The following is a 173,197-nucleotide window of genomic DNA, read 5'->3' on the forward strand; positions in this document are numbered from 1 at the left end:
GTGCGCAAGGGCTACATCAAGGAGTCGCATGAGCGGGCGGAGGCGCCGCATCTAACACCTCGAACCCGCCATCACGTCAGCGCTGCCGGGTATCGCGCATACAAGGACCGCCTGGAAGCGCATGGTTTGACCGAACTCAAGAGCACCTTTTCAGGAACCCGCGCATGAGGAAGCTAGTCATGGCGCTGATCGGCCTCGCAATCGGCTGGTTAGTCGCGGAAGCCGTGGGTCTGTTACGGGTGAATCCACCCAATCTCATCATGCTGTATTGGATCGCAAGGGCCCTGAGCCTGATCATCTTTGCCGTCGGTTTTGTGCTCATTCTTATCTCTTTCGCGCGACTCTTCCTGCCCAAGCTAAGGGCGAAGTCCGGACGTCGATCCGGTTGGTTCGCTGGTGTTCACGCCTTCTTTTGCAATCCGTCACCGCTCGGGGCATTGCGTTCGCTGTGCGATCTGGTCCCCGGGCCGGCACTGCGCGCCTTGCTCATCACGTTCGTGGCGGAGCAGGAGCGGCAAGTCGAAGATCTCACTAAGAAAAAGCGGGCGTACGCCGCCAATGGGGCGCGGGTCGTCACTTGGGTATTGTTTGTCTGGTATGTCGCGAAGGGCGCGCTGTTTGCCATCACGGAGGTGTTCTCGCGCCAACGGCCTGGCAGTCCATGAATGATTCCGCTCCACCTTCGATACATTCGATGAGAGGTTGCGTCATTGTCCAGCGTAGACGACTCGATTGATGTTTCGTTCGCTCAAGTTGCTGCGCCTCGGCAGAGCTTGGAGAACAAGATTCGTTTTCGGCCGACCACTCAGGTGAAGTTCCTGCTGTTGAAAGCATTGGCGGGGCAGGGGAGCGGGGCGCCGGATCAGAAGGTGCGGCAGCTGCTGGATATCGCCGATTTCAGCATTCAGTCGAAGCAAGTCCAGATCCTGAGCGATGAGTACTTCGATGACGCCGACTTTTGCCTGCAGATGAGCGGGGCCGGATGCCGGGTTCGAACGCTGGGAAGTGAGCTCGAGCTGACCGTCAAGGCGTTGACTGCCACCAAGGTCTTCGGTGTTTTCAAACGCCAGGAGACGAGCGCCACGCTGACCTTACAGGAGTATCAAGACTTCAAGCAGAGCGGAGCACTGCCTGTTGCATTCCAGGAGCACGGCATCCCCATCAAGGGACCGCTGCAACTGAAGACGACGATCATCAACTCGCGGACGACCTACACGATGGTCAAGGCAGCGGAGCAGTATCTCTTGAGCGTCGATCATTTCATTGCCTATAACAGCGACCGACGCAATCGCTCCCGAGATTTCGTGGAGTTGGAGATCGAGGCTGTCAATGAGGCCGCCCTTCAGGCAATGTCGGGCGTTCGCGAGAAGATTGGAAAGATTCTGAATTCCGAGCGAAATTTTCGCTTCTCTACCGGCAGCAAGTACGACCTCGCGGTCCAGGCGCTCCACCTCAAGCGAAATCCATTGCTGCAGGATCTGTTGTCCGATGGAGTGAAGCTGGCCTACATCGGCATGGCCGTGTCGCTCCTTGGCATCATCCTCACCCTCCCGCTTTCTGCCGGCACACAGTTCGGGCTCTGCATCGTCGTGATCGCCGCGACCCTCCGACTCGTGTTCAAGCCCCACTAGACGAAGGCTATGAAGACCGCCAAACCGCTGATCCATCGAGACCAGATCCACAGAGATACAACTTTCGACCCACTATCGGTGGCGCTGCTCAATAGTGCGCCGTTGCAGCGACTGGGGCGTGTCTATCAGCTGGGCTATGCGCATCTGATCTTTCGCGGCGGCACGCATACCCGGCTCAGTCACGTCATGGGCGCAAGTCATGTCGCCACACAGCTCGTCCTGAGTCTCAAAGAGAACTACGCCTCGAGCAATCTTCAGTTCTGTCCCCAGCAGGCGATTGCGCCGCAGAGCTTTCTGCCGTTCTCGGTTCCGGCAAAACAGAACAAAGAGCGCCGTGAGCAGACGCGCTTGGACAACCGGTGGTCGTTCGTTCTTCATGTTTGCAGATGGGCGGCGCTGCTGCATGACATTGGACACATTCCGATGGGACACACCCTGGAGGACGAGTACGAGCAGATCTACCCGAGGCACGATGATTTTCGCAATCCTCGCCTGCGCAGTCTGTGGGTCGGTACAGAGGCGCAGCCCAGCGAGATACGAGCCATCCTCGAGGATGATGCACTGTATCCGCCGTCGTTTGCCAAGCTGGGGATCAGCTCCGTCGACGTCTTCGATACGGTGCTGCTCATCTGTTGTTATAAGGAAGATCGTCGCCGCTCAATGTCATTCGAGCAGCTACTGAACGAAGAGATTGCCGAGGGAGCTCAGGCTGATCCCGTTTCAACTCCTCATGAGTGCGACGTGTCCTTTTGTCGGCTGCTCTGCGAGACCTACAGGCGCCAATGCGGGCCCAATGGTCGAGGCGCCTTCCGTGTATTCATGGCGGATCTTGTGACGAACACCATCTGCGCGGATTACCTGGATTATATGCAGCGTGATCCGTACAACGTGGGGCTCGACGTGCTGAGCGATCCACGCGTGGCCGGCCGCTTCTATATCGGGAACCATCCGCTGTGGGGCAAACGGATGGCATTGTCACTCGTCGATCGGTCCGGGAAGTCGCGGCTGGACACCGCCTCCGGGGTGTTCGAGCTCGTGCGTCAACGCTTCCGCTTTGCGGAGACGATTTATTACCACAAAACTAAGGTGGCGGCCTCCGCCATGTTCGTGAAGGCACTTGGGTTGCTTGAATCTCCGCCGGAGGCCTCAGGTCTTTTGAATCCGTCGGTGGAACTCGGCGATGTCGAGGCTCTGACCTCCAAGCTTATGGATGCCCCACGCACATTGCCGAAGCTGCGGGAGCAACATCTGCCGTTCAATCTTCTCAGCCCGGACATCGGCGACGATAGCATTCATCTTTTTCTCCAGCAGATGGCCTGGAAGCAGATCGAGGAGGCGTTGCCCAGGAAGACGAGCGAGCCGGATCAGAGCCGAGCTCTGGTCAAAGATGCGCTGGTAGCGATCTCTCTGCTCTCGGGCATCGTCCGGCGCAAGCTTTATAAGCAATGCTTCAGCATGGATGCGACGTTGACCAAGGAAGCACTCTGGATTCCGACGACTGACGAGCATTCTCTAGTCACTCTCATCACGCAGTTGCGGGAGAGGCACGCGCATCGATCCCTCATCGAGGAGGCGATGTGCAGCGCTGCCGGCGTCAACCCTGGGTCGTTCATCATCTATGTCCCTGAACGCAAGAGTCAGGCGAAGGGCGTGGAGACTTTTGCCATCAGTGGAGAGGGCGTGATCACCTTGGGTGATCACCCTCATCTGAGCAAAAAAATGCTCGAGCTGAACGAAGACTACAGAAATTTGTGGAGGATGCTGATCTTCGTCCATCCCGAGGTTTGCAAGGACAACATCGGCACATCGCAGGCAGTGGACGCGCTGATACTGGAACTCAGGAACATGGTGGATGAAGGGGTCGATACTGCGCCGGACTACTTGTCCCGGCCTCGTGTCGAGCAAGCCATCCAGGAGGGCTCGCGGATCGTCTATATCCCCAGAAGTCAGCGTGCAGCGGCCCAACGCCTCACATCGCTACTCAAATGTGCGGATCGCGAAGGCACGCCCATCTGCGCTCCGCTGCAGGAGGTCCGCGAGCTCGCCGCCCGCCGCAGTAAAACCATCGATAGCGATGCGCATGCTTACTGTGCATTCATCGCCACGTGGCTGCCCACCAACGCGGGCAAGCTCGAGTCGTGGGCACAGACGGCAGTCGAAGAGCTCATCGATGGCGAGCTACACAAACAGATGTCTTCCGAGAGAGTGTTCGGCGCGGATGGCGGCGTGGGTGACTCCAATGACGCTCAGATTGCCGGCATCCTGCATCGAATTGCCGCCGACCTGAAGCGTCGCCACAACGGCCAGTTGAGCCACGACACCCAGATTGCGATGCCGACCGTGTGAGTCGACCATGACGGCGCGCAAGCTCGAACAGCAGCGGTTCCGGCAGCTGGGGCTTCAGGCGGCTCAGGAGCTGCAGCGTCTGCACGGCGATCTCTTCGAGACTTATCCGATTCGATCCAGTCGTGTCGCGCGACGTCTCGGCATTCGCGTAGTACGCAGCGATGTCGCCGCCGAGCGGGGGCGAATCTATCTTGGCACGGGGCTCGCGCGCGAGGATTCGCATGCCGTTATCTATTTGAGCTCGGCCCAACGTTTAGAAGATGCGCGATTCGATCTGGCGCATGAGATAGGGCATGCGGTGCTTCACCAGAGCCCGCATGAGGTGCACGGTCGTCTTCCGGTCGATAGCCACGAGGCGTTCGCGAACGCCTTCGCCTCGTCGTTGCTAGTGCCGAGCAACTGCGAATCGGAGATCGTACGCCGCTTGAGCTTGTGCACGACGCCCGACGATATGCTCGCGCTTGCCGGTTCATTTGGGATCTCGGTGCCCAGGTTGTTTTCGGCCATTTCATTGAGGCCGCACTGGATGCAAGGTATCGACTCGGTGTGGCTGCGCATTCGCCTGATGACCCATCCGTATGGGCGTGGCAGAAATGCCAAGAAGCTGCGGATCGATCACCTGCTGTTTGACTACTCACGCACCTTCATGCCGCGATATCAAGGCATCGCCAGCTGCATGAGCCCGAGCGATTGGTTCGACTCGCTTTCGGTCGGGGCGAACTCGAGCGCTCGGGTGGTGACTCTGAGGCATTGGAGCCGGAATGCGGCGGGGGATCGGACACGATTCTCCCGTGCCGAGACAACGATGAGGGCGACAGTGAAGCGGCTGGCGGCGTTCAGAGGAGCATTTACGGAAATGTTCCTGCTGTCTCTAGTACCGGTGTGAAATCTCGAGTTCAGCCGGCTACACTCAAGCTCAGGAGTGCCTGGAGCCTTCGGAGACCTCCATGATTACGCGCCGAGGAATGCTTGCTGGCATGGGCGGAGCCGTCCTGGTGGGCGATCTCGGATCGTTGCCTGGCCATGCACTGGCAGCCGAGACCCCCGAGCTCGAGCTGTTCGCGCTACGGCAGAAAAAGCCCCTGATCAAGCAGACGTTCCGGCCGCCGAACTTCGAGACGCCGTTGGCGGATCTGCGGTCGGAGTTCACAGCCAACGATGCCTTCTTCGTACGCTACCATCTCGCCAACATCCCCGAGGTGGATGTGCGGAGCTGGCGGCTGCGCGCAGGCGGTGAGAGCGCCGGCCGCACGCACGAGTGGCGGCTCGACGATCTCAGGCGCGACTTCGAGAAGGTGAGTGTCGCCGCGATCAATCAATGCTCGGGGAATCGGCGTGGGCTGTTCACTCCCCGGGTTCCCGGCGTGCAGTGGCAGTACGGTGCGATGGGCAATGCCACCTGGACCGGAGTGCGTCTGCGCGATGTGCTGCAGAAGGTCGGTGTGCGCCCGGATGCAGTTGAGGTCGTCTTCGACGGTGCGGACGCCGCGCTGCTGGGAGGCACGCCGGACTTCGTGAAGAGTTTACCGGTCGAGCGCGCGCTCGATGAGAACACGCTCATCGCCTTCGAGATGAATGGCCATCCGCTCCCACACTGGAATGGCGCACCGGCGCGCTTGGTCGTCCCGGGATGGACAGCGACCTACTGGGTGAAGCATCTCACGGAGATCCGCATCGTGCCCAAGGCCTACGAGGGCTTTTGGATGCAGAAGGCCTACCGCGTGCCCACGGGTGTTTTTCCCGGCGCAGTCTTCAAAAGTCAGGAAGGACCGGAGACCACACCGATCACGGAGATGGTGGTCAATTCGCTCATCACGAGTCATGAGTCCGGCGCGCGTTTGACCCGTGGCCAGCGCGCCGAGCTTAGCGGCTGGGCATGGGACAACGGCGCTGGAATCGCAAAGGTCGAGATCTCCCAGGATGGGGGTCGCGTATGGCGAGGCGCGATGCTTGGCCGGGATCTTGGGCGTTACGCGTGGCGGGGATTCACGTTACCGATCGATACCACGCAGGGTGGGCCGATCACCGTCGCGGTCCGCGCGACGAGTCGCAACGGGACTCAGCAGTCGGAGAAGCTTACGCCGAACCCGTCGGGCTATCACCACAACATCATCCAGACACTGCAGCTGGAGGTGACATGAGCAACCGAGCGCTGGCTTTCGCACTCACGCTCTGCGCCGGCGCGGCGATGCCATCGCACGCGGGCGAGGAGAGCATACGGCTGAAGGAGGGGATGGGTCGCGATGTGACAACCGCACGTTGCGCGGTCTGTCATAGCCTCGATTACATCATCATGGTCGCGCCTGTGATGAATCGGGCAGCGTGGGAGAAGAGTGTTCGAAAGATGATCGACGTCTTCGGCGCGCCCATGATTGAACAAGACGCCCGGTCGATCGTCGAGTATCTGGGTAAGCATTACTCCGTCTCAGAGGCGCCCGCGCAATCGATTCAACCACCGGTGCCCGCACGCGCGGCAATGACGATGGGCGTAACGGAGCAGACCGACTGATAGGACTGCCCTGCACAGGGCAAGTCCACCGTTTGCTGACGCGATGTTTGCGTCAGCCGAAGGCGCCAAATTGGCTCCACGCTTTTTCCGCTTTCTGGTGCTTTTCAAGGCCGCCAACCTGCACAATCCTGGCGTATGAGCCGATCGCGACACGCTCGCATCGAGCATTGAGCGGCGCGGTTTCAGCATCGCTCTCGGCAGCTACCGTGGCTCGCGGCATGACACGCCGAATGCGAGGAGACCATTCCATGAAGGCGATCGTGGTGACAGACCAGGCCGCGGGAACGGCCGGGATGAAGTTGGTGGAGCGGCCCGAGCCGCTGCCAGCGATAAACGACGTCGTCATTCGGGTTCATGCGGCGGGATTCGTCGCGACGGAGTTGGCGTGGCCATCGACTTGGACGGACCGCCTCGGGCTTGACCGGACGCCGTCGATTCCCGGGCACGAATTGGCAGGCGTGGTCACCGCCCTTGGCTATGGCACGACCGGGCTGTCGGTGGGACAGCGAGTGTTCGGCCTCACGGACTGGTATCGCGACGGCACCCTTGCCGAGTACGCGGCCGTTGAGGCACGTAACCTCGCGCCGTTGCCAGGTGACGTCGACTTCACGGTCGGTGCGAGTCTGCCAGTCTCGGGTCTGACCGCGTGGCAGGGATTATTCGACCACGGCCGCCTTCAGGCGGGGCAGAGCGTCCTCGTGCATGGCGCGGCCGGCGCAGTCGGCTCGATGGTGACGCAGCTTGCGCGAGAGGTCGGCGCTTACGTCATCGGCACGGGGCGCGCCGCTGACCGACAGACGGTGCTCGACTTCGGCGCACGCGAGTTCGTCGATCTCGAGAACGATGTGCTCGAAGATGTGTGCAGCGTGCATCTGGTGTTCGATGTCATCGGCGGCGACATCGGCAAGCGGTCCGCAGGCCTGATTCGAGCCGGCGGAACGCTGGTGTCCATCGTCGGGCCGCCCGAGGCGCGACCCTCAGAGGGCCGGTCGATCGACTTCGTTGTCGAGTCTGATCGTGCCCAACTCAGTGAGATCGTCCAGCGCGTGCGGGACGGCCGTCTGCGAACGAACATCGGCAAGGTCTCCACGCTCGAGGCCGCCGTCGCCACCTTCAACTCGACCGAGCGACGCAAGGGCAAGACGATCATCCGCCCCCGGCCTTGAGCGTCTGATTGATCTCACCGCCCGGTGGCTGCCGCACATCTGATGCACTCATCAGGCTCCGCGTGCCAAGCACATGCACAGCCATTCTCGGTTGCAACGAAACCCGGTCGCTCCTTGCCCCGTTTGAAACTCCACGTGCAGTTCGGGCGTACTGTTCGCAAGCTAACGTCAGGAGTGTATTGTGACTTCCAAACTCAGGCTGTTGGTGATGTTGGCGTGCGGCTTTTGGATGTCCGTTGCCGCCGCCGAGGATCCCGCAAATAGCAAACTACTGAAGCAATGCGAGTCGGCCAAGGGGCAAGTGAAGCGCGAGTGTGAGGCGGTGGCGAAAAAGATGATCAAGAAACAGCCTGCAGCGGACGAGCGCGAGGACACCACGGATCAGGACATCACGCATTCGAGTCCTGCGATGACAACTCCGACGGAGGCGAAGAAGGAGGAGAGGGTGAAGCAAAAGCCGCCGGGCTAGTCCTGCAATGCGCACTGTGCAAGACGTGCTCATGCGCCATCTCCAAAGTGCCTTTCACGTTTTGGCAAAGTAACGAAACACCGCCCGAAGCCCCAGTTGCGCTGCCGTTCAGCCACACGCATCGCGACTCGGCGCTGCCCTCGTTCTCGCTCGACGCTTGCGGCGATACTGATCGCTGGTGGCAGAGAATCTTATCCCAATTAGAGAATCTGTTGCCTATTTAGACAATCATCAATAACATGCCTCTGCGCGTCGGGCCGGTCCTCGGTTGAGGTCAGTGGACACTCATGTCTATTCGTACCGTGAAGAGGTTTAGAAGGATAGGTGCAACCGGGATCGGGGCAGCCGTCCTGATGATGCACCTCGCGGTGATGCCCGCGTTGGCGGAGGACTCAGCCCTTTCCAATCTCAACCATCTTCTCGAGGCGGAGTTGTCGCGATGGCCCGCGCATACGGGCCTCTACGTCAAGCATCTCGGCACGGGCGAGCAGGCGCGCATCCGCGCGCAGGAGCATTTTGAGAGCGCCAGCACCATCAAAGTGGCCATCATGGTGCGAGCCTTTCAGCTGGCCGATGAGAACAAGCTCGACCTCACTTCGCGTCATGAGCTCACGGCTGGCGACTATCGCGGCGGCTCCGGAATTCTCAAGTACAGTGACCTTGGCCTCAAGCTGACGCTGCACGACATGATCACGCAGATGATCATCACCAGCGACAACACCGCGACGGACATCATGGTCGCGAAGGTGGGCGGTCGCGAGAAGTTGAACGAGTTCCTGCGAGAGGCGGGCTACAAGGCACTGAAGCTCAATCGGACGACCCATGAGTTCTTCCGGCAGAGCTTGGAGGCGATCGATCCGAAGTTTGGGAGGCTCTCGCCTGAGCAGGTGTTCGCCATCGGCTCCGACCGGCCGGCGTTCACGGAGCCCTATCGCGAGCTCATCGCTCAAGTGACAACAGCGGAGGAGCGAGCGCGAGAGAGCAGGGCGAGGCATAACGACGACGAAACGAAGTGGTTCGGCGTCGCAACGCCCGCGGAGATGGGCGCGTTGCTCGAAGGCATCGAGCGCTGCACGCTCGCGACCAGGCAGAGCTGCGAGGACATGAAGCGCATCCTGCGCGCGCAGCAGGTCACTCACAAGATTCCGCACTATCTCTCCGTTCCCGCCGGCAATAAAACAGGCGACACGGGCTCGGTCACAAACGATGTGGGCATCATCTACTCGCTTTCCGGTCCGATCGTGATGGCCTCCTACAACATGGATATAAAGGCTCAGCGCACGGAGCTGGACGATCGCATCGGTGCGCTTGCCCGGCGCGTCGTCGATTACTTCGATGGCGGTCCCAAGCAGGCGCGTTAGCGTGGGGAATTCGATCGAACACGCACAGCAAATGATACAGGCGAGAGCGAACAAAACAGAACGCGAGCGTCGCCGGCTCGACGCTCAGCTGCTTTCGGATCTGTGGGTATTCAGGGCGGTTGCGCGCGCCGGAAGTATGAGCGCGGCTGCCGCGCAGCTCAATGTCACGGCGGGCGCCGTCAGCCAGCGAGTGTTGCGGCTGGAAGCGCGACTGAAGGAAAAGCTATTCGAGCGCGACCGGGGGAGAATCGCGCTCACTTCATCGGGCAGCATCGTGCTCGATGCCATGAACGGTGTCTCGACGACAGTGACCAACGCGCTGTCGCGCCTCGGACGCCGGCAACATGACAGCATCGTCGTGAGTTGCGCGCCATCGCTTGCGATGGAATGGCTGATGCCCCACCTGCAGGAGTTTTATCTCGAGTGTCCCGATGTCGAGCTGAAAGTGCGCTCCGAGATGAGTTTGCCGACGGCAGAATGGATGAAGACCGAAGGGGTCGATGTGGTGATCACCCACAATCGTGCACGCCCGGCCGAGCTCATCGAGCTTGCATCGCTGCAGGAGCTCACGTTCCCGGTGTGCTCGCGCGCGTATCGCGACCAGCTGGGCGCCCAACCGATTCAAGAACGATTCGTCACTGCCCTGCATGATGACGACCCCTGGTGCGAAGGCGAGCCGCCGCGCGCCGAGTGGCAGGAATGGCTTGCGATCGCGGGTGGCAGCTGCGAATTCGCCATCGACACCGACCGACATTTCAATCTTGCTTCGCTTGCGTATCGGGCCGCCATCCATGGACAGGGCATGGCGATGGGGCGATCGGTCATCGTCAACAGCCTGCTCAAGACGGGCAGTCTCGTTCCCGGTGGAAATGTTCCGCCCGTGCCCAGTGCGCATTACCGCGTGCTGTCGCGAACCGAAGAGGCCTGCGACTCACGTTGCGCGCGCTTTGCCGCTTGGCTGGCTGGGGGCCTGGCGCGAACACAGGAAGAAACCCTCACGTTCTTGGCATCGACCCTTAGCAGAATTTCTATCGATCGCAGATAGAAATCGTGCATTGCCCATACCGCGCGCTGCTCGCTATAAAAACTCGGGCGCGCGCACACGGCTCAAAACAGACAACGCACAAGGGGAGAGTCATGGTGGTAGGCAACGGTGTCCATCGTTCAGTACGACTCGAGAGCGGCGCCCTCGCGCTCGCGGTGGCGATCGCCTGCGGATCCGCCCAGGCTCAATCGACCGGGGGCTCCGACGATGCGGCTTCCGAAGGCGTCACCGAGATCGTCGTCACCGGCTCGCGCATCAGCACCGCAGGATTCGACGCACCGACACCCACGACGGTGTTGGGCGAAGTCGAGCTGCGCCAGGCCGGTCGCACCGATATCGCCGCGACGTTGACCGATCTGCCCCAATTTCGCTCAACGGTGTCTGGAGCCACCACCAATACCACCACCGAGTCAGGTCAAACGCCTGCCGACCTGCGCGGCTTGGGCACGTCGCGCACGCTCGTGCTGGTCAACAACCGTCGCTACATCGGCTCGAACGATCTGCAGACCGTGCCGTACTCGCTGGTCAAGCGCATCGATGTCGTCACCGGCGGCGCCTCGGCGGCTTACGGCTCGGATGCCGTCGCGGGTGTCGTCAACATCCTTCTCGATGATGATAAAGAAGGCGTCGAGCTCGGCGTTCAACAAGGCCGCTCCACGCGTGGCGACGCAGACAAGACGTTGGTCGAGGCCTCTTTCGGCAGCAAGCTGTTCGACGGTCGCGGTCATATCCTCATCGGTGCCGACTATCTGAAAGATGACGGCATCATTCCGGGCACCCGCCGGCCGCAAATCGGTGCGACTGCCTTCACGCTCGGGCCCGACAACAAGCTGTACCCAACCGCGAACGTTCGCGAGGCAAGGCGCACCGAGGGAGGATTGATCAACACCGGCGTGCTGGCCGGCCTGCAGTTCGATCCCGATGGCAGCCTGCGTCCGTTTCATGCCGGTGAGACGCCCAGTTCCGGCTTCTTCGTCGGTGGCGAAGGCTATCACGTGGATCAATTCCGCTCGGTCACAGCGCCGATCGAGCGCACCAATGTGTTGACGCGCTTTTCTTTCCAAGCGACCGATTCCATGAAGGTGTGGGCGGAGGTCAACTACAACAACGTGGCCGACGAGCGCGTCTACTTCCCCGACCTCGCCATCACGCAACTGCCCATGTCATATGCCAACCCCTTCCTGACTCTGACGCCGGCGCAGCGCTCCGCGGTGCAGGCGGCGGGCGAGACGACGTTCACAATGGGCCGCGCGGTCACCGACGTGGCGCTTGCGACGTTTGAATACGAGCGTGACGCCCTGCAAGCGACCGTCGGCATCGACGGCGAATTCGCCAATGGCCAATGGCGCTACAACGCTTACTACGGCCGCGGCAAGCAGGAACATGATTCGACCCTGCATGACCTGGTGCTGACGGAACCGTTCCTCGAAGCGATTGACGCGGTCGCGGGGCCGAATGGGGCGCCGGTGTGCCGAGTCGCGCTGACCAATCCGGGCACCGCCTGCCGTCCGTTGAATCTGTTCGGCTCCGGCCGCGCCGATCCGGCAGCCATCGACTCTGTCACCGCAGACTGGCATTCGCTCCAGACGAGCTGGCTTGAGACTGCGGGCATCATCTTGAGCGGGGAGCCCTTCGAGCTGTGGAATCAGCCCGTGTCGTTCGCCACGGGCGTCGAGTATCGTAAGGAGGAGGTCAAGGAGGGCTACGACGAGAACTCGCTCGCCGACCGCTTCGCGACCATCAACGGCGTCAACCTCCCGCGCACCGGTAACGACGTGACGGAAGCCTTCGTCGAAGTCGCCGTGCCGCTGTTGGCCGACATGACCCTGGTCAAGTCGCTCAACTTCAACGGCGCCGCGCGCATCTCCGACTACAGCACCAGCGGTTCGATCTGGTCCTGGAAGCTCGGGGGCACCTGGCAACTGGTGGATGACTTCAAGTTCCGCGCGACGCGTTCGCGTGACATTCGCGCACCTAACCTGACAGAGCTGTTCTCGGCGCCGAGCACGTTCTTTACGAGCGTCCAGGACATCTCACGATCTCCGCCCACGCAACATCAAGTGATCCTCTTCACTGGCGGAAATCCGAACCTGGAGCCTGAGATCGCAGATACCCTGACCGTCGGCGCCGTGTACTCACCGTCGTTCCTGGCCGGCTTCGAAATCTCGCTCGACTACTACGACATCAAGATTGCGGACGTGATCAGCACCCTGACGGCACAGCAGATCATCAACAGCTGCTATCAGCAGGGCGCTCAGGCCGCCTGCGCCCAGCTCACACGCGACGCTTCGGGCACGCTGACGCAGATCGATGCGACCTACATCAACATCGCGCAGTTCAACAACAAGGGCTACGACCTCGAGCTTTCATACAAGATGCCGTTTCTCGCAGGTCAGCTGACCACGCGGGCGCTTGCAAACTATGTGGACACGCTCTCGGTGGACAATGGGATTATCACGGTCGAGGGCGCGGGCTACTTGGGCGCGCAGGCGGCATTCCTCGTGCCGAAGTGGCGCGGCTCGCTGTCGCTCAGTTACGAAAGCGATGTGCTCGGCGCCGACCTGCGTGCTCGCTATCTCGATGGCGGCGGCTACGCGCCACCGAACGTGCTCGCGAATATCGGCAACAATCACATCGCGAGCCGCACCTACGTCGATCTGGGGCTGCGCGCCTATCTGCCGATCATGGACGATGCCCGATTGACCGTTTTCGGCAATGTCCAGAACGTGTTCGACAAGGAGCCGGTGCTGGCGGCCGTGAACTCGCCGTACTTCGATATCATCGGCCGGTACTTCACGCTCGGCTTGCGGGCGAACTTTTGATGTGAGTGGAATGGCAATAGTCGTGCTGCCTGTTGGAGAGCGGTTCGTGGAAGTTCTACTGCGCCCCTTGTTTGTAACGGTTTTGCTCACCGCGTTCTCGTTGAGCGCGTCGGCCTCGGGAACGTCCGAGATCGCTGCGGCCATCGATAAGGCCGCGCAAGCGGCCATAGCGGCCGGAGAGAGTCCGGGCTTGCAGGTGGCGGTGTTCAAGAAGGGCGCGCCCGTGCTCGTCAAGGGCTACGGCGTCGCGAGTCTGGAACTGAACGTGCCCGTCGACAACGACAGCGTGTTCCGCATCGGATCGGTCACGAAACAGTTCACTGCCGCGGCGCTGTTGAAACTGCAGGAAGAGGGCAAGCTTTCGATCCGCGACAAACTGTCCAAATACTATCCTCAGTATCCGCGTGCCGCCGACATCACGCTTGCGCAGATGCTTCACCATACCTCCGGATTGCATAGCTATACGGACGAGCGGATCTGATGGAGCGCGCAGGAACGCTCAACCTCACGACCGATCAATGGGTGCAGCGCTTCGCGAAGATGCCCAAGACGCAGGACTTCGAGCCGGGCACGAGCTGGCATTACAGCAACACGGCCTATTTCGTGCTCGGCGGCGTGATCGAGAAAGTGGCAGGCAAGCCGCTTGCGACCGTATTCGAAGAGCGTTTCTTCGCACCGCTCGGCATGCGTCACACGGCGCTCGATGACGAGAAAGCGATCGTGCCCGGCCGGGCCGCAGGCTATGACGGCGAGGGCCCGGGCAAATTCAAGAACGCCAGCATGCTTTCGATGACGATCCCCGGGGCGGCCGGGTCGATGCGCTCCTCAGCCACCGATCTTGCGAAATGGAATGCCGCTTTGTTCGGCGGATCGGTGCTCGAGCCTGCGTCCTTGCAGGCGATGATCGCACCAGGCCGGCTCAACAACGGTGAGCTGAGTGGTACCGCGATTCCCAAGGGCGATGGCGCCGAGCGGGGCGAGTATGGCTACGGGCTGGGCATCTCCAAGGTTGAAGGCCACACCCGGATCGGACACGGCGGTGGCATTCCAGGCTTCAATTCGTCCTTGCAGGAATTTCCCGATGAGCACATCACGGTCGCCATCATCGCCAACAGCATCGGCAAGGACGTGGGCGTCGCCAAGATCGCGCGACGGATCGAGCGCATCGCGCTCGGGCTACCTGCGCAGTAATCGTCACTCGGGTGAACGCATGTTTACGAGCGTGAGATTGGGTGGTGGGCTGTTGTTTGTTTCACTCGCCCTCGCAAGCACTGGCAACGGTGCCGATGTGCAGGGCGAGCCCAAGCCTGCTGAAGCCGCGCCAGCACCTGCTACATCACAGGATGCAAGCGGCGGTATCGAGCAGGGGATCTTCCGCATCAAGCCGCTGCGGCCCGTCGCGGTGCTGCGCGAAGAGGCCATGGCCGCGCAGCCGCCGACGGAACAAGGAACGTTTCGGGCTGCGGACCTCGTGGATCTCGCGACGCTCGATCCAACCATCCGGTTCGACATTCGGTACGCGACCGCCAACAACTTCCTCAGCACGCCCCTGTACGATGAGCCACGCGCGTTTCTGCAGCGACCTGCCGCCGACGCACTGTCGCGTGCACATCGCGCCTTGATGAAGCAAGGCTACGGCCTGCTGATCCACGACGCCTATCGGCCGTGGTGGGTGACCAAGGTCTTCTGGGAAGCGACGCCGGTGCAATGGCGCAAGTTCGTCGCCGATCCGTCCCAAGGCTCACGGCACAACCGCGGCTGCGCGGTTGATCTCACGCTCTATGATCTGAAGACCGGCGCCGCGGTACAAATGCCAGGCCTGTACGATGAGATGTCCGAACGTTCTTACCCGAGCTACGCCGGAGGAACGCGTGAGCAGCGACGGCTTCGCGACGTGCTGCGCGCGTCGATGGAGCGGGAGGGCTTTAGCGTTTATGAGACGGAATGGTGGCACTTCGACTTCAAGGATTGGCAACAATATCCGATCCTGAATATTCCGTTTGAGGCGCTCGATAACCCCTCCGACGTACCGGCCGCGACCGCGAACAACTCGCTCGCCGGTGTCTGGGCCGGTGAGTTGGCCTCGGGCGAGGCGAAGTTACCTCTGGCGCTCTCGGTGAAGCAGTTGAGCGGCGGCGAATATGTGGCGACGATGAGCAGCGTGAAGCAGGGCGCAAGTTTCACAGCCGACGCACTCTCACTCACGGCGGACGCCATTCGCTTCGAGATCAAGCCGATAGGCGGCGTGTACCAAGGCAAGCTCGACGCCGACGGCGCCGGCATCACGGGCACCTGGCGGCAGTCGGGCGTGCCCGAACAGCCACTCTCATTCAAACGCAGCAGCGCCGCCCCAGCGGCGAAGCCAGCCACGCAGCAGGGACCCGCCAGCAAGCCGTTCAGTGTTCCGATGAACGTGAACGTGCCGATCGCGCCGACGACGTTCAGCGCCGGGGGTAAGGCACATCTCGCTTACGAGCTCCATATCACCAACCTCGGCCAGTGGGAGCTGCAGCTGTTATCGCTCGAAGTGGTCGACGCCGAGGACGCCTCCCGGGTCTTTGCAGCCTTCAGTCAGGCCGATCTCGAACGGATGATGCGTCAGGCGAGTGAGAAGACGATGCTCGGGCCGCAGCAGGCCGGTGTCGTGTTCGTCTGGGTGACGTTCGATCGCTTGCACGATGCGCCGACCAGGTTGAGCAATCGTTTCAAGGTGAGGCTGGGTGATTACCCGGAGACGATCGCAGTCCAGACTCGCCCGCTCGCGGTGGCGCAGAATTCTCTGGTGATTGGCGCGCCGCTGAGCGGGGAGCGTTGGGTCGCCGCCAACGGACCGTCCAACACCTCCGGCCACCGTCGCGCGTTGATTCCAGTGGACGGACACGCCGCCATCGCGCAGCGCTTCGCCATCGATTGGGTGCAGGTGGGCGACGATGGCAAGACCTACCGCGGCGATCCGAAAGACAACAAGAACTACTACGCCTTCAGCCACGATGCATTGGCAGTGGCGGACGGAGTCGTCGCCGCGGTGCTGGATGGAATTCCGGAGAATGTGCCGGGCATCGATTCGCGCGCCCAGCCGATTACGCTCGCGAATGTCGGCGGCAATTACGTCCAGCTCGATGTGGGCGGCGGGTTGTATGCGTTTTACGCGCATCTGCAGCCTGGCTCGCTGCGAGTCAAAGTCGGTGACAAAGTGCGCCGTGGCCAGGCCATCGGCCGGGTCGGCAACACTGGCAATTCCACCGAGCCGCACCTGCACTTTCACATTTCCAATTCACCCGAGCCGCTGGGCGCCGAGGGCTTTCCTTACGCCCTGCGGCGCTTCGAAGTTCAGGGCTCCACGAAAGTCGAGGGCGATGAGATCAAGGCGCAGCTCGCCGTCCCCGGCAAGTCGGAAACGCGTGCGATGGCGATCCCGGCAGACGGTGAGATCGTCAAGTTCGACAAGTAGAGCATCGATGCCGGTCTGCTGATTCAGGAACCTTAAGAAATGAGCGATCCAATGTTGACCCGTTGCCACCCTCGCGCGCGCGCCATGGTGGCGTTAGGTGGCGTTGTGTTGATGTTGGCTGGACCCGTGCGTGCCGATGAGCCGGCGTACGACTATGACCTCGTGATCCGCAACGGCCGAGTGCTCGACGGCCAGGGCAATCCGTGGGTGCGCGCGGACCTCGCTATCAAAGAGGGTCGTTTCGCCAGGATCGGTCATGTGCAGGGACGAGGCCGCCGCGAGATCGACGCGTCCAGCCACTATGTCTCACCGGGTTGGATCGACATGATGGACCAGTCGAGCGAGGTACTGTTGAAGAACGGCCTCGCCGAAAACAAATTACGGCAGGGTGTTACAACGGCGATTGCGGGAGAGGGCGGCACGCCGGTGCCCTCGGCACAGGTGGCCGACTATCTATCCCAGCTCCAGACTCAAGGCATCTCGCTCAACTTTGGCACGTACTACGGCGCGGGTCAGGCGCGCATCGAAGTGATGGGCGACGTCGCCGGCAAGCCCACCGATGCGCAGATGACAGAGATGAAGGCGCATGTGGCCGAAGCGATGCGCGCCGGCGCCATGGGCATCGCCACCGCACTGATCTATCCCCCTTACAGCTTTCAGAGTACCGAGGAGCTGATCGAGCTCGCGCGCGTCGCCGCGCAGTATGGCGGCATCTACGCGAGCCACATGCGTGATGAGAGCGCAAAGCTGCTGGATGCCATTGGCGAGTCGATCGAGATCGGCGAGAAGTCGGGCATTCAAGTGGAGATCTTCCACTTCAAGGGCGCTTACGCACCGGGCTGGGGCAAGCTCGTGCCCGAAGGAGGCCGACTGATCGAGGCTGCGCGAGCGCGGGGCGTCGACATTGCCGCAGACATGTATGTCTACCCGGCCGGTGGCACGGGCCTGGAGATCACCGTGCCCAGTTGGGTGTTCGAGCAGGGGCTCGAGCAAGCGGTGCAACGCCTGAAGGATCCGAAGATCCGCGAGCGTTTGAAAAAGGAAGTGGCCGCGGGCTCGCAGCCTGGTTGGTCGAACCTCGTCGAGGCCGCCGGTGGTTGGCAGGGCGTCGTGCTCGCCAATCCATTCAACGAGCGCTACGAGCGCTACCGCAACCGCAGTCTCGCAGACATCGGCAAGCAATTGGGCAAAGATCCGGCGGACGTTGCTTGGGACATGGTGCTCGAGGCGCTGCCGAATCGTGCCTATGCCCTTTATTTCATGATGAGTGAGCCCGACATCGAGACGGCGCTCAGGTTCCCGTGGATGAGCATTGGCAGCGATGCGGGCGCAGCCGAGAAGCCGGGCGAGATGGATGCCATCGGCTTGCCTCATCCGCGGGCCTATGGGAACGCCGCGCGTGTCATCGCGGAGTACGTGAAGAAGCGCCACGTCCTTACTCTCGAGGATGCTGTGCGCAAGATGACCTCCTGGCCGGCGACACGCATGCGACTGTACGACCGTGGAGCGATTCGAGAAGGCCTGAAAGCCGACGTGACCATCTTCGACTACGAGCGCATCGACGACGTTGCAAGCTTCGAGAATCCCATGGGGTCTCCGACCGGCATCGATTACGTGCTCGTGAATGGTCAGCTGGTCATCGACCAGGGGCGCCATACCGGCGCAATGCCGGGTAGCGTACTGCGCGGCGGTGGTTATCACGGGCAGAAGTAGCACGGCCTCGCTGGGGCGAGAGCGCCGTTGACTGTAGTTTCTCCAATAAGAGAAATTTTTGACTAATAGGACTTTAACGTCCTAACCTAGCCTCAAACAAACATCACGGGGATTGGCCATGGGCGACGATTCAACGCGTTCTCTGGTTCGCGCGGCTCTTGGTTTGACGCTGGTCTTTGGTGGCGAATTTGCTTTAGCGGCGGAGTCGCCTGCGGGCGGCTCCGCCGATCCGGGTGACACGCTCGAAGAGCTGACGGTGACTGGCTCGCGCATCGAGCACAGCGGTTTCCAGGCACCCACGCCGGTTTCGGTCCTCGACGCCTCGCAGGTGGAGCAGCGCGGGGCCACAAATATCGCCAATGTGATCAACGAAATCCCGGCCTTCACCGGTACGATCACGCCGGCATCCACGGGCCTGAACAGTCGCCAGAACGGCATCAACGCAGTGGATCTGCGCGGCCTCGGCACCAATCGCAATCTGGTGTTGTTGAATGGTCGGCGCGGAACGCCGTTTGATGAGTTTGGCAACGTCGATTTGAACGCCGTGCCGTCGCTTGCGATCGGGCGCGTCGAAGTGGTGACCGGTGGCGCCTCGGCGGCCTGGGGCTCCGATGCCATTTCCGGTGTGGTGAACTTGATCTACGACGATGAGCTCGAGGGCTTCAAGTTCAATGGCCAATACGGACAGTCCGAGCATGGCGATGCCGAAGACACTCGCCTTGCGGCGGCGTGGGGAGCCTCGCTCAATAGCGGCAGTGGCCATTTCCTGCTTGCTGCCGACTACAACAAGAACGAAGGCGTGCCCGAAGGGCGCGATCGCGATTGGCAGCGTCGCAGTCCCGCGCTCGTCAGCAATCCAGCCGATACCGGCCCGAACGACGGCATTCCTCAATTTTTGATTCGCGACAATGCCGTGCTGTTCATCGGCTCGCCGAATGGCGTCACGTTGCCCGACGTGACTGGCACTGCAGTCGACAATCTCGAGTTTTTCTCGAATGGCACGGCCCAGACCAGACAACTTGGCCAAGTCATGGACAACTTCATGATCGGCGGCAGCGGCTCGAGACTCGGCGATCGCAGCGCCATCTTCATTCCTACCGAACGTTTCAACATCCTCGCGACGTTTCGGCACGACATTGGCGAGAGCACCGAAGCGTTCGTCGAGACGAGCTTCGCGCAGTCGAAGTCGAGCGGCAAGTTAGTGGACGCGTTTTCGTTCGGCGAGGTCGTGATCATGCCGGACAACCCGTATCTGCCCGCGAGCGTGGCGGCGCTCGGCGAGGCCTTCCCGCTGTTCCGCACGTTCGAGGAAATCCCGCCGATCACCTCGGAATCCAAGAACGACAACGTGCGCTTCGTCGCGGGGCTCCGAGGCGACTTCGGCAACTCATTCAAATGGAATGCATCTGGCCAGTACGGCCGGACCAAGTTCTCCAACGAGCAGCCGCAGAACCTGCTCGTCGGAAATTTGATCCTTGCGGCCGATGCCGTGCGCGATCCGGTCAGCGGCAACATCGTCTGCCGCGCCAATCTGAATGGAGCAAACGGAGCGCCGGGCTGCGTGCCCATCAATCTGTTCGGCAAGGGTTCGCCGAGTGCCGCGGCACTCGACTACGTCACCGACCGGGGCACGTCCGACACCGAGATCAAGCAGAGCGTGTTCATGGCTGACGTGAGCGGCGAGCTGTTCGAGGCGTGGGCGGGACCGCTGCTGGGGACGTTCGGCGTCGAGTATCGCAAGGAACAGCTCGATCGCGTCGTCAATGCGCCCAACGAGAACGACGAGTTCCTCATCGTCAATGCGAAGCCGCTCAACGGTGAGTTCACGGCCAAAGAGGGTTTCGTGGAATTCGCGCTGCCCATGCTCAAGACGGACCGGCAGACGCTGGATCTGAACGCGGCCGCGCGCGTCACGGACTACAGTACCGTGGGCAGCGTGACGACGTGGAAGGCCGGTCTCGTGTACTCGCCGGTGGAATCCTTGCGCTTGCGCGGGTCGATCTCTCGCGATATCCGCGCGCCCAGCATCGGTGAAACTTTTGTCGAAACCGTTCTGCTGTTCGGCAATATCACCAATCCATTCCTGCCGGGCTCGCCGACTGAGTTCGTTGAAACGCCGACGCTGGGTAATGCCGAGTTGACGGAGGAAACCGCGAAGACGACGACGTTCGGCGCTGTGTATTCAGCGGGCGGCTTCCGTGCGTCCGTCGACTGGTATCACATCGACCTGACGGACACGATCGGTGTCCTCGCGCCGCAGAGTGTCGTGAACCGATGCTTTGCCGGCGAGACCTCGCTGTGCGATCTGATCGCGTTCAACCCCGACGGCAGCATCGATTCGATCGCCGGCAAGAACCTGAACCTCGGTGCTTTCGATTTGGAAGGCATCGACGCGGAGTTGCGCTACAGCCAGCCGCTCGGCAATGGCGATCTGAGTGTCGGTGTGATCGCAAGCTATCTCATTCACAAGGAGATCGCGCCCTCCGGCGGCGCGCCGCTCGACACTGCGGGCGAGGTCGGAACGGCATCCGGCTACGGCACGCCAGATTTCAAAGCAACGCTCAGCGTCGGCTACGATATCGGCGACTTGGGCGCGTTCGCACAAGTGCGTTACATCGGTTCGGGTGTTTACGATGCAACGTATGGGCCGGAAGAGCTGTCGGCGGCGGAGAATGACATTGGTGCGATCACCTACGTCGATCTCTCTGCCAACTACAACCTGTCGAGGCTCGGTTACGGCGACGTGCAGGTTTTCGCGGGCGTCGACAACGTGCTCGATAAGGACCCGCCGGTCATCCCGCTCAACTTCATATCCAACTTCGCCACGAATGGCTCGCATTATGACGTCATCGGGCGGAAGTACTACGTGGGGGCGCGGGTAAGATTCTAGGAGAAGGGGCGAGTCATCTCGCCACTTCATTGTGTCGATCGGAGACGACGCTCTTACCGGGTGACACGTTCGGCACGAGCGAGCCTTTGTCGATCACCAGCACGCCGTTCACCACGACGAATCGCATACCGGTACTGCGCTCGCCGGGTTGCGCATAAGTGGCCCGGTCTTGCACCGTCGCCGGATCGAACACGACGATATCCGCGTCCGCGCCTTCCTGGATCCGGCCTTTGCGCCGGGCCGCCGCGGTCGCCTTCTCGAGCCGCTGCGCCGGCATCAAACTCATTTTGCGGATCGCATCCATGAGGCTGATGGTTCGCAGTTCGCGAACGTAGCGCGCGAGAACGTTGCTGTAGGTGCCAGCATTGCGCGGGTGGCCCATGTCACCGTCGCTTGCGATCGATGTGAGCGGGTGGGCGATCACGGCATCGACGACTTCCTGACGGTTGACGAACAACACCACGGGCAAGGAATCTGGCGAGGCGTGCAACTCATCAAAGCGCTCTTTGGTCAGGCGCTCACCGGTGTCTGGCAGCATCAAGGAGTCATAGCCGATGCCGAATTTTTCCTGCCAGCCCGGATTGAAGAGCGCGGAGTTGATGGCGGTCATGCCGGCGACGTACGGATACGCCTCGGCCGTTACATCGAGGCCGCGTGCTTTCGCGCCGGCCACCATGGCAAGGCATTCGGGAACGTCGGCCAGGCACGTCGAGTTGATATGCACGATCTGAAGAGCGGCGCCAGTCACCGCCGCAGCGCCAATGACTTCGCTCACGGATTCGATGCTGGAGCCGGGTTCTTTTCGACCGACACTGCGGATATGCGTGAATACCGGCACGTTGCGGCTCGCGGCCGACTGGAAGATATGAATGATCTCCTGGCGCGTCGCGCCCGGCACGTATTGAATGCCCATGCCGATGCCGAGCGCGCCAGCGTCGATCTCGCTGGCGAGACGAGCCTGCATCTGAGCGACTTGATCGGCGGTCGCGGGGTCGTTCGTTGCAGGTCCGCTCGCCGGGATCAGGTCGGTCCCTGACAGTGGTGCGCCGAGCGCGGCGGCGCGCGCCGCGGCGTGACTTGCAGTCGTCCCATAGTTGATCAGTGAACGGCCCGACTTGCGCGCCAGGAACGCTTTGACGTCCGGCGCCCCGATCTCCATTTCGAGGCCGCTCGTGACGCCGTCGAAGGCTTTGAGCACGCCGGAAGCTTCATCCTGCCCATGCTGATGCAGATCGATGAAACCTGGCGCTACGACCAGTCCTCGCGCATCCAGAGTGCGTGTACCCGTGAGCGGCTCGGCAGAGATGCGCGCGATGCGGCCTTCGTTGATGCCAACGTGCAGGGTGGCATCCAGTCCGGTCTCAGGATCGAGCACCCGTCCACCGCGAATGACCAGGTCGTAAGGGGCGCTCCAAACGAGGGCCGGGGCTAAGGTTGTCGCCATCGCGACGATCAAATGTTTCATGCTATTCCTCTGCGATTCCTGCGAGCGTCTCAAGACTTCCTGCACTCCGGTCCGCCTCACACGATATAGCACTAAGAAGCGAGCCTTGGCAGAATTTCTATCGATCGCAGATAGAAATCGTGCATTGCCTGCATGGCGGCGCGCTCGCTATAAAACCTTGGCTCCCGCGCAGATGGCGCGACGATGTGAACTGTGAAATGAGGACCATGAGTTGCATACGCATCGCCCCGACCACGCGCCGTACTGTCGAATAGTGAGATGACCATGAGCAGCACGATTCCGCTCAAGATGCAGGTTGAGATCGAGCGCCTGCGACTGAAATCGCCGTTCCGCATTGCCGGCTACACGTTCAATGAAGTGCCCGTGGCGGTGGTCACGTTGCACAGTGAGCGCGCCTGCGGTCGAGGCGAGGCCGCGGGCGTGTATTACTTGAATGACCCGCCGGAGCAGATCGTCCGCACGCTCGAGTCGCATCGTTCGACGATCGAGCGTGGCATCGATCGAGAACAGCTGCGGCAGTTGTTGCCATTGGGAGGCGCGCGCAATGCTATGGATTGCGCGCTGTGGGAACTCGAGGCGAGACATTCGGGAAAGCACGTGTGGACGCTGTGTGGGATCGATCAGGCTGTTCCAAGGATCACAACGTTCACGCTGAGCGCGGATGAACCGGCAGCGGTGTTGCGTTCAGCGGAGGCCTTGCCGCATGCACAGGCGCTGAAGCTCAAGCTCGATGGCGATGTACAGATGGATAAAGAGCGCGTGCGTGTCGTGCGAAAGCTGCGCCCCGATGCATGGATCGGTGTGGACGCGAACCAAGGCTACACGCTGAAAAGCTTGAATGCGGCCATGCCGACGTTTGTGGAGGCAGGTGTGAAGCTGATCGAGCAACCTCTGCGGCGCGGCCATGAGGCCGAACTGGAGGGATTCGACAGTCCCATTCCTCTGGCGGCGGATGAGAGTGTGCAGGGGCTGACCGATGTGCCCGGCCTGGTGGGCCGTTTCCAGGTTGTGAACATCAAGCTGGATAAGTGCGGTGGGCTCACTGAAGCGCTCGCGATGGTCAGGGAGGCGCGACGGCTGGGGTTGCAAGTCATGGTGGGCAACATGATGGGAAGCAGCCTCGCCACGGCCCCGGCCTTCGTGGTCGCACAGTTGTGCGACTACGTGGATCTGGATGGTTCCGTATTTCTGGCGGAGGACCGGCGTCCCGGCGTGACGTACCAGGATGGCAAGGTGCATTGCCCGAGCAGCCTCTGGGGCGACGTGAAGTAACAAACCATGAACTCAATGACCGAACTCGCGACGACACTCGATCTGCCCCGGCCCTATCTGTTGTTCCTTGGCGATATTACCGAGCCGGGGTTTGCCAAGACTGCTTATGGCCTGCGGGACTGGGGACGCGAGCAATGTGTTGGCGAGCTGTCCTGTTCGCCCGACGCCGTCACGCTCGGCTTACCCAAGCTCACGCCGGCGCAGGCGCGCGCCCAGGGGGCGCGCTCGATGATCATCGGCGTCGCCAATGTCGGCGGACGCATTCTCGAGAGCTGGATGCCCTCGTTACTCGATGCGTTGGCGGCGGGGCTGGATCTGGTGGCAGGCATGCATACCCGGCTCGTCGACACGCCTGCCTTGGTTGCTGCTGCCGAGCGTCACGGGCGTCGGCTGATCGATGTGCGCACGCCGCCGCGCGGGATTCCGACCGCGACGGGTCGCAAGCGCAGTGGCAAGCGACTCTTGGCAGTCGGAACAGATTGCGCGCTCGGCAAGAAATACACCGCGCTTGCGATCTGGAAAGCACTGAAGAAGCGCGGCGTGAGTGCGGATTTTCGTGCCACGGGGCAGACGGGCATCATGATCGCAGGCAGCGGCATGCCCATGGATGCGATCGTGTCGGACTTCGAGGCGGGCGCGGCGGAAGTATTGTCGCCGGGCGCATCGCCCGATCACTGGGACGTGATCGAAGGGCAGGGCTCGTTGTTTCATCCAGCGTACGCCGCGGTCTCGCTCGGTTTGTTACATGGCAGCCAGCCCGATGTGATCGTGGTTTGTCACGAAGCAGGCCGCACTCATGTGCTGGGCTTGCCGGAGTACGCGCTGCCGAGCCTGGAGGAGACGATCGATCTGAACCTGCGACTCGGTCGACGCACCAATCCCGCGATTCGCTGCGGCGGCATCAGCCTGAACACCTCGAAGTTGTCTGAGAGCGAGGCGCGTCGGTTGATGGCCTCGGAGAGCCGGCGGCTGGGCATGCCGGTCGCCGATCCCATTCGTGGCGGCGAAGAGTTCGAGCGCCTGCTCGACGCTTGCTTGCACGGCTGATGCAAACCTCATCCTGGTTTCAGCGCTACCTGCTGCCGGGCTTCGCCTTCAAGGCGGTGGTCATCGGCGGGGGGTATGCGACGGGCCGCGAACTCGTCGAATTCTTCCTGCCGAGCGGTCCGTACGGCGGGTTGGTATCGATGATCTTTGCCGGTGCGATCTGGAGCGTGATCTGTATCGCGACATTCCTGTTCGCTCGGGCCACGCACAGCGAGGACTATCGAACGTTCTTCCGCAACCTGCTTGGCCGCGGCTGGGTCGTTTTCGAGATCTCTTATTGTTTGTTGATCGTGCTCATTCTTGCCGTCTTCGGTGCGGCTGCGGGGGCGCTCGGCGCGGCGCTCTTCGGTTGGTCGCCGCTTGCCGGCACGCTGTGTCTGATGCTCGGGATCGCGCTCTTCGTGGCCTTCGGCAACGCGTCCGTCGAGCAGCTCTTCAAGTGGGTGTCATTCTTCCTGTATGGGGTCTATGGGCTGTTCCTGGTGCTGGCGTTGAGCAAGTTCGGCGATCGGATCGCGGCGAACTTCGCGCTCGATGTGCCAACGGACGGCTGGGCCTTCGCGGCCGTGACCTACACGGGTTACAACATCGTCGGAGCTGTCGCGATTCTACCGGTGCTGCGACACCTGCGAGACAATCGCGATGCGGTCATTGCCGGTGCGCTGTGCGGGCCGCTTGCCATGATCCCGGCGATTCTTTTCTTCGTTTGTATGGTGGCGTACTACCCCGAGATCTCAGCAGAAGCGCTGCCCTCGGATTACCTGTTGCAGCGATTGGGCTTTCCGCTGTTTCACGGCTTGTTTCAGCTCATGATCTTTGCCGCTTTGCTCGAGAGCGGCACCGGCAACGTGCACGCCGTGAATCAGCGCATCGCGCAAGTCTGGCGCGCCCGATTCAATCGCGACCTGCCGGCGCGGGCCCGGTTCATCTCGGCGGGTGTGCTGCTCATCGTCGCGATGTTGTTCGCCGAACGATTCGGTCTGGTCGCGCTGATCGCGAGCGGCTATCGCACGTTGTCGTATGTGTTGATCGTGGTGTACGTGCTGCCGCTACTGACCTATGGCCTCTGGCGGCTGGCAAGAACACAAACTCACCATGCGTATCTCTCAACAGATTGAAAAGCCTCACTGCGCGGCGATCCTCATCGGGGGCGGGCGAAACAATCAGCGGCGCGGAATGGCGCCGGGCGAGAGGATTTTCGTGGATCGACTGATCGCTCATGGCGATGAGCTCGGAGCTGTCTATGAAGAGATCGATCGGAAGTTGCAGGCCCATCCATCCGCTATCCATTGCCTTCTTGCATCGATCGTACGCGCGGCCGTTCTCTGTTCTGAGTTCGGCGTGTTGCGGGGGAAGACTTCTCGCAGTCCTGATGCACTGTCCGTGAAGGGGCGTGGGGTCAGCGGATCTTTCGCACAGGCGCTACGAGCCGATTTCGGGAAGGCCATGTTTGCCGTGATTGAGCTGAATAGCATGCGCAATGGTGGTGTGCTGCCAGTCGGCTTCATGCTCTCCGATGCCGCGGTCGGCACCCTTGCCAAGTATGTGCTTGAAACGACGCTGCCCGTCGCCTGACGAGTCAGATGGCTCATTGCGTTCGATCTTTCCTCGCGTCATTTCTCCAGCGGGTTGCTGCGCATTTGAATGTGCACGACCAGCGGCTTCGTGCCTTTGCCGCCCTCTTTGTGCCACGGCGTGCGATCGCCGCTCGGCACCCATAGACCGCGGCCTTTCCAGCCGGCCTTGGCGTCGTCGACGCGGCCTTCGAAGCCCTTGGTGTAGAAGCCGAGCGGATACGGAATGCGCAGCGTCACGAACTTGCGGTCAACCAGCGCGTGAACGCCATCGAACAAGTTGCCCGTGGCGATGGGCGTGTTCGCGCCCAGGCCCAGCGTGTTGTGCTGGTCGACCCAGGTGTAATAGCTCGATTCGACGCTCAGGTCGTTATCGCCCGCGAAGCTCGGGCCAGGCAATCGATGGAAGCGCCAACCTTCGGGACAGTGCGCGCCAGTCGCCTTCGCTCCGTTCAGTGGATCTTTGCATTTGCGCCGATCGAACTCGCCGAGATGTCCGCTGCCTAGCGAGACCCACACCACGCCACTGCGATCGATATCCGCGCCGCGTACGCCATAGCCAGGCAACGGCACGGAATACATTTCCGTGAGCTGAGTGCGTGGATCGAAACGCACGATCGCGCCGGGATAGCGGAATGCAACCGATCCCCAAACCGATCCATCCGCCGGATTCGGCATCACGGCGTAGAAGCCGCCGGCAATGCGTGCATCGAGCTTTGGATCGACCGGTTGGTCCGGCTCGGTCCACTGGTCGAGCTTGCCGTTGCCGTTCCTGTCGAGGACGAGCGGCGACCATCCCTGCGATGCCGCGGCATCGCCTGTCTCATCGAACTTCTTGGTATTGAGCCAGCCGACGACTTCGCCGCCGCCGCTAGTCCATAACGTGTGATCCGCATCTTCGGCGAATTGCAGATGATGCGTACTGAAACAGGTGTCGATGAAGGTGTATTGTTTCGTGCTCGGAACATATACCGCCAGATGCCGGGATGCTCGTTCCGTCGGAAACCGTTTCGCCGAGGGATGAGTCGAGCACTTCTTGCAAAAGCTGGGATTCGCGGCTGCGCGAATGCGGGCCGTGTACCACACGCGGCCTTTGTGATCGAGCATCGGGTTGTGCGCGTTCGCCTTGCTATCCCAGATCGCTTCATCGCCCCAGTAGGGCGACCGTGCGGTGACCGGATCTTCCTTCGTGGTCGGCGTGTTTGCATCGCGAACCGGCGCGTGGAATGTGGTCGCCGTATTGCGCACCGGGTCCAGGATCGGAAAGTCGTCGGTGCTGAGCTCCGGTGCGCCATAAAGCAGACCGTTGGCGTTGATGGTTGGATTGCGCCGATCGGTGCCCGACAGATCGTGCAAGTATGCCTTTGCGTTGGACCAGTCGCGCACGGTCGCAACGATGTTTCGTTCCAGCCCGCTCGGTCGCTGGGGTTGTGCCTTGGGCAACTCGCCCGCCGCGATCCGATCGGTCCAGTCCGCAAGGTATTTGATCGGCACGCCGCGGAGCTGACCCATCGCCGTCCTCGTCATTTGTCCGCCTGCTTGTCCGGATTGAATACGACGCACCCAGGCATCGTGCGAGGAATTGAATTTGCCGAGGCTCGGGGGAATCGTGCGTGTCGCGAGATTGCCCATCTGATGGCAGCCGACGCACGCCATGTTTTTCATCCACATCAAATATTCTTCGCGTTTGCCGGGTAGGGCCGCGATCTCGCTTTCTTCCGGCAGCCGCATCATCGAATACCAGTACGCTGCCGGGTAAATAGCCGCCGCCGCGGCCGCGTTCGGCGCAGGGGAGACCTTGAGATCCACTTGTTTGCCGGGCATCGCCTGCGTTTTCTGCGAATCGGCCAGCCCATAGCCGCGCACCCACACGGAATACGTTGCCTTTGGCAAGTCGGGCACGACGTATCGGCCGCGATCGTCGGTGACGACGATACGGGCGAAGCGTGTATCGAATGCATCCGTCTCGGCGATGACCCACACGCCGGCCTCCGGGCCCTTGGCGCCCGTGACGGTTCCGCCAATGTCGTCGGCGTCGAGGGCTGGCGCCTGGGATTCGGCCGATTCCGCGCTGACCGCGAGAATAATGGCGCTGAGTACGATGGGCCACGAACGTTGCATAGCTCGCTCCACGGGCGGGTCGGAGGATTCTAAGCGAAGTCATCAGGGGCGCGTTCGCCCGAAGAACGAGGCGCAATGGCGCGGCCGGCATCTTCATGCTCGTGCGTCAACGATTGAGCAATATCCTCCTGATCACGCTGCGTTATCGTGGCAGAGGCGGGGATTCGAGTGGTTGCCACTACATTGAAGGTGCGAATGCGCGGTCAACAAAAAGCAGAATGCGACGTGCATGCGCCATGGATGGCGACGCTTGGAGTGGCCTTGCTGGCAGTGACTGAGCTAAGCCGGGCAGCGCTACCGGCTGAGCCTTTCTGGCAATCAAGAGACAACCCGCAGCGCGAGACTTCCGTCTCGGTGCAACTGCCGCCGGGCATCAAGGTCGTGCCGACGGAACTGGAAGGCCCCGTCTTCGCGGATGAGCAAGGGATGACGCTTTACATCTGGCCGCAGCAGCAGTTGCGCAACGGAAACCTGGGCGATCGGCGCAACAGCGGCGTTTCCACCTGTGACGACACGATTTACAGGGAGACCTCGGGCCTCATGAGCCCGTACCCGCCGGGTTACCTGCTTCCGGATCTGGACAAACGACGCAGCTGCGAACAGCTGTGGAAACCGAAGCTGGCGCCTGCCGATGCCAAGCCCGTTGGCAACTGGACCCTGATCGAACGTGAGAGCGGCGAGATGCAGTGGGCCTACGACGGCTTGCCCCTCTATACCTCGGATCGCGATCGTGAGCCGGGCGATGTGCTCGCTGGCACGAAATCCATCATCGTGGGTGAACAAGGCGCCGCGCGCTTTCCGATCGGCCCGGCCGCCGACATTCCGCCGGAGCTGGAAGTCATGCCGTTTCGCACCGGCCACCTGCTGATCACGAACAAGGGTTATTCGGTCTACAGCTCCGATGCCGATGCTCCGAACCAATCAAATTGCAACAAGGAGTGCCTGAAAGACTGGGCGCCGGTGGCTGCGCCGCAGATCGCGAAGCCTCACGGTGAATGGAGCATCATCGAGCGCTCGCCTGGCATTCGGCAATGGACGTTCCGTGGCAAGCCGCTTTACACCTATCGGATCGAGAAGCGAACCCGCAGCATGATGGGGAGCGACAATCCCGGTTGGCACAACGTGTTCACCCAGCGCGCCTATTCGCCGCCATCCGAATTCACGATTCAGGACTCGCGCATCGGTCAGGTGCTGGCGGATGCAAGTGGCAAGACAATCTATCTCTATCACTGCAACGACGACGCGCTCGATCAGCAGTCTTGCGACAGCCCGGAGTCACCGCAACAGTATCGGCTTGCGATCTGTGGCAACTTCGATCCGAAGGTATGTCAGGTGACGTTCCCCTATGTGAAAGCCCGGTCTGGTGCGAAGGCCGATAGCGCGCTGTGGTCGGTGATCGAAATCGATCCCAACACCGGCAACCGCGCGCTGCCAGGTCAAAGGGGTGCGATATCGGTGTGGGCGTATCGCGATCGGCCCGTCTACACCTACGGCGAAGATGAGAAGCCCGGCGATGTCAACGGCGACAATTTCGGTGAGTTCAATGGCGCCCGCAACGGCTTCAAGGCGTTCTGGCTGCGCGACGATTATCGCGACAACGCGATGGGCATCTCGCTGAAAGACATTACGGGCCGCTGATATAGAGCATACGCGGGGTGAAGCGAGGCGCCGCGAATCAGTCCACGTTGCATAGCCAGCCCGCAAGAAAACATGTTCCTCGACGAGGCGTAAACGACCGTCGCATCTCTGATGGATGGTGATGGACGCTGCTGCGCTAGAGCCAATGCGACCCAAGTGACTTTTTTGCACAATTGGTCAGACCAATGGGATTTCTCGCTGTGGCGTTTGTAGTATGTCGCACGTTGTCCTCAAGCATGGGCGCACGCAGTGATCGCTTCTACGCCGCGAGAGGCCTGGTCAAACCAAAAGCCGCACAAGTACCGATAGCGTAAGGCCTTGCGGTAAGACCAATAGCCGATGTATGGTCGGACAAATTATGAGTTTTGGTCGGACCAGTTGCGGACGTGCCTGCCTCCCTGAAACCGCAGCGAATTGCGGTACGGGTTTCGATTAACCAGATGTTGGGGGACCGATGTCTAAGCGGAACGAGCTCTCCGGTTATCGCCCTTCAGAGATAGCGGTAACAGGCCTGACTGCCAGCATGGCAAACGCGCAGGCGCCACAGACAAATTTCTAACCAAAAATTGGGCGACTCTGAAATGAAAGTTTTAGAGGTTGCCTTAGGGGGCAAAGCTAAGATGAAACTCTCGATCGACGTCCGCCTGCTCGCTCTCATCATGCTGTTTTCGGTATTCGCGGTAGCCTCCGGCCCTCCCGCCGAGGCCGGAGGAGAACTGAGACTTGTCTGGAATGGCGACGCCGACAAAGGCGTCGCCATGCAAGTCGGAGGTCATGCGAACACAACTCGCGTCAACGCCTCCGGAGCGAAGATCACCTCCAACGCCAGTAGCGATGCCTTCCCCGGCATCTACTTCATTTTTGATGCAAAAGAGAGAGACAGAGGCTTTCTGAAAGTCCATCCCAAAGTATTCAGAAAGTTTGCGAGCTTCACGATCACCACAAAAGCGGGCGATGCCTACACGGATTACCTGGTTGCTCCCGTCTCCGGTCAGCAAAGGTCCAGCGACGGTGGCTTTGTGTTCTTGCTCGATGAGGTAGGGTCCGGCAAACACATCAATATGGCTTTCATCGATGAGGCGCTTCTGCTCCCTCTTGGCAGCGTGCCCTATCCCGAGATCATCCTTGAACTGAACGAGCTCATTACGCAGGCCGAAGGTTTGAGAGCCGGCAACCGGGAATTCCCGCTGCAGATCAGCCATACGGATGACGGTTCCGATGTGAACCGAGCTTTCCCGTGGGTGTATGCCAATGAGCTCATTGCTATCGATGACGCGCTCGAGTACGCGCGCCATGCACCCGTCGCCTGGGCCGCCGAAGCCATGGTTCGCCTCGAGGACGCCATGGCGGATCTCAGCGACAGGATCAAAGCGGACGGTTCAGATCCCTATTTCCGGCTCGATCCGGGCCCGGGCAGGTTGCCTGTCACAGTGACCGCGCCCACCAATGTCTGGAGCGCTAGAACACCGCTCGACGCCCGTGTGCCCGCCGACTTTGCGGGCGGCACATTCCAGGTGATTCCGTATCCTTTCGCGGATCGCGACGGCAAAGCCGATGTGCTGCAGATCAATTACATCCATAACGGAATCAGCACGTTCGGCGGCATCACCATGCAATCTCCCTTGTCCCCGAGCGTGAACGTCCCCGCAGGCGCAACCATCGAGTTCGATGTCTATTATCCGAAGAGCGCGCAGGGCAGATTCATGAGGTGGCGAGTCAGAACTACCAATGCTGACCTCGATAGCTACCTGAGAAATTACGAGTACAACAACCTCAATCCCGACTGGGTTGGCAGCTACAACGGTGAAACCTGGCTGAGGGCTCACCACAGCATCAACGCCTCTACCGGCACTTCCTCGAACTTCATTCTCGAGCTCCATGGCGAGACGGGTCGTCCCGCCGAAACCGGAATGCTTCTGGTCGCCAACGTCAAAATCACCGCGCCCGATCCCAACGGCATTCCGCTTCCCAACGTGGTCAACCTGGAAAACCAAAGTGTCGTGGCGCCTTTGAAGAGTGTTTACAACAAGGAGAATGGCCTGTTCATGGTCGGCGCGATCGGGACCGGATCGGTCACCGGAACCCGGGCGCGTCACTATGAAATCTTTGTCGACGGCAACAATTTGAAGGCTGAGGGCACGCATCCGCGCGGCCCGAACTGGCTGAGAAGCGTTAGTGGCGCGGCCCTGACGGGCGCGACAACTGTCCCTGGCACAGGTGAATACAATTTCCCAACCAATTCTTATTTGGCGATCCGGGATTCTGGGGCTCCGGGACAGTACAAAGCGCACGGCCACGTCTTGGCGTGGTACAACCAGGCGCCCGCATGGATGAGACAGATCATTCCCGCGAACCTTCCTTCCGGTTACAACGGCAGCACCAATTTCTACGGATTGGGCAACGGCGTTACGACCCAGGTTCGCGTCGACAGGGAAATGGTCAGACGAGTGCAGTTCAATCACACGATGTACGTGATGCGGCACTTCCTGACCACAGATACGAAATACGGCTCGAGCGTGTCCCGCGGCGTCATCCCTTTCAACTCATGGGACGTACTCAACGAAGAAATCCACGAAAGCCGCCACAGCGAGCTCATCCCGACGGATCCGAACACCTGGAGAACGAGTCTCAAGCACACCAACTGGCTCGTGGCGATGTCGGATGAGCTGATCGGCGGCGAGATCACGCAGCACTACATTTACTTGCTGTTCAAGCACGCGCACATCGCGGCTCCCAATGCCCGGATGGCGGCGGCTTACAAAGCAAACTACGCATCGCTTCCCGAGTACATGAAGCTCGACGGCCACGACGCGGACGGCAGCATTGACGCCTATATCGTCGCGAATCCTCCAAAGCTGACCTACAACGACTACGACATCTTCACCCGCAGCAAGGCGAGGACTGTCTACAACATGGTGCGCGCGCTGAACACCGCGTGGCTCTCCGATCCGCTGTATGACGGAAGGCCCCTCATCGAAGACGTCGGCATCCAGGGACACGATTCGGTGGGCAAGAGCCTTGCCAGCAACAATCAATATGCCATGGCCCTCTATGCCTCTCTCGTTGACCAAGGGCTTCTCTCCGGTATTGCCTTCTCGGAACTGGATCTCAAGCTGCCCACCGACGCCCCCGGCGGCGGCGCAACCGCTCCCGCGGTGCTCAACGTCAAGCAGTCCGACGCGCTGGGTTATCAGTACGCGCTGATGTACAAGCTGTTCACCAAGTTCGCCCCGTACATCGATCACATCATCAGCTGGGGGGTGTCCGGTTCAGGATGGCAGGGAAGCTATGTACTGTTCGACAGTCAGAGCAATGCCAATGGCGGCTACTACGGCGCCATGAAACCGGACAGATTCATTCTGGGACATTCATACCTGGACCAATATTTCGAAGGCGAATACGAGAAAGTCCAGAACGGCTATGAAATTGATCTTGGCGATCTGGGAAGCTATACACGCTGATCGCAATTGATGGCGGGCTGCCCCATTCGGGCCTTGGATGGCTCGAAGTGGGGCGGCGCCATCAAGATGACAGCCGCACGGGTTTGCGCATCGAATACGCCCTTTCGTGCCGACGTCACCGTGTTCAATGGAAGTGGTGGGCCGTAGTATTTAGAGGTTGCGATTGCTATCGCTTTGGAGGGCGTCAGCATGTTCGAGTACGGGACAAAAGTGGCAACCGCCGTCGTCGCAATGGCTTTGGCCTGTGTTGCATGGGGGCAGGAGCCCTCGTCAACGAATCGTTTCATCGCCCCAGATGACACTCCGCCTGCTCCCCGGACGCCCTCGAAGGTCGCTCCCGATTTGAGGGATATAGACTTTTCCTCGTTCGCTCGGATCGTCGGTCAAGTGAGCGGTCGCACCTTGGTTGTCGGCGCCGGGGTGTGCGCTCTTATCAACGCGACTTGGGATCATGAGCTCACCGGAGAGCAGTTTTATCAAGAGTTTGTGTCGATCGCACACGCTCTTGGGTTCATTGTTGTCGAGCAAGACTCTGTCACGACGATTTCGCTGGGTAAAGATCGCAAAGGCGCCTCGGCTTGTGGGAGCTATTCCAACAGGGCAAGCGCATCTGAGAGCGTTTCGGCAAGACCGCGATAGCTGCGACTCGCAAGCCGCCTATGATCAGAATGCTTCGATCAGGATGACGCGCGGGACAGAAGGGTGCGCGGTGGCGTGGGCTCGGAGGCAAGCCAGGCGAACTCCTTCGCATTCACGATCCACGCAGCCCATGCGACGGCGCAAGCGTCAAACTTTCAGTCCCACCGACTCTCGCTCGATCAGCGCCCCGAGCGCAGCGATACCGCGTTGAATCCTTTCGGGCGGCACGGTGACGAACGAGAGGCGAAGCGTGTTTCGCTGCGGTTCGTTCGCGAAGAACGGCGCGCCCGGTACGAACGCGACGTTCTCGGCAATCGCCTTCTGCAGCAGCTCGACGCTATCCATGCCCGTGGGTAAGTTCACCCAGATGAACATGCCGCCCTCCGGACGGTTCCAGCTCACGCCATTTGGGAAATGCTCCTGCATTGCTTCCAGCATGACCTGGCAGCGTTGCCGATAGAGTTCGCGGATCGTCGGAATGTGCGTGTCGAGGAAGCCATCCTTGACGCACTCGTAAACGATGCGTTGAGTAAACGAAGGCGTGTGCAGGTCCGCCGCCTGCTTTGCTTGCACCAACTTGCGATGCAGAGCTTGAGGCGCGATCAGATAGCCCACACGCAGTCCAGGTGTGAGCACCTTGGAGAACGAGCCCAGGTACACGACGTTCTCCGGCATCATCGACTTCAAGGTGGGCAGGGCGTCGCCACTGTATGAGAGCGCGCCGTAGGGATCGTCCTCGACGACCAGCAGCCCGGCCTCGACAGCGATTTTCGCGAGCTGCTCACGTCGTGCGAGCGGGATGCGGCGCCCGGTGGGATTTTGGAAGTTGGGCAGGCAGTACATGAAGCGCGCGCCGCTTAGATCCTCCCTGGTCAGCATCTCCAGCTGCGGCCCGTGCTCGTCCGAAGGCACGGACACATACGTCGGTTCGCTCAGTGAGAACGCCTGCAGCGCGCCGAGATAAGTCGGCGTCTCGACGAGCACGCGACTGCCCGAATCGATCAGGGTCTTGCCGAGCAGGTCGAGCGCTTGCTGCGAGCCTGTCGTGACCAGCACATCGGCCGGGTCGATGCGCACCGAGCCGGTCGAATGTCGGGCGGCGATCCACTCACGCAATTGCAGGTAGCCTTCGGTCGGGCCGTATTGGAGTGCCGGCGTCGGCGCCGTGGTGAGAATCGTCTGCGTGGCGGCGAGCACGCGCTCGACCGGAAAGGTGTCTGGCGAGGGCAAGCCGCCGGCGAAGGAGATGACCTCGGGCCGCTCGGTGATCTTCAGGATCTCCCGGATGACGGAGCTGGTGAGCTTCTGCGCGCGCTGTGACAGGGTCGGGTTCATGAATGTTCGCTCTCGACGGGCGACTCGCCAACACGCACGGTGCCACGAATCCCGCAAAGATGGCATGCACACTTGCCCCCATTTTTGTAATGTCAGATGGGGTGGGGCGGTAGACCTCGCTGCGTGCTTACCAGGCCGATATCAAGGCCGCTGGCCTCCCCGGACCGCAGACGGCTTCGGCATGGATAATTTGCGAAGTCGCTTGCGCGGCGCCGCCGTTGTGTCCCATCGAAGAACTAGGCGAGGATGATCTTGCGGGCCTCGCCGTCCGGGTCATTCACCATGCGACATTGATCGTCCCAAATCATGGTGCGATTCGATTGCGGATCGCTCGGCGCCCACGTGAGTCCGGAAATGCTTGGATTGCCCGTCGAAGCGAACGCTGCCCACGATGAAGCCATCTTGTTGGCGAGCGCCTGTGCTTCAGGTGTATTGCCGGTGCCTTGTTCGCAGCGCTTGGTGTTGTCGAAGCAGAACGCGAGTTCGGCTGTGTGCCACGCGCCGGGCACCCCATCCAGGATGGGAGTTTGCCAGGTGAAGTAATACGTGTACGCGGGCGCGGCCTTGAGGGCATGCTTCAATCCCGCCATCTTCACCACGTTGTTGCGAATGGCCAGGCCGTTCAATCCCGGTGTACCGCTGCAAATGTATGACAAGGTTCGAATCGTCTTCTGAGGATAGGCTTTCTTGAGTGCTTGGATGATCGCGCCGGCTTTCTCTTCTCCATAAGCCTTGGAGAGATTCGAGCGCCATTCATCCTCGGTAGGCCGTTGCGACATGCGATTGCCTTCTTCGGTGACGGAGCCAATCAGCATCGGCACATTCTTGGACACCTCGGGCGCGGCATCGAAGAACGATCGCATGTTGACGATCTTGTCATCGACGCAGGGCGACCAGCCCACACGCGGTGTACCCGGTGCGCCTGGTCCCATCACTGGCGGTCCAGCCGGATTGATCTTGGCGGCCGCCGCAGTGCCGGCCGCGGCAAGCTTCGACCACTCCATCTTCTGCAACGATCGAATGTCGTTGGGAGCAAGCCCCAGCTCCTTCATCACCAATCGTGCGAGCTCGCGCTGCTGTTCCCGGCTGGGAATATTTCCACCGCCGCCGGATTGAGCGGCGGCACGATGAAACAAACCCGCCGCGGACGGCATGCCCATCAGCGTCGTCACTTTCGAGCCGCCGCCCGATTGGCCGTAGATCATGACGCGATCCGGATCGCCGCCGAAGTTCGCTATGTTCTCGTGGACCCAACGCAGTGCCGCCACGAGGTCAGTCATGCCGACGTTTGCGGAACCTTCATAAGCGGCGCCGCCGATCTCCGCCGCATCGAAGAATCCAAGAACGTTCAAGCGGTGATTGACCGAGACTTGCACGACGTCGTGATGCCTCGCCATTTGCGCGCCTTCGTGCGAGGGCAACTCATACGAGGATCCGAAGCTGAAGCCGCCGCCGTGGAAATAAACCATCACCGCGCGCTTGCCGGTCAAGCTGGGTGTCCAAATGTTGAGCTTGAGCATGTCTTCGCTCTGCCAGCCGTCATCCCAATCCTGGATGAAGGTCTGTTCCGCGCTTGTCCACGTGTGCAGGTTCTGCGGGCAGTTCGCGCCATAGACGAGCGCCGGAAACTCATCCGCCCACGGGGTGGGCGGCTTCGCAGGCAACCATCGGTTCTCACCCGCGGTCGTTTGCCCGTAGGGAACCCCTTTGAAGGTGAATACCCCGCCATCGAGGTAGCCGCGCATCTTGCCGTATTGTGTCTTGGCGATTGCAGATCGCGGCGTTGAGAGATTTCCGGGGCCCGAATGAGCGCCCGTCTTGATGCTGTCGGATGCCGCAGCATAGTTCGCAGTCGCAAGGCCTACGCCGGCAGTGGAGGAAAGAATCAGCGCCTCTCGACGAGTGAGTCCTGTGCGCCTTCTGGAATCGACCATGAAGTCCCCCTGCATTACATGTTTGTCAGCGTCCAACGAGGCTGGTTGCTACAAGCGGCTGTTCAGTCCAACCAGGGGTCGATCGTTCTCATCGAGAAACCTGGCGCAGAAGTCCGTCGCGCCCCCGCCGTTGATGATGGCAGCGCGGATGACGTTGCGTCCTTTGCGCAGCGTGACGCGGCGTGAGACGCCATCATCGATCACGCTCTGACGGTCGTCGTTGAGCGCGATCACCGGTTCACCGTTGAGCCACCAGCGTGAGGCGGCATTGGAGCCGATGGCCAATCTCACGTTCTGCATTTCGCGTGGCGCATCGATGGCGGTCTCGACCCAGAACAGCACGTTGGACGTGGGCTTCGAGAGCGACCACGCGAAGTGATACAGGTTGAGGTTGTAGTTGAGCGTATCGAGTGCATGCCAAGCGTGCTCGGTACCGTTGATCGTGACTTTCGCGCCGTCGCTGGGTTGCGCGGTCTCGGGAAGCGCGGCGAGCTTCAGTGCTTCTTTGACAGCGGGCTCGGTGAGACGGCCCGCCACCGGCACCGGTTCGAGCACGAACCAGCGATGGATGAAGCCGCGCGAGTCCACCGGCTGGGCGTCGCCTTTGGGGCGCGTCAATGTCGAGGGCGCAGGGCGCGCTGCCTCCTGTGCGTGCACGAGGCCTGAAGCCGCCAGGCTCAGCGAAAAAACAAAGAGGGCGATTCTCATCATGGGGCTCCGAGCAGCCAGCGCTGACGATCGCTGGCGGGATCAAACTTCGACAGCGTCGGCGTGCTGCTGCCGACCGCAGACAGCGCCCAGGTGGCGGTCGAATCCGGTACGGACTTGGGACTGATGCGATAGGTGCCGTCGACGAGCTGGTCGATGCGCCACAGCTGCTCCGGCGCGCCGGTGAAAGACGAGGCTTCGAGCTCGCCACCTTGGGTCGCCGTGAGCGATCGTTCCGTGCCCGCGACGGTGATACGGAAATACGGCGCGCCCGGATAACCGCCAACGCCGGCCACAGGCGCGATGATCCATTTCTGCTGGGCTTGCAGCATCGCGGGCGCGAGACGTACGCCGGTGACCGTGGGCCAGTTCGCGGCGACCTGAGCGGGCTCTTGATCGGCAATGGGTGGGCCAATCTGAGGTACGAATGGAGCACCTTCCGGCGGCGGTCCCGATGTTGGCGGGCCGCTGGCGACGATGCTACTGCCCGGTGGACCGCCCCGACGCTGGCGGAATCCGCCGACGGGCGATCCCTGCACAGCAAGCTCGAGCACCGTTCCTGTCCTCGCAGACTCGATGCTGTAGGCGCCCGCAACCAGGTTGTCACCCGCGACGGGCCAGCCATCGCGCCAGAGCAGCGGGCGGATGTCGAGCACGCTCACACCGCCTCGATCGAGGTCCGCCTCGTAGTGCAAAGAAAATTTTTGCACGCCGTCGCCGAGATCCAGCAACCCGAAGTGTCCCGGTCCGATGTGACGTCCGCGAGAGGCGGCGAACAGCTTGCCGCCGCCTTCAATCATGTCCACGCCCATGTTATCGAGATAAGGACCGGTGACTTTGCGCGAACGTCCCATGCGAATGTTGTACGTCGAGTTCGCGCCCTGGCAGCAGGAGCCGTGCGTGACGAGCAGGTAATACCAACCCTCGCGATGAAGCAGGATGGCCGCCTCGGAGTTGATAGCGACGTTCACCGGTTTGCGATTGGGGTCACGACGCAAACCGGTCTTCGGATCGAGCTCGACGAGGCGGATGTAGCCGAAGTACGAGCCGTAAACGAGCCACAGACGTCCGTCCGGATCGAGCAGCACGCCTGGATCGATGGCGTTGCTGTCCTCGACACCGTCCGACCAGACCACGGGCCCGCGGTCCTCGCACTTGTAACCGGGCGCCTCCGGCGAGAGGGTCGGACACACGAGCAGACCGATCGCAGACTTCGGCTGCGTACCCGGTGCGGAGTAGTAGACGAAGAACTGGTCTCCAACTTTGATGACATCCGGCGCCCAGGTGTTATTGCCGCCCTTCGCGAGCACCTCCGGTCCGGCCTTGCCGCCGGGGACTGCGGACATCAGCGAGCCCGCGCGCTTCCAGGTCCAGCCATCTTCCGAGGTGAGGATCGGAAGGCCCGCTCCCGTGCCGTAGGTGTAATAGCGGCCGTCGTGAAAGACGATCGTCGATGGATCATGGACGATGACTTCGCCATCGAGGGCGAGCGCTGGAAGGGCGAAGGACGCCGTCAGCAACCAAAGAATTTTCTGCAGCATGTGTGCTCAGTGATGTGCCACTCGGCGCGTAATGTACCCGCTTTCATTCGCGCAAAGCCAATCGCTAATAAAATCGAATGGTGTATGGTAGAGTCCTCGAAGGCGATCGCTCCACATCGGATTGGGAAAAATCCAAATGAAATGGATGTTTCTTATAGTGTTGGCCGTGACGCTCGGGACGGCCGCACCCTCACGGGCGGATGAGGACACCTCGCGCGTGTTCGAGATCCGCACCTACACCACGGCCCCGGGCAAGCTGCAGGAGTTGCATCGACGATTTCGTGAGCACACCCTGAAGCTCTTCGAGCGACATGGCATGGTCAACATCGCCTACTGGACGCCTCAGGATCCGAAGGCGGCGAGCAACACCCTCATCTATGTCCTGTCCCACAAGAATCGCGAGGCCGCCGCGCAGAGCTGGGCCGCCTTCGGCGCCGATCCTGAATGGAAACAAGTAGGAGCCGCCTCGGAGGCGAACGGCCCCATCGTCATCAAAGTGGAATCGACGTTCGTCCAAGCCACCGACTTCTCGCCGATGAAGTAGCTCGCAGTTCGCGAGCCAAGGGGACCAACACGGGACGTATTGAAATGAAGCGACAGACACGCATGCTCGTTGCACTGCTGAGCACTCTGGCATTCGGCTCTCAGGGAGATGCCATTGCAGCTCCCGATCAGAAAGCATCCGGCGAGCCCTCGCCAAGCGAACAGCACCCGGCGAGCGACATCTACGATCCACTTGGCCTGGTGTCGAGCGGTCGGCACGGCCAACTCGTCACGCTCGCCGCCCCTTCAGCTTTACCGAGGGCCCCGCGGTCGATCGACATGGCAATGTGTACTTCACCGACCAGCCCAATGACCGGATCTATCGGTGGGATGCCGGGACCCGCAAGGTCGAGCTTTTTCTGGAAGGCACCGGTCGCGCCAACGGCATGGCGTTCGACCGGGAGGGCAACCTCATTGCCGCGGCCGACAGGTATGGAGAGCTTTGGAAGATCCGTCCCGATGGCACGCACGAGGTGCTCATCGACCACTATCAAGGCAAGAGGCTGAACGGACCGAACGACGTGTGGATCAATCCCACGAACGGCGGCATCTACCTTACCGATCCGATTTTTCCGAGAGCCTACTGGGACGCCGACGATCCGCGGCAACAGCCGTGGGAGCCAACGCACTCCGAGCAAGCCCCGCAGGGGAAAGGTGGCTACGTTTACTACTTGCCGCCGGGAGCCCACAGGCTGGTGAGAGTCACGACGGAAGCGATGGGGTGGGAGTCCGACTCCTGGCCGAATGGCGTCGTCGGCACGCCGGACGGCAAGAAACTGTACGTGAACAAGTGGTACTACGATAACAAAGGCGGAACCTGGGTCTTCGACATCAAGGCTGACGGCACGCTCGCGAACATGCGCAAGTTCACCGACTGGGGTGGCGATGGCATGTCGATGGATGAACTGGGGAACGTCTATATCAGTAACGGCGAGGGCGTGCTCGCGTTCGATCCCAATGGCACGCTCATTCTGAAAATTCCGACCGGCTCAGGCGCCACCAACAACACGTTTGCCGGGCGGGATGGCAAAACCCTGTTCATCACCGGTCCTGTCGACCAGGTCACCGCCATCAGGATGAAGGTACGAGGTGCGCGCGACGGGTGTCGGCATTGCCCGCCTCGGCACAAGAAATAATCTCCTCGGCAGCCCGCGGACGATGGTTGCCGCGGGTGCTTCACCAGCGATTTATTTGTAGGAGTTTATTGCGAGAGCGGTGGTTGCTGGTTAGAGTTCCTTCGATAGAGGCATCAGGGGTTGAGCAGTGGCGCATGACATGATCCGGTTTGCGAGCATACGAACTGTGCTTCGCGTGTTTGCACTGCTGCTGGGTTTCTTCGCCTTTGTTTCTATTGGAACGCGTGCCTACGCAGCGAGCGAGAAGTACACGTTCGTGCTCGTCCACGGCGCCACGGCCGGCGGCTGGGAGTGGAAGAGCACGGGCAGGTTCCTGAGCGACGACGGTCACACCGTTTACCGCGCCACGCTCACGGGCCTCGGCGAGCGTGAACACCTCAACAGTCCCGACATCGATCTGCAAACCCACATCAACGATGTGGTGAATTTGATTCTGTACGAGGACCTGCGCGACGTAGTGCTCACCGGGCATAGTTACGGCGGCATGGTGGTCACGGGGGTGATGGATCGAATTCCCGAGCGCATTCGTCACGTCGTGTTCCTCGATGCCGCCGTGCCTGAGGATGGCATGTCGCTGTGGGATCTTTTTGGCGGCAGGCAGCAGGACCCCACACGCTTCGCGGACGGCTTCATGCAAGTGCCCTGGGTCAAGCCCGACACGCCGCCGCCGCACAGCGTGAAGCACTCGATCAAGTGCTTCAACCAGCCGGTCTCTTATAAGAATCCTGCCGCGCTGGCGTTGCCAGTGACCTATGTTGCCTTCGTTCCCAGGGACAAGTCCGCCGAGGAGCGAGCGAAGACGGATAAGAGCTGGCAGCGCGCGGCTGCGCGAGGCTGGACGATTCGCACGTTTCCGGGCGGCCACGTCGCTCAGCAGGAAGATCCTCGGGGTGTGGCGACGCTGATCGAGCAGTCGCTGAACGATCGCAACAAGCCCGCAGCTAAAGCGGTCAAATAACAAACAGTTGCAGCGCCCGGTCTTGCCCACCGAGGAAAGACCGGTGACGCACGTCGCTCGCGTGACTTCCCTCGAACACTACTTCATCTTCTTGCCGAAAATCGTTCGACCCTGAGTATCGACTTCGGCGCCGACCACAGCGCCAGTGGCATCCATGATGAACTCGATGGCGTCCTTGGTGGGATACGCGAGTGTGCGGAAGAGATTCGGTCCTTTCGGCTCGAGCGGCAAAGGCGCCTGACTCGGCACGTGCGCGATGAGCTCGCCGTCGTCCACGGAGAGGGTTGCTACGAACTGACCGAAATCGTACTCGCCTCGGTACGTTTCAAGGCTCTCGGGGGACGGCGTGTAGGGCTCGACCGCCGGTCGGCGTAGCCGCCATGCAGATCGAATCGCCGTGTCTCCTTCCACCGTCCAGCGATCGGCGCGTCGCCAGTTCGCGTCAAACACGCCGGATGCGACATCTCGATCGCGCGGATTCACAGTCGCCTCTGGCGGCGGGCGGCGCCCGTCACGAATCGTCCAATCGCTGGCCATGAAGCCGACACCGATGGAAGGCTCGACGAACTCCGGTTTCCAGAAGTGCATGCCGGTCGCAGAAGTGGCTGCGACCACGAACACGTATCGATGGTCGGCGCGTGAGCTCGGATAGATCATCTGCAGCACGGCATCTTTCACTTGCCAGCGCTTGCCATCGACCTCGATCGAGTTGGCCGACACGCTCATTGGCAGGTGTTTGCCAAGCCGTCGCGTCACCGCGTTTGCATCAGCGCCGCCGAGCAGAATGAGCGAATACGCGCGCTCGTCGTCGGCCGTCACTTCCACGTCCTGCTTCAGGCGCAACGGCTGGTACTGCCACGCCAGCCACACGTCCTGCAGGTCCCGTGCTCGTTCTTCGATACTGCGGCGCATGTGAGGATCGCGCGAGGTCGTGCCGAGCACGACCATGAAAGGCGTGCTGAGGATGTCCGGAATCGGGCCCTCAAGGCCGGGTCGCTTCCGAAATTCGTGTGCCTTGTTCGGCGACGTGACGATCCGCGCGACTCCATTGTCGAGTTGCGCTCGCTGCGACTTGCCGTTCCACACCAGCTCGAGCTCCTGAGCTGAGCCGCGCAAACTCGCCGGAAGCGTCAGATCAAAGGCCGCCAGGTTCTCGGAGTCGATCCGCACGAGGCCCGGTTTCACGACTTCGGCCTCCGCACGGATGACTCTCTCTGGCTCCTCCATGGCGCGGGCTTCGAGCCAATGGGCACGCGCCCCACTCAGATCCGTTGAGCGTAGGCGGACGCGTCGGGGCGCGGCGTTACGGCGATGCTCGAGCAACCAGTCGATGAGGTTCAAGCGCTGCTGCAAGTCCTCGTGTCCCCAGCCCGGCATCTCCCAGTAGCGGACGTCGTAGCCCCAACGCTGCAGCATCTGCGTGGCATGGCGAGAGTTCTCGACACTGACAGTGGCATCGCTGTCGCCGTGAATCACGAGCAGCGGCACGTTCAGCAGGTTCTCGGCGTTGGCGAACGAGCTTCGGCGCTCTTGGATGTAAAACTCGCGCGCATTGCCCGGCTGGTTCTCCGATAGCGAGGGGCCCCTGATCGTGCTCACGCGAAAATCCCAGCCGCCAAACACCGGCGCGGCGGCAGCGAACAACTGTGGATGGCGTGAAGCGATCGCCCACGTGCCGTGCCCGCCCATAGACTCGCCCGTCAGATAGACGCGATCGTCGTCGACCGCGAATCGCGCCTTCGCTTCCTGCAAGCATCGCAGCACGTCTCGCTCGCCGATGCCTAGGTATTGCGCGTTCCCGCGCCCGTGCGGCTCGATATAGATGATGTGCTTGCGTTCGGCGAAGTCGCTGTGACGCTGATCGACCGACCACCAACGATGCAGCGGGGGATTTTCGGGGTTGTAGCCGTGCAGCGATAGCACGAGAGGCCAACGCTGGGCATCGCTGTAATCCGGCGGCAGATAGGCGCGACAGAACTGTACCGATCCATCACTTTCGTCGACGTAGCCGAGGCGAACGAAGCCGCCTGGTCGCACACTGCCAGCGCGTTGCGCGCGATCCAACTCGATCTCCTCATATTCGAGCAGTGGCGAATGAATGCGGGCTGCCAATCCGGGCAGCGCCGCGTTTAGCTGACCATTCGTGCGATCTCGCACGATTTGGGCCAGCAATTGCAGATGGGCGCTGTAGACGCCATCTGTAGGGGCTTCTGCGGCATCGATCAGGCGCTGCGCGGCGGCAGCGGCATCCCCTTTGTACCAGGGCAAATGCACGAGGTACGACTTATCCCAGGCGTCTCTCGTCGCTACGCGAAATTCGTACGCACCGGCCGGCCACGTGCTCGTATCGAGCGTCACCGATGCGCCGCGAGCCACCGTGCGACTGGCGAACACGCGCCCGCCCGCACCCAGAGCGGTGACCTCAACAGGAGCCGCCGCTGAATCCACAGTTAGGTTTGTGTGCACTTCGAGCTGATCGGACGAGTCCCGCAGATAGGGAACGATGACTTCGGGACGCTCGATCAGCGCGCCCGGTTCAACGATACGCAACGTGAATGGCCATGCGTTCGGATCGACTTGCTCGAGGCGCAGCAGCAGCGCGTTATCGCCTTGCCTCATCTGCACGGTAACGCGCTCGCTGTCGCGAGCGAAGGCGGCATAGGAACTGGTGCGTTCGTGGACGCGCTTGCCGTTCAGCCACACTGTGATCGGACCTTGTGCGCCGATTGATAGATCGGCGGCGCCTGCATGCGCTCTTGAGACAGTTCCAGCAACGACCGCGTTCCGCCGGTCCCCGTTGCTGGGCGCGCCGAGAATCGGATTCAAGTCAGTGATCGCGCTCCAAGAGGTGTGCGCCCTCCAGCGCACATTCGCCATGTCCGGGTCGAACGCCTGGCCGTCTGCGGGCTTGAGCGTCGTCGGGTCGATACGATTCGCGACATCGGGCGAGAGCGTGCCCGCAATCAGCCATTGCTTGTGAAAGCGCTCCGATCCGCGCGACCAAATATCGCGGCGCGCGGGCTCGATCTCCACCGCATCGAGCGGCGCCGAGTGAGCGCTCCAGAGGGTCGAGACAAACAGCAGAAATGCCGCTGCGAGAAGGTTGTGCATTGGGCGACCATGAACACCGATAACCCCGCACGCGCGCGCGCATCTTCTCATTGGGACCCTTCCTGTGCTGGCCAGTTGATCGAACCGCTACTTGGACGCGGCAAAGCTGCCGGAGGTTGCGCCGGCGGACCCTGTTTTTGAATTGTACGAGTATTGACGAGCATCGGGCTGGGTGCTAATTACGCTGCTCGCCGCGGACAGTGGAGTGACGATGCGCAGGTGCGTGGGAATTCTTTTGCTCGTGCTGTTCGAGTGGACGGGCGGCGCGCAAGCCGACACTTGGACGCCGGATAACGGCAACGGCACGTACACGAACCCGCTGTTCTACGACGAGTTCTCCGACCCCGACATGATCCGCGTCGGCGAGGACTTCTACCTCACCGGCACCACCATGCACTCGATGCCGGGACTGCCCGTCCTGCATTCGAAGGACCTGGTCAATTGGAACTTCGTAAGTTACGCGGCGAGCAGGCTGGATCTCGGGCCGTCGTTCCGGCTGGAAGGCGGCGCCAGCATCTATGGCCAGGGATTTTGGGCGCCATCGTTTCGCTATCACGACGGCACGTTTTATATCTTCAGCAATGTGAACAAGCAGAGCACGCAACTGTTCACCGCCACGAATCCCGCCGGGCCCTGGCGGCAGCAATCGATGCGCCGGAGCCTGCACGACCTGTCGGTGCTGTTCGACGATGACGGCAAGGTCTATGTGGTGTGGGGCTACCGTTCGATTCAGTTTGCGCAACTGACGGCGGATCTCACCGACATCGTGCCCGGCACGCAGCGCGAAATCATCGCCACCGATGCGGGCATGGGCGAGGGGCTGCACTTCACGAAGATCGACGGGAAATATTTCATCACCAGCGCCTGGTACGACGGCCGCATGCGGATGCCTGCGGCACGAGCCGATCGCCCCGAGGGGCCTTACGAAGTGAACCAGGCGATCAGCATCGATGAGGACTTCGGCCTCGCTCAGGGATATCGCCTCGGCGACATGCGCGGCAAAGCGCCCCCTTATGATATCCGGCCCGGAGATCCTCACGCGCTCGGCCGGCTGTCGTTACATCAGGGCGGAGTGATTCAGACATCGAGCGGCGAGTGGTGGGGCTACTCGATGATGGACTACAACTCGGTGGGGCGACTGACGGCCTTATCGCCAGTCACATGGAAGGATGGATGGCCGTACTTCGGCTTGCCGGGCAATCTGGGGCGCACGCCGCGAACCTGGGTAAAGCCGAAGACCGCTGTCGCACAGCCCGTCACGGTCCCCTACGAACGCGATGACGATTTCTCCGGCAGCGCGCTCAAGCCGATCTGGCAATGGAATCACGTGCCGGTCGAGAATGCATGGTCCTTGGGCGAGCGCAAAGGATACCTACGCCTGCATGCCTTGCCCGCGACCAGCCTGTGGGATGCGCGAAACACGTTGACCCAACGCTCGATCGGTCCGCGCTCGGCGCCATCCGTGCTGCTCGATACTGCCTCGATGCGCGATCAGGATGTGGCGGGCCTTGCGCTGTTCAACCGGCCCTATGCGTGGCTGGGCGTGCAGCGCACAGGCGAGAAGCGGCAGTTGATTCAGTTCGACGAGCAGAGCGGACGCAAGGCCATCCTGGATCTGCCCTCGCAGCGTGTCTGGCTGCGCGCCGAATGTGACTTTCTCACCGAGCAGGCGCGGTTTTCTTATTCCCTCGACGGTGAGCGTTTTGTGCCATTCGGCGAGCCGCTCACGATGGTCTTTCAGCTCACGACGTTTCAAGGCGTGCGCTATGCATTGTTCAACTACAACTCAGCAGGTCAGCGCGGCGGCGCGGCCGATTTCGATGAGTTCGAAGTTGCTCAGCCTGCGCCGCGAGGTTTGATGCGGCCAATTCCATATCGCGAGCGAGTTCTGTTGAGCGCGGCGGGACAGAAGTACGGCCTCGGCGCGGGCGAGGGCGGGCTGGTGGTAGGCGAGCCTCGCGCAATCAAAGTCGTGGACATGCAGTTGGGTCGTGTCGCACTCGAGCTCGGTGAACGGTTCGTCACGGTCGAGGCGAGCGGCGCGGCTGGATTGACCAGCGAACGGCCCGGCCTCGCGGAAACGTTTCAATGGATCGAGACGCCCTCCGGCGAGTTGGTGCTGATGTCGCTGCGTACGCATCGCTTTCTGCGCATCGATCCACAATCACGGCGCATCGTCGCGGACAGTCCCGGGCCGCGGCCCGATGGGGCCGATGGAGTGCGTTGGGCTTGGGAGAAGCCGCGGACATGACCACGAAGTTTCTTGGCGCGACCCTCGCGTTGCTTGCTGTCTTTCCAGCGTTCGCAGCCGACGTGCAGGGCGATCCGTTAGCGCCGACCAGCCGATGGAGCGCATACAGCTCAGGTCGCGCACAAACTTCACCCATGGGCTGGAGCAGCTGGAACGCGTTCGCAACGGACATCGATGAGGACAAGATCCTCGGATCTGCGCAAGCGCTGGTGGACAGCGGGTTGGCCCGCAAGGGTTATCGTTACGTCAACATCGATGACGGATGGTGGCTGCAGCGGCGTGCGAGTGACGGTGAGCTCGTCATCCGCGCTGAGCGGTTTCCATCGACTGTGCGCGCGGGCGGGCTGCCATCCTTCCGGCCGTTTACCGACCGACTGCATGCCATGGGGTTGAAGGCCGGCATCTACTCGGACCTGGGGCGCAACACCTGCTCGCAGGCGTACTCGCCGGATGACTCCGACCTGCCGAAAGGCTCGGTCGAAGAGCGAGAGGTCGGTCTGTATGGCCACATCGATCAGGACATCTCACTGTTCTTCTCCGCGTGGGGCTTCGACTTCATCAAGATCGACGGATGCGGTCTGCGCGCCTATGCAGCCGGCAGCGAGAAAGTGATGTCGGGCGCGTATCGCGAATTGAAGCCGTTGCTCGACATGGACTCGGTCGCAAGGTCCGATATTCCCGGCGTTCAGTCGCTGTTTCGACAGATCGACGCGGCCTTGATTCGCAACAACCCCGATGGTGACTTCGTGCTGTCACTGTGTATCTGGGGTGCGGGAAACGTGCGCGCGTGGGGCAAGGACTTCGGCAACATTTCGCGGACCAGCGATGACATCAACCCGACCTGGGGCCGGTTGCTCACCAACTTCGACAGCGCCGCCAAGCGGGCGCTCTACGCTCACCCGGGTTCGTGGAACGACCCGGACATGCTGTTCATCGGCAAGGGTGACTTCGATGCGGATCACCTGACCGAAGCGCGCTCTCATCTATCGATGTGGGCCATGATCAACGCACCGCTGATGATCGGCATGGATCTGCGGAACGCGACGCCCGCGTTGCTGGAGGTGTTTGGCAATGAGGAAGTGATTGCGCTCAATCAGGATCCCGCCGGGCATCAGGCCGTCGTTGCCTTCGATAGCGGCGAGGTTCAGATCTTCGTGAAGACGCTGAGCACCGGCGAGAAGGCCGTCGCGCTCTTCAATCGAAGCGCCGCCCCGATGGCGGTGGATCTGACCGCGGCTCACCTGAAGTTCCGAGATGATTTGGACGTCGGTCTCGTGGATGTGTGGAATGGACGCAAACAAAGCTTCCGAAAGCAGGTGAGGCTGCACCTCGAAGCGCATCAGACGCTCGTGTTCAAGGCGCGAGGCGCTCGTGTTCTAGCCGAGGGTCTGTATCTTTCCGAGCAGCCCGGTAACGTCAACCCCGCCGTCGATGGCGTGAGGTGGCCTGCGCCCGACCCTACGATTCATCGCTCGGCGTTTGGATGGCAAGGAACGCGAGGTAGCGGTGAACGCCCGATCTATGCCGGATGGGGCGGGGCGCAGCCGGACAGCGCCCCTTTCGGTGAAGCGCTTCGGATCGGCGGCAAGAAGTTCGAGACGGGCATCGGCGTCCTCGCAAACTCGCGTCTGGAGGTGCGCAATCAAGGCTATCGCCAGTTCACCGCCATCGTTGGCGTCAACGACTCGGCCCGAGACGAGCGCCATGCCGTGACCTTCACGGTGTATGGCGACGGCAAGGTGCTCGCCACCAGCCGAGCTCTGAAATGGGGTGAGGAGGGGCAGCGGATCAGCGTCGACGTGTCAGGCGTGAAGATCGTCGAATTGGTCGCGCGTGCCCCCATCGACGATCCTGCGAGCCTTCCTGTGACATGGGCGGAAGCCGCACTATTGTCTGGTTCGGCGCCGGCGCAGGTGTCGCAGCACTGATGTGAAAAACGGGCGTTCGCTTGGGTCACAAGCGAACGACGATACGCTTACCCGCATACGTCACTTCTTTGGTGGCGCGCGCAGGTTCGAAGCCGCCAGGACCTGCGACCGTCATCAACGCGATGTTGAGCTTTCGCTCTCGCACCATGTTCGGAAAGCTGCCCTCACGCGCCTCGATCGTCAGCGTGCGTGCGTGGTCGTTCCAGACCAGATCATACGTTGCCCGCTCGCCTTTCTCGTACGCGTAGGTTTCGTTGTCGTCCTCATAGACGGTGAAGCGCGCATCCGCACCCGGATAGATGCGCACCTCGTAGGGGGCTTCGGGCGCCTGCGTCGCATACTGCACTTGCGGTCCCATCGGAACGATCGAACCCGCTCGCACATAGAGCGGCAGGATGTCGAGTGGGGCCTGCCGCGTCACGCGCTCGCCGCCTGAGAATCGCTGGTTGGTCCAGAAGTCATACCAATCGGCCCCTTTGGGTAGATAGGTCGTCATCGACAAGTCCAGCGCAGGTGCAGGGGCGTTCAGGGCCTGTCGTTCGCTCGGTCGTCGCCACGCAAAGCGCAGCACGCGGTTGCCATCGATTTGGTAATACTCGATTGCGACTTTGACGAGCTGGCCTTTGCGGAACGTTTGTGTCGTGCCCTTGTATCGGGCCGCGCCTGCATTCCAGTCTTCCAGCACCGTTTTGCCGTCCAGGATCAGGCGATAGCCGTCGTTGCCTTCGATGCCGATCTCGTACTCGCCGTCCTCAGGCGCGATCAGCGTGCCTTGCCAGCGCGCGGAGAAGTGCGACAGGCTCGTGAGCCCTTGAGGCACTTCGGCGAGCGGTGGGTCCGGCCAGGTGTGGTCTATTTTCGTGTCGATGAAACGGCTTTTGGGGGTGTCGAAGTTCTCGCCTTCGAAATATTGGCCCGCAAGTCCGGGCTGACCGTCCGGCGTGCGCAGGTATTCGCTCGAGATCGTCGCCGCAGGCGGCGGCAAGAGGTGATACATCGCCCGCGTGACGGGATGGACCAGCAACGAGGGGCCGAACATGAAGCTGTCGTCGATCCGGTCGATGGTGCGATCGTCGGGGAAGTCCATCATCAGCGGCCGCATCAGCGTGTAGTTGTTCGAGGTGACCTGCCAGCTCAAACCATAGATGTACGGCAACAGGCGATAGCGCAGGCGCGTGCTTTTGAGCAGCGAGCCATAAACCTGCGGATCCATTGTCTTGAATAGATAAGGCTCGCGCTCGACGTTGGTGCCGTGGATGCGCATGATCGGGTTGAACGCAGAGAATTGCAGCCAGCGCGCGTACAGCTCGCGCCATGCCGGGTTCTGCTCGCCGCCCGGGAAGTCGGCAACGAAGAAACCGCCGGCGTCCTGAGTCCAATATGGATTGCCCGTCACGGTCACATTGACGCCGTCGGCGACCTGCTGTTTCAGCGTCTTCCAGCTGGCAAAGATGTCGCCGCTCCAGGAAGCCGCGGCGGTGCGCTGGGCGCCGGCCCAGGCCGAGCGCGTCAGCGTGAAGACGCGCCTGTCGCTGCTCGCGCGCTGTCCGTCATAAGTGCCTGCAGTCGTGAGCAGCGAGTAGGGATTCAGGTACCGGGTAAAGTCGCCGAGTGCGTTCGAACCGAGCGCCTTCGTATCACGAATGTTGTCCTGCGCATTCCACATGGCGCTTGCGACCTCGATCTCGGTGCCGTCCATCCACAAGGCATCGACGCCCTTGGCGAGCAGCCCCGATTTGATGTGCTTGAAATAAATCTGGCGCCCGAGCGAGCTGTACGCGTCGTACACGCGCGCGTGTTTGGAGATCCAATGCAGCGGCTGGAAGCGCAGCCCATGCCGGTCGAGTTCGCGGGCCAGTGCGGTGTCGTTGCCGATCGAGGGCCAGATCGACACCATCAACTTCAGATTCATGTCGTGGACCTGGCGAATCATGCCGGCGGGATCGGGATAGCGCGCCGGATCCCAGATCATCCCGCTCCAGCTGCCATCCTTGTCCGATCCCCAGTACTGCCAGTCCTGCACGATGTAATCGAGCGGGAATCCTTCCTTACGGAAGGCGCGGGCGACCTCGAGCAATTGATCCTGGGTCTTGTAGCGCTCTTTGCTCATAAACAGGCCGAACGCCTGCTTCGGATACATCGGCGCCTGACCCGTCAGCGCGCGATACGCACCGATCACCGCATCGGGCGTCTCGCCGGCCATGAAGTAATAATCCACGCCGCCCGGGGCGCTCTCGGCCCACAGCGACGCGCCCTCGGCATCGTCTTTGAACCGCATCTGGGAATAGGCGTCCCACATCACGCCATAGCGCCGTGATGACATCATGACCGGGATGATGATGCCGACATTGGTCTGCACGAGCAGCAGCTCCTTGCCGCGCCGGTTGCTCTGGTCCTCGCCGTTGAAACCAAAGCCATAGATCGCCTCATCCGGGCGCAACGTGAAGACGTTGCGAGCCTCGAGCGTCGGCGCGCCTGAGATCGTCACTTTCTTCAGCGTCTGCGGCGCGCCCGGCTTTTCCTCGGTATAGAGCGTGCCCGTGGGATCGAAGAAGCGCAGCGCGCCGTTCGCCTTGCTGATCTCGATGCGCAGCTTCGCGCTATCGATGGTCAACGCGTTGTCCGTCTCGCCAACGGTGAACGCAATGGGCTGCGGCTTGCCGATCACGACCAGGCTGGGCGCGGTCCAGTAGTTCTCGCCGAGGTTTGCGTTCACTCGCACGCTCGCAGGCCCGTAGAAGATCACGTTCTTGCTGATATCGCCCACGCGAACCTGCACACCCTCTCTGAGGCGCACATACGCGAAAGCCGAATCGGCTGGCCTCAACACGGCTTGGAGATGACCTTTGTCATCGAGCCCAGTCGCCGGTGCAGACGCCCCACGCGACGGCGCGTCTGAGCCTGATGTCTGTGCGGCGACGGACGTCTCAAAGCAGAGCACGAGCAATGCCGCCGACACAGTAGCCTTCCAGCCGATCATCTTGAACAAAGCCTCCGGGCGCTGCTGGAGTGTATAAAGCCTGCCGTTGCGTTAGCGGTAACGTTACGATAATTTGTCTAAGTATTGAAAGAGGGTGGATTGCGCTCGTCACTGCCTATGAAAGATCTCGACTGCGCGAGCTCATCTCGCCGCCGCTTCCTCGCCAATGTGGGTCTGATGAGCGGTTGGGCCGCAATGGCGCCGGCGCCCGTGTTCGCGCTGTCGACGCAAGCGGACCGTGGTGCTACCAAGCTGCAGGCATTCGATCTGGCGGATGTGGATCTGGCCGAGGGCCCGTTCCTGCATGCGCAGCGCATGACCGAAGCCTATCTGCTCAAGCTCGAGCCCGATCGGATGCTGCACAACTTCCGCGTGAACGCGGGATTGAAGGCGAAGGCCGCGGTTTACGGCGGCTGGGAGTCCGAGCCCACCTGGGAGGACATCAATTGTCACGGCCATACGCTCGGTCACTATCTCTCTGCGTGCGCGCTCGCGTATCGATCGACAAACAACAAGCGGTTCAAGCAGCGCATCGAGTACATCGCAAGCGAGCTCGCCGCCTGCCAGCAGGCTTCGGGTAACGGACTGGTCTGCGCCTTCCCGAAGGGACCCGCACTGGTCGAGGCGCATTTGCGTGGCGAGAAGATCACCGGTGTTCCGTGGTACACGCTCCACAAGATCTTCGCTGGGCTTCGCGATGCGGCCTCGATGGCCCACAGCGACACCTCGCGCGCCGTACTGCTGCGGCTTGCCGATTGGACGGTTGAATCCACCCGGCCGCTCTCCGATGCGCAGTTCGAGTCGATGCTGAACACCGAGCATGGCGGCATGAACGAGGTCTTCGCGGATCTGTACTCGCTCACCGGCAATGCCGACTATCGGCGGATGGCGGAGCGTTTCTCTCATAAGGCGATCCTGGAGCCGCTCGCCAAGGGCCGGGATCACCTCGATGGCCTGCATGCCAACACGCAGGTGCCGAAGATCGTCGGCTTTCAGCGCGTCTACGAGATAACCGGGGAACCCAAGTACAACGACGCCGCAGAGTTCTTCTGGAGGACTGTCGCGCGCACGCGCTCCTTCGCAACTGGCGGTCATGGCGACAACGAACACTTCTTCCCGATGGCGGATTTCGCAAAACACGTCTTTTCGGCGAAGGCATCCGAAACGTGTTGCCAGCACAACATGCTGAAGCTGACGAGAGCGCTGTTCGTTCACGATCCGCAAGCAGAGTACGCCGATTACTACGAGCGCACGCTCTACAACGGAATCCTGGCATCGCAAGATCCCGACAGCGGGATGGTGAGCTACTTTCAGGGCGCCCGGCCGGGCTACATGAAGCTGTATCACACGCCGGAGCGCTCGTTCTGGTGCTGCACCGGAACTGGCATGGAGAATCACGTGAAGTATCGTGATTCGATTTATTTCCATGCCGACAGCGCGCTCTATGTGAACCTGTTCATTCCATCCACTGTACGATGGAAGCAGCAGAAGGCGGTGCTGACGCAGACAACCACCTTTCCCGAATCTTCCGGGACCACGTTGAAGCTTGAGCTCGAACAGCCGGCTGAATTCACGCTCAAGCTGCGCCATCCTCGCTGGAGCAAGGCAGCGGTCGTGCTCGTCAACGGCAAGGAAGCGGCGCGCTCGAGCCATCCCTGCAGTTATGTCGACGTGTCGCGCACGTGGCGCAGCGGCGATGAGATCGAATTGCAGCTCACCATGGAAATCGCCACCGACTCGGCGCCGGCCGCTCCGGAGATCGTCGCCTTCACCTATGGGCCTCTGGTCCTCGCGGCGGCGCTTGGACGCGACGGACTGGCCTCGGGCTCGGACATCATCGTCAACGAACGTGAGATCGGGAAGTACAACGATTCACCGTTTACGCCACCGCGGCTGCGCGGTGATCCTGGAACGATCGCCCGCAGCATCCGTCGTGGCGACAGCGCCAACGAATTCTTGCTCGTCTCGACGGAGCAGAAGACGGTGCGACTGATGCCCTACCATCGAATTGCGCACGAGCGGTATGTGACGTATTGGCAGATCGAACCGCCGGCGGTTTAGACCCATCCGTCGTAGCTCCCTTGAGTTTCGCGCCGATTGCGCAGTTGCAGGCGGTCGGCCGTTACTGCGCGAGCGCGCCTCGCCCGTATGCGAAACTCGGGAGCCGTTAACACGAGAAGGAACTTCGACGTGCTCTACAGCGCCGGACTTCGTGCAGTTCTCGCAATCGCATTGGGGTGGGGCGCCCAGGCGGTCATGGTCGACGCCGCGCCGGTCTCGGGCGAGGCGATCAAAGCGCACACTGCCTTTCTTTCTGACGATCTGCTCGAGGGTAGAGAAGCGGGTACGAGAGGCTACGACATCGCGGCGGCTTATGTGGCCACGCAGTTTGCGTTGTACGGCCTGAAGCCTGCAGGTGCGAACCCGGACTTCTATCAGAAGGTGCCATTGCGTCGCCGCTCGCTGCAGCCCGATGGCGTGCGATTCGAAATGCGGACGAAAAGCGGTGCGCAGCTCTATCAGAACGGCCGGGATATCGCGGTAGATGCCAGCGCCACTACGCTCGATGAGGTTATCGAAGCGGATGTGGTTTTTGCCGGATGGGGCATCCGAGCGCCGGGTCTTCGGCACGACGATTACGCGGGATTGAACGTCAGGGGCAAAGCCGTCGTGATTCTGGAAGGAGCGCCAGCGAGCTTTCCCGGTGCGCTGCGCGCGCACTATAGCTGGATTCAGCAAAAGGAACGCATGGCAGCGGAAGCCGGCGCAATCGCTCTGTTGACGCTCAAATCGCCAGAGCGTGAACAATTTTCTCCGTGGGAGCGAACACGGCAGGCTCGACCTTTGCCTGCACTCGGCTGGACCGATCCGGCGCAGCGCGAGCATGCGCCGACGATCAAGGCGACCATTACGCTGGGTCCGGAGGTGGCGCGCTCGTTGTTTGCTCAGGGCGGCCGCAACGTCGATGAGATTTATCAGCAGTCGATCTCGTCGCCGCCGCGCGGCTTCAATCTGCCAGCCTCGATCCGGTTGGCTCGAAAATCCGTTCACGAAGACTCATCGACGTCGAACGTCATCGGCGTGCTGCCCGGTACGGATGCCAGCCTCAAGAATGAATATATCGTCGTCGCCTCGCACCTGGACGCCTGGGTCGGTCCCAAAGCTGGGCCGGACACCATTTACAACGGCGCAGTGGATAACGCAGGCGGCATTGCTGCCATGTTGGAAGTTGCGCGAGTGTTGAGTGCTGCCGGCGGCGCGAAGCGTTCGGTACTCTTCTTCGCCACTGCGGCCGAGGAGAAGGGGTTACTCGGCTCGGACTATTTCGTCGCCCATCCTCTGGTTCCACTGCACGATATCGTCGGCGCGATCAGCGTGGATGGTCTCATGGCATTCCACGACTTCGCAGGTATCGTCGCCCTAGGCGCCGAGCATTCCACGCTGGGCGAGATCTCTCTTGTGGCCGCGCGATCCATCGGCGCGGTCCACGAGCCCGATCCGATTCCCGGTCGCGGCAATCTGGCGCTGAGCGATCAGTATCCATTCCTGCGGGTCGGCATTCCGGTGCTGTTCCCCAATCCCGCTCGGGGAAGTCGCCGTGGCGGCGGCGAAGATGTAGCGGCATGGGATGAGTACGAGTCTCGTCACTACCACCAGCCCTCGGATGCCATGAAGCTGCCTTTACGCTGGGACGTGGCTGAGCGATGGGGACAATACATGTACGCGGTCGTCGCGGGCGCGGCGAACGGGTCGCGACGACCTCTGTGGTATGAGGCAGACGAGCTCGCGGCCGTGTTCGCACCGACAGCCGCTCGTGTCAAACGTCCATAGTTGCTCGAAATCGCCAGGCGATCCGGATGGGCAGGAGCAAAGCTTGCGTGCTTCGCTCCTGCGTCTTGCGAAAATGTAACAGTGCTTATACATTTCCGCCATGCCCGCCCACCCGCCTGCCACCTTGGGTACGCTGCTGAGACATCTCATCGAGAAACTCGATGGCGCGGTCGAGCAGAGCTATGTCGAATCGGGGCTCGCGTACCGCCCTCGCTACACCCCCGTCGTGCGCGCCTTGATGGCGTCTGGCCCAGCCTCGATTCGCAGCATCTCGCGTACCGCTGGAATCACACATTCCGCGGCGAGCCAGACTGTCGCGCAGATGGTCGAGAACGGGCTGGTGCGATTGGAGGCGGGCAGCGACGCACGGGAGCGCATCGTTGTGCTGACACCCGCCGCGAAGGCGATGATTCCCAAGCTCGAGCAGCACTGGCACGCAACCAACGATGCGGCGCGAATGCTCGATTCAGAGCTCTCGATGCCGCTATCGGAGCTGTTGAGAGAGGCGATTGCCGCGCTCGATCGCGCCTCGTTCACGCAGCGTATCGATACGGCGTCGGCGAAGCTCAAACGTTCCAAAAGCAGGAAAAAAGCCTGATGTCGAATCAATTCACGGCGATGCTGGCGATCGGCTGTCTAATCTGCGCCTCGGCGTTCGGGGCGTCCCAGGCAGCGCCTGCCGAGCTCTCGGCGGAGCAGCGAGGCGCTGCATTGAATGCCATCGTCACGACGTTCGAGAAGAGTTACGTATTCCCAGAGATGCGGCCGCGCATCGTTGAGCAGCTGCGCGCGGCGGAGCGTAGCGGTCGCTACAGCACGGAGGACCCTTTGGTCTTCGCCGAACGCGTGACGGAGGATCTGAAGAACACAGGCCACGACAAACATCTGTGGCTCAGTTTTGATCCTTCGGGCTATGCCATCGCGAGCAGCGCGGCTGGCGAGAATGGCGGGGAGGAGGCGTTGTGGCAGAGACTTGCTCTACGGGAGCACCACGGACTCACGGAAATGAGTGTTCTCGGCGGCAACGTGCGCTATTTGAGAATCAAGCGATTCGATTGGCTGAACGATCGCACCGGCGCCGTCTACGACGAGGCGATGCGGTTCCTCAAGGACGGGGACGCCGTGATCATCGATATCAGAGGCAACGGCGGCGGCGCGCACGCCGCGGTTCGCTACCTCGTGAGCCATTTCATGGATCCTGACGTGTTGGAGATGAGCTTCCTGGAAGGCTCGGAGCCACCCGTGCAGTCGCGAACGCTGGAGCACCTGCCTGCCGGCAGAATGAAAGGCATGCCGCTGTATGTACTGATCGATCTCAGCGCCGCCTCGGCGGCGGAAGCCTTCGCCTATGACGTGCAGCAGTTCAAGCTCGGCGAGTTGATCGGCTCGAAAACGGTGGGGGCAGCCAACAACAACAGGCTGCTGCCGATCGCGCCTGGTTTCATTCTCAGCATCTCCTATGGGCGGCCGGTTCATCCCATCAGCAAGAGCAACTGGGAGGGCGTTGGCGTGGCGCCCAGCATCGAGGCCAGTCCAACTCAGGCGTTGGAAGTCGCGCACGCCTTGGCGCTCGAGCGGCTCAGCGCGAAGCAGGATGTTAGCGCTGAGAATCGCGCCGACTATGCGTGGGCCAAGATCGCAGCCGACGCGAAGTTGAATCCCGTCACCCTCGATCCTGCTCGTTTGCAGAGACTCGCGGCGCGTTATGGGACCACCAGCGTCGAGTACCGCGACGGGACGCTATGGCTCACTCGACCGGATCGAGAGCCAGCGCGCTTGACGCCAATGACCGCAGATGGTTTGTTTGCAGTTGAGCGCGTCGACGGACTACGCGTGCGGCTCACCGGTAAGACGATGGAGTTGTTGCGCGCGGGGGCCGCGAAGCCGCAAGTGTTGCCCAGAGGATGAGCGGGCCGACACGGGAGGAGCGAAGCATGAAGGCGTGGTCGAGCACGGTATCCGCGTTGCTATGGATCTGTTCGCTGACTGGCGCTGCCAGCGCCGCCGGCGTCTCTGACTGTCCCTCGGATGAGCGCGCGACGTATGTTTGTAATGTGCGGAACGCGGAAGATCTGGTCGCCATTCGCGACAGCGCGTGGGTCATTGCCGGTCGACTGACCGATCCGCCGACCCAGGGTGGCTTGTATCTCATCGACGCGAGCAGCGGCGCCGCAAGTCCCGTCGCACCTGACTTCAAGGGGCCGAAGGCGTCGATATACTCCGAATGCCCTGGCGCCCCGGGCAAAGATGAGTTCGCAGCGCACGGCATTGCCATCCGTTACGGCGCGGGATCGAAGCACGAGCTGTATGCAGTCAATCACAACGGTCGCGAGTCCATCGAGATCTTCGATCTGGATATGAGCGCGAGGCGGCCAGCGCTGATCTGGAAAGGTTGCGTCCTCGTGCCGCCCGCCGTCATGCCAAATTCAGTGGCGCCGGTGCCGAGCGGTGGGTTCGTGGTTACCAGCTTTGGAATCCGAAGCGACGCTCAGACCTATCAAAAGGCGATGGCCGGCGGCATCAGCGGGTTCGTCGCGAAGTGGGCGCCCGGGGCAGGGTGGTCGGAAGTTGCCGGTACGCAATTCAGCGCCAACAACGGCGTCGCCGTCTCTGAGGATGGCAAGCGATTGTTTGTCACGGGCTGGGGCGACCGCAAGCTCCATGTGATCTCGCTCGGAGAGATTCCATACACCCACCAAGCGGTGGAGTTGGGCGCGCTGCATCCCGATAACATTCGCGCAACGCCTGACGGCAGGCTGCTGATTGCAGGCCAAGCAGCGACGCCGGCGGAGATTTTTGCGTGCACGAGCCTGCCGACCTGCGAAGTAGGTTTCAAAGTCCTCGCCGTCGATCCCCGGTCGCTGTCCGTTGAACCGTTGCTCGATGAGTCCGGCAGCCGCGCGTTCGGCGGCGCCTCCGCCGCGATAATGGTCGGCAACGAGATTTGGGTGGGTACGTTCAGCGGCTCACGTATCGCCCGTTACCGACTGCGAGAGTGACCGTGTGTCGGCCGAACGATGTTGCTCGGCCGAGCAGCGCTCGATGGTGGTAATCCATCGTGTGCTTTCCGTCATTTGGTGGAACGACGGGTAACGCTGCAGACTATTGAGTCTGACCGTACTCCCAGTCTTCGACCGAGTGTCCATACGTGGTGCAGGTCCCGGTACCATAGGCTCTCACCGGTTTGCCTGTCGCCTCGGCAGCAAGCACCAAGGCAAGAATGGCTTTGCCGCCCGCCTCATTGGTGTTGAATGCCAGGGCATTCGCATAGTAATCGATGGTGCAGCTCGCCCGTCCCTCAACGGGCCGGTCGAACATGACGAGCGCATGCCCATTCCGATCGACGCGCACGCCAGTCACTACCGCGCTTGGAATGTATCCAGCGCCGAGTGCCAGCGAGGATAAGAGAAGTCCACTGAGTGCACCAATGATTCGCTTCATGGTTGAGCTCTTCCGTCCTGCGAGCTTCGGAGAATTGTCCGATGCAGTTGCCATGCTCGAGGGATGCGCGAAGTTATAGTTCTCGCCATCCCTGAGCTTGTGTTCGTGCTCAAGCAGATTGCATTCGGATCGATCGCCTGTCAATGTCCGATGCGGAGTGGACGCGAGCAGCGTAGAGGTGTCAACAAAAAGGAGTAAGGCATGCGCTCGGTGAGCAGCGAGGTTTCGGGGAAATCCTGATTCAATCTCTCGCAACAGTTTGTCGCGTTGACACCTTTGTGGCGCGGCGGCAATGTATGAGAACGGACAGAATGGAGTCTGCGATGCGCCTGGTCAGCGAGCGTTTCTTTACCGATTCGTTACAGGCGGCAGCAAAGGAAGCTTAGCCCAGAACCTGCCGAATACTCTCAATCGTCATGACTGCTGTAGCCGACCCGTGAGCCACGGGCATGACGGTCTATGCGCATGAGTTCAGGAGAATAGGAATGAAAAGACAGGGATCGTTCATCGCAGTCCTCGCGCTGCGCTACATTCAAGATGAGCTGTCGAAAGGTAATCTCAACTTCGAGTATGGACGTTTATAAGCTCACGCCCGTGAGCTACAGCGCGCCAGTGGCTCGCGATCCCGAGGCGTTCTCGAGCCGGGTGGGGGTTGGGGCGTTTACGGGAGGTCCGATTACCGTCTCAGGGGCCTCTGGTTCGATGAAGGACTTCTATAAACGTATTCGGAATGTGCCATGACGGGGCTGAAGTTTGATCGTGTGTGGAGTTTGAGCGAAACATGATGTTTGCTCCGAGGGAAATGGAATGAGAAAGTTCGTTGCATCAATACTCCTGACGTTTCCGATGCTGGCGTCAGCCGCGGGGTGGCAGCCCATGACGACGGTGACAGACGCATTGTATGAAGGTGAAGACGATGCCTCGCGGTTCTATGTGATGTTCGGCTCGCCCACAAACCCGGACGGCTGCGCTTACGTGGGGTACTCCCGCGTCAATGGAACCACGCCGAAGGGCAAGGGCATGATCTCCATGATAATGCTGGCCATTGCCACCGGACAGCAGGTCCAGGCCAAACTTGAGGGATGCGACGATTGGGGGCGACCCCTCGTGACGGCACTGAGAGTTTCGCAGTGATAGCGGGTTCATCTCCGCACTGCTGATGCCATCAGCGACATTGTTCTAAGGAGAGAGCACATGAAGTACCTGCTCAGCCTGGCTGTCTTGCTGTTCGCAGCGAACGCCCACGCTGTCGACTACATAAATGTGAGGATCACCGGTATCGGTATTGTCGCGGGCGAGGAGCACATCCGTTTCACGATCGATCAGGATCCGAACGTGATCTTCCGCACCAATCAATACTCGGGCGATCAACTCAAGCGGCTGGTGGCGCTCGTGATGGCCGCATACACGGCGCAGTCTCCCGTCTATCTCATCCGCAGCAACGAGAGCACAAGCTCGTCCCAGCGGCATTACACGGATGCTTTGATCGTGAGCGTCGGCACCTATACGTTTGATGGCTAAAGAAGGCACCGCTGCGCGGCGCGTCGAATCGGCGCAGCTCCATGGCTGCAAGGTGATTGACAGCCATTCGTGGAGAAAGCAATGTACTGCCACAACGGCCACGGACGGCGAACATCAAACGATCCCGTCATTGAGCCCTCAAGACAGATTTTTTTGTCAAGGAGTCGAGGGTGCTTATGAAGAAGTGGAAGATCGCATCGCTGTTTCTCATGCTGGCGATGAGCGCTGGCGCGCACGCGAACGGCGCCGTACAAGGAACAGTAAGCATGTTGATCCAGCGCGCATCCGACGGGTTGATCTACGTCATAGTGAATGGCACGAGATCGGGTGCGCCGGGCTGCGCGACGGCTCACTATTGGGTCATCGCGAATGAAAATTCCGAAGCGGGCAAGAGGCAATTTGCGATGCTCATGACCGCGTATGCCTCGGGCGGCACAGTGCTGCTCAACGGCACCGGAACTTGCACTCGCTGGTTGGATGCAGAGGACATCAACGAAGTGCGGCTGATTAGCTGAGCGACAGGGCGATGCCCGCGAACTGACGCCAAATCCGGCGCGGCGTCCTTCATCGCTACGAAGGACGCCGTGGCAAGAAGTCGGATGCGCTCAGCTCCGACCCCCGGCCTTTCTCCCCACCTCAATAGTCTTGAACCCCGCATCCCCCCAATTCATCACGAACACACTGAATCCCTGCTTCATCCGCATCTCGATCTGATCGGGCGTCGTCGGAATCCCGCACGCGACCTTGAACTCCTTGCAGGCGGCGAGCACCGACTGAATCGCGCCTTCCCACGCCTTCTCATCCGTCACGGGCCTGCCATCCGGACCCGGCGATGAAAACACCCGACGCAACGTGCCGGCGCCCGGCCAGAGCACACCGATGCCTTTGACGGCCGCGATCTCGCGAACGTTCTTCAAGCCTTCTTTGCTTTCGACGACGACCCAGTTGATGAGCTCGCCGTTCGGGTTCAGCGGCCACAGATCGGCTTTGGCGCGATACTCCTTCTCGCTCACCCCCCAATACTTCGGACCTGCGCCCACGGAGTCCGCACGCGTGCCGCCTTGGGCGGGATAGCGCATGGCGGCGAGTCCGTGTTTGACTTCCTCGGCGTTCTGCACGTCGACGAACATGATGCCCGAGACGCCCAGATCGAGCTGCTGGCCGATGTGTTTCGCGGCGAGCTTCGGATCGGGCGCGATCTCGTGCATCTTCACGATCATCGGATAGGCGATGTGCGGGGCAGGGGAATTGCTCAAGTGCTTTTCAGCACCGAGCGCCTGCGCAAACTTCGTGAAGACGGGCAGGGACTGCTCGTAGTCGTGCTCCATGCTGCCGTCGAAGACGAAATCGGAGAGCTTGTAGCTCACCGTTTCTTTCGCAAGCTCCGCGGGTGACTTGTTCGGCGTCGGCGCATCGGCCGGTGCGCCATAGGGCTTGCGATTGCTCGGTGCGTACAGGCCCATCACGGGCTTGCCTTGCTCGATCAGCCCGATCATCGGATTGAGTCGTTGTTTCGGCGCATCGGCAAGCGCCTGGCTTGCCGACAAGGCGAGGGCGGCAAGCAAAGCGGCACGCAGGCCAGTGGAGACGGTGTGGGCCATCGACGTGGAAGGCATGATGTTTGAATCCCCCGAACGAACGCGCGCGTTCGTGATGACATTGATGTCGGTATGGACGCGCGCACTTCGATCGCGCGCTCGTTCTTCAAAGTAGCCGCCGTCGCGCTCGACTTCAACTCACTTTGCGTACAGCGAGGCTGTGGCGCAAACGCCCTTTGGCAGCCCGGCCGGGGCGGGGGCGCAAACTAATGTCGCGAACTTGCGCTTCGGCGATTGAATCATGCTGCCACCCAGATTGCCGGCACACATTATCAGTAAATTCCTGCGACGCTTCGCGCGTAGGATGTTCCGCGAAATGAAGCATCGGCGCGAAGCGTAAGGCCCTGCCTCATCTGGTGACTCATCAGCTGCGAGCGTGCGACCGGTTTTCACGGCGCAAGCGACGCAGGAAAAAAATTTTCCTAAAGGGGGAATATGACGATGAACGATCGAAGCGCAGCACGTTCGGGCGCACGCCCGGTGTCGGCAGCCGTCAGACGGGCACTGGGACCGGCGAGCGCGTTGCTCGCGCTGACCAGTTTCGTTGCCTTCAACGCAATGGCGCAGGAAACCGCCGAGCAGGTTGCTCAGGCCGGCCCGTCGCCTGCACCTCAATCTGCAACCGGCGGTAGCGCGACCGACACCGGCGTGAGCGACACGCTCGAAGCCATCACCGTGACCGGCTCGCGCATCGCGCGTGCGGACGGCTATGAAGCGCCGACACCCGTCTCCGTGCTGGGTGCCGAAGAGTTGAACAAGATGGCGACCACGACGATCGCGGACTCCGTGAACCGCCTGCCGGCGTTCGCGGGCAGCCAGACGCCCCGCAATCGTTCCTCGAACATCAGCTCCGGCACGGCCGGCACCAACATCCTGAACCTGCGCGGCTTGGGCGCGAACCGTACCCTGGTGCTCCAGGACGGCAAGCGCATGGTCGGCTCGACGGTCGCCACCGGTACGCTCTCGGGCGCAGTCGACGTCAACATGATTCCGAGCGGTCTCGTGCAGCGAGTGGACGTGGTGACGGGCGGTGCCTCCGCCGTGTACGGCTCGGACGCGCTCGCGGGCGTCGTGAACTTCATCCTGGATAAGGAGTTCACGGGCGTCAAAGGCAACGTCGATTACGGCATGACCTCGGCCGGTGACGGCGAGAACTACAAGCTCTCGCTGACGGCGGGCACCAAGCTCGCCGATGACCGTCTGCACCTGCTCATCAGCGGCGAGTACGCCGACGACAAGGGCATCATCGGCAACGATCGCAGCTGGGCGGATGATTCGTTCCAGATGATGAACAACCCGCTGGCCTCGCAGGCCGGCCAGCCCTCGCTGCTCACGGTTCACAACGCGGGCGTCGCGAACGGCACCTACGGCGGCCTGGCGCTGAGCTGTCAGCGCATCACTCCGTATGTCGACACCGTTACGGGCGTGCCGGGCAATCGGCTCCAGCCGATCACGGGTACGCCCTGCGCGTTGCGTGGCACGCAGTTCGTGACCGGCGGCGACGCGATCCCCTTCCAGTTCGGCGATCTGGTGAACGGCCCGACCATGAGAGGCGGCGATTGGGAAGCCTCCCGTGTCGATCGCGCGACGACCATCGCGCTGCCGTTGCAGCGTAAAACGCTGTTCGGTCGCGCAGCGTACGACGTGAGCGACAACATCACCGCCTTCGTCGACTTGCAGTACGGCCAGACCTGGTCACACAACACGCAGGTCGTGCCGATCCTGAACAACGGCGGCAGCGTCTACGTCTATCGCGACAACGCCTTCCTGTCTCCGCAACTGCGCCAGACGATGATCAACAATAACGTTGACGCCATCGAAATCGGCACGTTCAACGGCGACATGCACTACCTGCAGGGCATCAACGAGCGTGAACTGAAGCGCGGCGTGGTCGGCCTCGAAGGCAACTTCGATCTGGGCGGCAAGGAATGGAACTGGGATGCCTCCTACGTCCATGGCGAGCAGAACATCACTTCCAAGACCCCGACCAACCGCGTCAACGCCCGCTATGGCATGGCGATCAACTCGACGCTCGATGCGAACGGCAACATCGTTTGCGGCACGCGCAGCGCGGACCTGCTCTCTGTGGTGCCGGTGGCCGGTTGCCGTGCCTACAACCCGATGGGTCTGGGCGTGAACTCGCCGCAAGCCCTCGACTACGTCACCGAGATGGGTTGGTCTGACATCACCCTCACGCAGACGGTGCTCGCGGCCAGCATGAGCGGCGAGCCGTTCGAGAACTGGGCGGGCCCCGTGTCGATCGCGTTCGGTGCCGAACATCGCACCGAAGAGTCGGAAGGCGAGGTGAGCGCACTCGACCAGACGAGCGCCTTCTTCGCGGGTAACTACAAGGCGACGATCGGCAAGTTCGATGTGAACGAAGCATTCCTCGAAACCGTGGTGCCGTTGTTGAACGGCGTGCCGGGCGCCGAGACCTTGGACTTCAATGGCGCGGTTCGTTACACGGACTACAGCGTCACGGGCGAGGTCACGACCTGGAAGGCCGGTTTGATCTGGTCGCCGCTGGAAGATGCGCGCTTCCGCTTCACCAAGTCGCGTGACATTCGGGCGCCGGGCTTGGGCGAGTTGTTCAACCAGGGCTCCGGTGGCACGGGCAACAACACCGATCTGGGTCTGCCGGGCAATCCGACCTATTTCATGCAGAGCCAGACCATCGGCAACCTGAACCTGAAGCCGGAAGAGGCCGATACGACGGGTATTGGCGTCGTGTTGACACCGCGCTTCCTGCCGGGCTTCACCATGTCGATCGACTACTACAAGATCGAAGTCGACGGCACGCTCTACGTGCGCAACACACGTGAAATCATCGAAGGTTGTTACTTGCGTAGCGATGCGCAGATGTGCTCGCAGATCGCGCGTGGCTCCAACGGCTTCATCACCGTGGTTACCGCCTTCCCCGAGAACATCGTCGGCGAAGTGGCGAGCGGCATCGACGTGGATGCCACCTATCGCTTCCCGGTCGGCCCTGGCGACCTGACGCTGCGTGCGATGGGTACGTTTGTGGATAAGCTGGAGACCACCTCTGCTAACGGCACGAAGATCGACGGCCGCGGCGTGAACTCGGATGACGCGGGCATCAACCTCGGCGCGAACCTCTCCGGTCCGAAGTACCGCTACCTGCTCTCCGCGGGTTACGACTGGGATCCGGTGTCGATCACGCTGTCGATGCGTGGCATCAGCGCGGGCAAGTACAACAACGCGTTCCTCGAGTGCGAAGTGGGCAGCTGCCCGACGGTCGCGTCGCTGGCGGGTACCGGTTACACCAACACCATCAACGACAACGACATCGCAGGCGCCGAGTACTTCGACCTGGCGCTTAACTACAAGGTCGGTGACACGGGCGAGGCCTACTTTGTGATCGAGAACCTGTTGAACGAGGATCCCGCCAAGGTCGCCGGTGGCCGTGGCGCGGGCTTCTACCAGGGTCAGTCGAACGTGACGTTGTACGACCGCTTCGGAACCATGTTCCACGGCGGCGTGCGCTTCAAGTTCTAAAACGATAGAAACCAGCGGGGCGGGCCCATCGAAGGCCCGCTCCGCTCGGGGGATGACATGAAAAGAGCGAGTATGCTCGCGCTGGCCTGCCTGGGCTGGGCGATGCTGCTGTCTCACGCCGCCTCAAGTGCGGAGCCGTCCGGCGTGGACTCGCCGCATTCGGCGGATATTTCCAAACGCAATCTCACACCGAAAGACTTCCCACGTTGGCAGCAGCTCGAGCGCAACGTGTATGCCTATGAAGGCCTGCATTCGCCGGACAAGCAGGGCGTCATCGTCAACACGGTGAGCCTGATCGTGGTCACGGGCGACGGCGTGGTGGTCATCGACGGTCAGGGCGATGTGCCCCAGACCAGGCTCATGATCGAGAACATCAAGAAGCTCACCGATGAGCCCATCAAATATGTCGTGATCGCCTCCGATCACATCGATCACGTGGGCGGCAACGCCGCCTTCAAAGAGGCGTATCCCAACGTCGTCTTCATTGGCTCGCCGGCTTCGCAGCGGCGGCTTGCGAAGGATCCCAATCCGCCGACCATGCTCGTCTCCGAGCAGCGGTCGCTGCGTCTCGGGGCCGCGCAAATCGAAATTCTGAACCTGGGGCGCGCCCACACCGGCGGCGATCTGGTCGCCTGGATGCCGCAGATCGGCGTGCTGTTCCTGGGTGAAATTTATTTAAGGGACGTATTTCCGGCCATGCGTTCAGCCTATCCGACCGAGTGGCTTGCGACGATCCGCAAGGCGGTGTACTTGAACCCCACTTGGTACATCCCTGGCCACGGTTTCATCGACGAGCCGGCGATCATGAGGCGCGAGTTGGACGAGGCGAGGCAGGCGTTGGTTTATGTCATCGAGGAGGCGAAGCGCCTCAAAGCCGCGGGTTACGCCTGCGAATCGGCGGCGAATTGTCCGGCCGCGGAGCATGCGAACTGGGGCCCGTATGCCGACTGGGCGCTACGCAGCTCCCAGGCGCCGCTCGCCATCGCTCGTGTATACCTCGAGCTCGATGGCAAGCTGCCGGAGACCTGAGTGGTCGGGCCGCATCGTGGAACTAGTTCAGGTTCGGTGTGGTCCAAAGCGACCCGCCGGCCAGCCTTGCGAGTGGCTTCCGAAACTCAGGGTAAACGCCTGACACCGGACGGAAAATTTCCACATTCGCGGCAAAAAAAACAAAGTTCATGTAGCGCCTTAGGCGTACATTCTGAACAGCAGATAGAACAGGTCTAGCTCCGTGGAGCGCTGGATACTGTGCATCGCTGTAGGTTGATCGGTAGGGGGACGTTGAGAGTGAAGTCATGTATCCGTGCGTTCAGCACAGTTGCCCTGACCAGCCTGCTGTTGGCCGGCTGCGCGGGCAAAGATGAGCCCGAGAATCCCGGCACGCCGCCGCGCGTGCGAGTCATCACCACCCAGCAGTATTTGAATACGGTCGCGAACGTGTTCGGCTCGAGCGTGAGCATGGACATGAAGTTCCCGCCACTGCGTCGGACCGACGGTCTGCTCGCAAACGGCGCGGCGCTCGCCGGCGTCACCGCAGGCAAGATCGAAACGTTCCAGCGCGCCGCGAGCAGCATCGCAGCTCAAGTCGTCGCCCCCGAGCGCCGCAACTACCTGATCCCGTGCACGCCCGCCGATGAGAAGAAGGCCGATGCGGAGTGCGCCAAGCAGTTCTTCTCGCAGACCGGCCGGCTCCTGCATCGGCGCAAGCTCTCCGAGGAGGAGCTGGGCAAGTACGTGACCGCCGCGAACACGGCCGCCGACAAGCTCAACGATTTCTACGCAGGCGTGGAGCTCACGCTCGAGGCGATGCTGATCAGCCCCGAGGTGCTCTTCATCGTCGAGACGAGCGATGAGAAGGCCGACAAGCACGGCAGCCGTCGCCTCGATGCCTATTCACTCGCCTCGCGCCTCTCGTTCTTCCTGTGGGACGCAGGTCCCGATGACATGGTGCTCACGGCCGCCGAGAACGGCGATCTGGACAGCGATCGTGGCTTGAAGAAAGTGGTCGATCAGATGCTCGCAAGCCCGCGGCTGGAAGACGGCATGCGCGCGTTCTTCGATGACATGCTCGGCTTCGATGACTTCGATGCGCTCTCGAAGGATCCGACGGTCTATCCGTTCTTCACCGGGGCGACCGCGGCCGACGCCCGGGAGCAGACGATGCGCACGATCGTCGATCACCTGATCCACAAGCAGGAAGACTATCGCGAGCTCTACACGACGCGCGAAACCTTCATGTCGCCGGCGCTCGCGCCGCTGTATCAGATCCCGGCCTCGCGTGGCTGGACGGAATATACGTTCCCCGAAGACAGCCCGCGGCAGGGCCTCTTGACGCAGGTGAGCTTCGTCGCCTTGCGTGCGCACCCGGGCCGCAGCTCGCCGACGCTGCGTGGGCGCGCGCTGCGCGAGCGCCTGCTGTGTCAGGTCGTGCCGCCGCCGCCGCCGAACGTCGACTTCGGCAAGCTCGAAAATCCGGATGCGCACTACAAGACGCAGCGTGAGCGCGTCGCCGTGCACCTGGAAGATCCCGCGTGCGCCGGCTGCCACAAGATCACCGATCCGATGGGCCTGGCGCTCGAGAGCTTCGATGGCGCGGGCCGCTTCCGTACGCAAGAGAACGGCGCGACGATCGATACGAGCGGTGAGCTCGACGGCGTGCACTTCGCCGATGTGGTGGGCTTGGGTAAAGCGCTGCATGACAATCCGGCGCTGCCGAGCTGCCTCGTCGATCGGCTGTACAGCTACGGCTCGGGTGGCGCGGCCAAGCCTTCCGATCGTCCGCTCTTGAAGTTCTACACCGCCGAGTTCGAGAAGGCCGGCTACAAGCTGCCCGAGGTGTTGCGCACGATCACGCTTTCGGACGCCTTCCAGACCGTGACGGAGGCGAAGAAGGTGAATGCGACCGAGTCGCGCGAGCCGACCGAGGAAATCCTCATCGAAGAGCACCTGCCGACGACCACCACGGTCGACACGGCGGCGCCCGCGAATGAAACACAAACCGTGGCGATGACTAGCAGCCACGATAAGAACTGATTGCCGTTGCGGAGAGATCACACATGAGCAAGTTGACCAGACGGACAGTCCTGCGAGGTATGGTTGGCGGCGCCGCGGTGAACGTCGCGTTGCCCTTGTTGAACTGCATGCTCAACACCAACGGCACCGCGCTCGCCGATGGCAAGCCGATGCCGGTGCGCTTTGGCACCTGGGGTTGGGGCCTGGGCATGAACTCGAGCATCTTCGTGCCGAAGAAGTACGGCGAGGATTTCGATCTGCCCGAGGAGATCGCGGCGCTCGCGCCGATCAAGAAGCACATCAACCTGATCACCAACACGCAGGCGTTCCGCGACAACTATCAGAACCTGTGTCATTACACCGGCTGGGTCATCGCCCGCACCGGCGCTGCGCCGAAGGACACCAAGGACATTCCGGGTGAGACCATCGACGTGACGATCGCGAACCAGATCGGCGGTGGCACGCGCTTCAAGTCGCTCACGGCCACGGCCACGGGCGACGTGCGTAACACCTACAGCTACGAGAACAGCAACACGCCGAACGCCCCGGAGTGGTCGCCGCTGCAGTTCTACACCCGCCTGTTCGGGCCTGACTTCCCGGATCCGAACGCGAAGACCTTCACGCCCGATCCGCGCATCATGGTGCGTCGGAGCGTGCTCTCGGGCGTCATGGATCAGACCAAGGGCTTGATGCAGGCCGTGCCGGCCGATGACCGCGCGCGCCTGGATCAGTACTTCACCGGTCTGCGTCACCTGGAGCAGCAGTTCCAGCAGCGCCTCGAGAAGCCCGAGCCGATCGAAGCCTGCGTGCGTCCGGGTGAGATCACGGTGGATCCTGCGATGGGTCAGGAAGCCGAAGCGATCGCGATCCGTCACAAGATGATGACGGAGCTCCTGGTGATGGCGCTGGCGTGCGATCAGACGCGCGTCTTCAACATGGCCTACACCAACGCGAACTCCTCGACCATCAAGCCGGGCTACGAGAAGCCGCACCACACGACCACGCACGAAGAGCCGGTGGATATGAAGCTCGGCTATCAGCCGACTGCTTCGTGGTTCACGCGTCGCGCGATGGAAGGTTGGGCGCACTTCGTGGAGGCGTTCACCAAGGTGAAGGAGGGCAACGGCACGCTGCTCGATAACGTCTTCATCATGGGCACGACCGACCACGGCTACGCTCGCGTGCACAGCCTGGATCACATTCCGATCTTCACGGCCGGCCGTTGCGGTGGCGCCGTGCGCACGGGTCTGCACATCGATGGCAAGGGCACCACGGGCTGTCGCATCGGCTACACCGCGCTGAAGCTGATGGGCGTGGACAAGCCGTCGTGGGGCGTGAACAGCAACAACACCTCGCAGGAGCTCGGTGAGATCCTGGTATCTCGGCTGAGCTGATTTGCTTCGAGTGAGAGGCTCGGCGGCCGACCGATGTCGGCAGGCCGAGCGCCTAGGGGGATGAGTGAGATGAATAGACTTCGATGGTTGTTGTCCGCGGCGCTGCTGGTCGGCGCCGGCGTCAGCCAGACGACGCTGGCGGCGACGGGTCCGTACTGGCAGTCGAAAGACGCCAAGGACACCGAGTCGTATGTGAAGGTGCCGATGCCTGCGGGCATCCAGGTGATCGAGACCGAGCTCGAAGGCCCGGTGTTCGCGACCGCCGAGGGCAAGACCCTCTACACCTGGCCGCTCGGCAATCTTCGTAACGGCAACGCGGGCGATCGTCGTAACAGCGGCGTCTCCACCTGCGATGACACGATCTACAAAGAAACCTCGGGCTACATGAGCCCGTATCCGCCGGGCTTCCTGCTGCCCGAGCTCGAGACTCGCAAGAGCTGCGAGCAGCTGTGGCCGGCGGTGCTCGCGCCCGCCGATGCGAAGCCGGTCGGCAAGTGGACCGTGGTGAAGCGCAAGAACGGCCAGAGTCAGTGGGCGTTCGATGGCTATCCCGTGTACACCTCAAGCCTCGATAAGAAGGCTGGCGATGTGTTCGGCGGCACCAACGCGTTGAGCGGCGGTGCGCAAGGCATCGTGCGTCAACCGATCGGACCGCCGCCCGATGTGCCGCCCGAGCTCGATGTGGTTCCGTTTCGCACCGGCCACATGATCACGACGTACAAAGGCTTCTCGGTGTATGCCTCGGATGCGGACGCACCGGGCAAGTCCAACTGCACGGACAAGTGTCTGTCGGATTGGGATCCGGTAATTGCGCCGCAGACCGCGAAGACCAAGGGTGACTGGAGCGTGGTCGAGCGCTCGCCCGGCATCAAACAATGGGCCTATCGCGGCCAGCCGCTCTATACCTACGTGCATGAGAAGAAGGCGCGTGCGGTGACGGGCAGCGACAATCCGGGCTGGCACAACGTGTACACGCAGCGTGCGCTGCCGCCGCCGGCGGACTTCACGGTGCAGGACTCGCGCATCGGTCAGGTGCTCGCGGATAAGGATGGCAAGACCATCTATATCTATCAATGCAACGACGATGCGCTGGATCAGCAGACCTGCGATCACCCCGATTCCCCGCAGGTGTATCGCATGGCCATCTGCGGCAACTTCGATCCGAATGTTTGTAACGCGACGTTTCCCTATGTGAAGGCCTCTCCGGGCGCGAAAGCCGACAGCAGCCTGTGGACGGTCGTCACGATCGATCCAAAGACCGGCAAGTGGGCGAAGCCGGGCGATGCCGGCGCGATGCAAGTGTGGGCGTACCGCGGTCGACCCGTGTACACCTATGGCGAGGACTTGAAGCCAGGCGATGCCAACGGCGACAACTACGGTGAGTTCAACGGTCAGCGCAATGGCTTCCGGGCGTACTGGGTGCGAGACGATTATCGCAACAACAACGTCGGTCGCACGGCGAACGATCGCTAACCCTCGGCGACCTCAGGAGCTTCAGATGAAGAGCAATGCAGTTCGAATGATGAGCGTCGCAGGCTCGCTGCTCGCCGCCTCGGTGACCGTTGCGCTGTCCACTGCGAGCGCGCAGCCCGTGCCGCTGCAGGAAGGCGGCGGTGCGTTGAAGGATCGCCGCATCGGTTACGTGATGACCCACAAGTATTGGGCCGTGTACGAGACCGAAGGCGCGAAGACCGAATGTCCGCAAGGCTTCAACGACGGCCCGCGCGAGCAGTTCAAGAAGCTGTTCGATGATGGCAAGAAGCGCAGCATCGTCGAGGCGCAGTTGAAGCGCGAAGGCGAGCAGTGGCATCCGACGACCGCGCCGGAGTCGTTCGTGTTCAAAGAAGCCCAGGGCAACACCTCCTATGGCTTGAACCTGGACGGCAAGGTCGGTCCGGAAGATTTCCTGAGTCCCGAAGGCGAGAAGGGTATCGACAATCAGCTCTATCGCGTGATCGGCTGCATCGGCCATTACCGCACGATGGGCACGATCAATCACTTCGAGAATCTCTTCATGCGCAGCTACGACGACACGCGCATCGTCATCGAGCTGACCGAAGTCGATAGCCTGAAGAACGATGACGCGGTCGTTGTCACGACCTATCGCGGCAGCGATGGCCTGTTGCAGGATGCCACGGGCGAGGGCTTCATTCCTGGCGGCACGCAGCGCATCGACATGCGTTGGGGCAAGGAATATGTGAGCAAGCTGAAGGGCAAGATCGTCGATGGCGTGCTCATCACCGAGCCTGCCGATCGCGTGATGCTGCCGTGGGGTGTCACCTTCGGCACGAGCGGCTATCACGTGTTCCGCGGCTTCGAGCTGAAGTTGAAGCTCGATCCGGAAGCCGCCGAAGGCTTGATGGCGGGCTTCGTCGATGTGAAGGCGTTCAATCATCATTTGAATACCTCCTGGTCGACGCATCATCACAGCTACGGCCAGCTCTCCTCGCCCTCGCAGTACAAGGCGATGATGCGCCTGGCGGATGGCTATCCCGATCCGAAAACCGGCAAGAACACGGCCATTTCCTCGGCCGTGAAAGTGAAGTTCACGCAGGTGTACGTGCAGCAGCCGGAGCAGAAGGAACTGGTGTCGAAGCAGTAACAAGTGGGTGCGCAGGAATTTTCGGCCCTGCGCACCCATGCTTGCCACGATCATGCGTGAAGGCAGGTTCGCGGCGCGAATTTGGCGAAGAAATAACCGCGATGCGCTAGCTAGACTGCCCCAATACAAGTAGACAACGAACGTTGTTTAGGGGGCTGTCATGCTGCATTCAACCCGCCTGGATCGTCAGGCGGTGGCGCTCAGACCGGCGCGCAACGCGCCCCTGACGCTGCGAATTCCCGAGCCCGCCGCACGTCCTGGCGAGCCGGTCAACTTCAGTAAGCTTCGTTTATCGGCGCCGGGCGCCGTGCGCCGGCCTGCGCTCGATGCCGAGCCGCGAGCGATGCACGATCTAGCCTACGAGCTGATCCGTGTGCTCGATGAGAACGGCCATGCGGTGGGGCCGTGGGCGCCGGAGATCTCGAGCGCGACACTGATCGCGGGGCTTCGCAACATGATGCTCACGCGCGTGTTCGATGAGCGCATGTACCGCGCGCAGCGTCAGGGCAAATGTTCCTTTTATGTGAGGAGCACCGGCGAGGAAGCGGTGGCGGTGGCGCAGGCCGCAGCGCTCGAGAGCACCGACATGCTCTTCGGCAGCTACCGCTCGCAGGGCTTGCTCATCGCGCGCGGCTATCCGCTCCTGAAGATGATGGGGCAGGTGTATTCCAACGCGCTCGATCCGCTGCTGGGCCGGCAGATGCCGGTGATGTACTCGAGCCGCGAGCACAATTACTTCACCATCTCGGGCAACCTCGGCACGCAGTTCATCCAAGCGGTCGGCTGGGCGATGGGCTCGGCGTTGAGCGGCGATACCCGGATCGCTGCGAGCTGGATCGGCGATGGCACGACGGCGGAAGGCGATTTCCATTACGCGCTGACGTTTGCGTCCGTGTATCGCGCGCCGGTCATTCTCAATGTCGTGAACAATCAGTGGGCGATCTCCTCGTTCCAGGGCATCGCAGGCGGCGATGAAGCGCCATTCGCGGCGCGCGCCGTGGGCTATGGGCTGCCGGCGCTGCGCGTCGACGGCAACGATTTCCTCGCGGTGTATGCGGCGACGAAGTGGGCCGCGCAGCGCGCTCGCTCCAATCATGGCGCGACGCTGATCGAGCTCTTCACGTATCGCGCCGAAGCGCACTCGACGAGCGATGATCCAAGTCGCTATCGCCCGGCCGATGAAGGTGCGAAGTGGCCGCTGGGTGATCCCATTGCGCGCTTGAAACAGCACCTGATCGCCCGTGGCGAGTGGAGCGAGCAGAAGCATGCGTCGCTGCAAGAGGAAGTGACGGCGGAAGTGCGCAATCTGCAGAAGGAAGCGGAGGCCAGGGGTGTGCATGGAAACAACCACACCGCGAGCCCCAAGACGATGTTCGAAGGCGTGTTCAAGGAGCCCGATCCGCGGCTGCTGAAGCAGCGCCAGGAGGCGGGATTCTAGATCATGGCGACGATGAACATGATTCAGGCCCTGAACTCGGCCATGTCCACCATGATGGCTCGCGATCCGAGCGTCGTGGTGTTCGGCGAGGACGTGGGCTACTTCGGCGGCGTGTTTCGCGCCACCGATGGATTGCAAAAGAAATATGGCGCGCACCGTTGTTTCGATACCCCGATCGCCGAAGGCGGCATCGTCGGTGCGGCCATCGGCATGGGGGCTTATGGCATGCGCCCGGTGGTGGAGATCCAGTTCGCGGATTACATCTACCCGGCGTTCGATCAGCTGACATCGGAGGCGGCGCGCATTCGTTATCGCTCCGCGGGCGACTTCAACGTGCCGATCGTCGTGCGCACGCCGTACGGCGGCGGCATCTTCGGTGGACAGACGCACAGTCAAAGTCCCGAGGGGCTGTTCACGCACGTCGTGGGCTTGAAGGTCGTGATTCCTTCGACGCCTTACGATGCAAAAGGCCTGCTGATCAGCTCGATCGAAGATGACGATCCGGTGATTTTCCTGGAGCCCAAGCGGCTCTACACCGGCCCGTTCGACGGTCGTCACGATGTGGCGGTGAAGCCCTGGTCGGTGCATCCGGCCTCGGAGGTGCCCGAGGACTACTACCGCGTGCCGCTGGGTAAGGCATCGATCGTGCGTCCGGGCGAGGATGTCACCATCCTCTCGTACGGAACGATGGTGCACGTGGCGCTCGCCGCCGCGCAGGAAAGTGGCGTCGATGCGGAGGTCATCGACCTGCGCAGCCTGATTCCGCTCGATCTCGAGACCATCATGGCGTCGGTCAACAAGACCGGCCGCTGCATCGTCGTGCACGAGGCGACGAAAACGAGTGGCTTCGGGGCGGAGCTTGCGGCGTTAGTTCAGCGCGAATGTTTCTATCAGTTGGAGTCGCCGGTGGAGCGGGTCACGGGTTGGGATATTCCTTATCCGCACGCGTTCGAGTGGCAGTACTTCCCGGGCCCGACGCGCGTCGCCGCGGCGATGCGCCAGGCGATGGAGGCATAACGCATGGGACAGTACAGCTTCAAACTGCCCGATGTGGGTGAAGGCACGGCCGAGGCGGAGATCGCCGAGTGGCGCGTGAAGGTCGGTGATCGCGTCGAAGAGGACCAGCCGCTGGTCGACATGATGACCGACAAGGCGACGGTTGAATTGACCTCGCCGGTCGCAGGCATCGTGCAGAGCATTGCCGGCAAGGCGGGCGAGAAGGCCGCTGTCGGGTCGGTGCTGGTCGTGCTGGAGACCGCCGGCGGCGCCTCGGCCGATCAACACAAACAAACAGCAGCCGTTGAGCAACCGGTCGCGGTTGCAGCCCAAGCAGCTTCCGAGCAGCGTCGCACCGGAACAGGCCCGCTCACGCTGGCCTCCGGCGCCGCGCATGCGCTAGCGCGCAGCGCGGACTCGGGTTCGGGCGCGAGCTCGGGCGCAGGTGTATCTGCTGGCTCAACTCGCAGCGCGAGCCGCAGCGCTGACTCAGGAGTTAGGGCAGCCGCAGGCGCAAGCCGCAGCGGCGATGCATCGGCGTACGCCGTCTCAGGCTTCAGCCGCGCTCACGACGCCGGCACTCAGCCGCGTCGGGGCGAGCGTCCGGCGGCATCGCCGGCCGTGCGTCGACGTGCGGAGGAACTCGGCATCAAGCTGCAGTTCGTGCGTGGCACCGGCCCCACGGGGCGCATCCTCCACGCCGATCTCGACGCCTACCTCGCAGAAGAAGGCACCAGCGGCCCCTCACGGATCGGACATGCCGAGCCTGCTCAAAGCGGCGGCAATCATTATCTCTACACGAAGCTCGCAGGCGGCGAGGACATCCCCGTCATCGGCCTGCGCCGGCAGATCGCCGAGCGCATGCAGGCGGCGAAACGTCACATTCCTCATTTCACCTATGTGGAAGAAGTCGATGTGACCGAGCTCGAAGAGCTCCGCGCTCACTTGAACGCGACCCGCGCGAAAGATCAGCCGAAGCTGACCTTGCTGCCGTTTCTCATGCGTGCACTCGTCCGGGTGCTGCGTGAGTTCCCGCAGATGAACGCCACCTACGACGATGAAGCCGGCGTGATCCACCGTAGCGCGCCCGTGCACATCGGCATGGCCGTGCAAACCACGCGGGGTCTGCTGGTCGCTGTGATCAAGCACGCCGAATCCCGTGACCTCTGGGACTGCGCCACTGAAGTGGGGCAGCTCGCAACCGTCACTCGCGACGGCAAGGCCTCGCGCGAGCAGCTGACGGGCTCGACCATCACGATCACAAGCCTGGGTCCCTTGGGCGGTGTCTCCGCGACGCCTGTGATCAATCGTCCCGAGGTCGCGATCATCGGACCGAACAAGATCGTCGAGCGCCCGGTGGTGCGCGACGGGCAGATCGTGATTCGCAAGATGATGAATCTGTCCTCCTCGTTCGACCATCGGGTCATCGACGGCGCCGAAGCCGCCGAGTTCATTCAACGCCTGCGCGCGGTGCTCGAGCAGCCCGCCACCATTTTCGTTCGGTGATCCCATGAGCGAACACATCAAGACACGGTTGTTGGTCGTAGGCGGCGGCCCCGGCGGTTACGTCACCGCGCTTCGGGCCGCGCAGCTTGGCGTGCCGGTCACGTTGGTGGAAGCGGATCGATTGGGCGGAACGTGCCTGATCCGCGGCTGCATTCCCTCGAAGGCGATGATTCACGCCGCGGAAAAATTTACCAACGTGCGCGAGGCCGCGAAGCAGGGCGGCACGTTGGGCATCTCCCTGAGCGCGCCGCCGACGCTGAATCTCGCCGAGACGGTGAAGTGGAAAGACGGCGTCGTGAACCGGCTGAAGGAAGGCGTCGCGGGGTTGCTCAAGCGCGCGAAGGTGCAGGTGATCTCCGGCTGGGCGAACTTCGTCGATGCGAAGTCCTGCGTCGTGCAGACCACCGGTGGACAGATCAGCATCACCGCCGAGCACGTGGTGCTCGCGACGGGCTCGGAGCCGGTCGCGTTGCCGGGCCTGCCCTTTGGCGGGCCGATCATTTCCTCGACCGAAGCCTTGTCGTTGCAAAGCCTGCCCAAGAGCCTTGCCGTCATCGGCGCCGGCTACATCGGCCTCGAGCTCGGTTCCGCATTCCGGAAGCTGGGCGTCGATGTCACGGTGATCGAAGCGCAGGACCGCATCCTGCCGCTCTATGACAGCGCGTTGGTGAAACCGGTCGCGCGGTGGCTGGAGAAGAACGGCGTGCCGGTGCACCTGGGCGCGACCGTCATCGGCTTCGAGGCAGGCTCGCTGTTCGCGAAGACCCAGGACGGCCGCTCGCTTGCGTTGAAGGCTGAGCAGGTGCTCGTCACCGTCGGCCGCCGGCCGCGCACCCAGGGCTGGGGCCTGGAGAACATGGGCATCGACATGAGCGGGCGCTTCGTGCACGTCGACGATCAGTGCCGCACCTCGATGCGTAACGTCTGGGCCATCGGCGATCTGGTGGGCGAGCCGATGCTCGAGCACAAGGCCGCCGCCCAGGGCGAGATGGTCGCCGAACTCATCGCCGGCCAGCGCCGTCGTTTCGATCCGGTCGCGATTCCTGCCGTGTGTTTCACGGAACCGGAGATCATCAGCGTGGGTCTTTCTCCCAGCGATGCCGGCGCGGGGGACATCGAAGTGATCACCTCGCAGTTCCCCTTCGCCGCGAACGGACGCGCGCTGTCGATGGAAGCGGGCGAGGCGGGCGGCTTCGTGCGCATCGTGGCACGCAAGCACGACCGTCGGTTGCTCGGCATCCAGGCGGTGGGCGCGCACGTCTCGGAGCTCTCGGGAGAGTTCGCGCTGGCGCTCGAGATGGGCGCGACGCTGGAGGATGTGGCGGGTGTGATTCATGCCCACCCGACGCTGTCGGAGGCGTTTTTCGAGGCATCGCTGGCCGGGCTCGGCCATGCGTTGCACGTCTAATGGCTGCTGAGGAAAAAAGCGCCATGAGCAATGGCAGTCTCGACAAAATCGACTACAAGATCCTGTCGGTCCTGCAACAGGACGCATCGCTCTCGGCGGCGGAGGTCGCCGAAGCGGTGGGCCTGTCCCAGTCACCGTGCTGGCGCCGGATCCAGCGGCTCAAGGATGACGGCTACATCACCAAGATCGTGGCCCTGCTCGACCGTCAGAAGCTCGGCCTGCGCGCCCAGCTGTTCGTGCAGGTCAAGGTCGTGAAGAACGACCGCGCGAGCCTGGCCGAGTTTTCCGAGGCGATCCGCGCCTTTCCCGAGGTGATGGAGTGCCACGTCGTGCTCGGCGTCTTCGACTTCCTGTTGCGTGTGGTGGCCAAGGACATGGACGCCTACGAGACGTTCTATTTCGAGAAGCTCTCGCGCGTGCCGCACATTCTCGAGGTCACTTCCTACGTCGCGGCCTCGGAAATAAAAACCACGACCGCCTGGCCGTTGCACGTCTAGCAACGAACTTTGTCATCGAACGCAACACCGCCGCGCCTTGCGCGGCGGAGGCTTGCGTGCGCCTGTGCTCCTTTACCTGAAACCTTCTTCATAAATTCCCTAGAACGACGTTAGCGTCTTGCAACTGTCGCAAATTACGTGCATCACTACGCCACCAAAGCCGCCGAGGTTGATAAGTAAACGCACCGAACACGCCGATCCGCACAAAATCGTCCTAAGACATGCCTTGTAAACGGTAGATGCCCGACCAGCACATTACGGGCGCACCGATCGCGTATTGAGAGGGGGAATGATGGAAGGTCTGGACAAGATCGATCTGAAAATCTTGCGTGCGCTTCAGGAGGACGCCTCGCACTCGGCCGCCGAGATCGCAGACTCGGTGGGCTTATCGCAATCGCCGTGTTATCGGCGCATCCAACGCCTGAAGGAAGAAGGCTATATCACCCGCATCGTGGCGATGCTCGATCGCCGCAAGTTGAACCTGCTCACGCAGCTGTTCGTGCAGGTGAAGGTCATCCGCAACGATCAGCAGAGCCTGCAGGAATTCACCGAATACATTCGCAGCTTCCCCGAAGTGCTCGAATGTCACGTGATCCTCGGCGCCTACGATTTCCTGCTGCGCGTGGTGGTGCGCGACATGGAGGCTTACGAGAAATTTTATTTCGGCAAGCTCTCCACGGTGCCCAACATCCGCGAGGTGAATTCGTTCGTCGCGGCCTGGGAAGTGAAGTCGACGACTTCGCTGCCGCTGAAGATCTGAAACGACGCATGTCGCCGCCGCCAGCTCGGTGCAATACGCATACATCATGCGCAAGGCGCGAGCTGGGGACGCATTTCCGCGAAGTTCCTGCCTAGCGGCAGGAGTAGGCTTTTGTTAGCAACAACGGCGCCGCTCGAGGGTGCCGTAACAACGGCCCGCAAGGGCTCACCAGAGCGCTACGCTCGAGGGGGATATATGACTACGCATCGTGCCGGAAAGATGTTCGGTAGCACGTGTCTTGCGCTGGGTATCTTCGCCGTGAGCCTCGCGGCGAGCGCCGAAGACGTGAAAGTCACACTCACGGGCGCCGAGGAAGTGCCGGCCGTGACCACCAAGGCCATGGGTGAAGGCACGATCGCGATCGGCAAGGACATGTCCGTCAGCGGCACCGTGAAGACCACGGGCATCGAAGGCGTCGCCGCTCACATTCATCTCGCCGAAGCCGGCAAGAACGGTCCGCCGGTCGTCACGCTCATCAAGGGCGAGGGCGGAGCCTGGAGCACACCGCCGGGCGCGAAGCTCACCGAAGAGCAGTACAAGGCGTTCAAGGCCGGCAACCTGTACGTGAACGTGCACAGCGCCGCTCACAAGGGCGGAGAGATCCGGGGCCAGCTGAAGCCGTAACGTAATGGACGGCGGCGGGGGATCCATCATCAAGCGGTGCGAATCGGCCGGACTCGATAACAAATGACGAAATTGAACATTGCAGGCGGCCGACGCGCACGCGTCGCCGCCACCTGGGTAACACTTGCTCTCACATTCGCAGTCGCAAGCGTCGCGGGACTGTCGATCGCGGACTCGAGCCGCGCCGACAGCCCCGCTGCGAGTAGCGGCGATCAAGCCAACTCGCTGGTCGAGCGCGGGCGATATCTCGCGCGCGCCGGCAACTGCGTCAGCTGTCACACGGCGCATGGCGGCGCCGCCTTCGCCGGCGGTCTCGCCTTCGAGACGCCTTTCGGCAAACTCTATTCGACCAACATCACGCCCGATCCGGAAACCGGCATCGGCAAATGGACCGAGGAGCAGTTCGCTCGCGCGGTGCGTGAAGGCGTGCGGCCCGACGGCGCGCATCTGTATCCGGCCTTCCCATACACCGCCTACACGAAGCTGTCCGATGAGGATGTTGCGGCGCTGTATGCGTACTTGAAGATCGTCAAACCGGTGAACAGCCAGACGCCGGAGAACGAGATGAGCTTCCCGGCCAACCAGCGCTGGGCGCTCGGCATCTGGAAAGCCATGTTCTTCGATGAAGGCCGCTTCCAGCCTGAGGAGGCGCAATCCCCGGAGTGGAATCGCGGCGCGTACCTGGTCGAAGGACTCGGGCATTGCTCCGCCTGTCATTCCCCGCGCAACTTCATGGGCGCGGAGAAGAGCAGCATGGCGTATACGGGCGGCGAATATAACGACAAGGTCGTGACCGGCGAGATCCGGCAGTGGTCGGCGCCCAATCTCACCAGCGCGAAGAACGGTCTGGGGCCGTGGCCCGTCGAAGAAGTGGCCGCGTATCTGAAGACCGGCCGCAACTCCTTCAGCGAGACGCACGGCCCGATGAACGAAGTCATCGTGAACAGCACGCGTCACCTGAGCGATGCCGATACGCTGGCGATGGCGACCTATCTGAAGAGCCTGCCCGCGAACGAGGGCGACATCGGCAAGCCCGCGAGCGCCGACGTGCTCAAGTCCGGCGAGGCCCTATACAACCTTCACTGCGGCACCTGCCATCAGCCCGACGGCCTGGGCGCGTTGAGCGCCGATGCGGGCGCCAAGCTGGTGGGCAATCCGATGGTGCAGGCGAGCAATCCGGCCTCGCTCATCAACGTCATTCTCTACGGGCCGCACCTGGCGAAGCTGTCGGGACCGAAGCGCTGGAAGGACATGCCGGGTAACTTCGGCGAGAAACTCGCCGATGAAGAAGTGGCGCACATTGCCAGCTACATGCGCAACGCATGGGGCAACGTCGGCGGCGCAGTCAGCGAAGAGCAAGTGGCCAAGCAGCGCTAAGCGCGGGACCAGCAGTCAAGAAATATTGGCGGCGCGTGCGTGCGAGCGTGCGCGTTGCCGATTGCGGGGGTTGAATGAAGAAACTGGGTTGGTTGCTGGTCGCCATCGTCGGCGCATTCGCAATCGGCGGATTGGCGGTGCACCGGGGCGAGTCCATCAATGCGATGTGGCTCATCGTCGCGGCCGCCTGCGTCTACGCCATTGGCTATCGTCTCTACAGCGCCTGGGTCGCAACCTCGGTGCTCGTGTTGGATCCGAGTCGCGTCACGCCCGCCGTTCGCTTGAACGACGGACGCGACTACGTCCCGACCAATAAGTGGATCGTCTTCGGTCATCACTTCGCCGCGATCGCAGGCCCCGGCCCGCTGATCGGTCCCACGCTCGCCGCGCAATTCGGTTACCTGCCGGGCACGATCTGGATCCTGGTCGGCGCGGTGCTCGGCGGCTGCGTGCAGGACATGACGGTATTGTTCCTCTCGACGCGTCGTAACGGCCGGAGCCTCGGCCAGATGGCGCGCGATGAGATGGGGCCGATCGGCGGCTACGCCGCGATGATCGGCACGCTCGTCATCATGGTGATCCTGATCGCTGTGCTCGGTCTCGTGGTCGTGAACGCCATGCGCCACAGCCCCTGGGGCACCTCGACCGTGTTCGCGACGATTCCGATCGCGCTCCTGGTCGGCGTCTACATGAAGGACATTCGTCCGGGCCGCGTGCTGGAAGCCTCGCTCATCGGCGTTGCGCTGTTGTTGCTTGCGGTCGGCGGCGGCGGCTGGGTGGATAGCCACCCGACGATTCGTCAGTTCTTCGATCTCGACGCGCTCACGCTCGCCTGGTTCGTGATCGGCTACGGCTTCATCGCCGCCGTGCTGCCGGTGTGGCTGCTGCTCGCGCCCCGCGATTATCTCTCGACGTTCCTGAAGCTCGGCACGGTGATGCTGCTGTTCATCTCGGTGATCGTGATGCGTCCGGAGATTCACATGCCGGCGCTGACGCAGTTCGTCGATGGCTCCGGCCCGATCTTTGGCGGCTCGCTGTTTCCGTTCGTGTTCATCACCGTCGCCTGCGGCGCGATCTCGGGCTTTCATGCGCTGGTCTCGAGCGGCACGACGCCCAAGCTCATCACCAATGAAGGCGATGTGCGCATGATCGGCTACGGCAGCATGATGCTCGAGTCCGCGGTCGCCATCATGGCGATGATCGCGGCGACCATGCTCGATCCGGGCGTGTTCTTTGCGATCAACAGCGGACCGGGCGCGGTGGGCGCAACGCCGGAGGCTGCGGTTGCGACGATCACGAGCTGGGGCTTCCCGGTGACCGTCGATCAGATGGCGTTCCTCGCCAAGGAAATGGGCGAGTCGACGTTGTTTGCTCGCACCGGCGGCGCGCCCTCGCTCGCGGTCGGCATGGCGAGCATCTTCGCCTCGACCTTCGGTCAGAGCATGCTGTCGCTGTGGTACCACTTCGCGATCATGTTCGAGGCCGTGTTCATTCTGACGACGCTCGATGCCGGCACGCGCGTGGGCCGCTTCATGCTGCAGGATGCGCTCGGTCACATCTGGCCGAAGCTGGGTCAGACCTCCTGGTATCCGTCCGTGCTGATCTCGAGCGCACTGATCGTCGCCGGCTGGGGCTACTTCCTGTATATCGGCGTGATCGATCCGAATGGCGGCATCAACATTCTGTGGCCGCTGTTCGGCATCTCCAATCAGCTGCTCGCCGGCATCGCCCTGTGCATCTGCACGGGCATCCTGGTGAAACAAGGTAAACTGCGCTTTGCGTGGGTGACGGGCGTGCCGCTGGCGTGGCTGACGCTCGTGACCACCGTGGCGACCTGGCAAAAGGTCGTTTCCGACGATGTGCGAATCGGCTTCCTGGCCGCTGCCGATCAGATCGCATCGAAACTGGCTGCTGGCACCCTGACCCCGGAACAAGCCGCGGTCGCGCCACAGCTGATCTTCAACCAACGTCTCGATGCCGTGCTTGCGATCGTGCTGACGCTGATTCTCTGGATCGTGATCGCCGATACCGCGCGCGTGTGCATGCGAGTCGTACAAGGCTTGCCGGTGCCCCCGAGCTCGGAGGCGCCGGCCCGAGGAGCGGCATGATCCACACACTTCGCAGATCCATTCCGGCCAACACCTGGTCGACCGAGGAAATCCGTCAGCTGCGGCAGCTCGCGACCGCCGGCGCTTCGCTCGACACCATTTGCGTCACGTTGCGCAGGACGCGCTCTGCGATCCGAAACAAGGCGACGATGCATGGCATCTCGCTGAAGCGTTGCGGGGAGAGTCTCGCCGCGCCGTTACAACCGCACGAACACGGGCTCGCCTCCTGATGAAACGAGCGCTCGCAACGGCGATGGCGACGGCATTGCTGTCCGGTGCGATGGGCTCTGCCGTCTTCGCGGCGGAGCCATCGCTTGAAATCAACGCGTGCGAGCTGCTCACGCCGGCGGACATCACCGCCGCGATCGGACTGCCGGTCGACCAGGGACGCCGTCAGGACGAGGGCATGTCGCGCGACGGGCAGTATTCATCGACCTGCTTCTGGACCATCGAGCCCGGCAAGGCGCCGGATCAAACCGCGCCCGGCCGAGGCCGCCGCTTCGTAATCTTGAACGCGCAGCGCTGGCCGGCGGGGCGCGACATGGCGAAGAAGTTTCTGCAGGCGTTTCATGAGTCCGCCGACCAGGGCGTGATCGCGAATCAGCCCGTGCCTCGCAAGTTCGGCGATGAGGCGCTGTGGTGGGGCGATGGCCTCGCCGTTCGCAAGGGCGATGTGAGCTTCGGCCTGTCCGTATTCATGCCCAAACGCGGTGAGGCGCGCACGAGCGCGTTGGAAGAGAAGCTCGCGCCTCAGATCTTGAAGCGCCTGGATCGCAAGACCGCCGTCTGATCGCGATCACGTCGTCGGATCGGGCGCTGGCCGAGTCAACGCCGGCCGCTGCCCTCGGGTCAACGCGCGCCATAGCCATTCGAGCGGCCCATAGGCGTGGCGCTCGAGCCACGGCTTCGACCACAACAGCAAAGCGGCCCAGATCAGCGGCACGATGAGATAGCACTGCCAGCGCTCGAGCTCGCCGTACAGTCCCAAGCCGTAGCCGTGGAAGAGCAGCACGCAGATTACGCTCATGGCGATGTAGTTCGTGAACGCCATGCGTCCGACGGCGATCAATCGATCGGCAAGCCAGCGCGCCGCGCCCGACTGCATGAACAATACGATGAGCGATGCATGCGAGAGCACCAGCCACGGTCGCAGCAACGACAGGTGCAACGCCTCGGTGATATGCAGCGTGATGGGTGAGAAACGATCCGCATCGTTCCACAGGATCAGCGGAATGTGTAACGGCACGCAAATCGCGAATCCCCATAGCGCGATTCGCTGATAGGTGCGTCTCGGCCACGCGCCTGAGAAGAAGCCGAGACGGAACAGCGCCATGCCGAAAGCGATCAGCGCGAGCGTGTCCGTCATCGCAAGCGGATGCGCTTCGGTGAGAATGTACATCGTGATCGGCGCGCGCGTTTTGAAGGCATCGACATAGTTGCCGCGATAACCATCGAGCTGCGTCTGCGGCGCAGGGAAGGTCATCTTCTCTTTAACCGCCTGCCACTGCGCCACCACCGCGGCGGGCGCATCAGGCTGACTGGCAGCTTCTTCCAAGCCCTTGATCCCGGTGTAGGTCCACGCGGCAAGCATCAGCTTCAGCGCGAGCAGCGCAACCCCGGTTGCGATCAAGGTTCGCACCGACCAGCGCCACGCGATGAACGCGATCATGCCGGCGACGGCGTAGAGCACCAGGATGTCGCCATACCAGATGAACCAAACGTGGATCATGCCGAACACGAGCAGCCAGAACATGCGCGCGTAATGAATGCGCGCCGGGCTGTCGCCTGAGTTCAATGCGCGCTCGGCGATGAGCACGGTGCTCGCACCGAACATCATCGTGAACAGCCCGCGCATCTTGCCGTCGAAGAGAGCGTAGTTGATCGCCCAGGTCGCGAAGTTCACGCCCTCGGCACCGCCGTAATAATAAGGATCGTAATAGGCGTAGCCGGGCATCGCGAGATCGACGATGTTCATCAGCAGAATGCCCAGAACCGCCGCGCCGCGGATGGCATCGAGCGTGTTGATGCGCTCGGCGGTGACGATCGTCATGGCGTCACTCCCGGCCGCGCGCTTGCTGGCGGAGCAGGGCGGCGCGACTGCGAATCGCCGTGCCGAAAAGTCGCGCCGTATCCACCGACGCCCGCTCGGCGTCGGCAACTACCGCCGACCACTGCAAGAACCCATGCGCGAGCGTCGGATAGTTCAGATACATGGCGGGCACGCCGGCTTTTGTCAGCTGCTCCGTCAAGCGGCGCGAGGAGTCGCGCAGCATGTCGAAGCCGGCCGAGACGGCGATGGTCGCGGGCATGCCGGCGAAGCTTGCGCCGTTCAGCTCCTGGGTGGCCTGCTTGAGCAGCTCGCCCGGAAAGACGGTGTCGATCATGAAGGCGCGGAAGGTTGCATCCAGGCCGTAGCCTTCCTCGAATAATCGATAAGACTCATCGGCTTCGGCAAAGTCGCTCGAGGTGTAGTAGAGCAGTTGATAGGCGGGCGTCGGGCGCTTCGCCGCGATCTGGCGCAACGAGATATTCAGTGAGATGTGTCCGCCGGCGCTGTCGCCGCCCACGGCCACGAGCTCCGGCTCGCTGCCCAGGCGCTTCGCATTCGTGCGCGCCCATAGAAACGCGTCTTCTCCATCGTCGTTCGACGCTGGCCATAGATGCTCGGGGGCCAGGCGATAGTCGACGGACATGACAATGGCGCGCGCCTCGTTCGCGACCAGGCGGGCGAATCGATCGGTCGCGTCGATGCCGCTGTATAGCCAGCCGCCGCCATGGAAATACACGAGCAGCGGCAACGGCTCGCCGGGGCCGGTTTTAGGCGTGTAGATACGAATAGGAATGGGTCCGCCACGGCCATCGATCTTGCGATCTTCGACCGCGTGCATGGGCGCGGTGACTTTGGTGAACAGCGCCCATTCGCGCGCCAGGCGCTCGCGAGTGACGATTCGCGCCTGGGGATCGAGAAAGGTCGCGAGCCCGCGTTGAACCTGCTCGGGCGTGCGGCGGCGACGCTCTTCGAAGTAATACTGCAGCTTCGGATCGAGCCGCTGCCCGTCGATGATTTCTCTCGGTCCGGCGAGTGATTTGAGGAACCACGCTTCCGACTGGGACATTAATTCGTAGCGCTTTTGCTCCTCGGGCGTCGGCCGGAACCCATCTTCGGGTTGAGCGGCGCCGGTGAGTGCAACCATGGCCAGGACGACGATGCCGAGTCGCTCGATCATTTTTGTTAGCCCGTGCTTAAGCGTCACGGTGCTTTGTATCGGATCGGCGTCGTCGCGGGAGTTGACTAAAACGGTCGCGTCGGTGCTGGGGTGGCACCACTGCCCCTCATCACGATCATCGCGAGCCGCAACGCAAGGTACAAACAATCACACTCGTGCGACGGATATCCGCTCCATAAGGATCCAACAATGAGTAAGAAATCATGGGTTGCGATGACCGGGCTGTGCGTACTGATGGCGACTTCAGCGGCCCAGGCGCATTTGATTCCAATCTGCGTGGAAGCTTATGAGTCGGGCACCGAGGTCAGCGGGGCTGTCGATGGGGCCACGCGCACACATGTAACTTTCACCCGGGCCAGCCGGCCCGCCGGCGCGGCGCCGGCCGTTGGAATGAAGTCCAACGAGAAGGCTGGGCCTTACTGGAGCGCGAGCTCGGGTCCGCTCGGCAACTGCCAGCAGCTGGATATCTCGTCCTCCCATGCGCGGAGTCGGCCGCTTCCAGAGGGCGTGGCTCCCGACGCTGGCGTGCGGCTCATGCCTGTCACGGCCGTGCTGATGGATACGTCAGTCGACCCGGCCGCGGAATCGAATGAGTTGGATGTCACCGGTCAGGCACATTCGATCTGGGGTTGGGCGCCGGACGGTGGCGGCAACCGGGCGGGGCTGACGGGGGCGAGCACGTTCAGCCAAGGGCTCGGTCAGCAGTCCTCGGCGGCCGGAAATAACAGCCTCATTCCATGGCAAACGTCCCACGGGTCGCTGGGTTTCCAGGCGGGCAGGCCGAACCCGGCGACCGGAAACAGCACTGGAAACAACACTGGAAACAACGCTGGAAACAACAACGGAACCATCGGCCGCACGCCCGCCGGCGGCACGGACGGCCACTCGGTTGGCGGTGGCGTCGGCGATGACGGCCAAGCGACCCAAGTCCCCGAGCCCGAAACGCTGGCGCTGCTGATGGTCGGCCTGCTCGGCGTGGCGCTGACGAGCCGTCGGCGCCGCGAGCTCGCCGCCACGGGCTGATTGCGTGTTCGATGCTGTAAATTTGCTCCGGTGTGCTCCAGGGGCTCCGGCACGCCGGTGGCTTCCACCGTGCGGATGAGTAAGATCGAGCGATCGATGACTCATCGCGTCGAGGAGATCCCATGACTCGCACACGTGCAATGGTTTGGACGGCGGCGTGCTCGATCGCGCTCGTCGGCACCACGCTCGCTCATCATGGCTGGACGGGGTACCGCGAAGAGATACAAAAGCTCTCGGGCACGATCGAAGCCGCGAGCTATGGCAACCCGCACGGCTCCATTCAGCTGAAGGCCGCCGATAAGACCTGGGAAGTGGTGCTCGCGCCGCCCTCGCGCATGACCACTCGCGGCCTCACCGAAGAGATGCTCAAGGCTGGCACGAGCGCGACGGTCGAGGGCTATCAGAGCAAGACCGATGAGAAAGAAATGCGCGCCGAGCGAATCACGGTCGCGGGCAAGACGGTCGAGCTGAGATAATCAGTGACGCGCGCTCAGGCGCGCACCAACACGCCGCCGGCGGCTTGCCATTCGTTTTGCAGGTAAGCCGTGTCGGCGTCGTCGCGAGCTTGCACGCCGATCAATACACCGCCCTGACGAATCTCCGATTCGTACTGTTCGATGCGCCCTTTGGGAATGCCCCAGTTGGTGAGCGCGGTGACCAGGCCACCTGCGATGGCCACGGCACCACCCGCCGCCAATGCAATGGCGATGGGACCTGCCAGCACCAACCCCGGTAGCAACGCGGCCGATCCCACGGCGGCGAGGGCGGGGGCGATCGTTGCCGCCGTGCCGCCCGCCGGTCCGCCGACTTTCGCCGCGGCCGGTTGTTTCTTTTCCGTGCTCTCGGCGGCCTTGTGGGCGAGATCGGTTTCCACCTGATCGACATTGAAATATTTGCGACGGGTTTGCTCGGACAGCACCAGGTTGATGTCGTCTCGGCTGTAACCGCGCGCCAGTGCGGTGTCGTACGCGCGCTCGACACCGGCGGCGTTCTTGAACAGGGCCGTCACGATCGCTGCATTGCCAATCGAAGGTGCCATAACCCGTCCCCCGAAGCTCGTTGTCAGCACCCGAGAAACGCCTTCCGCGACAGATCGTTCCAGCCCGCCCGACACACCTGCCGCGATGACTATTGCCAGCCTTTATTTGTCTGAGTTATAAAGTCGGCACCAGACGGGGGATCAAACAATGAAATCGATAAGAACGGCGCTCGCCGCGGGCGTGCTGCTGATCGTGGGCGGCTGTCTGTTAGATGCACCGGATCCCACGGCCGATCCGAATGCGATGACTCACAACGATTTAGCGGTGCACGATCCTTCGGTGATTCGCGCCGACGACGGTAGTTATTATGTGTTCGGCTCGCACCTTGCCGCCGCGCGCACTACGGACTTGATGAACTGGCAGTACGTCGCGAACGGCGTCGACGCCGCCAATCCGCTGTGGAGCACGATTCCTGCCGATGGCACCGCGTGGACCGGCGTGCCGGGCTCCTGGGCCGCGGATGTGATCAAGCTCAAGAACGGTAAATATCACTTCTACTACAGCTTCTGCGGCATCCCGCCGGATGGCGAATGCACCGGGCCGCGCTCGTATCTCGGTCTCGCCACCTCCGATCGCATCGACGGTCCGTATGTGAACGAAGGCATCTTCCTGCGCTCGGGCATGTCGGCGGCGGAAATCGCCGCGGGCTACGGGCCCGAGGGCATCACGAGCTACGACGCGACAATTCATCCGAACACCATCGATCCGGATGTTTTCTACGACAAACAAGGCCAGCTGTGGATGACCTACGGCTCGTATTCGGGCGGCATTTTCATCTTGAAAATGGATGAGGCGACCGGCAGGCCCTTGCCCGGGCAGGGCTATGGCAAGCGCCTGGCCGGTGGCGATCACAGCGCCATCGAAGGCAGTTACATCCTCTACAGCCCGCAGTCCGGTTACTACTACCTGTTTACTTCGTTTGGCGGCTTTGTTTCCACCGACGGTTATAACATTCGTATCGCGCGATCGCGCAACCCCGACGGTCCGTACCTCGATGCGCAAGGCCGGGACATGGCCGGTGCGCGCGGCAACTGGGACAGCATCGCGCCCTATGGCGTGAAGCTGATGGGCGGCTTCAACTTCGCGGCGACACCCGGCGATCTCGAGACAGCGCGCGGCTATCTCTCGCCGGGTCACAACTCGGCCTATTACGATGCCGCCACGAAGAAACATTTGCTGATCACGCACACGCGCTTTCCGAATCGCGGCGAAGGCCATTCGATTCGCGTGCACGAGATGTTCGTCAACGCGGACGGCTGGCTCGTGGCCTCGCCGCATCGCTACGCGCCGATCAAGGGTCAGAACATCGTCGACGCCAACGATGCGTTGGGCGACTACAAGTTCATCAACCTTGGCAAGGACATCAATCGCCAGGCGAAGCAGTCGGTCTATATCTCCTTGAACGCCGACTACACCATCACCGGCGAGGTGACGGGCCAGTATCGGCGCTACTTTGGCGACCCGAGCCGCATCAGCATCCAGCTCGAGGGCAGCGATCAGGTCTACGAAGGCCGGCTTGCGTGGCAGTGGAATGAAGCCTCCGGCAAGCTCGTGCCGATTTTCACCGCGCTGTCGAGCGAAGGCGTGTCGATCTGGGGCTCGAAGCTCGAGAAGCGCACCACGCGTCAGGCGCTGAAGGATGTCGCCGAGGCCTTGTCGCTGCCGCAGACCATCAAGGCCGGCACGTTGGATCTGCCGACCCGTGGCACGCGGGCGACGTCGATTGTCTGGTCCTCGAGCGATCCGTCCGTGATTCAAGCCGATGGCACAGTCAGTCGACCGAACGTGGGCGAGGGCGATCGCATCGTCACGCTCACCGCGACCATGACATTGAATGGCGTGACGATCGAACGGCAGTTCCAAGTGACCGTGCCCGCGCGTCTGCCATTCAATCGCGTCGCGCAGTTCAGCTTCGAGAATTCGTTGAGCGAGCAGCTCGGTCGATTCACCGCCGCGACCGCGACCGGCAATCGCATCTGGAACCTCGGCGCCGTGAGATTCGCGCCGGGTCAGCAGGGGCAGGCGGTCAGTCTCGATGGCACCTCGGGTGTGTTGTTGCCCGAAGGCGTGATCGACAACTACGAGTACACCGTCTCGTTCTGGGCGAACCCGCGCGTGCTCTCGCAGTTCACGCCGGCGTTCTTCGGCGCGGTCGATGAGCAGACCGACGCGGCGGGCGTGCCGTCCTCCAATCGCTGGATCAGTCTCGTGCCGCACAGCTGGGACGGCAACACGATGCTCTGGAGCGGCAGCGAGGCGTGGTTCGATGGCAGCGCGGGCGAGCGCATCCCGGCGAATGCCTGGACGCACGTTGCGTTCTCGGTGAATCGCGGTGTCGTATCGGTCTATGTGAATGGCGTGCGCAAGTTCGGCGCGGGCACGCTCACCGACTTCTTCAGCACTCGCCGGGGCAAGTTCGCGCTCGGTGTGAACTACTGGGATCTGCCGTTCGATGGCTTGGTCGATGAGCTGAAGATTTACGAGTCAAGCCTGTCGGCGGCGGAGATTCGAGGGCTCGACATCGATCGTCTCTCCGGTGCGCAGCTGCTGCAGTCGGCGGCGCAGATCCTGGATCTCGGCGATGTGAGCGCCGTGCAGTCGGATCTCGAATTGCCGCGCACGGGCCCCTATGCGTCGGTCGTGAGTTGGGCGTCGTCGCATCCGGAAGTGTTGAGCCCGACCGGCCAGGTGACCCGTCCGGATCGCAATTCGCCGGATGTGAACGTGACATTGACGGCGACCATCACGCTCAATGGCGCACAGGTCACGAAAACATTCGAGGTGACGGTTCGCTCGCTGGCGCCGCCTCAGCCCATCGCCGCGTATGACTTCGAGAATGACTTGAACGGATCGCGCGGCGTGTTTGGTCCGGGCGTCGTGACCGGCCCGCGTGTGGACCAAGCCGGTGGAACGGTGTCGTTCGCGCCGGGTGCGGCGGGCAGTGCGCTGGTGCTGAACGGCGCCGCCGGAGTCCGCCTGCCGGATGGGCTGATCGATGATCACAGCTACTCGATCGCGATGTGGCTGCAGCCGACGGCGGTGTCGCAGTTCACGACCGCGTTCTTCGGCTGGGCGAGCCCGACGAGCTGGATCAGCCTCGTGCCGCGCGGGCCGGGCTCGACGCAGCCGACCATGTTGTGGTCGGGCACGGCCTGGTTCGACGGCTCGTTCAACTCGTCCATTCCCGTGGGCGCGTGGTCGCATCTGGTGATGTCGGTCGACCACGGCGCCTTGCGGTTGTATCTGAACGGCACGCTGGTCGGCACGATGACGGGCTTTCCCGATGTGTTCACGCCCGCGGCGCAACGCCAGTTCGCCCTCGGCGTGAACTTTTGGGATGTGCCATACACGGGCCTGGTCGATCAGCTGAAGATCTATGACGAGGCCGTGGACGCCGAGGTGGTCGGCCTGTTGTATGCCGAGGGCGCCGGTTGAGCGCCCTCCGGAACGCCCCTTGGGAACAAATCGCCGCCATTGATCGCTCTTGATCAGGGCCTGTGAATACTCATTGGATGGGCTGCGACGAGCTATTGCGGTTCAGGGCTAGGCGCGACGACCGCCGTATACTCTCCGTATTCAAGGGAGGAGTAACGACGTCCTGAACCGCAATAGCTCGTCCCATCTAAGGATATTTATTCATTAAATGGGTTGCGCCTCGAATCGCCTGCCGCTGCGTTACAAAGCTTGCCCTTATCGACATAAGGGCTGCGCTTTGCGCCTTGCTGCAGGGATTGGAGGCGCAACGCAGCCCATCCAATGAGTGTTCACAGGCCCTAGGAGGGCCGTAGAATCTTCCAGTACCCCTGAACCGGCGGAACCCCGATGCGTAACGCGAAGCTGCTGTGCTTACCGATCCTTGCACTCCTGCTGAGCGCCTGCGGCGTCAATCCGGTGACGGGTAAGAAAGAGATTCAATTCGTCTCCGAGGCGCAGGAGATCAAGATCGGCGAGCAGAACTACGCGCCGACCAAACAGAGCGAGGGCGGCGACTTCGACGTGCTGCCCGATCTGTCCGCCTACATCAACGAAGTGGGCCAGAAGCTCGCGGCCGTCTCGGACCGCGAGCTTCCCTATGAGTTCGTGGTGCTGAACAACCCCGTGCCGAACGCGTGGGCGCTCCCCGGCGGCAAGATCGCGGTCAATGTCGGCTTGCTCTCGGAGCTGAAGAACGAGGCGGAGCTCGCCGCCGTGCTCGGCCATGAAATCGTGCATGCCGCCGCCCGCCACGGCGCGAAGGCGCAGGAACGCGGCACCCTCATGCAGGTCGGACTCGCCGCAGCTTCGATCGGCGCCGCCATCAGCGACGTCGACTCGACCGTCGCGAACCTCGCCGTGCAGGGCGCGGGCCTCGGCGCCCAGATGATCCAGCAGAAGTACGGTCGCGACCAGGAGCTGGAGAGCGATGAGTACGGCATGAAGTACATGAAGGCGGCCGGCTACGACGTTCAAGGCGCGATCACGTTGCAGGAAACCTTCGTGCGCCTGTCGCAGCAGGGCGGCGCCAAGGGCCAGAGCTGGCTCGAAGGGCTGTTCGCATCGCACCCGCCTTCGGAGGAGCGCGTTGCCAAGAACAAAGAAACAGCGGCCCGGCTCGGCGCGGGCGGCGATCTCGGCCAGGAGCGATATCAGGCGCGCTTGCAGCCGTTCAGGAAAATCGAGCCCGCCTACGACAAGTTCGAAGAGGCGATGACCGCGGCCCGCAAGAAGGAATACACCAAGGCCGAGTCGCTGGTGCAGGAGGCGATCAAGATCGAGCCGCGCGAAGGGCGCTTCCATGAGTTTCTGGGCGAAATGAAACTTGCCCAGAAGAAGCCGGAGGAGGCGCTGCCGCACTATCAGAAGGCCATCGATCTGAACTCGGATTATTTCGGCTCGTATCTCGGCGCCGGCGTCGCTCAATATCAGACGGGCAACAAGGCGCGCGCGGAGGAATGGCTGACGAAGAGCGTGGAGCTCCTGCCCACGGCTCCGGCCGCTTATTACTTGGGCACGATTTCTCGCGATCGCGGCGATCGGGCCAAGGCGATGGAATATTTCCGGGCGGCCGCAGGCTCCCAAAGTCAGATCGGGCAGCGTGCGGCGGCGGAGTTCGTGCGCATGGATCTGCCGCAGAATCCCGGCAACTACGTCGCGACGCAGGGCCAGCTCGATCCGCAAGGACGGGTGGTCGTCGTCATCCAGAATCGCGCGCCGGCGCCGCTCACGGGCATTCAAGTCACGCCGGTGCTGGTCGATGCGAGCGGTCGCATCGTGCAGCAAGGCCAGCCGGTCGTGTTCCGTTCGGCCGTGCAACCCGGCCAGCAAGCCGTGGCGCAGACCGGCATCAGCAGCATCGCACAGGCGCAGCTTCCCTATCTTCGCTTCCGCGTGGATGGCGCCCGCGTCGCCGAGTAGCCCGACGTGTGGGCAGGCGTGCTGACATTTCTGGCCGGCGTGCTGCTGGCCAGCGCGTATTTCCTGCTCAAGAATCGGCGTAACACTCCTTATCTCGATCTTGATCTCGATGCCTTGCCCTCACTCGAGGAGGATCTTCATACGCTTGCGGGCCTGACCAATGGCGCGGTCACGACGGGCAACGCCTGCCAGATCCTGCAAGACGGCGCGTTGTTTCCGGCGATGGAAGAAGACATCGCCGCCGCCCGGTGCGCCGTGCACTTGGAAACATTCGTCTGGACGGCGGGTGAGGTCGAGCGCCGATTCGTCGAGCTGCTCGCTCGCAAGGCGCGCGAGGGGGTGAAGGTTCGTCTGCTGATCGATGCGATGGGCAGCTCCGGCGGCGACGATGAGAATCTCAAGCGCCTGGTCGAGGCCGGCGTGCAGTTATCCACCTACTGCAAGCCGCGCTGGTGGAACCTGCGCCGTTTCAACCACCGCACGCATCGCAAGCTGCTGATCGTCGATGGCGTCATCGGCTACACCTTCGGTCACGGCATCGCCGATCAGTGGCTCGGCCGGGGTGAGGATGAGAAACATTGGCGCGACACTGCGGTGCGCGTCGAAGGTCCGGCGGTGCAAGCCCTGCAGTCCGTGTTCATGGAGAACTGGATCGAGGAAAGTCATTGCGTGCCGGCGGGCGAGGGGTGCTTCCCGGAAGCCGAAGCGAAGGGCGAGAGCGACGCGCACGTCGTCAGTAGCGCCTCGGGCGATGCGGTCTCATCGGTGGCGCTGCTCTACACCGTCGCGATCGCCTGCGCCAAGCGCGAGGTGATCATCCAGAATCCGTACTTTGCGCCGGACGATGGCGTGTGTGAGTTGCTGGGGATGATGGTGAAGCGCGGCGTCGCCGTTCATCTCATGCTGCCGGGCCAGCATACCGACAGCCCGTTCGTGCGTCGCGCAGGCTGCCGCTTGTACGCGCAGCTGCTCGAAGGCGGCGTGCGCCTGTACGAATTCTTGCCGACGCTGATTCATCAGAAGATCGTGATCGTCGATGAGATCTGGTCGCACATCGGCTCGACCAACTTCGACGCCCGCTCGCTGTCGTTGAACGAGGAAGTGGGTATCGGCATTCGCGACACGAAGATCGCGGCGGAGCTGAAAGCTGCGTTCGAGAAGGATCTTGAGCGCAGCAAGGAATTGACGCTGGAGGGATGGCGCCGCCGGCCCTGGTACAGCCGGCTGTTCGATTGGATCGCCTACCAGGTCCACGATCAGCTGTGATCGGGGCGGAGATCATGGCGCATCTCCGAAACATTCGATCAGCATCTCGGTAAGGACTCTCACCTTCCGGGCCGGATGCTGACCGGGCGGCCGGATCACGTACACGCCTGCCGGACGGACGGGGTGGCGCGTCATGACGGGCACTAACGCTCCAGAGACGAGGTGGTCACGGATGATTCGCTCAGGGAGATAAGCGATGCCGAGCCCCGCTATGGCAGCTGCGAGCAGTGCCGTGCCGTTATCCGCTTTGAAGCGTCCCCGCGGATGAAGCTTGACGATCGCTTCACCGTCCATGAGCTGCCAGATCTCGGTGCCCTGCATGAGCGCCTCATGGTCGAGGAGTTCGTCCGGTGTCTCGGGCGCTCCATGGACCTTTATATATTCCGGACTGGCAACCAGCTTGCCGTAGATGGGGCCGACGCACTTTGCGATCAGATTGGAATCCCGCAGATGACCGACTCGGATCCCGCAGTCATAACCCTCCGCGACCAGATCCACGAAGCGATCGCTATAGCTGGTGTGAATGTGAAGATCGGGATGACGCCGCCCCATCTCCGCAAGTATAGGGGCGAGGTGAGTCGGGCCAAAGGTGAGGGGCGCAGCAATGCGCAATCGGCCACGAAGGTCACCGGCCGGTAGGATTGTTTCCTTCGCAACGTCGATCTCGGCGCAGACTTTGGCTGCGTGATCTCGAAAGGTGGCGCCCGCTTCTGTGAGCGCGGCGCCACGGGTATTTCGTGCCAGCAACTGAACGCCGAGGTCTGCTTCGAGCCGAGCGAGCGCCCGACTCACGATCGACTTGGAGACCCCGAGCCGCCGCGCACCGGAGGTTACGCCGCCGGCGTCAGCCACTTCTACAAATATCCGCAGGTCTTCGATATCCAACTCGAGCGTTCCTCATTCTGCGACACAGTGTGTCCGAGAGCGGTACTACCGTATCGAAAATCGACATGGCAATGTTCTCCGAGACATCGTCGCAGGCGACGCATGTCACAGGCAGTTCCCACCTTACCAGCACCCAAGGATCTTCATGAAGTTTCGTAACGGCGTTGCGTCGCTCCTTCGTCCCCAAGACTCCGTCCTCGTCATGATCGACCACCAGCCTTTCCAGCTCGCGAATTTGAACAGCCACGATCCGCAGATGGTCGTCAACAATTCGGCGGCGCTGGCGAAGGCCGCCAAGGCCTACGGCGTGCCGACCATTCTCACGAGCGTGATCGCCGATCGAGGCGGCCTCATCTTTCCGCACATTACCGATGTCTTCCCCGGCCAGGAGGTGATCGACCGAACGCTCCTCAACACCTGGGAGGATCGCAAGGTGGTGGATGCGGTCGAGGCGACGGGCCGCAAGCAGCTGATCATCGCCGGCCTGTACACAGAGATCTGTGTCGCGATGCCGGTGATCCATGCGCTCGGCGAAGGTTGGGACGTGACGGTGATCACCGATGCATGTGGAGCACTTTCGGTGGAGGCCCATCAGGTCGCGATCCAACGGATGATCGCGGCGGGCGCCAACATGATGACTTGGCTGGCGCTTGTGTCCGAATGGCAGCGTGACCATGCGCGGACGGAGCACGTCGCTGAGTTCGTCGACATACTGAAGCACCATGCGGCGGGTAGCGGCATCGCGTTCCTGTGGGAGCAGCAACTGCTCAACACACCCGTGCCAGGCGCCGCACGCTGATGTAAGCGGTGATGGCGCATTTCAAAGTGCCGCGGCGGATGCGCTGCTCATTTAAAGATCTGCGCCATCCCCCAGATCAACATGGACTCACTTCAAATCTCGCCTCTGCCGCGAGCTACTTCGGAGGCTATGGCGCTCGCAGTGGAGGGTCACATTCCTTCACTGTGTAGAGAGGATTCCGTCGATCGCCGAAGGCGGATCAAGCGCCGACTCACGCAGCAGCAGATTCGCCGCCTGGATGACTACATCGAAAGTCATCTTGGAGGCGTCATTCGGACGCACCATCTTTCTGGCCTGGTGAATCTCAGTCGCTTTCACTTCTGCCGTGTATTTCGATTGTCGGTCGGCACATCACCGCGGGAGTATCTTTTGCAACTGCGACTGCAGAGGGCGAAAGCCTTGTTGAAAGACTCGTCCAGCTCGGTGTGTGAGATTGCCGGTATTTGCGGCTTTGCCGACCAATCGCATCTGACGCGAATGTTCCGTAGGCGAGTCGGAGCGACCCCGGCGCGCTGGCGTAAAACAATCGTGCAATGAGCACTCGCTTGCGCGTCCGTGCGCAAGCGGGGCGGATCAGATCAGAGCGATGCCTGCTGGCAGTGCGCGCCCGTCTTGACCCACGCGGCGATCAGCTGACCGAACACTTCTTGGGTGCCTGGCGCAGGCGCGCGGCCTTCGCCGGGATGCCACGCCCATCCGACGAGATGGTCTTCCGCGAGATGTTTCTCGATCTGAGCGAGCGTGCGATTGCCGTTGCGCTTCGGGTCCTTGATCTGCTCGCAGATCTGCGCGGTCGTGAGTCCCTGCCAGGCCATGGAGGCCGGCGCCAGAGACCAGTGCTCATTGCCCGGAACACTCTTCACGCGCCCGCCCAGCGTCGGTGCATTCTCCGGCCCGTGGCAGCTCGAGCAGGGCAGCTCCTTCGTGCCTCGATTCTCCGGTCCCGCCTGCACGAGCGGCATGTGCGGATGCAGATCGTCGCCTTGCGTCGGTGTGCGTGTCGCGGGATGACAGTTCAGACAGCGAGGATGTTGCAACACCTTGGCGGCTTCCGTGAAGTAGGCGTTCGATCGCGCGGCACGATTGCGAATCGAGTCGAACGCCTGCGGCGCTCGCAGCGGTTCAAGCGGTGCATCGGCAAGGCTCATCGAGGCAAACACGATGCAGAGCAGGGCGAGCGCGTGAGCGCGGTTCATAACGAGTTCCTCAATTGGGTGGGATCGATTGGCAGCTCGAACAGACGTTTGCCCGTCGCGGCGAAGATCGCGTTGGTGACGGCGGGGAAGACCGCCGCCGTGCCTGGCTCGCCCACGCCGCCCGGGGCTTCCGCACTTGGCACGACATGCACTTCGATGCGAGGCGTGTCATGCATGCGCAGAACCGGGCAGTCATCGAAGTTGCCTTGTTGAATCCGACCCTCAGCCACCGTGATCTTGCCGTGGAGCGCGGCTGAGACGCCGTAGACGATCCCGCCCTCGAGTTGCGCCTTGACGATGTCAGGATTCACAGCGAGGCCGCAGTCGACGACGCAGAAGACGCGATCCACGCGCACCTGTCCGGAGCGCGATACGGTGACTTCCGCGACTTGCGCCACGTAGCTGCCGAAATCATCGAGCACGGAGATGCCACGGCCGCGGCCAGCACCGAGCGGCGTTCCCCATTGCGCGAGCTCCGCCACCTTGTTGATCACATTGAGCAGTCGCGGCGACTTCGCGAGCAGCTCACGACGATAGCTGAGCGGATCCTTGCCCGCGCGCTTCGCCAGATCGTCGATCGCACTTTCCACGACGAACGCGTTGCGTGAGGCGCCGACGCCGCGCCAGTTGCCAACGTTGAGGCCCGTCGGAGGCTCAACGCGAACATATTCGACGTGGACGTTCGGCCACGCATACGTGCCGGCCGAGACGCTGATGATGTCGAGATCGACATTGTTCTGGAAGAAGACGGGCAGCCAGCGCGCCATCACGGCGGGTCCGACGATCTTGTGAGAGAAGCTGATCGGTGCGTTGTTGGCGTCGAGCCCCACCCGCACTCGGCTGTGGTTGTGATAACGAAAGTAATCGTGCTGGACGTCTTCTTCGCGACTCCAGATTACTTTGACCGGCCCCTCGACGTGACGAGCAATCCGCACGGCCTGGGCGACATAGTCCGCTTCGAGGCGCCGCCCGAAGCCGCCGCCGAGCAGGTGGTTGTGGATCGTGATGCGCTCGAGCGGCAATCCCGAGGCCTCGGCCGCCATGCGTCGGGCCAGTGCCAGTCGTTGACACCCCACCCAGATCTCGCAACTGTCCTTGCGCACGTGCGCCGTGCAATTGATCGGCTCCATCGCCAGATGTGCGAGCATCGGCAAACGAAACTGGGCCTCATAGAACGAGGCCGCTTGAGCTTCGACCGCCTGCACATCGCCGTGAGTCGTCGCGGTGACGCCAGGACGATCGAGTGCGGCATCGCATTCGGCGATGAGCGCCTTGGTATCGACGTTTGCATTCGCGCCTTCGTTCCAACTCACCTTGAGCGCGGCCAATCCTTTGCGAGCTGCCCACGTGTGATCCGCGATCACGGCGACGGCATCCTCGAGCCGAACGATCTGCCGGACGCCGCGAATGCGCTTTGCCGCCGTGTCATCGATCGTGCCCACCTGGCCGCCGAACACCGGACACGCCGCGACGGCGGCGAACTTCACGCCCGTCGGCAGCGCGTCGATGCCGAATCGGGCTTTGCCGTTGACCTTATCGGGTGTATCGACGCGTTTGACGGGTTTGCCGACGATTCGGAATTGGTCGGGCGATTTCAGCGCCACGTTCTTCGGCACCGGCAGGCGTGCGGCGGCGTCGACGAGATCGGCATAGCGGGCCCGGCGTCCAGAGCGTGCATGCACGATCTCCCCGCGCTCGGCGGTACACGTCGATGGAGCGACTCGCCATCGGCGTGCGGCGGCCTGAGTCAGAAGCACGCGTGTTGTCGCGCCTGCCCGGCGCAGTGGCTCCCAGGCTCCACGCAGTCCGGCGGAGCCGCCGGTGATCTGGTCGCCGAACACCGGATGACTGTAGAGCGCCTCGTTGGCAGGCGCGTGCTCCAATGTGAGCTGGCCGATCTCGACCTCCAACTCTTCGGCCAGCAACTGCGCCTGTGCGGTGTAGGCGCCTTGGCCCATCTCCACATAGGGCAGCGTGACGCGAATGGCGCCGGTGCGATCGATGCGGACGAAGGCGTTCGGCTCGAGCGTGGGATCCATCGACTGCCCGCCGGCGCTCGGCACGCGAAAGCCGATCAGCAGTCCGCCGCCGGCAGCGGCCGTGCTGATGAGGAACGAGCGACGCGACAGCTGATGCGAAGGCGTGTCGCTCATTGCGCACCCTCCGGCGTCGTGTGCTGAATCTCATTGGCCGCTTGCTTGATTGCCGCTCTGATGCGTCCGTATGTGCCGCACCGACACACGTTGCCGCTCATGACCGTGTCGATGTCCGCATCCGAAGGCGCCGCGTTGCCTGCGAGCAGTGCCGCGGCGGACATCAACTGACCGGATTGGCAGTACCCACATTGCACGACCTCCAGATCCAGCCAGGCCTTCTGCAATGACCGTCCGACCGGCGTCGTCTCGAGCGCTTCGATCGTACGGATCGAGGCGTTGCCGAGCGATTTCACCGAGGTGATGCAGGCCCGCCTCGGGACGCCATCGATGTGAACCGTACAGGCGCCGCACAGCGCGATCCCGCAGCCGAACTTCGTACCGGTCAATCCGACGACGTCGCGTAACACCCAGAGAAGCGGGGTGTCCTCGTCCACGTCGACCGTGTGTGTGACGCCGTTGATAGAGAGCTGCTGCGACATTCGGCCTCCAAGCTGTGGATTGCTTGGACCGTATCCGCCTGGGGTGTCGCTTCACATCACATGTTTCTATGACTCACGGGGGGCAGAGCCTATCAACTCGAGTCCCGCTCAGGGCGGCGGATTGTCGGTGAGCGGCCTGAAGCGGATGGGGCTCGAGAGCACGATGCTCGATGATGGCTTGCCAATCCTGACCAGGCGATCGACCAGAGACTCCAGTTCGGCGATGGAGCCGACGAGCACTTTCAGCAGCGCGCTATGTTCACCGGTGAGCCGGTGACATTCCACGACCGCGCGCAGGTCTTCCACATATTTTCCGATATTCGGACACTCAGTGCCTGGAATGGTGATCTTCACGATGGCCTGAATCCCGCGGCCGATGCTCGCAGGGTCGATGTGCGCGTGATAACCGGTGATGACCCCGGACGCTTCGAGTCGACGGATACGCTCGGCGACCGCAGGCGAGGAGAGGCCGATCCGGCGGCCAAGCTCGCTGAAACCGATGCGCGCCTCACGCTCCAAATGGGCCAGTATCAGGCAGTCCAGACGATCTACGTTGAAATGCACGGCGACCTCGCCTCAGAAGCTTCGATATCACGGTAGACAGCGCGAATTGCCTTCGATCGTCCGTTCACACGAGCCTTGCCTTGATCGATGATCGCGCTCGCTTGCCAATAGAAAGGATACGAATAGCTTCATGAGCGACGACGCAATTCGCGCAATCTACCGTGAAGGGACCCGCTTCCCCGAATATCTCGCGGCGGTACGAGCGAATGCCGAGCGATTCCAGCAGATTCATCGGCGCTTCGAGTTCGTAGCATTCGATGCGAGCAGCTCGATCTTTGCAGCTGGCACTCGGGTGCTGGTGTTCTGCGAGCCGTACTGTGCTGACTGTGTCATCAATCTGCCTCTCATCGCGCGGCTCGTGGACGCTTCACCAGACACTGAGCTGCGCGTGGTAAGCCGTGACCGGCATCGAGCGGTCGCCGAACGATTTCCGGGTCGAGGCGGAATCAGTCGCCTGCCGACCGTCGTGCTGCTTGATCGCGAGTGGACGGCGTTCGGATACTGGTCGGAGCGCGCGAGATCGGATCATGAATGGATGTCCAACTTCACTCGCTCAGATCCTATTCCCGAAATCACCGTTGCGAACGGACTGCCCACGGGTGACTTCGCCCGGTGGCTCGAGCGTCGCTTTGCAAGCCAATTGCCACTCTTTTACGAGCAGCATTGGCAAGAGGTTCGCGACGAGCTGCGAGCGTTGGCTCGCGTGTCATACGCGCGGCGCCCCCGTTGAGCGCTTGTCTACGGCCGCCCAATCGACGAGATTCCATTGTCGCAACACGAACGTGAAGATTGCGTCCTTAACGGCGGGATCCCTCTCGACGATCTGCTGCGCAATTGTTGCGTTCGGCGCGGTGAACGCCGCGGCGCCGCCAGAGTCATCACCGTATCCGCCCGCCCATCGAAGCACTCCCTCTCGATACAGAGAGAGCATGTACATTCCATGCGCCCGAAGCGGTTGCTCCGAGAGCGGCTTGCCCTCGAGCCACCTCGCGCCTGGACTGTAGACCACGAGCCACGTCGGGCCGCTCACGATGCGGCCGCAGTCCGAGGCGCGTGCCTCGTTGCGGGCCGACGTAACAAGGCCCGTCGTCGCGATCAGGGTTTTGGTCATGAAAGCGCGCCTATCGTCGGAATGCATGGCCGGGTCTCGGTGCGAATGACATTGCAATGTTCCCAATACTGCTCGAAGTGCGTAAGTGGCATACTGCCGCTCCTTATGGCGAAAACGGCCAATCTTTCATCGCGCCAGGTCGAGATCGGGGTGTTCGCCTACGAGGGCTGCTCCGCATGGATCACGGCTGGCGTGCTCGAGCTCTTCGCGATCGCCAACACAGCGATCGGCAGCGTGAGCACGCAAGTCGGGACGCCGCCTGGATTTCGTTTCCATGCCATTGCTCGTACGTCGCGATCGGTGCGCGGCTCGCACGGTGTTCGCTTCTCCGTGGACAGGCCGCGACGCCGCTACGATGCCATCATCGTGCCGCCGCTCTGGGGTGACTCGCGGCGCGAGGTGTTGGGTCGTCTGGGCCGGCTCGGCCGAGAGTGCCAAATGCTCCAGCAGCTCGCCTGTTGTGCATCCATCATGGCCGGCACTTGCACGGGAACCACACTGCTTGCGAAAGCGAGCTTGCTTGATGGACACCGTGCGACCACTTGCTGGTGGATGATCGACTGGTTTCGGCGTGAGTTTCCCAACGTCATACTGACAGGAGACAAGCTCGTGGTGTCGGACGGCGCTCGCTGGACGGCAGGCGCCGGAGCAGCGTATCTGCATCTGGGGCTTGGGTTGGTCGGTCATTTTTGCGGTGAGCGGGTGCTAGCGGCCACGGCCCGTCTGATGCTCATCGAGCGCCGCCGCGGATCTCAGTCGCCATTCATCGAAGCTGGCCTTGCAGGTCGAGACATTGCGGATGCGAAGGTCGCGCGAATGGCTCGATTCCTCGAGCGCAACGCCGGGAACGCATTGACCATCGGCGAGGTCTGCCGCGACATGAACCTGAGCGTGCGATCGATGACACGAAGATTTCACGCATCGCTTGGCGTGTCGCCACTTAGCTATCTGCAATCGCTTCGTATCACCCGCGCAAAGCGTCTGTTGGAGCAAACCGCGGTGAGTTTCGAGCAAGTCGTTGCCGATTGCGGATACGAGGACGTTTCGTCGTTTCGCAAGCTGTTTTCGCGCCAGGTGGGCATGACGCCTCGCGAATTCAGGGCGCGGTTCGGAACTGCACCCGGTAGATCATCGTGACGCCGCTCGTGCCTCACGAGGGCTGCGGTGATCTCTCGCCCAACGATGGATGTGATAGCTGAGGATCATATGGTAGCTCGCATCAAACCGGCAGTGGCGCCCTTTGCGCCAAAGATTCAGCACATCCTGGAATCAGTCATGCCCGCGGGCATGGAGCCGCTCGTGCTCTTCACCACGCTTGCGCGCGATGAGCGCTTGTTCCGCAAGTTTTTCGCCGGCGCCTTGCTCGATGACGGGCACCTCACCTTGCGACAGCGTGAAATCGTCATTGGCCGAACGACCGCGCGCTGCGGTTCCGAGTACGAGTGGGGCGTCCACATCGCCTTGTTCGGTGCGCGGGCAAACCTCACAGAGGATCAGATTGGATCGCTGGTGGATGGAGCCTCCAGCGATGTCTGCTGGGATGAGGAGGCGACTGTCTTGCTCCGATTATGCGATGAGTTGCACGAGGACGTCGGGGTCAGCGACGAAACGTGGGAGCGGTTGCGTGAGCGTTTTGACGATGAAGCGATTTTGGAGCTGCTGATGCTCGCCGGCTTCTATCGTACGGTCAGCTATCTCACGAACGTTCTCCAATTGCCGTTGGAGCCGCGCGGCAGGCGATTCTCCAGGCCAGAAGACTGAGCCCATGATGCGCGCGGCCATGCCGCTGAAACTGCAGACAAGCCACAGCGTCGTGTTTTCGCACGATGGCACGCGGCTTTCCACACTCGCTCGCGATGTATGGGCTTGGGACCTCTCGCGGCGGAAGAAAATATTCCGCGCGCATCCGTTTCCGCACCCATTTCATGCGGACTTTTCACCAAGCGGTGAGCGTCTGGCTTTTGAAGAGCACATCCGGTCGTATTGCGATTCTCTCGGGCGAGACCGGCGAGCTTGTCTCTGACTTCCGCAATTGCGCGGACGGAGCAGGGACCAACGTGTTGTTTTCCATGTGTGGTCAGTATCTGATCGATGGAACATGGCGCGGCCGCTTGAGTGTCAGGCGCGCGGATTCCGGGGCGAGAGAGTTCGTCATGGACTTTCCCGCCGAAACGATCAGCGCTGTGCATCGCTGTGCAGAGGGCGAGCGTTGGATCGTCGCCCATGGGCGAACACCCGCCACGGACCATGAGCCGCCGCCACCGAGCTATTTCTCCCTCTGGCAGTGGCCGTTCAGACGCGGCCATTACAAATCCTTTGAGTTCGGCTTTCCCTTCATCGCAGATAACTCAGTGGCTCCCGACGGACAGTTCATCGCAGTCGTGCACGGTGCCCCTGCCAACTCGCTATCGGTCATCGACCTAACAAGCGGGGCATGCGTCGGCAGCGTGGAAACGCAGGCGGGAGGGAGTGGGGGCGCGCTGGCATGGTCACCCGACGGCCGGCAGATTGCGTCGGTACAAGACGGTGTGGTTCGCCTCTACAATTTTCCCGGCTTGGCGCCGCTTAATGAGGTTATCCTCGAGTATCCCAGCGACGTTGCTTTTTCTCCAAAGGATTCATCGCTAGCCATCGGCTCTTGGACAATGGGATGGCTCAAGAACGGCGCTCGTACTGTTTAGCGAGGGAGCACAATGAGAACGATCGTGCGGTGGGGGATCGGGTTGATTTGCGCAACGAATGCGATCGCGCTTCAGGCGCAACCTGCGCCGCCGACATTCACCGACCTCACCGGCTGGTGGTCGGCGGAGCCGATCCACGCGGGCGAGTCGTCGCAAGTCGTCTTGCAGTTCAGTGAGAAGGAAGGCAAGCCCACGGCGCAGCTGTCGCTGCCCGCTATCGGCGTGCATGCAGTGCCGCTGGGCACGGTGACGCTGGATGGAAATCGCATCGATACCCAGCCGCTCTCGTTTCCTCTCACATGGAATGCCGAGCGTCGGACGCTCAGTGGCGTGCTGCCGCGCGATGCGGTGCCGGTCTACGACATCCCGGTTGAATTCCATCGCAGCGAGCCCGTTGCGAAACCTGAGCCCACGCAATGGAAGGTCGAGCCGCCGAAGATGAAGTGGTCGGTGCAGGTCGGCGGCCCGGCGTGGGCGGGGCTGGAGCGTGACGCGCAGTCCGGATTGTTGTTCGTCGGTAATGAACAGGGAGTGCTCAACGCCGTCGATGCACGCGGCACCATTCGCTGGAAGTTTCCGACGGACAAACCGATCCGTGGCCGGCCCGCCGTCATTGGCGAGAGCGTCTATGTCAGTTCGGACTCAGGCTTCCTGTACCGACTGAACAAACGCACCGGCGTCGAGCAATGGCGAGCGCGCATCGACGCGGGGAGCCCGGCGCGCATTCCTCCCGACCAGGAAAAATCTCGTTGGGATCGCTACGGATCGAGCGTCGTCGCAGACGGGCAGCACCTCTACGTTGCGAGCCGCGACAAGAATCTGTATGCGCTCGATCCAGAGAATGGTCGTGAGATCTGGCGCGTGACGGCTGGTGACATGATGACCGCGACACCTGCGGTGTATCGCGATCTCATCCTCTTCGCGGCATTCGACGGCAAAGTCCAGGCGGTGCAGGCGCGTGATGGCAAGCTACGGTGGACCTACGATGCGAAGCTTGCCGTCGCAGGCGATCTCGTCGTGAGCGGCGATCGCGTACTGATCGGCAGTCGCACCTATGAGCTGATCGCGCTCGACGCCGGCAGCGGAAAAGAACAATGGCGGCGTTACTACTGGTTCTCGTGGATCGAGTCGCCGCCGGTCGTGCACGAGGGTGTCGTTTACACGGGCTCCTCGGATGCCGTCAGCGTCTATGCCATCGATGTCGCGGATGGATCCTTGCACTGGAAAACGCCGGTGCCGGGCTGGTCGTGGTCACGGACCGCTGTGAACGACAGATTCGTCGTGGCGGGCGCGGTCGGCGTCGGAGCGACACCGGGATTTCGTAGCGGTGCGTTGGTTGCGCTCGAGCGCGCCAGCGGCGCGATTCGCTGGCTGTATCAGGAGGAGCCGTCGAAAGACGTGATCGACGCGAAGAAAAACTGGGGCTTCGGCGCGTCGCCGCTCATCGTGGATGACGTCGTGTACGCCGTGGACCTCAACGGTCGGCTCTATGCGTTCGAGCTTGGACGCTGACAGCTTCGTCGACGAGCGTCACCCATCGAATCAGTCGCGAACGATCTTCTTTGGCGAGAATTGAATCTCGACCCCGTCAAGAAACGGCGCGGTCGATGCCAGGACAAAGGACTCTGGATAGCTCAGTCTCAAGTCTTCATTGGAAAGCCAAGTCAGGTCGAGCTCGGTCGACGTGGCAACGCCGATCCGTGTGGAATGCTCGACCTTCGGCGTCGATTGTCTCGAGAGGGAAAGGGTCACCATGGGGCTCGATTCGTAGTTGCAGGTCACGATCCGCAATCGGGCTTCGCGTTGCCCGTCGGGAGACACGACGGTTGTAAGCGAGTCGACATCGCACGATCTCACCAGTCCGGAGGACAGGTAGAGGTTCAAAGCTACGAAGGCGAGCCCGATGGCGGCGAGCAGGTAGACGACGGGTTTCAGGATTCGCATTCGTAGGAATGTTCAGGGAGGAACGATCGGGAGTAAAGTCTTTGTCGAGCCCGGCAAATCCTATCCTCACATTATGAAACATCGAGCTTCTTGGAAGCTGACAGCTCCGTTGACGCTCGAGCAGCGCCTTAACAGATTTGCCCGGGCACATTGAGACAATCAGTCGTATTCGCCGGGCCGCCTCGTTGCCAGAACTGAGAGCTGCGACAAATTTTTCTACAGACCTTCGGATCTACGCTGCGCGCGTATTCAGTGAGGTACTACGATGCTGCGTACGGCTCTGGCAATCGGGTTTGTTGCAATTTCCCTTGCCGCGTGCTCCGCGGTTGGACAGCTTACCGTCAAGGACTACCAAGCCAGCTCGGGCGAACGAGTGCTGGCCGGCCAGGCCGAGCCCAACAGCGAATATCGCTGCCAGAAGCTCGGACAGGAGCAACAGGCGTGGGGCCTCAAAGGCAACCTCGATCGGGCGGCGGCGACCGCGCGCGTCACTCAGGTCGCAGTGGATGCGGCGCCGTCCAAGGGCGCGAACTATGTGCACGTAATGCTCCCCAGTGAAAAGAGCATTGGGGGTTTCAATGTCAATGCATTCAGCGATGCGCAAGTCGCGTATTTCAAATGCTCGAATCTGCCGAGCTAACCTGGTTGACGATGGGCGTCTCATTTGCCCAGCCCCATGCTCGGTAGTTCGATGCCCAGGCAGACGTTGCGTTGCTTGCCGCCGCCGGTGACTCTGTTCAGGCAAGCCTCGCCGCCGCCATCGGATGCGGCGCCGGCGGAGAACACGCCGAACCCCTTGCCGTCGGTGAGCGTCACGTTACCGCCATTACCATGGGAGCTGCGGGTCAGATAGGCGACGGCCTGCGAGCCCTGATAGATCGCGACGGTCCCGCCCGTGTCGTCGAGCACCAGGCTCGCCGCGGCTTTGTCGCCTTCGTAGACCGAGACGCTGCGATCGCGCGCGCTCATGCTGGCGACCAACGATCCATTCTCGTCCATGACGGCGACGAGGCCCGCGCCGCCCCGCGCCTGGCCGACACCGGCAACGAAGGTGGCGCCGTCTTTGTAAACGCGAACGCCATAGTTCCCTGCATCGCCTGCGCCAATCGTGACCTGAGCGCCTTCGCCGGAGGTTGAGGAAACCTTGTCGGCCACGCGCAGGATGACTTTGCCGGTGCGGCCGACGACTTCGAAGGGGGCTGTGATGCGAGTGGCTGCCTGGCTGCTGCCGCGATTGTCCGAGTTCTTTTCGAGCGCAGCGAGGCGCTTTGTCATCTCCTGCAACTGCTTCTGCATGTTCTCCATGCGAGCATCTTCCTCCTCCGGCGGCTCGTCGAGCTCGGCTTCCCACTCTGCGAATAGTTTCTTCTGCTCGCCCGCCTTGCAGGTGACTTTCATCTCGATCAGGCGCATCGCGCCGCCGGGGCCCACGCAGACAGGAATCGGATCGCCACCGGCGTAAGCGCTCGCACCGACGATGCACATCAATGAACCAAGATAAGTTCGGATCCTCACCAGTCGACCTCCTATGGTTTGATCAGCTCGACACGGCGATTGCGCGCGCGTCCGGCGAGCGTTTCGTTCGTGTCGCGGGGTTGTGACGCACCGAAACCCTCGGTTGTCAGTCGCGCAGCGTCGATCCCGTGTGACTTCACGAGAGCGTGTTTGACCGCGGCGGCTCGCCGCCGGGATAGATCCAGGTTGTAACGATCTCCGCCGATGGAGTCGGTGTGTCCGTTGACGACGAGCTTCCAGTCGGCCTGCTTGCGCAGGACTTCGGCAATCTCCGCCAGCCGCGGTGTGGACTCTTCACGGATTCGATCGCTGTTGAAAGAGAAGTGAATGTCATAGACAACCGCTTTGCCGGTCGTCGCGAGCTGCTGTTCCAGTGGCGGCCCGGCAGCGGGCGCCGTTCCGGTTGGCGCAACCGGCGCCTCGCAGCGATGGGCGATCTTCACCACCTCGAGCGTTTCGCGATCGCTTGCGGTCTCTCGCCCGCACAGCGCGCGGCTCATCTCCGGGGCGGCTGCCTGCATGGTGCGGCAGAGCTCCTTCATGGGCTCATCCATGGGGGGCTCGGAATCGATGCCGACGCGAAACTTCAATGTCAGCGGATTCGCATCGTCATCGAGAAACAGGAACTCTGCCGGCTCCGCTGCGAATTCGCCGCGCGCGCGGATCACGGGAAGTGAGGTTGCCACGCCGTTGATGACGACGGAGATGTGCTCGGCCTGGCCGATGCGGACCAGCTCGCCCGGCGACATGAAGTCGTAGAGATTCGGGCTGCGATCTCGATTTGCGGGGAATTCGCCGGAGTAGGCATTGGAGATGGAGAATTCGCTGCGGCCGGCCGTTCTCAGTGCACGCAGTACCGCCTGTGAGGTTCCGATCGCCGTCGTCTCGGCAATCTGCGTCGGCATGCCGGTCATGAAGCGCTGCTGATACAAGGTCGCCGATGTCAGGTCCGAGCGGCGCACCGAACGGCTCAATGTCTGCTTGCGCACCTGGCCGAAGTCCGAAGCGAGCAGATCCGTGACGAGCTGTTCGGATGAGTAACGAATCAGAACGTTCTGATCGTCGATCGAGAGGACGGTCTTGATCGACTCATAGTCACCGTTGGGCTGACTGATTGCGGTGACGATTTGCAGGCCGGGGCAGAGCGGAACACGCGATGTCGATGGGGCTGCATTGACCAACGAGGCAGCGGCCATCGCTCCGAGGGCGAGGAGGGAAGTAAAGGGCAGGGGGCCCATTGCAGGTCCTTGTCGTAGGTGCCATACCCCTGTAACGCATTCCCGCCGCAAATCCTGACAGGATCCGATGCCGGCGGAACATGAGTTCGCGGTGCCGAGTCGCTGATGTTTTGAATTTATTTCACACCGCTGCTCGAAACACGCGGGTCTGAAGGTCACTGCGGTGTTGACTAAATAAAACAACTTGTATTATTAATTCTACGTCGCGCATTCGATCGACGCGATGTCACCACAAGCAATCCGTAGCGCAGCTGGCGCGCGGGCGTTTCAAAAATGGTCAGGGGGTCAACGATGAATCACGGGCGATGGATCAGCCGGGTGCTGTTTGGCGTGAGCGCGTTGCCGCTTGGTCTGGTCGGTGTAGCGATGGCGCAAGCGCCCGTGGAAGAGGTAGTCGTCACCGGCACGCGCGCGAGCTTGTCCCGGGCGCTGGACCTGAAAAAGGAAGTGCTCGGCGTGGTTGACTCCATTGCCGCGGAGGACATCGGCAAGTTCCCCGATCAAAACGTTGCTGAATCGCTCCAGCGCATCGCCGGTGTGTCCATCGATCGAACGGCGGGCGAGGGGCGCTTCGTCACCGTGCGCGGTTTCGGTCCCGAGTTCAACAATGTCCTGTTCAATGGTCGGCTGCTGGCGACCGAGAACGACGGACGTGAGTTCAGCTTCGACATTCTGGCGCCCGAGCTGATCAGCAGCGCGGAGGTGTACAAATCCTCCTCGGCTGAATTCCAGGAGGGCGGCATCGGATCGACGATTCAGCTACGCACTGCCCGGCCGCTGGATTTCGAGGGCTTTCACGCTGCCGGCAGCGCGGCTGCCAAGTATGACGGCGGCTCGGAGGAGACCACTCCAACGATGTCCGGCCTCATCAGCATGACCAACGAGAGCAACACGTTCGGTGCGCTGGCGAGCGTGGTTTACGACGAGCGCAAGGCGCGGCTCGAGCGATTTCACACCGATGGCTGGCTGACGGGGCAGGACCTCGACTTCAACCGGGACGGGGCCGCAGACCTGGCGGACGTGGCCATCACGCGCTCGTACAATCAAATCGTCGATGAGAGCACGCGAGAGCGCATGGGCGCCACGCTGTCCTTCGACTGGCTCGCCACCGATGCCCTGAAGTTCGAGCTCGACGCCCTCTACACCACCTACGAGATCGACAATCGCAACCATGTGCTTGCGTACTTCAGCGACCCCGCGGACATCATTTCTGCCGAAGCCAACGGTAACGGCACGGTCACTCGCTACGTGCGAGGCGACACGGGCAGCCTGGCCACCGACTGGGTCGTCAGCGAACGGCCGCGCGATGCGTCGACCTACCAGCTCGCCTTCAATACCGAGTACACGCTGACAGAGCGTACCACCGTCGCGTTCGATGTTTCCTATTCCAAGGCCAAGGACGATAACGGCGGCAAGGAGCGCTTTTATGTGCTTGGTACACGCAACACTGGCGTGAATCCAACGTTCGAACTGCGCCCCGGCAGTGCCACGCCGCTCTACACCAACGTGTTGTCGCCCACCGATCCTGCGAATTTGCGGGCGCATTATCTGAACGAGTCGGGCAACGATGTCGAAGATGAGATCGGGCAGTTCCAGGTCGATGTCGTCCACGAGCTCGACGGTGTGATCAGGGCGCTCAAGTTCGGCGCCCTGGCCTCCAACCGGGAGAAAACGACCACTGATTACAAAACGCCAGGCTCGCTGAACTGCTATTACTGCGGCTACTACGCCCCGGTGCCGGCCAGCGTCACGAGTTCCTATGACGCCGGGTCGTTCCTTGGCGGCTCTGGGTTGCCCACGCAGTGGCTCGATTTCGATATCGATGCGCTGATTCCGTATTACACATCACCGGCCGCGTACGGACTGAACGGCGATGCGGCCGCAAGGGCCGAGTTTGCGGCGAATCTCGCGGCCAACGGTGGGGACTTCAGAGCCGTCTTGAATCCGCAAGGCTCCGGGTCGGTCGAGGAAGAATCGCAGGCTGCCTATGTGCAGCTGGAGCTCGGCGGCGACATTTCGGAGATGACCTGGAGCGGACAGGTGGGGCTGCGCTGGGTCAAAACGGATCTGACCGCGAAGGGCACCGGTCAGGAAATCGCATCGATCACGCCCATCCCGGGCGACGCTACGGGGTTGGAGTACACGTTGACCGATTCCATGCCGATCACCGAGAAGAACGACTACGACTACTTCCTGCCATCGCTCGCGTTGCGGTTGAACCTGAGCGATCAATGGGCCGTGCGGATCGCCGGTTCGCGCACGCTCACACGCCCGACGCTCACCAACCTGCAGCCCACCGAGGGCTACAACCTGCGTCCGCCGGATTCTTTCTTCAGCTCCGGCGGCAACCCGGCCTTGCAGCCCTATCTGGCAAAGAACCTGGACCTCGGCATCGACTACTTTCTCAACGATGCGAGCTACTTCAGCGTGGCGGGCTTCTACAAATGGATCGACAATTTCGTCTCGCTGGTGACGAGGCCCACCAACATCCTCGGCTATGAGTTCCTGGAGACGCGCCCGGTCAACGCCAACGATGCAAAGGTGTACGGGGTGGAGCTGTCCGCACAGTACACGTTCGACCGGTTGCCGGCGCCGTACGACGGCTTCGGTGTCTCGGCGAACTACACGGATGTGGACAGTTCGGTGACGTTCGATCCCAGCTTGAGCACGCAGGTATTCAACGTGGAAGGCCTGTCCAACTCGGCCAACCTGGTGTTGTTCTACGAGAAGGGTCCGATCCAGGTGCGCGCCGCGTACAACTGGCGAGATGATTTTCTGCGACGGACCTTCAGCTTCGAGGGACAGCCGGAGAACATCGAGGCCTATGGGCAGTACGACGTGAGCGCGAGCTTTCAGGTGAACGAAGCGTGGTCAGTGTTCGCCGAGTGCGTGAACCTGACGGACGAGCGTACGCGCAGCTACTCTGCTTTCAAAGAGCGCCTGTTGCAGCTGGAAGATAGCGGGCGGCGAATCACAGCTGGCGTACGTGCCCGCTTCTGAGGCAACTCGGACAAGGACATCGAGGATGCACATAAAACTATATGCGGCGATCGCGGCGTGCGTGCTCGTCACACAGCAGGCGAGGGCGTCCGCGCAAGCGGACTACAGCGTCAGCTCCCCCGACGGCTCCATCGCGATCAAACTTCAAGTCGGCGCGGATGAGCCGCCTCGCTATGAGGTCAGCAGGCGGGGCGAGACGGTGGTCGCGCCCTCTCAGCTGCGTCTGCAACTGGTCGATGACCGTGGCTTCCAACTGTTCGATCCGGTGTCTTCCCAGCGCCGCTCGGTGGATGAGCAATATCGAATGGTCGTGGGAAAGGCGTCGCAGGCTCGCGATCGCTTCAATGAGATGACGGTGTCGCTGCAGGAGCGCGGCGGGGCTGCTCGCAGGCTGGATATCATCCTGCGAGCCTATGACGATGGCGTCGCGTTGCGTTACTTCGTTCCGAGCCAACCGGGGTTCGATGAGCTGCAGCTGCGGGCCGAGGCGACCGAGTTCGCCTTCGCCGGCGACTATGAGTGTCATGGATTGAATATCGGGCAGATGTATTCGAGCCATGAAGGCGAGTTCGATCCGGTGCGGGCGAGCCGGATTCGCGAGCACCATCTATTCGATGTGCCGTTGAGCTGCCGCATTCCGAGCGGTCGCACGCAATTCGTCATCGCCGAGGCGGATTTGCGCGATTACGCCGGCATGTATCTGAGCGGGCGAGGCAACGGCGAGCCCGGTGTGGTGACGCGCCTCGCGCGCCATCCGACCCCGGGCTCTGCCGTCGTGCGCGTGAAGTCGTCGGCTCAGGGCGTCGCATCGCCCTGGCGCGTCATCATGATGGCGGACACCCTTGGCAGGCTGATCGAGTCCACGCTCATTGCGAACTTGAATCCGCCGACGACATTACGCGATACCTCCTGGATCGTTCCCGGCAAGAGCGCTTGGGATTGGTGGTCCGGTCCGCACCTGCCTGCGCCCGCGAAGGCGGGCATGGATATGGCGACGCTCAAGAGATACATCGATTTCGCCGCGGCGGCGCGCTTGGAATACATGTTGATCGATGAAGGCTGGTGTTTGAATTCCGGCGTCGGCGGTGTGGCCCGGCCGGATGCCGACATCACCCGATCGAAGCCCGGCCTCGATATGCAGGAGCTGGTGCGTTACGCGGCGCAACGCAACGTTGGCTTGTGGTTGTGGGTGCAGTGGGCGCTGCTGGACCGGCAAATGGATGTAGCGCTCGCGCAGTATCGGCGATGGGGAATCAAGGGCATCAAGATCGATTTCATGGATCGCAACGATCAGCAGATGGTCGAGTACTATCACCGCGTGATGTCGAAAGCGGCAGAGCAGCGGCTGATGGTCAACATGCATGGCGCCTATCCGCCGACGGGCCTGTATCGCACCTATCCGAACTACATGACCCAGGAAGGCGTCATGGGCGCGGAATACAACAAATGGAGCCGCCGGGTCACAGCGACTCACAATGTGACGCTGCCCTACACCCGGATGCTGCTCGGGCCGATGGACTACACGCCCGGCGGCTTCCGAAACGTCCAACCTGAAGAGTTCCGCATCAACAACAGTCCGCCCTTCGTCCAAACCACGCGCGGTCAGGCATTGGCGATGTTTGTGGTGTACGACGGCCCGCTGCAGATGGTGGCGGACAGCCCCGATGCTTATGAAAACGCCGCCGGCTTCGATTTCGTACGGGACGTGCCGACGAGTTGGGATGAGACGCGCTTCCTGCAAGGAACGATCGCGGAGTACGTCGTGCTTGCCCGGCGCAAAGGCAATACGTGGTACATCGGCGCAATGACGAACGAATCGGCCCGTGAGCTCACGGTGCCGCTTGATTTCCTCGCCTCGGGCAAATACCGGTCGCAGGTCTGGGAGGACGGCGCCATGCCGCAGGAACTGCGGCAGAACAGAACGCAGCTCACTCGCGCAGACAAATTGACGCTCGAGCTCGCACCGGCCGGTGGTGCGGTTGCCGTCTTGATGGGCGGCGGGTGACCGGGGAGGGCAGCGCAATCGTTGCTACTGCTTCGACACCTCTTTCAGATAGCCCACACACAGCGCGGTCAGGTGCAGCTTCAGGCGGTCAAACGTGCTTTTGTTTCCGCCAGCTTCTATGGTCGCCCGCGTCGGTCCCACGATGGATGCGACCAGCACGCTGCTCACGACCTGAGGCTGCTCGAACCTGGCGTTACTGGCGGTTATCAACATGTCATGTATTGCCTGGGCGCATCGACTCGACTCCTCCTTGACGATGGCGTCGCCATCGATGGCCGCGGTGGGTAGATAGAGCGCGCGCGATATGTCCGGCCTGCGCGTCTTCGCATCGACGAAGACAGTCATGATGGTGGCGCACATCTCTTCGATGGGCTTGCCGTGCATCGACTGGCAGGCAGCAACGGTCGCGTCGACAACCCCGCCGACATGTCGCCTCACGATGGCCGCCAGCAGCGCCCGCTTGTTCGGAAAGTATTGATACAGAGAGCCGATGGACACGCCGGCCCGGTCGGCAATCTGCAAGGTCGTGGTCTTGTCGAAGCCGTTGGCGAGCAAAACCTGAATGGTTGCTTCGAAAATTGTATCGATGGTGTCGCGAGATCGGCGCTGCTGCGGTCTTTTCCGGGGGATCAGCGATGCGGCTGGGTTCCGTTTCATATGCGAATAGTCCGGCGCTGCAGGTTTGGACAAGATACCTCGCATGCGCACCTACGAATATCGGTTTCGCTTTGCTCTGACGCTCGCCGGCTTGCTGCTTGGGGGCCAAAGCCCGGCTTGCGAGCTCCCGGCCGGGTTCGTCAATCCGCCCCGTCCGGACATCGCGCCGCTCGAGAAGCTCGTGGCTCATACGGAGCAAATTGACATTGCTCGTAGCCTGGCGGCCGTCATGCAGGCGGGCCGGCGACCGCTGAGCGAGGGCATTCGGCCGACGCGTGACTTGCCGGGCGTCAGCGGCACGCGCAATCTGACGAGCGGAGGGTTTGGCACGGTCGGCGCGCGCCGGCTCGTTTGTCTCACCGATGGCTCCATTGCCCTCGAAGAAGTGCTGCACAGTGAGGCGCACAGCGAACGCCGACGGTTCAGATATGTGGTCTGGAACTACACCAGTCCGAAGTTTCGTGACGTCCAGTATGCCGTCGGTGAGTTCATCCACACTCAACCCGCGCCGGACCAGACGCGTGTCAACTGGACGTATCGATTCGCGCTCAAGGAAGGTCGAGACCCCACGCTTTTCCGCAAAGATTTTCTCGACAGTGCGTTTGCGGAATGGATGCGCAGCCTGTTGGAGAGGGGACGATCGAACGCCGAGGCGGCGCCCGCGGCCGACGTTGAATAACCGTGGGAACGGTCATCATCTATTCGTCGGGGTGACATAGCCCTTGGCGTCTGGCGCGAGGGCAGCTATCTGGGAAGCAGGATTCCCAAGTCCCGCAGCTTGGCGCGGAAGTCGTCGGCACCCTGAAAGTGAATGGCGATCATCCCCTCGCGTGCCGCGGCTTCGACGTTGAGGATGCTATCGTCCACGAAAGCCGTGGACGCTGGGCTCAACCGGTAGCGCTCGATGATCAGTTTGAAGATCGCAGGATCTGGCTTCATCAGACGCTCACGGCCAGACACCACGATGCCTTCAAACCACTCCAGGAATGGAAAACGCGCTTGGGCGATGTGAAAGGTCTCATCCGACCAGTTCGTGAGAGCCAGCAGCCGCACGTTGAGCTTGCGAAGGTGCTCGAGGATGACCACTGTTTCTTCGATTGCGCCAGGAATCATTTCTTCCCAGCGATCAAAGTAGGCTCTGATATTGGCTTCATGCTCCGGGTGACGCTCGATCGCCTCGGCGATTGCGTCCTTCCAGGGACGCCCGCGGTCTTGGTGCTCGTTCCACTCTGTGTTGCACACCTCTGTCAGAAAAAACTCCATCGCTGCCTCGTCGGCGCCAAAGATTTTCCGAAACAGATTCCTTGGGTTCCAGCGAATCAAAACGTTGCCGAGATCGAAAACAACGGTATCGATGGAATGAGAGCTCATGGGTGCGCGAGGCATGATCTAGCGGGCGTGCCAGGCACGATTGAAGCCTCATAGCATACCAAGGCGCCTGCTTTTTGCATGCCCCAGAGCCACTTCTCACTCACTCACTGGTTCGAGGTCGAGCGTTGACCAACGCGTCATCCAGCATCTTGATGAGCGCCGCGCGGTCGAAGGTGTAGGCATGGCCTTCATTCCACTGGACGAGCTGCTTCATCTGATAGCGGATGATGCGCTCCGGCAGCCGGTTGTTGAAGCGATCCCGAGCATCGCGGGGAATGGCCAGATAGCGGCGTTTCGGGTTGGGCTCGGACAGCGCCTGTGCAACCGCTACGGCGACTTCGTCGGCTTCTGGAAACATCATCGGATCCGGCGGCGGGCCCCAGACCTTGAGCATGTTCGCCTTCTCAGCTTCAGTGAGGCGCTCCAGCATGTTTTTATCGATCTCGGATCTGTAGGCGCCGGGTTCGACGGCGCTGACTTGAACGCCGAGCGGCGCGAGCTGCAGCACCAGGGAATCCGTCAGTCCTTCGATCGCGTGCTTGCTCATGACGTAAGCGGCGATGTCGGGTCCGCCGCCGTCGGTGATTCCGGAAGGGGAGCCGATGTTCACGATCCGTCCCTTGCCGGCGATGATGAGCGGTGCGAATGCCTTGATCATCATTACCGGTCCATAGACGTTCACCTTCATCGTAAGGTCGAACTCTTCCATCCTCATGGTGGCGATCGTGCCGAATGTAGCGACGCCGGCATTGTTGACCAGGCCATGAAGGCCGCGGCCGGCTCGGGTCACTGTTTCCACTGCAGCGGCAATGTCCGCAGGTTGCGTGACGTCCAGGCGTATGGGGTGCACGTTCTTGATGGCTCCGAGCGCCTTGAGGTCCTCTGCTTTGCGTGCGGTGGCGTATACGAAATAGCCCTCCGTGGCGAGGCGCTCGGTGATCTTGCGGCCGATGCCGCTGCTGGCGCCCGTTACGAGGACGGCGTTGGAGACGGTTTGTTCGCTGGGCAGCGCGGGGGCGCATAAGAGTGCAGCGAGCAATGCGCACATCGTGTTTAGAAATATTCGCATGGCGGCCTCGTGATGGGATGGCGGGAGTCGAGTCTGAGTCTAGTGCCCACCTCCGGCCGTACACAGGCCGCTTGCTGCACCAGCCCAGCAATTGGCTGCAGCGGGCCAGCACCGATGAGGCCGGGTTTCAGATAAGCGGATTAATATGATAAAAGGAGGTCCGATCTAAACTCGACCGACGGAGTCATCGATGCGCGGATTTCTGGCCGCTTGCGCGGCGATCGTTTGCCTGCCTGGGGTGGCTCAGGCTCAGGGGGCGCTCGGCGCCAATTACAATGAGCACTATGAGGACGTCGATTATCGCGACCTGAAAAAGGCGGATGCGAGCTGGGTCCGCATCTTCCTGACCATGCCGCAACTCGATCAAGGCGCGGCGGAGCATGGCGTCGTGCGCACGACGCTCGATGCCGGAAAGCAAGGCTACAAGACGATCCTGTCGTTCAAGTGGCCCTTCCCGAACCGCGATTTCCCGAAGCCGGGCAGCGCCGAGATGGAGAAGGAGCTCGCGCGGCTCGACGCAGTGCTGCCGCTCGTCATGGGCAAGGTCGAGATCCTCGTTATCGGTAACGAGCCGTATATCGAAAGCCGCGAAGCGGATCGAGACCTCGATCTCAACGCGTTCTACGAGGCGATGGCCGCGCGCGTGATCGCCTATCGTGCGAAGCACTGTATCGAGGATTGCAAGACGCGTCTCTACATGGGCGCGCTCAACCGGCTCGATCTGAAGAAGAACATCACCCCTTCGACCGATCGCTGGATGGAATACGTGAAGGCGACGCCGCAGATCGACGGAGTCGATATTCATCCGCACATCAATTCCATCGAGGCGTCGAAGCCGTTTCTCGACTACATCCTGCCGCGGATGCGGGCTGAGCAAAAGTTCCTGGTGACTGAGTTCTCGGTCGTGTGGTGGTGGAAGGACAATCTGAAGAAGCCGATCCCAGCGGCTTTCGCGGCAAAATATGACGTGCCGAAGAATTCGCAGAATTGGCAGGTGATCAAGGCGGCGCTCGAACAGCCGTTCGCCAAGCAGCGGTGGGATGATTTCCTGTCGATGAGCCCCTGGTTTGAAAGCCGCAAACACTATCTGCGCAACCAGATGAAGATGTTCCGTGACTCCGGACGTCTCGCGGTCGCGACCTATGGGTTCAAGCAGGGCAGCTCGATGTCGAACAATTTCGGCCCTGACAAGACGCCGTGGCTCCTCAACAGCGTGTTCGCGCCACGCACCGTCCAGGCCAATCCCGATGGCAGTGCCGCTGCCAACTATGCGTGGATCGACGACTTCAAGGCGCTGCAGAAGAACTGATGCAAGCGAAGAGCGGGGTGGCCAACGATAGTTCGTCGACCACCCCGCTGGCTCAGGGCTGGAGCGCCCGGAACGCGTCGAAGTAAGAATAGTTGGTCTGATTCAGTCCGGTCGAAGGATTGGGCATCACCGTTTGGTTGACGAACAGCGGATTGAGAATCCACGGATCGGTGCTCGCGTTGAATCCCGGAAAGTATCCTTGATACATCGCATAGGCGCCGATGTTGAACTTGGCGTTGGCGGCGAACTTCGCGTAGGAATTGGCGATGTAATCCTTGCGGTTCTCGAACCAGGGGCTGTTTTGCAGGAAAGCGACCCATTCGGGTCGGGTCACCGGATCGTCCTGCACGTAGTTGATGTATTCCCACACTTTCCACTGCGCAGGGCGGCCGTATTGGGCGGCCAGTTGGGCAGGGATGGGATCGTTCAGATGCGCCTTCCAATGATGCATCAGCGAATACTCGGTCACGAGGATCTTCTGGTCGCCGCGGATGCGCGGATTAACAAAAGCGAACACGTTGTCGATCTCGGCATTCGCTGAGTGATGGATGTGAAGATCGACGCCCGCGAGCCAAGGGGTAGCCTCGGCATATTGAAGAAGCGGTGTTGCCTCCGTCTGCCGGCCGGCTTCCCACAGGCGGTTGAAGGCTCCGATGTAGAGCGGAATCTTGCGCGACTGGCCGTCCTTGTAGGTCTTGGTCCTCTCGGCGGCCGCCGTATAGAAATTGAACAGCGGCGCGCCTCGCTGTGAGGAAATCGATTCGATGAATGGCTCGTTGCCGATCACGATGATGTCGCAATCGGCGTAGAGCGCGGCGAGCAGCGTGTCGAGATAATTCAGCTCAGTGTCGATCTGCGCAGCCGTGGTGGGAAAGTTCTTTGAGGTGAAATCGAACTTGATGTTGATGATCGTCTTGTAGCCTGCCTGATGCGCCTGCGAGAGCGCTTCCAGACCGGGATCGGTGGCGACATTTTTCGCACCGCTGCGAAACTGATAGTAGTCGACGAAGCCGCGGATCCACGTGGTCTTGGCGCGGGCGAGATCGCCTTGGTCTATTCGAGCGAGCATGCCGTTGAAGTTGACGCCTATCTCGGCCCCGTCGGCGACCGTGATACTGCAAAGGAGGGCGAGGGTGGCGAGCAAGCGTCGGTTCTGATTCTTGACACTCATGCGATGCAAACCTCCGTGGAGTTGAAGTGCCCAGGGATCGGCCTCGGCCGCCCCCTGGGCACGAAACGATCGCTTCTAATCAGTCATCGGTCAGTCCTTATTTGAACGTCGCGCGCAGTCCGATCGCGAAGTTTCGTCCCTGGTAATTGCGATTCTGCAGAATCTGGTTGTTGCCCAGATCGCGGCTGTCCGCGGTCAGCCGGTACTGATCAGTGCCGAGCAAATTGGTCACCGTTCCGATCAAACGGACATTGGGCGACAATTGGTAGGAGCCGTTCAGATCCCACTGGCCTTGCGGCTGATATTGATAGCCGTTGGAAAAGCGGCGCGAGTATCCGCTCGCGTAGCGATAAGCCAATCTGACTTGAAGATCCGGTCCGTCATAGTAGATCTGGCCGTTGAGCACATCTTCCGACAGATTGATGGGCAGCACTTCCGCGGTCGTGGCGACTGCGGCCGGGCCGGCCAGCGAGGTGAAGGTTTCCCGCGCATCGGTCTTGTTGTGGTTGTAACTGGACTGAATGCCGAGGTTGCGGAAAGATCCGGGGAGGAAGCTGAAATCCTGCCGGGCCTGGACTTCGAAACCGCGGAAGTAGCGTTTCTCGGGATCGTTGATGAACTCGGTGATCGTTACCGGAGCCACCGTGCCATCGCCCAGCGTGATCTCGCCCGTGCGGGTCTGGCTCGTGGTGAAGTTGCTCACGTCCTTGTTGTAGACGGCGAACGCGAACGACGACGCATCGTTGGGATACCACTCGATACCGAGGTCGACGCCATCGGCGGTGAACGGTTTCAGATCCGGGTTGCCCCGGTTGATGGTCACCGCACCCGTTGCGGCGCCGCTGAGGTCAGTGGCCGCGCCCACCCTCAATTGTTCGAACAGCGGCCGGGACATCGTTCGCGCGACGGCGCCGCGAATGAACAGGTTGTTGTTGATCTTGTAGCGGACGTTGAGACTGGGCAGCAGGTAATCGTAAGTGTTGTCGAATTTCTGGTCGATGACGTTACTTTCATCGGTGCCTGCCTGGCCGCTCGACTCCGCGTCGGTTCGCACCCAACGCAAGCCGACATTGCCGGTCAACCGGTCGAACTGAAAATTGCCCTGTGCGTAGAGGGCCGAGGTGAGCTCGTCGATCTCCGCCCCGGCGCCAACATCGGTCGCGAACTGATCGTTGACGATGACGCCAGCGGAGTTGAGTCCCAGATTCAGCAAGGTGGCGCCGTCGAAGAACGGCATGGCGGCAGTGGCGGATGCGCCGCCAAAGTCCGATGCGCGAGGAGCCCAAGCGTTGCGAGTCGTCGCCAGCATCGAGGCGTCCAGATCGGGACGTGCGGCCAGATTGGCCCAGGTGTATTGAGTGTTGTCGACACGCTGGGTGTGGAGGCGACGATCGACCCTGCCTCCAAACTCAAGTTCGTGGACCCAGCTATTTTCCAGTGCGTATGTGAAGTCAGCGCGCGCCGCCCTGATGTCGTCCTCGGAATCCTGCTTGGTTGTATTGATCTGCTGCAGGGCAAAGGCGTCGGCGGACAGCTGGTTGAACACGAACTGCGGGTTGTCGCGATCGGTGATGTCGTAGCTGAAGGGTTGGCGCTGGGCAGCCGCGGTGGCGCCGTCAACGTCGTAGTTGACGACCGGAGTGAAGCGATCGCGCCCGGCTTCGAACCAGGAGAGATCGAAAGACGCATCGAGCCGATCGGAAAAATGCACCTCGGTCTTCAGACCCACGCCGCGGGTGTTATCTACTGACCGGCCGAAGTTGACTACGCCGCGATAGAGCGCCGACGTGCCGGAGAACGCAGTCACCGTGTCATTTTCCACCGTGCTGCTGGTGGCCGCGCCCAGTGCGCCTTCAAACAAATTGAACGCGAATAAGCGCCGGGTGGTGTTGCTATATTCATCCTCGGACCAGATGCCGTCGAGGGACAGGCGGATGTCGTCGGTTGGCTCCCATTGGATCATGGCCAGCCCGGTTTTCCGGTCCGTGTTGAAGGCCGAGCCGATCGGCCCGGCATTGGTGGGAAGCACGTCGCCTGTGCCGTCGCCATTGAGATCCGAGCGTGCGCCCGCGCCCATGCGCCAATTTTCGAGTTGAACGCCCGAAGAGTAATTGCCTTCGCGCAGAGCGCTGAAGGTGAAGGCGACGCCGAGATTGGGTCGAATGCGCTCCACATAGGTCAGTTCGCCGCGCGCCCCGTAGGGACGTGCCTCGGGCGTGTCCTCCATGTCGTTCGACAAGTCCTCGCCGAGGGCGCGGGCAACGACGGTAAGACCACGCCGCCGTGTTTCGAGCGGACGTATCGATTCGAGTGACAGGATGCCCGCGACGCCGCCTTCGATGGTCGAGGCTTCAGGTGTCTTTTGGGCAAACGCGCTCGACAATCCCTCGGAGGGCAGGCCTGCGAGACCCACGCGGCGATTCACGCCGTCGGCGGTCGGGAGGATGCGTCCGTTGTACTCGGTCGAAACGAGATCCGGCCCGAGCCCACGCAGCGCGACCTGGTCCGAGCCGCGTGCTGTGTCGTTCGACGTTACGCCGACGATGCGCGTGAGCGACTCGGAGATCGACACATCGGGCAGGGCGCCGATGTCGTCGGCCGAAATGCCGTCAAGGACGACAGGCGCGTTGATCTTACGTTCCTCGGCGCTCTCGAGCGCGCTGCGGATGCCGACGACGATGACCTCTTCGGGTGTAGAAGAGACGTCCTGCGCGCCGGCCGTCGCGCTGGCAACTGTCATCGCCGCTGTGGTCGCTGTGATGAGAATATTTTGCTTCACTGATGTTCCCCAGGCGGAGATGCCGCCTTGTTCTTGATGTTCCCTGGTTGGCTCGATGTGCGTCGACTCTGTCGAGCTTCGACTTTTGATTGATGCGACGGTCCCTCGCGCAACAATTTGCTTTCCGCGTTCCGATCGAGCGCCTCGCCCCACTCGGTGCGCCGACCTCCGGGCCACGCGTCGACGAAGGTGCGCGCGGCCCACACGTCCCACGCCGCACTCAGCGCATGGAGCCGCTCGGGTTGGGCGGCGGCCAGGTCGGTAAGCTCGGTCGGATCTGTTTGCAAGTCATAGAGCTGCCAGGCGCCCATGTGACGCATCACGGCTTTCCAACGCCCGTCGCGCACGGCGCGGTTGCCTTCATGTTCCCAAAACAAAGGCTGCTCGCGGGTGAGCGGCGTGCCTGCGAATGCCGGAGCAAAACTTCGGCCCTCAGGCGCCAGCACCGGATGCCCGTGATACTCGCGGGGCGGAGTAACTCCAGCGAGTGCGTAAAGCGTCGGTGCGATATCGATGACGTGACTGGGCTCGCGGTTGATGCTTCCGCGTAAGGATGGCGCAATCCCTTTTGGCCAGTGCGCGATCATCGGCGTGGCGATGCCGCCTTCTTCCGTGAAGTGTTTGAATGCTCTGAACGGCGTGTTCTGTAACATCGCCCAATTCATGCCAGTGAAGACCGTGGAGTGCGCGTCTCCCGGGTGAGCGCCGAGCAGTCGGCCCGCTGGGCCTGACTCAGCGTTTCCACCGTTGTCCGATAGAAAGAGAATGACGGTGTTTTCCAATTGCCCGGTGCGTCTGAGGTAGGCGACCAGGTCGCCGACGGAGCGGTCCATGCGTGACACTGCGGCTGCATAGACAGCCATCATTGCGTCGAATCGCTCGCGATCCTTGGGAGACAGCTCGCTCCAACGATCTGCACCCGATGGCTGATCGGGCAGGTCGACGGCCCGCTCGACGATGCCCAGCTCCACCTGGCGTTGCAGACGTTGCTTCCGCAACTGTTCCCAGCCGGCGAGATATTGTCCACGGAAGCGCGCTACATCTTCCGGAGGCGCCATCAGAGGAAAGTGTGGTGCGACGTGAGCCAGGTAAAGAAAGAAGGGGCGCTGTTCGGCTCGCGCTTCTTCGATATAGTCGATGCCCCACTGGGTCCACAGATCCGTTCCGTACCAGCCTGGCTCGCCCAGCCGCGGGTCTGAAAGCGGGACTTTCTTGCCATCGAGCAACAGATGGCGCGGCTTGCCGCCCTTGTCCGGCGGCTGGTCTGCGAAGTAGATGCCGCCAGCGACAGCGTTCAACGATCGCGTGAACCCGCGCTCGTGAGATTTGGAATAGGGCTCATTGCTCAGATGCCACTTGCCCGTCATGGCGGTGAAGTAGCCAGCGTCCTTGAGCACTTCCGCGATCGTGACGGCGCGATCGTCCAAGCGGCCGTGCGTGCCTCGTGACGCTGGCCACTGCGTGCCCGACAGATAGCCCATGCCGGCCTGGTGCGGGTTTACTCCGGTGAGGAGCGCCGCACGCGTAGGGCTGCAGCGCGCGTTGTTGTAGAACTGCGTGAAGCGCATCCCGGTGTGCGCCAGCGCATCGATATTCGGAGTGGGTATCTCCCCGCCGTAGCTCGAGATGTCCGAGTACCCCATATCGTCCGCCAGAATGACGATGAAGTTGGGGCGGGGTGGAGCTTTCGAGGCGCTCGAAGCCGTCGTACAGCCGAGGCACAGCGAAATGGCAATGGTCATTGCCGCCATGCCCGTGAAGAAGGCTCGTGGTCGAGATCTCTTGCGCACATGTCCCCCGATCGGCTGATTCTCGGACCGCCGGTCCGAGGCGATTTTCAACGCCAGCACTTTTGCGTCCTGCTGCCGATCTTCCCGTCGTGCAGGCGCGTTGGTCCTATATATCGTATAAAACCGATTTATGCCACAATTCTGGCAAGCGGGCGCTCTGCGCCGCTCAGAATTCGGATGACTCGGGGGTGGGTGCGCCGTTCAGCATCGCTGCGGCAAGCCCGTTATATATGGTAAATGCCATACACGCGTCGTATGGTCGGTTGTGAGAGGAGAGGCGGTTGAGTTTTATATCCTCACTTCGCGCGCTGCTGCCGGTCCTTGCCGCAGCGATGATTCTTCCAACGGCTGCAGCCGCAGCGACCGTGAAGCGCAAGCCCAATATCATCGTCATCTACGCCGACGATCTGGGCTATGGCGATCTCAGCAGCTATGGCGCGACGACGATCCGGACACCCAACATCGATCGGCTGGCCGAGAGCGGAACCCGTTTCGTCAACGCTCACGCGCCCTCTGCGACGTGCACGCCCTCGCGCTATGCGATGCTGACGGGCGATTACGCGTGGCGTGCATCGGGGACGCAGATATTGCCTGGCGACGCTCCCGCGCTCATCCGGCCCGGTCAGTTCACGCTGCCGCTCATGTTGAAGAATGCAGGCTATGCGACTGGCGTCGTCGGCAAATGGCACTTGGGTCTTGGCGATGGCAAGGTCGACTGGAATCGCGAGATCGCGCCGGGGCCGCTCGAAATCGGTTTCGACTACGGCTTCTTCATGCCGGCGACGCTCGACCGTGTTCCCACCGTGCTGATCGAGAACCGCCGCGTGGTGAACCTCGATCCTGCCGATCCGATCCGAGTCGATTATCGCAGCAAGGTCGGATCCGAGCCGACCGGTGCGGAACATCCGGAGCTGCTGAAATTCGGTGCGGACCCCGAACATTCGAACACGATCGTCAACGGGATCAGCCGTATCGGTTATATGACCGGCGGCAAGGCCGCACGCTGGAGCGATGAGGGACTCACTGATCAGCTGCTGAGCAAGGCGATCGACTTTGTGACGGCACGCAAGGACCAGCCTTTCTTCCTCTATTTCGCGGTGAACGAGCCGCACGTTCCGCGCGCACCGCATCCGCGCTTCGTCGGATCATCGGGCATGGGCCCTCGCGGCGATGCCATCGTTCAGTTCGATTGGACCGTCGGCGCGTTCATGCAGAAGCTCGGGCAGTTGGGTATCGCCGATGACACGCTGATCATCCTCAGCAGCGACAACGGCCCCATCCTGTTCGATGGCTATGACGACCAAGCCGTCGAGCGGGCGGGCAACCATAAACCCTCAGGCCCGTATCGAAGCGGCAAGTACAGTATCTATGAAGGCGGCACGCGCGTGCCGATGATCGTCAGCTGGCCGGGGCATGTACGCGAGCGTCATGTTTCCACGGCGCTCATCGATCACGTCGATTTCGTCGCCTCACTCGCTGCTCTGGTCGGGCAGAAACTGCCGCGCGATGCCGCGGTAGACAGCTTCGACATGCTGGCGCCGCTGATGGGCCAGAGCGAGCGCGGCCGCGAGTTCGTTGTCGAGGACACCAAGCTGATGGTGACCACCGGCACGACAGTCGCGAGCAGCGGCGCGCGAATCCTGGCGCTTCGCTCGGGCGATTGGAAACTGATTCGCGGCAGCGTCGAGCCGCATGAGTTCCACGGCAACGAAATCGGAACGCTGCCTCACCACCAGCTCTACAATCTCGCGCGCGATCCCGGCGAGCGGGAGAATCTGGCGCAGAAGATGCCCGATCTCACCGCCAGGCTCGCGGCCATGCTCGACAAGCTGGAACGGGACGGGCGCAGCGCTCCGTGAGGCGATCCGGCTCGCTCGATTAGAGAAAGTGAAAGTAATCGGGAGAATAATTCCAATTGTCCGCAGCGCCACGGACGCTGTACAAAAGATTCCGTGCTGCCAGATCATCCCATCGAGACCTGCTGCTCGCATCGAGGCGAGCGGTTCCAGTTTGAGTTCGCTCAGAAGGCGCTGCCGCTGCTGCCCAACGATTCGGCCGCTTCATACGTGCCGGATGCACGCGGTTTGATGATCGCGGCTGAGACCGAGATGGCGTTGGAGCGGCCCGTGCGGCGGCTCACGGACTTGTACGGCGAGATGGTGCGCATTGGCCCGCCCACGGTTCGCTATCGTCTCGGAGATCGCATCGAGCAACCCATCATGGGGTTGCGCGTGTTGTGCCCGCCGACGTGCTTTGAGCGCATCCGGGAGGATCTCAGGCTGCGCCGTGCGGCGATCATGGATGCCGAAGTGAACCGTAGATTCGGCATCGTGCGTGCGAGCGCGCCGCTTGCCGTTCTGCTCGGCTATCCGGACCGCTTCGCGGAGATGACCGGCGGCAAAGGCCGATTGGTGATGTGGCTGAGCCACTACGAGCAACTCGACGATCCGCCGCCGGCGGGCATCGCCGCCTGATCGGCGCAAGGTCATCGATAATTGCGATTGCAGAGGCGAATATTCTTCGCTTGTCAGGCGCCCCCATGAATCTATCCTAGCTTGAGTCGCCTTTCAGCTGGGTAGTTCATGAACGTCATCGTGCCTTCGTTGCCGTATCCCATGGATGGGCTCGAACCGCATATTTCCCGCCGCACGCTGGCCGCGCACTACGGCAGTCATCACGTCGCCTGCGTGGAGCGCACACGCGCGCTCATCGATCGCACCCCGCTCGAGACCGCATCGATCGAAACGATCGTGCAGGCGAGTCATGAAATGGCCAAGCCCATCCTCTTCAACGCCGTCTCGGAGGCCTGGAATCATTCCTTCTATTGGTCGTGCATGGCTGCGGCCGGCGGCGGAGAGGCGACCGGGCCGATCGCGGAGTTGATCGCGGCAAGCTTCGGCAGCCAGAGCGCGTTTCGAGAGCAGTTCATCGGGATGGCGGCGGCACATGTGGGCAGTGGTTGGATCTGGCTCGTGCTCGAAGGCGAGGGCTTGAGAATCGTGGCGACGCCCAATGTGAACACCTGGCTCGTGGCCGCGAGCACGCCACTGTTGGCCGTCGATGTTTGGGAGCACGCGTACTATCTCGATTACCGACACCGTCGTGCGGATTACGTGAATGCATTCATCACGCATCTGGTGAACTGGACATTCGCGAACGACAACCTGGCGGCTGCGCGCGAGCGCAGAGCAGGGCGGCGCACCCGCTGGAACACGGCTGCCTGCGCCGCAGCCTCTAATATTCCCATTCGAGCTGGCGGAACGCGCTAATGGCGAGCGAGATCCGCCTCGCGCGCGGCTCGACGGATTGTCGCCAGCGCAAGCTCGAGAGCGGTGGATTCGATCTTGTTCGAAAAGCACAGATACGCCTGGATTCGAAACTCTGGCGTGTGCTCGACTCGATGTAGCGCGCCCCGAGCTTCCGACTCACGAATCAAGCGGATCGGAAAGTAGCCGGTGCCGCCGGCCGCAAGCAGGTGCTGCAATCCGAGCCAGCCCACGTTCGCTGCGAGGCGAGCGCCCGAGAAATTGGGGAAGGCGAGGCTGTGATGACCGAAGAACTCGGCGCCCCAGTCCACGTAGATATAGTCCGATTCGGGCACGCTCGCAGCGTTGCGGCGGGTGGACACCATGACGAGCTGCTCCTCGAGCAGCAGTTCGACCTTCAATCCCGGACGCGCCTGCGGCGTGTACATCACTGCGGCGTCGATGCGGCCCTCGATCATTCCCTGCATCAGATCTTCCTCGAAGCCGACGATCGCGCGAACCGCCACGTCCGGCGCGGCCGCCGCGAATGAGGGGATCCAGCGCAGCAGCAGATCTTCCCACAGGCCGATGCGTCCGCCGATGTTGATCGTCGCGCGAAAGCCGCTCACCACGCCGATTTCCTGGCGGGCCTGCTCGACGATTCGGGTAAGCGAGGCGGCGTGCCGCTGGAACTGTTGGCCAGCGGGCGTGAGCGTCGTGCCGGATTTATTGCGCGTGAAGAGCTCCGCGCCCAGCAGCTCTTCCAGGCGTTGAATGCGGGCGCTGACGGTGGATTGCGTGATGTGCAGTTTCTGAGCGGCGTCGACGAAACTGCCCGCTGCAACGACGACCAGGAAAGTACGGGCAAGCTCGGTATCCATCGCGAGCGAATGTCGCTGGATACCGCAGGCTTGTCAATTGACCTGCCTTCAGTCGAACGACATCGCGGCCAGCAGAAAAACAAACAATAGCGCCGCCGCCGCTGTGATCATCCACAGCGGATCGACCCGCTGAGCATGTTTGGGTGGAGTAGGTCGATCCTCCGCGGCGGGTGGAGATGACTGCACACGAGGGCGTGCAGCGGTTGCGGGCCGCGCGGAGGATCGGGGGATCGAGTCGTCGAGTTCGGCAGGATGGCGTTGCACCTGTGCATTCATGTCGGTTCTCCAGCCGCTCATCGAGCATCAGCCGGGGGACCGAGTCGAGAAGCGCTGTCTCACACGCTAGAGCGCGCGTGGCTCATGCACAAGCGATGAATTTTCGTGGCTGCAATCGAAATGTTCGATAGGTGCGACGCCGCTTCCGCGGCCTTCATTTCCCCTGCAACGTCTCCGCGTCCGGCACGAAGAAACGCCCCTGCAGTTGCAACAGCTCGTGACGATGCAGATCGGCGAGGCGCGCGAGCTTCTGCTCTCCTTTCGCCGTCAGGTAGATGTGAACCAGGCGACGGTCATCCTCACTGACTTTACGCTTGACGAGCCCCGCAGCTTCGGATCGGGTCACCAGCGCGACGACGCCGTGATGCTTGGCCTGCAGGCGCTCGGCGAGCTCGGTCACGGAGGCATGCTCCCGCCCGGGAAAGCCTTTGACGTGCAAGAGCAACTGATACTGCAGCGGGGTGATCCCGTGCCGACGGGTCATCTCCTCGCTGTGCCGCAGGTACAGACGCAGCTGATAGCGAAAGGTCGCGAGCGCCTCGTACTGGCGCTTGCCGATGGGACCGCCGCTATTGGTTGCCATGCCGTGCTCTCGTAGTCGAAATCAGCGGCAAAGGTAGCAGTGTCCGCCGCCGCGCTCCAGCGGCAGGCCCCGGTCGGCGCTCATGCTCAATCCGAATGGTCTCAAAACCAATCGATAGAAATGTATCACGTTGTGAGGGGTTATGCTGTCGGCGCACTTGGCGTGGGCGGCAGCCCGTATGGGAGGACATCAATGGCTTTGCAGATTGGCGACATCGCTCCGGACTTCGAGGCCCACACGACCGTGGGGCGCATCCGCTTCCACGAATGGATCGGGCCGCGCTGGAGCGTGCTGTTTTCGCATCCGAAGGATTTCACGCCGGTGTGCACCACCGAGCTCGGCTATACCGAGCGGCTGCGGCCGGAGTTCGAGAAGCGCGGCGTCCGGGTAATCGGCCTGTCGGTAGATTCGATCGGCGATCACGAGCGCTGGGCGGATGACATCCAGGCGACCCAGGGTGCGCGACCGATGTTCCCGATCATCGGGGATGCCGACCGCACAGTCGCCAATCTGTATGGCATGTTGCATCCGAAGGCGGACACCACCTTCACGGTGCGCTCGGTGTTCATCATCGATCCGGCGAAGAAAGTGCGCGCCATGATCACGTATCCGGCCAGCACCGGCCGCAACTTCGATGAGATCCTGCGTGTCATCGATTCGCTGCAGCTGACGGACAAGCACAAGGTGGCGACCCCGGTGAACTGGCGGCCCGGCGAGAAGGTCATCATCGCGCCCTCGCTCTCGAACGAGGAGGCCCGCAAACTGTTCCCCGATGGATGGGAGGAGCAGCGTCCGTATCTGCGTGTGACGAAGCAACCTGCCTAGGACCGCGCAGCCCATCATGAGCGAGTCCGCGATCGCACGGCCGCCGGCCGAGGCATTTCCATTCGAGCCGTCGCTGGCCGAAGAAGTCCGGCGCCTGGTCGGCCGACTGGATTCGGGCCAGCGCGCCTGGTTGAGCGGCTATCTGCTCGGATCAATACAGCTGGGCGGCGGTGTCGCGACCGCCGCCGCATCGAACGTCGCACCGACCGCGACGATTCTGTTCGGCTCGCAGAGCGGCAACTGCGAGGCGCTCGCGAAACGTTTGGATGAGGCGCTCGCCGGTGTGGGCGTGAGCCGGGTCATGCTCGACATGCTCGACTGCCGCAAGGCCGACCTGGAGCAGGCGCGACACCTGCTCGTGATCGTCAGCACGCATGGCGAAGGCGATCCGCCCGATCGCGCCCGTCCGCTGTACGATCTCTTGCACGGCCGCAAGGCGCCGAAGCTTGCGAATCTGAAGTACTCGGTGCTCGCGCTCGGTGATTCCAGCTACGAGCGATTCTGTGAGGTCGGCCGCCGCTTCGATGCGCAGCTCGAGAGCCTGGGCGCGCAGCGCCTGCATGAGCGCATCGAGTGCGATGTGGATTTTCAGGAGAGCGCGAATCGCTGGATCGAGAAGGTCGTCTCATCGCTGGCTGCTGCGCACAGCGAAGGCGCGCAACCCGCCGTCCTCGCGCGTCCAAGCGCGACCATCGCAACCGCCTACACGAGGAAGAACCCCTGGCAGGCGCCGGTCCTTGCAAACATCCGTCTGACGGCGAGAGCTTCGAGCAAGGACGTTCGTCACATCGAGCTGTCGCTCGAGGGCTCGGGCATTCACTACGAGCCTGGCGACGCGCTCGGCGTCGTGCCTCGCAATCAGGAGGCGCACGTCGATGCCTTGTTCGAGCGTCTGCCGTTCGATCCCGAGTCCGCGGTCGAGATCGGCGGGGCGAGCCTGTCCCTGCGAGCAGCGCTGACCGATCAGCTCGATATCGGGCCGCTGAATCGTCGCGTGCTCGAGCGGTATGCGGAGCTGACGGCACATGGGGCCTTGTCGAGCTTTTTGCAGGCATCCACGGAGCAGCAGCTCGAGACCGCGCTGCGCGGCTATGACCTGCTGGAGCTGGTACGCGAATATCCGCCACAGGGCATCGGGCCTGAGCAGTTGGTGAAGATTCTTCGGCCGCTCGCGCCCCGTCTGTACTCGATCGCCTCCAGCCCGCACGCAACGCCCGATGAGGTTCATCTCACGGTGCGTATCGTGACTTACGAATCGCGAGGCCGCGTGCATGGCGGCGTGGTGTCGACGGCGCTCGCGAGTGCCACGGATGCACACGCTCGCATCGCTGTTTATCCGCATCGCAATCCGGCGTTTCGTTTGCCCTCGGATCCCAGTGCGCCGATCGTGATGATCGGTCCTGGCACCGGCGTCGCGCCGTTTCGCTCGTTCGTCGCCGAGCGCGAGGCGCTCGGTGCTCGCGGCAAGAGCTGGCTGCTGTTTGGGGACCGGACGTTGCGCAACGATTTTCTCTACCAGACCGAATGGCTGGACTGGCGCAAGCGCGGCGCCTTGCATCGTCTCGATGTGGCCTTCTCGCGCGATGGCGACGAGAAGCTGTATGTCCAGCATCGGATACGAGAGCACGGTGCGACCTTTTACGAATGGTTGCGAGAAGGGGCGTATGTTTATGTTTGCGGCGACGCTCAGCAGATGGCGCCGGACGTGGACGCGGCGATCCGCCAGGTGGTGGCCCGCCATGGCGGGCTGGGCGAGGAGCAGGTGGAGGAGTTCATGTTGAATCTGCAGCGCGAGCGTCGCTATCAAAGGGATGTTTACTGATGGACGCGGTGCATAAGAACGATCTGTCGACGCCAGTCGAACAATTGCATTCCAACGAGCAGCTCAAGCTGCGCAGTCGATATCTGCGAGGCACGCTCGAGCACAGCCTCGCGGATCCGGTCAGTGCGAGCATCGCGGCCGACGACGCATTGCTCACCAAGTTCTTCGGCGTCTATCAGCAGGACGATCGGGACCTGCGCGAAGAGCGTCGCGTGTCGCGCCTCGAACCGCTCTATCAGTTCATGGTCCGCGTGCGCCTGCCCGGTGGCATATGTACGGCCGAACAGTGGCTGGCGCTCGATGCTCAAGCTCGCGCCACCGCCAATGGCGAGCTGCGTTTGACCACCCGCCAGACGTTTCAATTTCACGGCGTGCTCAAGCACAACCTCTCGCGGCATCTTCAAGGGCTCGTGGCGGCGGGGCTCGACACGATCGCCGCTTGTGGCGATGACAATCGCAACGTCATCTGCACGGCCAATCCGTTGTTCTCCCAGGCCCATGCGCAGGCGACTCTGACCGCGAAGAAATTGAGCGAGCGTTTGATGCCGCGTACCGGCGCCTATCGCGAAGTGCTGTTGCAGGAACGTGCGCAGCAGGCGCCGCCCGAGAATGAGGAGCCGCTCTACGGACCCACCTACCTGCCGCGCAAATTCAAGATTGCGATCGCGGTCCCACCGTGCAACGACGTCGATATCTACGCGCACGATCTCGGATTCGTCGCCATCGTCGAGCAGGGCATCATCGTTGGTTACAACGTACTGGTTGGCGGCGGCATGGGCATGACGCACAAGGTGCCCGCGACATTCCCGAGGCTCAGCTCAGCTGCAGGGTTCTGCGACGCGGCCGACATCGGCGAGGTCGCCGAGCACACGATGTGCATTCAGCGGGACTTCGGCGATCGACTCGATCGCGCGCATGCTCGCTTCAAGTACACGATCGAAGATCGTGGCGTCGAATGGTTCAAGGAGGAACTGGCGCGTCGTCTCGGCAAGCCGCTCTTACCGGCGCGCGATTTCCAGTTCGAAAGCAATGGCGATCAGTATGGCTGGCGCCAGGGCGAGGATGGTCGATGGCACGGCACGCTGTTCATTCGCAACGGGCGCATTGCGGACGCACCTGGAGCGCCGCTCATGAGCACGTTGCGAGAGATCGCCCGGCAAGTGCCGGTGACGTTCGCGCTGACGACCAATCAGAATGTGGCGCTCGCCGGGGTTGCGGAGGCCGATCGTGCGCGCATCGACGATTTGCTTCGAGCGGGTGGATTGCACGGGATTGCAGATCCAATAGCGTTGGAGCGCAACGCCATGGCATGCGTCGCCTTGCCGACGTGCGGACTTGCGATGGCCGAAAGCGAGCGCTATCTGCCATCGTTGCTGGGTAAGCTCGATGTCATCGTGAACGAGCTCGGTCTTGCGGCCACGCCCATCACCATCCGTATGAGCGGCTGCCCCAACGGGTGCTCGAGACCGTTCCTGGCCGCGATCGGTCTCGTCGGCAAAGCGCCCGGAAAATACAATCTCTATCTCGGTGGTACGGTGCGAGGCGAGCGATTGAATGCGCTCCATCGCGAGAACATCGGCGAGCAACAGATCCTGGGCACGCTTCGGCCCTTGCTGGCTGCCTACGCAAGCGAGCGGTTGGCGGGAGAGTGCTTCGGCGATTTTCTGGTCCGCACGGGCGTGGTGCCGTTGATGCTCGACGGGCGGCGATTTCAACTTACGCAGCCACCCGGCGTAGCCGGGAGCGCCTGGCCATGAGCAAGCGGGCGGCGCACGCGATTCTCATCAAGAGAGTTTACGAGCCCGCCTCACGCGCCGACGGCCGCCGATTCCTGGTCGAACGACTCTGGCCTCGAGGCATCAGGAAAGCGGATCTCGAAATGGATGCCTGGCCCAAGGACCTCGCGCCCAGCACTGCACTACGCCAGTGGTTCGGTCACAAGACGCTCCGCTGGCCGGAATTTCGCCGCCGCTACGAGGCGGAGCTCAACAGCAATCCAGCGGCCTGGCAGCCGGTTCTCGATGCCGCCAACGAAGGCACCGTGACGCTGCTGTACAGCGCACAGGACGTCGAGCACAACAGCGCCGTGGTCTTGCGCGACTATCTTGCGAGCAGATTGCACAGACCGCACTGATGCACATATAACTTTCGTCTAGTCGAAGCGTCCGCGCAGGCCCACCATCACGACGCGGCCGGACTCGAAATAGCTGTACGGCGCATTCGCGAACTGCTGATAAGAGCGGCGGGGTTCTTCATCAATATTGACCACGTCGAGCGTGAGCTGCGGCACCAGTTCCGGCCAGCCGAACAGTTCGGTGAAGTCGAAGCTCGAAGAGAAGTCATACTGAGTGTAATCGTCGCCGAACAGCTCGGCGCCCACCACGCCCGACTGATTGCTGTTGGGGCCGCTGCTCTGTGAGCCCTGGCTGTGCGTGACCGAGATGCGCGCGCTGATGCCGTGTTTGTCGTAGTAGATCGTCGCGTTGTAGCTCTCGGGCGGCACACCGATCGCAATGGCCGGCGCCGCGCCTTCGCCTTTTTGATCGATGATGGTGTAGTTCGCGGCGAAGCCCAGGCCGTCGAGCGCGCCCACCAGGACACCCAGCGGCTGCACCCAGTTGAACTCCAGGCCATTGATCGTCAATCGACCGCTGGCATTGACCGTCTGGCGCAGCTCGACGATCGCGCTGTTACCGCCACGCCCCTCGACCGCGTCGCGCTGTTGTTGAGCAAGCGTGTCGAGGGTCACACCGTACTGCGCGAGGTCGGAGAACGGAATGAACTGCGACTGGCGTTGCGTGAAGCCGTCGATGCCTTTGCGGAAGGCGGCTGCGCCAAAGTAGCCTTCATCGCTGGTGTAGTACTCGAAGCCCAGATCGACGTTGTCCGAGACGTAAGGCTTCAACTCCGGATTGCCCAAATCGACCTGAGAAACATCGGCGTTACGAATCGACAGTCCCAGCAACATGTCGGTGGGGTTCGCGCGCGTCATCGTCTTCGACAGGCCTGCGCGCACGATGGCTTTGTCCGTCAGATTGAACGACACGTTCGCCGAAGGCAGCCAGTTCTCATAAGTCGAATCGCGCGGCACGATGTTGACGAGATCGGCTTGCCTTTGACCGTCGGGGGTTGCCGGCGTGTTGGCCGGATTGGGGAAGGTGAGGCGAGAGGTGACCAACTGATCGGTCTCGACGTAGCGCACGCCGACGTTGTATCGCAGGCGCTGCTCGCCGATATCCATATCGCCATTGACCTGCGCGAAGACCGCGGTGACGTCTTCCTCGATCGAGCCCCAATTCGCCGTCGAGGGCGTGGAGCCGGCTTCGGGCGCTGCTGCCCGAGTCGCATCGTAGTTCGACGCGCGACGCAGGGCATCCCAGTCGACCGTTGCGACTCCGTATCGGGAAGGGTGCAGAAATCCGGGGACCGCTGCATTCGGGACCAATGAACCGCCGTACGGTCCGGCATAGGCCGGATACGTCGTTTGTCCCGGCGTCGCGAGGATCGGCGCGATCTCGCCAGCGGTCTCGCCACGGCATCCAGGCTGGCCATTCGGGTTGACCTGGAAGTTTCCCGGATTCCCGCCGCAGACCTGCGCCTGCCATTGCGCATCGGCGGCGAAGGGACGGATATCGCGCGACACCTCATCGTAAGCGGCGCCGCCGCTGATGCTGAACTGGGTGTCGCCCCAAGTCAGCGCGAAGCGAGCGCCCGTCGTTTCGGTTTCGCGCTTCTCATCTTGCAGGTTGACACGACCCACGTCCGTGCCGCCGCGATCGGTGACGAGCCACTGCCAGCTGTTGGGATCGTTCAGATCCACGCTCGAGGTGATGGTCGGTGTATCGCCGCCGGGATTGTCGAAATTGACGGTGGTGGTGTCGGAGATGAACAGCGCGGTCGAGGCCTGGCGGGAAAATTTGCTCTTGGTGTAATTGCCCTGCACGTCGAGATTCCACTTCTCCGCGATCTGCCAGGTCATGCCGGGATTGGTGCCCCAGAATTCCGAGTCCTCGATGTAGGGCCGGAACTCCAGCATGAATTGTGAGTTCGGGAACACGCCTGACGTCGCGACACAGCCGTTGTCGCAGTTCTCACGATCGACCTGCAACTGCGTCGGGATCGGCCGACCGCCCTGACTGCCCGCGCGGATGGCCCACGCCGTCGCCTGTCGATGGAAGTCGCTCTCCTGCTTGCCATACATCGAATCGAGGAAGAACTGCATGTTCTCACTGGCGCGAAATTCCATGCTCACGACCGCGTTGTAACGATCGCGGTCGCCTTCTTCGAACATCGTGCGGCCCAGTCGCGGAATCACCGCGTTGTCGATTTGCCGGATGGTGCGGCCTGGATTGTTCGCCAACAGGAACGCTTGATTGATCGGCGTGCCCGGAGCGAGGCCCGCGGCGATAGTGCTCGCATTGGTCGGAACGGTAGGCGCGGTGCCAGGACCGTTGCCTTGCGTCGTGTTACAGGGCGAGGTGCCGCACTGCTCGGGCGTCAGCGCCAGGTTCGCCCAGCCCACCGATTCGAAACCTGTGGTCGCGACCTGGTTGCGCACGGCGGTGACGCCGGCCAGCACGCCAAACCGATCCCAGGTGTTGCTCGCGATCAACGCGGCGCGACCGCCCAGATCGTCCGCGTTGCTGTTGTCGGTGCCCTGGAGGGAATAGGTGAGATGCGGGCCTTCGGTGTCGAAGGGCCGCGCCATGCGCATGTTGATCGTGCCGGCCGCGCCGCCTTCGACCATGTTCGCGGTCGGTGTCTTGAACACCTCGAGCTTGGAAAACAGCTCCGGCGGAAACATGTCGAGCGGCACTTCGCGGTTCGCGCCCGAGCCTTCTTGCGGAGCGGTGGCGACCGCGACCGGCGCGTTGTTCAACAGCACGCGCGTGAAGTTGGTGTTCAGGCCGCGGATGGCGACGGTGGTGCCTTCACCGCTGATTTCCCGGCTGATCTGGATGCCCGGAATGCGTTGGAAAGATTCGGCGATATTGGTGTCCGGAAACTTGCCGATGTCCTCGGCAAAGATCGCATCGACGAAGCCGACCGAGTCGCGCTTGGCTTCGGTGGAGTCTTGCAGGCTCTGCCGGAAGCCGGTGACGACCACTTCTTCCAGTTCCTGAGATTGCGTCTGTTCCTGAGGTGGCGCCTGCTGCGCCGAGGCCGTCGAGACGCCGGCGGCGAGCAGGGTTGCGGCGATCGTGCCGGTCGAGCGAGGGCGGGCGATGAACTGCTTCATACAAGTTCCCCCAAGACGTCGGTGCCGATGCGAGAAATCCCCCGACATCGGGCAATGATTGCGTCCTCAACACTGAGAGCGCTAACAAAACCCAGGCGCGTAGTTAGCACCCGTCAAGCGATCCCGTCAACGCTCATACAAATGTCGAAATTGCACGGCGGTGAGCCGTGCTGAAAATCAGGCCGGCAACTCGACCCGCACCGCGAGCCCGCCCGTTTCGTTTTGTTTGCTTTCGATGCGGCCCGACAGCTCCGCGACCAGGCGTTCGATCGCATCGCTTACGAATGACACGGGCCGCGGCTGAGTGCGTGTATCGATGATCTCGAACTGAACGCGGCCGTCGATGGTGCGTCCGGATATCCGAATCTCACCGCCGCCTGCGAGCGCATCGATGCTGTCGGTCAGCAGCGCGAGGCCGATCAAACGCAGCCGCGCGAGCACCGTCGTGGTTTTGAGATCGTCCTGGAAATCCTGGCGGATGCGCACGTTGTTGCGAGCCGCATCGTTGGTGAGAAAGCGTGCGAGCTCGATGAGCAGCTCCCGGCAGGAGATCGGCGCGGGCTCGTGCTGCTCGGGGGCAATGTGCTCGAGCGCCCGTTCCAAGCCACGCTCGTGATTGGTGATCGCTTGTTGGACGAAGTTCGTCAGTTGCTCGAGCGGCACGGTGAGCGGCTTGCCGCTCGTCGTCGAGCGGGCCGCGCGGGTCAGCGCATCGACGCCGCCGAAAATGCCCTGCAGCCCATTGCGCAGGTCATGCGCGTAAGCGCGACGGCAGCGACGGTTGAGATACGCGCGCAGCGCGTCCTCCAGCAAAGAGATATCGTTCACTGTGTAAATTTTGCGCCGACCTTGGCGAGAACAACTCAGGTGTCGGACTTTACGACCGTTTCGGCATTCAGTCGCTGCGCTTTTTCCAGAATCCCTTCCAGGATCGGCAGGCCGATGGGTTTTCTGAAGTGCAGGTCGAAGCCGGCATCGGTGGCGCGCTGACGATCCTCGCTCTGGCCCCAGCCGCTGACCGCGACCAGAAACAATTGCGTGCCCCAGGGCTCGCCGCGGATGCGCCGGGCGACTTCATAGCCATCGAGGATGGGCATGCCGATGTCGAGCAGCGCCACATCGGGGCGCCAGGCCGTCACGGCCTGCAGGGTCTCCTGGCCGTCGGAGGCCTTGCGCACTTCATGGCCACAGACTTCCAGTAGCAATGCGAGGCTCTCCAATGCATCCGCATTGTCGTCGGCGACCAGCACGCGCAGCGGCTGCGCTCGACCCGTTGCAGAAGCGATCTCATCGAGGGCAACTACCGGGGCGACGCTCGAGGACAGGGGCAGGCGAACGGTGAATTCGCTGCCGCGATTCGGGCCGGGGCTCGTGGCGTTGACTGTGCCCCCGTGCAGCTCGACGAGCTGACGCACGAGTGCCAGGCCGATGCCCAAGCCGCTCGGCAGATGACCTTCATCCTCGTGCACGCGCGAGAACAGATTGAACAGCTTCGGCAGCGCTTCGGAAGTGAGGCCGATGCCGGAGTCCTTCACTGAGAACACCGCATGCTCATTGTCGACGCTGGCCCGAAGCAGGATGGTGCCGCTGGCCTGCATGTATTTCGCCGCGTTGTTGAGCAGGTTGCTCAGGATCTGGACCAGGCGCGTCGGATCGCCTTCGACGGTCGCCAGTTCGGCCGGACATTCGATCTGCAGCTCGTGATGGTGCGCCGAGATGATGGGCTGCGCCGCCTCGACCGAGCGATCGAGGATGGTCCGCAGCGTCAGCAGTTCCTTGTTGAGCTTGATCGTGCCGCGAGAGATGCGCGACACATCGAGCAGGTCATCGACCAGGCGGCTCAGATGCGTCGTCTGGCGATCGATGACTTCGCGAGCCCAGCGCAGTTGCGGATGATCGAGGGGCATGAGCGACATCACATCCACCGCGGCCCGGATCGGGGCGAGGGGATTGCGCAGTTCGTGCGCCAGGATCGCGATGAACTCATCCTTATGACGGTCGGCATCGCGCAGGGCGGCGTTGGCTTGTTCCAGGTTGCGATTGACGCGCTCGAGCTCCTGGGCCTTCTCGGCCTGCAGCGTGGTGTTGGCCTCGGCGAGGCTCTTGTTGAGCCGCTGCAGCTCCCGGCGCTGCATGTACAGCTCGACCAGCACCGAGACCTTGCTGCGCAGGATCTCAGGCACGATGGGAATCGATACGTAGTCCACCGCGCCCAATCGATAGCCTTTCAAGGCATCGAACTCGGAGTCGTGCACGCCGGTGACGAAGATGATGGGGATGCTCTCGAAGCGCGGATGATCGTGGATCATGGCCGCGGTCTCGAAGCCATCCATGCCCGGCATGCTCACATCCAGCAGGATGACCGCGAAGTCATCCTCGAGCAGCCGCTGCAGGGCCTCCTCGCCGGAGCGGGCGCTGATCAGGTTCTGCCCCAGGTCGGCCAGGACCGACTCATAGGAGAGCAAGCGACTCGGCTGGTCGTCGACCAGCAGGATGTTGACTCGCTCGTTGAAAGGCGGGGCGTTCACGGTGCTCGGGGGACCAGTTACGGCTGCAGCCACATTCTTACCAGAGACAGCAACTGCGCTGTATCGACGGGTTTCGCAACATAGTCAGATGCACCCGCTTCCAGGCATTTTTCGCGGTCGCCCTTCATGGCCTTGGCGGTCAAGGCGATGATGGGCAGCAGCCGGAACCGGGCGTTTTCGCGAATCCGTCGCATGGTCTCGTAGCCGTCCATCTCCGGCATCATTACGTCCATCAGAACCAACGACAGGTCGTCGGTAGATTCCACTAGCTTGATGGCGTCCATGCCGTTACTGGCGTTGATCACCTGCATGCCGCGGCGTTCCAGCACGCTGTTCAAGGCGAAAATGTTACGGACGTCATCGTCCACCACCAGCACCTTGCGCCCGTGCAGCGGCTCATCGCCCTCATGCAGCGCTTCGATCATCTTTTGCTTGGCCGGCGGCAGATTGGTCACCACGCGATGCAGGAACAGCGCCGTCTCATCGAGCAGCCGCTCCGGCGAGCGCACACCCTTCAGCACGATGCTCTTGGCCTTGGTGCGCAGCTCCTGTTCCTCGGCCGGCGACAGGTCGCGGCCCGTGAATACCACGATCGGGGTATCCCGCAGTCTGGCGTCGTTCTGAATCTCGGCCAATAGCTCGAACCCTGAAACATCGGGCAGGCGCAGGTCGAGCACCACGCAATCGAACGGCTTGGTGCGCATGGCCTGCAGCGCTTCCTGGCCGCTGCCGACCGCCGTGATGGTCACATCGTCGAAGCCGATCAGCTCGGCGATACTGAGCTGTTCGGCCGGATCGTCCTCGACCACCAGCAGCTCGCGGACATTCGCGGCCGCGAAGTTACGAATCCTTTGCAGGGCGCCCGCCAGCTCATCGGTGGTCGCAGGCTTGTTCATGAAGGCGTACGCACCGCGCTCCAGGCTGTACTGACGCTCTTCTTCGACGGTGAGGATCTGCACCGGGATGTGCCGGGTGGCCGGGCTTTGTTTCAATTGATTGAGCACCGTCCAGCCGAGCATGTCGGGCAGGAACACATCGAGCGAGATCGCCGTCGGGGAGTACTTGCGCGCCATCGCGAGGCCATCGGCGCCGGTCTTCGCAACCACCGTCTTGAAGCCGTTGTCGCGCGCCAGGTTGAGCAGCACCTTGCCGTAGTGCGGATCGTCTTCGATGATCAGCAGCACGCGATCGCCGGACTGCAGATCGTTGCGATCGTCGATCAACTCCTCGGCGCGCAACGGCAATGGCAGGGGCGGGAACTGTGCGTTCTGCGTCGTGCTGGCGCCGGGTTGCGCCTTCGCTTGACGGTAGGCCGAGCCCACGAAGGTCAGCGGCAGATACAACGTAAACGTGCTGCCCTGACCGGGCGCGCTCACCAGGCGCAGCTCGCCACCGAGCAGGTGCGCAAGCTCGCGGCTGATGGCAAGGCCCAGGCCCGTGCCGCCGTACTTGCGCGAGGTGCCGGCATCGGCCTGCTGGAACGCTTCGAAAATGATTCTTTGTTTCTCGGGCGCGATGCCGATGCCGGTATCGGTCACCGAGAAGGCCACGACGGTCGCGACCTGATTGAGCACGGGGTGATCGGAGCTCCAGCCCGAGGCCGCTGGACGCACTCGTAGAATCACGCTGCCTTGCGCGGTGAACTTGAACGCGTTCGAGAGCAGGTTCTTCAACACCTGCAGCAGGCGTTTGGGATCGGTGGAGATCTGCCGGCCGAGCGCCGGGTCGAAATCCGCGCTGAAGAGCAGGGTGCGCGCTTCGGCTTCGTGACGGAAGTTGCGCTCGATGGTCTCGCGCAGATGCGAGAACAACAGGTCCTCGGACTCCACCGTCACCGTGCCCGACTCGATCTTCGACAAATCCAGGATGTCGCTGATCAGGTTGAGCAGGTCGGTGCCGGCGCCGTGAATGGTCTTGGCGAACTCGATCTGACGCGGCGAGAGATTCGAATCGGCGTTCTCGGCCAGCTGCTGACCCAGGATCAGGATGCTGTTGAGCGGCGTGCGCAGCTCGTGCGACATGTTCGCCAGGAACTCGGACTTGTAGCGCGAGGTGAGCGCAAGCTCGGTCGCCTTTTCTTCGAGCGCGCGCCGGGCGAGCTCGATTTCCTCGTTCTTGCGCTCCACTTCCGCGTTCTGCTCGGCGAGCAGCATGGCCTTGTTGGCGAGCTCCTCGTTGGTCTGCTGCAGCTCTTTCTGCTGAGTCTGCAACTCGCCCGCGAGCTCCTGCGATTGTTTGAGCAGGCCCTCGGTGCGCATCGTCGCCTCGATGGTGTTGAGCACGACGCCGATACTGCCGGCGAGCTGCTCGAGGAACGCCAGCTGCGAGGCGGTGTACTCATGCAACGAGGCGAGCTCGATCACCGCTTTCGCCTGGCCTTCGTACAGAATCGGCAGCGCGATGACGTTGCGGGCGCGCGCGGCGAGCAGGCCGCTGCGCACGTGGATGGAGTCGAGCGGCACGTTTTCGAGCAGGATGCGCCGGCCGTCGGCGGCCGCCTGGCCTACCAGGCCTTCACGCAGCGCGAAGACCCGACGCTCGCCCGGATTCGCATCGGCGTAGGTCGCGAACTCCTTGAGCACTTTCTGCTGTTCTTCCTGCTCGGTGATGTACAGGATCGCCTGCTGCGCGCCGACCAGCGGGGCGAGCTCGGCGAGCAACATCTCGCCCATGGTCACGAGGTCGCGTTGACCTTGCATCATGCGGCTGAACTTCGCGAGGTTGGTCTTCAGCCAGTCCTGTTCGGTATTGCGCTCGGTGGTCTCGCGCAGGTTGCCGATCATGGCGTTGATGTTGTCCTTGAGCTCGGACACCTCGCCACGCGCGTCGACTTGGATGGAGCGGGTGAGGTCGCCGCTGGTCACGGCGGTCGCAACTTCCGCGATGGCGCGCACCTGCGTCGTGAGATTGGCGGCGAGCAGGTTCACGTTCGCGGTCAGATCTTTCCACGTGCCGGCAGCGCCTGGCACGTTGGCCTGTCCGCCGAGTCGGCCTTCGACGCCCACTTCGCGGGCCACGCTGGTGACCTGATCAGCAAAAGTGGCCAGTGTGGTCGTCATGCTGTTGATGGTTTCGGCGAGGGCTGCGACTTCACCCTTGGATTCCACGGTGAGACGCTGACGCAGATCGCCGTTCGCAACGGCCGTCACCACCTTCACGATACCGCGCACCTGGTTCGTGAGGTTGTTCGCCATGGTGTTGACGTTGTCGGTGAGATCTTTCCAGGTGCCGGCCACGCCGGGCACGGTCGCCTGACCACCGAGCTTGCCTTCGGTGCCGACTTCGCGCGCCACGCGCGTCACTTCGGCGGCGAAGGAGTTCAACTGATCGACCATCGTGTTGATGGTTTCCTTCAGCTGCAGGATTTCGCCTTTCACGTCCACGGTGATCTTGCGTGACAAGTCGCCGCGGGCGATGGCGGTCGAGACCTCGGCGATGTTTCGGACCTGACCGGTCAGGTTCGAAGCCATGGAGTTCACGTTGTCCGTGAGATCCTTCCAGGTGCCTGCGACGCCCGGCACGATGGCCTGCCCGCCGAGCTTGCCTTCGGTACCGACTTCGCGCGCCACGCGCGTCACTTCGGCGGCGAAGCCGTTCAACTGATCCACCATCGTGTTGATGGTTTCTTTCAGCTGCAGGATTTCGCCGCGCACGTCCACCGTGATCTTGCGGGACAAGTCACCGCGCGCGATGGCGGTCGCCACTTCGGCGATGTTTCGCACCTGGCCGGTGAGGTTGGACGCCATCGAGTTCACGTTATCGGTGAGGTCCTTCCACACACCCGACACGTCTTTCACTTCGGCCTGACCGCCGAGCTTGCCTTCGGTGCCGACCTCGCGCGCCACGCGCGTCACCTCGGCGGCGAAGCCGTTCAACTGGTCCACCATCGTGTTGATGGTTTCTTTCAGCTGCAGAATCTCGCCCTTCACGTCGGCGGTGATCTTGCGCGACAAGTCGCCGTTCGCGATGGCGGTCGCGACCTCGGCGATGTTTCGGACCTGGCCGGTCAGGTTGCCGGCCATGGAGTTCACGTTATCGGTGAGGTCCTTCCACACGCCTGAGATGCCTTTCACTTCGGCCTGACCGCCGAGCTTGCCTTCGGTGCCCACTTCGCGCGCCACGCGCGTCACCTCGGCGGAGAAGCCGTTCAGCTGGTCGACCATCGTGTTGATGGTTTCCTTCAGCTGCAGGATTTCGCCTTTCACGTCCACCGTGATCTTGCGTGACAAGTCACCGCGGGCGATGGCGGTCGATACCTCGGCGATGTTTCGCACCTGGCCGGTGAGGTTCGAGGCCATGGAGTTCACGTTGTCCGTGAGGTCCTTCCACGTACCGCCGGCGCCGGGCACGTAGGCCTGACCGCCGAGCTTGCCTTCGGAGCCCACTTCTCGCGCCACGCGCGTCACTTCGGAAGCGAAGGAGCGCAGCTGATCCACCATCGTGTTGATGGTTTCTTTCAGCTGCAGGATTTCGCCGCGCACGTCGACTGTGATCTTGCGGGACAAGTCGCCGCTTGCGATAGCGGTCGCCACGTCGGCGATGTTTCGCACCTGGCCGGTGAGGTTGGACGCCATCGAGTTCACGTTGTCGGTGAGGTCCTTCCACACACCCGACACGTCTTTCACTTCAGCCTGACCGCCGAGCTTGCCTTCGGTGCCGACCTCGCGCGCCACGCGCGTCACTTCGGCGGCGAAGCCGTTCAACTGGTCGACCATCGTGTTGATGGTTTCTTTCAGCTGCAGGATTTCGCCTTTCACGTCCACCGTGATCTTGCGAGACAAGTCGCCTCGCGCCACGGCAGTCGTCACCTCGGCGATGTTTCGGACCTGGCCGGTGAGGTTGGTGGCCATGGCGTTGACCGAGTCGGTCAGGTCTTTCCACGTGCCTGCGACACCTGGCACGAGCGCCTGACCGCCGAGCTTGCCTTCGGAGCCCACTTCACGGGCCACGCGCGTCACTTCGGATGCGAAGGAGCGCAGCTGATCCACCATCGTGTTGATGGCTTCCTTCAGCTGCAGAATCTCACCGCGCACGTCGACCGTGATCTTGCGGGACAAGTCGCCGTTCGCGACGGCGATGGTCACTTCAGAGATGTTTCGGACCTGGCCGGTCAGGTTGCCGGCCATGGAGTTCACGTTATCGGTGAGATCCTTCCACACCCCTGAGATGCCGGGCACGATGGCCTGACCGCCGAGCTTGCCTTCGGTGCCCACTTCGCGCGCGACGCGTGTCACCTCGGCGGAGAAGCCGTTCAACTGGTCCACCATCGTGTTGATGGTTTCCTTCAGCTCCAGAATCTCGCCTTTCACGTCCACGGTGATCTTGCGGGACAAGTCGCCGCGGGCCACGGCGGTGGTCACCTCGGCGATGTTACGAACCTGACCGGTCAAATTCTTGGCCATGGCGTTGACCGAGTCGGTCAGGTCTTTCCAGGTGCCCGCGACGCCCGGCACGATGGCCTGGCCGCCGAGCTCGCCTTCGGAGCCCACCTCTCGGGCGACGCGGGTTACCTCAGAGGCGAAGGAGCGCAGCTGATCCACCATCGTGTTGATGGCTTCCTTCAGCTGCAGGATTTCACCGCGCACGTCGACCGTGATCTTGCGGGACAAGTCGCCGTTCGCCACGGCGATGGTCACTTCGGAAATGTTTCGAACCTGGCCGGTCAAGTTCGAGGCCATCGAGTTCACGTTGTCGGTGAGATCCTTCCACACACCCGACACGTCTTTCACTTCGGCCTGGCCGCCGAGCTTGCCTTCGGTACCGACCTCGCGCGCCACGCGCGTCACTTCGGCGGCGAAGCCGTTCAACTGGTCGACCATCGTGTTGATGGTCTCTTTCAGCTGCAGGATTTCGCCTTTCACGTCCACCGTGATCTTGCGAGACAGGTCGCCTCGCGCGATCGCGGTCGCGACTTCGGCGATGTTGCGCACCTGGCCGGTGAGATTGCCGGCCATGGAGTTCACCGAGTCGGTGAGATCTTTCCAGGTGCCGGCGACGCCGGGCACCACGGCCTGACCGCCGAGCTTGCCTTCGGAGCCCACTTCTCGCGCCACGCGAGTCACTTCGGAGGCGAACGAGCGTAGCTGGTCGACCATCGTATTGATGGCTTCTTTCAGCTGTTGGATTTCGCCGCGGACGTTGGCAGTGATCTTGCGAGACAGGTCGCCGCTCGCGATGGCGGTCGCCACCTCGGCGATGTTTCGCACCTGGCCGGTCAGATTGCCGGCCATGGAATTCACATTATCGGTGAGGTCTTTCCAGGTGCCGGCGGCGCCGGGCACCGAGGCCTGGCCGCCGAGCTTGCCTTCGGTGCCGACCTCGCGGGCCACGCGCGTCACTTCGGACGTGAACAGCCCCATCTGCTCGATCATCGTGTTAACAATAGTCGCCGAGCGTAGGAATTCACCTTTCAACGGCCGGCCGTCGACTTCCAGTCGCACGGTCTGCGACAGATCGCCCTTGGCGACCGCGGTGATGGTGCGAGTGACTTCGGTAATCGGCCAGAGCAGGTCGTCGATCAGTGTATTGATCGAGCCTTCCATATCGCCCCAGGCGCCGGAGCGGCGATCGATGCCAACGCGGTGCCGCGTCTGGCCTTCCTTGCCGACCAGCTGACCGGCCCGGGACATCTCTTCGGACAGGCGCTGATTCGCGGCGATGATGTCATTCAGCGTCTCGGCAATCTTGCCTTCGATGCCTTCGTGGTCGCCCGCAATGCGCACCGAGAAGTTGCCATCGCGCACCGCCTGCAGCGTGAGCAGCAGGTTCTTCAAATCGAACGGCATGGGCGCTTTGGAGGCGCCATTTTTGCGGACGGGCTTGGCGAGCGCCTTCCCAGCAGGTATTTTTTTCACAGGCGCTTTGGCGATGCGACGACGGACTCTCGCTGGGGTTTGCATTAAAGCTCCGAATGGGGGCGGCGCAGGCTGACCGAGCGTCTGTTGTTGTTGCTACGGGAGGCGGGAGGGAAGCTATCCATTCGACGCAACACGTGCAACCCTTACACTTCCGTTACTCCTGGCGATGAAAGAAACTTCCTGACAGCGGGAACTTTCATCGTAGGCAGTCGTTTCACACGGTTCAGCGATGATGATTATAACGAGCAAGAGCAATAAAGGTCGAACGGACGGGAGATGACGGCGGGAGCGATTGATCCAGCGGTCGAGCAATTTCTGCTCGACAGCATCGACACGGTGCCTCACCTGGAGGCTCTGCTGTTGCTCTTTCAGTCACCCACTACTGTGTGGACAGTGGTGCAGCTGGCCGCGCGCATCTATGTCAGCGAGAAGCAGGCGAGCTCGATTCTCGAAGATCTCACGCGACGCTCGCTGATCGTGCGCGTCGAACAGGCGCCCGCCACGTATCAATATGTCCCACGCTCGCCGGAGCAGAGCGCGCTGCTCGAGAAGGTGGCGCAGTCCTATCGCACGCAGCTGGTGCAACTGACCCGGTTCATCCATTCCAACGCTTCGGGCTCCGTGCGCGACTTCGCGCGAGCGTTCCGGCTCAAGGACAAGGACTAACACCATGCTGGCAAAGCTCGTCTACCTGCTGGGCGCCCTCGTGACTCTCACGAGCGCCGTTCTGCTGTTGCGAGGCTTTGCACGCTCGCGCAGCCGTCTGTTGTTGTGGGCTGGACTGTGCTTCGCCGGCCTGACGGTATCGAACGTATTGTTGTTCGTCGACCTGGTCCTGCTGGGGGCCGACCAGAGTCTTTATATGTGGCGGCTGAGCACAGCCGCCGCGGCGATGTTGTTGCTCGTGTACGGGCTGGTCTTCGAGAGCGAGTGAGTCATGGTCGAGGGCTTCTTACTGGGAGTGATCGTGACGGCGTCGTTGACCGCCGCCGGCTTCTTCTGGCGGTTCTACCGCCAGACTCGCGACAAGCTGTTCCTGGCATTCGCCGCCGCGTTTGCCATCGAGGGCATCAACCGCATGGCGTTCCTGGCGATCGACAAGCCCAGCGAGGGCAGCGCCGTCATTTATATGGTGCGGCTGGTCGCGTTCCTGCTGATTCTCGGCGCCATCGTCGCCAAGAACCGGGACAGCCCGGCGCGGAAGCGGTAGCCCGGACGCTATCGGCGGAACTGAGCGCCGGGGCGACAGCGTTTCTGTCGCATGAGCTGGAGCCGAAGGCAAATCGTTGCCGCGGGCGTGATCGGGGCGCTGCTCGCCATGGCCTTCACCGTCATCGCCCTGAACTTCGTGCAACCCGAGCGGCGCATCCAGCGCCAGGTCGAGCATCGCTACACGACCGGCGATCCGCGTTTCCTGCATGAGCTCGGCACGCTGCTCGGTCCGCCCATTCTGAAGGGCAATCGGGTCGCCAATTTCGAGAATGGCGATCAGATCTTTCCGGCGATGCTCGAAGCCATCCGTGGCGCGCGCCACAGCATCAACTTCGAAACCTACATCTATTGGTCGGGCGACATCGGCCGTGAGTTCGCCGATGCACTGATCGAGCGCGCGCGGGCCAAGGTGCCCGTGCACGTGTTGATCGATTGGGTGGGCAGCCAGAAGATGGATGAGGTGCTGGTGCACGAGATGGCGAATGCGGGCGTGCGGATCGAGCGCTATCACCCGTTGCATTGGTATCACCTGGTGCGCATGAACAATCGTACCCACCGCAAGCTGCTCGTGGTCGATGGCAAGGTGGGCTTCACCGGCGGGGTCGGCATCGCCGATCAATGGGACGGCAACGCGCAGGACGAGGAGCATTGGCGCGATTCGCACTATCGCATCGAAGGCCCGGCGGTTGCGCAGATGCAGGCCGCGTTCATGGACAACTGGATCAAAGCAACCGGCGCAGTCCTGCGCGGTGAGGCTTACTTCCCATCGCTCGAGGCTACCGGCGATGCGGCTGGGCAGGTGTTCACCAGTTCGCCCACGGGCGGCGCGGACAGCATGCTCTTGATGTATCTGCTCGCTTTTTCATCCGCCACGAAGACCATCGATCTGTCCGCCTCGTACTTCGTGCCCGACGAGCTGACGCTGCGTGTGCTGATCGATGCGCTGAAGAGAGGAGTGCGTGTGCGGATCATCGTGCCGGGCGAGGACATCGATACCGAGATCGTGCGCAAGGCCTCGCGGGCATCGTGGGGCGAGCTGCTGGCGGCCGGCGCGCAGATCCATGAGTATCAGCCGACGATGTTCCACTGCAAGACCCTGATCGTCGATGGACTGCTGGTGTCGGTCGGCTCGACCAATATCGACACGCGCTCGTTTCGGCTCAACGACGAAGCCAATTTGAATGTCTACGACGCCGATTTTGCGCAAGCGCTGACCGAAGTCTTCGAGCAGGATTTGAAGCGCACCCGGCAGATCACGCTGCAGGCCTGGCTGCATCGGCCGCTGACGGAGAAGATCATTGAGAACGCGGCCGCGGCGCTGTCGTCGCAGCTATGAGCAGAAGCTAGTCCTTCGCGCGCTTCGCGTGCGCTTTTTTTCGCCGTTGGCGCTCGCTGAATTCCTTGCGATGGGTGGAACCGACTTCGCGCACATCGGTGTCGGATTTGCCTTCGTCCAATTCCTTGCGAGCCTGTTGCGCGAGCTCCCGATACCCTTTGCTGATCCGCTGCAGATCCTCCTCCTCGAGCTCTTCCAGATCGAGCAGGGCGAGGTGCGCGCCATCGATGGATCGGATCAGTTCATCCAACTTGACCTGGATGGCCTCGGAGTCGCGGTTCTGGGTGTTCTGGATCAGGAACACCATCAGAAACGTGATGATGGTGGTGCCGGTGTTGATGACCAGCTGCCAGGTGTCGCTGAAGCCGAAGAGCGGGCCGCTCACGGCCCAGATCACGATGATGGCGAGCGCCGCGCAAAAGGTAGCCGGGTGACCTGCGGCGCGCGCGGTCGATTTGGCGAAACGGGTGAACCAGGTGCGACTGCTGCTGCTGTGTCTGGCCATGCGAGCTCCGATCATTTCGTCAATGCGTCGAGGCGATCGCGAATCAGCTGACCGATCTCGGCGACGGTGTTGGGTTTCATTACAACGTCCCGCACGCCGATTTGCTCCGCACGTTTCGCATCCTCGGCGCGCACGTAGCCGGAGGTGATGATGATGGGCAGGTCAGGGCGGATCTGCAGCAGCTCTTCGGCCAGATCCATGCCGCTCATGCCGGGCATGCCCAGATCGGTCAATACCAGATCGAAGGTTGCCGGATCGGCACGCACGGCTTCGATGGCTTCGATGGGCCGCGTCATGCCGGTGACGTTGTAACCCATGCGCTCCATCATCCGCGTCACCAGATCGACCAGCTGATCTTCGTCATCGACATAGAGCACATGCTCGCCGCGGCCCGCGGGCGTGGCGATGGGCGAGGCTGTCTTCGCGGCATCCTCGGGCTGGTGCTCGACGGCGGGAAAATAAAGATCGAACACGGTGCCGCTGCCAGGTTGGCTACGAACCAGGATGGCGCCACGATGACCTCTGACGATGCCGTGCACGACCGAGAGTCCCAGGCCCGTGCCTTCGCCATGGCCTTTGGTCGTGAAGAAGGGCTCGAAGACGCGCTCGATCAGCTCGGGGGGAATGCCGGTGCCGGTGTCCTCCACGGAAATGTGCAGATAATTGCCCGGATGCAGATCGGGCGAGGGGCTGTGCAGCAGCGACTCGATGCGTTCGCTTGCGAGCCGGATCGTCAGCGTCCCGCCGCGATTCTGCATGGCATCGCACGCGTTCTTGCCCAGGTTCATCAGCACCTGATGGACCTGCGTCGCATCGGCCATCACCGCGGGCAGGTCCGGCTCGGCTTGCAAACGAATGTCGATCATTCTCGGCACGGTCGCGCGCAACAGGCGCAACGCTTCTTCGACGACCGGGCGCAGGTCGATCAGATGCTGAATGTTTTGTTCCGGACGGCTGAACGCGAGGATGCGACGGACCAGATCCTTGGCGCGCCCGGTGGCGCGCTTGATTTCATGAAGCGAGGGTGTCGCCGGATGCTCCGGCGTGAGATCTTCGATGGCGAGCTGGGCATTGCCCGAGATCGCGGTCAGCACGTTGTTGAAATCGTGTGCGATGCCGCCGGCCAGGGTGCCGAGCGCTTCCATCTTCTGCGACTGACGCAGTTGTGTCTCGAGCGCCGCGCGCTCTTCGTTGGCTCGCTTGCGATCGGTGATGTCGTGGATCGCGACGTTCACGCCGATGATATTGCCCACCTCATCGAGCAGCGCGTGGTGGTTGCCGATCCAGTAACGACGCGCTCCACCGGGCGGCGCGGCGCTTACGTACTCGATGTTGGCGACCGGCTCACCGGTCGTGAGCACCTGCCTGCAGATCGGCGCGAGCACGGTGGCAAGCTCGGGCGTTGCCTCCTCGAGCGTGCGCCCGATCAACGCCTCGGCCGCGTGTCCGCTCATTTCCATCATCTGCTTGTTGATACGAACGTAGCGCAGCTCCCTGTCGATCACGCACAGGCCGACCTGCGCGTTGGCATAGATCGCTTCGATCTCGATCAGCTGTCGACGCGCGGTTTCCTCACTCTGTCTCAGTGCGCGCTCGCGTTCCTCGACCGCATCGAGCATGGCGTTGAAGTCGCGCGCCAATTGCCCGACCTCATCGCTGCCTTCGCTGGAAACACGCCGTCGATAGTCACGCAGTCGTGTCACATCACGCGCGGTCGCGGCAAGCGCCTGCACGGGCTCGGAGATCGCGCGGCGAAGCGTGATGGAGAGCATGATCGCGAGCGCAAACAGCGACAAGGCCACGACGCCGAGCAGCGGCGCATATTCCCAAATGCGATCGGCGAAGGGCATCAACGTCGTCGCCATCCATAGATCGGCATGCACGGGACCGGCGGCATCGATGGCGTGGGTGGTGAGAATCCGCCCGGCGCGAACCAGCTGCGCACGCGCTCCGGTATCGGCGAAGTTCATGAGCTGCGTGCCCGGCCTGTGATACTCGGCGAACACGGTCCCGTCCTCTTGTACGATCGCGAGCGCCTCGATGTTTGGATCGCGTCCGAGCTCGCTCAGATATTCAGTCGCGGTGCGTGAATCCTGAAATTCCACGGCCGCGGTGACGATCGCCGCGAAGCTCTCCGCCTGCTCGCGAGCCCGCTCGACGGTTCGCGGCCGATACGTGCTGAAGTCATAAATGGCGGCGGCGGCGATGGCCAGCAGCAAGGAGACCACCGCCGCCAGGCCCACGAGCAGCAACAACCTGCGTCGCAGTGGCAGGTGGCTGAGGGCGAACGGTTTCATTGCGGCTCCTCGGGACTCAGATGCCAGGGGCTTCGCGATGAACCTTGCGAGCCGCACTCAACATCTGCGATCTCGCGGTCAAACCGGCGCGATGCATCGGGGGCAGGCTCGCTTCAAAACGAATGCGAGCCTGACCGCCTTCGACTTCACTCACGAAACTGAGCATGGCTCCCTGCTCGAGGGCCTCCGGCGTCTCGGTGATCGTGAGCACGGGATGGTTGGCGAGCGTGTCGAGCCATTGACTGGTTTGCTCGCTCGCTGGCGGCTGGGTCGAGGATGTCCCGATGAAAGCCACGTGACATTCTTCAGCCGCTTCCGCATCGCTCACGCGACGCACGCTCAACGGACGCTTCTGGCTCAGTTGTCCGGCCAGGGTCTCATCGAGCACGGATCCGAAAGGATCGGCGCCCAATACACACACGACAATAGGGGCCGTGGGCGTGGCAAAGGCGCTGGCAGGCCACTCGACGTAGCGCGTGAACAAAAGGATATATCCGGCCTTGATGCTGTATTCCGGCGCGGCGCGCGCAGTCGCCGCCAGCAGCACGGCGGGAAGAAACAAAAGCCACGCGAGCCACCGCATCGCCTACCTGCGCCAGCTCAAGGCGAGATATACGCTACGCTCGATATAGGGATCGATGGGAAAGGAGGCGGAGCGGAACTCCGCGTGACGAGGCTCCCACAGATTCTGGCCCACGAGCGCAAGCTTCACGCCTTCGGTCAATTCTTTGGCCACGCGCACCTCCGCTCCGACGTAGCTGTCCACGTTCAACGCCGGCAAGTCGTCGACATAGCGCAGGCCGACGCCGAGTTCCCAGTCATTGCCCAGATCGAGATTGGAACGCAGCGACGCCTGCACTTGTGCCGTCGATCCGGCGATGTTTGTCGCGAGCTGCAGCTCGGCGGGGTGCACATCCAGATCCAGGTACGAGGCTGTGCCAAACAGGCGCCAGCGCGGCATCGGCTGCCACATGCCCGCGAGCTCCGCGCCATGCCCATGAGCTGTGCCGCTATTGACGGGCGCGACCGCCATGCGCCAGAAATCGGGCGCCAGCGTGACCGTATCGAGCGGCTGCGGCGCATACAGGATCAGGCGGTCGTAATCGTTATAAAACACCGAGGCGCTCAACATCGCGTTGTCGTGCCAGCGTCCGCGCCAGCCCAGTTGATAGGCGATCAAGTCCTCCGATTCCAGATCGGGATCGCCCAGCACCTGGTTGAGCACCGCCGGGGAGCCGGGTCCGAAGCTGCCGGGCGGCGAGACTCGGGTCACGAAGGTGCGGGACTCATCGGCGAAGGTTGGCGTGCGCACGGCTCGGCCCACGGCGGCCCAAAGCAATTGTCGATCCGTGACGCTCCAGTTCAGTCGCAGGTCCGGCTGCCATTCCAGGCCGGTGAACGGATTGTCTTCCACGCGCAGTCCGAGGGTCGCGCCGAGCCGGTCGTCGATTCGTATTTCATCCTGCAAATACGCCGACCACTGGTGCAGCGTCCGGTTTGGCGGCGTGAACGTCAGCTGGAACGTGGAGGCGGTCTCGTGCTTGATGTAGCGATAGAGTGCGCCGGCGGTGATGGAGTGCATGCCGCCGAGCTGAGTACCGTAACGAACGCCGATATCGAACGTGTCACTGTGCTCATCGGTGGGCTGCAGTCGTCGTTCGAGCCGTTCGTACCACGCGCCGGCCGCTACTTCGGCGCCTTCTCGAAGCCGGTGCGCCCAGCTGCCTTGCACGAATCCGCCACGGTTGTAGCCTCGCGGCGGGCGCGTTTGATAAGGCGGCGTCGGCGAGGGAATGAAACCCGCCTCATCGAAATCGCCGGACTGCGCTTCTGCCTTGACGAAGATCCGGTTAGCGTCGTCATCGCGATCGTAGCGAAAGCCGACGCGGCCCATGTCCCAGGCATCGCCGGTCGGTTGTCGATTTCCCAATTCCGTGTCGTCGCGCCGGGTGTAATCGACATAGGCGCGATACCACGCGTTCTCACCCGCGGCGCCGCCGTATCTGAAACTGCCGAACGCTTTCTCTTCGGTGCCGGTGCCGACCGTGAGCGCCGTGCCCTGGGTGTCGCGTGCCGAGTGCGAGAGGATGTTCACGACGCCGTTCATCGCATTGGCGCCCCAGACGGAGCCGGCCGGTCCGTTGATCGTTTCGATGCGATCGAGATCCTGACTGAGCCACGCATGCTGTTCCCAATACACACCGGACCAGAGCGGTGTGTATACCGGCCGGCCATCGACCAACACCAACAGCTTGTCCACCGCAATCGTGTTGAAGCCGCGCGCGGAGATGGACCAGCGGGCCGCATCGAACTGCGACACCTGCATGCCCGGCGCATAGCGCAAGGCCTCTGGAATATTTCTGACCCCGACGTAGTTCAATTCCTCGGCGGTGAGCACATAGGTGGCGGCGGGCGAGGTGAATTGCGGGCGCACGGTGCCGGTGACCGAAGTGACGGTAAGTCTTGCAAGCTGTTCGAACGTCGGATCTCGAATGATGACGTTGTCTTCCGCCGCGAGGGCACTGCCGGTCGTCGCGATCGAATAGATCGCAATCGCGAGTCCTAGCGGTGCTGATGGCGCGGTCACCCGTCGGCCTCCTGGATTCAATTCGTGGTTTTCGCCGGAAGCTCGCAGGACGGTACGCTAGCCACTGGCGCCACGGAATTAAGGACAAACCGGGGGACGGCTCTGTTACTGTTGCGCGATGAACGCCACAGCAACTTCAACAAAATCCAGAGCGCCGCAGGTCTGCGTGCTCGGCAGCGCCGAGCCCGGTTCGCCTGCGTATGAATTGGCCGGCGCCGCCGGCGAGTTCCTGGCCCGCAGGGGTGTGACTGTGGTCAGCGGTTGCGGCAGTCCCGCGACTCGATTCGCCGCCGAGCGGGCGCTCGCCGCCGGCGGCCTGGTCGTGAGCATCGTGCCCTCCGATGACATCGGTCTGCGTGACTGGCCGTGCACTGTGCTCATTCCCAGCGGCATGGGCGATGCTCGCAATCTGATGATGGCGCTCGCCGGCGATGCATGCATCGTCATCGGCGGTCGCGCCGGCACCATCTCCGAAGTGTGTCTCGCGTGGCTGCATCGTCGGCCGCTGTTACCGCTGACCGGCTGCGGCGGCTGGTCGGATCAGCTGGAGCGCAATCCGCCCGATGAGCGCGGCAATTCCAGAATCCTCTCGTGGAGCTCGATTGCGGATCTGCAGCGAGGTCTCGCCGAGCTCGGTTTGCTTGCCTCGGGCCGATGACATGGCGAATGTCACTTTCATCGGCTTGGGTCGGATGGGCTTGGGGATGGCGCAGCGGCTGCTCGCCGCCGGGCATCGACTGCGTGTGTACAATCGCACGGCCTCGCGAGCGACGTCGTTGGTGGAGCGGGGCGCGACTCTCTGCCCATCACCGAAAGAAGCTGCGCAGGGCGCGGAGCTGATCTTCTCGATGGTCTCCGATGACGCCGCGTCGCGCGAAGTGTGGCTCGGCGCAGCAGGCGTGTTTGGCGGCACGCCGTCTGCGGGAACCTTGCTGATCGAATGCTCGACCTTGTCGCACGACTGGGTGCTCGATCTCGCAGGGGAAGCGCGGCGACGCTCGCTAAGTTACATCGATTGTCCGGTCACAGGGCTGCCGGACATGGCCGCGGCCGGCGAGCTCACATTGCTGGCCGGCGCCGCGCCCGAAGATCTGGCTCGCGCGCAGCCCATCCTCGATGTCCTCTCCAAACAAACGATTCATTTCGGCGCCGTCGGCGCGGGCACCGTCTACAAGCTGATGATCAACTTGCAGGGCGCCATCCAGATTGCTTCGATTGCAGAAGGCATGGCGCTGGCCGAGCGCGCTGGATTGAATCTCCACGCCGTCGCGGAGACGCTTGCGACCGGACAGGCGGCAAGTCCACAAGTCGTGCGCACTGCTCGTCGCATCGTCGCGGATGATCACGATCAGAATGTTTTGTTTACGCCCCAGCTGCGATTGAAGGACGTCGACTACGCGCTGCGCCTCGCCCGCAAGCTAAAGATCGGCACGCCGTTCGGCACGGTGGCGCACGCCGCCTACGCGAAGTTATGCGCGCTGGGTCACGGGCACAGTAACGAGAGCAAAATCATCGAAGTCGCGCGCGTGCAGGAGGATTAGCACCCGCTGGCGGCATGTGAACGCTACACTCTGCATCGTGACCAATTCCAACAACGGAGCGAGGCATGGTAGCAAAAGCGTGGCGGGCCGGGATGGCGTCGCTGGTATGGGTGCTTGGCGCGGGGGTGGCGCAAGCGGCGGATCAAGCGGATCTGACGACCATCAACCGGATCGTCGATGAAGGTTTCAATCGCAGTGCCTTGCCGCTGACCGCGGCGTATCTCACCGATCGCATTGGCGGTCGGCTCACGAACTCGCCACAAATGCGTGAGGCCGAGCGCTGGACCCAGCAGCAGTTTCGCGACTGGGGTCTGAAGAACGTGCGCACCGAAGGCTTCGAATTCGGCCGCGGCTGGTCCATCGAAAAATCCAGCGTCCGACTGCTGAAGCCACGCGTCGCGACCTATAGCGCGATTCCCGTCGCCTGGACGCCGCCGACCAACGGCGCGATCACCGCATCCATCATCGTCGCGCCGATGAGTAAGGTCGCCGACTTCGAAAAGTGGCGCGGCAAATTGAAAGGTCAGATCGTGCTGGTCACGCAGCCCGATAGCGGCGCCGAGCCTGCCGTCGCGCCGTTCGTGCGATTGAATCGAGAGGATATCGGCAAGCTCGATGCATACCGGCAGCCGCTCGTCTCCATGGAAGAGGAGTTGGAGAAGCGCCTGGAGCGCAACCGCTTCGAAGCCAAGCGCGATCAATTCCTCGCCGCCGAAGGCGCGCTCGCGTGGGTGCGCAAGTCCTATCGCGAAGGCGGTCTGCTGCACGGTGAGGGCTATCAGCACCGTCGCGATCAATCGCCGAAATTGCCGGGCTTTGAACTTGCGGCTGAACACTATCGACAACTCGCGCGTCTTGCGAAGACCGACGCGAGCCCGACGCTCGAGCTGATCAGCGACGTGCGTTATCACGACGAAGATCCGAATGCATATAACGTGTTCGCCGATCTGCCAGGTCGCGATGGCAAGGCGGGCTACGTGATGGCTGGCGCCCACCTCGACAGCTGGGTTGCATCCGATGGCGCGCAGGACAACGCCGCTGGCAGCGCCGTAGTGATGGAAGCGGCGCGCATCCTGACCAAGCTCGGCCTCAAGCCGAAGCGGACCATTCGCTTTGCGCTGTGGAATGGCGAGGAGCAGGGGCTCTATGGCTCGTTCGATTACACGCAGCGGCATCTGGTGTCGCGCCCGCCGGTTGAAGATCCCGCACGCGCGGCGCTGCCTGTGTACGCCACGTGGAATCTGCGTTGGCCCGTCACGCCCGGTCCGGACTACGACAAGCTCGCCGCCTATTTCAATCTCGACAACGGTTCGGGAAAGATCCGTGGCATCTATGCCGAAGGCAACGTCGCGGCCACGCCGATCCTGAAAGCCTGGATTGCGCCGTTCGCAAGCATGGGCGCGGATTCGGTGGTCGCGGCGCCGACGTACGGCACCGATCATGTGCCCATGTCGGCCGTCGGCATCCCGGGCTTTCAGTTCGTACAGGACCCGCTCGATTACGGCAGCCGCATCCATCACACCAGCATCGACAGCTACGATCATCTGCGCATGGAAGATCTGAAGCAGGCTGCGGTGATCATGGCGTCGATGCTGTGGATGTCGGCCGAGCGCGATCAGCCCTTGCCGAAGAAGCCGCTGCCCACCAAGCCGCTGCAGACCGATCCGTTCGAGTACGAAGTCGAAACGCCTTCGCCCTGAGATTGGAAAGGCCGACCCCATAAAAGTCGAAGCCCCGCAAAAGGCGGGGCTTCGTGCCGTCATCTCTTATCGAACTTGAGGATGACCCTACATTCTTAGGATGACCCTCGAGAGATGGACCGGCGATGGATGAGCATCGGATTTCGATTCCTGGTGTTAGAGCACTGTTGCTCTGGTTCATTCCACCGATATCTTAGCTGCATCCGAAGCGTGTGACGCCTGGGACCGTGTGAAGGTTCCGAGAAAGATTTGTTTCCCTCGTCCGACGAGGTAGTGACTTATCACGTCGGCCAGGAACCTACGCGGCGCACTTGCCGTTGTATGTGCGTGATGCCATTCGGCTTTCCGCCGCACGTGAAGATATTGCGCACACATTCTACGGATGAGTTCAGCAACTGGTCGGGGAGCCTGCGCTTCGTGCCGCGCTCGCAGGTCTGGCCCGCGAACGACGAGGCCGTCTGCGTGTATGTCAGAGACGCCGCGGCCCGCTCGAGAAACATCCGAGTGGCGGGCTCGGGGCATTCTTCCTCGCCGCTGGTCGAGACGCCCGACATATTGATGTCGATGCGCGATCACCGTGGGCTGATTGACTACGATGCCGTTCGCAGCCAGGCCACCGTGGGCGCCGGCACGGTGCTGCATGACCTCGGGCCGATCCTGCATGACATCGGCATGAGCATGCAGAACCTGGGCGATGTGGATACGCAGACCATCGCGGGCGTCATCAGCACAGGCACGCATGGCTCCGGGCGCAAACTACAAAACATTTCCGCGACCTTGATCGGTGTGCGTGCAGTCACAGGCGCGGGCGAGATCGTCGAGTGGTCGATCGAGAAGCAACCGGATCTGATCGAGGCCGCGCGCGTGTCGATGGGGCTGCTTGGAATCTTTACCGCCGTGCGGCTGCAGCTCGAACCCAAGTATCGATTGCGACGCCGTGAGTACTGTGCGCGCACCGACGATTGTCTGGCGCATCTCGATGAGCTCGCCGATGCCCATCGCAACTTCGATTTCTACTGGTATCCCCGCCGCGATGAGGTCAAGTTGCGGACCCTCAATTTGCCCGAAACGCCGGTGCCAGACCTACCGTACGCGCGCTGCATCCACGAGCAGGAGGGCTTCAGTCACGAGATCATCGCCCGCGAGCGCGAATTGAAGTTCGAGGAGCTGGAGTATTTCGTGCCGGCGGAGGCAGGGCCATCCTGCTTTCGCGAGGTGAGACGTCGGATTCTCGAGCGCCACCGCAAACATGTGGGCTGGCGCGTGTTGTATCGGCTCATTGCCAAGGACGAGGGCTTCCTCAGCCCGGTGCACGGGCGAGATTCAGTCGCGGTCTCGGTGCACCAGAACGCAAGCCTGCCGTATCAGGAGTATTTCGACGACATCGAGCCCATCCTGCGCGCCCATGACGGCCGTCCGCATTGGGGCAAGAAACATTCGTTGCAGGGGGCGGCACTTGCGGCCCTGTATCCGCGTTGGAATGAATTCATGAAGCTGCGACGCCAGTTCGATCCGCAGGGTGTGTTCCTGACCGCGCCCATGGCGCGACTCCTGGGCGAGGAGGAGTGAGTGTGCTGAAGACCATCGGTGCCAAAGTATGGGCGATCCCAGGCGGCCACATGCCGTTGCTCAGCTCGGGCGCCGAGCCTCGGGACACGAGCCGCGATGAGTTGTGTGTGCTCAACGCCGGGCATTTCGATGCGCATCTGCAGCTCACCATCTATTACGAGGAGCACGAGCCGGTCGGTCCCTATCCATTGAAAGTGGCCGCGCAGCGCGTGCGGCACGTTCGGTTCAATGACCTGATCGATCCGCAGGCGCTGCCGCTCGATACGCCGTACGCCGCGTTGATCGTCGCCGATCATCCGGTGGTTGTGCAGTTCACGCGGCGAGATACCAGCCAGGCGGCCAATGCCATCGCGACCACACTAGCCTTCCCCGGGTGAGCCGATGATCGAAGATCTCTGGTACAAGAACTCGGTCGTCTACAGCCTGGATCTCGACACGTTCATGGACGCCAACGGCGACGGCGTCGGCGATCTGCCGGGCCTGATCAACCGGCTCGACTATCTCAACTCGCTCGGCATCGATGTGATCTGGCTCGCCCCGTTCCAGCCTTCGCCGAATCGGGACAACGGCTATGACATCAGCGATTACTACGGCGTCGATCATCGCTACGGCTCGAGCGGCGACTTCGTCGAGTTCATGAACCATGCACGCAAGCGCGGCATGCGCGTGATCCTGGATCTGGTCGTCAACCACACCTCGAACGAGCACCCCTGGTTCAAGGCGGCGCGCAGCGATCCGGATTCGCAATATCGGGACTGGTACATCTGGTCGAAGAAGCGGCCGGCGGGTTGGAACAAGGGCATGGTGTTCCCCGGCGTGCAGAAGGCGGTGTGGACCCGCGATCCGGTGGCCAAGCTGTATTACCACCATCGCTTCTACGAGTTTCAGCCCGATCTCAACATGGACAACCCGCATGTGCGCGCGGAGATCCGGCGCATCATCGGTTATTGGCTGCAACTCGGCGTGGATGGCTTCCGGGTCGACGCCGTGCCGTTCATTCTCGAGTCGCGACTGAAGGGCGAGAAGCTGCGTTTCGACTATCTCGCCGAGATTCGCCAGTTCCTGCAATGGCGTGCCGGCGATGCGGCGCTGCTGGGGGAGGCCAATGTCACACCCGAGGAGACGCAGCGATATTTCGGCGACGGCCGCGATGGCTTGAACATGATGTTCAACTTCTGGGTCAACCAACATTTCTTCTTTGCGCTCGCGACGGGGGACACCGCGCCGCTGGAGCAGGCGCTCAAAGACACCGCCAAGATTCCGGAGGCGACGCAGTGGGCGGTGTTCCTGCGCAACCACGATGAGCTGGACATCGAGCGTCTGCCCAAGACGAAGCGCGACAAGGTGTTCGCGCGCTTCGGTCCTGAGCCAAACATGCAGCTGTACCATCGCGGCATTCGCCGACGACTCGCATCGATGCTGGGCGATCGTCGGCACATCGAGTTGGCGAACAGTCTGATGTTTGCGTTGCCCGGATCGCCGGTGCTGCGCTATGGCGATGAGATCGGCATGGGCGACGATCTTGCGCGTAAGGAGCGGGCGGCGGTACGCACGCCTATGCAATGGTCGAGCGAGCGCAACGCCGGATTCTCGACCGCGCAACGGCTCGCCAATGGCGTGATCTCCAAGGGGCCCTATGCGTATCAGACCGTGAATGTCGATGCACAACGACGCGATCCGGGCTCGCTGTTGAACTGGATGATCAAGATGATCCGGGTCCGCAAGGAATGTCCGGAGATCGGCTGGGGCGAATGGACCCTGCTTCGCACGGGCGCGAAAGGTGTATTGGGTATGTGCTATTCCTGGCGCGGCAACCGCATCGTGGTCTTGCACAACTTCAATCGTCAGCCGCAACAGGTGAAGGTGGCGCTGGACGGCGAGGGCAGTGAGCGGCTCGTGAATCTGCTGGAAGTGGACGACAGCCTGGCGACCAGGCAGGGTCATCATGAGATCGCGCTGACCGCGTTTGGTTATAAATGGTTTCGTGTAGGCGGCCTGAACTACGCGCTGCGCCGACAGCCCCCGGGGCCGCCCACAGGACACTGAAGAGATTCCAGATGCGCATTGGATTCCATGCTTCTCATGAGCAGTTCGCGCCATCGAAGCTGCTCGACTACACGATCGCAGCCGAGCAGGCAGGCTTCGATTGCGCGATGTCCTCGGATCATTTCAAGCCCTGGAGTCGATCGCAGGGACATTCTGGGTATTCCTGGTCGTGGCTCGGCGCCGCCATGGCGCGCACGAAGTTTCCAGTGGGAGTGATTTGTGCGGCGGGCTATCGATATCACCCCGCTGTCGTCGCGCAGGCGGCAGCGACGCTTGCGGAAATGTTTCCTGACCGGTTCTGGCTTGCACTCGGCAGTGGCGAGCGCGTGAATGAGGATGTCACGGGACTGGCCTGGCCGACGAAGCCCGAGCGCAACGAGAAGATGAGCGAATGCGCGCAGATCATCCGGGCGTTGCTGAAGGGCGAGCGGGTGACGCATCGAGGGTCCGTGACGGTCGTCGATGGTGAGCTATTTTCCCGGCCGAAGAGGGCGCCGCTCATGCTCGGCGCGGCAGTGACCGAGGCCACGGCGGAGTTTGTTGGCGGCTGGAGCGATGGCTTGCTCACGGTGGCTGGCAAGCCGGCCCAGGTGAAGAAAGTCATCGACGCCTTCCGACGCGGGGGCGGCGAAGGCAAGCCGATTCACCTGCAAGTCGCGCTGAACTGGGCGCCGACCGAATCGGAGGCGTTGCAGGGCGCGTTCGATCACTGGCGTTTCGTCACGCTTGGCGGCGATATCGGCTGGGAGCTGCGATCACCCGAGGATTACGAAACAGCCACGCGCTTCGTGCGGCCGGAGGACATGCGGCAGAGCGTACTGATCTCTTCCGATCTGTCGCAGCACGCGGCGTGGTTGCACGAGTACGCTCAACTCGGCGTCGACCATGTGTACTTGCATCAGGTCGACTTGAATCAACGAGGCTTTCTGGAGGCCTTCGCGAAAGTGCTGCCGCAGTTGAGGACATGAGAGCGAGCCTTTTGCGGCATCGCGCTCCCGCTCGGCCATTGACTTTTCTATGGGGCGAGCGCGTGATGACCTCGTATAAGAAGAGTCAGGGGGAGCCTCATGAAACGTCCAATCGCAGCAATTCTGCTGCTCGCAGCTTTGCCTGTCACAGCCGGTCCGCCAGTCGCGGTGTGGATGGATGTTGTGACGATATTCGATGCGAACAGGATTGCTTCTGGCACGTTCACTGCGACGGGAGCGATCAATGAGCAGGGCACGTTCATCGATACGCCCCAATTCTTAGGCGCTGCGGTTCACATCACACGGTTGTTGAGCACATCCGGCGGCGAGTACATCACTATCGAAATCAATGGCACTCACGTGGCGGGGTCGAAGGTCGCCCCCACCTGGTGTCCGGCACCGCCAGCCGTCCCGGGAACGGTGCTGGTGGGCGAAATCGGTCACTGGAAGATCGTCTCCGGCACAGGACCGTATGCCACGTTGCAAGGGACGGGTGCGTGGGCAAGCTGGGTGACAACGACACCTTCATTTGAGCCCTTGTCAGCGAAGGAGTGCCTCAGCGGAATGGCGCAGAATTTGTAGTTGGCGGAATGTCGGGGCGCGGCGGCGGGGTTCGTCCTCTGGATACCCAAACGAGCTACAAGAGGAAACGGCCATGCGCAAGCTGATCTCGATCAACCATGTTTCGCTCGATGGTGTCATGCAGTCGCCCGGCGCGTCGCAGGAGGATCCCAGGGGTGGCTTCGAGCTCGGCGGCTGGATCGCTCCTTATATGAACGAAGCCTTGGGCAAAGGATTGGTTGATGCGGTGTCCGGCCGCTTCGATCTGCTCTTGGGCCGCCGCACCTATGAAATGCTAGCCGCGTATTGGCCGCATGCCGGGGACAACCCGATCACGAACGCCTTCAATCGAGCGATCAAATACGTGGCGACGCGAGGCACGCACGAATTCGATTGGGTCAACACGCAGGTGCTGCCGGGCGATGCGGTTGAGGCGGCGCGCCGGCTGAAGTCTGAAACCGGGCCCGACATCCAGGTCTATGGCAGCAGCAGTTTTCTGCAGTCGCTGATCGCGGCCGATCTGATCGATGAATATGTGATTCGAACCTATCCGATCGTTCTTGGCAGCGGTAAGCGCCTGTTCGAGGCAGGAGCGCCCCCGCGCGCGCTCAAGCTCGTAGAGACGCAAGCCTCATCCACCGGCGTCATCGTCAGCCGCTATCAACCGGAGGGCGCCGTGAAGTCAGCCTCGTCCGAGCAAGAGCCGTCCGATGCAGAAAAGGCGCGCCGTCGGCGTCTTGCGGCCGAGGACGCTCGACAGCGCACATGATCGAAGGGTTCAGGTTACGCCTTGCGCTTTGGGCCCATCGCGAGCTTCACGTCCTCGGGAATAGCGTATTCGGTCGCGATGTACTCCGAATCCATCAGGCCGAATTGCTCGCGTTGGACGACGTAGCCCCAATACGCCTCGGCCGCTTCCATGACGAGGCACTTGCGCGCGGACGCATCGGGTTGGCGGGTGAGCGCGGCGACATCCGCATCGTACTGGCGGAGCGCGTCGAGCGTTTTTGAGCTTGCGGCCAGAGATCCCAAGCGAGGCAGCGGCCTCGCCGGCGAGCAGGGAGTCAATCGGGTTATCGAACTTGACCACGCGCTCGATTATACCGAGCCGTGCGGGCGGAGCGCGTCCGTCAACGACTGTCGGACGTGCTTACCAGGCGTCGGTATTGGCCGAGGTGACGGATCGCGTGCTGTTCCTTGCCTTGCGCTTCATACAACCGCGCCAGATTGAAATGGCCGTCGGCCATGTTCGGATCTTCGCTGAGCGCGGCTTGATACGCTTCGATCGCATCGTCGATCTTGCCGAGGTCTTCCAGCACGACGCCGAGATTGAACATCAGCACTGGATTCGCGCCGCATTCCTGCAGGCCGCGGCGATACACGATCTCCGCCTTCTTCTCATCGTGACGCGAGTGGAGCAGGCGGCCCAGGTTGATCCAGGCGCCGACGTAATCGGGCTCGAGCTCCACGGCGCGCTCGTAGGCGGCCTGAGCGGCCTTCAGGTCGGTGTCTTCGAGCGCCAGGGCCTTATCGAACCAATCATCGGCCGTTTCAGCCGGCGCCGATTCGGCGACAGCCTCTTTGTGTTCCACGACGCGGATGACGCCATTCTCGACGCTCACATCCAGGCCGAGCACGTACTGGCCATCGTCGACCTGAAAATGATTCTTGCCGTCGCGAACCACGACGCGATCGCCCACCGCGCTGATGCTGAGGCCCGACAGCGGCATCTGCTCGGGCAGGTGACGACGCAGATCTTCGAGGGAGCGATTGATGCGACGACGGGAGATCTTCGCTTCGAGCAACGCGCGCGCGGCGCGTAGCACGATGAGATCCTGAAAGGAAAAGAGCAGCTGGCGCTTGGGGCCGCGCGCGGGTTGCACGAAGCCGGTTTTGATCAGCCCACGGATGGTGCTGCGAGACAGGCGCAGCACCCGTTCTACATCTTGAACACTGAACGTCTGCACTCGGGTAAGCCCGCCAAGGCGGTGGATACGGCAGGATCGCCTCAGGGACGACCGGCCGCCGCGGCCACCTCAGCCCTCAGCGTTTGCTCGCCTTACGCGCAGGCTTCTCCGCCTGTTCGACTCTCTTCGGCGCCTTCCGTGGTCCGAGCTTGGCGACATTCGCCTTCGCGGTTTCGGTCTTGGTGAGACTCGCGCGCAGGGCTTCCATCAGATCGATGACCTTGCCGCCTGTCTCGACCGGGCCTTCGGCCACGGAAATCTCCTGGCCTTCGACCTTCTTCTGAATGGCCGCCTCGATGCGGGAGCGCACGTCGTCGACGTACGCGGTGGGATCGAACGCTGCGGTGGTTTGCTGCTCGATCAATTGCTTGGCGAGCTTCAGCTCCGGGGCTTTCACGTCTGGCTTTGTCACGTCGACCTCGGTCGCCGCGCGCACTTCGGTCGCGAAGTGCAACTGTTGCATCGTGAGCACATCGCCGACGGGGCGCAGCGCCACGAGATAAGACTTGCCACGCGCGGCCCAACGGCCGATGGCACAACGTTTAGTGTCCTTCAGGGCTTCGTTCAACAAGCCGTAGGGTTTGTTGCCGCCCTTGTCGGGCGCCAGATAGTACGTCTTGTCGAAATACACCGGATCGATGGACTCGATCGGCACGAACTCGGCGATGTCGATGGAATGGGTGCCGATTTCTTCCATCGCTTTGATTTCTTCGTTGCTGAACTGGACGTACTGATCCTTGGAGAACTCGTACCCCTTGATCATGTCGTCGCGTTCGACCGTCTGACCGTCCTTCAAGCACACGTACTGCTGTTTCAGCCGTGAGCCACAACCCTTGTGTAACAGGTTGAAGGAAATGGAATTCGCGGTCTGGGTCGCGGTGTACAGCTTGACTGGAATCGCAACCAGACCGAAGGAAATCGTCAATGAACCGATGGAGCGCATGGCCATGAGGGGTACCTTTTCGACTGGCTTTACCTTCAGTCGAGTCTCACTTTCGGGCTTTACTTCTGAAGGCTTTCGCAAGGCTCTGTTTCGCCGAGAGAACATCATGCCACCGGTCCCCGGTTTTTTCCAAGCGCGAGAGCACATTTCGCAAAGTGAAGTGGCCCGGCTCGGCGGCTTCCAGTTCATCCCAGGTGAGCGGCATCGACACCGGCGCCCCCGGTACCCCCCGGGGCGAATACGCCACGTTGAGAGTCTTACCACGCACGTTCATGTTGTAGTCGATGAAAATTTTGCCGGTGCGCTTTTGCGTGGCCCATTCCATGGTCACATCGCGGGGATGCTGTTTCAGGATGTGACGGCCGACCATTTCACAGATCTCGCGGGCGCCATCGAAAGTGACGGTGCGCTCGATGGGCACGAACACGTGCAGACCGGTCTTGCCGGAGGTCTTCACCACGGCGCGCAGCTGCATTTCCTTGAGCAGGTCATTGATCCAGAACGCCACGCGCTTGCCCATCGCAAAACCTTTCTTGTTGTATTCGGGTTCCGCGCCCTTGGCCTCGAGGCCAGAATAGATATACGGGTCGATGTCGAAGACCAGGTAGTCGGGATAGTTCAGCACCGAAGATTCCATCGCGTCGAGCGAGCTCGAGTAGTCAACGCTCTGGCTCACGCAGTCCTTGGCGACCTTGGCGCGCGAGTGCCAGACATGGAATTCCAACGTCCCAAGCTGCCCCAGCCACAGCAAGGTGGGCAGGTTGTGAGCGAGCACGTAGTCGTGCGCGCCGCCGACATGCTCTGAAAACGTTGTCACCACCTCGACGAACTCCGGACGCTCCTGTTCCCAATGTTTCTGAAAAAATCGCTCGCCGCCGATGCCTTCGGGCATGCGGATCATGGTGAGCGGACGGTCGCGCAAATGCGGCAGCATATAGGGCGAGATACCCGCCAGATAACGCAGGTACTCACGCTTGGTGATGGCGGGCGACTTCGATTCGGGATCCGCCGGCCAATATTCGCGATCGAGATTCGTGAGACGGATCTTCGCGGCGCCGCTGCCGTGACTCACCGTGAGATCGAGCCGATTGGATGGGCTCTGGAGCTGCTCGAGCACCGCCTGGATCTCATTCTTCGGCGTCGCCTTGGCGCTCGTTTTTTTCTTCTTCGGTGGCCCGGCCTTCACGGCCTCGGTCGCCACGTCATCGCGCAGGCGGTGAAACACGGGCGCGCGCAGATAGCCTTCCTCGGTCCACGTTTCGAAACTCACCTCGGCCACGAGCTTCGGCTCGATCCACGTCGCAGGTCCATTCAACGGCGGCTTGGTGGAGAACGGATTGGTCTTGCTGGCAAGCGCGGTCACTTGTTTGTACACGCTGGCAAGCGATGCGTCGTTGAAGCCCGAGCCCACGTGGCCCACGTACTGCAGCTGGTCTTTGTTCCAGAAGCCGAGCAGCAGCGCGCCGAGCGCGCGGCGCTGGCCTTTGCCCGCGGTGAAGCCGCCGATGACGAACTCATGCGTCGTGAACGATTTGAATTTCAACCAATGCGGCGTGCGGCGGCCGGCTTGATAGGTGCTGTCCTTGCGCTTGGCGACCGTGCCTTCAAAGCCCGCGGCGAGTGAGGCTTCGTGCAACTCTTCGCCATCATCGGAAGCATGGATGAGCTGCAGGTGCTGACCGGGCAGCAAACATTGCGAGAGGTAGCGCCGGCGCTGCTCGTAGGTCGAGCCGCGCAGATTCATGCCCGCGAAGTGCAGCAGATCGAAACAAAGGAAGATGACAGGTGTTTGCCGCTGCGCCTCGGCCAGCTCTTTCGGGCCCTTCATCTGCGCGCGATTCTGAAGCGCGTTGAAGGAGGGACGGCCCTCGGCGTCGAGCGCGACGATCTCGCCATCCAGAATCATCGAGCCGACGCACTGAGCTTTCAGTTCCGCGACCAGCTCGGGAAACAATGCGGTGTAGTTTTGACCACGACGTGACTGCAGATAGACCGAGTCCCCATCGATGAACGCGATGATGCGATAGCCATCGAGCTTGGGCTCGAAGCTCCAGCGCTCGTCCGATTCGAGATTCTGCCCGGGCTCGGCGAGCATGGGCTCGATCTCGTTGGGCATCTTTTCGAACGGGCCGGAGGGCGCCAGTTCCATCGCGGCGAGGCGCTCGCGATTCGTGCTCTCGGCCACGTCATCCAGGGTGTCGCCCGTCAGCACCGAGGTGTTGTGGGCGAGCAGGTCGTCGCCGCCGATGAAGCGATCCTTGTGCTTGATCAGCAGCCATTGCTTGTCGGTGCTGGTGCGAACCAGCGCGAACGAGCCTTTGAGTTTGATCCCGCGCAGGAAGAAGCTCAGCTTGCCTTGCTTGTATTCGCGGCGCAGCCGTTCCTCGGCTTCGGCGCGATCGTCGAACGAATACTCGCTGCCCTCATCGGGCGAGTACACGCCGCAGTCCCAGACGATCACGTTGCCAGCCCCGTAATTCTTCTCTGGAATCACGCCTTCGAAGGAGGCGTAGTCGAACGGATGATCCTCGACTTCGACGGCCAGGCGCTTTTCCCCCGGCTGCAACGAGGGGCCTTTGGGAACCGCCCAGGATTTGAGCACGCCATCGAGCTCCAGCCGAAAGTCATAGTGCAGCCGCCGGGCGGCATGCTTTTGCACGATGAACAGCAGCGGGCCCTGACGGCCTGCGGGCACGGCGGGCGCCGGCTCCGGCGTCTGGGTGAAGGAGCGCTTCTGCCGGTATTTTTCGAGCGGCTTGTCCACGGAGCGTTTCATGCTGCATCGATTCTGTACTGTTCGATGAAGACGCGGAAGCATGCGCGCAGCCGACATTGCGCTCGTAGAAAGTGCAATCCCGTGAACTTCGGCCCGGGATCGCGCATTGAACCGGCGATCCCCCGCAACAGGTGCACCACTGGTCATGGCCGCCGCCCACGCTCTCGCCCCCGACGCGCCGTTCCTCATCGTGAGCAATGCGGGCTCGGGCTCGAAGGACGCACGTGAGGCCCGGCAGCAGATCGAAGCCGTCCTCTCGGCGGCGCACCGCCCGCATGAGTTCCTGCTGATCGACAATCCCGGCGAGCTGTCGAGCGTGGCCAAGAAAGCCGCGGATGCGGCCGTTCGCAGTGACGGCGCGATCGTCGTGGCCGGCGGCGATGGCACCATCAATGCCGTCGTGCAGGCGGTGCTGCCCACACGCAGGCCGCTCGGCATCATTCCCCAAGGCACGTTCAATTATTCCAGTCGGGCGCACGGCATCCCGCTCGATGCCACGGAGGCGACCAATGCGCTGCTCACCGCGAGGCTCAAGCCGGTGCAGGTGGGCATGGTCAACGATCGTGCGTTCCTGGTGAACGCAAGCCTCGGCCTGTATCCGGAGCTGCTGCAGGATCGGGAAGAATACAAACGTCAGTACGGCCGCCGCCGTTCGGTCGCCATGTGGGCGGGCCTCAAGACCCTGTTACGCGAGCATCGCCAGTTGCTGGTCGAGGTCGAGCACGAGCAGGGCAGCGAGACGCTGTTCACGCCGAGCATTTTCGTGGGCAACAACGCCCTGCAGCTCGAGCAGGTGGGGATCGAAGAAGCCGAGGACGTGAAGCGTCAGCGTCTGGCGGCTGTGATCGTCGAACCGGTCGGCACGCTCGAACTGCTCTGGTTGGGTGTACGGGGCATGTTGGGGCAGCTGGGCGAAGATGAGCGCATTCGTAACTTTCCGTTTCGTAGCATGACCGTGCGCCTGTTGAGCGGCGCGAAGAAGCGAGGCATCAAAGTCGCGGTGGATGGCGAGATCCTGTGGTGCAAGCAGCCCTTGACGTTTCATGTGGCGGAGCATCCCTTGTCGCTGTTGACGCCCGCGACCGCGCAATGACGGTACTGCTGCAGATCTCCGACCCGCATTTTGGTACTGAGCAGCCTCCGGTCGTAGAGGCGCTGCTCCATCTGGCGCACGAGATCAAGCCTGCGGCGGTCGTGCTCTCCGGCGATATCACACAGCGGGCGAGGCGCGCGCAGTTCACGTCGGCGCGTGAGTTCGTTGCTCGCATCTCACCGCCGGCCGTGATTGCCATCCCAGGCAATCACGACATTCCGTTGTTCAACCTCGCCGCGCGAATGTTTGCTCCGTACGCGGGCTTCCAGCGCGCGTTCGGTGCTGACCTGGAGCCGGAGTGGCACAGCGAGGATTTCCTGGTGATCAGCGTGAACACGACGCGCCCCTCGCGTCACAAAGACGGCGAGGTCTCGCCCGAGCAGATACGGCGAGTTTCGAAACGGCTGGCGAGCGCGAGCGTGCGGCAGATTCGAATCGTGGTCACGCATCAGCCCGTGCACGTCCTTCGTGACACCGAAGTTCACAACCGACTGCACGGACATGCGGAGGCCATTCAAGCGTGGTCGCGTGCCGGCGCGGATGTCATCATGGGCGGGCACATTCACTTGCCGTATATCGCGCCACTGCATGAGCACTACGATGATTTGCAACGACGTTGTTGGGTCGTGCAGGCAGGCACGGCCGTGTCGACCCGAGTGCGCCGTCGTCATCCCAATTCGGTGAATCTCATCAAGCGCGAAGATGCGCATATTTGTCTCGTGGAGCGCTGGGATTACAGCGCCGAGCGCAATAAGTTCCATTGTGTAAAGGTGGAACGATTAAATGTGGATCGCGCCGGGCGCTAGCGGGAACTTTCGCCAGTCTGTGGCTCGATGGCGACGTGGGATGTGGTTCGGTCGCCCACAATTCAGCCGCAATTCAGCATTAAAACGCCGTTATGCGTCATCCTCGGGCCGTGTTGATGCGTTGTACTGGTAGTCAGGCCACCCGTGAGGTGTCGCGTGATGAAAGTACGATTGTTGAGTCTCGTTAGTGTTGTTTCTATCGCTGCCGCGCTGAGCGGTTGCGTGAGCTACGGCAATACGCATGCGTTGATTACGCCGCTGGGTGTTGCGGGCTACCATAAGTTCAAGCCGGAGAACACCGCGCCGGTCGTGCCGCCGCGCCCGAATCCCGATCGCATGACGGCCGCCAACCACCAAGATCAAGACGAGCAGCAGGATCGCGACGGCGAAATCTGATCGCCCGCTGTTTTCCGATTCGTATGACTTCGATGCTCGGCTGCATCGCTGCGGCCGAGCATTCTTTCCGCGTCGATTGATGGCGAATCAGCTATCGGGCGACAGCTCGATTCGTTCGGCCTGCAGCAGTCGAAGCATCGAGGCGGCCACGCGGGATTCCAGGTCGCTGGCCTTGTCGCTCGCGTCCCGGCCGGCGGTGGGCGGGGTGGCTTTCGCCAACGTTTTCGCGGCCGAGGTGACGGTATGCGCCGACGCAAGCACGTCGCACACTTGCTCATCGAACGCGCTCAAGTCC

Annotated in this window: 137 protein-coding genes; 93 read left to right on the forward strand and 44 right to left on the reverse strand. The window is 62.1% G+C overall.

Translation table 11 applies throughout. The features are described 5' to 3' along the window. Positions 1 to 179: 179 nt before the first annotated feature. The 16 genes from GYH35_RS07015 (at position 180) to GYH35_RS07090 (ending at position 21,403) form a co-directional block, all read left to right on the forward strand. Positions 180 to 665 carry a hypothetical protein gene (locus tag GYH35_RS07015; protein WP_161828009.1) on the forward strand — a complete coding sequence of 162 codons (486 nt, stop codon included), beginning with the start codon at positions 180 to 182 and terminating at the stop codon, positions 663 to 665. A 45-nt stretch (positions 666 to 710) separates the two neighbouring features. After that, positions 711 to 1,631, forward strand: a complete 921-nt coding sequence (locus GYH35_RS07020) for a CYTH domain-containing protein (protein WP_161828010.1) — start codon at positions 711 to 713, stop codon at positions 1,629 to 1,631. Between the two features lie 9 nt (positions 1,632 to 1,640). Further along, positions 1,641 to 3,977 (forward strand): HD domain-containing protein, encoded by a 2,337-nt coding sequence (locus GYH35_RS07025; RefSeq protein WP_161828011.1) that lies wholly within the window; start codon positions 1,641 to 1,643, stop codon positions 3,975 to 3,977. A gap of 7 nt (positions 3,978 to 3,984) precedes the next feature. Continuing rightward, the gene (locus GYH35_RS07030) at positions 3,985 to 4,863 is read left to right on the forward strand and encodes an ImmA/IrrE family metallo-endopeptidase (protein ID WP_161828012.1); all 879 of its coding nucleotides are present in this window, start codon (positions 3,985 to 3,987) and stop codon (positions 4,861 to 4,863) included. Between the two features lie 61 nt (positions 4,864 to 4,924). Further along, positions 4,925 to 6,118, forward strand: a complete 1,194-nt coding sequence (locus GYH35_RS07035) for a molybdopterin-dependent oxidoreductase (RefSeq protein ID WP_161828013.1) — start codon at positions 4,925 to 4,927, stop codon at positions 6,116 to 6,118. Next, complete coding sequence (locus tag GYH35_RS07040) at positions 6,115 to 6,486, forward strand: hypothetical protein (protein WP_202624137.1); 372 nt, start codon at positions 6,115 to 6,117, stop codon at positions 6,484 to 6,486. The genes GYH35_RS07035 and GYH35_RS07040 overlap by 4 nt, the downstream gene beginning before the upstream one ends. Before the next feature lie 248 nt (positions 6,487 to 6,734). Further along, a complete protein-coding gene (locus GYH35_RS07045; RefSeq protein ID WP_161828014.1) occupies positions 6,735 to 7,652 on the forward strand; it encodes an NADP-dependent oxidoreductase in 918 nt (305 codons plus the stop codon). A 229-nt stretch (positions 7,653 to 7,881) separates the two neighbouring features. Continuing rightward, positions 7,882 to 8,121 carry a hypothetical protein gene (locus GYH35_RS07050; RefSeq protein WP_161828015.1) on the forward strand — a complete coding sequence of 80 codons (240 nt, stop codon included), beginning with the start codon at positions 7,882 to 7,884 and terminating at the stop codon, positions 8,119 to 8,121. 353 nt (positions 8,122 to 8,474) lie between these two features. Continuing rightward, the gene (locus GYH35_RS07055) at positions 8,475 to 9,482 is read left to right on the forward strand and encodes a serine hydrolase (protein WP_161828016.1); all 1,008 of its coding nucleotides are present in this window, start codon (positions 8,475 to 8,477) and stop codon (positions 9,480 to 9,482) included. Positions 9,483 to 9,513: 31 nt separating this feature from the next. Then, complete coding sequence (locus GYH35_RS07060) at positions 9,514 to 10,527, forward strand: LysR family transcriptional regulator (RefSeq protein ID WP_161828017.1); 1,014 nt, start codon at positions 9,514 to 9,516, stop codon at positions 10,525 to 10,527. A gap of 92 nt (positions 10,528 to 10,619) precedes the next feature. Continuing rightward, positions 10,620 to 13,349 carry a TonB-dependent receptor plug domain-containing protein gene (locus GYH35_RS07065; protein WP_161828018.1) on the forward strand — a complete coding sequence of 910 codons (2,730 nt, stop codon included), beginning with the start codon at positions 10,620 to 10,622 and terminating at the stop codon, positions 13,347 to 13,349. A 46-nt stretch (positions 13,350 to 13,395) separates the two neighbouring features. Then, on the forward strand, positions 13,396 to 13,830 hold the full coding sequence (locus tag GYH35_RS35095; protein WP_161828019.1) for a serine hydrolase domain-containing protein: 435 nt from the start codon (positions 13,396 to 13,398) through the stop codon (positions 13,828 to 13,830). After that, complete coding sequence (locus tag GYH35_RS35100) at positions 13,830 to 14,540, forward strand: serine hydrolase domain-containing protein (protein WP_161828020.1); 711 nt, start codon at positions 13,830 to 13,832, stop codon at positions 14,538 to 14,540. Before GYH35_RS35095 ends, GYH35_RS35100 begins: the two co-directional genes overlap by 1 nt. A 19-nt stretch (positions 14,541 to 14,559) precedes the next feature. Beyond that, positions 14,560 to 16,800, forward strand: a complete 2,241-nt coding sequence (locus GYH35_RS35250; protein WP_202624138.1) for a M15 family metallopeptidase — start codon at positions 14,560 to 14,562, stop codon at positions 16,798 to 16,800. A 39-nt stretch (positions 16,801 to 16,839) separates the two neighbouring features. Further along, on the forward strand, positions 16,840 to 18,513 hold the full coding sequence (locus GYH35_RS07085; protein WP_202624139.1) for an N-acyl-D-amino-acid deacylase family protein: 1,674 nt from the start codon (positions 16,840 to 16,842) through the stop codon (positions 18,511 to 18,513). 118 nt (positions 18,514 to 18,631) lie between these two features. Further along, positions 18,632 to 21,403 carry a TonB-dependent receptor plug domain-containing protein gene (locus tag GYH35_RS07090; protein ID WP_161828022.1) on the forward strand — a complete coding sequence of 924 codons (2,772 nt, stop codon included), beginning with the start codon at positions 18,632 to 18,634 and terminating at the stop codon, positions 21,401 to 21,403. A gap of 13 nt (positions 21,404 to 21,416) precedes the next feature. On the opposite strand, the gene GYH35_RS07095 is transcribed toward GYH35_RS07090, so the two are convergent. Beyond that, positions 21,417 to 22,868, reverse strand: coding sequence for an amidohydrolase family protein (locus tag GYH35_RS07095; protein WP_202624140.1), 1,452 nt, complete (start codon positions 22,866 to 22,868; stop codon positions 21,417 to 21,419). Between the two features lie 264 nt (positions 22,869 to 23,132). Here GYH35_RS07095 and GYH35_RS07100 point away from each other — a divergent pair, with 264 nt between their 5' ends. The 4 genes from GYH35_RS07100 to GYH35_RS07115 are packed head-to-tail and all read left to right on the forward strand — an operon-like array spanning position 23,133 to position 26,762. Continuing rightward, positions 23,133 to 24,140 carry a dipeptide epimerase gene (locus tag GYH35_RS07100; protein ID WP_161828023.1) on the forward strand — a complete coding sequence of 336 codons (1,008 nt, stop codon included), beginning with the start codon at positions 23,133 to 23,135 and terminating at the stop codon, positions 24,138 to 24,140. A 6-nt stretch (positions 24,141 to 24,146) separates the two neighbouring features. Further along, the gene (locus tag GYH35_RS07105) at positions 24,147 to 25,187 is read left to right on the forward strand and encodes a DUF1611 domain-containing protein (protein WP_161828024.1); all 1,041 of its coding nucleotides are present in this window, start codon (positions 24,147 to 24,149) and stop codon (positions 25,185 to 25,187) included. Then, entirely contained in the window at positions 25,187 to 26,305 is a 1,119-nt protein-coding gene (locus GYH35_RS07110; protein ID WP_161828025.1) for a YkvI family membrane protein, read from the forward strand. Before GYH35_RS07105 ends, GYH35_RS07110 begins: the two co-directional genes overlap by 1 nt. Beyond that, positions 26,283 to 26,762 carry a hypothetical protein gene (locus GYH35_RS07115; RefSeq protein WP_161828026.1) on the forward strand — a complete coding sequence of 160 codons (480 nt, stop codon included), beginning with the start codon at positions 26,283 to 26,285 and terminating at the stop codon, positions 26,760 to 26,762. The genes GYH35_RS07110 and GYH35_RS07115 overlap by 23 nt, the downstream gene beginning before the upstream one ends. A gap of 38 nt (positions 26,763 to 26,800) precedes the next feature. On the opposite strand, the gene GYH35_RS07120 is transcribed toward GYH35_RS07115, so the two are convergent. Next, positions 26,801 to 28,882 (reverse strand): carboxypeptidase-like regulatory domain-containing protein, encoded by a 2,082-nt coding sequence (locus GYH35_RS07120; RefSeq protein WP_161828027.1) that lies wholly within the window; start codon positions 28,880 to 28,882, stop codon positions 26,801 to 26,803. Between the two features lie 195 nt (positions 28,883 to 29,077). Between GYH35_RS07120 and GYH35_RS07125 the strand changes: the two genes are divergently transcribed. From GYH35_RS07125 to GYH35_RS35375, 3 genes are all read left to right on the forward strand, one after another. Continuing rightward, positions 29,078 to 30,520, forward strand: a complete 1,443-nt coding sequence (locus tag GYH35_RS07125) for a COG4315 family predicted lipoprotein (RefSeq protein ID WP_161828028.1) — start codon at positions 29,078 to 29,080, stop codon at positions 30,518 to 30,520. Positions 30,521 to 31,140: 620 nt separating this feature from the next. Next, positions 31,141 to 33,981, forward strand: coding sequence for an endo-1,4-beta-xylanase (locus GYH35_RS07130; RefSeq protein WP_161828029.1), 2,841 nt, complete (start codon positions 31,141 to 31,143; stop codon positions 33,979 to 33,981). A gap of 231 nt (positions 33,982 to 34,212) precedes the next feature. Next, complete coding sequence (locus tag GYH35_RS35375; RefSeq protein ID WP_407700198.1) at positions 34,213 to 34,620, forward strand: hypothetical protein; 408 nt, start codon at positions 34,213 to 34,215, stop codon at positions 34,618 to 34,620. 147 nt (positions 34,621 to 34,767) lie between these two features. Here the strand turns inward: GYH35_RS35375 and GYH35_RS07135 are convergent, their stop codons facing one another. The 4 genes from GYH35_RS07135 to GYH35_RS07150 form a co-directional block, all read right to left on the reverse strand. Then, complete coding sequence (locus GYH35_RS07135) at positions 34,768 to 35,955, reverse strand: aminotransferase-like domain-containing protein (protein ID WP_161828030.1); 1,188 nt, start codon at positions 35,953 to 35,955, stop codon at positions 34,768 to 34,770. Between the two features lie 236 nt (positions 35,956 to 36,191). Then, on the reverse strand, positions 36,192 to 37,904 hold the full coding sequence (locus tag GYH35_RS07140; protein ID WP_308683786.1) for a carboxylesterase/lipase family protein: 1,713 nt from the start codon (positions 37,902 to 37,904) through the stop codon (positions 36,192 to 36,194). 33 nt (positions 37,905 to 37,937) lie between these two features. Next, positions 37,938 to 38,600, reverse strand: coding sequence for an acetylxylan esterase (locus GYH35_RS07145; RefSeq protein WP_161828032.1), 663 nt, complete (start codon positions 38,598 to 38,600; stop codon positions 37,938 to 37,940). Then, positions 38,597 to 40,138, reverse strand: a complete 1,542-nt coding sequence (locus GYH35_RS07150; protein WP_161828033.1) for a family 43 glycosylhydrolase — start codon at positions 40,136 to 40,138, stop codon at positions 38,597 to 38,599. The genes GYH35_RS07145 and GYH35_RS07150 overlap by 4 nt, the downstream gene beginning before the upstream one ends. Positions 40,139 to 40,274: 136 nt before the next feature. Between GYH35_RS07150 and GYH35_RS07155 the strand changes: the two genes are divergently transcribed. From GYH35_RS07155 to GYH35_RS07165, 3 genes are all read left to right on the forward strand, one after another. After that, a complete protein-coding gene (locus tag GYH35_RS07155; RefSeq protein ID WP_161828034.1) occupies positions 40,275 to 40,682 on the forward strand; it encodes an NIPSNAP family protein in 408 nt (135 codons plus the stop codon). 136 nt (positions 40,683 to 40,818) lie between these two features. Then, positions 40,819 to 41,817: an SMP-30/gluconolactonase/LRE family protein gene (locus GYH35_RS07160; protein ID WP_268894926.1), complete on the forward strand. Its 999-nt coding sequence runs from the start codon at positions 40,819 to 40,821 to the stop codon at positions 41,815 to 41,817. Between the two features lie 175 nt (positions 41,818 to 41,992). Further along, complete coding sequence (locus tag GYH35_RS07165) at positions 41,993 to 42,775, forward strand: alpha/beta fold hydrolase (RefSeq protein ID WP_202624142.1); 783 nt, start codon at positions 41,993 to 41,995, stop codon at positions 42,773 to 42,775. Positions 42,776 to 42,853: 78 nt separating this feature from the next. Here the strand turns inward: GYH35_RS07165 and GYH35_RS07170 are convergent, their stop codons facing one another. Then, on the reverse strand, positions 42,854 to 45,886 hold the full coding sequence (locus GYH35_RS07170; protein WP_161815236.1) for a carboxylesterase family protein: 3,033 nt from the start codon (positions 45,884 to 45,886) through the stop codon (positions 42,854 to 42,856). A gap of 211 nt (positions 45,887 to 46,097) precedes the next feature. On the opposite strand from GYH35_RS07170, the gene GYH35_RS07175 reads away from it, so the two are divergent. Both GYH35_RS07175 and GYH35_RS07180 read left to right on the forward strand, forming a co-directional pair. Next, on the forward strand, positions 46,098 to 48,137 hold the full coding sequence (locus tag GYH35_RS07175) for a glycoside hydrolase family 43 protein (protein ID WP_161828036.1): 2,040 nt from the start codon (positions 46,098 to 46,100) through the stop codon (positions 48,135 to 48,137). Continuing rightward, positions 48,134 to 50,065: an NPCBM/NEW2 domain-containing protein gene (locus GYH35_RS07180; protein WP_161828037.1), complete on the forward strand. Its 1,932-nt coding sequence runs from the start codon at positions 48,134 to 48,136 to the stop codon at positions 50,063 to 50,065. The genes GYH35_RS07175 and GYH35_RS07180 overlap by 4 nt, the downstream gene beginning before the upstream one ends. A gap of 25 nt (positions 50,066 to 50,090) precedes the next feature. On the opposite strand, the gene GYH35_RS07185 is transcribed toward GYH35_RS07180, so the two are convergent. Next, the gene (locus tag GYH35_RS07185; RefSeq protein ID WP_407700194.1) at positions 50,091 to 52,895 is read right to left on the reverse strand and encodes a TIM-barrel domain-containing protein; all 2,805 of its coding nucleotides are present in this window, start codon (positions 52,893 to 52,895) and stop codon (positions 50,091 to 50,093) included. A gap of 327 nt (positions 52,896 to 53,222) precedes the next feature. On the opposite strand from GYH35_RS07185, the gene GYH35_RS07190 reads away from it, so the two are divergent. The 5 genes from GYH35_RS07190 (at position 53,223) to GYH35_RS07210 (ending at position 59,875) form a co-directional block, all read left to right on the forward strand. Then, entirely contained in the window at positions 53,223 to 55,106 is a 1,884-nt protein-coding gene (locus GYH35_RS07190) for a glycoside hydrolase family 127 protein (RefSeq protein ID WP_202624144.1), read from the forward strand. 129 nt (positions 55,107 to 55,235) lie between these two features. After that, positions 55,236 to 56,876, forward strand: coding sequence for a M20/M25/M40 family metallo-hydrolase (locus tag GYH35_RS07195; protein WP_161828039.1), 1,641 nt, complete (start codon positions 55,236 to 55,238; stop codon positions 56,874 to 56,876). Positions 56,877 to 56,976: 100 nt separating this feature from the next. After that, positions 56,977 to 57,474: a MarR family winged helix-turn-helix transcriptional regulator gene (locus tag GYH35_RS07200; protein WP_161828040.1), complete on the forward strand. Its 498-nt coding sequence runs from the start codon at positions 56,977 to 56,979 to the stop codon at positions 57,472 to 57,474. Then, a complete protein-coding gene (locus tag GYH35_RS07205; protein ID WP_161828041.1) occupies positions 57,474 to 58,784 on the forward strand; it encodes a S41 family peptidase in 1,311 nt (436 codons plus the stop codon). Before GYH35_RS07200 ends, GYH35_RS07205 begins: the two co-directional genes overlap by 1 nt. Before the next feature lie 26 nt (positions 58,785 to 58,810). Continuing rightward, complete coding sequence (locus tag GYH35_RS07210; RefSeq protein ID WP_161828042.1) at positions 58,811 to 59,875, forward strand: SMP-30/gluconolactonase/LRE family protein; 1,065 nt, start codon at positions 58,811 to 58,813, stop codon at positions 59,873 to 59,875. A gap of 103 nt (positions 59,876 to 59,978) precedes the next feature. Here the strand turns inward: GYH35_RS07210 and GYH35_RS07215 are convergent, their stop codons facing one another. Beyond that, positions 59,979 to 60,317 carry a hypothetical protein gene (locus GYH35_RS07215; RefSeq protein WP_161815227.1) on the reverse strand — a complete coding sequence of 113 codons (339 nt, stop codon included), beginning with the start codon at positions 60,315 to 60,317 and terminating at the stop codon, positions 59,979 to 59,981. 807 nt (positions 60,318 to 61,124) lie between these two features. Between GYH35_RS07215 and GYH35_RS07220 the strand changes: the two genes are divergently transcribed. From GYH35_RS07220 to GYH35_RS07230, 3 genes are all read left to right on the forward strand, one after another. After that, a complete protein-coding gene (locus tag GYH35_RS07220) occupies positions 61,125 to 61,451 on the forward strand; it encodes a hypothetical protein (RefSeq protein WP_161828043.1) in 327 nt (108 codons plus the stop codon). Positions 61,452 to 61,511: 60 nt separating this feature from the next. Next, positions 61,512 to 61,838 (forward strand): hypothetical protein, encoded by a 327-nt coding sequence (locus GYH35_RS07225; protein ID WP_161815225.1) that lies wholly within the window; start codon positions 61,512 to 61,514, stop codon positions 61,836 to 61,838. 176 nt (positions 61,839 to 62,014) lie between these two features. Further along, positions 62,015 to 62,353, forward strand: coding sequence for a hypothetical protein (locus tag GYH35_RS07230; protein ID WP_202624145.1), 339 nt, complete (start codon positions 62,015 to 62,017; stop codon positions 62,351 to 62,353). Positions 62,354 to 62,443: 90 nt separating this feature from the next. Here GYH35_RS07230 and GYH35_RS07235 read toward each other — a convergent pair whose 3' ends face one another. Next, the gene (locus GYH35_RS07235; RefSeq protein WP_161828044.1) at positions 62,444 to 63,454 is read right to left on the reverse strand and encodes an aldolase/citrate lyase family protein; all 1,011 of its coding nucleotides are present in this window, start codon (positions 63,452 to 63,454) and stop codon (positions 62,444 to 62,446) included. Between the two features lie 423 nt (positions 63,455 to 63,877). Between GYH35_RS07235 and GYH35_RS07240 the strand changes: the two genes are divergently transcribed. The 17 genes from GYH35_RS07240 (at position 63,878) to GYH35_RS07320 (ending at position 85,464) form a co-directional block, all read left to right on the forward strand. After that, positions 63,878 to 66,952: a TonB-dependent receptor plug domain-containing protein gene (locus GYH35_RS07240; RefSeq protein ID WP_161815223.1), complete on the forward strand. Its 3,075-nt coding sequence runs from the start codon at positions 63,878 to 63,880 to the stop codon at positions 66,950 to 66,952. A 57-nt stretch (positions 66,953 to 67,009) separates the two neighbouring features. Further along, complete coding sequence (locus tag GYH35_RS07245) at positions 67,010 to 67,981, forward strand: MBL fold metallo-hydrolase (protein ID WP_161828045.1); 972 nt, start codon at positions 67,010 to 67,012, stop codon at positions 67,979 to 67,981. Positions 67,982 to 68,239: 258 nt separating this feature from the next. Continuing rightward, positions 68,240 to 69,985, forward strand: coding sequence for a DUF1592 domain-containing protein (locus GYH35_RS07250; RefSeq protein ID WP_161828046.1), 1,746 nt, complete (start codon positions 68,240 to 68,242; stop codon positions 69,983 to 69,985). A 23-nt stretch (positions 69,986 to 70,008) separates the two neighbouring features. Continuing rightward, entirely contained in the window at positions 70,009 to 71,358 is a 1,350-nt protein-coding gene (locus GYH35_RS07255) for a DUF1552 domain-containing protein (RefSeq protein WP_161815220.1), read from the forward strand. Positions 71,359 to 71,427: 69 nt separating this feature from the next. Further along, positions 71,428 to 72,831, forward strand: coding sequence for a COG4315 family predicted lipoprotein (locus tag GYH35_RS07260; RefSeq protein WP_235936733.1), 1,404 nt, complete (start codon positions 71,428 to 71,430; stop codon positions 72,829 to 72,831). A 25-nt stretch (positions 72,832 to 72,856) separates the two neighbouring features. Further along, positions 72,857 to 73,960 (forward strand): hypothetical protein, encoded by a 1,104-nt coding sequence (locus GYH35_RS07265; protein ID WP_202624146.1) that lies wholly within the window; start codon positions 72,857 to 72,859, stop codon positions 73,958 to 73,960. A 160-nt stretch (positions 73,961 to 74,120) separates the two neighbouring features. Continuing rightward, the gene (locus tag GYH35_RS07270; protein ID WP_161828048.1) at positions 74,121 to 75,398 is read left to right on the forward strand and encodes a thiamine pyrophosphate-dependent enzyme; all 1,278 of its coding nucleotides are present in this window, start codon (positions 74,121 to 74,123) and stop codon (positions 75,396 to 75,398) included. Positions 75,399 to 75,401: 3 nt separating this feature from the next. After that, positions 75,402 to 76,415, forward strand: coding sequence for an alpha-ketoacid dehydrogenase subunit beta (locus GYH35_RS07275; protein ID WP_161815217.1), 1,014 nt, complete (start codon positions 75,402 to 75,404; stop codon positions 76,413 to 76,415). Between the two features lie 3 nt (positions 76,416 to 76,418). After that, positions 76,419 to 77,900, forward strand: coding sequence for a dihydrolipoamide acetyltransferase family protein (locus GYH35_RS07280; RefSeq protein WP_161828049.1), 1,482 nt, complete (start codon positions 76,419 to 76,421; stop codon positions 77,898 to 77,900). 4 nt (positions 77,901 to 77,904) lie between these two features. Further along, positions 77,905 to 79,308 (forward strand): dihydrolipoyl dehydrogenase, encoded by a 1,404-nt coding sequence (gene lpdA / locus GYH35_RS07285; protein WP_161828050.1) that lies wholly within the window; start codon positions 77,905 to 77,907, stop codon positions 79,306 to 79,308. A 23-nt stretch (positions 79,309 to 79,331) separates the two neighbouring features. Further along, entirely contained in the window at positions 79,332 to 79,805 is a 474-nt protein-coding gene (locus GYH35_RS07290) for an Lrp/AsnC family transcriptional regulator (RefSeq protein WP_161815214.1), read from the forward strand. Between the two features lie 289 nt (positions 79,806 to 80,094). After that, positions 80,095 to 80,565, forward strand: a complete 471-nt coding sequence (locus GYH35_RS07295) for an Lrp/AsnC family transcriptional regulator (RefSeq protein ID WP_116811970.1) — start codon at positions 80,095 to 80,097, stop codon at positions 80,563 to 80,565. 195 nt (positions 80,566 to 80,760) lie between these two features. Then, positions 80,761 to 81,189, forward strand: a complete 429-nt coding sequence (locus GYH35_RS07300; RefSeq protein WP_202624147.1) for a CHRD domain-containing protein — start codon at positions 80,761 to 80,763, stop codon at positions 81,187 to 81,189. 63 nt (positions 81,190 to 81,252) lie between these two features. Next, the gene (locus GYH35_RS07305; RefSeq protein ID WP_161828051.1) at positions 81,253 to 82,566 is read left to right on the forward strand and encodes a cytochrome c; all 1,314 of its coding nucleotides are present in this window, start codon (positions 81,253 to 81,255) and stop codon (positions 82,564 to 82,566) included. A 74-nt stretch (positions 82,567 to 82,640) separates the two neighbouring features. Beyond that, positions 82,641 to 84,674, forward strand: a complete 2,034-nt coding sequence (locus GYH35_RS07310) for a carbon starvation CstA family protein (protein WP_161815212.1) — start codon at positions 82,641 to 82,643, stop codon at positions 84,672 to 84,674. Continuing rightward, positions 84,671 to 84,904 (forward strand): hypothetical protein, encoded by a 234-nt coding sequence (locus GYH35_RS07315; protein WP_161815211.1) that lies wholly within the window; start codon positions 84,671 to 84,673, stop codon positions 84,902 to 84,904. The genes GYH35_RS07310 and GYH35_RS07315 overlap by 4 nt, the downstream gene beginning before the upstream one ends. After that, a complete protein-coding gene (locus GYH35_RS07320) occupies positions 84,904 to 85,464 on the forward strand; it encodes a hypothetical protein (RefSeq protein ID WP_161828052.1) in 561 nt (186 codons plus the stop codon). Before GYH35_RS07315 ends, GYH35_RS07320 begins: the two co-directional genes overlap by 1 nt. A 6-nt stretch (positions 85,465 to 85,470) precedes the next feature. Here the strand turns inward: GYH35_RS07320 and GYH35_RS07325 are convergent, their stop codons facing one another. Both GYH35_RS07325 and GYH35_RS07330 read right to left on the reverse strand, forming a co-directional pair. After that, entirely contained in the window at positions 85,471 to 86,724 is a 1,254-nt protein-coding gene (locus GYH35_RS07325) for a DUF418 domain-containing protein (RefSeq protein ID WP_161828053.1), read from the reverse strand. A gap of 4 nt (positions 86,725 to 86,728) precedes the next feature. Next, on the reverse strand, positions 86,729 to 87,901 hold the full coding sequence (locus GYH35_RS07330; RefSeq protein WP_161828054.1) for an alpha/beta hydrolase fold domain-containing protein: 1,173 nt from the start codon (positions 87,899 to 87,901) through the stop codon (positions 86,729 to 86,731). 189 nt (positions 87,902 to 88,090) lie between these two features. Here GYH35_RS07330 and GYH35_RS07335 point away from each other — a divergent pair, with 189 nt between their 5' ends. Continuing rightward, the gene (locus GYH35_RS07335) at positions 88,091 to 88,924 is read left to right on the forward strand and encodes a PEP-CTERM sorting domain-containing protein (RefSeq protein WP_161828055.1); all 834 of its coding nucleotides are present in this window, start codon (positions 88,091 to 88,093) and stop codon (positions 88,922 to 88,924) included. A 122-nt stretch (positions 88,925 to 89,046) separates the two neighbouring features. After that, a complete protein-coding gene (locus GYH35_RS07340; RefSeq protein WP_202624148.1) occupies positions 89,047 to 89,400 on the forward strand; it encodes a DUF6152 family protein in 354 nt (117 codons plus the stop codon). Positions 89,401 to 89,414: 14 nt separating this feature from the next. Here the strand turns inward: GYH35_RS07340 and GYH35_RS07345 are convergent, their stop codons facing one another. Further along, positions 89,415 to 89,963 carry a hypothetical protein gene (locus GYH35_RS07345; protein WP_161815206.1) on the reverse strand — a complete coding sequence of 183 codons (549 nt, stop codon included), beginning with the start codon at positions 89,961 to 89,963 and terminating at the stop codon, positions 89,415 to 89,417. A gap of 148 nt (positions 89,964 to 90,111) precedes the next feature. Between GYH35_RS07345 and GYH35_RS07350 the strand changes: the two genes are divergently transcribed. The 3 genes from GYH35_RS07350 (at position 90,112) to GYH35_RS07360 (ending at position 96,624) form a co-directional block, all read left to right on the forward strand. Beyond that, positions 90,112 to 93,399 carry a LamG-like jellyroll fold domain-containing protein gene (locus GYH35_RS07350; protein ID WP_161828056.1) on the forward strand — a complete coding sequence of 1,096 codons (3,288 nt, stop codon included), beginning with the start codon at positions 90,112 to 90,114 and terminating at the stop codon, positions 93,397 to 93,399. A 387-nt stretch (positions 93,400 to 93,786) separates the two neighbouring features. Beyond that, positions 93,787 to 95,358, forward strand: a complete 1,572-nt coding sequence (locus tag GYH35_RS07355) for a M48 family metalloprotease (protein WP_161815204.1) — start codon at positions 93,787 to 93,789, stop codon at positions 95,356 to 95,358. Between the two features lie 18 nt (positions 95,359 to 95,376). After that, positions 95,377 to 96,624 carry a phospholipase D-like domain-containing protein gene (locus GYH35_RS07360; protein WP_161828057.1) on the forward strand — a complete coding sequence of 416 codons (1,248 nt, stop codon included), beginning with the start codon at positions 95,377 to 95,379 and terminating at the stop codon, positions 96,622 to 96,624. 12 nt (positions 96,625 to 96,636) lie between these two features. On the opposite strand, the gene GYH35_RS07365 is transcribed toward GYH35_RS07360, so the two are convergent. Beyond that, complete coding sequence (locus GYH35_RS07365; RefSeq protein WP_161828058.1) at positions 96,637 to 97,509, reverse strand: LysR family transcriptional regulator; 873 nt, start codon at positions 97,507 to 97,509, stop codon at positions 96,637 to 96,639. 145 nt (positions 97,510 to 97,654) lie between these two features. Here GYH35_RS07365 and GYH35_RS07370 point away from each other — a divergent pair, with 145 nt between their 5' ends. Then, on the forward strand, positions 97,655 to 98,308 hold the full coding sequence (locus GYH35_RS07370) for an isochorismatase family protein (RefSeq protein WP_161828059.1): 654 nt from the start codon (positions 97,655 to 97,657) through the stop codon (positions 98,306 to 98,308). 159 nt (positions 98,309 to 98,467) lie between these two features. Here GYH35_RS07370 and GYH35_RS35105 read toward each other — a convergent pair whose 3' ends face one another. Next, on the reverse strand, positions 98,468 to 98,593 hold the full coding sequence (locus GYH35_RS35105; protein ID WP_268894920.1) for a hypothetical protein: 126 nt from the start codon (positions 98,591 to 98,593) through the stop codon (positions 98,468 to 98,470). Positions 98,594 to 98,605: 12 nt separating this feature from the next. Between GYH35_RS35105 and GYH35_RS35380 the strand changes: the two genes are divergently transcribed. Further along, complete coding sequence (locus GYH35_RS35380) at positions 98,606 to 98,845, forward strand: helix-turn-helix domain-containing protein (protein ID WP_407700199.1); 240 nt, start codon at positions 98,606 to 98,608, stop codon at positions 98,843 to 98,845. A 41-nt stretch (positions 98,846 to 98,886) separates the two neighbouring features. Here GYH35_RS35380 and GYH35_RS07380 read toward each other — a convergent pair whose 3' ends face one another. The 4 genes from GYH35_RS07380 to GYH35_RS07395 form a co-directional block, all read right to left on the reverse strand. Next, complete coding sequence (locus GYH35_RS07380) at positions 98,887 to 99,504, reverse strand: Isoquinoline 1-oxidoreductase subunit (protein WP_161828061.1); 618 nt, start codon at positions 99,502 to 99,504, stop codon at positions 98,887 to 98,889. Then, a complete protein-coding gene (locus tag GYH35_RS07385; RefSeq protein WP_161828062.1) occupies positions 99,501 to 101,657 on the reverse strand; it encodes a xanthine dehydrogenase family protein molybdopterin-binding subunit in 2,157 nt (718 codons plus the stop codon). Before GYH35_RS07385 ends, GYH35_RS07380 begins: the two co-directional genes overlap by 4 nt. Beyond that, positions 101,654 to 102,139 carry a (2Fe-2S)-binding protein gene (locus GYH35_RS07390; protein ID WP_161828063.1) on the reverse strand — a complete coding sequence of 162 codons (486 nt, stop codon included), beginning with the start codon at positions 102,137 to 102,139 and terminating at the stop codon, positions 101,654 to 101,656. The genes GYH35_RS07385 and GYH35_RS07390 overlap by 4 nt, the downstream gene beginning before the upstream one ends. 108 nt (positions 102,140 to 102,247) lie before the next feature. Beyond that, on the reverse strand, positions 102,248 to 102,703 hold the full coding sequence (locus tag GYH35_RS07395; protein ID WP_161828064.1) for an Lrp/AsnC family transcriptional regulator: 456 nt from the start codon (positions 102,701 to 102,703) through the stop codon (positions 102,248 to 102,250). Between the two features lie 130 nt (positions 102,704 to 102,833). Between GYH35_RS07395 and GYH35_RS07400 the strand changes: the two genes are divergently transcribed. Next, a complete protein-coding gene (locus tag GYH35_RS07400) occupies positions 102,834 to 103,433 on the forward strand; it encodes a thioredoxin family protein (protein WP_161815195.1) in 600 nt (199 codons plus the stop codon). Here the strand turns inward: GYH35_RS07400 and GYH35_RS07405 are convergent. Continuing rightward, a complete protein-coding gene (locus tag GYH35_RS07405; protein WP_161828065.1) occupies positions 103,410 to 103,814 on the reverse strand; it encodes a YciI family protein in 405 nt (134 codons plus the stop codon). The two genes, GYH35_RS07400 and GYH35_RS07405, sit on opposite strands and share 24 nt — an antisense overlap. Before the next feature lie 105 nt (positions 103,815 to 103,919). Here GYH35_RS07405 and GYH35_RS07410 point away from each other — a divergent pair, with 105 nt between their 5' ends. From GYH35_RS07410 to GYH35_RS07425, 4 genes are all read left to right on the forward strand, one after another. Beyond that, positions 103,920 to 104,951: a GlxA family transcriptional regulator gene (locus GYH35_RS07410; protein WP_161828066.1), complete on the forward strand. Its 1,032-nt coding sequence runs from the start codon at positions 103,920 to 103,922 to the stop codon at positions 104,949 to 104,951. A gap of 69 nt (positions 104,952 to 105,020) precedes the next feature. Continuing rightward, positions 105,021 to 105,575: a carboxymuconolactone decarboxylase family protein gene (locus GYH35_RS07415; protein ID WP_161828067.1), complete on the forward strand. Its 555-nt coding sequence runs from the start codon at positions 105,021 to 105,023 to the stop codon at positions 105,573 to 105,575. Positions 105,576 to 105,640: 65 nt separating this feature from the next. Continuing rightward, entirely contained in the window at positions 105,641 to 106,495 is an 855-nt protein-coding gene (locus tag GYH35_RS07420; protein ID WP_161828068.1) for a WD40 repeat domain-containing protein, read from the forward strand. Between the two features lie 12 nt (positions 106,496 to 106,507). Then, on the forward strand, positions 106,508 to 108,007 hold the full coding sequence (locus GYH35_RS07425) for an outer membrane protein assembly factor BamB family protein (RefSeq protein ID WP_161815190.1): 1,500 nt from the start codon (positions 106,508 to 106,510) through the stop codon (positions 108,005 to 108,007). Between the two features lie 30 nt (positions 108,008 to 108,037). Here GYH35_RS07425 and GYH35_RS07430 read toward each other — a convergent pair whose 3' ends face one another. After that, the gene (locus tag GYH35_RS07430; protein WP_161815189.1) at positions 108,038 to 108,439 is read right to left on the reverse strand and encodes a hypothetical protein; all 402 of its coding nucleotides are present in this window, start codon (positions 108,437 to 108,439) and stop codon (positions 108,038 to 108,040) included. A gap of 265 nt (positions 108,440 to 108,704) precedes the next feature. Between GYH35_RS07430 and GYH35_RS07435 the strand changes: the two genes are divergently transcribed. Then, positions 108,705 to 109,079: a hypothetical protein gene (locus GYH35_RS07435; RefSeq protein ID WP_161815188.1), complete on the forward strand. Its 375-nt coding sequence runs from the start codon at positions 108,705 to 108,707 to the stop codon at positions 109,077 to 109,079. Positions 109,080 to 109,099: 20 nt separating this feature from the next. Here GYH35_RS07435 and GYH35_RS07440 read toward each other — a convergent pair whose 3' ends face one another. After that, positions 109,100 to 109,954, reverse strand: coding sequence for a hypothetical protein (locus GYH35_RS07440; protein WP_161815187.1), 855 nt, complete (start codon positions 109,952 to 109,954; stop codon positions 109,100 to 109,102). A gap of 11 nt (positions 109,955 to 109,965) precedes the next feature. After that, on the reverse strand, positions 109,966 to 111,192 hold the full coding sequence (locus GYH35_RS07445; RefSeq protein WP_161815186.1) for an OmpA family protein: 1,227 nt from the start codon (positions 111,190 to 111,192) through the stop codon (positions 109,966 to 109,968). A 291-nt stretch (positions 111,193 to 111,483) separates the two neighbouring features. Here GYH35_RS07445 and GYH35_RS07450 point away from each other — a divergent pair, with 291 nt between their 5' ends. Further along, positions 111,484 to 114,192 (forward strand): TonB-dependent receptor, encoded by a 2,709-nt coding sequence (locus tag GYH35_RS07450; protein WP_161828069.1) that lies wholly within the window; start codon positions 111,484 to 111,486, stop codon positions 114,190 to 114,192. Positions 114,193 to 114,217: 25 nt separating this feature from the next. Continuing rightward, positions 114,218 to 116,197 (forward strand): glycoside hydrolase family 97 protein, encoded by a 1,980-nt coding sequence (locus tag GYH35_RS07455; RefSeq protein WP_161828070.1) that lies wholly within the window; start codon positions 114,218 to 114,220, stop codon positions 116,195 to 116,197. Between the two features lie 24 nt (positions 116,198 to 116,221). On the opposite strand, the gene GYH35_RS07460 is transcribed toward GYH35_RS07455, so the two are convergent. Beyond that, positions 116,222 to 116,854: a TetR/AcrR family transcriptional regulator gene (locus GYH35_RS07460; RefSeq protein WP_161828071.1), complete on the reverse strand. Its 633-nt coding sequence runs from the start codon at positions 116,852 to 116,854 to the stop codon at positions 116,222 to 116,224. Positions 116,855 to 116,897: 43 nt separating this feature from the next. Between GYH35_RS07460 and GYH35_RS07465 the strand changes: the two genes are divergently transcribed. Beyond that, complete coding sequence (locus GYH35_RS07465) at positions 116,898 to 117,533, forward strand: SRPBCC family protein (protein WP_161828072.1); 636 nt, start codon at positions 116,898 to 116,900, stop codon at positions 117,531 to 117,533. A gap of 65 nt (positions 117,534 to 117,598) precedes the next feature. On the opposite strand, the gene GYH35_RS07470 is transcribed toward GYH35_RS07465, so the two are convergent. Then, a complete protein-coding gene (locus GYH35_RS07470; RefSeq protein ID WP_161828073.1) occupies positions 117,599 to 118,225 on the reverse strand; it encodes an HAD family hydrolase in 627 nt (208 codons plus the stop codon). 100 nt (positions 118,226 to 118,325) lie between these two features. After that, the gene (locus tag GYH35_RS07475) at positions 118,326 to 119,294 is read right to left on the reverse strand and encodes an SDR family NAD(P)-dependent oxidoreductase (protein WP_161828074.1); all 969 of its coding nucleotides are present in this window, start codon (positions 119,292 to 119,294) and stop codon (positions 118,326 to 118,328) included. Positions 119,295 to 119,484: 190 nt separating this feature from the next. Between GYH35_RS07475 and GYH35_RS07480 the strand changes: the two genes are divergently transcribed. Then, positions 119,485 to 120,603: a hypothetical protein gene (locus GYH35_RS07480; protein WP_202624149.1), complete on the forward strand. Its 1,119-nt coding sequence runs from the start codon at positions 119,485 to 119,487 to the stop codon at positions 120,601 to 120,603. Between the two features lie 52 nt (positions 120,604 to 120,655). Here the strand turns inward: GYH35_RS07480 and GYH35_RS07485 are convergent, their stop codons facing one another. The 3 genes from GYH35_RS07485 to GYH35_RS07495 form a co-directional block, all read right to left on the reverse strand. After that, a complete protein-coding gene (locus tag GYH35_RS07485) occupies positions 120,656 to 121,774 on the reverse strand; it encodes a hypothetical protein (protein WP_161828075.1) in 1,119 nt (372 codons plus the stop codon). 97 nt (positions 121,775 to 121,871) lie between these two features. Further along, positions 121,872 to 124,553, reverse strand: coding sequence for a TonB-dependent receptor (locus GYH35_RS07490; RefSeq protein WP_161815177.1), 2,682 nt, complete (start codon positions 124,551 to 124,553; stop codon positions 121,872 to 121,874). Further along, positions 124,550 to 126,295: an arylsulfatase gene (locus GYH35_RS07495; RefSeq protein ID WP_202624150.1), complete on the reverse strand. Its 1,746-nt coding sequence runs from the start codon at positions 126,293 to 126,295 to the stop codon at positions 124,550 to 124,552. Before GYH35_RS07495 ends, GYH35_RS07490 begins: the two co-directional genes overlap by 4 nt. Before the next feature lie 329 nt (positions 126,296 to 126,624). On the opposite strand from GYH35_RS07495, the gene GYH35_RS07500 reads away from it, so the two are divergent. The 3 genes from GYH35_RS07500 to GYH35_RS07510 all read left to right on the forward strand — a co-directional run bounded on the left by GYH35_RS07500 (position 126,625) and on the right by GYH35_RS07510 (position 129,612). Continuing rightward, on the forward strand, positions 126,625 to 128,202 hold the full coding sequence (locus tag GYH35_RS07500) for a sulfatase family protein (protein ID WP_202624151.1): 1,578 nt from the start codon (positions 126,625 to 126,627) through the stop codon (positions 128,200 to 128,202). A gap of 93 nt (positions 128,203 to 128,295) precedes the next feature. Beyond that, positions 128,296 to 128,817, forward strand: coding sequence for a hypothetical protein (locus GYH35_RS07505; RefSeq protein ID WP_161815176.1), 522 nt, complete (start codon positions 128,296 to 128,298; stop codon positions 128,815 to 128,817). A 108-nt stretch (positions 128,818 to 128,925) separates the two neighbouring features. Continuing rightward, positions 128,926 to 129,612, forward strand: a complete 687-nt coding sequence (locus GYH35_RS07510) for a superoxide dismutase (RefSeq protein ID WP_161815175.1) — start codon at positions 128,926 to 128,928, stop codon at positions 129,610 to 129,612. Here GYH35_RS07510 and GYH35_RS07515 read toward each other — a convergent pair. Continuing rightward, positions 129,609 to 130,469: a LysR family transcriptional regulator gene (locus GYH35_RS07515; protein WP_161828076.1), complete on the reverse strand. Its 861-nt coding sequence runs from the start codon at positions 130,467 to 130,469 to the stop codon at positions 129,609 to 129,611. The genes GYH35_RS07510 and GYH35_RS07515 overlap by 4 nt on opposite strands. Positions 130,470 to 130,899: 430 nt before the next feature. After that, positions 130,900 to 131,328 (reverse strand): MarR family winged helix-turn-helix transcriptional regulator, encoded by a 429-nt coding sequence (locus GYH35_RS07520; RefSeq protein WP_161815173.1) that lies wholly within the window; start codon positions 131,326 to 131,328, stop codon positions 130,900 to 130,902. Positions 131,329 to 131,520: 192 nt separating this feature from the next. Here GYH35_RS07520 and GYH35_RS07525 point away from each other — a divergent pair, with 192 nt between their 5' ends. The 4 genes from GYH35_RS07525 to GYH35_RS07540 are packed head-to-tail and all read left to right on the forward strand — an operon-like array spanning position 131,521 to position 136,109. Beyond that, a complete protein-coding gene (locus tag GYH35_RS07525) occupies positions 131,521 to 132,153 on the forward strand; it encodes a peroxiredoxin (RefSeq protein WP_161815172.1) in 633 nt (210 codons plus the stop codon). Between the two features lie 16 nt (positions 132,154 to 132,169). Continuing rightward, positions 132,170 to 133,975, forward strand: coding sequence for an assimilatory sulfite reductase (NADPH) flavoprotein subunit (locus GYH35_RS07530; protein WP_161828077.1), 1,806 nt, complete (start codon positions 132,170 to 132,172; stop codon positions 133,973 to 133,975). Further along, the gene (locus GYH35_RS07535) at positions 133,975 to 135,732 is read left to right on the forward strand and encodes an NADPH-dependent assimilatory sulfite reductase hemoprotein subunit (protein WP_161828078.1); all 1,758 of its coding nucleotides are present in this window, start codon (positions 133,975 to 133,977) and stop codon (positions 135,730 to 135,732) included. Before GYH35_RS07530 ends, GYH35_RS07535 begins: the two co-directional genes overlap by 1 nt. Continuing rightward, positions 135,729 to 136,109, forward strand: coding sequence for a DUF488 domain-containing protein (locus GYH35_RS07540; RefSeq protein ID WP_161815169.1), 381 nt, complete (start codon positions 135,729 to 135,731; stop codon positions 136,107 to 136,109). The genes GYH35_RS07535 and GYH35_RS07540 overlap by 4 nt, the downstream gene beginning before the upstream one ends. 18 nt (positions 136,110 to 136,127) lie before the next feature. On the opposite strand, the gene GYH35_RS07545 is transcribed toward GYH35_RS07540, so the two are convergent. The 4 genes from GYH35_RS07545 to GYH35_RS07560 all read right to left on the reverse strand — a co-directional run bounded on the left by GYH35_RS07545 (position 136,128) and on the right by GYH35_RS07560 (position 148,527). Continuing rightward, positions 136,128 to 139,214 (reverse strand): TonB-dependent receptor, encoded by a 3,087-nt coding sequence (locus GYH35_RS07545; protein ID WP_161828079.1) that lies wholly within the window; start codon positions 139,212 to 139,214, stop codon positions 136,128 to 136,130. Positions 139,215 to 139,391: 177 nt separating this feature from the next. Continuing rightward, on the reverse strand, positions 139,392 to 140,042 hold the full coding sequence (locus GYH35_RS07550) for a sensor histidine kinase (protein ID WP_161815167.1): 651 nt from the start codon (positions 140,040 to 140,042) through the stop codon (positions 139,392 to 139,394). A 35-nt stretch (positions 140,043 to 140,077) separates the two neighbouring features. Continuing rightward, entirely contained in the window at positions 140,078 to 141,742 is a 1,665-nt protein-coding gene (locus tag GYH35_RS07555) for an ATP-binding response regulator (protein ID WP_161815166.1), read from the reverse strand. A 17-nt stretch (positions 141,743 to 141,759) separates the two neighbouring features. After that, complete coding sequence (locus GYH35_RS07560) at positions 141,760 to 148,527, reverse strand: HAMP domain-containing protein (protein WP_161828388.1); 6,768 nt, start codon at positions 148,525 to 148,527, stop codon at positions 141,760 to 141,762. Between the two features lie 348 nt (positions 148,528 to 148,875). Here GYH35_RS07560 and GYH35_RS07565 point away from each other — a divergent pair, with 348 nt between their 5' ends. From GYH35_RS07565 to GYH35_RS07580, 4 genes are read left to right on the forward strand one after another with little or no spacing between them, the layout of a single operon-like run. Next, positions 148,876 to 149,265: a hypothetical protein gene (locus tag GYH35_RS07565; RefSeq protein ID WP_161815165.1), complete on the forward strand. Its 390-nt coding sequence runs from the start codon at positions 148,876 to 148,878 to the stop codon at positions 149,263 to 149,265. A 4-nt stretch (positions 149,266 to 149,269) separates the two neighbouring features. Then, on the forward strand, positions 149,270 to 149,533 hold the full coding sequence (locus GYH35_RS07570) for a DUF5985 family protein (RefSeq protein WP_202624153.1): 264 nt from the start codon (positions 149,270 to 149,272) through the stop codon (positions 149,531 to 149,533). A gap of 3 nt (positions 149,534 to 149,536) precedes the next feature. Beyond that, positions 149,537 to 149,809: a DUF5985 family protein gene (locus tag GYH35_RS07575; protein WP_161815164.1), complete on the forward strand. Its 273-nt coding sequence runs from the start codon at positions 149,537 to 149,539 to the stop codon at positions 149,807 to 149,809. A 51-nt stretch (positions 149,810 to 149,860) separates the two neighbouring features. After that, entirely contained in the window at positions 149,861 to 151,147 is a 1,287-nt protein-coding gene (locus GYH35_RS07580; RefSeq protein ID WP_161828080.1) for a phospholipase D-like domain-containing protein, read from the forward strand. 7 nt (positions 151,148 to 151,154) lie between these two features. On the opposite strand, the gene GYH35_RS07585 is transcribed toward GYH35_RS07580, so the two are convergent. From GYH35_RS07585 to GYH35_RS07600, 4 genes are read right to left on the reverse strand one after another with little or no spacing between them, the layout of a single operon-like run. Next, positions 151,155 to 151,652: a low affinity iron permease family protein gene (locus tag GYH35_RS07585; RefSeq protein ID WP_161815162.1), complete on the reverse strand. Its 498-nt coding sequence runs from the start codon at positions 151,650 to 151,652 to the stop codon at positions 151,155 to 151,157. Positions 151,653 to 151,663: 11 nt separating this feature from the next. Further along, the gene (locus GYH35_RS07590) at positions 151,664 to 153,949 is read right to left on the reverse strand and encodes an ATP-binding protein (protein ID WP_161828081.1); all 2,286 of its coding nucleotides are present in this window, start codon (positions 153,947 to 153,949) and stop codon (positions 151,664 to 151,666) included. Between the two features lie 16 nt (positions 153,950 to 153,965). Next, positions 153,966 to 154,532 carry a YfiR family protein gene (locus tag GYH35_RS07595; protein ID WP_161815160.1) on the reverse strand — a complete coding sequence of 189 codons (567 nt, stop codon included), beginning with the start codon at positions 154,530 to 154,532 and terminating at the stop codon, positions 153,966 to 153,968. Between the two features lie 3 nt (positions 154,533 to 154,535). Continuing rightward, positions 154,536 to 156,536: a TonB-dependent receptor plug domain-containing protein gene (locus GYH35_RS07600; RefSeq protein WP_161828082.1), complete on the reverse strand. Its 2,001-nt coding sequence runs from the start codon at positions 156,534 to 156,536 to the stop codon at positions 154,536 to 154,538. 118 nt (positions 156,537 to 156,654) lie between these two features. Here GYH35_RS07600 and GYH35_RS07605 point away from each other — a divergent pair, with 118 nt between their 5' ends. The 9 genes from GYH35_RS07605 to GYH35_RS07645 all read left to right on the forward strand — a co-directional run bounded on the left by GYH35_RS07605 (position 156,655) and on the right by GYH35_RS07645 (position 165,690). Then, positions 156,655 to 157,194, forward strand: coding sequence for an SLOG cluster 4 domain-containing protein (locus tag GYH35_RS07605; protein ID WP_161815158.1), 540 nt, complete (start codon positions 156,655 to 156,657; stop codon positions 157,192 to 157,194). 1 nt (position 157,195) lies between these two features. Further along, complete coding sequence (locus tag GYH35_RS07610; protein WP_161815157.1) at positions 157,196 to 158,077, forward strand: NAD(P)-dependent oxidoreductase; 882 nt, start codon at positions 157,196 to 157,198, stop codon at positions 158,075 to 158,077. A 92-nt stretch (positions 158,078 to 158,169) separates the two neighbouring features. Further along, positions 158,170 to 159,777 carry a M28 family peptidase gene (locus GYH35_RS07615; RefSeq protein WP_407700200.1) on the forward strand — a complete coding sequence of 536 codons (1,608 nt, stop codon included), beginning with the start codon at positions 158,170 to 158,172 and terminating at the stop codon, positions 159,775 to 159,777. 363 nt (positions 159,778 to 160,140) lie between these two features. Further along, positions 160,141 to 161,346: a D-arabinono-1,4-lactone oxidase gene (locus GYH35_RS07620; RefSeq protein WP_202624155.1), complete on the forward strand. Its 1,206-nt coding sequence runs from the start codon at positions 160,141 to 160,143 to the stop codon at positions 161,344 to 161,346. A 2-nt stretch (positions 161,347 to 161,348) separates the two neighbouring features. Then, positions 161,349 to 161,723, forward strand: a complete 375-nt coding sequence (locus GYH35_RS07625; protein WP_161815154.1) for a sensory rhodopsin transducer — start codon at positions 161,349 to 161,351, stop codon at positions 161,721 to 161,723. 4 nt (positions 161,724 to 161,727) lie between these two features. Beyond that, entirely contained in the window at positions 161,728 to 163,392 is a 1,665-nt protein-coding gene (locus GYH35_RS07630) for an alpha-amylase family protein (RefSeq protein WP_161815153.1), read from the forward strand. An 11-nt stretch (positions 163,393 to 163,403) separates the two neighbouring features. Next, on the forward strand, positions 163,404 to 164,360 hold the full coding sequence (locus GYH35_RS07635; protein WP_161828083.1) for a TIGR03885 family FMN-dependent LLM class oxidoreductase: 957 nt from the start codon (positions 163,404 to 163,406) through the stop codon (positions 164,358 to 164,360). 99 nt (positions 164,361 to 164,459) lie between these two features. Next, a complete protein-coding gene (locus GYH35_RS07640; protein ID WP_161828084.1) occupies positions 164,460 to 164,942 on the forward strand; it encodes a hypothetical protein in 483 nt (160 codons plus the stop codon). A 73-nt stretch (positions 164,943 to 165,015) separates the two neighbouring features. Further along, entirely contained in the window at positions 165,016 to 165,690 is a 675-nt protein-coding gene (locus GYH35_RS07645) for a dihydrofolate reductase family protein (RefSeq protein ID WP_161828085.1), read from the forward strand. 14 nt (positions 165,691 to 165,704) lie between these two features. On the opposite strand, the gene GYH35_RS07650 is transcribed toward GYH35_RS07645, so the two are convergent. The 4 genes from GYH35_RS07650 to ligD form a co-directional block, all read right to left on the reverse strand. Then, positions 165,705 to 165,953: a DUF6665 family protein gene (locus tag GYH35_RS07650; protein ID WP_161828086.1), complete on the reverse strand. Its 249-nt coding sequence runs from the start codon at positions 165,951 to 165,953 to the stop codon at positions 165,705 to 165,707. Between the two features lie 98 nt (positions 165,954 to 166,051). Then, the gene (locus GYH35_RS07655) at positions 166,052 to 166,888 is read right to left on the reverse strand and encodes a tetratricopeptide repeat protein (RefSeq protein ID WP_161828087.1); all 837 of its coding nucleotides are present in this window, start codon (positions 166,886 to 166,888) and stop codon (positions 166,052 to 166,054) included. Positions 166,889 to 166,964: 76 nt separating this feature from the next. Beyond that, complete coding sequence (gene ku, locus GYH35_RS07660; RefSeq protein ID WP_161815148.1) at positions 166,965 to 167,837, reverse strand: non-homologous end joining protein Ku; 873 nt, start codon at positions 167,835 to 167,837, stop codon at positions 166,965 to 166,967. Positions 167,838 to 167,877: 40 nt separating this feature from the next. Then, on the reverse strand, positions 167,878 to 170,607 hold the full coding sequence (gene ligD, locus GYH35_RS07665; RefSeq protein ID WP_161815147.1) for a DNA ligase D: 2,730 nt from the start codon (positions 170,605 to 170,607) through the stop codon (positions 167,878 to 167,880). A 145-nt stretch (positions 170,608 to 170,752) separates the two neighbouring features. Between ligD and GYH35_RS07670 the strand changes: the two genes are divergently transcribed. The 3 genes from GYH35_RS07670 (at position 170,753) to GYH35_RS07680 (ending at position 172,902) form a co-directional block, all read left to right on the forward strand. Further along, positions 170,753 to 171,700, forward strand: coding sequence for a diacylglycerol/lipid kinase family protein (locus tag GYH35_RS07670; protein WP_161815146.1), 948 nt, complete (start codon positions 170,753 to 170,755; stop codon positions 171,698 to 171,700). Further along, on the forward strand, positions 171,697 to 172,506 hold the full coding sequence (locus GYH35_RS07675) for a metallophosphoesterase family protein (protein ID WP_161815145.1): 810 nt from the start codon (positions 171,697 to 171,699) through the stop codon (positions 172,504 to 172,506). Before GYH35_RS07670 ends, GYH35_RS07675 begins: the two co-directional genes overlap by 4 nt. Before the next feature lie 159 nt (positions 172,507 to 172,665). After that, positions 172,666 to 172,902, forward strand: a complete 237-nt coding sequence (locus tag GYH35_RS07680; protein WP_161815144.1) for a hypothetical protein — start codon at positions 172,666 to 172,668, stop codon at positions 172,900 to 172,902. A gap of 87 nt (positions 172,903 to 172,989) precedes the next feature. Here the strand turns inward: GYH35_RS07680 and GYH35_RS07685 are convergent. Further along, positions 172,990 to 173,197 (reverse strand): hypothetical protein (locus GYH35_RS07685; protein ID WP_161828088.1); only part of this gene is annotated, 208 nt, incomplete at its 5' end.

It is taken from the genome of Steroidobacter agaridevorans, assembly GCF_009932555.1.
GTDB classification, from domain to species: Bacteria; Pseudomonadota; Gammaproteobacteria; order Steroidobacterales; family Steroidobacteraceae; genus Steroidobacter; species Steroidobacter agaridevorans.

Excerpts from the sequence above, each read along its gene's own strand:
- GYH35_RS07015 (WP_161828009.1), top strand. The coding sequence starts at position 180 with ATGGCGCTGATCGGCCTCGCAATCGGCTGGTTAGTCGCGGAAGCCGTG.
- GYH35_RS07025 (WP_161828011.1), top strand. The coding sequence starts at position 1,641 with ATGAAGACCGCCAAACCGCTGATCCATCGAGACCAGATCCACAGAGAT.
- GYH35_RS07030 (WP_161828012.1), top strand. The coding sequence starts at position 3,985 with ATGACGGCGCGCAAGCTCGAACAGCAGCGGTTCCGGCAGCTGGGGCTT.
- GYH35_RS07035 (WP_161828013.1), top strand. The coding sequence starts at position 4,925 with ATGATTACGCGCCGAGGAATGCTTGCTGGCATGGGCGGAGCCGTCCTG.
- GYH35_RS07040 (WP_202624137.1), top strand. The coding sequence starts at position 6,115 with ATGAGCAACCGAGCGCTGGCTTTCGCACTCACGCTCTGCGCCGGCGCG.
- GYH35_RS07045 (WP_161828014.1), top strand. The coding sequence starts at position 6,735 with ATGAAGGCGATCGTGGTGACAGACCAGGCCGCGGGAACGGCCGGGATG.
- GYH35_RS07050 (WP_161828015.1), top strand. The coding sequence starts at position 7,882 with ATGTCCGTTGCCGCCGCCGAGGATCCCGCAAATAGCAAACTACTGAAG.
- GYH35_RS07055 (WP_161828016.1), top strand. The coding sequence starts at position 8,475 with ATGATGCACCTCGCGGTGATGCCCGCGTTGGCGGAGGACTCAGCCCTT.
- GYH35_RS07060 (WP_161828017.1), top strand. The coding sequence starts at position 9,514 with ATGATACAGGCGAGAGCGAACAAAACAGAACGCGAGCGTCGCCGGCTC.
- GYH35_RS07065 (WP_161828018.1), top strand. The coding sequence starts at position 10,620 with ATGGTGGTAGGCAACGGTGTCCATCGTTCAGTACGACTCGAGAGCGGC.
- GYH35_RS35100 (WP_161828020.1), top strand. The coding sequence starts at position 13,830 with ATGGAGCGCGCAGGAACGCTCAACCTCACGACCGATCAATGGGTGCAG.
- GYH35_RS35250 (WP_202624138.1), top strand. The coding sequence starts at position 14,560 with ATGTTTACGAGCGTGAGATTGGGTGGTGGGCTGTTGTTTGTTTCACTC.
- GYH35_RS07085 (WP_202624139.1), top strand. The coding sequence starts at position 16,840 with ATGAGCGATCCAATGTTGACCCGTTGCCACCCTCGCGCGCGCGCCATG.
- GYH35_RS07090 (WP_161828022.1), top strand. The coding sequence starts at position 18,632 with ATGGGCGACGATTCAACGCGTTCTCTGGTTCGCGCGGCTCTTGGTTTG.
- GYH35_RS07095 (WP_202624140.1), bottom strand. The coding sequence starts at position 22,868 with ATGAAACATTTGATCGTCGCGATGGCGACAACCTTAGCCCCGGCCCTC.
- GYH35_RS07100 (WP_161828023.1), top strand. The coding sequence starts at position 23,133 with ATGAGCAGCACGATTCCGCTCAAGATGCAGGTTGAGATCGAGCGCCTG.
- GYH35_RS07105 (WP_161828024.1), top strand. The coding sequence starts at position 24,147 with ATGAACTCAATGACCGAACTCGCGACGACACTCGATCTGCCCCGGCCC.
- GYH35_RS07110 (WP_161828025.1), top strand. The coding sequence starts at position 25,187 with ATGCAAACCTCATCCTGGTTTCAGCGCTACCTGCTGCCGGGCTTCGCC.
- GYH35_RS07115 (WP_161828026.1), top strand. The coding sequence starts at position 26,283 with ATGCGTATCTCTCAACAGATTGAAAAGCCTCACTGCGCGGCGATCCTC.
- GYH35_RS07120 (WP_161828027.1), bottom strand. The coding sequence starts at position 28,882 with ATGCAACGTTCGTGGCCCATCGTACTCAGCGCCATTATTCTCGCGGTC.
- GYH35_RS07125 (WP_161828028.1), top strand. The coding sequence starts at position 29,078 with ATGCGCGGTCAACAAAAAGCAGAATGCGACGTGCATGCGCCATGGATG.
- GYH35_RS07130 (WP_161828029.1), top strand. The coding sequence starts at position 31,141 with ATGAAACTCTCGATCGACGTCCGCCTGCTCGCTCTCATCATGCTGTTT.
- GYH35_RS35375 (WP_407700198.1), top strand. The coding sequence starts at position 34,213 with ATGGCTTTGGCCTGTGTTGCATGGGGGCAGGAGCCCTCGTCAACGAAT.
- GYH35_RS07135 (WP_161828030.1), bottom strand. The coding sequence starts at position 35,955 with ATGAACCCGACCCTGTCACAGCGCGCGCAGAAGCTCACCAGCTCCGTC.
- GYH35_RS07140 (WP_308683786.1), bottom strand. The coding sequence starts at position 37,904 with ATGCAGGGGGACTTCATGGTCGATTCCAGAAGGCGCACAGGACTCACT.
- GYH35_RS07145 (WP_161828032.1), bottom strand. The coding sequence starts at position 38,600 with ATGATGAGAATCGCCCTCTTTGTTTTTTCGCTGAGCCTGGCGGCTTCA.
- GYH35_RS07150 (WP_161828033.1), bottom strand. The coding sequence starts at position 40,138 with ATGCTGCAGAAAATTCTTTGGTTGCTGACGGCGTCCTTCGCCCTTCCA.
- GYH35_RS07155 (WP_161828034.1), top strand. The coding sequence starts at position 40,275 with ATGAAATGGATGTTTCTTATAGTGTTGGCCGTGACGCTCGGGACGGCC.
- GYH35_RS07170 (WP_161815236.1), bottom strand. The coding sequence starts at position 45,886 with ATGCACAACCTTCTCGCAGCGGCATTTCTGCTGTTTGTCTCGACCCTC.
- GYH35_RS07175 (WP_161828036.1), top strand. The coding sequence starts at position 46,098 with ATGCGCAGGTGCGTGGGAATTCTTTTGCTCGTGCTGTTCGAGTGGACG.
- GYH35_RS07180 (WP_161828037.1), top strand. The coding sequence starts at position 48,134 with ATGACCACGAAGTTTCTTGGCGCGACCCTCGCGTTGCTTGCTGTCTTT.
- GYH35_RS07190 (WP_202624144.1), top strand. The coding sequence starts at position 53,223 with ATGAGCGGTTGGGCCGCAATGGCGCCGGCGCCCGTGTTCGCGCTGTCG.
- GYH35_RS07200 (WP_161828040.1), top strand. The coding sequence starts at position 56,977 with ATGCCCGCCCACCCGCCTGCCACCTTGGGTACGCTGCTGAGACATCTC.
- GYH35_RS07205 (WP_161828041.1), top strand. The coding sequence starts at position 57,474 with ATGTCGAATCAATTCACGGCGATGCTGGCGATCGGCTGTCTAATCTGC.
- GYH35_RS07210 (WP_161828042.1), top strand. The coding sequence starts at position 58,811 with ATGAAGGCGTGGTCGAGCACGGTATCCGCGTTGCTATGGATCTGTTCG.
- GYH35_RS07215 (WP_161815227.1), bottom strand. The coding sequence starts at position 60,317 with ATGAAGCGAATCATTGGTGCACTCAGTGGACTTCTCTTATCCTCGCTG.
- GYH35_RS07220 (WP_161828043.1), top strand. The coding sequence starts at position 61,125 with ATGAGAAAGTTCGTTGCATCAATACTCCTGACGTTTCCGATGCTGGCG.
- GYH35_RS07225 (WP_161815225.1), top strand. The coding sequence starts at position 61,512 with ATGAAGTACCTGCTCAGCCTGGCTGTCTTGCTGTTCGCAGCGAACGCC.
- GYH35_RS07230 (WP_202624145.1), top strand. The coding sequence starts at position 62,015 with ATGAAGAAGTGGAAGATCGCATCGCTGTTTCTCATGCTGGCGATGAGC.
- GYH35_RS07235 (WP_161828044.1), bottom strand. The coding sequence starts at position 63,454 with ATGCCTTCCACGTCGATGGCCCACACCGTCTCCACTGGCCTGCGTGCC.
- GYH35_RS07240 (WP_161815223.1), top strand. The coding sequence starts at position 63,878 with ATGAACGATCGAAGCGCAGCACGTTCGGGCGCACGCCCGGTGTCGGCA.
- GYH35_RS07245 (WP_161828045.1), top strand. The coding sequence starts at position 67,010 with ATGAAAAGAGCGAGTATGCTCGCGCTGGCCTGCCTGGGCTGGGCGATG.
- GYH35_RS07255 (WP_161815220.1), top strand. The coding sequence starts at position 70,009 with ATGAGCAAGTTGACCAGACGGACAGTCCTGCGAGGTATGGTTGGCGGC.
- GYH35_RS07260 (WP_235936733.1), top strand. The coding sequence starts at position 71,428 with ATGAATAGACTTCGATGGTTGTTGTCCGCGGCGCTGCTGGTCGGCGCC.
- GYH35_RS07265 (WP_202624146.1), top strand. The coding sequence starts at position 72,857 with ATGAAGAGCAATGCAGTTCGAATGATGAGCGTCGCAGGCTCGCTGCTC.
- GYH35_RS07270 (WP_161828048.1), top strand. The coding sequence starts at position 74,121 with ATGCTGCATTCAACCCGCCTGGATCGTCAGGCGGTGGCGCTCAGACCG.
- GYH35_RS07275 (WP_161815217.1), top strand. The coding sequence starts at position 75,402 with ATGGCGACGATGAACATGATTCAGGCCCTGAACTCGGCCATGTCCACC.
- GYH35_RS07280 (WP_161828049.1), top strand. The coding sequence starts at position 76,419 with ATGGGACAGTACAGCTTCAAACTGCCCGATGTGGGTGAAGGCACGGCC.
- lpdA (WP_161828050.1), top strand. The coding sequence starts at position 77,905 with ATGAGCGAACACATCAAGACACGGTTGTTGGTCGTAGGCGGCGGCCCC.
- GYH35_RS07290 (WP_161815214.1), top strand. The coding sequence starts at position 79,332 with ATGAGCAATGGCAGTCTCGACAAAATCGACTACAAGATCCTGTCGGTC.
- GYH35_RS07295 (WP_116811970.1), top strand. The coding sequence starts at position 80,095 with ATGATGGAAGGTCTGGACAAGATCGATCTGAAAATCTTGCGTGCGCTT.
- GYH35_RS07300 (WP_202624147.1), top strand. The coding sequence starts at position 80,761 with ATGACTACGCATCGTGCCGGAAAGATGTTCGGTAGCACGTGTCTTGCG.
- GYH35_RS07305 (WP_161828051.1), top strand. The coding sequence starts at position 81,253 with ATGACGAAATTGAACATTGCAGGCGGCCGACGCGCACGCGTCGCCGCC.
- GYH35_RS07310 (WP_161815212.1), top strand. The coding sequence starts at position 82,641 with ATGAAGAAACTGGGTTGGTTGCTGGTCGCCATCGTCGGCGCATTCGCA.
- GYH35_RS07315 (WP_161815211.1), top strand. The coding sequence starts at position 84,671 with ATGATCCACACACTTCGCAGATCCATTCCGGCCAACACCTGGTCGACC.
- GYH35_RS07320 (WP_161828052.1), top strand. The coding sequence starts at position 84,904 with ATGAAACGAGCGCTCGCAACGGCGATGGCGACGGCATTGCTGTCCGGT.
- GYH35_RS07325 (WP_161828053.1), bottom strand. The coding sequence starts at position 86,724 with ATGACGATCGTCACCGCCGAGCGCATCAACACGCTCGATGCCATCCGC.
- GYH35_RS07330 (WP_161828054.1), bottom strand. The coding sequence starts at position 87,901 with ATGATCGAGCGACTCGGCATCGTCGTCCTGGCCATGGTTGCACTCACC.
- GYH35_RS07335 (WP_161828055.1), top strand. The coding sequence starts at position 88,091 with ATGAGTAAGAAATCATGGGTTGCGATGACCGGGCTGTGCGTACTGATG.
- GYH35_RS07340 (WP_202624148.1), top strand. The coding sequence starts at position 89,047 with ATGACTCGCACACGTGCAATGGTTTGGACGGCGGCGTGCTCGATCGCG.
- GYH35_RS07345 (WP_161815206.1), bottom strand. The coding sequence starts at position 89,963 with ATGGCACCTTCGATTGGCAATGCAGCGATCGTGACGGCCCTGTTCAAG.
- GYH35_RS07350 (WP_161828056.1), top strand. The coding sequence starts at position 90,112 with ATGAAATCGATAAGAACGGCGCTCGCCGCGGGCGTGCTGCTGATCGTG.
- GYH35_RS07355 (WP_161815204.1), top strand. The coding sequence starts at position 93,787 with ATGCGTAACGCGAAGCTGCTGTGCTTACCGATCCTTGCACTCCTGCTG.
- GYH35_RS07370 (WP_161828059.1), top strand. The coding sequence starts at position 97,655 with ATGAAGTTTCGTAACGGCGTTGCGTCGCTCCTTCGTCCCCAAGACTCC.
- GYH35_RS35105 (WP_268894920.1), bottom strand. The coding sequence starts at position 98,593 with ATGGTGCGTCCGAATGACGCCTCCAAGATGACTTTCGATGTAGTCATC.
- GYH35_RS07380 (WP_161828061.1), bottom strand. The coding sequence starts at position 99,504 with ATGAACCGCGCTCACGCGCTCGCCCTGCTCTGCATCGTGTTTGCCTCG.
- GYH35_RS07385 (WP_161828062.1), bottom strand. The coding sequence starts at position 101,657 with ATGAGCGACACGCCTTCGCATCAGCTGTCGCGTCGCTCGTTCCTCATC.
- GYH35_RS07390 (WP_161828063.1), bottom strand. The coding sequence starts at position 102,139 with ATGTCGCAGCAGCTCTCTATCAACGGCGTCACACACACGGTCGACGTG.
- GYH35_RS07400 (WP_161815195.1), top strand. The coding sequence starts at position 102,834 with ATGAGCGACGACGCAATTCGCGCAATCTACCGTGAAGGGACCCGCTTC.
- GYH35_RS07405 (WP_161828065.1), bottom strand. The coding sequence starts at position 103,814 with ATGACCAAAACCCTGATCGCGACGACGGGCCTTGTTACGTCGGCCCGC.
- GYH35_RS07410 (WP_161828066.1), top strand. The coding sequence starts at position 103,920 with ATGGCGAAAACGGCCAATCTTTCATCGCGCCAGGTCGAGATCGGGGTG.
- GYH35_RS07415 (WP_161828067.1), top strand. The coding sequence starts at position 105,021 with ATGGTAGCTCGCATCAAACCGGCAGTGGCGCCCTTTGCGCCAAAGATT.
- GYH35_RS07420 (WP_161828068.1), top strand. The coding sequence starts at position 105,641 with ATGGCACGCGGCTTTCCACACTCGCTCGCGATGTATGGGCTTGGGACC.
- GYH35_RS07425 (WP_161815190.1), top strand. The coding sequence starts at position 106,508 with ATGAGAACGATCGTGCGGTGGGGGATCGGGTTGATTTGCGCAACGAAT.
- GYH35_RS07430 (WP_161815189.1), bottom strand. The coding sequence starts at position 108,439 with ATGCGAATCCTGAAACCCGTCGTCTACCTGCTCGCCGCCATCGGGCTC.
- GYH35_RS07435 (WP_161815188.1), top strand. The coding sequence starts at position 108,705 with ATGCTGCGTACGGCTCTGGCAATCGGGTTTGTTGCAATTTCCCTTGCC.
- GYH35_RS07445 (WP_161815186.1), bottom strand. The coding sequence starts at position 111,192 with ATGGGCCCCCTGCCCTTTACTTCCCTCCTCGCCCTCGGAGCGATGGCC.
- GYH35_RS07450 (WP_161828069.1), top strand. The coding sequence starts at position 111,484 with ATGAATCACGGGCGATGGATCAGCCGGGTGCTGTTTGGCGTGAGCGCG.
- GYH35_RS07455 (WP_161828070.1), top strand. The coding sequence starts at position 114,218 with ATGCACATAAAACTATATGCGGCGATCGCGGCGTGCGTGCTCGTCACA.
- GYH35_RS07460 (WP_161828071.1), bottom strand. The coding sequence starts at position 116,854 with ATGAAACGGAACCCAGCCGCATCGCTGATCCCCCGGAAAAGACCGCAG.
- GYH35_RS07465 (WP_161828072.1), top strand. The coding sequence starts at position 116,898 with ATGCGCACCTACGAATATCGGTTTCGCTTTGCTCTGACGCTCGCCGGC.
- GYH35_RS07470 (WP_161828073.1), bottom strand. The coding sequence starts at position 118,225 with ATGAGCTCTCATTCCATCGATACCGTTGTTTTCGATCTCGGCAACGTT.
- GYH35_RS07475 (WP_161828074.1), bottom strand. The coding sequence starts at position 119,294 with ATGCGAATATTTCTAAACACGATGTGCGCATTGCTCGCTGCACTCTTA.
- GYH35_RS07480 (WP_202624149.1), top strand. The coding sequence starts at position 119,485 with ATGCGCGGATTTCTGGCCGCTTGCGCGGCGATCGTTTGCCTGCCTGGG.
- GYH35_RS07485 (WP_161828075.1), bottom strand. The coding sequence starts at position 121,774 with ATGAGTGTCAAGAATCAGAACCGACGCTTGCTCGCCACCCTCGCCCTC.
- GYH35_RS07495 (WP_202624150.1), bottom strand. The coding sequence starts at position 126,295 with ATGACCATTGCCATTTCGCTGTGCCTCGGCTGTACGACGGCTTCGAGC.
- GYH35_RS07510 (WP_161815175.1), top strand. The coding sequence starts at position 128,926 with ATGAACGTCATCGTGCCTTCGTTGCCGTATCCCATGGATGGGCTCGAA.
- GYH35_RS07515 (WP_161828076.1), bottom strand. The coding sequence starts at position 130,469 with ATGGATACCGAGCTTGCCCGTACTTTCCTGGTCGTCGTTGCAGCGGGC.
- GYH35_RS07520 (WP_161815173.1), bottom strand. The coding sequence starts at position 131,328 with ATGGCAACCAATAGCGGCGGTCCCATCGGCAAGCGCCAGTACGAGGCG.
- GYH35_RS07525 (WP_161815172.1), top strand. The coding sequence starts at position 131,521 with ATGGCTTTGCAGATTGGCGACATCGCTCCGGACTTCGAGGCCCACACG.
- GYH35_RS07530 (WP_161828077.1), top strand. The coding sequence starts at position 132,170 with ATGAGCGAGTCCGCGATCGCACGGCCGCCGGCCGAGGCATTTCCATTC.
- GYH35_RS07535 (WP_161828078.1), top strand. The coding sequence starts at position 133,975 with ATGGACGCGGTGCATAAGAACGATCTGTCGACGCCAGTCGAACAATTG.
- GYH35_RS07540 (WP_161815169.1), top strand. The coding sequence starts at position 135,729 with ATGAGCAAGCGGGCGGCGCACGCGATTCTCATCAAGAGAGTTTACGAG.
- GYH35_RS07545 (WP_161828079.1), bottom strand. The coding sequence starts at position 139,214 with ATGAAGCAGTTCATCGCCCGCCCTCGCTCGACCGGCACGATCGCCGCA.
- GYH35_RS07560 (WP_161828388.1), bottom strand. The coding sequence starts at position 148,527 with ATGCCGTTCGATTTGAAGAACCTGCTGCTCACGCTGCAGGCGGTGCGC.
- GYH35_RS07565 (WP_161815165.1), top strand. The coding sequence starts at position 148,876 with ATGACGGCGGGAGCGATTGATCCAGCGGTCGAGCAATTTCTGCTCGAC.
- GYH35_RS07570 (WP_202624153.1), top strand. The coding sequence starts at position 149,270 with ATGCTGGCAAAGCTCGTCTACCTGCTGGGCGCCCTCGTGACTCTCACG.
- GYH35_RS07575 (WP_161815164.1), top strand. The coding sequence starts at position 149,537 with ATGGTCGAGGGCTTCTTACTGGGAGTGATCGTGACGGCGTCGTTGACC.
- GYH35_RS07580 (WP_161828080.1), top strand. The coding sequence starts at position 149,861 with ATGAGCTGGAGCCGAAGGCAAATCGTTGCCGCGGGCGTGATCGGGGCG.
- GYH35_RS07585 (WP_161815162.1), bottom strand. The coding sequence starts at position 151,652 with ATGGCCAGACACAGCAGCAGCAGTCGCACCTGGTTCACCCGTTTCGCC.
- GYH35_RS07590 (WP_161828081.1), bottom strand. The coding sequence starts at position 153,949 with ATGAAACCGTTCGCCCTCAGCCACCTGCCACTGCGACGCAGGTTGTTG.
- GYH35_RS07595 (WP_161815160.1), bottom strand. The coding sequence starts at position 154,532 with ATGCGGTGGCTCGCGTGGCTTTTGTTTCTTCCCGCCGTGCTGCTGGCG.
- GYH35_RS07605 (WP_161815158.1), top strand. The coding sequence starts at position 156,655 with ATGAACGCCACAGCAACTTCAACAAAATCCAGAGCGCCGCAGGTCTGC.
- GYH35_RS07610 (WP_161815157.1), top strand. The coding sequence starts at position 157,196 with ATGGCGAATGTCACTTTCATCGGCTTGGGTCGGATGGGCTTGGGGATG.
- GYH35_RS07615 (WP_407700200.1), top strand. The coding sequence starts at position 158,170 with ATGGCGTCGCTGGTATGGGTGCTTGGCGCGGGGGTGGCGCAAGCGGCG.
- GYH35_RS07630 (WP_161815153.1), top strand. The coding sequence starts at position 161,728 with ATGATCGAAGATCTCTGGTACAAGAACTCGGTCGTCTACAGCCTGGAT.
- GYH35_RS07635 (WP_161828083.1), top strand. The coding sequence starts at position 163,404 with ATGCGCATTGGATTCCATGCTTCTCATGAGCAGTTCGCGCCATCGAAG.
- GYH35_RS07640 (WP_161828084.1), top strand. The coding sequence starts at position 164,460 with ATGAAACGTCCAATCGCAGCAATTCTGCTGCTCGCAGCTTTGCCTGTC.
- GYH35_RS07645 (WP_161828085.1), top strand. The coding sequence starts at position 165,016 with ATGCGCAAGCTGATCTCGATCAACCATGTTTCGCTCGATGGTGTCATG.
- ku (WP_161815148.1), bottom strand. The coding sequence starts at position 167,837 with ATGGCCATGCGCTCCATCGGTTCATTGACGATTTCCTTCGGTCTGGTT.
- ligD (WP_161815147.1), bottom strand. The coding sequence starts at position 170,607 with ATGAAACGCTCCGTGGACAAGCCGCTCGAAAAATACCGGCAGAAGCGC.
- GYH35_RS07670 (WP_161815146.1), top strand. The coding sequence starts at position 170,753 with ATGGCCGCCGCCCACGCTCTCGCCCCCGACGCGCCGTTCCTCATCGTG.
- GYH35_RS07675 (WP_161815145.1), top strand. The coding sequence starts at position 171,697 with ATGACGGTACTGCTGCAGATCTCCGACCCGCATTTTGGTACTGAGCAG.
- GYH35_RS07680 (WP_161815144.1), top strand. The coding sequence starts at position 172,666 with ATGAAAGTACGATTGTTGAGTCTCGTTAGTGTTGTTTCTATCGCTGCC.